The organism is Microbacterium sp. NPDC057658 (assembly GCF_042799975.1).
Taxonomy (GTDB): Bacteria; Actinomycetota; Actinomycetes; order Actinomycetales; family Microbacteriaceae; genus Microbacterium.
Genome location: NZ_JBHVHT010000002.1, coordinates 97,116 through 296,664 on the forward strand (window position 1 = coordinate 97,116; position 199,549 = coordinate 296,664).

The 199,549-nt window shown below is 70.6% G+C and carries 210 protein-coding genes, 3 tRNA genes, 1 other RNA gene and 3 pseudogenes (1 of these 217 running past the window's edge); 166 read left to right on the forward strand and 51 right to left on the reverse strand.

All coding sequences use genetic code 11. The annotated features are described in order from the left end of the window. A protein-coding gene (locus ACFU8V_RS13785) for a sensor histidine kinase (protein WP_378872129.1) crosses the window boundary here: on the forward strand, positions 1-277 show its 3' portion. 866 nt of this gene lie to the left of the window's left edge; the window shows 277 of its 1,143 coding nt (coding positions 867-1,143); its start codon lies beyond the left edge, outside the window; the stop codon is at positions 275-277. Positions 278-490: 213 nt separating this feature from the next. On the opposite strand, the gene ACFU8V_RS13790 is transcribed toward ACFU8V_RS13785, so the two are convergent. Then, the gene (locus ACFU8V_RS13790) at positions 491-1,234 is read right to left on the reverse strand and encodes a GntR family transcriptional regulator (protein ID WP_378872132.1); all 744 of its coding nucleotides are present in this window, start codon (positions 1,232-1,234) and stop codon (positions 491-493) included. 170 nt (positions 1,235-1,404) lie between these two features. On the opposite strand from ACFU8V_RS13790, the gene ACFU8V_RS13795 reads away from it, so the two are divergent. Genes ACFU8V_RS13795 through ACFU8V_RS13820 form a run of 6 tightly spaced genes read left to right on the forward strand, consistent with a single transcriptional unit; the run spans position 1,405 to position 7,912 of the window. Continuing rightward, positions 1,405-2,328 carry a phosphate/phosphite/phosphonate ABC transporter substrate-binding protein gene (locus ACFU8V_RS13795; protein ID WP_378872135.1) on the forward strand — a complete coding sequence of 308 codons (924 nt, stop codon included), beginning with the start codon at positions 1,405-1,407 and terminating at the stop codon, positions 2,326-2,328. Between the two features lie 28 nt (positions 2,329-2,356). Continuing rightward, positions 2,357-3,184, forward strand: a complete 828-nt coding sequence (gene phnC / locus ACFU8V_RS13800) for a phosphonate ABC transporter ATP-binding protein (protein WP_303708793.1) — start codon at positions 2,357-2,359, stop codon at positions 3,182-3,184. After that, complete coding sequence (locus ACFU8V_RS13805) at positions 3,181-4,977, forward strand: ABC transporter permease (RefSeq protein ID WP_303708794.1); 1,797 nt, start codon at positions 3,181-3,183, stop codon at positions 4,975-4,977. Before phnC ends, ACFU8V_RS13805 begins: the two co-directional genes overlap by 4 nt. Next, complete coding sequence (locus tag ACFU8V_RS13810; RefSeq protein WP_378872140.1) at positions 4,974-6,110, forward strand: TIGR03364 family FAD-dependent oxidoreductase; 1,137 nt, start codon at positions 4,974-4,976, stop codon at positions 6,108-6,110. Before ACFU8V_RS13805 ends, ACFU8V_RS13810 begins: the two co-directional genes overlap by 4 nt. Further along, complete coding sequence (locus tag ACFU8V_RS13815; protein ID WP_315106846.1) at positions 6,107-6,814, forward strand: HAD family hydrolase; 708 nt, start codon at positions 6,107-6,109, stop codon at positions 6,812-6,814. The genes ACFU8V_RS13810 and ACFU8V_RS13815 overlap by 4 nt, the downstream gene beginning before the upstream one ends. Before the next feature lie 9 nt (positions 6,815-6,823). Continuing rightward, a complete protein-coding gene (locus tag ACFU8V_RS13820; RefSeq protein WP_062765436.1) occupies positions 6,824-7,912 on the forward strand; it encodes an alcohol dehydrogenase catalytic domain-containing protein in 1,089 nt (362 codons plus the stop codon). Between the two features lie 4 nt (positions 7,913-7,916). Here the strand turns inward: ACFU8V_RS13820 and ACFU8V_RS13825 are convergent, their stop codons facing one another. Beyond that, positions 7,917-8,426 (reverse strand): CinA family protein, encoded by a 510-nt coding sequence (locus ACFU8V_RS13825; protein ID WP_062765433.1) that lies wholly within the window; start codon positions 8,424-8,426, stop codon positions 7,917-7,919. A gap of 266 nt (positions 8,427-8,692) precedes the next feature. Between ACFU8V_RS13825 and ACFU8V_RS13830 the strand changes: the two genes are divergently transcribed. Further along, positions 8,693-9,370: a DUF6766 family protein gene (locus ACFU8V_RS13830; RefSeq protein WP_062765430.1), complete on the forward strand. Its 678-nt coding sequence runs from the start codon at positions 8,693-8,695 to the stop codon at positions 9,368-9,370. On the opposite strand, the gene ACFU8V_RS13835 is transcribed toward ACFU8V_RS13830, so the two are convergent. After that, the gene (locus ACFU8V_RS13835) at positions 9,346-9,879 is read right to left on the reverse strand and encodes an FHA domain-containing protein (RefSeq protein WP_062765427.1); all 534 of its coding nucleotides are present in this window, start codon (positions 9,877-9,879) and stop codon (positions 9,346-9,348) included. The two genes, ACFU8V_RS13830 and ACFU8V_RS13835, sit on opposite strands and share 25 nt — an antisense overlap. 198 nt (positions 9,880-10,077) lie before the next feature. Between ACFU8V_RS13835 and ACFU8V_RS13840 the strand changes: the two genes are divergently transcribed. From ACFU8V_RS13840 to ACFU8V_RS13850, 3 genes are all read left to right on the forward strand, one after another. Continuing rightward, the gene (locus tag ACFU8V_RS13840) at positions 10,078-10,416 is read left to right on the forward strand and encodes a hypothetical protein (RefSeq protein WP_062765424.1); all 339 of its coding nucleotides are present in this window, start codon (positions 10,078-10,080) and stop codon (positions 10,414-10,416) included. A 112-nt stretch (positions 10,417-10,528) separates the two neighbouring features. Further along, positions 10,529-11,428, forward strand: a complete 900-nt coding sequence (locus ACFU8V_RS13845; RefSeq protein ID WP_062765420.1) for an SDR family oxidoreductase — start codon at positions 10,529-10,531, stop codon at positions 11,426-11,428. 59 nt (positions 11,429-11,487) lie between these two features. After that, positions 11,488-12,405, forward strand: coding sequence for a DMT family transporter (locus ACFU8V_RS13850; protein WP_062765416.1), 918 nt, complete (start codon positions 11,488-11,490; stop codon positions 12,403-12,405). 22 nt (positions 12,406-12,427) lie between these two features. On the opposite strand, the gene ACFU8V_RS13855 is transcribed toward ACFU8V_RS13850, so the two are convergent. Then, positions 12,428-13,192 (reverse strand): membrane protein insertase YidC, encoded by a 765-nt coding sequence (locus tag ACFU8V_RS13855; protein ID WP_062765412.1) that lies wholly within the window; start codon positions 13,190-13,192, stop codon positions 12,428-12,430. Positions 13,193-13,256: 64 nt separating this feature from the next. Beyond that, complete coding sequence (locus ACFU8V_RS13860; protein ID WP_062765409.1) at positions 13,257-13,529, reverse strand: DUF6412 domain-containing protein; 273 nt, start codon at positions 13,527-13,529, stop codon at positions 13,257-13,259. Positions 13,530-13,622: 93 nt separating this feature from the next. Here ACFU8V_RS13860 and ACFU8V_RS13865 point away from each other — a divergent pair, with 93 nt between their 5' ends. Genes ACFU8V_RS13865 through ACFU8V_RS13875 form a run of 3 tightly spaced genes read left to right on the forward strand, consistent with a single transcriptional unit; the run spans position 13,623 to position 15,335 of the window. Further along, complete coding sequence (locus ACFU8V_RS13865; protein WP_378872148.1) at positions 13,623-14,660, forward strand: NAD(P)H-dependent flavin oxidoreductase; 1,038 nt, start codon at positions 13,623-13,625, stop codon at positions 14,658-14,660. A gap of 31 nt (positions 14,661-14,691) precedes the next feature. Next, positions 14,692-14,949, forward strand: a complete 258-nt coding sequence (locus tag ACFU8V_RS13870) for a type II toxin-antitoxin system prevent-host-death family antitoxin (RefSeq protein ID WP_315106869.1) — start codon at positions 14,692-14,694, stop codon at positions 14,947-14,949. Next, positions 14,946-15,335, forward strand: a complete 390-nt coding sequence (locus ACFU8V_RS13875) for a type II toxin-antitoxin system VapC family toxin (RefSeq protein WP_315106871.1) — start codon at positions 14,946-14,948, stop codon at positions 15,333-15,335. The genes ACFU8V_RS13870 and ACFU8V_RS13875 overlap by 4 nt, the downstream gene beginning before the upstream one ends. Before the next feature lie 11 nt (positions 15,336-15,346). On the opposite strand, the gene purU is transcribed toward ACFU8V_RS13875, so the two are convergent. Further along, positions 15,347-16,198: a formyltetrahydrofolate deformylase gene (purU, locus tag ACFU8V_RS13880; RefSeq protein ID WP_062632982.1), complete on the reverse strand. Its 852-nt coding sequence runs from the start codon at positions 16,196-16,198 to the stop codon at positions 15,347-15,349. An 83-nt stretch (positions 16,199-16,281) separates the two neighbouring features. Here purU and ACFU8V_RS13885 point away from each other — a divergent pair, with 83 nt between their 5' ends. Both ACFU8V_RS13885 and ACFU8V_RS13890 read left to right on the forward strand, forming a co-directional pair. Next, a complete protein-coding gene (locus tag ACFU8V_RS13885) occupies positions 16,282-17,496 on the forward strand; it encodes a cation:proton antiporter (RefSeq protein ID WP_062632981.1) in 1,215 nt (404 codons plus the stop codon). Further along, the gene (locus tag ACFU8V_RS13890) at positions 17,493-17,963 is read left to right on the forward strand and encodes a hypothetical protein (RefSeq protein ID WP_062765395.1); all 471 of its coding nucleotides are present in this window, start codon (positions 17,493-17,495) and stop codon (positions 17,961-17,963) included. The genes ACFU8V_RS13885 and ACFU8V_RS13890 overlap by 4 nt, the downstream gene beginning before the upstream one ends. Positions 17,964-18,041: 78 nt before the next feature. On the opposite strand, the gene ACFU8V_RS13895 is transcribed toward ACFU8V_RS13890, so the two are convergent. The 5 genes from ACFU8V_RS13895 to ACFU8V_RS13915 are packed head-to-tail and all read right to left on the reverse strand — an operon-like array spanning position 18,042 to position 21,624. Next, complete coding sequence (locus ACFU8V_RS13895; RefSeq protein ID WP_062765390.1) at positions 18,042-18,227, reverse strand: hypothetical protein; 186 nt, start codon at positions 18,225-18,227, stop codon at positions 18,042-18,044. Positions 18,228-18,272: 45 nt separating this feature from the next. Then, a complete protein-coding gene (locus ACFU8V_RS13900) occupies positions 18,273-18,989 on the reverse strand; it encodes a GMP synthase (protein WP_315106878.1) in 717 nt (238 codons plus the stop codon). 40 nt (positions 18,990-19,029) lie between these two features. Beyond that, positions 19,030-19,779: a LysR substrate-binding domain-containing protein gene (locus tag ACFU8V_RS13905; protein WP_378872154.1), complete on the reverse strand. Its 750-nt coding sequence runs from the start codon at positions 19,777-19,779 to the stop codon at positions 19,030-19,032. Positions 19,780-19,789: 10 nt separating this feature from the next. Further along, positions 19,790-20,065, reverse strand: coding sequence for a hypothetical protein (locus tag ACFU8V_RS13910; protein ID WP_249521608.1), 276 nt, complete (start codon positions 20,063-20,065; stop codon positions 19,790-19,792). Beyond that, entirely contained in the window at positions 20,062-21,624 is a 1,563-nt protein-coding gene (locus ACFU8V_RS13915) for a PspC domain-containing protein (RefSeq protein WP_303708808.1), read from the reverse strand. The genes ACFU8V_RS13910 and ACFU8V_RS13915 overlap by 4 nt, the downstream gene beginning before the upstream one ends. A 114-nt stretch (positions 21,625-21,738) precedes the next feature. Here ACFU8V_RS13915 and ACFU8V_RS13920 point away from each other — a divergent pair, with 114 nt between their 5' ends. Together ACFU8V_RS13920 and ACFU8V_RS13925 are read left to right on the forward strand one after the other, a co-directional pair. Next, positions 21,739-22,965, forward strand: coding sequence for a PspC domain-containing protein (locus ACFU8V_RS13920; RefSeq protein WP_378872158.1), 1,227 nt, complete (start codon positions 21,739-21,741; stop codon positions 22,963-22,965). Then, the gene (locus tag ACFU8V_RS13925; RefSeq protein ID WP_378872161.1) at positions 22,958-23,617 is read left to right on the forward strand and encodes a LuxR C-terminal-related transcriptional regulator; all 660 of its coding nucleotides are present in this window, start codon (positions 22,958-22,960) and stop codon (positions 23,615-23,617) included. Before ACFU8V_RS13920 ends, ACFU8V_RS13925 begins: the two co-directional genes overlap by 8 nt. A gap of 6 nt (positions 23,618-23,623) precedes the next feature. Here ACFU8V_RS13925 and ACFU8V_RS13930 read toward each other — a convergent pair whose 3' ends face one another. The 5 genes from ACFU8V_RS13930 to ACFU8V_RS13950 form a co-directional block, all read right to left on the reverse strand. Then, positions 23,624-24,031 (reverse strand): DapH/DapD/GlmU-related protein, encoded by a 408-nt coding sequence (locus ACFU8V_RS13930; RefSeq protein ID WP_025102471.1) that lies wholly within the window; start codon positions 24,029-24,031, stop codon positions 23,624-23,626. 81 nt (positions 24,032-24,112) lie between these two features. Further along, on the reverse strand, positions 24,113-24,886 hold the full coding sequence (locus tag ACFU8V_RS13935) for a DNA-formamidopyrimidine glycosylase family protein (RefSeq protein ID WP_378872164.1): 774 nt from the start codon (positions 24,884-24,886) through the stop codon (positions 24,113-24,115). Continuing rightward, positions 24,886-25,680, reverse strand: coding sequence for an EI24 domain-containing protein (locus tag ACFU8V_RS13940; protein ID WP_378872167.1), 795 nt, complete (start codon positions 25,678-25,680; stop codon positions 24,886-24,888). The genes ACFU8V_RS13935 and ACFU8V_RS13940 overlap by 1 nt, the downstream gene beginning before the upstream one ends. Before the next feature lie 46 nt (positions 25,681-25,726). Further along, complete coding sequence (locus ACFU8V_RS13945) at positions 25,727-30,310, reverse strand: ATP-dependent helicase (protein WP_378872170.1); 4,584 nt, start codon at positions 30,308-30,310, stop codon at positions 25,727-25,729. 150 nt (positions 30,311-30,460) lie between these two features. Beyond that, a complete protein-coding gene (locus ACFU8V_RS13950) occupies positions 30,461-32,089 on the reverse strand; it encodes an ABC-F family ATP-binding cassette domain-containing protein (RefSeq protein ID WP_378872173.1) in 1,629 nt (542 codons plus the stop codon). Between the two features lie 283 nt (positions 32,090-32,372). Between ACFU8V_RS13950 and ACFU8V_RS13955 the strand changes: the two genes are divergently transcribed. Further along, on the forward strand, positions 32,373-32,642 hold the full coding sequence (locus tag ACFU8V_RS13955; protein ID WP_338566683.1) for a hypothetical protein: 270 nt from the start codon (positions 32,373-32,375) through the stop codon (positions 32,640-32,642). On the opposite strand, the gene ACFU8V_RS13960 is transcribed toward ACFU8V_RS13955, so the two are convergent. Beyond that, positions 32,615-33,295, reverse strand: coding sequence for an alpha/beta hydrolase (locus tag ACFU8V_RS13960; RefSeq protein ID WP_378872180.1), 681 nt, complete (start codon positions 33,293-33,295; stop codon positions 32,615-32,617). The genes ACFU8V_RS13955 and ACFU8V_RS13960 overlap by 28 nt on opposite strands. Before the next feature lie 65 nt (positions 33,296-33,360). Here ACFU8V_RS13960 and ACFU8V_RS13965 point away from each other — a divergent pair, with 65 nt between their 5' ends. Together ACFU8V_RS13965 and ACFU8V_RS13970 are read left to right on the forward strand one after the other, a co-directional pair. Further along, positions 33,361-33,966 carry a DUF4916 domain-containing protein gene (locus ACFU8V_RS13965; RefSeq protein WP_025102462.1) on the forward strand — a complete coding sequence of 202 codons (606 nt, stop codon included), beginning with the start codon at positions 33,361-33,363 and terminating at the stop codon, positions 33,964-33,966. 223 nt (positions 33,967-34,189) lie between these two features. Continuing rightward, positions 34,190-35,965, forward strand: a complete 1,776-nt coding sequence (locus ACFU8V_RS13970; protein WP_378872184.1) for a hypothetical protein — start codon at positions 34,190-34,192, stop codon at positions 35,963-35,965. Between the two features lie 95 nt (positions 35,966-36,060). Here ACFU8V_RS13970 and ACFU8V_RS13975 read toward each other — a convergent pair whose 3' ends face one another. Then, entirely contained in the window at positions 36,061-37,128 is a 1,068-nt protein-coding gene (locus ACFU8V_RS13975) for a low specificity L-threonine aldolase (protein ID WP_025102460.1), read from the reverse strand. Between the two features lie 60 nt (positions 37,129-37,188). On the opposite strand from ACFU8V_RS13975, the gene ACFU8V_RS13980 reads away from it, so the two are divergent. Continuing rightward, positions 37,189-38,622, forward strand: coding sequence for an MFS transporter (locus ACFU8V_RS13980; RefSeq protein WP_378872188.1), 1,434 nt, complete (start codon positions 37,189-37,191; stop codon positions 38,620-38,622). A 37-nt stretch (positions 38,623-38,659) separates the two neighbouring features. Here the strand turns inward: ACFU8V_RS13980 and ACFU8V_RS13985 are convergent, their stop codons facing one another. Both ACFU8V_RS13985 and ACFU8V_RS13990 read right to left on the reverse strand, forming a co-directional pair. After that, positions 38,660-39,319 carry an SDR family oxidoreductase gene (locus tag ACFU8V_RS13985; RefSeq protein WP_249521597.1) on the reverse strand — a complete coding sequence of 220 codons (660 nt, stop codon included), beginning with the start codon at positions 39,317-39,319 and terminating at the stop codon, positions 38,660-38,662. A 102-nt stretch (positions 39,320-39,421) separates the two neighbouring features. Then, positions 39,422-40,873 carry a DUF6421 family protein gene (locus ACFU8V_RS13990; RefSeq protein WP_378872192.1) on the reverse strand — a complete coding sequence of 484 codons (1,452 nt, stop codon included), beginning with the start codon at positions 40,871-40,873 and terminating at the stop codon, positions 39,422-39,424. A gap of 72 nt (positions 40,874-40,945) precedes the next feature. Here ACFU8V_RS13990 and ACFU8V_RS13995 point away from each other — a divergent pair, with 72 nt between their 5' ends. Beyond that, entirely contained in the window at positions 40,946-41,404 is a 459-nt protein-coding gene (locus ACFU8V_RS13995) for an Lrp/AsnC family transcriptional regulator (RefSeq protein WP_062765321.1), read from the forward strand. A gap of 7 nt (positions 41,405-41,411) precedes the next feature. On the opposite strand, the gene ACFU8V_RS14000 is transcribed toward ACFU8V_RS13995, so the two are convergent. Then, positions 41,412-42,437 (reverse strand): DUF5937 family protein, encoded by a 1,026-nt coding sequence (locus ACFU8V_RS14000; RefSeq protein WP_378872196.1) that lies wholly within the window; start codon positions 42,435-42,437, stop codon positions 41,412-41,414. A 45-nt stretch (positions 42,438-42,482) separates the two neighbouring features. Between ACFU8V_RS14000 and ACFU8V_RS14005 the strand changes: the two genes are divergently transcribed. Genes ACFU8V_RS14005 through ACFU8V_RS14015 form a run of 3 tightly spaced genes read left to right on the forward strand, consistent with a single transcriptional unit; the run spans position 42,483 to position 44,152 of the window. Then, positions 42,483-42,842 carry a cupin domain-containing protein gene (locus ACFU8V_RS14005; protein WP_378872199.1) on the forward strand — a complete coding sequence of 120 codons (360 nt, stop codon included), beginning with the start codon at positions 42,483-42,485 and terminating at the stop codon, positions 42,840-42,842. A 14-nt stretch (positions 42,843-42,856) separates the two neighbouring features. Continuing rightward, the gene (locus ACFU8V_RS14010; protein ID WP_378872201.1) at positions 42,857-43,147 is read left to right on the forward strand and encodes a DUF4287 domain-containing protein; all 291 of its coding nucleotides are present in this window, start codon (positions 42,857-42,859) and stop codon (positions 43,145-43,147) included. A gap of 36 nt (positions 43,148-43,183) precedes the next feature. Further along, entirely contained in the window at positions 43,184-44,152 is a 969-nt protein-coding gene (locus ACFU8V_RS14015; protein ID WP_366215376.1) for a 1,4-dihydroxy-2-naphthoate polyprenyltransferase, read from the forward strand. Positions 44,153-44,386: 234 nt separating this feature from the next. On the opposite strand, the gene ACFU8V_RS14020 is transcribed toward ACFU8V_RS14015, so the two are convergent. The 3 genes from ACFU8V_RS14020 to ACFU8V_RS14030 form a co-directional block, all read right to left on the reverse strand. Further along, positions 44,387-44,677, reverse strand: a complete 291-nt coding sequence (locus ACFU8V_RS14020) for a DUF4229 domain-containing protein (RefSeq protein WP_062765306.1) — start codon at positions 44,675-44,677, stop codon at positions 44,387-44,389. Between the two features lie 9 nt (positions 44,678-44,686). Continuing rightward, positions 44,687-45,613 carry a hypothetical protein gene (locus ACFU8V_RS14025; protein WP_378872206.1) on the reverse strand — a complete coding sequence of 309 codons (927 nt, stop codon included), beginning with the start codon at positions 45,611-45,613 and terminating at the stop codon, positions 44,687-44,689. A gap of 303 nt (positions 45,614-45,916) precedes the next feature. Continuing rightward, positions 45,917-46,744 (reverse strand): SDR family oxidoreductase, encoded by an 828-nt coding sequence (locus tag ACFU8V_RS14030; RefSeq protein WP_338567248.1) that lies wholly within the window; start codon positions 46,742-46,744, stop codon positions 45,917-45,919. A gap of 220 nt (positions 46,745-46,964) precedes the next feature. Between ACFU8V_RS14030 and ACFU8V_RS14035 the strand changes: the two genes are divergently transcribed. Next, positions 46,965-47,040: transfer RNA gene (locus ACFU8V_RS14035), tRNA-Met, on the forward strand. 41 nt (positions 47,041-47,081) lie between these two features. Next, positions 47,082-47,522, forward strand: a complete 441-nt coding sequence (gene arfB, locus ACFU8V_RS14040) for an alternative ribosome rescue aminoacyl-tRNA hydrolase ArfB (protein ID WP_062765299.1) — start codon at positions 47,082-47,084, stop codon at positions 47,520-47,522. Here arfB and ACFU8V_RS14045 read toward each other — a convergent pair. Then, positions 47,488-48,153, reverse strand: coding sequence for a TetR/AcrR family transcriptional regulator (locus tag ACFU8V_RS14045; protein WP_062765296.1), 666 nt, complete (start codon positions 48,151-48,153; stop codon positions 47,488-47,490). The two genes, arfB and ACFU8V_RS14045, sit on opposite strands and share 35 nt — an antisense overlap. Positions 48,154-48,223: 70 nt before the next feature. Between ACFU8V_RS14045 and ACFU8V_RS14050 the strand changes: the two genes are divergently transcribed. Then, on the forward strand, positions 48,224-49,498 hold the full coding sequence (locus ACFU8V_RS14050) for an MFS transporter (RefSeq protein ID WP_238695597.1): 1,275 nt from the start codon (positions 48,224-48,226) through the stop codon (positions 49,496-49,498). 37 nt (positions 49,499-49,535) lie between these two features. Here the strand turns inward: ACFU8V_RS14050 and ACFU8V_RS14055 are convergent, their stop codons facing one another. From ACFU8V_RS14055 to ACFU8V_RS14065, 3 genes are all read right to left on the reverse strand, one after another. Continuing rightward, positions 49,536-51,608: a bifunctional lysylphosphatidylglycerol flippase/synthetase MprF gene (locus ACFU8V_RS14055; protein WP_378872211.1), complete on the reverse strand. Its 2,073-nt coding sequence runs from the start codon at positions 51,606-51,608 to the stop codon at positions 49,536-49,538. 49 nt (positions 51,609-51,657) lie between these two features. After that, on the reverse strand, positions 51,658-52,311 hold the full coding sequence (locus ACFU8V_RS14060) for a thioredoxin domain-containing protein (RefSeq protein ID WP_217316518.1): 654 nt from the start codon (positions 52,309-52,311) through the stop codon (positions 51,658-51,660). A 64-nt stretch (positions 52,312-52,375) separates the two neighbouring features. Continuing rightward, on the reverse strand, positions 52,376-52,801 hold the full coding sequence (locus tag ACFU8V_RS14065) for a hypothetical protein (protein ID WP_062765283.1): 426 nt from the start codon (positions 52,799-52,801) through the stop codon (positions 52,376-52,378). Positions 52,802-52,875: 74 nt separating this feature from the next. On the opposite strand from ACFU8V_RS14065, the gene ACFU8V_RS14070 reads away from it, so the two are divergent. The 3 genes from ACFU8V_RS14070 to ACFU8V_RS14080 are packed head-to-tail and all read left to right on the forward strand — an operon-like array spanning position 52,876 to position 55,749. Beyond that, on the forward strand, positions 52,876-53,226 hold the full coding sequence (locus ACFU8V_RS14070) for a PLD nuclease N-terminal domain-containing protein (RefSeq protein WP_025102432.1): 351 nt from the start codon (positions 52,876-52,878) through the stop codon (positions 53,224-53,226). Between the two features lie 14 nt (positions 53,227-53,240). Next, positions 53,241-54,890 carry a 2-succinyl-5-enolpyruvyl-6-hydroxy-3-cyclohexene-1-carboxylic-acid synthase gene (menD, locus tag ACFU8V_RS14075; RefSeq protein WP_378872818.1) on the forward strand — a complete coding sequence of 550 codons (1,650 nt, stop codon included), beginning with the start codon at positions 53,241-53,243 and terminating at the stop codon, positions 54,888-54,890. 16 nt (positions 54,891-54,906) lie between these two features. Further along, entirely contained in the window at positions 54,907-55,749 is an 843-nt protein-coding gene (locus ACFU8V_RS14080; protein ID WP_085606404.1) for a polyphosphate kinase 2 family protein, read from the forward strand. Positions 55,750-55,760: 11 nt separating this feature from the next. Here the strand turns inward: ACFU8V_RS14080 and ACFU8V_RS14085 are convergent, their stop codons facing one another. Beyond that, on the reverse strand, positions 55,761-57,014 hold the full coding sequence (locus ACFU8V_RS14085; protein ID WP_085606402.1) for an isochorismate synthase MenF: 1,254 nt from the start codon (positions 57,012-57,014) through the stop codon (positions 55,761-55,763). A 35-nt stretch (positions 57,015-57,049) separates the two neighbouring features. On the opposite strand from ACFU8V_RS14085, the gene ACFU8V_RS14090 reads away from it, so the two are divergent. The 6 genes from ACFU8V_RS14090 to ACFU8V_RS14115 are packed head-to-tail and all read left to right on the forward strand — an operon-like array spanning position 57,050 to position 63,001. Then, entirely contained in the window at positions 57,050-57,613 is a 564-nt protein-coding gene (locus ACFU8V_RS14090) for a DUF402 domain-containing protein (RefSeq protein ID WP_085606400.1), read from the forward strand. Beyond that, on the forward strand, positions 57,610-58,329 hold the full coding sequence (locus tag ACFU8V_RS14095) for a class I SAM-dependent methyltransferase (protein WP_062765270.1): 720 nt from the start codon (positions 57,610-57,612) through the stop codon (positions 58,327-58,329). The genes ACFU8V_RS14090 and ACFU8V_RS14095 overlap by 4 nt, the downstream gene beginning before the upstream one ends. Before the next feature lie 43 nt (positions 58,330-58,372). After that, a complete protein-coding gene (locus tag ACFU8V_RS14100; RefSeq protein ID WP_060921235.1) occupies positions 58,373-59,434 on the forward strand; it encodes a polyprenyl synthetase family protein in 1,062 nt (353 codons plus the stop codon). Positions 59,435-59,490: 56 nt separating this feature from the next. After that, the gene (locus ACFU8V_RS14105) at positions 59,491-60,864 is read left to right on the forward strand and encodes an FAD-dependent oxidoreductase (protein ID WP_062632898.1); all 1,374 of its coding nucleotides are present in this window, start codon (positions 59,491-59,493) and stop codon (positions 60,862-60,864) included. A 60-nt stretch (positions 60,865-60,924) separates the two neighbouring features. Further along, a complete protein-coding gene (locus ACFU8V_RS14110) occupies positions 60,925-61,953 on the forward strand; it encodes a hypothetical protein (protein ID WP_366215371.1) in 1,029 nt (342 codons plus the stop codon). Positions 61,954-61,990: 37 nt separating this feature from the next. After that, complete coding sequence (locus ACFU8V_RS14115; RefSeq protein ID WP_338566666.1) at positions 61,991-63,001, forward strand: alpha/beta hydrolase; 1,011 nt, start codon at positions 61,991-61,993, stop codon at positions 62,999-63,001. On the opposite strand, the gene ACFU8V_RS14120 is transcribed toward ACFU8V_RS14115, so the two are convergent. The 3 genes from ACFU8V_RS14120 to ACFU8V_RS14130 all read right to left on the reverse strand — a co-directional run bounded on the left by ACFU8V_RS14120 (position 62,992) and on the right by ACFU8V_RS14130 (position 65,110). Continuing rightward, positions 62,992-63,624, reverse strand: coding sequence for a GntR family transcriptional regulator (locus tag ACFU8V_RS14120; protein WP_217316515.1), 633 nt, complete (start codon positions 63,622-63,624; stop codon positions 62,992-62,994). The two genes, ACFU8V_RS14115 and ACFU8V_RS14120, sit on opposite strands and share 10 nt — an antisense overlap. A 415-nt stretch (positions 63,625-64,039) precedes the next feature. Then, the gene (locus tag ACFU8V_RS14125) at positions 64,040-64,528 is read right to left on the reverse strand and encodes a YajQ family cyclic di-GMP-binding protein (RefSeq protein WP_062765250.1); all 489 of its coding nucleotides are present in this window, start codon (positions 64,526-64,528) and stop codon (positions 64,040-64,042) included. Between the two features lie 153 nt (positions 64,529-64,681). Beyond that, on the reverse strand, positions 64,682-65,110 hold the full coding sequence (locus ACFU8V_RS14130; protein WP_378872223.1) for a hypothetical protein: 429 nt from the start codon (positions 65,108-65,110) through the stop codon (positions 64,682-64,684). A gap of 223 nt (positions 65,111-65,333) precedes the next feature. Between ACFU8V_RS14130 and ACFU8V_RS14135 the strand changes: the two genes are divergently transcribed. The 22 genes from ACFU8V_RS14135 to ACFU8V_RS14240 all read left to right on the forward strand — a co-directional run bounded on the left by ACFU8V_RS14135 (position 65,334) and on the right by ACFU8V_RS14240 (position 87,270). Next, on the forward strand, positions 65,334-66,545 hold the full coding sequence (locus ACFU8V_RS14135) for a maltose ABC transporter substrate-binding protein (RefSeq protein ID WP_062765244.1): 1,212 nt from the start codon (positions 65,334-65,336) through the stop codon (positions 66,543-66,545). Between the two features lie 72 nt (positions 66,546-66,617). Then, the gene (malF, locus tag ACFU8V_RS14140; protein WP_062765241.1) at positions 66,618-68,222 is read left to right on the forward strand and encodes a maltose ABC transporter permease MalF; all 1,605 of its coding nucleotides are present in this window, start codon (positions 66,618-66,620) and stop codon (positions 68,220-68,222) included. 1 nt (position 68,223) lies between these two features. Continuing rightward, entirely contained in the window at positions 68,224-69,132 is a 909-nt protein-coding gene (locus tag ACFU8V_RS14145) for a sugar ABC transporter permease (protein WP_062765238.1), read from the forward strand. Between the two features lie 49 nt (positions 69,133-69,181). Beyond that, entirely contained in the window at positions 69,182-69,508 is a 327-nt protein-coding gene (locus ACFU8V_RS14150; RefSeq protein WP_062765234.1) for a PadR family transcriptional regulator, read from the forward strand. Positions 69,509-69,510: 2 nt separating this feature from the next. Continuing rightward, positions 69,511-70,161 carry an HAAS signaling domain-containing protein gene (locus tag ACFU8V_RS14155; protein WP_085606386.1) on the forward strand — a complete coding sequence of 217 codons (651 nt, stop codon included), beginning with the start codon at positions 69,511-69,513 and terminating at the stop codon, positions 70,159-70,161. A 64-nt stretch (positions 70,162-70,225) separates the two neighbouring features. Beyond that, a complete protein-coding gene (locus tag ACFU8V_RS14160; protein ID WP_164498161.1) occupies positions 70,226-70,378 on the forward strand; it encodes a hypothetical protein in 153 nt (50 codons plus the stop codon). A gap of 112 nt (positions 70,379-70,490) precedes the next feature. Continuing rightward, on the forward strand, positions 70,491-71,594 hold the full coding sequence (locus ACFU8V_RS14165; RefSeq protein WP_338566663.1) for an ABC transporter: 1,104 nt from the start codon (positions 70,491-70,493) through the stop codon (positions 71,592-71,594). Positions 71,595-71,665: 71 nt separating this feature from the next. Then, entirely contained in the window at positions 71,666-72,094 is a 429-nt protein-coding gene (locus ACFU8V_RS14170; RefSeq protein WP_238695598.1) for a hypothetical protein, read from the forward strand. A gap of 49 nt (positions 72,095-72,143) precedes the next feature. After that, complete coding sequence (locus ACFU8V_RS14175) at positions 72,144-72,791, forward strand: hypothetical protein (protein WP_062765222.1); 648 nt, start codon at positions 72,144-72,146, stop codon at positions 72,789-72,791. 227 nt (positions 72,792-73,018) lie between these two features. After that, positions 73,019-73,387, forward strand: coding sequence for a 30S ribosomal protein S12 (rpsL, locus tag ACFU8V_RS14180; protein WP_013584051.1), 369 nt, complete (start codon positions 73,019-73,021; stop codon positions 73,385-73,387). Between the two features lie 5 nt (positions 73,388-73,392). Continuing rightward, on the forward strand, positions 73,393-73,863 hold the full coding sequence (gene rpsG / locus ACFU8V_RS14185) for a 30S ribosomal protein S7 (RefSeq protein WP_017201608.1): 471 nt from the start codon (positions 73,393-73,395) through the stop codon (positions 73,861-73,863). A 96-nt stretch (positions 73,864-73,959) separates the two neighbouring features. Continuing rightward, the gene (fusA, locus tag ACFU8V_RS14190; RefSeq protein WP_062632877.1) at positions 73,960-76,074 is read left to right on the forward strand and encodes an elongation factor G; all 2,115 of its coding nucleotides are present in this window, start codon (positions 73,960-73,962) and stop codon (positions 76,072-76,074) included. 164 nt (positions 76,075-76,238) lie between these two features. Beyond that, a complete protein-coding gene (gene tuf, locus ACFU8V_RS14195) occupies positions 76,239-77,432 on the forward strand; it encodes an elongation factor Tu (protein WP_062632876.1) in 1,194 nt (397 codons plus the stop codon). Positions 77,433-77,652: 220 nt separating this feature from the next. Continuing rightward, positions 77,653-78,645 carry a YveK family protein gene (locus tag ACFU8V_RS14200; RefSeq protein ID WP_249521580.1) on the forward strand — a complete coding sequence of 331 codons (993 nt, stop codon included), beginning with the start codon at positions 77,653-77,655 and terminating at the stop codon, positions 78,643-78,645. Further along, complete coding sequence (locus tag ACFU8V_RS14205) at positions 78,642-80,450, forward strand: nucleoside-diphosphate sugar epimerase/dehydratase (protein WP_249521579.1); 1,809 nt, start codon at positions 78,642-78,644, stop codon at positions 80,448-80,450. Before ACFU8V_RS14200 ends, ACFU8V_RS14205 begins: the two co-directional genes overlap by 4 nt. Beyond that, positions 80,447-81,583 (forward strand): DegT/DnrJ/EryC1/StrS aminotransferase family protein, encoded by a 1,137-nt coding sequence (locus ACFU8V_RS14210; RefSeq protein ID WP_303708869.1) that lies wholly within the window; start codon positions 80,447-80,449, stop codon positions 81,581-81,583. The genes ACFU8V_RS14205 and ACFU8V_RS14210 overlap by 4 nt, the downstream gene beginning before the upstream one ends. After that, positions 81,580-82,206 (forward strand): sugar transferase, encoded by a 627-nt coding sequence (locus tag ACFU8V_RS14215; RefSeq protein ID WP_378872235.1) that lies wholly within the window; start codon positions 81,580-81,582, stop codon positions 82,204-82,206. The genes ACFU8V_RS14210 and ACFU8V_RS14215 overlap by 4 nt, the downstream gene beginning before the upstream one ends. Then, complete coding sequence (locus tag ACFU8V_RS14220) at positions 82,199-82,861, forward strand: NeuD/PglB/VioB family sugar acetyltransferase (RefSeq protein WP_378872238.1); 663 nt, start codon at positions 82,199-82,201, stop codon at positions 82,859-82,861. The genes ACFU8V_RS14215 and ACFU8V_RS14220 overlap by 8 nt, the downstream gene beginning before the upstream one ends. Then, positions 82,858-83,790, forward strand: a complete 933-nt coding sequence (locus tag ACFU8V_RS14225) for an NAD-dependent epimerase/dehydratase family protein (protein ID WP_249521575.1) — start codon at positions 82,858-82,860, stop codon at positions 83,788-83,790. The genes ACFU8V_RS14220 and ACFU8V_RS14225 overlap by 4 nt, the downstream gene beginning before the upstream one ends. After that, entirely contained in the window at positions 83,787-84,923 is a 1,137-nt protein-coding gene (locus tag ACFU8V_RS14230; RefSeq protein ID WP_378872241.1) for a glycosyltransferase family 4 protein, read from the forward strand. Before ACFU8V_RS14225 ends, ACFU8V_RS14230 begins: the two co-directional genes overlap by 4 nt. Beyond that, positions 84,920-86,251: a hypothetical protein gene (locus ACFU8V_RS14235; RefSeq protein WP_378872244.1), complete on the forward strand. Its 1,332-nt coding sequence runs from the start codon at positions 84,920-84,922 to the stop codon at positions 86,249-86,251. The genes ACFU8V_RS14230 and ACFU8V_RS14235 overlap by 4 nt, the downstream gene beginning before the upstream one ends. Continuing rightward, on the forward strand, positions 86,248-87,270 hold the full coding sequence (locus ACFU8V_RS14240) for a hypothetical protein (RefSeq protein ID WP_378872247.1): 1,023 nt from the start codon (positions 86,248-86,250) through the stop codon (positions 87,268-87,270). The genes ACFU8V_RS14235 and ACFU8V_RS14240 overlap by 4 nt, the downstream gene beginning before the upstream one ends. Here the strand turns inward: ACFU8V_RS14240 and ACFU8V_RS14245 are convergent. Continuing rightward, positions 87,249-88,403: a hypothetical protein gene (locus ACFU8V_RS14245; protein ID WP_378872250.1), complete on the reverse strand. Its 1,155-nt coding sequence runs from the start codon at positions 88,401-88,403 to the stop codon at positions 87,249-87,251. The two genes, ACFU8V_RS14240 and ACFU8V_RS14245, sit on opposite strands and share 22 nt — an antisense overlap. Further along, complete coding sequence (locus ACFU8V_RS14250; protein WP_303708876.1) at positions 88,400-89,653, reverse strand: nucleotide sugar dehydrogenase; 1,254 nt, start codon at positions 89,651-89,653, stop codon at positions 88,400-88,402. The genes ACFU8V_RS14245 and ACFU8V_RS14250 overlap by 4 nt, the downstream gene beginning before the upstream one ends. A 90-nt stretch (positions 89,654-89,743) precedes the next feature. Between ACFU8V_RS14250 and ACFU8V_RS14255 the strand changes: the two genes are divergently transcribed. From ACFU8V_RS14255 to rplQ, 32 genes are all read left to right on the forward strand, one after another. Further along, complete coding sequence (locus ACFU8V_RS14255; protein ID WP_378872253.1) at positions 89,744-91,555, forward strand: DUF4012 domain-containing protein; 1,812 nt, start codon at positions 89,744-89,746, stop codon at positions 91,553-91,555. An 86-nt stretch (positions 91,556-91,641) separates the two neighbouring features. Next, positions 91,642-91,854 (forward strand): hypothetical protein, encoded by a 213-nt coding sequence (locus tag ACFU8V_RS14260; protein ID WP_062765219.1) that lies wholly within the window; start codon positions 91,642-91,644, stop codon positions 91,852-91,854. An 871-nt stretch (positions 91,855-92,725) separates the two neighbouring features. Next, complete coding sequence (gene rpsJ / locus ACFU8V_RS14265) at positions 92,726-93,034, forward strand: 30S ribosomal protein S10 (protein WP_017201594.1); 309 nt, start codon at positions 92,726-92,728, stop codon at positions 93,032-93,034. An 8-nt stretch (positions 93,035-93,042) separates the two neighbouring features. Beyond that, positions 93,043-93,702 carry a 50S ribosomal protein L3 gene (rplC, locus tag ACFU8V_RS14270; protein WP_062632874.1) on the forward strand — a complete coding sequence of 220 codons (660 nt, stop codon included), beginning with the start codon at positions 93,043-93,045 and terminating at the stop codon, positions 93,700-93,702. A 2-nt stretch (positions 93,703-93,704) separates the two neighbouring features. Then, the gene (rplD, locus tag ACFU8V_RS14275; RefSeq protein WP_025102407.1) at positions 93,705-94,367 is read left to right on the forward strand and encodes a 50S ribosomal protein L4; all 663 of its coding nucleotides are present in this window, start codon (positions 93,705-93,707) and stop codon (positions 94,365-94,367) included. Continuing rightward, complete coding sequence (rplW, locus tag ACFU8V_RS14280; RefSeq protein ID WP_025102406.1) at positions 94,364-94,687, forward strand: 50S ribosomal protein L23; 324 nt, start codon at positions 94,364-94,366, stop codon at positions 94,685-94,687. The genes rplD and rplW overlap by 4 nt, the downstream gene beginning before the upstream one ends. Before the next feature lie 20 nt (positions 94,688-94,707). Next, positions 94,708-95,547, forward strand: a complete 840-nt coding sequence (gene rplB / locus ACFU8V_RS14285) for a 50S ribosomal protein L2 (protein ID WP_025102405.1) — start codon at positions 94,708-94,710, stop codon at positions 95,545-95,547. A 12-nt stretch (positions 95,548-95,559) separates the two neighbouring features. Beyond that, a complete protein-coding gene (gene rpsS / locus ACFU8V_RS14290) occupies positions 95,560-95,841 on the forward strand; it encodes a 30S ribosomal protein S19 (protein ID WP_017201589.1) in 282 nt (93 codons plus the stop codon). A 25-nt stretch (positions 95,842-95,866) separates the two neighbouring features. Then, the gene (gene rplV / locus ACFU8V_RS14295) at positions 95,867-96,265 is read left to right on the forward strand and encodes a 50S ribosomal protein L22 (protein ID WP_025102404.1); all 399 of its coding nucleotides are present in this window, start codon (positions 95,867-95,869) and stop codon (positions 96,263-96,265) included. Beyond that, the gene (rpsC, locus tag ACFU8V_RS14300; RefSeq protein WP_025102403.1) at positions 96,265-97,017 is read left to right on the forward strand and encodes a 30S ribosomal protein S3; all 753 of its coding nucleotides are present in this window, start codon (positions 96,265-96,267) and stop codon (positions 97,015-97,017) included. Before rplV ends, rpsC begins: the two co-directional genes overlap by 1 nt. Continuing rightward, complete coding sequence (gene rplP, locus ACFU8V_RS14305) at positions 97,017-97,436, forward strand: 50S ribosomal protein L16 (protein ID WP_025102402.1); 420 nt, start codon at positions 97,017-97,019, stop codon at positions 97,434-97,436. The genes rpsC and rplP overlap by 1 nt, the downstream gene beginning before the upstream one ends. Beyond that, a complete protein-coding gene (gene rpmC / locus ACFU8V_RS14310; protein ID WP_025102401.1) occupies positions 97,436-97,753 on the forward strand; it encodes a 50S ribosomal protein L29 in 318 nt (105 codons plus the stop codon). The genes rplP and rpmC overlap by 1 nt, the downstream gene beginning before the upstream one ends. Next, positions 97,753-98,070, forward strand: coding sequence for a 30S ribosomal protein S17 (gene rpsQ, locus ACFU8V_RS14315; protein WP_025102400.1), 318 nt, complete (start codon positions 97,753-97,755; stop codon positions 98,068-98,070). Before rpmC ends, rpsQ begins: the two co-directional genes overlap by 1 nt. Further along, positions 98,067-98,435, forward strand: a complete 369-nt coding sequence (gene rplN, locus ACFU8V_RS14320) for a 50S ribosomal protein L14 (protein ID WP_025102399.1) — start codon at positions 98,067-98,069, stop codon at positions 98,433-98,435. The genes rpsQ and rplN overlap by 4 nt, the downstream gene beginning before the upstream one ends. 2 nt (positions 98,436-98,437) lie before the next feature. Continuing rightward, positions 98,438-98,797 (forward strand): 50S ribosomal protein L24, encoded by a 360-nt coding sequence (gene rplX / locus ACFU8V_RS14325; RefSeq protein ID WP_025102398.1) that lies wholly within the window; start codon positions 98,438-98,440, stop codon positions 98,795-98,797. Continuing rightward, positions 98,797-99,387, forward strand: a complete 591-nt coding sequence (gene rplE / locus ACFU8V_RS14330) for a 50S ribosomal protein L5 (RefSeq protein ID WP_025102397.1) — start codon at positions 98,797-98,799, stop codon at positions 99,385-99,387. Before rplX ends, rplE begins: the two co-directional genes overlap by 1 nt. 132 nt (positions 99,388-99,519) lie before the next feature. Next, positions 99,520-99,918, forward strand: coding sequence for a 30S ribosomal protein S8 (gene rpsH / locus ACFU8V_RS14335; protein WP_025102396.1), 399 nt, complete (start codon positions 99,520-99,522; stop codon positions 99,916-99,918). Positions 99,919-99,924: 6 nt separating this feature from the next. Next, positions 99,925-100,461 (forward strand): 50S ribosomal protein L6, encoded by a 537-nt coding sequence (rplF, locus tag ACFU8V_RS14340; RefSeq protein WP_025102395.1) that lies wholly within the window; start codon positions 99,925-99,927, stop codon positions 100,459-100,461. Between the two features lie 2 nt (positions 100,462-100,463). Next, positions 100,464-100,823: a 50S ribosomal protein L18 gene (gene rplR / locus ACFU8V_RS14345; RefSeq protein ID WP_025102394.1), complete on the forward strand. Its 360-nt coding sequence runs from the start codon at positions 100,464-100,466 to the stop codon at positions 100,821-100,823. Between the two features lie 20 nt (positions 100,824-100,843). After that, entirely contained in the window at positions 100,844-101,518 is a 675-nt protein-coding gene (gene rpsE, locus ACFU8V_RS14350; RefSeq protein WP_200838869.1) for a 30S ribosomal protein S5, read from the forward strand. After that, a complete protein-coding gene (gene rpmD / locus ACFU8V_RS14355; RefSeq protein ID WP_067121122.1) occupies positions 101,518-101,703 on the forward strand; it encodes a 50S ribosomal protein L30 in 186 nt (61 codons plus the stop codon). The genes rpsE and rpmD overlap by 1 nt, the downstream gene beginning before the upstream one ends. Then, entirely contained in the window at positions 101,703-102,320 is a 618-nt protein-coding gene (gene rplO / locus ACFU8V_RS14360; protein WP_082758410.1) for a 50S ribosomal protein L15, read from the forward strand. The genes rpmD and rplO overlap by 1 nt, the downstream gene beginning before the upstream one ends. A 153-nt stretch (positions 102,321-102,473) precedes the next feature. After that, on the forward strand, positions 102,474-103,796 hold the full coding sequence (gene secY / locus ACFU8V_RS14365; protein ID WP_025102391.1) for a preprotein translocase subunit SecY: 1,323 nt from the start codon (positions 102,474-102,476) through the stop codon (positions 103,794-103,796). Continuing rightward, positions 103,793-104,398: an adenylate kinase gene (locus tag ACFU8V_RS14370; RefSeq protein ID WP_378872265.1), complete on the forward strand. Its 606-nt coding sequence runs from the start codon at positions 103,793-103,795 to the stop codon at positions 104,396-104,398. Before secY ends, ACFU8V_RS14370 begins: the two co-directional genes overlap by 4 nt. 1 nt (position 104,399) lies before the next feature. Further along, a complete protein-coding gene (gene map, locus ACFU8V_RS14375; protein ID WP_062765211.1) occupies positions 104,400-105,251 on the forward strand; it encodes a type I methionyl aminopeptidase in 852 nt (283 codons plus the stop codon). Continuing rightward, positions 105,251-105,922: a thioredoxin domain-containing protein gene (locus ACFU8V_RS14380; protein WP_062765208.1), complete on the forward strand. Its 672-nt coding sequence runs from the start codon at positions 105,251-105,253 to the stop codon at positions 105,920-105,922. The genes map and ACFU8V_RS14380 overlap by 1 nt, the downstream gene beginning before the upstream one ends. Positions 105,923-106,094: 172 nt before the next feature. Continuing rightward, a complete protein-coding gene (gene infA, locus ACFU8V_RS14385; RefSeq protein WP_018171468.1) occupies positions 106,095-106,316 on the forward strand; it encodes a translation initiation factor IF-1 in 222 nt (73 codons plus the stop codon). 64 nt (positions 106,317-106,380) lie between these two features. Continuing rightward, positions 106,381-106,497 (forward strand): 50S ribosomal protein L36, encoded by a 117-nt coding sequence (rpmJ, locus tag ACFU8V_RS14390; protein ID WP_005050492.1) that lies wholly within the window; start codon positions 106,381-106,383, stop codon positions 106,495-106,497. Between the two features lie 147 nt (positions 106,498-106,644). Then, on the forward strand, positions 106,645-107,019 hold the full coding sequence (gene rpsM, locus ACFU8V_RS14395) for a 30S ribosomal protein S13 (RefSeq protein WP_062632862.1): 375 nt from the start codon (positions 106,645-106,647) through the stop codon (positions 107,017-107,019). 30 nt (positions 107,020-107,049) lie between these two features. Beyond that, positions 107,050-107,448 (forward strand): 30S ribosomal protein S11, encoded by a 399-nt coding sequence (rpsK, locus tag ACFU8V_RS14400; protein WP_045249905.1) that lies wholly within the window; start codon positions 107,050-107,052, stop codon positions 107,446-107,448. Positions 107,449-107,578: 130 nt separating this feature from the next. Then, positions 107,579-108,568, forward strand: coding sequence for a DNA-directed RNA polymerase subunit alpha (locus ACFU8V_RS14405; RefSeq protein ID WP_025102386.1), 990 nt, complete (start codon positions 107,579-107,581; stop codon positions 108,566-108,568). Positions 108,569-108,602: 34 nt separating this feature from the next. Beyond that, a complete protein-coding gene (gene rplQ, locus ACFU8V_RS14410) occupies positions 108,603-109,175 on the forward strand; it encodes a 50S ribosomal protein L17 (RefSeq protein WP_062632861.1) in 573 nt (190 codons plus the stop codon). 53 nt (positions 109,176-109,228) lie between these two features. Here rplQ and ACFU8V_RS14415 read toward each other — a convergent pair whose 3' ends face one another. After that, on the reverse strand, positions 109,229-110,449 hold the full coding sequence (locus ACFU8V_RS14415) for a PAS domain-containing protein (RefSeq protein ID WP_366215368.1): 1,221 nt from the start codon (positions 110,447-110,449) through the stop codon (positions 109,229-109,231). Between the two features lie 160 nt (positions 110,450-110,609). Here ACFU8V_RS14415 and ACFU8V_RS14420 point away from each other — a divergent pair, with 160 nt between their 5' ends. The 18 genes from ACFU8V_RS14420 (at position 110,610) to ACFU8V_RS14505 (ending at position 127,727) form a co-directional block, all read left to right on the forward strand. After that, complete coding sequence (locus ACFU8V_RS14420; RefSeq protein ID WP_315107486.1) at positions 110,610-111,629, forward strand: tripartite tricarboxylate transporter substrate-binding protein; 1,020 nt, start codon at positions 110,610-110,612, stop codon at positions 111,627-111,629. A 1-nt stretch (position 111,630) separates the two neighbouring features. Then, positions 111,631-112,191, forward strand: coding sequence for a tripartite tricarboxylate transporter TctB family protein (locus ACFU8V_RS14425; protein ID WP_082758408.1), 561 nt, complete (start codon positions 111,631-111,633; stop codon positions 112,189-112,191). Next, positions 112,191-113,738, forward strand: coding sequence for a tripartite tricarboxylate transporter permease (locus ACFU8V_RS14430; RefSeq protein WP_315107484.1), 1,548 nt, complete (start codon positions 112,191-112,193; stop codon positions 113,736-113,738). Before ACFU8V_RS14425 ends, ACFU8V_RS14430 begins: the two co-directional genes overlap by 1 nt. 46 nt (positions 113,739-113,784) lie before the next feature. Further along, positions 113,785-114,582, forward strand: a complete 798-nt coding sequence (locus tag ACFU8V_RS14435) for a sulfite exporter TauE/SafE family protein (protein ID WP_025102380.1) — start codon at positions 113,785-113,787, stop codon at positions 114,580-114,582. A gap of 191 nt (positions 114,583-114,773) precedes the next feature. Next, positions 114,774-115,778, forward strand: a complete 1,005-nt coding sequence (locus ACFU8V_RS14440; RefSeq protein ID WP_062765192.1) for an SIS domain-containing protein — start codon at positions 114,774-114,776, stop codon at positions 115,776-115,778. A gap of 19 nt (positions 115,779-115,797) precedes the next feature. Next, positions 115,798-117,081: an extracellular solute-binding protein gene (locus ACFU8V_RS14445; protein WP_161973035.1), complete on the forward strand. Its 1,284-nt coding sequence runs from the start codon at positions 115,798-115,800 to the stop codon at positions 117,079-117,081. Between the two features lie 65 nt (positions 117,082-117,146). Beyond that, positions 117,147-118,028, forward strand: a complete 882-nt coding sequence (locus ACFU8V_RS14450; protein ID WP_085606364.1) for a carbohydrate ABC transporter permease — start codon at positions 117,147-117,149, stop codon at positions 118,026-118,028. Position 118,029: 1 nt separating this feature from the next. After that, positions 118,030-118,872: a carbohydrate ABC transporter permease gene (locus ACFU8V_RS14455; protein WP_126893303.1), complete on the forward strand. Its 843-nt coding sequence runs from the start codon at positions 118,030-118,032 to the stop codon at positions 118,870-118,872. Then, a complete protein-coding gene (locus ACFU8V_RS14460) occupies positions 118,869-119,783 on the forward strand; it encodes a PfkB family carbohydrate kinase (protein ID WP_082758402.1) in 915 nt (304 codons plus the stop codon). The genes ACFU8V_RS14455 and ACFU8V_RS14460 overlap by 4 nt, the downstream gene beginning before the upstream one ends. Positions 119,784-119,797: 14 nt before the next feature. Then, positions 119,798-120,535: a GntR family transcriptional regulator gene (locus ACFU8V_RS14465; RefSeq protein WP_025102374.1), complete on the forward strand. Its 738-nt coding sequence runs from the start codon at positions 119,798-119,800 to the stop codon at positions 120,533-120,535. A 93-nt stretch (positions 120,536-120,628) separates the two neighbouring features. After that, positions 120,629-121,084 carry a MaoC family dehydratase N-terminal domain-containing protein gene (locus ACFU8V_RS14470; RefSeq protein ID WP_062765177.1) on the forward strand — a complete coding sequence of 152 codons (456 nt, stop codon included), beginning with the start codon at positions 120,629-120,631 and terminating at the stop codon, positions 121,082-121,084. Further along, positions 121,081-121,485, forward strand: coding sequence for a MaoC/PaaZ C-terminal domain-containing protein (locus ACFU8V_RS14475; RefSeq protein ID WP_062765173.1), 405 nt, complete (start codon positions 121,081-121,083; stop codon positions 121,483-121,485). Before ACFU8V_RS14470 ends, ACFU8V_RS14475 begins: the two co-directional genes overlap by 4 nt. Then, entirely contained in the window at positions 121,482-122,612 is a 1,131-nt protein-coding gene (locus tag ACFU8V_RS14480; protein WP_062765170.1) for a UDP-N-acetylmuramate dehydrogenase, read from the forward strand. The genes ACFU8V_RS14475 and ACFU8V_RS14480 overlap by 4 nt, the downstream gene beginning before the upstream one ends. Continuing rightward, positions 122,609-123,319: a FadR/GntR family transcriptional regulator gene (locus ACFU8V_RS14485; protein WP_085606360.1), complete on the forward strand. Its 711-nt coding sequence runs from the start codon at positions 122,609-122,611 to the stop codon at positions 123,317-123,319. The genes ACFU8V_RS14480 and ACFU8V_RS14485 overlap by 4 nt, the downstream gene beginning before the upstream one ends. Before the next feature lie 136 nt (positions 123,320-123,455). Beyond that, entirely contained in the window at positions 123,456-124,883 is a 1,428-nt protein-coding gene (locus tag ACFU8V_RS14490) for a four-carbon acid sugar kinase family protein (RefSeq protein WP_062765164.1), read from the forward strand. Next, positions 124,880-125,770 (forward strand): NAD(P)-dependent oxidoreductase, encoded by an 891-nt coding sequence (locus tag ACFU8V_RS14495; RefSeq protein ID WP_378872283.1) that lies wholly within the window; start codon positions 124,880-124,882, stop codon positions 125,768-125,770. Before ACFU8V_RS14490 ends, ACFU8V_RS14495 begins: the two co-directional genes overlap by 4 nt. Before the next feature lie 39 nt (positions 125,771-125,809). Beyond that, the gene (locus ACFU8V_RS14500; protein ID WP_062765157.1) at positions 125,810-127,231 is read left to right on the forward strand and encodes a GntP family transporter; all 1,422 of its coding nucleotides are present in this window, start codon (positions 125,810-125,812) and stop codon (positions 127,229-127,231) included. A gap of 94 nt (positions 127,232-127,325) precedes the next feature. Then, positions 127,326-127,727: a VOC family protein gene (locus ACFU8V_RS14505; protein ID WP_062765154.1), complete on the forward strand. Its 402-nt coding sequence runs from the start codon at positions 127,326-127,328 to the stop codon at positions 127,725-127,727. A gap of 93 nt (positions 127,728-127,820) precedes the next feature. On the opposite strand, the gene ACFU8V_RS14510 is transcribed toward ACFU8V_RS14505, so the two are convergent. Together ACFU8V_RS14510 and ald are read right to left on the reverse strand one after the other, a co-directional pair. After that, positions 127,821-129,023 carry a pyridoxal phosphate-dependent aminotransferase gene (locus ACFU8V_RS14510; protein WP_062765151.1) on the reverse strand — a complete coding sequence of 401 codons (1,203 nt, stop codon included), beginning with the start codon at positions 129,021-129,023 and terminating at the stop codon, positions 127,821-127,823. A gap of 81 nt (positions 129,024-129,104) precedes the next feature. Beyond that, complete coding sequence (ald, locus tag ACFU8V_RS14515) at positions 129,105-130,199, reverse strand: alanine dehydrogenase (protein WP_378872288.1); 1,095 nt, start codon at positions 130,197-130,199, stop codon at positions 129,105-129,107. A 106-nt stretch (positions 130,200-130,305) separates the two neighbouring features. Between ald and ACFU8V_RS14520 the strand changes: the two genes are divergently transcribed. Continuing rightward, positions 130,306-130,824, forward strand: a complete 519-nt coding sequence (locus ACFU8V_RS14520) for an Lrp/AsnC family transcriptional regulator (protein ID WP_378872291.1) — start codon at positions 130,306-130,308, stop codon at positions 130,822-130,824. Positions 130,825-130,840: 16 nt separating this feature from the next. Here the strand turns inward: ACFU8V_RS14520 and ACFU8V_RS14525 are convergent, their stop codons facing one another. The 3 genes from ACFU8V_RS14525 to aceA all read right to left on the reverse strand — a co-directional run bounded on the left by ACFU8V_RS14525 (position 130,841) and on the right by aceA (position 134,430). Further along, a complete protein-coding gene (locus ACFU8V_RS14525; RefSeq protein ID WP_085606349.1) occupies positions 130,841-131,272 on the reverse strand; it encodes a hypothetical protein in 432 nt (143 codons plus the stop codon). An 89-nt stretch (positions 131,273-131,361) separates the two neighbouring features. Next, complete coding sequence (gene aceB, locus ACFU8V_RS14530; protein ID WP_378872294.1) at positions 131,362-132,996, reverse strand: malate synthase A; 1,635 nt, start codon at positions 132,994-132,996, stop codon at positions 131,362-131,364. Positions 132,997-133,104: 108 nt separating this feature from the next. After that, entirely contained in the window at positions 133,105-134,430 is a 1,326-nt protein-coding gene (gene aceA / locus ACFU8V_RS14535; protein WP_249521557.1) for an isocitrate lyase, read from the reverse strand. Between the two features lie 242 nt (positions 134,431-134,672). Between aceA and ACFU8V_RS14540 the strand changes: the two genes are divergently transcribed. The 7 genes from ACFU8V_RS14540 to ACFU8V_RS14570 all read left to right on the forward strand — a co-directional run bounded on the left by ACFU8V_RS14540 (position 134,673) and on the right by ACFU8V_RS14570 (position 142,565). Then, positions 134,673-136,118: a helix-turn-helix transcriptional regulator gene (locus ACFU8V_RS14540; RefSeq protein ID WP_085606343.1), complete on the forward strand. Its 1,446-nt coding sequence runs from the start codon at positions 134,673-134,675 to the stop codon at positions 136,116-136,118. A gap of 22 nt (positions 136,119-136,140) precedes the next feature. Continuing rightward, the gene (locus tag ACFU8V_RS14545; protein ID WP_366215366.1) at positions 136,141-137,265 is read left to right on the forward strand and encodes a DUF6226 family protein; all 1,125 of its coding nucleotides are present in this window, start codon (positions 136,141-136,143) and stop codon (positions 137,263-137,265) included. A gap of 190 nt (positions 137,266-137,455) precedes the next feature. Next, on the forward strand, positions 137,456-138,559 hold the full coding sequence (locus ACFU8V_RS14550; protein ID WP_378872299.1) for an ABC transporter substrate-binding protein: 1,104 nt from the start codon (positions 137,456-137,458) through the stop codon (positions 138,557-138,559). Next, complete coding sequence (locus tag ACFU8V_RS14555) at positions 138,559-139,356, forward strand: ABC transporter ATP-binding protein (RefSeq protein WP_029989074.1); 798 nt, start codon at positions 138,559-138,561, stop codon at positions 139,354-139,356. Before ACFU8V_RS14550 ends, ACFU8V_RS14555 begins: the two co-directional genes overlap by 1 nt. After that, positions 139,349-140,197, forward strand: a complete 849-nt coding sequence (locus tag ACFU8V_RS14560; protein ID WP_062765124.1) for an ABC transporter permease — start codon at positions 139,349-139,351, stop codon at positions 140,195-140,197. Before ACFU8V_RS14555 ends, ACFU8V_RS14560 begins: the two co-directional genes overlap by 8 nt. A 111-nt stretch (positions 140,198-140,308) precedes the next feature. Then, entirely contained in the window at positions 140,309-141,688 is a 1,380-nt protein-coding gene (locus ACFU8V_RS14565; protein ID WP_062765121.1) for an NtaA/DmoA family FMN-dependent monooxygenase, read from the forward strand. Then, positions 141,681-142,565 carry a ribokinase gene (locus ACFU8V_RS14570; RefSeq protein WP_378872304.1) on the forward strand — a complete coding sequence of 295 codons (885 nt, stop codon included), beginning with the start codon at positions 141,681-141,683 and terminating at the stop codon, positions 142,563-142,565. Before ACFU8V_RS14565 ends, ACFU8V_RS14570 begins: the two co-directional genes overlap by 8 nt. A gap of 31 nt (positions 142,566-142,596) precedes the next feature. On the opposite strand, the gene ACFU8V_RS14575 is transcribed toward ACFU8V_RS14570, so the two are convergent. Beyond that, positions 142,597-143,199: a PadR family transcriptional regulator gene (locus ACFU8V_RS14575; RefSeq protein ID WP_085606337.1), complete on the reverse strand. Its 603-nt coding sequence runs from the start codon at positions 143,197-143,199 to the stop codon at positions 142,597-142,599. A 103-nt stretch (positions 143,200-143,302) separates the two neighbouring features. On the opposite strand from ACFU8V_RS14575, the gene ACFU8V_RS14580 reads away from it, so the two are divergent. Both ACFU8V_RS14580 and ACFU8V_RS14585 read left to right on the forward strand, forming a co-directional pair. Beyond that, positions 143,303-143,812 (forward strand): flavin reductase family protein, encoded by a 510-nt coding sequence (locus ACFU8V_RS14580; RefSeq protein WP_060923367.1) that lies wholly within the window; start codon positions 143,303-143,305, stop codon positions 143,810-143,812. Further along, the gene (locus ACFU8V_RS14585; protein ID WP_126893308.1) at positions 143,809-144,198 is read left to right on the forward strand and encodes a riboflavin kinase; all 390 of its coding nucleotides are present in this window, start codon (positions 143,809-143,811) and stop codon (positions 144,196-144,198) included. Before ACFU8V_RS14580 ends, ACFU8V_RS14585 begins: the two co-directional genes overlap by 4 nt. 329 nt (positions 144,199-144,527) lie before the next feature. Here ACFU8V_RS14585 and ACFU8V_RS14590 read toward each other — a convergent pair whose 3' ends face one another. Continuing rightward, positions 144,528-146,036 carry a PucR family transcriptional regulator gene (locus ACFU8V_RS14590; protein WP_249521554.1) on the reverse strand — a complete coding sequence of 503 codons (1,509 nt, stop codon included), beginning with the start codon at positions 146,034-146,036 and terminating at the stop codon, positions 144,528-144,530. A 93-nt stretch (positions 146,037-146,129) separates the two neighbouring features. On the opposite strand from ACFU8V_RS14590, the gene gabT reads away from it, so the two are divergent. The 8 genes from gabT to poxB all read left to right on the forward strand — a co-directional run bounded on the left by gabT (position 146,130) and on the right by poxB (position 156,602). Further along, on the forward strand, positions 146,130-147,491 hold the full coding sequence (gene gabT / locus ACFU8V_RS14595; RefSeq protein ID WP_062633027.1) for a 4-aminobutyrate--2-oxoglutarate transaminase: 1,362 nt from the start codon (positions 146,130-146,132) through the stop codon (positions 147,489-147,491). A gap of 91 nt (positions 147,492-147,582) precedes the next feature. After that, positions 147,583-148,965 (forward strand): NAD(P)/FAD-dependent oxidoreductase, encoded by a 1,383-nt coding sequence (locus ACFU8V_RS14600; RefSeq protein ID WP_062765104.1) that lies wholly within the window; start codon positions 147,583-147,585, stop codon positions 148,963-148,965. Continuing rightward, on the forward strand, positions 148,965-149,849 hold the full coding sequence (locus ACFU8V_RS14605; protein WP_062765100.1) for a universal stress protein: 885 nt from the start codon (positions 148,965-148,967) through the stop codon (positions 149,847-149,849). Before ACFU8V_RS14600 ends, ACFU8V_RS14605 begins: the two co-directional genes overlap by 1 nt. Continuing rightward, positions 149,849-151,405: an APC family permease gene (locus ACFU8V_RS14610; RefSeq protein WP_062765097.1), complete on the forward strand. Its 1,557-nt coding sequence runs from the start codon at positions 149,849-149,851 to the stop codon at positions 151,403-151,405. The genes ACFU8V_RS14605 and ACFU8V_RS14610 overlap by 1 nt, the downstream gene beginning before the upstream one ends. Positions 151,406-151,419: 14 nt before the next feature. After that, on the forward strand, positions 151,420-152,886 hold the full coding sequence (locus tag ACFU8V_RS14615; protein WP_060923240.1) for an NAD-dependent succinate-semialdehyde dehydrogenase: 1,467 nt from the start codon (positions 151,420-151,422) through the stop codon (positions 152,884-152,886). A gap of 25 nt (positions 152,887-152,911) precedes the next feature. After that, on the forward strand, positions 152,912-154,276 hold the full coding sequence (locus tag ACFU8V_RS14620; RefSeq protein ID WP_062765093.1) for an NAD-dependent succinate-semialdehyde dehydrogenase: 1,365 nt from the start codon (positions 152,912-152,914) through the stop codon (positions 154,274-154,276). Positions 154,277-154,399: 123 nt separating this feature from the next. Beyond that, complete coding sequence (locus ACFU8V_RS14625) at positions 154,400-154,837, forward strand: pyridoxamine 5'-phosphate oxidase family protein (RefSeq protein ID WP_025102343.1); 438 nt, start codon at positions 154,400-154,402, stop codon at positions 154,835-154,837. Between the two features lie 40 nt (positions 154,838-154,877). Further along, a complete protein-coding gene (gene poxB, locus ACFU8V_RS14630; RefSeq protein ID WP_025102342.1) occupies positions 154,878-156,602 on the forward strand; it encodes a ubiquinone-dependent pyruvate dehydrogenase in 1,725 nt (574 codons plus the stop codon). 63 nt (positions 156,603-156,665) lie between these two features. On the opposite strand, the gene ACFU8V_RS14635 is transcribed toward poxB, so the two are convergent. Both ACFU8V_RS14635 and ACFU8V_RS14640 read right to left on the reverse strand, forming a co-directional pair. Beyond that, positions 156,666-159,458: a hypothetical protein gene (locus tag ACFU8V_RS14635; RefSeq protein ID WP_378872315.1), complete on the reverse strand. Its 2,793-nt coding sequence runs from the start codon at positions 159,456-159,458 to the stop codon at positions 156,666-156,668. 28 nt (positions 159,459-159,486) lie between these two features. Then, positions 159,487-161,307: an HSP90 family protein gene (locus tag ACFU8V_RS14640; RefSeq protein ID WP_378872318.1), complete on the reverse strand. Its 1,821-nt coding sequence runs from the start codon at positions 161,305-161,307 to the stop codon at positions 159,487-159,489. 192 nt (positions 161,308-161,499) lie between these two features. Here ACFU8V_RS14640 and ACFU8V_RS14645 point away from each other — a divergent pair. From ACFU8V_RS14645 to ACFU8V_RS14685, 9 genes are all read left to right on the forward strand, one after another. Next, positions 161,500-161,572 (forward strand) — tRNA-Trp (locus ACFU8V_RS14645). A 39-nt stretch (positions 161,573-161,611) separates the two neighbouring features. Further along, positions 161,612-161,884, forward strand: coding sequence for a preprotein translocase subunit SecE (secE, locus tag ACFU8V_RS14650; protein ID WP_025102339.1), 273 nt, complete (start codon positions 161,612-161,614; stop codon positions 161,882-161,884). A 42-nt stretch (positions 161,885-161,926) separates the two neighbouring features. Beyond that, positions 161,927-162,961: a transcription termination/antitermination protein NusG gene (gene nusG, locus ACFU8V_RS14655; protein ID WP_025102338.1), complete on the forward strand. Its 1,035-nt coding sequence runs from the start codon at positions 161,927-161,929 to the stop codon at positions 162,959-162,961. A gap of 285 nt (positions 162,962-163,246) precedes the next feature. Further along, entirely contained in the window at positions 163,247-163,678 is a 432-nt protein-coding gene (gene rplK, locus ACFU8V_RS14660) for a 50S ribosomal protein L11 (RefSeq protein WP_025102337.1), read from the forward strand. Positions 163,679-163,689: 11 nt separating this feature from the next. Beyond that, positions 163,690-164,379, forward strand: coding sequence for a 50S ribosomal protein L1 (gene rplA, locus ACFU8V_RS14665; protein ID WP_025102336.1), 690 nt, complete (start codon positions 163,690-163,692; stop codon positions 164,377-164,379). Positions 164,380-164,576: 197 nt separating this feature from the next. Beyond that, positions 164,577-165,392 (forward strand): amino acid ABC transporter substrate-binding protein, encoded by an 816-nt coding sequence (locus ACFU8V_RS14670; RefSeq protein ID WP_249521551.1) that lies wholly within the window; start codon positions 164,577-164,579, stop codon positions 165,390-165,392. A 3-nt stretch (positions 165,393-165,395) separates the two neighbouring features. Next, a complete protein-coding gene (locus ACFU8V_RS14675) occupies positions 165,396-166,061 on the forward strand; it encodes an amino acid ABC transporter permease (RefSeq protein ID WP_025102334.1) in 666 nt (221 codons plus the stop codon). Then, positions 166,048-166,851: an amino acid ABC transporter ATP-binding protein gene (locus tag ACFU8V_RS14680; protein ID WP_308195729.1), complete on the forward strand. Its 804-nt coding sequence runs from the start codon at positions 166,048-166,050 to the stop codon at positions 166,849-166,851. Before ACFU8V_RS14675 ends, ACFU8V_RS14680 begins: the two co-directional genes overlap by 14 nt. A gap of 40 nt (positions 166,852-166,891) precedes the next feature. Then, positions 166,892-167,248 carry an iron chaperone gene (locus ACFU8V_RS14685; protein ID WP_378872326.1) on the forward strand — a complete coding sequence of 119 codons (357 nt, stop codon included), beginning with the start codon at positions 166,892-166,894 and terminating at the stop codon, positions 167,246-167,248. Positions 167,249-167,252: 4 nt separating this feature from the next. On the opposite strand, the gene lysE is transcribed toward ACFU8V_RS14685, so the two are convergent. After that, a complete protein-coding gene (lysE, locus tag ACFU8V_RS14690) occupies positions 167,253-167,906 on the reverse strand; it encodes an L-lysine exporter (protein WP_062765060.1) in 654 nt (217 codons plus the stop codon). Positions 167,907-167,975: 69 nt separating this feature from the next. Between lysE and ACFU8V_RS14695 the strand changes: the two genes are divergently transcribed. Next, positions 167,976-168,863 (forward strand): LysR family transcriptional regulator ArgP, encoded by an 888-nt coding sequence (locus tag ACFU8V_RS14695; RefSeq protein WP_378872329.1) that lies wholly within the window; start codon positions 167,976-167,978, stop codon positions 168,861-168,863. Between the two features lie 30 nt (positions 168,864-168,893). Here the strand turns inward: ACFU8V_RS14695 and ACFU8V_RS14700 are convergent, their stop codons facing one another. Then, positions 168,894-169,574: a YqaJ viral recombinase family protein gene (locus tag ACFU8V_RS14700; RefSeq protein ID WP_025102329.1), complete on the reverse strand. Its 681-nt coding sequence runs from the start codon at positions 169,572-169,574 to the stop codon at positions 168,894-168,896. A gap of 240 nt (positions 169,575-169,814) precedes the next feature. Here ACFU8V_RS14700 and ACFU8V_RS14705 point away from each other — a divergent pair, with 240 nt between their 5' ends. From ACFU8V_RS14705 to rplL, 3 genes are all read left to right on the forward strand, one after another. Then, on the forward strand, positions 169,815-170,789 hold the full coding sequence (locus tag ACFU8V_RS14705; RefSeq protein ID WP_378872332.1) for a hypothetical protein: 975 nt from the start codon (positions 169,815-169,817) through the stop codon (positions 170,787-170,789). 325 nt (positions 170,790-171,114) lie between these two features. Beyond that, positions 171,115-171,603, forward strand: a complete 489-nt coding sequence (gene rplJ / locus ACFU8V_RS14710; protein ID WP_025104226.1) for a 50S ribosomal protein L10 — start codon at positions 171,115-171,117, stop codon at positions 171,601-171,603. A gap of 48 nt (positions 171,604-171,651) precedes the next feature. After that, positions 171,652-172,035 (forward strand): 50S ribosomal protein L7/L12, encoded by a 384-nt coding sequence (gene rplL, locus ACFU8V_RS14715; protein ID WP_025104227.1) that lies wholly within the window; start codon positions 171,652-171,654, stop codon positions 172,033-172,035. A gap of 66 nt (positions 172,036-172,101) precedes the next feature. On the opposite strand, the gene ACFU8V_RS14720 is transcribed toward rplL, so the two are convergent. Next, positions 172,102-173,106 (reverse strand): LacI family DNA-binding transcriptional regulator, encoded by a 1,005-nt coding sequence (locus ACFU8V_RS14720; RefSeq protein ID WP_062766962.1) that lies wholly within the window; start codon positions 173,104-173,106, stop codon positions 172,102-172,104. A gap of 283 nt (positions 173,107-173,389) precedes the next feature. Here ACFU8V_RS14720 and ACFU8V_RS14725 point away from each other — a divergent pair, with 283 nt between their 5' ends. The 7 genes from ACFU8V_RS14725 to ACFU8V_RS14755 all read left to right on the forward strand — a co-directional run bounded on the left by ACFU8V_RS14725 (position 173,390) and on the right by ACFU8V_RS14755 (position 181,146). Then, positions 173,390-174,712, forward strand: a complete 1,323-nt coding sequence (locus tag ACFU8V_RS14725) for an ABC transporter substrate-binding protein (RefSeq protein ID WP_249520874.1) — start codon at positions 173,390-173,392, stop codon at positions 174,710-174,712. Positions 174,713-174,823: 111 nt separating this feature from the next. Then, complete coding sequence (locus ACFU8V_RS14730; RefSeq protein WP_378872338.1) at positions 174,824-176,161, forward strand: carbohydrate ABC transporter permease; 1,338 nt, start codon at positions 174,824-174,826, stop codon at positions 176,159-176,161. Next, positions 176,161-177,129, forward strand: a complete 969-nt coding sequence (locus tag ACFU8V_RS14735) for a carbohydrate ABC transporter permease (RefSeq protein ID WP_025104231.1) — start codon at positions 176,161-176,163, stop codon at positions 177,127-177,129. The genes ACFU8V_RS14730 and ACFU8V_RS14735 overlap by 1 nt, the downstream gene beginning before the upstream one ends. 121 nt (positions 177,130-177,250) lie before the next feature. Then, positions 177,251-178,621: a cystathionine beta-synthase gene (locus tag ACFU8V_RS14740; protein WP_378872342.1), complete on the forward strand. Its 1,371-nt coding sequence runs from the start codon at positions 177,251-177,253 to the stop codon at positions 178,619-178,621. Positions 178,622-178,675: 54 nt separating this feature from the next. Continuing rightward, positions 178,676-179,836: a cystathionine gamma-synthase gene (locus tag ACFU8V_RS14745; protein ID WP_085606295.1), complete on the forward strand. Its 1,161-nt coding sequence runs from the start codon at positions 178,676-178,678 to the stop codon at positions 179,834-179,836. 47 nt (positions 179,837-179,883) lie between these two features. After that, positions 179,884-180,525: a phosphatase PAP2 family protein gene (locus tag ACFU8V_RS14750; protein WP_234024150.1), complete on the forward strand. Its 642-nt coding sequence runs from the start codon at positions 179,884-179,886 to the stop codon at positions 180,523-180,525. An 18-nt stretch (positions 180,526-180,543) separates the two neighbouring features. Next, the gene (locus ACFU8V_RS14755; RefSeq protein ID WP_126893318.1) at positions 180,544-181,146 is read left to right on the forward strand and encodes a GNAT family N-acetyltransferase; all 603 of its coding nucleotides are present in this window, start codon (positions 180,544-180,546) and stop codon (positions 181,144-181,146) included. A 52-nt stretch (positions 181,147-181,198) separates the two neighbouring features. Here the strand turns inward: ACFU8V_RS14755 and ACFU8V_RS14760 are convergent. After that, a tRNA-Ser gene (locus tag ACFU8V_RS14760) sits at positions 181,199-181,286 on the reverse strand. A 165-nt stretch (positions 181,287-181,451) separates the two neighbouring features. Here ACFU8V_RS14760 and mpaB point away from each other — a divergent pair. The 13 genes and pseudogenes from mpaB (at position 181,452) to ACFU8V_RS14825 (ending at position 191,054) form a co-directional block, all read left to right on the forward strand. Beyond that, on the forward strand, positions 181,452-182,519 hold the full coding sequence (gene mpaB, locus ACFU8V_RS14765; protein WP_238695599.1) for a daptide biosynthesis RiPP recognition protein: 1,068 nt from the start codon (positions 181,452-181,454) through the stop codon (positions 182,517-182,519). Between the two features lie 26 nt (positions 182,520-182,545). Beyond that, positions 182,546-183,463: pseudogene (gene mpaD, locus ACFU8V_RS14770) on the forward strand (daptide-type RiPP biosynthesis aminotransferase); the annotation flags it as partial. A 101-nt stretch (positions 183,464-183,564) separates the two neighbouring features. Beyond that, on the forward strand, positions 183,565-183,774 hold the full coding sequence (locus ACFU8V_RS14775) for a hypothetical protein (protein ID WP_378872832.1): 210 nt from the start codon (positions 183,565-183,567) through the stop codon (positions 183,772-183,774). 59 nt (positions 183,775-183,833) lie between these two features. Then, positions 183,834-184,874, forward strand: a pseudogene (gene mpaC, locus ACFU8V_RS14780) (daptide-type RiPP biosynthesis dehydogenase); the annotation flags it as partial. A 121-nt stretch (positions 184,875-184,995) separates the two neighbouring features. Continuing rightward, on the forward strand, positions 184,996-185,082 hold the full coding sequence (mpaA1, locus tag ACFU8V_RS14785) for an MpaA1 family daptide-type RiPP (protein ID WP_374209022.1): 87 nt from the start codon (positions 184,996-184,998) through the stop codon (positions 185,080-185,082). A gap of 43 nt (positions 185,083-185,125) precedes the next feature. Further along, the gene (gene mpaA2 / locus ACFU8V_RS14790; RefSeq protein ID WP_257721411.1) at positions 185,126-185,251 is read left to right on the forward strand and encodes an MpaA2 family daptide-type RiPP; all 126 of its coding nucleotides are present in this window, start codon (positions 185,126-185,128) and stop codon (positions 185,249-185,251) included. Positions 185,252-185,261: 10 nt separating this feature from the next. Further along, a complete protein-coding gene (mpaA3, locus tag ACFU8V_RS14795) occupies positions 185,262-185,381 on the forward strand; it encodes an MpaA3 family daptide-type RiPP (RefSeq protein WP_301178377.1) in 120 nt (39 codons plus the stop codon). Between the two features lie 68 nt (positions 185,382-185,449). Then, a complete protein-coding gene (gene mpaM, locus ACFU8V_RS14800) occupies positions 185,450-186,262 on the forward strand; it encodes a daptide-type RiPP biosynthesis methyltransferase (protein WP_378872349.1) in 813 nt (270 codons plus the stop codon). Beyond that, positions 186,259-187,944, forward strand: a complete 1,686-nt coding sequence (mpaP, locus tag ACFU8V_RS14805; protein ID WP_378872352.1) for a daptide biosynthesis intramembrane metalloprotease — start codon at positions 186,259-186,261, stop codon at positions 187,942-187,944. The genes mpaM and mpaP overlap by 4 nt, the downstream gene beginning before the upstream one ends. Next, entirely contained in the window at positions 187,941-188,663 is a 723-nt protein-coding gene (locus ACFU8V_RS14810; RefSeq protein WP_378872355.1) for an ATP-binding cassette domain-containing protein, read from the forward strand. The genes mpaP and ACFU8V_RS14810 overlap by 4 nt, the downstream gene beginning before the upstream one ends. Then, positions 188,660-189,388 carry an ABC transporter permease gene (locus ACFU8V_RS14815; RefSeq protein ID WP_126893322.1) on the forward strand — a complete coding sequence of 243 codons (729 nt, stop codon included), beginning with the start codon at positions 188,660-188,662 and terminating at the stop codon, positions 189,386-189,388. Before ACFU8V_RS14810 ends, ACFU8V_RS14815 begins: the two co-directional genes overlap by 4 nt. Beyond that, positions 189,385-190,116 (forward strand): hypothetical protein, encoded by a 732-nt coding sequence (locus ACFU8V_RS14820; protein WP_378872359.1) that lies wholly within the window; start codon positions 189,385-189,387, stop codon positions 190,114-190,116. The genes ACFU8V_RS14815 and ACFU8V_RS14820 overlap by 4 nt, the downstream gene beginning before the upstream one ends. Before the next feature lie 29 nt (positions 190,117-190,145). Beyond that, positions 190,146-191,054: a rhodanese-related sulfurtransferase gene (locus ACFU8V_RS14825; protein ID WP_085606284.1), complete on the forward strand. Its 909-nt coding sequence runs from the start codon at positions 190,146-190,148 to the stop codon at positions 191,052-191,054. A 19-nt stretch (positions 191,055-191,073) separates the two neighbouring features. On the opposite strand, the gene ACFU8V_RS14830 is transcribed toward ACFU8V_RS14825, so the two are convergent. The 3 genes from ACFU8V_RS14830 to ACFU8V_RS14840 are packed head-to-tail and all read right to left on the reverse strand — an operon-like array spanning position 191,074 to position 195,515. Beyond that, complete coding sequence (locus tag ACFU8V_RS14830; RefSeq protein ID WP_378872363.1) at positions 191,074-193,338, reverse strand: transglutaminaseTgpA domain-containing protein; 2,265 nt, start codon at positions 193,336-193,338, stop codon at positions 191,074-191,076. Then, positions 193,325-194,515: a DUF58 domain-containing protein gene (locus ACFU8V_RS14835; RefSeq protein ID WP_085606280.1), complete on the reverse strand. Its 1,191-nt coding sequence runs from the start codon at positions 194,513-194,515 to the stop codon at positions 193,325-193,327. Before ACFU8V_RS14835 ends, ACFU8V_RS14830 begins: the two co-directional genes overlap by 14 nt. A gap of 10 nt (positions 194,516-194,525) precedes the next feature. Then, positions 194,526-195,515 carry a MoxR family ATPase gene (locus tag ACFU8V_RS14840; RefSeq protein ID WP_085606278.1) on the reverse strand — a complete coding sequence of 330 codons (990 nt, stop codon included), beginning with the start codon at positions 195,513-195,515 and terminating at the stop codon, positions 194,526-194,528. 116 nt (positions 195,516-195,631) lie between these two features. Here ACFU8V_RS14840 and ffs point away from each other — a divergent pair. The 5 genes and pseudogenes from ffs to ACFU8V_RS14865 form a co-directional block, all read left to right on the forward strand. Further along, positions 195,632-195,728: signal recognition particle sRNA small type (ffs, locus tag ACFU8V_RS14845), an RNA gene on the forward strand. 48 nt (positions 195,729-195,776) lie between these two features. Beyond that, a complete protein-coding gene (locus tag ACFU8V_RS14850; RefSeq protein WP_060922551.1) occupies positions 195,777-196,385 on the forward strand; it encodes a rhomboid family intramembrane serine protease in 609 nt (202 codons plus the stop codon). Further along, the gene (locus ACFU8V_RS14855) at positions 196,382-197,080 is read left to right on the forward strand and encodes a hypothetical protein (protein WP_253247423.1); all 699 of its coding nucleotides are present in this window, start codon (positions 196,382-196,384) and stop codon (positions 197,078-197,080) included. Before ACFU8V_RS14850 ends, ACFU8V_RS14855 begins: the two co-directional genes overlap by 4 nt. Positions 197,081-197,142: 62 nt before the next feature. Next, a complete protein-coding gene (gene pta, locus ACFU8V_RS14860; protein WP_315109250.1) occupies positions 197,143-199,272 on the forward strand; it encodes a phosphate acetyltransferase in 2,130 nt (709 codons plus the stop codon). Beyond that, positions 199,269-199,549: pseudogene (locus ACFU8V_RS14865) on the forward strand (hypothetical protein); the annotation flags it as partial. The gene pta and the pseudogene ACFU8V_RS14865, both read left to right, overlap by 4 nt.

Below are 199,549 nucleotides of genomic sequence, written 5' to 3' on the forward strand. Positions count from 1 at the left end.
CGTGGAGATCGTGCTCGCGCGCATCGTGCGCGAGTCGGCGACGAACGTCCTGAAGTACGCGGGCCCCGGCACCGTCGAGATCCGTCTCGCCGTGGACGACGACAAGGCCCACCTGTCGCTGCGGAGCCCGCTGCCCACGACGCCGCGTCGCGAGCTCTCCTCCAGCCGGACCGGACTCGGACGGATGGCCGAGCGCGTGATGGGCGCCAGCGGCGAGTTCAGCGCCGGGGAGGTGGACGGGCATTGGCTCGTCTCCGCCGTGTTGCCGGTGGTGTGAGCCCCGCGTAGTCTGAGACGACGCCCGTGATCCGGGCCTGAGACCGTAGACGAAAGTCTACGAGTGTCTCGACATTCGGCACTTCAGCGGCCTCGCGGTGCCGACATATCCTGAAGGCTCCCCAGATAAAGCGTCCCCAGCGCTGCGATCGCGGGCGCGATCTTTCTGGCTTCTTAAACTCCCGCGCCCGCGGTCGCGAATCTGTTCCGGGGCTCAGCCGCCCACCGCTCTCATGTAGTGTCCGTCCGTCGAGATCCCGGATGCCGCCACCGTGAAGCGCACCACCTCGCTGAGGTAGCGGTCTTCCGATGCCTCGAAGATGCGCCCCTCGGCGTCCCGCGACGTCCGGGTGAGGCGGAGGATCGGGGTTCCGCGCGGCACACGCAGGAGCGCGGCGTCCTGGTCGTCGGCGGCGACCGCGTCGATCACGTGCTGCAGGGTGACGATGGGATGGCCGACCGAGGCGAGGTACTCGGTGATCGACACCTCATCGAGGTCCACCTCGAACAGCCGGCGCCCGACGTCCTCGGTGTACGCGAGGCGCTCCAGCATCGTCGGTCGACCGTCGAGAAGCCGCAGCCGGACCACGCTCACGATCGTGTCGTCGCGTCCCACGCCCAGGGCCGAGGCGAGGTCTCCCGCGCGACGCAGGCCGAGCTCCTGCGTCTGCGCGCCCGGCCTGACGCCGAGGTCCCGCGCCCACCGGGTGAAGGGAACCGAGACGTCCACCGCCTGATTCGCCTTCCGTGCCACCACGCGCGCGGGGCGGCCGCGGCCCGTCTCGATCAGCCCTTCGGCGCGGAGGGCCGCCAGGGCGTTGCGGATCGGACCGCGTGACGTGCGCCAGCGCTCCGCGAGCTCCGCTTCGGTCGGCACGTCGTCCCCGGGGCGGAGCGTCCCGTCGGCGATCCGCGCACGGAGGTCGTCGGCGATCTGGGTGTACACAGCTTCGGCCACATAGGCACATTACTTCGTTCGACGCCGTCGCACAGCGGGCGTTGCGTGGCCGTTCACCCAGGCGAATGCCGGGTGAACGCCGCCTGAACTCTTCCGAGATAGGTATACATCTCGGCCGCGGGGCTGGGAGAGTCGTCCCTGGATCACTCCTCCCACCCTGAAAGGTCCTCATGAAGCTCCGCGCTCTCCCTGCCCTCGCCGGCGCTGCGGTCCTCGCGCTCGGCCTCGCCGGCTGTTCCGGATCGGCCGACGCCACCGACGCCTCCGCCGACGCTCAGTCGGTCGGCGGATTCGCCGTCGACGAGAACACCCTCGTCTTCGGCGTCGTCCCCGACTCGGTGGACACCGAGACGAACTACCAGCCGCTCATGGACTACATCGCCGAGGTCACCGGCAAGACCGTCGAGTACCACGAGTCCACCGACTACGCCGCGCTCATCGAGGCCGCCGTCGCCGGCAAGGTCGACGTCGCCTCGTTCTCGGGGTTCACCTACGTCACCGCGACGAACAACGGCGCGAAGCTCACCCCGATCTCCTCCATCGTCACCGAGGAAGGCCAGGAGCCCGGCTACTACTCGCAGGCGATCGTGCCGGTGGACAGCGACATCTCCAGCCTCGAGGACTTCGCGGGCAAGAAGGTGTGCTTCGTGGACCCCTCGTCCACTTCCGGCTACCTCTTCCCGTCGTACAACCTCATCGAGGCGGGCGTCGACCCGAAGACCGACATCACCCCCGTGTTCGCGGGCAAGCACGATGTCAGCGTGCAGAAGGTCGGCGAGGGCGTCGAATGCGAGGCCGGCTTCGCCGAGGACTCCGAGGTCGAGAAGTCGGACACGGTGAAGGTCATCGCCGAGACGATGGTCCCGGGCGCTCCGCTCGTCTACTCGTCGTCGCTGCCGGACGACCTGGCGACGCAGCTCGTCGACGCCCTCGGCGAGGTCACCATCGACGACATCATCGCGGCGGGCATCGACAGCGCGGACTCGGACGCGTTCCGCAGCGTGTTCTACGCCACCAAGCCGGTGGACGACGCGTACTACGACCTCATCCGCGACATCTGCGCCGAGACCGAAGCCGAGCAGTGCCAGGGCTGACGCCCCGCGCCTGACGACAGGAGAAGCCATGACCGCGGCATCCGACACCCTCATCCGCCTCGCCGGCGTCACGAAGACCTTCGGCAGCACCACCGCCCTCAAGGACGTCACGCTCGAGGTGGCGCGGGGAGAGATCGTCGTGCTGCTCGGGCTCTCCGGTTCCGGCAAGTCCACGCTGCTGCGGCATCTCGACGGCCTGGAGCTGCCCAGCTCCGGGTCCATCGAGGTGCTCGGCGCGTCCGTTCCCTCGATGAAGGGGCGGGCGCTGCGACAGCTTCGCAGCAGCGTGGGCTTCATCTTCCAGCAGTTCGAGCTCGTGCCCTCGCTGACCGTGCTGGAGAACGTGCTGACCGGGTCGCTCTCGCGGATGCGCGGCCCGCGGCTCGGGCTGTGGAGCTACCCCCGCGCCGCGAAGCTCACCGCGCTGGAGCACCTCGACCGCGTCGGCCTCCTCGACCGCGCCTACCAGCGCAGCGACACCCTGTCCGGCGGCCAGCAGCAGCGCGTGGCCATCGCCAGGGCCCTCATGCAGAAGCCGGCGATCCTCCTGGCCGACGAACCCGTCGCCTCCCTCGACCCGGAGTCGAGCGAGCAGGTGATGACCCTCATCCGCGAGATCGCCGCCGACGAAGGCCTCACCGTCGTGTGCAGCCTGCACCAGGTCGACCTCGCGATCAGCTGGGCCGACCGGATCGTCGGGCTCCGGCACGGCGAGGTCGTCCTGGACACCCCGACGGACGGACTCACCAAGGGCGAGGTGATGGAGATCTACGGCCGCGTCGCGACGACCACGGCGGAGATCCGCGCCGTGCAGGTGGAACTCGTCGACGCCGTGACCACGGTGGCGGCGTCATGACGGCGGTGGAGGCCTCGACACGGGGCGCTTCGACAGGCTCAGCGACCAAGGGAAGCGGCTCAGCGACCCAGGGCGCTTCGACAGGCTCAGCGAACCAGCGAAGGGGGAGCGTCGCGGAGCGGGCGCCGAAGCGGCCGCTCTCGGCGGAGCGCATCGCGGCGGGGCTCACCCTCGTCGTCCTCGTCGTGCTCGGCATCGTCGCGGTGCGCGACGTGGGCATCTCGATCCCCGCGATGGTGCAGAGTTGGGGCAACGCCGAGAACTTCCTCGCCCGGGTCGGCGGACTCTCCTTCCCCGCGCCGGCCGACCTCGCCGGGCTCATCGCCCTGACCGTCGGCCTCGTGCTCGTCGGCACGCTGCTGGCGGCCGTGCTCTCCGTGCCGATCGCCTACCTCGCCGCTGCGAACACCACCCCGGGCGCCGGCTGGCGCGCGGCGGCCCGCTTCCTCGGCGTCCTCACCCGTGCCCTGCCGGACGTCGTGCTGGCCATGGCCTTCGTGCTGATGTTCTCGCTCGGCACGCTGCCCGGCATCCTCGCGATCGGCATCCACTCGATCGGCATGATCTCCAAGATGTTCGCGGACGCCATCGAGCAGATCGACGAGGGGCCGCGTCTCGCGATCCGCGCCGCCGGCGGCTCGAAGCTCCAGGAGTTCACGGCGGGCATCCTCCCGCAGGTGATGCCGAGCTGGGTGGCCACGGTGCTGCACCGCAACGACATCAACCTGCGCGGGAGCGTCGTGCTCGGCTACGTGGGCGTCGCCGGCCTCGGTCTCGAGATGTCCTACGCGTTCAAGGCGCTGAACTACGGCAAGGGTCTCGGGATCGCGCTCGTGATCTTCGTGCTGTGCATCGTGATGGAGATCATCTCGAGCACGGTGCGGGGCGTGATGCTCGGTGAGCAGAAGCAGACCCGTTCCTGGATGGACCGGATCGTGCACCCGCGCCTGCGTCGGCGGTCGCACGCGCCCGCCGAGGGCCGCCCGGCGTGGGCGGCGAGCCCGGAGACCGCGGTGCGTCGTCCGTGGACCGCGCAACGCGTGCGCCACACCGCGGCCGGTGCCGTCGCGCTCCTCGTCGTGATCGGCAGCGTCGTCGTGAGCCAGATCACCTGGTCGGACCTGTTCACCTTCTGGGCGAAGCTGCCCGACGTCGCCGCCCGGTTCTGGCCGCCGTCGTTCGGCAGCTACGACACGGTCGCGATGCTGGAAGCCATGCGGGAGACCGTCGCCATCGCACTCGCCGCCACCGTCCTCACGCTCCTGCCCTCGCTGCTGCTCGGTTCGTTCGCCGCGCGCAACGTCGCCCCGCACGCGGCAGGGCGCGGCACCGCCCGTCTGCTGCTCGTCGGCATCCGCGGCATCCCCGAGCTGATCCTCGCCATCGTCCTCGTCGTCATCACGGGTCTCGGCGCGCAGGCCGGCGTCATCGCGCTCGCGATCGGCGGCATCGGTCTGCTCGGCAAGCTCATCGCCGACTCCTTCGAGGAGGTCGACCGCGGCCCTGAGCGCGCGCTGCGGGCGGTGGGCGCCACACGGATGCAGACGTACACGTCGGCCACGCTGACCCAGGGCACCCGAGCCCTCATCGGGCACAGCTTCTACATGCTCGACACCAACATCCGCGCGGCCACGATCCTCGGCATCGTCGGCGGCGGCGGGGTCGGCTACTACCTGCTGAACGCCAGCCAGGGCTCGCGCTACGAGACCGTCACCGCGATCGTGCTGATGATCCTCGTCACCGTGCTCGCCGTCGAGGGGCTCGCGATGTGGATGAGGAAGGTGTTCCGATGACCGGGGCGAAGAACCCGGACCTCGTCGTGGTGGGGACCGGCATCGTCGGTCTCGGCGCCGCCTTCGCCGCCGTGCGCCGCGGGCTCCGGGTCGTCGTCGTCGAGCGCAGCGCCTCCCCGACCGGCGCCACGATCCGCAACTTCGGCCACCTCTGCATCGGCGCGCAGGGCGGAGAGGCACGGCGATACGCGGATGCCTCCCGAGAGCTCTGGCTGCAGCTCGCCCGGGACGCGGGGTTCTGGCTCCGCGAGTCGGGCACGCTCGTGGCCGCCCGCCACGAGGACGAGTTCGCCGTGCTCTCCGCGGCGGCGCGGGACGGCGGCATCCGGATGCTGGAGGCCGCCGAGCTCCTGGGCCGTGCGCCGCTGCGCCGGGACGGGCTCGTCGGCGGTGCCATCATCGAAGCCGACCTGCAGACGGACCCGCGCACGGCGGCGACCGCGATCGTGCGCCACCTGACGGCACAGGGCGTCGAGTTCCGCTTCCGCACCGCGGTGACGGCCCTCGGCGCGGGACGGGTGGAGACCACGCGCGGGGCGATCGACACCGGGGCGGTCGTCGTGGCCGTCAACCACGACATCGACCAGCTCCTGCCTGAGGTCGCGGAACGGCACGGCGTGGTGCGCTGTGCGCTGGACATGATGCGGGCGGCCGTCTCCTTCCCGCGACCGTTGACCGCGCCCCTGCTGACCGGCTGGTCCCTCATCCGGTACGGGCGGTTCGCCGACAGCCCCGAGGCCCGCACCCTCCGCGAGCGCCTGCACGCCGAGCGGCCCGACCTCGCCGCCCTCGATCTCAATCAGATGTACACGCAGCTGCCGGACGGCACGCTCATCCTCGGAGACTCCCACGCCACCGACGCCGCCCCGTCGCCGTTCCAGCCGGAGGCCGCGTTCACCGCGTTTCTCGACGAGGCCGAGGCCCTGTTCGACGGGGCGGCGCCGCGGGTCATCGAGCGCTGGCAGGGCATGTACGCGAAAGCCCCCGGCGAGTTCCTCGTCGACCGCGGAGACGACGGCGCCCTCGTGCTCGCCGCGACCACCGGCATCGGCATGACCTGCGGTCTCGGGCTCGCCGACCTGCACCTCACCGCCGCCCTCGGCGGCACCCCTGCTCTGGAAGGAACACCATGACCACTCCGATCGAACTCGTCGTCCTCGACATGGCCGGCACCACCGTCCTGGACGACGGCGTGGTGGAGCAGGCGTTCCAGCGCGCCGCCGAGCGCACCGGCGTCGCCGCGCGGCTGCCCTGGGAGGATGCCATCGACTACGTCCGGGAGACGATGGGGCAGTCCAAGTTCGATGTCTTCCTCCATCTCGCGGGCGGCGATGCGAGCGCGGCGCGGCAGGCCACCGCGGCGTTCGAGACCGCATACGCCGAGATCGTCGCCGAGAGCGGCGTCGCGGAGATCCCTGGAGCGGCGGACGCGATCCAGGGGCTGAAGGACGCGGGGCTGACCGTCGTCCTCACCACCGGATTCGCTCCGGTCACGCGACAGGCGCTCATCGACGGGCTCGGGTGGGGAGGACTCGTCGACCTCGCCCTGTCTCCGGTCGATGCCGGCCGCGGACGCCCCGCGCCCGACCTCGTCCTCACCGCCCTTCTGCGGACGGGCGCGTCAGCGGTGCAGGCTGTGGCCGTCGCCGGCGACACCGTGAGCGACGTCGAGTCCGGCCGTCGTGCGGGGGCGGGCTTCGTCGCGGGGGTCCTCACCGGGGCGCACGATCGCGCGGCGCTGAGCGGAGCGGGGGCTGATGCCGTGCTGTCCGACGTCACGGCGCTGCGGACAGCGCTGGCGCAGCGCGAGCTCCTTCCTGCCGTCGCCTCCGTCTGAGGTCGTGTCATGGGAACGGTGCTGATCCGCCCACCCGGCCACCGGAGGGACGTCGCGCTGCGCCCCGCAGCCACCGCGATGGTCTGGATCGGCGAAGGCCACCCGCACGAGACCATCGCCGTCCCCGGGGTCGCGCTCGGTGATCGGGACGTGCTCGTCGCCGTGGAGATGTCGACGATCTGCGGATCGGACGTGCACACCGTGCAGGGCCGCCGGTCCGCGCCCGCGCCCCTCGTCCTCGGGCACGAGAGCGTCGGTCGGGTCATCGCGCTGGGCGACGACGGTGCGGAGGCGGTGGACGGGACCCCGCTGCGGATCGGCGACCGCGTGGTGTGGTCTGTCACGGTGTCGTGCGGCACCTGCGATCGCTGCCGGCGCGGCCTCACGCAGAAGTGCCGGGACCTCGGCAAGTACGGCCATGACCGCGTCGGGGCGCACGGCGACCTGACCGGAGCCTTCGCCAGTCATGTGCAGCTGCGGGCCGGCACCGCGATCGCGCGCGTACCGGAGGCGCTGCCGGCCGCGGTGCTGGCTCCGGCCGGCTGCGCGACGGCGACGGCATGGGCGGCCGTGGCGCGAGCGGCGCGCGACATCGATCTCGACGGTGCCGCGGTGCGCATCCACGGTGCAGGACTGGTGGGGATCAGCGCCGCGGCGATCGCGGCCGAGCACGGGGCCGTGGTCGAGGTGCGCGATCCAGACGACGATCGCCGTGGCTTCGCCGCCCGCTTCGGAGCCACCGCGCTCGACCGTGACCCGGACGTGGTCATCGAAGCCTCCGGGCACGCCGTCGGGGAGGCGCTCGCCGGCGTCGCCGTCGGCGGCACGGTCGTCCTGGTCGGGAGCGTGTTCCCGGCGGCGCCCGTCCCGCTGGAGGCGGAGGATCTCGTCCGCCGTCTCGTCACGGTGACCGGCGTGCACAATTACAGCGCTGACGACCTCGCAGCAGCGGTGTCGTTCCTCGCGGGGCGCGGGCGCGCCTATCCGTTCGCCGAGGCCGTGGGCGCCGTGCGACCGCTGCTCGACATCGACGCCGCTCTCACGGAGGCTGCGGTGCCGGGCGCCCCGCTGCGGGTGGGTCTGGTGCCGGGCCGCTGAGCCCTCAGTCGGAACCGGTGCGCCGGGGCCCTGCGGGATGGAGTCCCTCGGCGTGGAAGGCGAGCAGGCGCACCGCGGCGTCGACGCTCGCCGACAGGATCTCGTCCGGGTCGCCGGTCAGGGCCAGCCTCCGGTGCCCGGCGTCGTCGTTGGTGGCCCAGCCGAGGTACACCGTGCCGGCGGGATGACCGCCCTCCGGACCGGGCCCGCCCACCCCGGTCGTCGAGACGCAGATGTCGGCGTCGAAGAGCTCCCGTGCGCCCCGGGCGAGCTGCTCGGCGCAGGCGGCGGACGTCGGGTCGGTCCCCGGGGTCAGCCCCAGCACCCTCTCCTTGACCTCCGTGAAGTACGCGACGATGCCGCCGGCGAACCACCCCGACGCCCCTTCGCCCGCACCGATCGTGTTCGCGAGGCGTCCGGAGGTGAGCGACTCCGCCACGCTCACGCGCAGACCTCGGCTGCGGGCGAGCTCGCCGAGGTGCTCGAGGTCGGGGGTCTCGTTCGGTGCGGTCATCGGGGCGCTCCTCTCGTCGGTTCCCCCTACGCTACGGACCCCGTGGCGCCCTGTCGCAGGGGATTGACAACGACGCCCGCGTCAAGCCCCTGGAGGGCCGTCGCCCGGCCCGCCATCGTCGAGGAACGTCACACCGACGAAGGAGGCGGACATGGCGGAGGATGCGCGGGACACCGCAGGGATGCGGGCGGTCTTCTGGATCTGGGCGGGGATCATCGGCGTCGGGCTCGCCGTGATGATCGGCCTGCCGCTGGGAGGGCGATGACATGCGCTCGCGGATCAAGGACCACGCCCTCAGCCTCTTCTTCCTCGCCCTCTTCGTGCTGGCTCTGGCCGGACAGGCCGTCGCCGGCTACCTCCGGAACAACGACGAGCTCCTCGACCACGGGCAGCCGACGATCGGCTTCGGAGACTTCCTCTGGTCGTCCGACTTCGCGGTCGACGTCGCCGAGAACTGGCAGTCGGAGTTCCTGCAGTTCTTCCTCTTCATCGCCGCAACGATCTGGTTCGTGCAGAAGGGCTCCCCGGAGTCGAAAAAGCCCGGCGACGAGGGGCCGGGCAGCGATGCCGATCAGCTCGTCGGCGCGCACGCCCGCCCGGACTCTCCGCGGTGGGCCCGGGCGGGCGGGTGGCGAGCGGCGGTGTTCGGCAACTCGCTGCTGCTCGTGATGGGGGCGGTTTTCGTGCTGTCCTGGCTCGCGCAGTCGCTCGCCGGGACAGTGGTCATGAACGAGGAGAACGCGATGCACGGCCTCGCCGCGATCACCTGGGGCGACTACGTGACCAGCTCCGACTTCTGGGACCGCACCCTGCAGAACTGGCAGTCCGAGTTCCTCGCGGTGGGGACGATGGTCGCGTTCGCGATCTACCTCCGCCAGCGGGGGTCAGCGGAGTCGAAGCCCGTCGGCACCCCGCACCATCAGTCGGCCTTGGAGTCCGACTGAGACCGCTCGTCGTTGACGTCGGCCTGGGACAGCCGCTCGTCGTCGGCGTCGTAGCCCGCACGCGCCTCCTGCAGCGGCTGGTCGGAGTACTCGCCGCCCTGGCGTCCACCGAACGGACGGCCGTGGTCGGCGAACTCCTCGCGGGCGAAGACCAGCTCCCACGGGCCCACCGTGAAGCGCGATCCGGTACGCAGCGTCTCCGTGCGGTCGCCCGGGTGGGTCGCGTCGGCATCGGGGTTGGAGTTCATCTCACCGTCGGCGTGCAGGGTCACCACGTACTCGTCACGGTCGTCGTGCACGACCGTCGCGTGCACCGGCTCGGTGTCGGCGAGGCGCAGCTCGTTCCCGGCGGCCGATCCGATGCGGACCTCCTCCATGTCGAGCGCGAACTCGGTGCGCTCGTCGTCGCGCCGCACGCGCAGTCGCGGGTTGCCCGCGCCGCGCTCGGCGTGGGTTGTGCCGGGCGTGTAGCCCTCGTCGGGACGGTCGTCGATGTGGCGGTCAGTCATGGCGGTGCCCTCCTCGGGTGTCGATGATTCGAGGCTAATCGCCGCGCGGATCGCGCGCAGGGCCTTGACTTCGACGCGCGCATCGCCCTCCGGGGCTGATTTGCCGTGCGCCCCGCCCGAGGGCTTACCCTCTACCCATAGGCCGATCCCGGCAGTGTCCGCCGGGCTGAGGACCACCCGACCGAGGAGCATCACCCGATGGGCAAGTTCATCTACGAAGGCAGCGTGAAGACCGAGATCGAGGACCGGGCACTCACGCACCTGCAGCTCGTCATCACGGCCAAGCTGCGTCGCGGCGAGCCGTTCCCGTTCAACTGGCGCGAGGACGCCAGCGTCGGCGGCGGCCGGACCACCGTCTGGATCCAGCCGGGCAGCTCTCTCGTCTTCAAGTACTTCGGCAGCCGCCAGCCCGCGGTCAACCGGGCCTGGGTCGAAGCGCTCGCCTTCACCGCGAATTCCCCCAGCGGGCTCTACCTCGTCCCCGAGCCCGCCGAGGGCGCCGAGCCCCCGCACGGCGACGTCTCCTCCGCCGGCTGACACCTGCTGTCGCGGAGACCGCCCCGGGCTGTCAACCCCCTGCCGTCCCTCCTCCGGACCCACGAGGCTCGATCACGACCTGATCGACAGCCCCATGACAGGAGGAGCGGACATGACCGACACCACCCGCGACGGCGGCCTCACCGACCCCCGACACGCCCACCACGAGGACGGCTTCCCGGCGCAGAGCCAGGACCAGCCGGGCCTCACCGAGAAGACGACCCCGGAGCCGGACCACGGCGAGCAGTCCTACGTCGGCCACGGCCGGCTCGAGGGACGGCGCGCTCTCATCACCGGTGGTGATTCCGGCATCGGACGGGCGGTCGCGATCGCCTTCGCCCGCGAGGGTGCCGACGTGGCCATCGCGCACATGCCCGAGGAGCAGGCGGACGCGGAGGAGACGCTCGCGCTCGTCCGCGAAGCCGGTCGCACCGGCGTCAGCATCCCGGGCGACGTCCGCGAGGAGGCCTTCGCGACCGATGCGGTGCACCGTGCGCGTCGCGAGCTCGGCGGACTCGACGTGCTCGTGCTCAACGCGGCCTATCAGCACGACATCGACGGCTTCGAGAACCTCGACACCGAGAAGATGCGCCGCGTGTTCGACACGAACCTCGCCGGCCTCGTCTTCTCGGCCCGGGCTGCGTTCCCCGACCTCGAGCCGGGATCCAGCATCATCGTGACCTCGTCGGTGCAGTCGGCGCAGCCGTCGCCGGGACTCATCGACTACGCCATGACGAAGGCGGCGCAGGTCGCGTTCGTCAAGGCGCTCGCGGAGGAGGCCGGGCCGCGCGGCGTGCGCGTCAACGCCGTCGCGCCGGGGCCGATCTGGACGCCGCTGATCCCCGCGACCGGATGGGGGCCGGAGCGCCTGGAGACGTTCGGACAGGACACCCCGCTCGGACGCGCGGGGCAGCCCGCAGAACTCGCCGGTGCCTACGTGTACCTCGCCTCGGCGGAGTCGTCGTACGTATCCGGCGCGGTGCTCGCGGTGACGGGTGGCAAGCCGCTCTGATCCGCGCGAGGACGGCGCAGGCGGCGGGGAGGCAGGGCCCCGCCGCCTAAGCTTGTCTGGTGCAGAGACCCGCGGCATCCGGCCCCCTCATGGGCGTCGCGCTCGTCATCGGATCCTGCCTCTCGCTGCCGTTCGGCGCCGCCGTGGCCGCGCAGCTCTTCCCCGTCCTCGGGCCGTGGGGCGTGACGTCGCTCCGCGTCGCGATCGCCGCGCTGCTGCTGGTCGTCATCGTGCGCCCGCGGCCCCGCGCCTGGACCCGGTCGCAGTGGCTCGCCGCCGTGCTGTTCGGGGTGTCCCTGGCCGCGATGAACGGGTTCTTCTACGCGGCGATCGACCGCATCCCCCTGGGGCCCGCCGTGGCCATCGAGTTCCTCGGGCCGCTCGTGCTCGCCGCCGTGCTGACCCGCCGTCTCGCCGACGCGGTCTGGGTGGGCGTGGCCCTGCTGGGCATGGCGCTGCTCGGCGTCGACGGCCTCGTCGGCGCCGAGCCCCTCGATCCGCTGGGCGTCGTCTTCATCCTCATCGCGGCCGGATTCTGGGTCATGTACATCCGGATGAGCGCGCGCGTCGGCGCCCTCATCCCCGGCAGCAGCGGTCTCGCGATGGGACTCGTCGTCGCGGCGGTGCTCCTCATCCCCGTGGGCGTGCCCGCGGCGGCGACGGTGGCGCTGGATCCGCAGCTCCTCCTGCTCGCGGCGGTCACCGCGGTGCTGTCGTCCGTGATCCCGTACAGCTTCGAGCTCGCGGCGCTCCGCCGGCTCCCACAGCGGGTGTTCGGCGTGCTGCTGAGCCTGGAGCCCGCGTTCGCGACCCTCGCCGGGTGGCTCATCCTCGGACAGGACGCCACGCCGCTGCGGCTGCTCGCGGTGGCGCTCGTGATCGCCGCGAGCGTCGGGACGACGCTGGGCGTGCGCCGCGACCGGAGGGGCGACGGCCCCGCGGGACCGTTCACCGCGCCGATCCCGCTTCCCGACTGACGCCCCTCCGCTCGGGCGGCTCTCATGCCCGGACGGCCACCGGCTGCGGCAGCGGGTAACGGCGGCGCAGCATCACCCGCTGCACGAGGGTCCACACCACCGTGACCGTGAGGTAGAGCGCGGCGGCGAGGGGGACGAAGGCCGCGAAGACCGCGGTGAGGTAGTGCAGCGCGGCCATCATCCGGAGCATGCCGGGGGAGCTGAGTGGAGAGTCGTCGCCCTCGACGGGGGCCGGTCGGAACACCCGCCGGGTGACCTCGGCGACGGCGATCATCACGGCCAGCAGCACGCCGAAGACCGCGAACGTCGCCGGGGTCGCGGTGCCGCCGAACAGGGCCGACACTAGGCTCGTGCCGAGCGGGGCGCCGAAGAGGTCGTGGGTGAGCAGCTCGTTCGGGTGTCCGGCGATCTCCGGTCGCAGGAACAGCGTGTAGAGCAGGCCGACGACCGGTGCCTGCGCCAGCACGGGCAGCATCCCGGCGAAGGGCGAGGTGTTCTCGGCGCGGTAGAGCGCCATCATCTCCTGCTGCAGGCGCTCCGGGTTCTTCCGGTGGCGCTGCTGCAGCGCGCGCAGCTTCGGGGCGAGGCGGGCCCTGGTCTGCTCGGCTCGGGCCTGGGAGATGCCGACGGGGATGAGGAGGGCGCGTACGAGGAGGGTCACCAGGACCACGGCGAGGGCGGCGGCGGAGGGGCCGGCGAGGGGTGCGAGAAGGGTGGAGAGGCCGTTCAGGGCACCGTAGGCGGCGTCCAGGAGCGCAGCGAGGGGAGGGAAGGCGAAGATGTCCACGGGAAGGTCCGTTCGATGAGGTCGGGAGGGGTCGGCGAAGGCCGCGCGGTCCCGGTCGGACGGACTACGCGGCGGTCGCGACTCCCGGCGCTCGCGGACGAGGGTGTCCGGCGGCATCCGGATCGCTCTGTGGCAGGAGGGTTCCGACATCGATCGCCCGCAGCGGGTGCGGGGCATCGGCGGAGGCCTGGTGGCGCACGCTCAGCACGAGCGCGAGCGTGAGGACCGTGACGGCGAGCAGCGCGATCGCGAGGCCGAGCGCGGCGGCATCCGGCACCGTCACGAGACCGATCGCGGCCGCGACGAAGCCGAGCATCTGCCCGAACCACTCGCTCATGCCGCGAGCTTACCCCGTTCAAATCGCCTGAATAGCTGTATCCGGGCCGCCGATGGAGCCATTCAGGCGATTCGAAGGGCGTACGGTCGGGGTATGGCGACAGAACTTCTGGGAGTCGAGCATCCGATCGTGCTGGGACCGTTCGGGGGGAGCTCGTCGGTGGCGCTGACGGCGGCGGTGAGCGCGGCCGGCGGGCTGGGGTCGTACGGGCTGTACGGGTACGACGGCGACCGGATCCGCGCTGTCGGAGCCGAACTGCACCGCGCCACCGACCGTCCGTTCGCCCTGAACATCTGGCTGCCCCTGGGGGATGAGGTCGCGCCGAACCCGCAGCACGCGGTCTTCGCCCAGGCGCTGGAGCCGTTCTACGAGGCCGTCGGGGTTCCGGTGCCGGCCCGGCCCGAGCGCTACGTCCCCGAGCTCGACGAACAGCTCGACGCGGTGTGGGAGGTCGCTCCGGCCGTGCTGAGCGTGGTGTTCGGGGTGCCGTCCGCCGCTCTCGTCACCGAGGCCCGCGACCGCGGCATCCGCGTCGTGGGCACCGCCACCACGGTCGCGGAAGCCGTCGCGCTCGCCGAGGCCGGAGTCGATGCGGTCGTCGCCTCGGGAGCCGAGGCGGCCGGGCACCGGGTGTCGTTCCTCCGCCCCGCGGCCGAGTCGCTCGTGGGCACCGTCGCGCTCGTGCCGCAGATCGTGGACGCCGTCGACGTGCCCGTCATCGCCGCGGGCGGGATCGCGGACCGCCGCGGGGTCGCTGCGGCCTTCGCCCTCGGTGCCTCCGGCGTGCAGGTGGGGACGGCGTTCCTCGCGACCGCCGAGTCCGCCGCGACGGCAGCGCACCGCGACGCCATCCGGACCACCGCCGCCGACCAGACCGTGCTGACCAGGGCGATGAGCGGACGCCTCGCCCGCGGAGCCCGCAACCGCGCGGTGCGGGCGATCGAGGCGAGCGGCACGATCGCCCCGTTCCCGATGCAGAACTGGCTCACCGGACGCTTCCGCACGGCGGCGGGGGAGCAGAATCTCGGCGAGCTGCAATCGCTGTGGATGGGGCAGGCCGCCCCGCTCGCGCGCGGGACCGCCGCTGCCGAGGTCTTCGCGGAGCTGGCAGCCGGAGTCCCCGGCCGGTGAGGAACGCCAGGTTCCTGGCTAGAATGGCGTCATGTCCACGCAGAGCGTCTTGGAAGCGCGCAACAACCTCTCGCGCCTGATCGCCGAGTCCCAGGCGGGTGAGGACGTGGTCATCACGAAGCGGGGCACTCCGGTCGCCCGTCTGGTGCCCATCGGGCCGGTCGACGTGGTGCGGAGCGGCCGCCTCCTCGTCGAGTGGATCGAACAGCATCCGCTTCCGCCCCGGCTCGCACGGACCGCCGAGGAGCTGGACGCGCAGGTCGCCGATAACCGGGACGCCTGGGAATGATCTATCTCGACTCGTGCATCCTCCTCTACGCCATCGAGGACCGCGGTCCGAGGGGCGATGCCGTGCGTCGGGCACTCCGCGACGTCGATGACGAGGTGGCGTCGAGTCCGCTGGCGCTCCACGAATGCCTCGTGCTCCCCGCCCGCGAGCGCAATCCGGAGCTCCGCGACCGGTACCTGGCTCTCTTCGAGCGGATGGAGATCGTCGCGCTCGATGCGGCCGCGTTCGTCCGATCGGCCGAGCTCCGGGCCGACTTCGGCCTGAAGACCCCGGACGCGCTGCACCTCGCCGCCGCCCAGCTGTCGGGGTGCACGGAGCTGTGGACGAACGACAAGCGCCTCGCCGCCGCGTCGCACGGGCTCGCCGTGGACATCCTCGACCGCTGAGCGGCGGAGCGCTACAGGATGACGGTCGAGCGGCCGTGCACGATCACCCGGTCCTCGGCGTGCCACTGCACGGCCCGGGCCAGCACCAGACGCTCGACGTCGGCGCCCCGGCTCTGCAGCTCTGCCGCGGACTCGGAGTGCGTGACCCGCGTGACGTCCTGCTCGATGATCGGCCCCTCGTCGAGGTCTGCCGTGGCGTAGTGCGCCGTGGCCCCGATCAGCTTCACGCCGCGCTCCTTCGCCCTGGCGTAGGGGTTCGCGCCGATGAACGCGGGCAGGAACGAGTGGTGGATGTTGATGACCGGGGCTTCGAGGCGCGTGATGAAGTCGTCGCTGAGGATCTGCATGTACCGGGCGAGCACGACGAGGTCGACGTTGCCGCGGAGCAGGTCGAGCTGACGCTCCTCCATCGCCTGCTTGTCCGTCGAGGGGATGTGCACGAACGGCACGCCGAAGGAGCGGACGGCCTCGGCGAGGTCGGGGTGGTTCGAGACGACCATGGTGATGTCGATGTCGAGCTGCCCGCGCTGCGTGCGCCACAGCAGCTCCATCAGGCAGTGGTCGTACTTCGACACGAAGATCGCCACGCGCTTGCGGCGGGCGACGTCGTGCAGCGACCACTCCATGCCGAAGCGCTCGGCGACCGTCGCGATGTCGGCCTCCAGCGCGGGGCGCGCGGCGGCCAGCCCGTCGAGGTGGATGACGGTGCGCTGGAAGAACCGCCCGCCCTCGGAGTCGGTCGAGTGCTGGTCGAGCGAGATGATGTTGGCCCCGTGCTGGGCGAGCACGCCGGCGACCGCGGCGACGATGCCGGGCTGGTCGTCGCAGGCGATCAGCAGGCGGGCGGTATCGGGCTGGGTCATGGCTGCTCCTCGGGGTGTGCATCGATTCTGCCGTGCCGCGCGGGTGGGGAGCGAATCGCCCACAGCGTCGCTACCCTGAGACCGTGGATGCGAGCGACGTCGGACTGGTGCTGATCCCGCTGCTGGCGGTGGCCGCACCGCTTCTGGCTCGCGGCGTCCGCCCGCTCGTCCGGGTGCCGATCGTCGTGTTCGAGCTCGTCCTCGGGATCCTCGTCGGCCCCGCCGTGCTCGGCTGGGTCGAACCGGGCCCCCTTCTGGAGAAGCTCAGCGACTTCGGCCTGGCGGTGCTGTTCTTCGTCGCCGGCTCGGAGATCGACTTCCGCCAGGTGGCCGGGAAGCCCCTCGCCCGGGCGTCGCTGGGCTGGCTGCTCAGCGTGCTGCTGGGCATCGGGCTCGGGTTCTTCTTCGCCCCGGGCGAGGGCATGGTCGTCATCGGGATCGCGTTGAGCTCGACCGCTCTCGGCACGCTGATGCCGATCCTGCGCGATGCGAAGGAGCTGGACACCCCGTTCGGCCGTGCCATCAGCACGATCGGCGCCGTGGGGGAGTTCCTGCCGCTGATCGCGATCTCGATCTTCCTCAGCACCCGGACGACGCCCCTGGCCACGGCGGTGCTGCTGACCTTCGTCGTGCTGGCGGGACTCGCCGTCCTCGTCGCGCACCGGGTGCCGCACGGGCGCCTGCACGGCATCGTGCGCGCGACCCTCCACACCTCCGACCAGTTCGGGGTGCGCTTCGTGATCCTCCTCATCGCGGCCCTCGTCGGCCTCAGCGTGATGCTCGACCTGGACATGCTCCTCGGCGCCTTCGTCGCGGGGGCCATCTGGCGCATCATCATGGCGCGGGCGCCCGAGAAGGATGCGGCGGAGGTCGAGAGCAAGATCGAGGGTCTGGCGTTCGGCTTCCTCGTCCCGGTGTTCTTCCTCTACACGGGGGTGACCTTCGACCTGCAGGCGCTGCTGACGTCTCCCTCGGCGATGTCCCTGGTGCCGGTGTTCCTGCTGGCGCTCCTGGTGATCCGCGGATCGGCCGCCCAGCTGTCCGCCCCGGCGGGCGCGAGCGGACGCGACCGTGCCGCGCTCGGCCTGCTCGCAGCCACCGGGCTGCCGATCATCGTCGCGGTCACAGCGATCGGCGTGGATCAGGACATGCTCGACTCCGGGACCGCGGCCGCGCTGGTCGGGGCGGGCATGCTGTCGGTGCTCCTGTACCCGCTGATCGGGATGACGCTGCGGGGCGATCGTGCGCAGGTCGCGGGCCCGCGCCTTGCCGACCAGACCACGCTGGGGGAGCTGTGACCACCGCCTCCGCCCTGCTGACCCAGGCCGTGCAGGATCTCGCCGGCGCCCCCAAGGAGGGGCTGGGCGAGGAGAAGGACTCGCGCTGGCGCGGGCGTCGGATCGTCCGTGTCGGCGAGGCCTGGCACCTCGGCGTCATCCTGCTCACCGACACGCATGCCCTGGCGACGGCGGAGGTGCTCCGCGCGGCGGACCCGGGGCGTCGGGGATACACCGCCGAGTCGGCGCGCGCACGGGCCGAGCGCCGGGCCCTCGCCCTGCGCGGCGGCTTCCACGAGGGGGATGTCGTGCACGTCGGCTGGAGCGTGATCGACGTCGACGCGGTGGACGCCGGAGGCTCCTCCGGTCCGCTCGCGCTCCTTGACGGCGTGCCGTCGGTGCGCTGGAGTCAGGCGGGCGGTTTCATGCCGCTGGATGCCTACCTGCGCGAGCGCATCCCGCTGCTCCGCGGCGACGCGCCGTCCTGATCTCAGCCGAACGTCTCGGCGTCGACCGTCGCCTCGTCTGTAAGAGCGAGCACATGCGCTCCGACCCACCGCAAGGTGTCAGATCTCTATGCGCGTGGCCCTGTCCGTCAGGCGCCATGGCACCGGAAAATCCGCAATCTTCATGCCATTCGAGGACATGTGACTGACCTCATCGGCATAGGTATCCGCGTCCTCGCGGTTGTCGAAGACGCCGTAGATGCCAGCGTCATCCTCGTCGTCGAACACGATCCATACAGACTTCATCCCTGCATTCTGCCGTCGACGCCACCTCTACGCGCCGGGTATCGCTCAGCCGAACAGCTCGGCGAAGCGGCGGAGCAGAGCGGCGCCCTCGGTGACCGAGGCCGCGAGGACCTCCTGCTGCACCGCGTCGAACTGCGCCGGATCGAAGTACCCCGTCGTGCGGTAGAACGTCATCCGATCGGCGAAGTCGCGCGGCGTCGGCTCGGGATGGAACTGCGCGGCGTACAGGTGCGTCCCCACCCGGTAGGCCTGCACGGGGCAGGCCGCGTTGGTAGCGAGCAGCACGGCCCCCGGCGGAGTCGTCGCGGCGCTCTCCTTGTGCGCGGTGAACACGGTGAGCGCGGGGCCGGACGGGCCGAACACGGGATCGACGGCGCCCTCCGGTGTCGTCTCGATGACCGTCGCGCTCGCCGGCTCCGGCATGGTCGTCACGACCTCGCCGCCGAGGAGCCGGGTGAGCACCCCGATGCTGAAGCAGGTGAAGAACGCGGCGATCCGCTGTTCCCGTGCCGCATGGGCGAGCGTCTCCAGGTCGGCCTCCACCCGCCGCTGCACCGGGGTCTTCTCGACGTCGGTGACGTTGAAGGGAGAGCCGCCGATGACGACGCCGCGGTAGCGGTCGAGGTGGGCCTCGGTCAGCGGCTCGTGCAGCAGATCGAGACGATCGACCACGTCGACTCCGAGCGCCCGCCGGAACGAGGCGTGCTCGGCATCCGCCGCCCCGGTCTCGGGTCGCACGCAGACGTAGAGAAGCGAGGCCATCAGGCGATTCTAACGAGGGGGAGGGTCCGGTCCTGACGGCTCAGCGGGACGAGTTCGCGGTGCGTCCTCGGACGATCCCGACGAACGTCTCGACGTCGGGCGTGGTCCGGTCGCGCGGCCAGGCGAGGGCGACCGTCGAGACCGGGCCGTCGGCGAGGACCCGGTAGTCGGCGTCCTTCCGGTGGTGCAGTCGGGCCAGCGACATCGGCACGAGGACGATGCCGACACCCGTCGCCGCCGTGGCGATCGCGTCGGCGGTCGACAGGGGGCCGCCGCGTGGGGGGATGGTGCCCGGCACCTCCATCGGCCCGAGCACGTCGTCGGACAGGGAGTGCAGCACCTCGCCGTCGAGGTCGGCGGTCGTCAGCTCGTCCGCCGCGAGCAGGTGCGAATCGGTCGAGGCCACGACGACCGGGACCTCGTCGTACAGCGGGATGACGTGCAGGGCGTCGTCGTCCAGCGGGAGGCGCACGAGGGCGGCGTCGAGATCGTCGAGCGCCTCTCGCTGCCCGGAGACCTCGATCGGGACGAGTTCGAGGGCCACGTGGGGCAGGCGCCGCTTCCACGTGTCGATCCACTTGCCCGGCGTCGCTCCGGGCACGGCGCCGAGGCGGAACGTCCGCGGCTCCTCGGGTGCGGCGGTCGGTGCGTCGAACACCACCTTCTCGGCGCGGGGTGCGCGGCGCGGAGCCGGCTTCCCCTGGCGTGAGCCGCTGCCCCCGGCACGGCCCCGGTGGGCGGGTGAGCCCTTGCCGGAGCCCTTCGCGGGTCGTCGTCCCTGGTGCGCCATGGGATCCAGGCTACTCGGCGTCCTCCGAGTCCTCGGCGGGGGAGTTCCGCTGGGTCCGCCGGACCAGTCCGGCGACACCGCCGACGAGGAACAAGGCCCCCGCCGTGAGGAGCACGATCGTGAGCAGGGTGGCGGGAGTCATCGTCCCGACGCCGTCGGCCAGCGCGGCGCGGCGCTCCGTATCGGTGAGGAACCACAGCGCCCCCGCGGCGATCGCGGCGAAGGTCGTCCCCCAGATGACGGCTGCCCAGCGCACCCGGGGTGCGGTGACGGTCTCGGTGCTCATTCCTGGCCCTCCTCGGGCTCCTGCAAGGTCACGACGATGACGCCGCTCGCCTGGTCGATGGTCACGGGCTGGATCGTCGAGGGACTGCCCTCCTCGGCGGAGATGTTCGCGGAGATGACGTTCTCGTCACCCCGCGGCGTGGCGGCGATGACGCCGGTGTCCATGACCATCGGATCGTCCGGATCGACGCGGAGCCAGCTCACCTCCACTCCGTCGCCGACGGTGCCGCGGAGCTGCAGCTGTACGCCGGCGTCGACGAAGATCTCGGTCCGCCCCGACCCCTTCTCGATCTCGATCGGGCGGGGGCCGCCGTCGTGCCGGTGGAGCTGCAGGTACAGGTCGCCGAACGGCTGTCGGACGTGCGCCTCCTGGTTGTTCGTGAGAGAGGCGTACCCGAGGGTGAGGCCGGGCATCGTGGACAGGAAGCCCGTGAGGAGACCCGCGGCCAGCGTCACCACGGTGAGGAAGGCCAGGGCGCCGCTGCGGCGACGGAGGGCTCCGGCCGTGATCATCGCCAGGGCCAGGACCAGCGCGCCGGACAACAGCCCCAGCGCGCCGCCGAAAGCTTCACCGACGGCGAGTCCCACGCCGGCGCCGACGACGATCGCGAGTCCGAGGGCGGTCATAACGAAGGCGAAGCCGGCGCGCGGATTCGACGCGCGGCGGATACGTCGGCGCTCCGCGGCTGCGGCGGCGAACACGGCCGCCTCGGCCTGACGCTCCCGGCGGAGCTGGTCGCGTGCGGCTCGCTCCGCATCCTGCTGCTGGCGGCGCCAGGCCTGATCCTGCTCCTTCCAGGCGGCGTGCTGGGCGCGCCAGGCCTCCAGCGCGGCGGGGTCCTGGGTGCCCGGAGGCAGGGGTGCGGGAGGTGCGGGAATGGCGAGGACGTCGTGCCCGACGGCGTCGGCGAGCGGTACCGAGACCGGACCATCCGTCGCCATGGAGGGAATGGCGTCCGCCCCCGTGGCGGGACCCGAACCCGCGTCGGGGGCGGACGCGGCCGGGGCCGCCGGATCTGCGGAAGCCCCCGCCGGATCCGGCGCGGAAGCGCCCGGAGTGCGGCGCGCGGCACGCACGATGAGGAAGAGCAAGGCGGCGGCGAGCACGAGCCCGACCACCCAGGTGACCGTCGACAGTGCCGACCAGCCGTCGTAGCCGAGGCCGAACAGGCGCCCGGCGAGCGGCGCCGTCGGGAAGAGGCCGATCACGGCGAGGGCGAGGATGCCGAGCTGCACGGGGTCGTACCGGCGCTGCAGCAGATCACGCAGATGCACGCGGCCGTCGACGTCCGGCAGCACGGCCCAGGCGAGGGCGTACAGGAACAGGGCCGGAAGACCGAAGAGGGCGGCGACGACGAGGACCCCGCGCACGATCAGCGGATCGATGCGGAGGCGGATCGCGATGCCCGCCGCGACACCGCCGAGCCAGCCGTCGGTGCGCACCACCCCGAGGCCGGCGACCCACAGCAGGAACCGGTCGGCGCCGCGCGGTCGGCGGGGGGCTTCCGGTGCCGGTGCCTCGTGGTCGGCGGGCGGTGGCGGAGCGGTCGGAATCGTCATGAGTCGATCCTCGCGGTCGGCGGCGCCGCGGGGCCATGGGGGGATCCCCTGAGCGCACCCTGATTCCGCGACAGGGAGGTCCCGGAGAGCGGAGGCGGATGATTGGATGACCGTATGCCCTCCGCCGTCTCCACGCTCCCCGGCCCCGCGCCGGCGACCGCGCGTCCGGCGCTGACCCGTGATCGCGATGCTCTCGTGACCGGAGTGAGCGCCGGGCTCGCACGCCACCTCGGTGTGCGCGTCGGGCTGGTGCGGGCGCTGTTCGTCGCCCTGACGCTCTGCGGCGGCGCGGGTGTGCTCCTGTACGCCTGGTGCTGGACCTTCATGCCGTGGACGGAGGGGACGACGGCGCCGACGCATCGCCTCCCGGTCGCCTGGCTCCTGCTGGTCCCCGCGGCCGTCGGTGCCCTCGTCGTCGTGGTGTGGCGCGGGGGCAGCGACTGGCTGAACGGCTCGATCCCTCCGGGAATGGCGGCCGTGGTCGTCGGCGGCACCACGCTGTGCGCGACCGCCTCCGGGCTGTGGGCCACGCTCATCGATCGCACCGACACGGCCCGCGGCCCTCGGCACACCACCACCGTCCGCATCCTCGCGGTGCTCATCCTCGGCCTCGTGGTCCTCCTGCTCCTCTCGTGGCCGATCGCGCGCTCGGGTGTCGTGCTCGTGCTGCTCCCGCTGGCCGGGCTGGTGGCGGTGGTGGCCTCGGCCCTCATCCCGCGCTGGCGGGAGCTGGCGGGGGAGCGCGTGCGCCGCATCCGGGAGGAGCAGCGCAGCGTCATGGCCGCCCACCTGCACGACTCGGTGCTGCAGACGCTCGCCCTCATCCAGAACCGGGCCGGGGCATCGAGCGAGGCGGCACGGCTGGCCCGCGCGCAGGAGCGGGAGCTGCGTGCCTGGCTGTACGACGGCGATGCTCCGGCGGACAGCGACCTGCCGACCGACCTGCGCGACTACGCCGGAGCGCTCGAGATCGACCATCCGGTCCGGATCGAGGTGGTCTCGGCCGGGCTGTCGGCGGAGCGGGCGAGCGGGGAACTGGCGGCCGCGGCCCGGGAGGCGATGCTGAACGCCGCCCGGCATGCGGGCGGCGAGATCTCCGTCTACATCGAGGGTCGTGTCGACGGCGTCGACGTGTTCGTCCGCGACCGCGGTCCCGGATTCCGGCTCGACGAGGTGCCGGGCGACCGTCTGGGCGTGCGGGAGTCGATCATCGGGCGGCTGCGTCGCGCGGGCGGCACGGGGTCGGTGCGCAGCGACGACGCCGGTACCGAGGTGCATCTGCGCCTGCCCACCGTCTCGTCCCCGGAGCGGGGACCGATCCGACAGGAGCCCCGTGGCTGACCGTCTCCGCGTCGTGATCGTCGACGACCACTCCATCTTCCGCTCCGGCCTGCGGGCCGATCTCGATGCGAGCGTCGAGGTCGTGGGCGAGGCGGCGGACGTGCCCTCCGCGATCGCCGTGATCGAGGAGACGACCCCGAACGTGGTGCTCCTCGATGTGCACCTCCCTGGCGGTGGGGGCGACGACGCGACGGGTGGGGAGGCCGTGATCCGAGGGACGCGACCGTCCACGACGCGGTTCCTCGCCCTGAGCGTCTCCGATGCGGCGGCCGACGTCGTGCGGGTGATCCGGGCCGGGGCGCGCGGCTACATCACCAAGGGGTCATCGGGCCGCGAGGTGAGCGAGGCCGTGCACGCCGTCGCCGAGGGGGACGCGGTGTTCTCGCCGCGGCTCGCGGGATTCGTGCTCGACGCGTTCGGCGCCGTGGCCGGCGAGACCGCCACCGCGACGGACGAGCTCGACCGCCTCTCGTCGCGCGAGCAGGAGGTGATGCGACTGATCGCCCGCGGCTACGCCTACAAGGAGGTCGCCGCCGCGCTGTTCATCTCCATCAAGACCGTGGAGACCCACGTCTCATCGGTGCTGCGCAAGCTGCAGCTCTCCTCCCGCCACGAGCTCACCGCGTGGGCCTCGGAGCGGCGACTGCTCTGAGAGCGGTCAGGCCGCCAGCCAGAGACCCTTCTGATCGGTGGCGACGGTGAGCCCCGCCGCGACCGTCTCGTCGTCGCCGATGCGGGCGCCTCGCACGATGCGGGCCCCGGCGCCGATGTCGGTGCGGACGCCGACGTGCGCGTGATCGCCGACCGCCGCGCCCTGGCCGACGTGCGCGTGGGCGTCGATGTACGCGCCCTCGCCGATCACGGCGTCCTCGTCCACCCACGCACCGCGGGCGACGATGGCCCCCGCTCCGACGCGTGCTCCCGGTTCGATGTAGGCTCCCGCCTCGATGTGCGCCTTCGGATGCACCTTGGCGCCATGCGCGACGAGACCGCGACCGTTGGCGTGCTTGCGGTACCGCAGCGTCGCTCCGTGGTCGTTCTCGATGTCGACGTAGTTCTTGCCCACGATTCCTCCCGTGCTCCGGAGTTCTCCGGATATATCAACAACCACGGGAGGGGGAGATTCATTCCCGCGGATGGATACGGCTCAACGCTGACATCGAGGGCACCAGAACGTGATCCGCTCGCGGGTCGGATCGGCCCCCAGCTCCCCGCGGCGGATGAGCGTTCCGCAGCGTCGGCAGGGGCGTCCGGCGCGTCCGTAGACCCACGTCGCCTGGCCCGGACGATCGATGCCGGTGAAGGTGCGGTTGCGGCGGTCGCGGTTCGCGCGGATGGTCCGCACGCCCAGGTCGAGGAGGGCGGCGACGTCGACCTCCGGGGCCGGGGTGGTCGGCAGGATTCCGCGGAGGAACAGGAGTTCTGCCGCGTACTCGTTGCCGAAGCCCGCGACGTTGCGCTGATCGAGCAGGGCGACGTGGATGGCCCGGGTGTCGGCGCCGAGTCGTCGCGCGGCCTCGATCGGGTCCCAGTCGGCGGCGAGGGGGTCGGGGCCGAGGTAGCCGACGAGGTCGTCTTCATCGCGGGTGGGGACGACCTCGACGTCGGCGATGTCCACGCCGACCGCCTCGCGCTCCGCCGTGCCCACGATCGCCCGCACCTTGAACGCCGGATGCCGCCACTTCTCACCGGGCCGGTACACGAACCAGGCGCCGTCCATGCGCAGATGCGAATGCAGCGTGCTCTCGCCGATCCGCAGCAGCAGGTGCTTCCCGCGAGGGACGGCGCCCTGCACGCGCTGTCCGGTCAGATCGAGGGTCGCGAAGCGCGGCACGCGGAGGTCGAAGCGCGTGACCTCGCCGCCCGCGAGGGCCTCGTCCAGGCGGCGGGCCGTGCGGAAGACGGTATCGCCCTCAGGCATCAGGCGATCCCGATCGTGCGGTCGTGCCGTCCCGGCGCCGGTGCGGGGGTGGCGACCGCGAGCGGGGTGCGGGCCTGCATGTCGCGCGCCAGCATCGTGCTTCCCGCGACCGCGGCCGGCATCACGGCGACGGCGCCGCCCGGGATGAGGAAGCAGAGCTGGGTGGCGACCCCGAAGCCGAGCACGCGGGCGCGACTGCCGGAGAACAGCGCGGCGCGGGCGGCGGGGCTGAGATCGCGCGCATCGAAGGCTCGACCGGTCAGCTCCCGCGCGAGCAGGCGGCCCGTGAGGACCACGCCGGACACCGCGCCGAGGACGCCGCCGACACCGGGCACGAGGCCGATGAGGAGCACGAGGAGGGCGATGAGGATGCCGAGTACGACCAGTCGGAGACCTTCACCGACGGCGGTCCAGAAACTGCCGCCGTCGGCGGGGGGCGGGTCGCCGAGGTCCTTCTCCACGGCGTGCCAGATCCGCTGGTAGAACGGGTCGCCGATCGTGAGGGTGAGGGCGCTGAACACCGAACTGGCCAGCGCGAGCGCGGCGGCGACCACCACGAGGCTGACCGCGGTCCGCAGGAACCCGCGCCAGGGCTCGACCCATCCGTCGGCGAAGGGGGTGAGCCAGGCCGACAGCGAGGGCATCGACAGGATCAGCGGCACGAGGACGGCGGCGAGGAGCACGAGCGCGATGATCGCGGGGACGAGCCCGAGCGCCATCAGGCCCGGACGGGTGCGCCACACGCCGAAGCCGCGGAACAGGGTGCGGACGCCGGCGGCGAACTCTCGGATCATGGCTCCAGGGTAGGGGTGGGTCGGTGGTGGTCGTGGTGAGTCCGGGTCAGACGGCCTTGCGGAGCGTGAAGCCGCGCGGGGTCTGCACGAAGCCCGCCTCCTGCAGAGCCCGCCCGAGGATCGTGCCGTAGACCCCCTCGCCGTTCACCTTCTCGACGGTGAGGGTGTCGAGGCGGCGGTCCCTGGCCGTCGTCGCGAGGTCGGCGGCGGCGGCCTGCAGGACCTCCTCGTCGTCCGTGAAGCACAGCACTGTCCGTCCGCCGCGCTCGAGCGACAGGACGAGGGCGCCGTCGACGAGCACCACGAGCCCACCGGCCTTGCGCCCCGGGCGATGCGACACGCCCTCGAGCTTCGGCCACCCGAGCGCCGCGCCGTACGGGTTCGCCGGGTCGGTGGCCGCCAGGGTGACGGCCTTCCGCGGCGGCGGATCGGCGACGCCGGCGTACGTGCGGAGGCGGTCGACCGTGGCGGAGGCGGCGAACTGCGCGGCGCCGAGCTTCTCGATCACGTAGCCGCGGCGGCAGTGCCCCGCCTCCTCGAACCCGGCCAGCACGCGGTACGCCTGGGCGAATCCGCCGGGGACGCCCTCCGACTGCACGGCTCCGCGGGTGACCACCCCGTAGCGGTCGAGGAGCAGTCCGGCGGTGACGGTCGCGCGCCGCGCCGGATCGGTCTCGACCTCGGGGAGCAGCGACCAGCGACCGCCGATGGAGGTCGGGCGCGGAGCCGTGCGCGTGAGCGACATGCCGCGATAGGTGCGCGCACGCGGGGCGCGGCGCTTGACCTTGTGGGCCTGGGAGCCCCCGGTCAGCAGCGAGCGGATCGGCGCGAACGTGTCGTTGGTGACGTGCCCGGACCACGTCAGCGACCACAGGGCCTCCAGCACCGACTGCTCGTTCTCGGCGCCGGTCATCTCCTTGAGCTGCGCGGCGAAGTAGGCGCCGCCCGCCGTGAGGGCCGCGAGGAGGCGCGCCTCCAGCGACTCCGCGGCGATCTCCGCGTCCGGATCGGGCAGGGTGAACGGGGCGAGATCGGCCGGGTGCAGCGAGACCCATCCGTCGCGCCCGGGGAGCGTGCCGTGTCCCGACCAGATCACCTCGCCTGCGGCCGTGAGCTCGTCGAGCATCGCCGGGGTGTAGTCACGCACCCGCGACGGCAGGACGAGCGACTCCCAGGCGCTGGCGGGGATCGGGACGCCGGCGAACTGCTCGATCACCGTGAGTACGCCGTCGATGCCCTCCAGGGGTCGACCGAGATGCTGCCAGTCCGGCAGGAACCGCGCATAGGCCTCCGGGGAGACCGGCTCGACGGACCCGCGGATGGCCGCGAGTGACCGCATGCGCAGCCGCCGCAGCACCTCGGTGTCGCACCACTCGATGTCGTCGCCGCTGCCGGCCGCGGTGGGGAGGAAGTACCCGCTCGTGAGGCGGCCGTTCGTCTCCAGGCGTTGCAGGGTGTGCCGGGCGACCGCGTTACCGAGACCGAAGCGCTCGGCGACGGACGCGGTGGTGAACGGGCCGTGGGTGCGGGCGTGACGGGCCACGAGGTCGCCGAGGGGATCCGCCAGGGGCTCGAGGAAGGCCACGGGGATGCCGGTCGGAAGGGCTGCTCCGAGCGCGTCGCGCAGACGCCCGGCGTCCTCGATCGCGGCGACCCTCGCCACCCCGGCGATCGTGACGGGGATGGCCCGCCGCGCGGTCACGAGGTCGTCGAGCAGTCCTGCCGCGGTTGCTCCGCCGGTGGAGTCCGGGTCGAGGCGCGCGGCGACCTCGGCGGCATCGAGCGGGCCGAGCAGCCGGAGCAGGTCGGCGACACCCTCCAGGCCGCGCGCCCGACGCTCCGGGTCGAGGCGCTGGGCCTCGCGCTCGAACTGCGCGATGACGTCAGGGTCGAGGAGCTCGCGCAGTTCGACCGTGCCCAGCAGCTCGCCCAGCAGCGCGGGATCGACGGACAGCGCGGCCGCTCGGCGCTCGGCCAGCGGCGAGTCGCCCTCGTACATGAATGCGCCGACGTAGCCGAAGAGGAGGTCGCGCGCGAACGGCGACGGCTGTCCCGGCTGGGTCTCGACGAGGCGGATGCGGCGGTCGGCGATGCTCGTCGCGAGCTTCCGCAGCGACGGCAGGTCGTAGACGTCCTGCAGCACCTCGCGCAGGGTCTCCAGGATCACGGGGAAGGTGGGATGCCGGCGGGCGACCTCGAGGAGCTGGGCCGAGCGCTGGCGCTGCTGCCACAGCGGCGTGCGGCGGTTGGGGTTCGTGCGGGGCATGAGCAGCGCCCGCGCGGCGCACTCGCGGAACCGCGAGGCGAACAGCGCCGAACCGCCGACCTCCTGCGTGACGAGCTGCTCGAGCTCGTCCGGATCGAACACGAAGAGCTCCGCACCGGGCGGCTCGGACTCTGCGTCGGGGATGCGGACGATGATGCCGTCGTCGCTCGCCACCGCGGAGCCCTCGACGCCGAGACGCTCCCGCACGCGCGCATTGATGGCGAGCGCCCAGGGAGCATGCACCTTCATGCCGTACGGGGAATGCAGGATGACCCGCCAGTCGCCGACCTCGTCGTGTCCGCGCTCCACGGTGAGCGTACGGTCCGTCGGGAGGGTGCCGGTGGCCTCCCGCTGCTCGGAGAGATGCGCGAGGAGGTTGGCGCGCGCCTGCTCGTCGAGTCCGGCCGCGATGAGCCGCTGCTCCGCCTTCTCCGGCTTCGCGGCGGACACCTCGCGGGAGAACGCCCCGAGGGCCTCGCCCAGCTCGAACGGGCGGCCGATGCCGTCGCCGTGCCAGAACGGCACCTTGCCGGGCTGGCCGTAGGCGGGGATGACGTTGACGCGGTCGTGGGTGATCTCGGCGATGCGCCAGCTCGTGGTGCCCAGGGTGAACACGTCGCCGACCCGGGACTCGTAGACCATCTCCTCGTCGAGCTCGCCCACCCGGGCACCCGTGGACTCGCCGGCGACGAAGACGCCGAACAGCCCCCGGTCGGGGATGGTGCCGCCGCTGGTGACCGCGATCCGCTGTGCCCCCGGGCGGCCCGTGAGCGTGCCGGCGTCGCGATCCCAGACGAGGCGCGGGCGCAGCTCGGCGAACTCGTCGGAGGGGAAGCGGCCGGCCAGCAGGTCGAGCGTGGCCTCGTACGCGGAGCGGGGGAGCGATTGGAACGGGGCGGAACGGCGGACGGTCTCGAACCACTCCTCGACGCTGATCGCTCCGAGAGCGCTGGCCGCGACGGTCTGCTGGGCGAGGATGTCGAGCGGGTTCCGCGGCACCTGGATGGCCTCGATCTTCCCCGCGAGCATCCGCTCCGTCACGATCGCGGTGTGCAGCACGTCCCCGCGGTGCTTGGGGAACAGGGCCGCGCGGCTGATCTCGCCGACCTGGTGCCCGGCCCGTCCCACGCGCTGGAGCCCGGAGGCCGCGGACGGCGGTGCCTCGACCTGGATCACGAGGTCGACGGCGCCCATGTCGATGCCGAGCTCCAGGCTGCTCGTGGCGACCACGCAGCGGAGCACCCCCGACTTCAGCTCCTCCTCGACCTGCGCGCGCTGCTCCTTCGACACCGAGCCGTGGTGAGCCTTGGCGAGCACGGGATCGGCGCCGGCGGTCGACCCCGCCTGTGCCATCATCGCGGCGGGCACGGTCGGCTCCGGAAGAGCGACCCCGATCCGCTCCGCATAGATCTCGTTCAACCGTCCGGTCAGCCGTTCGGCGAGGCGGCGGGAGTTCGCGAAGACGATGGTCGAGTTGTTCTGGAGGATGCGGTCGACGATCGCCTCCTCGACGTGCGGCCACACCGAGCCGGTGACCTCGGTGTACTCCGCATCGATCCCCGGGGCCTCCGGCGGCGCCCCGGGCGGGGGTGGCGGGTTGGTCATGTCGTCCATCGGCACGACGACGCCGAGCTCGAAGGTCTTCGATGCCGGGGGAGCGACGATCTCGACCGGGTCGGCGCCGCCGAGGAAGCGCGCGACCTCGTCGATCGGGCGGACGGTGGCCGAGAGGCCGATGCGCTGCGCCGCGGTCTCCGCGCCGTGGGAGCGGCGGAGGGCGTCGAGGCGCTCCAGGCTCACCGCGAGGTGCGCGCCGCGCTTGGTGGCGGCGACCGCGTGCACCTCGTCGATGATGACCGTGTGCACGTCGCGCAGGGTGTCGCCGGCCCGGCTCGTGAGCATGAGGTACAGCGACTCGGGCGTCGTGATGAGGATGTCGGGCGGATCGGACACGAGCTTGCGGCGATCGCTCGACGTGGTGTCACCGGAGCGGACGCCCACCGTGATGCCGGGGGCGGTGAGACCGAGTCGCCGCGCGGACTGCCCGATGCCGATGAGGGGCGAGCGCAGGTTGCGCTCCACGTCGACGCCGAGGGCCTTGAGCGGGGAGATGTACAGGATCCGCGTGCGGGACCCGTCCTTCTTCGGCTCCTCCGAGAGTTCGGCGCGCTCGCGGAACACGCTGTCGATCGCCCAGAGGAACGCCGACAGGGTCTTGCCGGAGCCCGTCGGAGCGACGACGAGGGCGTGCTTGCCGGCGGAGATCGCCTCCCACGCCCCCGCCTGTGCCGGCGTGGGTGCGGTGAAGGCACCCCGGAACCAGTCCTGTGTGGCCGGGGTGAAGCGGTCGAGCACGTCGCTCATGCCTCCATCATTCCCGACCCCACCGACATCCGGCCCGGACCTTGACACCCGGCTGCGCCACCCGCACGACCTCGTTCCGCCCGCACGACGGAACCACGGTTCCGGTCGTGCGGGCGGACCCGGGTCGTGCAGACGGAACGACGGATGACGTCACCCGACCTCCCGCAACCCGCCGTCGGCATCGATCTCCAGGGTGAGGTCGAGGTCGAGCCGGGCGAGGAAGGCGTCGTCGTGACTCACGACGAGCACCGCCCCGCGGTACGCCCGCAGCGCCTCGACGAGCTGGTCGACCGTGTCGAGGTCGAGGTTGTTCGTCGGCTCGTCGAGGACGACGAGGTGCGGAGCCGGATCCGTGAGGAGTAGCCGGGCCAAGGCGACCCGGAACCTCTCCCCGCCGGAGAGCGCCGACACCGGGCGGTCGGTCGTCCCGCCCCGGATGAGGAACCGGGCGAGCCGATTGCGGAGCTCCTTCTCCGGGACCTGGGGTGCCGCGGCGGCCACGTTCTCGAACACGGACAGGCCCTCGTCGAGACCGTCCACCCGCTGCGGCAGGTAGCCGATCCGGTCGGTGAGCGCCTCCGCCCGGAGCTCCGGCCGCTCCCGCGCCTCGTCTCCGGAGTCGGGCGCGGCGCCGGAGACCAACCGCTCCAGCAGCGTCGTCTTGCCGGCGCCGTTGCGGCCGATGAGGGCCACGCGCTCGGGACCCTGGATCACCCACGACCGCTCCGGTCCGCCGAGCTCGGCGATCCGCCGGCTCCGCGACACGTCGGGGTCCGGCAGCTCGATCTTCATCGAGGCGTCGGAGCGGACCCGTCGCCCCGCGGCATCGTGTGCCGCGCGGGCCGCGTCCTCCTTCGCGCCGACCTCGGTGCGCAGCCTCCCCGCGGACACCTCGGCGGCCATCTTCCGACCGTGCGCGACGATCTTCGGGACGCGCTTCTCGACCTCGGCCTTCTTGGCGGTCCGGGCCCGATGGGCGAGCTTGACCTCGGCCTCGATCCGCTGCCGCTTCTCCTTGCGGAGCACCTGGGCGGCGGCGACCTCGGCCTGCTTCGCCGCGTCCTGCTCCGCGTCGAGCCACGCGCGCCACTCGGAGTAGGGGCCGCCGAACACGGAGAGGTTCCTTCCGTACAGCTCGGCGGTGTCGTCCATGAGCTCGAGCAGAGCGAGGTCGTGGCTCACGACGATGAGCGTGCCCTTCCAGGACTGCACCATCGCGGCGAGGGCCGCCCTGGCGTCGCGGTCGAGGTTGTTCGTCGGCTCGTCGAGGAGGGTGATGGGAGCCCGGCGCAGCCGGATGCCGGCGATCGCGACGAGCACGGCCTCCCCTCCGGACAGCTCACCGACCGTGCGGTCGAGGAAGGCGGGGGCGAGCCCGGCCTCCGCGAGGGAGGCCTCCGCCCGCGCCTCGATGTCCCAGTCGTCGCCGACCGCGTCGAAGTGCGCGGGGTCGACGTCACCGGCGGTGATGGCCCGCACGGCATCGAGGGCGGCCGTCACCCCGAGGAGGTCGGACACCCGACGGTCCACGTCGAGGGTGAGCTGCTGGGGGAGGAAGGCGACCTCGCCCGAGGTGGTGAGCGTTCCGGAGGTGGGGGCGAGCTCCCCGGCGATCAGCCGGAGCAGCGTGGACTTGCCGGCGCCGTTGCGGCCGACCAGTCCCGTGCGCCCGGCGCCGAAGGCTCCGGACACGCCGTCGAGGGCGACCGTGCCGTCGGGCCAGGTGAGGGAGAGGCGGTCGAGGACGACGGCGGCGTGCGAGGAAGAGGGCTGTGACATGGGGTGTCTCCTGTCGAGTGCGAGGGTGCACTGACACCGAGCCCCTGCCGGACCGTGGAGTCACGGAAGCGGAGGAGGGCGTCTGCCGGGGAGTCGGCGATCGTCGGGTCAGCGCGCGAGAAGAGGGGCGCGGAGGCGACGATTCAGATCAAAGGACTTCCAGACACGGCGGACAGGACGCCACGACGATACCCGGGCGTGTCGCGCCGCGCAACTCCCGGGCGTGTCGCCGGTCCGCCGCGCGGGGGATGCGGGGCCGCGGGACGGCTCGTACCGTGGAGGCATGGCAGACGATCGGAACCCCAGTCCCGACGAGATGCGCGCACGGACGGGCCTCGGCATCGGTCTCGCGCTCGGCGTGGCCATCGGCGTCTCGATGGGGATGGCGCTGGGCAACTGGATCCTCGGCATCGGGATCGGTCTCGCGATCGGCGTCGCCCTGTCCGTGGCCTTCCGGGGTTCCGGGGGCGGCAGGGGAGACGGCGCGCAGGACGATGTCGACGACCCGGGCTCCGCCGACGGCGCTCAGGACGGCCGGGACCCCTCCGCCTGATCCGCGCCGATCCCCTCGACCCAGGTCGTGAGGAACCGGTGCACGTCGCCGAGCTCCTCCTCGGAGATGCTGTGGGTCAGTCCGCTGTAGACGCGACCGGACAGGGACGTGTGCGCGGGGAGCCATTGCGCCGTGTGGGCGATCAGCGGCGCGGGGATGACGTCGTCGTGCGAACCGCGGCCCCAGAACACCGGGGGGCTGACCTCCGCGAGGTGCGCATCGCCGGGGAGGGGGTCCGGAGCGGCGTATCCGCTCAGCGCGACGACCGCACCGAACCGCTCGGGGGCCAGCCGCAGAGCCTGCAGCGACACCGCGGCGCCCTGGGAGAACCCGAGCAGCGCCACCGACGGCGCGTCCGCCGCGGCGTCGTCGAGCCAGCGCAGGAACGCCTCCGCCGCGAGGGTGACGGCGGTGGAGCTGCGTCCGTCGAGCCCCTCGATCGGGTACCAGGAGCGACCCGGGGTCGGCCACGGCGGCGTCAGCGGTGCGGCGACCGAGGCCACGGCGACGCCGGCGGGGAGATACGGGACGAGGCCGAAGAGGTCGTGCTCGTCGGCGCCGTACCCGTGCAGCAGCACGAGCAGCGGGAGCCCGGCGCGGTCGGTGTGCGACCAGCGCGTCGCCGCATCGTCGATCGTCAGGTTCTCGGTCACACCGTCATCCTGCCAGGGCTCGCGCCGGTGCTGCCATCGACGAGGACGGCTGGTAGAAAGGAGGCATGGCGGTGCGCACACCCGATCCGGAGCCGGAGCCCGAAGACGAGGGCCTCGGTTCGTTCCGCGATGCGAACCCGCCGGTGCCGGATGCGAATCCCGGCTGGCTGAGCGACGTCGAGCTGGAAGAGGCGCGGCGCCACCTTCCGATGCTCTACGTCGAGGCGATCCCCGTGCGCACGGACGGCTCCGGTCAGGTCACCGAGATCGGCGTGCTGCTGCGGTCCACCCCGCTCGGCGAGATCACACGCACGATCGTGTCGGGCCGCGTGCGCTTCGGCGAGACGATCCGCGACGCGCTGTTCCGCCACGTCGAGAACGACCTCGGGCCCATGGCCTTCCCGCTCCTGCCGCCGCAGCCGCTGCCGTTCACGGTGGCCGAGTACTTCCCGATCCCGGGGGTGAGCGCGTATCACGACGACCGTCAGCACGCCGTCTCCCTCGCCTTCGTGGTGCCCGTGACCGGGACGTGCGAGCCGCGCCAGGACGCCCTCGAGGTGACGTGGTTCTCCCCGGAGGCCGCCGCCTCCGACGCCGTCGCCGCCGAGATGGAGGGCGGCCGCGGCACCCTCATCCGCCACGCGCTCGCCAGCCTCGGCCTCCTCCGCTGACCCCCCCCCTTTTTCCTCCGTCTTCTCCCCGAGACCCCGGGTTCGCGTCGAGACCCCGGCTACGCCGCGCGCTGAAGGCGGGGTCTCGGCGAGAACCGGGGGCCTCGGCGGAAGATGAAAGCTTGTCTTCGGAGCCGCGGAACCGGTATTCATGACGAAGGTGATCTGCTCAGAACGCCCTGATCCGCGCGGTCGATGACCGCGTCCGTCCCGAAGGATGCCCATGGCGTTCGCCGCTCCGCTCCGCCGTCTCCGTGCGCTGGCCGTCACGGTCGCCGCCGCCCTCCTCGCCTCCGGTCTGGTCTTCGTCGCGACACCCGCGACCGCAGCCACGACCGCGCTCGACCCGGCCTTCCCCGGCGTCGCGGAAGCGCTCCCCACCGCGGTCGCCGCGGCTGCGGACATCGCCGCGTCTCCCGGCCAGGCCGACCCCGAGAGCACCGCCACCGTCTCCGGTCGCGTCACGTTCCCGACCGGCGTCGACGTCTCGCGGGGCCGCACCTTCGTCGCGGCCTACGCTCCCGGCGCCGGAGTCCCCGTCGCGGCCGCTGCTGTCACCGACGGCTCGTACTCCCTGCGCGTGCCGCAGGGCGACGTCGTCCTCGGTGTGGTGTCCGAGGGGCGCGCCGTCTTCGATCAGGGCGGTCCGCAGAGCGGCGAGGTCCTGGCGGTCGGGGCCGAGGGCGTCGTCCGCGACGTGCAGCTCGAGCGCTCGGCCCTGATCTCCGGAAGCGTGACCGCGCCGAAGGGGACCGATATCACCGGGCAGCGCGTCGTCGTCGCCGTCTACCCGGTCTCGGGGGCGGGGACCGTGGTGGGTGCCGCCGTCCCCGTGACCGACGCCGGCACCTTCGCCGTCGGCGGACTGCCCGCGGGCGCATATCGCGTGGCCTTCGTCTCGGGAGCTGCGGGAGCGGTCTCGGAGTGGTGGGACGATGCTCCTCGTTTCGAGAAGGCGCGGACCATCACGCTCGCCGCCGGGGCCACGCAGTCCGGAGTCGTCGCCGCGCTCGAGCCGCTGCACCGCATGGAGACCTCCGTTCCCACGATCAACGGGACGGCGACGGTCGGACAGACGCTCCGTGCGGCGCCGGGGGTGTGGACGTCGGGCGCCGCGCTCGGATACCAGTGGTACGCGAACGGCGTCGCGATCTCGAAGGCCACCGCGTCGTCGCTCACCCTCACCACCGCGCACGCCGGAGCCCGCATCACCGTGCGCGTGACCGGGAAGAAGGCGGCCTTCGCGTCGGCGACCGTCGCGTCGGCGGCGACGTCGGCCGTGCTGCGGGTGCTGACCGCGCCGACCCCCGCGATCACCGGCACCGCCACGGTCGGACAGACGCTCAACGTCAAGACCGGGACGTGGACGGCGGGGACGCGGTTGACCTACCAGTGGTACGTCGACGGCGTGGCCGTCGCCCGAGCGACCGGGACCTCCTTCAAGATCCCGTCCTCCGCGGCGCTGAAGCCGGTGACGGTCGTCGTCTCCGGGACCAAGTCGGGGTACGCCGCAGCATCGAAGCGCTCGAAGCCGACGGCCGCCGTCAAGGGGATCCTCTCCGCGCCGACGCCCCGGATCACCGGCTCCGCGATCGTGGGCTCCCGTCTCACGGCGGTCGCGTCGACGTGGACCGGCGGCACGCGGCTGAGCTACCAGTGGTACCTGAACGGTCGCGCGATCGCGCGGGCGACCGGCTCCACGCTGGTCGTCACGGCGGCCATGGTGAAGTCCAGGATCACGGTCAAGGTCACCGGGACGAAGAGCGGCTACGTCACGGCCGCGCGCACCTCCGCGCAGACCGCTGCCGTGACGTATCCCGCTCGCACCACGCCGGTCTCCACGTGGAACTGCCCTGCCTGGGCTCCCATCAAAGGCAACGCGCAGTCGATGATCTACCACGTGCGGAGCGGGGCGTACTACGCGAAGACCAAGCCCGAGGTGTGCTTCTCCACGGAGAGCGCCGCCGTCAAGGCCGGTTACCGCAAGTCGAAGCGGTAGCCGTCCCTCCGCCGAGACCCCGGCTTCCCGCCCACACCCCGGTATAGACCCGCGGATACCCCGGGGTCTCGACGCGAACCCGGGGTCTCGGCGTGTCAGGGGCGGGTGAGGCGGGCGAGGGCGTCGACGAAGGCGTCGACGTCGGACTCCTCGGTGTCGAAGCCGCACATCCAGCGCACCTCGCGGCGGGCGGCGTCCCAGTCGTAGAAGCGGAACACGTCGCGGAGCTGATCGGCGACGCCCTCGGGCAGGGTCGCGAACACGCCGTTCGCCTGCGTCGGCTGCGTGAACTCCACCCCGACGATCGATCCGTCGGCGAGGCCGTCCTCGATCCGCGCGCGGAGCCGGGCCGCCATGGCATTGGCGTGCCGGGCGTTCCGCAGCCACAGGTCGCCGTCGAGCAGGGCGATGAGCTGCGCCGAGACGAAGCGCATCTTCGACGAGAGCTGCATGTTGAACTTGCGGGCGTAGTTGAGGCCCACGGCGGCATCCGGGTTCAGCACGACGATGGCCTCGCCGAGCATGGCGCCGTTCTTCGTGCCGCCGAAGGTCAGCACGTCCACCCCGGCGTCGGTCGTGAACGCCCGCAGGGGCAGATCGAGGGCGGCTGCCGCGTTCGACAGGCGCGCGCCGTCGACGTGCAGCTTCATGCCGCGCGCGTGGACGTGATCCGCGATCGTGCGGATCTCCTCCGCGGTGTACAGCGTGCCGAGCTCGGTGGACTGCGTGATCGAGACCACGAGCGGCTGTGCCCGGTGCTCGTCGCCCCAGCCCCAGGCCTCGCGGTCGATGAGCTCGGGGGTGAGCTTGCCGTCGTCGGTGGGGACGGTGAGGAGCTTGAAGCCGCCGATCTTCTCCGGCGCTCCGCCCTCGTCGACGTTGATGTGCGCGGTCGAGGCCGCGATCACGGCACCCCAGCGCGGCAGCATCGACTGCAGACCGGTGACGTTCGCCCCGGTGCCGTTGAACACGGGGTACGCAGCGGCGGTGTCACCGAAGTGCGCCTGGAACACCTCCTGCAGGCGGGCGGTGTAGGCATCCTCGCCGTAGGCCACCTGATGGCCCCCGTTCGCGGCCGCGAGGGCCGCCAGGACCTCGGGGTGGATGCCGGAGTAGTTGTCACTGGCGAAGCCCCGGATGGCGGGGTCGTGCGGGATGCTCACCGGACAAGCCTAATCGCCTTCCCCTACCGGATGTCCGAGGCCCGCTCTACCCTCGAACCCATGGAACGCAGCGCGGCGAAGACCGCTTTCGCGAACGTCCTCGTCAACACGTTGATCGCCAACGTCACGACGAGCTTCCTGTGGTTCGCCCTCACCTTCTGGGTCTACATCGAGACCCGGTCGGTGCTGGCCACGGGCATCATCGGCGGTGCCTACATGCTGTTCGTCGCGTTCTTCGCGATGGTGTTCGGCACCATCGTCGACCGTCATCGCAAGCACCGCGTCATGCTCCTGTCGAGCGTCATCTCGGCGGCGGCGTTCCTCGTCGCGGGCGTTCTCTACCTCTGGCAGCCCGAGGCCTCCCTGCTCGACCTCGGCGGGCCGTGGTTCTGGCTGTTCTCCGGCGTCATCCTGTTCGGCGGGGTGATCGAGCAGCTCCGCAACATCGCGCTGTCCACCACGGTGACGCTGCTGGTGCCGGAGGAGAAGCGCGCCAACGCCAACGGTCTCGTCGGCACGGTGCAGGGGCTCGCCTTCCTCGTCACGAGCGTCTTCTCCGGCCTCTCCATCGGCTTCCTCGGCATGGGGTGGACTCTGGGGATCGCGGTCGTGGCGATGGCCCTCACCTTCGCGCACCTGCTGTTCATCCGGATCCCGGAGTCCGAGCCCGAGGTCGACCCGGAGGCGAAGAGCGCCGTCGACTTCCGCGGCAGCGTCCAGGCGATCTGCCAAGCTCCCGGACTGTTCGCGCTCATCGTCTTCTCGACCTTCAACAACCTCATCGGCGGCGTCTACATGGCGCTCATGGATCCGTACGGGCTCACGCTTTTCGACGCGCAGATGTGGGGGTTCGCCCTGGCCTTCGCGTCGACCGGATTCCTGATCGGCGGGGGACTGGTGGCCAAGTTCGGCCTCGGCAGGAAGCCCGTGCGCACGATGCTGCTCATCGTGATCGCGATGGGACTCCTCGGGGCGATCTTCATGCTGCGCGAATGGTGGCCGCTGTACGTCCTCGGCATGTGGGTGTACATGGCGCTCGTGCCGCCCGTCGAGGCCGCGGAGCAGACCGTGATCCAGAAGGTCGTCCCGTTCGCGCGCCAAGGACGGGTGTTCGGCACCGCGGCGGCGATGGAGGCAGCGGCGGCCCCGATCACCGCGTTCCTCATCGCCCCGATCGCCGAGTTCCTCGTGATCCCGTACATGGACAGCGCGCAGGGGCAGCGGCAGTGGGGGTGGCTCCTCGGCGAAGGTGAGGCGCGCGGCATCGCGCTCATCTGCCTCTTCGCGGGTCTGATCATGGTGGTCGCCGCGACCCTGGCCTTCTTCACCCGGTCGTATCGCACGCTCACCGAGCTGTACGCGACCGCGCCCGATCCGGCTCCCGACGAGGCTCCCGAACAGGCTGCCGACGGTGCACACGAAGCGACCGGCGAACCGGACACGTTCCGCGACGCCCCGCCGATCGTCCCCGGCATACCGCCCGAGTCCCGGTGACGATCCGAGCCCTCGGTGGCGGTTCGAGGAGCGGGGCTCAGCCCAGGTCGAGCACCCGGTCGTTGAGGTCTGCGGCGTCGGTGTCCCAGAGCCCGACGAGACGCGCCGCGAGAGCCTCGGGATCGAGGGCCTTGGCGCGGAACACGACGGCAGCGGTCCGCAGCGGTTCGTCCCCCTCGCGTGCCGCCTTGGCGTACCCCTGAGCGACGGCGCGGGTCCACGCTTCGCTCGCCGCCTTGACCGCTGCATAGTTCGCTCCGCCGGCGAGGGGGCGTGCAACGGCGGTCGACGACACGATCGCGAATCGTCCGGCAGCGGAGGCGCGGAGGGATCCGTCGAAGGCGCGGCTCGTCGCCCGCACCGCCTCCAGCGCCGGCAGCAGCGCCGCGAAGTCGTCGTCGGTCTGTCCGGCGAGTCCGCCACCGCCCCGCCAGCCGCCCACGAGGGGCACGACCGCATCGACGGCGTCGAGCCGCGCGGCGAGCGCCGTCATCTCGGCGAGGGAGGTCGCATCGGCGAGCTCAGTCTCCGCCCCCGCCTCGGCCAGCGGACGCAGCCGCTCGTCCGTGCGGCCGGTGGCGAGCACCCGGGCCCCCGCGTCGCGCAGCGCCCTCGTCGCCGCGAGGCCCGCCGCGCTCGTCGCCCCCGCCAGCACGACCACCCGGTCCCGGGCTCCCTGGCTCTTCGGCGTCGTCATGCGGTGTCCTCTCGGTCGGAGATGCCTCTGCGGCCGGACCCGGGATCCGGGTCTCCGGCCGCAGAGGGGGTGCGCCCCAGCGTCACAACGGAGCGGTGCGGATCAGTCGTCCGTACCGCGGATGCCGACCGTCGACTCGATGACCGGCTTCATCTTCTTGTCGAGGGTCTCGAAGAACATCGACAGCGGGAACTCGTCGTCCAGGACCGCGTCGGTGTAGCCCTTCGGTGCTCCGGCGAGGATCTCGTCCGACAGACCGCGCGCCCACTGCGAGGCAGGGTGCGGGGTCAGCGTGCCGCGGACCAGCTCGTAGGCGGCGAGCCAGTGCGCGACCTTGGGGCGGTCGATCGAGTGCCAGTACAGGTCGTCGATCGCGTCACCCAGGGCCACGACGGCGTCCGGCACGTTCTCCCAGTCGAAGGCGAGCGCCGTGTCGGTCCAGTGCAGCACGCCGCGCTGGTGCAGCCAGGCGAACAGGAGCTGGCCGCCGACCGCGTCGTAGTTGCGCACGCGCGAACCGGTGATGGCGAAGCGGAAGATGCGGTCGAAGATCACGGCGTACTGCACGAGGTGCGCGTACTCGTGCATCTCCCGCTCGGTCTCCGTGAGCTCCTCGCCCGCGGCGACCCGGGCGTCCAGCGCCCGCTCGATCTTCACCGACTCGCGGAACGCCGTCATGTCGCAGCGCATCTCCTCCAGCGAGTAGAGGAAGAACGGCATCCGCTGCTTGATCATGAACGGGTCGAAGGGCAGGTCTCCGCGCATGTGGGTGCGGTCGTGGATGATGTCCCACATCACGAAGGTCTTCTCTGCGACCTCCTGATCGTCCAGCATCGCCGCCGCGCGCTCGGGGAGGTCGAGGTTGGTGATCTCCGAGGCCGCACGGACCACGCGGCGGTAACGGGCGGCCTCACGGTCCTGGAAGATCGCGCCCCAGGTGAAGGTCGGGATCTCGCGCATGGCGACGGTCTCCGGGAAGAGCACCGCGGAGTTCGTGTCGTAGCCGGGCGTGAAGTCCACGAGGCGCAGCGAGACGAAGAGCTTGTTGCCGTAGTCGCCGGCCTCGAGTGCGGCGATGAACTCCGGCCAGATGGTCTCGACGATGAGCGCCTCGACCAGGCGGTCGCTGGAGCCGTTCTGCGTGTACATCGGGAAGACCACGAGGTGGCGGATCCCGTCGATGCGGTGCTGCTGCGGCTGGAACGCCACGAGCGAGTCGAGGAAGTCGGGCACGCCGAAGCCCTCGGACGCCCAGCGCTCGAAGTCGGCGACGGAGGCGGCGAGGTAGTCCGCGTCGTGCGGGAAGGCGGGCGCGAGTGCCCGGATCGCGGCGGTGATCTGCCCGACGAGGGCGGTCGCCTGGTCCTGGGTCGGTGAGCTCGTCGAAGCGCCAGGGATCGAGCCGTCCTTGATCTGCAGCTCACGGATGGCGATCGCGGCCTGCTTGAGCTGTGCCCAGGCGGCGGAGTTCTCCGCGATCGACGCATCCTCGACGACCTCGGGTTCGCCGACGACGGCCTGAACAGCGGAACTGTTGGCGGAAACGAGGGACATCGGAACCTCCGATCGCAGTGAAAAACGGAAAGATTCCGGTGATAACGGAATCCTGACGATAATCTTACAGCCATGGATGATTCTGTCGACCGTGCGATCCTGGCGACCATCTCCCGCGACGGGCGGGCGACGCTGTCGCAGCTCTCCGACGCCGTCGGGCTGTCGGTGTCGGCGGTGCAGTCCCGGCTGCGGCGGCTCGAGACCCGCGGCGTCATCACCGGCTACCGCGCGATCCTCGATCCCGAGCAGGCGGGCACTCCGTTGTCCGCCTTCATCGAGATCACCCCGCTCGATCCGGCCCAGCCCGACAACGCCCCCGAGCTTTTGGAGCACCTCGACGCGATCGAGGCCTGCCACTCCATCGCCGGCGACGCGAGCTACATGCTCTTCGTCCGGGTGCCGACGCCGCGCGACCTGGAGCAGCTCGTCCGCGACGTCCGGCTCGCGGCGAACGTGAGCACCCGCACGACCGTGGTCCTGCAGACCTACTACGAGCACCGGCCCATCATCCCGGTCTCGACCACCGAGTAGGGCGGCGTCAGAGCAGCGCGCCGACGAGCGCCTCGCCCAAGGGGGTGCGCACGTGCTGCATGCGGGAACCGTCCCGCTCGCTCACCACGAGCCCGGCGTCCCGCAGCACGGTGAGATGGTGTGACGCGGTCGACAGCGCGAGCCCCGCATCGGCGGCCACCTCCGAGGTCGTGCGGGGCGTCCCCGCGGTGAGGAGGATGCCGGCGCGCGCCGGGCCGAGCAGGGCGCCCAGGGCGGCCACGGTCTCGGTGGTGTCCCGTGCCCACCCCACGGTCACGCCACGGGCGGGATAGAACAGCGTCGGCTGTGCCGGTGGCTCGGTGAGCACCAGGCAGCCCCAGGACGAGAGGACGGAGGGCACCAGCACGAGACCGCTGCCGCGGCAGTCCACGTCCTCGCTGTGGCGGCGGAGCGAGACCCGCACCGCGCCCGCGCCCCACGAGACCTGGGGATGGAGGGCTCCGGCCATCCCGGCGATGCCGGTCGTCGCGATCGCCCGGGCGCGAACGGCGATGTCGGCCCGGAGGAGGCGCTCCAGCTGAGGCCAGGCCGGTGCCAACGCGGCCTCCCAGACCTCCTCCCAGGCATCGGCGATCATCGCACGGGCGCGCGCCGGCCGGGCGGACAGGTCGCGCAGGGCCTGACGCTGTGCACCCGTCGAGCGCTGGATCCGCTTGCCGAGGTCGACACGCAGCGGGTCGAGTGCCGCCTTCCGCAGGGCGGTGAGTTCCGCCTCGGGGGTCAGGTCGCCGCGCGGCGTGCTGGTGAGGAAGTCCGGGAGGTAGCCGTCGTCGCCGATCACCGTCGCCAGGAGCGCGAAGGCGTCGCGAGGCAGCCCCTCCCGCGCGGTGCGGAGCCACCCCCACTGCAGGGGGTGCGCCGCCGGGCGGAGGAGCACGCGCACCGCATGCGCCAATTCGTGCCCGGGGGAGATGCCGAACCGCACCGCCTGGATGTCGCCGGCACTCAGGTGGAACTCGACCCGGTGATCCGGGTGGTCGACGCCCTCGACCGGCGCGGAGTTTCGATCCACGTCGAAACTCTAGGAGGTGCGACGCCTGCTGTCGACACTGGGGTCATGACCGAGATCCAGGTTCCTCCGCTCATCCCGAGCGGTGCGATCCGCATCGGAACAGGGCGCAGCCGCCGATTCGTCGGCGCCGACCACGGAGCCGCCGTCTCCTACTTCTTCGTCGAGAACCAGCCAGGAGAGGGGCCGGGGCTGCACTGGCACCCCTACTCTGAGACCTGGATCGTGCTCGAGGGCACGGTGCGGATCCGGATCGGCGACGACGTCCTCGTCGCGCGAGCCGGAGACACCGCCACCGCGCCCGCCTTCACGCCACACGGCTTCACCAACGCGGAGACCGGGCTCCTCCGGATCCTGTGCATCCACGCGTCCGACACGATCATCCAGACGTTCCTCGACGAGGACTGAGAGCGGAGACCACCATGTCCTTCCAGGCGTACCTCGACAAGGTCGAGACCCAGACCGGCCTCACGCCGCGGCAGTTCATCGCCCTCGCGCAGGAGCAGGGGTTCGACGAGAGCACGAAGTCCACCGTCGTCCTGAACTGGCTCAAGCAGGAGTACGGCCTCGGCCACGGCCACGCGCAGGCGATGGTCCACGTCATCCTCAAGGGGCCGAAGATCAGCGACAAGCACGTCGGCACGACCGGGACGCACGCCGACAAGACCGACGAGCTCTGGCTCGACGGCAAGGACAGCAACCCGCACCGCTGAGTTCGCCGCCTCGCCGCGACGACTAGGATTCCGTGGGTGGCAGCATCCTCCCAGCGCAAGAAGAAGTCCGGTCGGCGCACCCCGCCGCGCACCAGCGGCAACCCGGCCAAGCGGCCGGTCGTCGAGGCGGGTCCCGTGACGATCGGCGACTGGATCGGCGCGGCTCGTCTGCGCACGCTGCCTCTGGCGATCGCCCCCGTCGTCATCGGCACGGGAGCCGCGCGCAGCACCGGGCCGGAGTTCCACTGGGTGATCGCGCTCGCGTGCCTCGCCGTCGCGGTCCTGCTGCAGATCGGCGTGAACTTCACCAACGACTACAGCGACGGGATCCGCGGCACCGACGCCCACCGGGTCGGCCCGGCGCGGCTCACGGCCTCCGGGCGGGTGAAGCCGCGCACGGTGCTCGTCATCGGACTCGTGTTCTTCGCGCTCGCCGCGGTGGTCGGTATCGCGATCGTCGTGCGGACCGGGCAGTGGTGGATGCTCGCCGTGGGTGCGGCCTGCATCGTCGCCGCCTGGTTCTACACCGGGGGCAAGAGGCCCTACGGGTACTACGGCCTCGGCGAGGTCTTCGTCTTCGTGTTCTTCGGGCTCGTCGCCACTCTCGGCACCACCTGGGTGCAGGTCTTCATGCTCCCGCAGCAGGCCTGGCTGGGAGCGATCGCCGCCGGACTGTTCGCCTGCGCCGTGCTGCTGGCCAACAACCTCCGCGACATCGATCAGGACCGCGAGGTCGGCAAACGCACGTTGACGGTCCTCATCGGCCGCCGCGCCACGCAGGTCCTCTTCACGCTCTTCGTGCTCGTGCCGTTCGGCATCGCCGTGTTCCTCGCGTTGCTGTTCCCGATCGCCTGGATCGCGCTGCTCGCCCTTCTCGCCGGCCTCCCCGCGATCGTGATCGTCTGGACCTACCGGCAGCCGCGGGAGTTGGTCATCGCCCTCGCCCTGACGTCGCTCACCTCGCTGCTCTACGCGGGCGCCCTGTTCTGGGCCTTCGTCGGCTGACCTGCTCGCCGTCTCCCGCGCCTCGCCGGGCACAGCTTCGGAGCTCGCGACCGACATGCCGTCGTCTCGGGCCTGTCCTCGGCGCGTCGTGCGGTCGCTCCGAAGTCGTGCCCGGCGACCCGGGCACAGAGACCGAGATGCTGGTCGAACCTATGGTTTAGCCGAGAGTTTTGAGACCCGGTCCAACAATCGGACCTGCCTCGGATCTTCGAAGCTGTGTACGGCGGGCCTGCGTCAGGGGCGGTCGTCGGAGGCGCCGTCGACGAGCTCGTCTTCGGCCGCGGCGTCGGCCTGCCGGCCGGAGACCCTGCCCTGACGACGCTCATGCAGGCGGGCGGACGCGTCGGAGAGCGGGGTGCGGAGGAACAGCATCGAGATGCTCGCGCCGATGAGGGCCGCGAAGATCGCCGCCAGCCACCAGAACTCGCGGAAGATCGGGAAGAAGAACCACAGGATGGCCAGCGGGACGAGGAACGCCAGCAGGCGCAGCACGGTGTAGACGAGGAGGGGGGCGGGCTTCTTCACACGTCCAGTCTACGTTCGCCGCTCCGTGCTCCCGCTGTGACGCCGGAGTCCGAGGCTCGCGAACGGGATGCCCCGCACCACGCGCCGCCACGGGTGTTCCCCCAGGGTCCACAGCAGCTCGTCATCCGGGTCGAGGGCCAGATCCTCGCAGCCGACCGGCAGGGCCACCGGGTGTCGGGTGAGGGCCTGGCGAGGTCCCGACCACAGCATCCCGGGGCGCAGGTGGTCGGACTGCGACACGAAGTAGCGGTCGCCCCACCGCACGGCCCCCTGCATGTGCCGGATGCCGGGAGTGAACCGCTCGTGTTCGACGAAGCCGTCGTCGGTGCCGTCGGGGATCGTGAACTCGCCGATAGCCCCGGTCTCCTGACCCCGGTACTCGCCGATGAGCACGCGGGGGAGCGGCGTCCCGTCCGCGTCGAACACGCGACCGAGGAAGGAGCACCGCAGCGCCACCGGGTGGCGCCGCGTCCGCACCGCGACGACCGTCGTCCGCCGGTCCCGGCGGCTGGTGCCGCCGCGGATCCGCTGCGCCTCCGTGCCGTGCACGCGCCGGAGCGCCCCCAGGTCGAACTCCCAGATGCCCTGCCCTGTCGCCGCCGCGAACAGGCGGTCGCCGAACCAGGCGAGACCGCCCGCATGGATGGGCGCGGGCTGCAGGACGCCGTCGTCGTCGGCGACCGCCAGCACGATGTCGATGCGGCGGGCGCGCTCGCGGTCCACGAGCACGACCCGCGAGGCGAGGTGGCGCCCTGAAGCATCCTGGCGGAACCAGCTCACTGCGAGGGCGCGCCGTCCGCGGCGCTCGCCGACGTCGATGCCCTGGGGGTACCAGCGCTGCGTCCAGGAGCGGGCGGTGAGCCAGCGCAGCTCGATGCCGCCCCGCCGGCGGCGCCGACGCATCGGGCGCCACATCGTGTTCCACGGCCAGCGCATCCGTCCATCGTCGCCGATCCGGAGACCGCATGCGAATTTTCACGGATTGACCTAGGTCGATTCGCACGATCGAACAGACAGTTGTATCGTGTTACGTGTTGAGTGCTGATCTTCATGGAGTCGCGCTCGACGACTCCTCGCGGTCCGCTGGTGGGGGCCAGTACCGCCGCGAGGTGGCCGTCGCCTCACGGTGGCGGTTCACCGGATGCTCGCATCCGGCAGTGCAACGCACTGGGGGTGTGGCTCGTTCGGGTGCGGGCCACACCTCAGCGTCCGCCCTCCTCGACGCCGCCTGTGTCGTGCTCAGACCGTGCGCCAGTCGTGGCTCTCGATCGCCGCACCCGCCTGGGGCCCCATCTGGAGCATGCCGCCGTCGATCACGACCGAGGCGCCGGAGATGTACGCGGCCTCGGGCGACGCGAGGAAGGCGATCAGGGCGGCCACCTCGCGGGCATCGCCCGGGCGGCCGAGCGGAATGCCGGGACGGTCCTCGGCGTGCGGGTCGGTGTCGGTCTGCCCGGTCATCGGGGTCGCGATCTCACCGGGGGCCACGCTCACGGCGCTGATCCCGTACCGGCCGAGCTCGAGTGCGAGGTTCTTCATGAGTCCGCCGAGACCATGCTTGGCGGTGTCGTACGCGCTCGCCCCCACCATCGGCTGGTGCTCGTGCACGCTGGTGACGGCGATGAGACGTCCGCCGCGCCCCGCGGCGACCATCGACCGGGCCGCTCGCTGCAGGCAGACGAAGGCGCCGGTGAGGTCGGTGTCGAGCACACGGTTCCACTCGTCGAGCGTGACGTCGAGGAACGGGGTCTGGAGTCCGGCACCCGCGTTGTTGACGAACACGTCGACGCCGCCGAGCTCTGCGATCAGCCCGTCGATGACGTCGCCGCAGGCGGGGATGTCGGAGACGTCGAGCTGCGTCACCACCGCGCGGGCGCCGTGGCTGCGCACCTCGTCCGCGGTCTCCTGGGCGCCGGCCTCGTCGCGGTGCCAGGTGATGCCGACGTCGATACCCGCTGCGGCGAGGGCGACGGCGGTGGCACGACCGATCCCGGAGTCGGCACCGGTCACGATCGCGCGGCGGGCCTCGGCCTCCAGCCGCGCCTGCGGCTCTCCGGCCTCCGCCATCGGCGTCGGGGTCTTGTCGTTGTGCTGAGATTCGGACATGTCGGCCTCCTGCTCGGGCGTCATCGGTGCGAGCGACGGTACGGGGGCGGCGCGGCGCGGTCGAACCGGTTGACGACGCGCGGCAGCGACGCTAGCGGTTCTCGTCATCCGGCGACTCATGGTGTTATCCCAGGCAACGGTCCTGGCGGGGAGGATCACGGCCGGGTAACGTCATCCCCATCGCGGCGATCCGGGCGGTCCCGGGCCCCGGCTCATATCCGGAGGCGTTGCGGGTTCGACTCCCGCCGTCGCGTCCACTCGGTCCCATGCTCGGCCGCTCATCCCGGATGATGGAGGCATGCCTTCCGCCCCTCGCCCCGGACTCCGGGTCTCCGCGGGTCTGACGATCCCGGAGGCCGAGCTGTCCTGGCGGTTCTCCCGATCGTCGGGGCCTGGCGGTCAGGGCGTGAACACCACGGACTCCCGGGTCGAGCTGGTGTGGGATGCGGCGCATTCGGGGGCCGTGTCGCCGACGCAGCGCGAGCGGATCCTGGAGCGGCTCCGCGGACGGCTGGTCGACGGCGTGCTGACGATCGCCGCGTCCGAGCACCGCGCACAGTTGCGCAATCGGGAAGCAGCCAGGGAACGGCTCGCCGCGCTCGTCGCGGAGGCGATACGTCCGCCGGCGCCGGCCCGACGGGCGACGAAGCCGAGTCGGGGATCGAAGGAGCGGCGGCTGACGGCGAAGCACCGCCGCACCGACGTCAAGAGCCTGCGGCGGCGCCCCCGCGAGGACTGACGTCCGGACCCGTCTGTGCGCTCCGCGAGCCGGTGAGCTGCTCCTCGATCGGGGCCCAGCCGTGTTCGAGGAGCGCGGAGCCGGCGTCGAGCACCGCCTGCTGGTCGTCGCTCTCGGTGACGAGGATCTGCATCTGCAGGACGAACCGCGCGTACACCCGGACCTCGGGAGTGGGGGTCGGGATGCCGAGCTCGTCGGCGATGGCCGCGGCGAGCGCATCCTCATGGCGCAGCCACATCTTCGACGCGTAGTCGCGGAGCGCCGGCGTCTCGTTGAGGAAGCGCAGGAAGACGCGGGCCACGTCGTCGCCGTGCTCGTCGAGGTTGGCGCCGACCTCGGCGGCGTAGAAGTCGTGGATGGCCCGGTTGATCGTCACGCCGGTCGGCCGGTCGCGCACCGCCGAGACGAGGCGATCGCGCTGCTCGTCGTCCTCGTCGAAGACGAGAGCCTCCTTCTGCGGGAAGTGGGCGAACACGGTGGTGGGGGAAACGTCGGCGGCGTCGGCGACCTCGCGGATGCTCACGTTGTCGAACCCGCGCTCCAGGAACATCCGGGTGGCCACGTCGGAGATGTTCTTGCGGGTCGCGGCCTTCTTGCGCTCGCGGCGGCCCGGGGGCGGGGGCGTCGTCATGCGGCCACCTTATCGCGCGTCCGAACCAAAACTGTATTGACACCAAAACTGGTATCGATACACTTTCGGTATGACTTCACCTCATCTCCCCGTTCGCGGCGCCGGCCGCGCCTGGGTCATGCTCGTCGTCCTGACGATGCTCACGGTCATCGGCATGACCGTCGTCCTTCCTGTCCTGCCGTTCGTCGTGCTGCAGTACGTCGCGCACGAACACGACCTCGCTCTCTGGGTCGGCGTGCTGGAAGCGGTCAACGGCCTGTGCGCCTTCCTCGCCGCACCGCTCCTGGGGCGGCTCTCCGACCGGTTCGGACGACGACCCGTCATCATCGTCGCGGCGTTCGGCGCGGCCTTCTCGATGGCGCTGTTCGGCGTGGGCGGGGCGATCTGGGTGCTCGTGCTCGCCCGTGTCATCCAGGGGCTGACGGCCGGAGACCTCCCCGCGCTGTTCGCCTACCTGGCCGACATCACGCCGCCCGAGAAGCGCGCGCAGCGCTTCGGCCTCCTCGGCGCGCTGACCGGCATCGGCACCATGATCGGCCCCGCCATCGGCGGTCTGCTCGCCGCGATCGACCTGCGCCTGCCCGTGTTCCTCACCGCGGCGGTCGGGCTCACGATCGCGGTCCTCAGCATCTTCCTGCTGCCCGAGAGCCTGCGGCCGGAGAACCGCATTGCCCGGATCGCTCTCCGCGACGTCCAGCCGTTCGGGGTGTTCCGTACCGCGTTCGGTCGGCCCGAGCTCCGCGGGCTGATGATCGCGTTCGCACTGCTCGCGCTGCCGTTCGGATTCTTCGTGAACAACTTCAGCGTGCTGGCCCTCGACGCCATCCAGTGGGGGCCGACGCAGATCGGCCTGCTCACGGCAGGCGTGGGCATCATCGACATCCTCATCCAGGGCGTGCTGCTCGGCATCCTGCTGCCGCGGATGGGGGAGCGCGGCGTGATCGTCAGCGCCATCACCGCGCAGGCGGTCGGTCTCGCCGGCCTCGCGATCGTGGCCTCGCTGCTCGCCCAGCCGTGGCTCTTCATCGTCGGGGCGCTCCTGCTCGCCGCCGGTCAGGGCGCGGCGCAGGCTGCGATGGACGGGGCGATGTCCAACGCCGTCGGCGACGACGAGCAGGGCTGGCTCGGAGGGGCCACGCAGTCCCTCAACGCCGCGATGGGCACGATCGCCCCGTTGATCGCGGCCGCCCTCTATACCGCGGTCAGCCATGCCGCGCCGTACTGGCTGGGCGTCGGGATCATGGTCGTCGCCGCACTGGTCGTCGCGCGGGCGCACATCGCGAACACGGCGAAGCGTGAGCCGCAGGCGCAGGAGGCCGTCGAGGTGGCCGAGGCGCGGCTCTGAGCAGAAGGACCCGGCGCAGCGTCGATGGTCCGCGGGGTCAGCGCTCCCCGCGGACGAGCTCCACCCCCGCCCCGGCGAACTGCCGCAGCGTGGCATCGGGGAGGAAGGCCCGGGTGAGGGCTCCGCCGATACGGGTGAGGTCGCTCTCGTCGCGGAAGAGGAGGTAGAGGGTCTCGTAGCGGGGGTGGAACTTCTCCTTGAAACGGTGCAGCGAACGGAAGCCGTAGACGGGCTCGAGCGCGTCGGCGAGACGCTCGCTTAACGCGGCGATCACGCCCGCGTCCGGCGGGTAGTCGTGCGCGAGCGGAGCGCCGGAGAGCGACATGATCTCGGCGCCCTCCTCCGAGAACTGCTGGGCGGAGGCGCCGATCAGGTACTCCATCACCGGTCCGAAACCGCCCTCGCGGCGTCGCATGAGGTCGAGGGTCCAGCCGCGCACCACCCCGCCCTCCCCGTACACGGGCAGCCAGGAGAGGAAGCCGTCGACGTCGCCGTTCGGAGCGATCGCGAGCGCGAGGCGGACCTCGGGGTCCTCCGCCTCCTCCAGGGTCCCGAGCGTGAACCGCATCTCCGGAAGGTCCTTGTCGCCGACCCACGCCTCCGAGATCGCGCGGAGCTGCTGCCGCAGGCCCCAGGTCTCCGCGGCGAGGTGGGTGAGCCGGAAGGTCATCTGCTCCCGCCCCGCCCGGTTGAGGGAGGTGCGCACCGGTTGCCAGCGCTTGCCGGTGAAGGTGAGACCCGGGAGGTCGACGATCGTGTCGTCCGCCACCACCAGGCTGCGCCAGGTCTCCGGGACCGCCTCTCTCGTCGCCTCGTCCGCACTGAAGAAGCACGGCACGAGTCCGGCGTCCTCGGCCGTGCGGATGAAGTCGCGCACCGCCGCCGCACGGGACTCCGCCGGCCCGATCGGGTCGGCGAGGGCCAGGGCGACGCCGTTGCGGCGCTGATAGGCCACGATCCCGCCGTCCACGCGGGCGTAGCCGTTGCCCTCCCAGGTCGTCATCCAGGACAGGGTGCCCCCGCCGTGCGCCCGCAGTTCGCGCCGGAGTTCGTCTGCGGTCGGGGCGGGCTGCCGGCCCAGAGCCGTCGTGCGCCGTGCGCGGAACGCCCGCCGCACCGCGACGAGATACACGAGCACGAGAGCCCAGAGCACGCCCGTGGCGAGCGTGAGCTCGGTCTCCGCGTCGATCACCATCTCGAGCTGTGCTTCGCTCGTGAGGATGATGAGGACCAGCACGAGGGTGGCGGCCAGCACGTTGAGAGGTCCGAGGATGACGGCGACGACCCACGCCCAGCGGCGACCGCGCCGCAGGCCGTTCGCGATGACCAGGATCACCGCGACGTCGATCGCCGTGTCGATGAATCCGCCCGATGCCGGGTCCGTGGGGCCGAACGGGCCATCGGTCGGCACGAGGACCGTGATGATCTCGATGGCCACGAGCGTGAGCACGGCCATCACGGCGATCAGCCGCTGCTCCCGGACCGTCGTGCGCCGCACGCGCAGGCTCCGGTCGACGAAGAGGATGAGCAGCACCGCGAACAGATGCTCCAGGTCGGCCAGCTTTCCCCAGAACATCATCGCGACGAACACGAATCCGAGGAGCACCAGCCACGCGCGCACCCGCCACGGCGGACGGAAGAGCCCGACGGCGGCGGCGATGCACGCCATGGTGCCGCCGGACGCGCCGACGTCGAGGGCCTGCGCCTGGGTCTGCGCCCACGCCCACGGCAGCTGCGACACCAGCAGCAGGAACAGAGCCGTCGCGAAGATCGCGAAGAGCTGTCCGACCGTGAAGTAGGCGAGGGCGACCCGGGTGCCGCGGCGGTGCTCCAGGTAGCCCATACCCCAGAACCCGGCGATGGTGAAGAGGTACACCCAGGGCTGGTTGACGAAGAACGTCCCCGTGACCGGCGTCCACCACTTGTCCTCAGCCAGGCTCGGCAGCCCGTAGGCGACGGCGGGGAAGAGGGCCGAGTCCTCGAACGGCCGCCACAGCCCCTGCCAGACCACGCCTGTGAGCAGCACGAGACCGATCATCGTCAGCGTCGCCGGCGTGGTCCGCAGGGCCCCGAACAGGAGGCGGGCCGACGAGGGGCGCTCCGAGGTCATGCGCTCAGCGTAGAGGTGGGGCCGCCGCTGGGCGACCCCACCGACCGGATCACTCGGCGACGGCCGCGGCGATCGCCTCCTCCAGGTCGTTCCACTCGACGAGCTCGACCTTCTCGCCGTCGACGAAGAAGGTCGGGGTGCTGCTCACGCCCAGCCGCTCGCCGTCGCGCTTGTCCTGCTGCACACGGGCGAGGGTCGCCGGATCGGCGACCGCGGCGTCGTACGCGGCCAGGTCGAGCCCGAGCTCCTCGGCGAACGCGCGGAACACCTCCGGCGTCTCCGTCGACTGCTCGCCCCACTGCGCCTGGGTCTCGAACAGGCGGTGGAACATGTCCTCGTAGCGGCCCTGCTGCGCGGCGGCCTCGGCGGCCAGCGCGGCCTGGGTCGAGTTCACGTGCCCGGGCAGGGGGAAGTACCGGGTGACGTACCGGATGTCGCCGTCGTAGGTGGCGCGCAACTCCTCCACGATCGGGTAGAACGCGCCGCAGGCCTCGCACTCGAAGTCGAGGAACTCGACGACCGTGACGGCGTCGGGGCCGCCCTCGTCGAGCACGTGGGAGTCGGTGCGGACGGTCGGCAGCTTCTCGCCGGCCTCGGGATCGGGCTGCGCGGGCTGCTGGCTGAGGGCATAGACGATGCCGACGACGAGCAGCACGACGGCGACGGCGACGGCGATGAGGGTCGCCTTGACGGGGGTCTTCATGGGGTCTCCAAACACGGGTGATACGACGAGGGGTGCCGCGGAGGCGGCCGGAGCCGGCGTCGGATCAGGTGCGGGAGATGGAGAGCTGGATGAGCGAGACCGCGGGCAGGAACGGGCGGGGGCCGGCGCGGAGGGGAGCGGTCGCCAGCGGGAGGAGGCCGCGGAGACGGATCCCGCTGCGCGTGCGCAGATGACGGAAGAGGAGGACGAGGGCGACGCAGCAGAGGGCGGCCATCGCGCACGCCGCCGCGTCGGCGGCCGGATCCGCGGGAGCGGGCTCGGCGACCGGTCCTGCGGTCCCTGCGGTGTCGGAGGCCTGCGAGACGCCCGGGGCGAGGCACAGGGTCGCGTGCGCCTCCGCCGTCCCGTGCGAGGTCGACCATGCGCCGACGACGAGCAGGAGCGCGAGGCCGACGGCGATGACGATCCGGCTCCGCAGGACCCGCTCGGCGCGCGCTCGCGGCGTCGGGACGGGGGCGAGGGGCGGCATGTCCCGCGCAGTCTAGCAACGGACGCTTTGCCCGCCCCGGGCCCGTCCGACCCCGACATGCCTACACTGGAGGGGTGGCGAGACTACTGATCGTCGGCGGCTTCCTCGCCGCCGTGTTCTGGGTGTACAGCATCGTCGACTGTGCCGTGCAGCCGGCGACGCGGCACCGGGGCGTGCCCAAGGCCGCCTGGGTCGCCATCGTCGTCCTCATCCCCGTCATCGGCGGGATCCTCTGGTTCGTCATCGGCCGTCGCCGGGCGAACGACCAGGGCGTGCCGCGCACCGTCGCTCCCGACGACGACCCCGCTTTCCTCCGCAGCATCAGCAAGGCGGAGCAGGACGCCCGCATCCGTCGTCTCGAGGAGGAGCTCGCGCGGCTCGACGAGGAGACCGACGAGCCGCCCGCCGCGGATCCGCGCCCGTGACGTCGTCGCCGGCGATGGAGGCCGCGGCCTCCCTGTTCGCCGACCTCGTGTCCCACGGCGTCCGTGATGTCGTGCTCTCTCCCGGCTCGCGGTCACAGGCTCTCGCGCTGGCCGCGGCGGCCTTCGCCGACGAGGGCGCGCTGCGCGTGCACGTGCGGATCGACGAGCGGGTCGCCGGGTTCACCGCCCTGGGCATCGCACGGGAGACCCGGGTCCCCGTCGCGCTCGTGTGCACCAGCGGCACGGCTGTCGCGAACCTCCTCCCGGCCACGATGGAGGCCTTCCACTCCGGGGTGCCGCTGCTGCTGCTCACCGCCGATCGGCCTCCCGAGCTGCGGGGAGTCGGTGCGAATCAGGCGACCATCCAGGAGGGTTTGTTCCACCCCTGGGTCCGGGCGCAGATCGACGCGCCCGTTCCCGGAGACGGCGAGTGGGACGGCCTCGCCGCGCGCGTGGTCGCCCTCGCGCTCGGGGGGGCGGAACCCGAGTCCGGGCTTCCCGGCGTCGCCGGCCCGGTGCACCTGAACCTGCCGTCCCGGGAACCGCTGTCGGGCGCGATGCCGACACGGACGCTGACACCGGGGGAGGCGCCGCGCCTGCCGGAGCCGGAGGCGTTCGCGCTGGAGCGCGGGCCGCGAACAGTTGTCCTCGCGGGCGCCGATGCGGGTGCCGCGGCGGAGGAGATCGCCCATTCCGGCGGGTGGCCGCTCATCGCGGAGATCGTCAGCGGCGCACGCTTCGGACGCCAGGTGGTGCATGGGTATCGCCGGCTGCTGTCCCGCGACGACCTCGGCGGACGCATCGAACGGGTGGTCGTGCTCGGACACCCGACGCTCAGCCGCGAGGCCGCACGGCTGCTGTCCCGCGCGGACGTGGAGGTGATCGCGGTCCGCAGGGGCGGCGAGGAGCTGAATCTGAATCACCGCACGCGCGCCGTCGCGGCCGTCACGGTCGCCCAGGGGGAGACCGACCGGGAGTGGCTCGGCGCGTGGATGCGGGCCGCCGCCGACGAGGCCGTGGATCTCAGCGAGAACGCCCCGGACACCGAGGGGCTCTCCTCCACCGACTTCGCCGCCCGCCGCGACGCTGTGCGCGCGGAGCTCGACGCCGTGCGACGCCCGCTCGATCGCGAGCGCCTCGTGGATGCGGTGTGGCGGGCCACCTGGCCGCATGACCGTCTGGTGTTCGGGTCGTCCCGCCTGGTCCGCGTCGCCGACGAGGTGCTCGGCGGCAAGAAGGTCCCCGTGCACGCCAACCGCGGTCTCGCCGGGATCGACGGCACGATCGCCACCGCCACGGGCATCGCCGTCGCCAGCCAGGCCGCCGGGGCTCCGGGCGTGACCCGGGTGCTGCTCGGCGACCTCGCGTTCCTCCACGACGTCGGTGCGCTGATGTTTCCGAGCGACGAGACGGAGCCGCGACTCCAGGTCATCGTCGGCAACGACGGCGGCGGCACGATCTTCGACGGCCTGGAGGTGGCGGGCACCGCGCCGGCCGCGCACCTCGATCGCGTGTTCTACACCCCGCACGGGGTGCGCCTGGAGCACATCGCGCTCGCCTACGGCTGGGAGTATCAGCGGGTCACCACGCGGACCGCTCTCGACCAGGCGCTGACGACGCCGCGTGGCGGTCGCCAGATCATCGAGGTGCCGCTGCCGCGGTGACTGGCATCATGTGCGTATGAACGCGCACACCTGGACGCAGAACCTGCGGGTGCGGCCCGGCTTCCGCCTCGCCGACGTCGATCCCGACAGCAAGCCCGGCTACGACCACGGCAAGTCCCGCGGCACGGCCGACCTCGAAGCCGGTCTCGAACGCCTGAACGACCTGCAGGAGCGGCTGTTCGCCGAGAGTCGGGTGGGCACGGCGCAGGACGCGGTGCTGCTCGTCCTGCAGGCGATGGACTCCGCAGGCAAGGGCGGCATCGTCCGGCACGTGGTCGGGGGCGTCGATCCGCAGGGCGTCGCGCTCGCCGCGTTCAAGGCGCCGACGGCGGAGGAGCGGCAGCACGACTTCCTGTGGCGCGTCGAGAAGAGGCTGCCGGAGCCCGGGTTCATCGGGGTCTTCGACCGCTCGCACTATGAGGACGTGCTCATCGGACGGGTGCGGCAGCTCGCCGACGCCCCCGAGATCGAGCGGCGCTACGACGCGATCAACGCGTTCGAGGAGCGCGTCGCGGCGTCCGGCGTCCGCATCGTCAAGGTCATGCTGCACATCTCCCCGGAGGAGCAGAAGGCGCGGCTGATGGAGCGCCTGGAGCGCCCGGACAAGCACTGGAAGTACAACCCGGGCGACGTCGACGAGCGGATGCTGTGGCCGCAGTACATGGAGGCGTACCAGACCGTCTTCGATCGCACGTCGACCGAGGCTGCGCCCTGGTACGTCGTGCCGGCGAACGCGAAGTGGTACGCGCGGCTGGCCGTGCAGGAACTGCTGCTGGCCGCCCTCGAGGACATCGATCCGCAGTGGCCGGTCGCCGACTTCGACGTCGAGGCCGAGAAGAAGCGCCTCGCCGCGAGCTGACCGGGGGGGGCTCAGGCCAGCGCGTCGACGAGCGGGCGGAACTTCACCCGGGTCTCGAGGAGCTCGCTCTCGGGATCGGATCCGGCGACGATCCCGGCCCCGGCGTAGGCGGTGACCGCGATCGCGTCGTCCGTCGTCGTGAATTGCGCGCACCGCAGGGCGATGGCCCACTCGCCGTTGCCGTCCGCGTCGACCCAGCCGACCGGTCCGGCGTAGCGCTCGCGGTCGAACGGTTCGAGCTCCCGGATGGCGGCGATGGCCGTCGGTGTCGGGGTGCCGGCGACGGCCGCGGTCGGGTGGAGTGCGCGCACGAGGTCGAGGGCCGAGCGGCCGTTCTCCAGCTCGCCTTCCACATCGGTCGCGAGGTGGAAGAGGTTGGGCAGCTTGAGCAGGAAGGGCTGCTCGCTCGCCGCCAGGGCCCTGGTGTACGGGCGGAGGGACGCGAGCACGCTCTGCACGGCGTACTGGTGCTCGTCGAGGTCCTTGGTGCTGGAGGCGAGGTGCGCGGAGGCGGCGGTGTCCGCGTCGGCGTCGGCCCCGCGCCCGATCGTTCCGGCCAGCACACGAGCGGTCACCGTCCGGTCCTGCACCGTGACGAGGGTCTCCGGGCTCGCGCCGATCAGTCCGTCGACCGCGAAGACCCAGGTGTCCGGGTATCCGGTGGCCAGCGCGCGGACGAGTCGCCGCAGGTCGGAGCCCGCGGGGATGGTGCCCTGGAGGTCGCGGGCGAGGACCACCTTGCTGAGCTCGCCGTCCGCGATGCGCGCCAGCGCGCCCCGCACGGCGTCCTGGTAGCCCTGGGGGCTCTGCGCTCCGGGGCCCACGGTGCCCGCCCAGTGCGGTCCGTACTCCGCGGCCTCGACGGCACCCGGCGCACGCTCGTCGTCGGAGCGGTGGATGCGGGTCTCCCAGAAGCGGTCGCCGTGGCGGCCGAGGATCCGCGACGGGATGACGAGCACGCTGTCGGCGCGCGAGTCCTCGTCGAAGGTGAAGGCCCCGAACGCGACGAGTCCGGTTCCGGGGAGACGCAGCGGATCGGAGACCTCGGCCGCCGCCGCGAGCCCCTGCCAGAGCGCCGCGAGGGTCTCGGCGCGGGTGCGCCCCTCCTCGGCCGACGGGCGGAGCTCGGCGACCGGATCACCCACCGCAACGATCCCGTCGCCGCGGCGGAACCAGGCGAGCGGGCGGGCGGGGTCCGCGAAGGAGAGGAGGTCTTCGACCGGATCGATCTCTCGGGTCTCCACGACCAGGGGGGTGTGCTGCACGACTCCAGCCTATTCCGCGGACGTAGGGTGGGCGGATGAGCGATGCGCGTCCCGCAGCCGGTGCCGAGATGATCTTCCAGTGGCGCAAGTGGGACGGGTCGCCGCACTGGCGCCACGAGTGCGTGTACCTCGGTGCCGACCGGTGGGGCGACTGGATGGGGCAGCCCACCGGCTGGCACAGCGCCCGCCCGGGGGCGGAGTTCCACGCGGCCACGCCGAACGTCACCCTTGTCCCGCCGAGCGCCGACTTCGCGCTCACCGTCAATCGCCGGCACCCCCGGGGGATGCGTGTCTACATCGATCTCGGGTGGGACGTGCGGTGGTCGGACGACCCGCTGCTCGCGACGGGCATCGACATGGACCTCGACGTCGTCCGTGTGGAGGGCGAGCGCGGCACCTGGGTCGACGACCGCGACGAGTGGGCGGAGCACAGCGCCCGCTACGGCTACCCGGCCCCCGTCATGCGGCATCTGGAGGAGCTGGCGCTCGACCTCGAGACGAGGGTCAGGGAACGCACGGCGCCGTTCGACGACGCCACGGCCGATCCCTGGCTGGACCGACTCGAAGCGCTGGACCTCGCGCCTAGACTGGACGCGTGACCGCGAACGACAAGAACCGCGCCGATCTCGGCAAGGACCCCGCCCGCGTCAGCGGCATGTTCGACCAGGTCGCCGCCGGGTATGACCGCACGAACACCGCGATGACGTTCGGCAACGACGCGCTGTGGCGGGCCGCGACCACCCGCGCCGTCGCCCCGAAGCCGGGGGAGCGCATCCTCGATCTCGGAGCGGGCACGGCATCCTCCTCCGCCTCCCTCGCCCGCAGCGGCGCGCAGGTCGTCGCGGCGGACTTCTCGCCCGGCATGCTCGCCGAGGGGCAGCGTCGCCATGGAGCGATGCGCAACCTCTCCTTCGTGCAGGCGGATGCCACCGCCCTGCCGTTCGCGGACGAGGAGTTCGACGCGGTGACGATGTCGTACGCGCTGCGCAACGTGAACGACCCGAAGAAGGCGCTGCGCGAGCTCTACCGGGTGACCAAGCCGGGCGGCCGCCTCGTCATCAACGAGTTCTCCACGCCTCCGGGGAAGCTGTTCCGCGGGGCCTACCGGTTCTACAACGCGCAGGTGCTCCCGCGCGTGGCCCGGGTCGCCGGAACGAACGGCGACGCCTACGACTATCTGAACGAGTCGATCCGCGACTGGCCCGACCAGAAGCGGCTGTCCGAATGGATCAGGGAGGCCGGCTGGCAGGATGTCGCCTACCGCAACCTCACCTTCGGCATCGTGGCCCTGCACCGGGCGCGCAAGCCCGCGTGAGCACGGCGCGAACGGCGGCACCCGACGCAGGTAGGCTGGGAGCGTGACTTCGAGCCCCAGCGCCCCGGGTTCGCGACTCGCGAGCCGTCTCGGCTTCAGCGATCGCGTCTTCGTCGGTCCCGCCGCGCGTCGCATCGCCCGCACCATCGAAGACGGACTGGAGCTGGTCGAGACCGGGCTCGCGGACGACGTGCGTGTCGCCGACCCCCTCGCCGACGCCGCCAGCCGCTATCTGTACGAGGCCGGCGGCAAGCGCATCCGCCCCGTCCTCACGCTGCTCGCGGCCCAGCTCGGCGACGGCAACACCCGAGAGGTGATCGACGTCGCGAAGGCGCTGGAGATCACGCACCTCGGCTCGCTGTATCACGACGACGTCATGGACGGCGCGGACCGCCGCCGCGGTGTCCCCGCCGCGCAGACGGTGTGGGGCAACAACATCGCCATCCTCACCGGCGACATCCTCTTCTCGCGCGCCAGCCAGCTCATGTCGCGGCTCGGCGAGCGCGCCATCCGGCTCCAGGCCGACACGTTCGAGCGCCTCGTCCTCGGGCAGATGCACGAGACCCTCGGTCCGCAGCCGGACGACGACCCGATCGCGTTCTACATCCAGGTGCTCGCGGACAAGACCGGTTCGCTGATCGCGGCGGCCACCCAGGGCGGCGTGATCTTCTCGAACGCCCCGGCGGAGTACGAGGAGCCGCTGCGCGTCTACGGCGAGAAGATCGGCGTCGCCTTCCAGCTCCTCGACGACGTGATCGACCTGTCGGCCAAGCCCGAGGAGACGGGCAAGGTCCCGGGCACCGACCTGCGCGCGGGCGTCCCGACCATGCCATACCTCCTGCTCAAGGCGGAGGACGACGACGCCGCAGCCGACCTCGCCGCCCGCATCGACGACGGTGTGGCCCTCATCGCCGACGGCGCCGACCCGGCGATCCTCGACGGACCGCTGGACGAGCTCCGCGACCACGCCGTCACCCAGAAGACCCTCGAGCTCGCCCACGCGTGGACGCAGGAGGCGATCGACGCCCTCACCGCCCTTCCGCGCGGCACCGTGCGCGAAGCGCTCACCCGATTCGCCGAGACTCTCGCCGAGCGCTCCAGCTGACACCGTACGGGCCCCGGGCCCGGGTGTCCGCCGCGACGGCACACGAAAGGACCTCCATGACCAAGCTGAGACTGGCCATCGTCGGCGCCGGCCCCGCGGGCATCTACGCCGCGGACATCCTGTTGAAGGCCGAGCGCAAGTTCGACGTGTCCATCGACCTGTTCGAGCAGCTCCCCGCCCCCTACGGGCTCGTCCGGTACGGCGTCGCCCCCGACCACCCCCGCATCAAGGGCATCATCACCGCCCTGCGCGACGTGCTCGACCGTGGCGACATCCGCCTCTTCGGCAACGTTCGGTTCGGCGAGGACATCACGCTCGACGACCTCAAGAAGCACTACAACGCGGTCATCTTCGCCACCGGGGCGATCCGTGACACGTCGCTGGACATCCCCGGCATCGACGCGGTGGGCTCCTACGGCGCCGCCGACTACGTGAGCTGGTTCGACGGACACCCCGACGTGCCGCGCGAGTGGCCGCTGGACGCCGCATCGGTGGCGGTCCTCGGCAACGGCAACGTCGCCCTCGACGTCTCCCGCATGCTCGCGAAGCACGCGGAGGACCTCCTCGTCACCGAGGTCCCCGAGAACGTGTACGAGGGACTCAAGGCGAGCGCCGTCACGGACGTCCACGTGTTCGGCCGCCGCGGGCCGGCCCAGGTGAAGTTCACGCCGCTGGAGCTCCGCGAGCTGGGGGAGCTGCGCGACGTCGACATGGTCGTCTACGACGAGGACTTCGACTACGACGAGGCCTCGAAGGACGCGGTCGCGAGCAACAAGCAGGTCATGGTCATCGACCGCATCCTGCAGTCCTGGCGCAAGCGCGACTCCGTCAACAACGCCGGCGGCACCGCCTCGCGCCGTCTGCACCTGCACTTCTGGGCGCGCCCGGTCGAGGTGCGCACCGACGAGAACGGCCGTGTCGCGGCTCTCGTGTACGAGCGCACCCAGCCGGACGGTCAGGGTGGTGCGGTCGGCACCGGAGAGCTGCGTGAGGTACCCGTGCAGGCGCTGTATCGCGCGATCGGCTACTTCGGCTCGCCGCTGCCGGGCGTCCCCTTCGACAAGAAGCACGGCGTCATCCCGAACCACGAGGGCCAGGTGCTCGCGAAGGACTCCAACGACCGCGTCCCCGGCGTGTACGCGACCGGCTGGATCAAGCGCGGCCCGGTCGGCCTCATCGGCCACACGAAGTCCGACGCCATGGAGACCGTCCGTCACCTGATCAACGACCAGGGCTCGTGGTGGCACCCGGAAGACCCGTCCGAGGAGGCCATCCCGGCACTGCTCGCCGAGCGCGGCGTCGCCTGGACCGACCTGGACGGCTGGCACCGCCTCGACGAGCACGAGATCAGCCTCGGCGCGCCCCAGGAGCGGGCGCGCGTGAAGGTCGTCCCGCGCGAGGAGATGGTGCGCGTCTCCCGCGGCGAGTGAGTCGTCTCGGCGCCGGGGCGTGCTCCCGGCGCCGGGTCCCCGCGCCCCTAGGCTGAGGCCATGCGACCTCGTGCACTCCTGGCCCTCGGCGCCGTGGCCGTGCTCCTGCTGTCCGGTTGTGCGCCCGAACCCGAGGTGAAGCCGACCAGGACGCCGTCGGCCGCGGTCACGACCGCGCCGACACCGGGGGCCGAGGCGCCGACGCCCGCCTTCGACGTGGACTGCGCCGATGTCGACGCGGCCATGTCGAGTGCGCTCGGCGAGGCCGGCGGCGACGTCGCCGAGGTCCTCGGGGTCTGGTCCTCCCCGAGCTGGTACCCCGGACCGGCGCAGCACATGTTCCAGCGGGCCGGCGGGATCGCCTGTTCGGCGGGGACGGCGGAGCGCAACTGGGAGGTCACGATCCTCCCGGACGCGGACGAGGTCACGACGGGGGCGGAGTCCCGCGGCGGATACTTCGGTGAGGAGGCGCGCTGCGAAGGCGGCGGGTACTGCTTCTTCCAGATCGTCGACGGCGACGTGCTCCTCTCGGCCACGGTCGTCGACCCGGAGCGCGGACCGGACGACACCGCGTCGCTCGAGGAGGCGCTGCGCGGGCTCGCCGCGACCGCCGCCGCCTCGCTGCAGCCCGTGGAGGTCCCGGAGAGCGCCGTCGCCGGGGTCGACTGCACGCGCTTCCTCACCGCCACCGAGCTCGCGGAGCGGGTCGGCGCCGAGGTGCACGTCGTCGACGCGTTCGGCGGCTGGTCCATCCCGGCCGAGGTGTACCAGGAGCGCAACGGCTCGCGGATCTGCTACTACGCCTCGGCCGAGGACGAGTACGCGGCACAGGGCTACCTCACCCTCACCACGCTTCCCGGCGGTGCCTGGGCCTTCGACCGGCTGGAAGGCGAGGACACCGTCGACGTCGAGGGCGCGGACGCCGCCGTGACCGGCTTCGACGAGCTCGGCCGGTCGGTGCTCGACCTCCGGGTGGGGCAGGACTGGCTGCGTCTGACCACGTTCGAAGGGTCAGGGATCGACGACCTCGCCCCGATCGGCGCCGCCATCGCGGACGATTTCTCCGTGGCCCGCCCCGGCGGCGAATGACGGCCGTGGGCTAGCCTGGGCACGAGGGGGAGGACGCATGGCCGAGTGGATCCCGGATGTGCTCGGAGACGAGTTCGCCCAGCTCACCCTCGACCTCGGCAGTGACGAGCAGGGCCCGGTGGTGGCCACCCTCGTGCGCGCGCTGCCGGCTCCGGTCCCGTGGTGGGAGCGCGCTCGGCGCCGTCGCCCGCTGCTCGAGGGCGTGGACGTGCTCTACATCCACGGGTGGTCGGACTACTTCTTCCAGAAGCGGTTGGCCCGATTCTGGACCGCTCGTGGTGCCCGCTTCTTCGCTCTCGACCTGCGCAAGTACGGGCGCAGTCTGCGCGAGGGCCAGACCCCGGGCTACATCACCGACCTGTCCACCTACGACGAGGACATCGCCGCGGCCCTGGACGCGATGGGGCGCGGCGAGGGCGGCGAGGAGAGCGGGCGACGCCTGATCCTGCTCGGACACTCGACCGGAGGGCTGACGCTGAGCCTGTGGGCGGCCCGGCATCCCGGCGCGGCCGATGCCCTCATCCTGAACAGCCCCTGGCTCGAGTTCCAGTTCGCCCCCGTGCGCGCCGCGATCGCCCCGATGGTCGAGTTCCAAGCGCGGATCCGGCCGCTCGACGTCGCGCCGCAGGTCGACCTCGGCTACTACACGCGGGCGCAGCAGGAGGTGGCCGACCCGGACGACCCGATGGAGGTCAACACCGCGTGGCGTCCCGTGCAGACGATGGCCGTGTACGCCGGGTGGCTCAACGCGATCCTGACCGGGCACAAGGCCGTCGCCGCGGGTCTGGACATCGCGGCGCCGGTCTGCGTCCTTCTGTCGAAGCGGTTCGTGCCGCCGACCCGGTGGTCGGATGAGCTCACCTCCGCCGACTCCGTGCTCGTCGTCGACGACATCGCCCGCGCGGCCCTGCGGCTCGGCTCCTCCGTGACCGTCGAACGGATCGACGGCGCCCTGCACGACGTCTTCCTGTCCCGACATGAAGCCCGCGAGGACGCGTATCGTCGCCTGCACCGCTGGGTCGTCGGCTGGCGCGCCGCTCAGACGTAGTACATCGCGCGCGCAAGGCGCTCCGCCTCGTCGCCGTCGCCGGTGCGCACCGCTTCGGCGAAGTCGGCATACACCTGTCGCATCCGCTCGCGATCGCCGGGGCGCACCACCCAGGCGCGCAGGTTCCGGGTCACCGCGACGGCGACATCGTCGATGAGCATCCGGTGCTGACGGTTCCCGCTGTGGTCGGCGAGGTAGGCGAAGACCGCCCATCGCGCCCGTGCCGTGGACGCGCCGTCGGTGAGCGAGTCGTGCATTCGAGCGATGAGCTCCTGCACCCGCTCGCGCTGGACCGCGCTGAGTCGCGGCACCGCCATCCGGGCCGTGATGCCTCCCTGGTAGCCGGCGAACTCCAGCGACTCGGCCACCACCTGCGGCGTGACCATCGTCACCTCCGTGTACCGGCTCGGGTACATCGTCACCAGTCCCAGTCGCTCCAAGCGCTGCAGTGCTTCGCGCACCGGCGTCCGCGAGACGTGGAGCTCGTCCGCCACGTCGACGTCCCGGATCCGGTCGCCCTCGGCGAACTCTCCCTCCGTGATCAGCCGCCCGATGTGGTGGAACACCTCATCCGCCAGCAGCTGCTTGTTCTCTCCGATGCTCTTCGACTCGATCTGCGCCATGGCCCAGCCCCCAGTGGTTCTCGGTCTGCGACCGACGTCCGCTCCCGGGCGATGAGGGGAGCGACGGCCGCAGGATTGCCGTCATGCCTCCTCGGGGGGCCGATCCGCGTGGGGGGCGCGCAGCGGGCGGGGAGGCCTGTCATGAACCCGGGACCGGTCGGCGTGCGACGTCGGCAGACCCCAGGCCGACGCGAGCTCCTGGGGCCCGCGCCGCTCCCTCCCCTGAGCCGGCGTGGCATCCTCGAAGCGCATCCACCGCGGCGATCGGGTGTCGGGCGGGGATGGCGTCGGAGTCGTGACGAGTCACGACCGCTTCCAGTCTCGACGAAGAACACCGATATCTCGGTATGCGTTGACCGGGGAAAAGAAAGGGCCCGGGATGACTCCCGAGCCCTGGCCTCCGACGCGAGTGGCGTCAGCGGTAGTTGATGAACTGCAGATCGATGTCGAGGTCGCTGCCCTTGAGGAGAGCGATCACGGCCTGGAGGTCGTCGCGGCTCTTGGACTGTACGCGCAGCTCGTCGCCCTGGATCTGGCTCTTCACGCCCTTGGGGCCCTCGTCGCGGATGATCTTGCCGATCTTCTTCGCGTTCTCGGAGGAGATGCCGTCCTTCAGGCTCGACATGATGCGGAACTCCTTGCCGCTGGCGAAGGGCTCGCCCGAGTCGAGGCTCTTCAGGGAGATGCCGCGCTTGATGAGCTTGGACTGGAACACGTCGAGGACGGCGTTCGCGCGCTCCTCGGTGTTCGCGGTGATGAGGATCTGCTCGCCGCTCCAGGCGATCGAAGCACCGGTCCCCTTGAAGTCGTAGCGCTGCTCCACCTCTTTGCGCGCCTGGTTCAGGGCGTTCTCGGCCTCCTGGCGATCCACTTTCGAGACGATGTCAAAGGAACTGTCAGCCATGCCTCAACTGTATCCGCGGCTGTGCGGAAAGTCCCGTGGGCGCGGCACCCCGGGAGCGCGTCTCCGGATCACAGGACTGATCGGCGCGTACGGTGGCGACCCGATGGCGGTGACCTCTCCGAACGGCGACCAGGTCGGCTACGTCACAGTCGCCTACGAGTGCGAACTGCCGCCGCTCGCCGTGTAGACGTTCTCGGATATCCGAGTCATCCCCTCCGGAGCGGGCGCACCGTCGGGGACGACGGTGAACGTGCCCGTCATGCCTCCGACCGAGAAGAGCGCGCCGCCACCGCCGCACCCGAGCACCCAGCTCTCCTCGTCGGCGTACGCCAAAAGGCATGCGGAAGCGTCGTCGCGGGCGCGAGCGAGCCACAGGGATGTCCCTTCGTCTTCGCCGACGAACCGGGCTGTCGCCTGGTCCACGTCGTCCCACGCGTAGCCGGGAAGATCTGCCGGAACCTCGTCCCGCGCCCCGGCTTCCCGATCGAGCACGGCGTATGCGGCTCCCACGCTGGTGCATCCGCTGAGCGCGACCGTGGACAGGACGACGACGGCGGCAGCCGCCCGAACGTGGATCCCCATCCAGCGATGCTCTCGTAGATGAGCCGTACGGGGAACCCCCGCGGAGCCGCGAAAGGTTGGAACTCCGGCCGATATGGAAGCGTTTTCATGCCTCGCGCCGGGCGCCGGGCCGATCACGGGTTGATATCGACGCGGTTGCGGATTGTGATCGCCTTTCGAAACGATGCATACTGTAAGCGCTTGCAGTCTTGCAGGCGCTCAGCACTGAGAGAGGCACACACCAATGAAGGTGAACAAGAGGGGCATGGTCGCCGCGGGCGCCATCGCCATCGTTTCGGCTCTGACGCTCGCCGGCTGCTCGACCGGATCCGGCGGCGACGACTCTTCCTCCGGTGGGGACAGCGGCGGCACGCTGACCGTCTGGGTCGACGCCGAGCGGGTCGACGCGCTGCAGGGCGCGGCGGACGCGTACCAGGAGAAGACCGGTGTCACGGTCAAGCTGGTGGGGAAGTCCGTCGACGACATGAAGGACGACTTCATCCAGCAGGTCCCGACCGGCAAGGGCCCCGACGTGGTCATGGGCGCTCACGACTGGCTCGGCGAGCTCTCGACCAACGGTGTCGTCGCGCCGATCGAGCTCGGCGACAGCTCCGAGGACTACCTCCCCGTCGCGCTCCAGGCGGCGACCTATGAGGGCACCGTCTACATGCTCCCGTACGCGGTCGAGAACATCGCGGTCCTGCGCAACGCCGACCTCGTCCCCGAGCCCGCGACGAGCTTCGACGACATGGTCTCGAAGGGCACCTTCGTGGTGGAGCAGGGCGCCGAGGGCAACCCGTACCACCTGTACCCGTTCCAGACCGCGTTCGGCGCTCCGGTCTTCGGCACCGACGACAGCGGCAGCTACGACCCGACCGACCTGCAGCTCGGCAGCGAGGGCGGCTTCGCCTTCGCCGACTGGCTGGGCGCGCAGGGCGCGGCCGGCACGCTGAACACCGACATCGACGGTGAGATCGCCAAGCAGCAGTTCCTCGACGGCACCGCCGCCTTCTGGCTGACCGGCCCGTGGAACGTGGGCGCGGCCACCGAGGCGGGCATCAACGTCGAGATCGACCCGATCCCGAGCCCGACGGGGGAGACGGCCTCGCCGTTCGCCGGCGTCAAGGGCTTCTTCGTGAGCGCCGAGTCGAAGAACAAGGTCGCGGCCAACGACTTCCTCGTCAACTACCTCGGCACGGAGGACGTGCAGCTGGAGCTGTTCAAGGCCGGCAACGTCCTCCCGGCCCTCACGGCTGCCGCCGACACCGCGGCGTCCGACCCGATCATCGCCGGCTTCCAGTCCGTCGGCGCCGACGCGGTCCCCATGCCGGCGATCCCTGCCATGGGCGCGGTCTGGCAGTTCTGGGGCGTGGCCGAGGCCGCCATCATCAACGGCGAGGACCCGCAGGCGACGTGGCAGAAGCTCGTCGACGACGTGACCGCCGCGATCGAGTAACGGCCGACAAGATGACGACCCTGGCGGGGCGGGCCACCCAGCCCGCCCCGGCAGGACCATGACGAGGACGACATGACAGACACCGAAGAGCGCACCGCGCCCCCCACGCCTCGGCAGCGCCAGGCGGCGAAGATCGCCGAGGCGGCCTCCCGACCGATCGGGTGGATGCTGCTCAAGATCCTGTTGCTGGCGATCGTGGACGCGATCGCCGTCTACGCCGTGTTCGTGCTGCTCGTGCAGCGCGAGTGGCTGGTGCTCGGCCTCGTCGTCGCGGTGACGGTCGTCGTCAACTACATCTACTTCTCCCGCAAGCGCATCGCGGCGAAGTACCTCACGCCCGGCATCATCTTCCTGGTCCTGTTCCAGGTCTTCACGCTCCTCTACACGGGCTACATCGGCTTCACGAACTACGGCACCGGTCACAACGGGAGCAAGGAGCAGGCGATCTCGTCCCTGCTCGCCTCCGCGCAGGAGCGCGTCGAGGACTCCCCGACATATCCCGTCACGGTGGTCGAGCAGTTCGGCACCTACGGCCTCCTCGTCACGGATCCCGACGACGGGGATGCGCTCCTCGGCACGGCGGAGCAGCCTCTCGCCGAGGTCGACGCGGAGTTCGAGGGTGGCAAGGCGGTCGCCGTCGACGGGTGGACCACGCTTCCGCTCGCCACCGTCTTCACCCTGTCGGAGGAGCTGGAGCAGCTCTCCGTCCCGTTCAGCGACGATCCCAACGACGGCAGCCTCCGTGCACCCGACGGGCAGAACGGCTACCTGTACGTCTCGACGCTGACCTACGACGCCGCTGCCGACACGATCACGGACACCGCGACCGGCACGGTCTACAGCGATACCGGCGACGGTGCGTTCACCGCGGAGGACGGCGAGCAGCTGCTGCCCGGCTGGCAGACCACGGTCGGCTTCGACAACTTCGTCCGCGCGGTGACCGACGAGTCCATCCGCGGTCCGCTCATCTCGGTCACCGTCTGGACCTTTGTCTTCGCGCTGGTTTCCGTCGCGACGACCTTCTTCCTCGGCCTGCTGCTCGCGCTCGTCTTCAACAACACGCGCATGCGCTTCCGCAACGGCTACCGGATCATCCTCATCCTCCCGTACGCCTTCCCCGCGTTCCTCTCCGCGCTCGTCTGGGCCGGGATGATGAACGAGAGCTTCGGGTTCATCAACCAGGTGCTGTTCGGTGGCGCGGCCATCCCGTGGCTCACCGATCCGGTGCTGGCGAAGGTGTCCGTGCTGCTGGTGAACCTCTGGCTCGGCTTCCCGTACATGTTCCTCGTCTGCATGGGCGCGCTGCAGGGCATCCCGGACGACGTGAACGAGGCCGCCGTCATGGACGGCGCGAACGCGTGGCAGATCTTCCGCCGCATCAAGCTGCCGCTGCTGCTGGTGACCGTGGCGCCGCTGCTGATCTCGTCGTTCGCGTTCAACTTCAACAACTTCAACCTGATCTACATGCTGACCAAGGGCGGCCCGCGCTTCAGCGACGTGTCGATCCCCGTCGGCCACACGGACATCCTCATCTCGATGGTCTACAAGGTGGCCTTCACCGGTCAGACCCGCGACTACGGTCTCGCCTCCGCCTTCACGATCCTGATCTTCGTCGTGGTCGCGACGATCTCGATCATCAGCTTCCGCAAGACCAAGGCCCTCGAGGAGCTGAACTGACATGAGCACCGTCCCCAGCACCGCCACCGCCCCGCGCACCGCTCCGCCGCGTCGTTCATTCGGCGCCTGGTTCGCCGACACCGGATGGCGTCACCTCGTCGCCATCGTGGTGAGCGCCTTCGCCCTCTTCCCGCTCCTGTACGTCGTGTCGGCCTCGCTCAACCCGAAGGGCACGCTCACCGGGTCGAACCAGCTCTTCTCGGCGATCGGGATCGACAGCTACGTGCGCATCCTCAGCGATCCGCAGAACCCGTACGGGACGTGGTTCCTGAACACGCTGCTCATCGCGGTCGTGACGGGCGCGGTCACCGTCTTCATCGGCGCCTGTGCGGCATATGCCTTCTCCCGCATGCGCTTCGCGGGCCGTCGCGTGGGGCTCGTCACCATCGTCGTGGTGCAGATGTTCCCGCAGCTCCTCGCGGTGGTCGCGATCTTCCTGCTGATGTCGACGCTGGGGGACTGGTTCCCGGCGATCGGCCTCAACACGCACACCGGCCTGATCCTCGTCTATCTCGGCGGCGCGCTTGGCGTGAACACCTACCTGATGTACGGCTTCTTCAACACGATCCCGAAGGAGATCGACGAGGCCGCCCGCATCGACGGCGCCGGGCACGCGCGGATCTTCTTCACGATCATCCTCCGCCTGGTCGCCCCGATCCTCGCGGTCGTCGGTCTGCTCTCCTTCATCGGCACGGTGAACGAGTACGTGATCGCCAGCGTCATGCTCGTCGACGTGGATCAGCAGACCCTCGTCGTCGGTCTGACCAAGCTCGTGGCGAACCCTCGCTACGCCGACTGGTCGGCCTTCTCCGCCGGCGCGGTCATGGCGGCGATCCCGGTGATGGTCCTCTTCCTCTTCCTGCAGAAGTACATCGTCGGCGGTCTCACCGCGGGGGCGACCAAGGGCTGATCGACGCATCGGGCAGCGCTAGCGTGCGTCACATGCTACCTTGTGAGGCATGACAGCGGACGCCGGGGCGCAGATGCGCAAGGGAGTGGTGGAGTACTGCGTGCTCGGCCTGCTCTCGCGCGAGCCCATGTACGGCTGGCAGCTGTCGGAGGCACTCACCGGCGCCGGGCTGATCGCCAGCATCGGCACCCTCTACCCGCTGCTCGGGCGGTTGCGGGACAACGGCTGGGTGACGACGTTCGACCGGCCGTCCGAGAGCGGTCCGGCGCGCAAGTACTACCGGCTCACGGATGCCGGTATCGATCAGCTCGCGCGCTTCCGGGCGCAGTGGGCGCCGTTCGCCCGTGCCGTCACGGGCATGGTGGGGGAAGGATGACCATGACCGAGAAGACCGCAGCCGAGCTGCGTGACGACTACCTGGCCCGGCTGGACGAGGCGATGCGCGGCCTCCCGCACGGTGTCGCGTCGGACATCCGCGGCGGGATCGCGGAGGAGCTCGACGGGCTCGACGCGGAGGCGACCGCGGAACGGATCGACAGGCTGGGGGATCCCCGAGGGATCGCCCGTGAAGCGGGGGACGAGGTGCCGACGGTGCCGCCCGTCGTGTTCCCTGCGCCCGCGCCCGCTCCGTCGGCACCTCGCACGCCGACGACGGCGACGCGGGGCTTCGCGATCGCGGCCGCGCTCACCCTGAGCTTCGGCGGGATCGTGGTGCCGGTCGTCGGCTGGTTCGTGGGCGCGGTGCTCGTGAGCCTCAGTGCGATGTGGCGGACCTGGGAGAAGGCGCTCGCGATCCTCGTGCCCTTCGCGGCCACGGGGCTGTCCTTCCTGATCACCTCGACCATGACGGGGTTCTCGACGGGGTCGGCCTCCGGCAGCTCGACCGACGGCGACGCGGTGTCGGACGTGGTGAACCCGCTCGTCCCGTCCTTCGGGGAGTGGCACCTGCTCCTGCTGCTGGGGTTCCTGCTGGTCCCGGCCTCCGGGCTCTGGCTGCTGTGGCGGATGCGCGGCCGCGGCGTCCGCTGACCGAGGCCGCCGCGTCGCGGCGTTGCTCACGGCCCGGGCGGGGGCGCGGGCCTACGGTGGGACCATGGCACGGGTGGGTGGTCGGAACCTCGGGATGAGCTGGTTCGCCGGCATCGTGTGCGCCGGGATCGTCGGCGCTCTGGTCTGGCTCTCACTGCCGATGCTCCCGATCCTCGCGCAGTTCGCCGGCGACGCGCTCCGCAGCACTTTCCCCTGAGCCGCGGAACCCGCGCGGCGACGCGTATGGCGACACGACGGCACGCCTCCGGAAGCGCCGGGACGCGCGGCGGTAATCTCGCACTGCACATCCCCGATGAGAGGCGCATCCCATGAGTGATCCCGAGGCTCGTCAGCCCGAGAAGTCGAACGACGTCGACGACGTCGTCGGCAGCGCGAACGCCGGTCTCGACGCCGCAGCGGCAGCCCGCGGAGATGTTCCCGGCGGCGCGGACGACGTCGACCGCTCGCGTGCCGAAGGCGCGACGCCGGCGTCTGCGGAGACGCCGGCCGACCAGGCCGCAGCGCGGCAGGAGCCCGCGGTCGACCCCGATCTCGCCGCGTTCGAGGCCGCCGAGCGGGAGCACCCCGGCACCTTCGCCTCCTCCGCACCGGCACCGAGCCGCACGGAGGGCGACCGTCCCGGCGCCGACCGCTTCGATGACGAGCGACGCGACGCGACCCCCGAGACGTCGCTGTACGCGACGCCGGAGACCTCGCTGTACGACACCTCGGCCCCCCGCGCGCACGAGGAGTCGGCCATGGCAGGCGCCGCCTACGCCTCCCATGCCGACGACACCGACACCCGGATCGTGCCCTCCGAGCCGCTCACGAACGGTGCCGCTGCCGCCGCGCCGCAGCCTCAGCAGCCGCAGCCGATCTTCGTGCAGGCGCCGGAGCCGCCGCGCGAGCGCGGCAACCGCGGCACCGCCGGGGCCATCGGCCTGCTCGCCACCGTCGCCTTCGCGCTGCTCTACCTCGCGACCGTCCTCGGCCTCGGCGCTCTCGCCGGCGACGTGAACGGGGAGAACATCGGCGAGGCGCTCGTGGCCCCGCTGCTCACCTGGGGCTTCTGGACGCCGGTGGTCGTGTTCTTCCTCGGCTTCTGGCTCCTCGGAGCGATCATCAACCGTGGCCGCTGGGGCCTGTGGGTGGTGTTCGGCATCGTGGTCGGACTCATCGCCTACGCCGGACACATCCTGGGGCAGCTCTTCGAGGCGCCGTTCTGGAAGCTCACGGCGTCGCAGGGCCTCGAACTCGCGGGGGAGCAGCTGCTGGCACCGCTGGCGATCGCGGCCTTCGTGTTCGCCCGCGAGCTCACGATCTGGTTCGGCGCCTGGGTGGCCCGCAGCGGCGCCCGCAAGACCGAGCTGAACGAGGAGGCGCAGCGCGAGTACGAGCGCACCCTCGAGGCCGGTCCCACCCTGTCGAGGTAATCACGAACACCACCACGCCGAACCCCCGCGGGCCCGAGTCCGCGGGGGTTTCGGCTGTCCTCGCGGCAGTGATGGCCACCATCGCCTTCTTCGCCCTCGCCGTCTTCGGCCTGGGTGCGCTCAGCGTCGCCACCGACCGGGACATCATCGATGCACCGGGCCTCGGGCAGATCCCCGGGGTGTCCGGCATGGTCGCGGCGGTCGTGGTGTTCGCACTGGTCCTGTGGGCGACGGTGCGGCGGGGACACGCCTCCTTCGGCTCCGCTCCCGTGATCGCGCTGCTCACGGCCCTCGTGCACCTGGCCACCGTCTGGTTCGCCGTGCTCGTCGCGACGAGCGACGTGGTCGTGGCCACGGCCGTCGCCGGAGATCTCGTCCGCGGCGGCGCGAGTCTCGTGCTCCTCGCCGCGGCGGCGGTGGCCGCCTGGGGCGGGATCGCCCTGCGCCGCACGAAGTCGGCGCAGCCGCGATGGCCGTGGGAGCGCGACGAGGGGGAATGACACCCCGGAAATCCGCGCCGTGAGCGGCGACGCGCCGTACGCTGGTGGGGTGGAGCGCTCATTGGAGACGCAGGTCGACCAGGCCGTCGAGGCCTGGTTGCGCTGGGTGCCGCGCTGGGAGCCGGCGACGCACCGCGGCCGGACCGCGCCCTGCCGACGCTGTCTCGGCTCGCCCATCCTCGCCGCCGCGGGAATCGCCGGCACCACCCCGCACGGCGTCCAGCACGGCCTGTCGACGCGCATCAAGACGATCGTCGACCACGCGGTCGCCGAGTACACCGCGCGGAACCTCCCCACGCTGCAGCGGGAACTCGACCAGCAGGCCGCGCGCAACAGGGCCCGCAGCTATCGACCGACGGAAGACCTCGACCCCGAGTTCGAGGGCATGCCGCTGGACCCGGAGCCGGTGCCCGGTGCCCCCTTCCTCTTCACGATCGCCGGCCTCGCCGACGACTCCGCGGCCGAGCTGCCACCGCTGCCTCCGCTCTCCGACGAGGCCAAGACGGCACTGCGACAGGAGGTCGCCCTCGCGGACGAGTACGCGAACCTCGTCGGCCGGGAGATCTGCGGGATCCTGCTCCGGCACCGCATCACGATCCAGGCAGCGGTGTCCCGGCACGTCGAGCCGCAGATCGAGGCGCTCCTCGCCGAGCTGACGGAGTCGCTGGACTCCCCGTTCGACCCCGACATCCCCTGACTCCGCGCGGGCCGGGCGAGGGCGGCCGTCATTTGACCGTCAGGTTACGCGGCATTACACTTGATCAGGTGTGTGCACGTCCTGACGTGCGCGCTGGGCGTCGGCACCTCGCCGGTCCGCCCCCACGGCATACCCACCACACCAAAAGCTCGCCGGTTCCGGCGTGCCGGTGGGTCATGATGTGAAACCCATCACGCTGTCACCGTGCAGCACTATGAGGAGAGAACGTGCCAACCATTCAGCAGTTGGTTCGCAAGGGTCGCTCGCCCAAGGTCTCGAAGACCAAGGCGCCCGCGCTCAAGTCGAACCCGCAGCAGGCCGGGGTCTGCACCCGCGTCTACACCACCACCCCGAAGAAGCCGAACTCGGCGATGCGCAAGGTCGCTCGTGTGAAGCTCCGCAACGGGACCGAGGTCACCGCGTACATCCCCGGTGAGGGCCACAACCTGCAGGAGCACTCCCTGGTGCTCGTCCGCGGCGGTCGTGTGAAGGACCTCCCCGGTGTGCGTTACAAGATCGTCCGTGGCGCTCTGGACACCCAGGCCGTCAAGAACCGTAAGCAGGCTCGTTCCCGCTACGGCGCGAAGAAGGGTTGAGTTAGATGCCTCGTAAGGGTCCCGCCCCCAAGCGCCCCGTCGTCAACGACCCGGTCTACGGCGCTCCGATCGTCACCTCGCTGGTGAACAAGATCCTCGTCGACGGCAAGAAGTCGCTGGCCGAGTCGATCGTCTACGGCGCCCTCCGCGGCGTCGAGGCGAAGAACGGCCAGGACGCCGTCGCCACCCTGAAGAAGGCGCTCGACAACGTGCGCCCCACGCTCGAGGTCCGCAGCCGCCGCGTCGGTGGCTCGACCTACCAGGTTCCGGTCGAGGTCAAGCCGCACCGCGCGAACACCCTCGCGCTGCGCTGGCTCGTGAGCTACGCCAAGGGTCGTCGTGAGAAGACGATGACCGAGCGTCTCCAGAACGAGATCCTGGACGCGTCGAACGGCCTCGGTGCCGCGGTCAAGCGCCGCGAGGACACCCACAAGATGGCCGAGTCGAACCGCGCGTTCGCTCACTACCGCTGGTAACCCCTTCGACGGGCTCAGGGACCCTTCCGCGTTCCTGGGCCCGTCGCACCCCCTCTTCGCAGTACACCTGCTGCTCCAATAGATAAGGACACTCCTGTGGCACAAGACGTGCTCACGGACCTGAGCAAGGTCCGCAACATCGGCATCATGGCGCACATCGATGCCGGCAAGACCACGACGACCGAGCGCATCCTGTTCTACACGGGCGTCAACCACAAGCTCGGCGAAACGCACGACGGTGCCTCGACCACCGACTGGATGGAGCAGGAGAAGGAGCGCGGCATCACGATCACGTCTGCCGCCGTGACCTGCTTCTGGAACAAGAACCAGATCAACATCATCGACACCCCCGGTCACGTGGACTTCACGGTCGAGGTGGAGCGCTCGCTCCGCGTCCTCGACGGCGCGGTCGCCGTGTTCGACGGCAAGGAGGGCGTCGAGCCCCAGTCCGAGACCGTGTGGCGTCAGGCCGACAAGTACAACGTCCCCCGCATCTGCTTCGTCAACAAGATGGACAAGCTCGGCGCGGACTTCTACTTCACGGTCGACACGATCATCAACCGCCTCGGCGCCAAGCCGCTGGTGCTGCAGCTCCCGATCGGTGCCGAGAACGACTTCGTCGGCGTCATCGACCTCATCGAGATGCGCGCCCTGGTGTGGCCCGGCGACGCCAAGGGTGACGTGACCATGGGTGCCTCCTACGAGGTGCAGGAGATCCCGGCCGACCTCAAGGACAAGGCCGAGGACTACCGCCAGCAGCTGCTGGAGACGGTCGCCGAGACCGACGAGGAGCTTCTCGAGAAGTTCTTCGGCGGCGAGGAGCTCACCGTCGCGGAGATCAAGGGCGCCATCCGCAAGATGGTCATCGCCAGCGAGATCTACCCGGTCCTCTGCGGCTCCGCCTTCAAGAACCGTGGTGTGCAGCCGATGCTGGACGCCGTCGTCGACTACCTCCCCTCCCCGCTGGACGTGCCCGCCATCGAGGCGCACGACCCGAAGGACGAGGAGAAGATCATCGAGCGTCACCCCGACGCGAAGGACCCGTTCGCGGCCCTGGCCTTCAAGGTCGCCGTGCACCCGTTCTTCGGCCGTCTGACGTACGTGCGCGTCTACTCGGGCGAGCTCGAGTCGGGCGCCCAGGTCATCAACTCGACCAAGGGCAAGAAGGAGCGCATCGGGAAGATCTTCCAGATGCACGCCAACAAGGAGAACCCGGTCGACAAGCTGACCGCCGGCAACATCTACGCCGTCATCGGCCTGAAGGACACCACCACCGGTGACACCCTCGCCGACATCGCGCAGCCGGTCGTCCTCGAGTCGATGACGTTCCCGGAGCCGGTGATCGAGGTCGCCATCGAGCCGAAGACCAAGGCCGACCAGGAGAAGCTGGGTCTCGCGATCCAGAAGCTCGCTGAGGAGGACCCGACCTTCCGCACGGAGCTCAACCCCGAGACCGGTCAGACGACCATCAAGGGCATGGGCGAGCTGCACCTCGACATCCTCGTGGACCGCATGAAGCGCGAGTTCCGCGTCGAGGCGAACGTCGGCAAGCCGCAGGTCGCGTACCGCGAGACGATCCGCAAGGCCGTCGAGAAGCACGACTACACGCACAAGAAGCAGACCGGTGGATCGGGTCAGTTCGCCAAGATCCAGTTCAACATCGAGCCGCTCGAGCTCGACGGCGAGAAGACGTACGAGTTCGTGAACGCGGTCACCGGTGGCCGCATCCCGCGCGAGTACATCGGCTCGATCGACGCCGGTTTCCAGGACGCCATGAACGTCGGTGTCCTCGCGGGCTACCCGATGGTGGGCGTCAAGGCGACCATCGTCGACGGTGCGGCGCACGACGTCGACTCCTCGGAGATGGCGTTCAAGATCGCGGGCTCCATGGGCTTCAAGGAGGCCGCTCGCCGTGCCAACCCCGTGCTGCTCGAGCCGCTGATGGCCGTCGAGGTCCGTACTCCGGAGGAGTACATGGGCGACGTCATCGGCGACCTGAACTCGCGTCGTGGCCAGATCCAGTCGATGGAGGACGCCGCCGGCGTCAAGGTCGTGCGCGCCGCGGTGCCGCTGTCCGAGATGTTCGGCTACATCGGCGACCTGCGCTCGAAGACCTCGGGCCGTGCCGTCTACTCCATGGAGTTCGACAGCTACGCCGAGGTCCCGCGCGCGGTGGCCGACGAGATCGTCCAGAAGGCCAAGGGCGAGTAACACTTCTGGGAACCCTGGGTCGCTGAGCCTGTCGAAGCACCCGGGGTTCCCAGGTCACCTACAACTTCACATTCCCTCTCTACTAAACTGAGAACCTAACCCGTAGAGAACCGGTCGCAAACCAGTGCCCGGCACCTCTACAACGACGTCCTGAGGAGGACCCAGTGGCTAAGGCCAAGTTCGAGCGGACCAAGCCGCACGTCAACATCGGAACGATCGGTCACGTCGACCACGGCAAGACCACGCTCTCCGCAGCGATCTCGAAGGTGCTTGCTGACAAGTACCCGTCCGACACGAACGTGCAGCGTGACTTCGCTTCCATCGACTCGGCGCCGGAAGAGCGCCAGCGCGGTATCACGATCAACATCTCGCACATCGAGTACGAGACCCCGAAGCGCCACTACGCCCACGTTGACGCCCCCGGCCACGCCGACTACGTCAAGAACATGATCACGGGTGCGGCGCAGATGGACGGCGCGATCCTCGTCGTCGCGGCCACCGACGGCCCGATGGCGCAGACGCGCGAGCACGTGCTGCTCGCCAAGCAGGTCGGCGTCCCCTACCTGCTCGTCGCGCTGAACAAGTCCGACGCGGTCGACGACGAGGAGATCCTGGAGCTCGTCGAGCTCGAGGTCCGCGAGCTGCTCTCGAGCCAGGGCTTCGACGGCGACAACGCTCCCGTCGTCCGTGTCTCCGCTCTCAAGGCCCTCGAGGGCGACGAGAAGTGGGTCGACGCGATCCTCGAGCTCATGCAGGCTGTCGACGACAGCGTTCCGGACCCGGAGCGTGACCGTGACAAGCCGTTCCTCATGCCCGTCGAGGACGTCTTCACGATCACCGGTCGTGGCACCGTCGTCACGGGTCGCGCCGAGCGTGGCACCCTGGCCATCAACTCCGAGGTCGAGATCGTGGGTCTGCGCCCGACGCAGAAGACGACCGTCACCGGTATCGAGATGTTCCACAAGCAGCTCGACGAGGCCTGGGCCGGCGAGAACTGTGGTCTGCTCCTCCGCGGCACCAAGCGCGAGGACGTGGAGCGCGGCCAGGTCATCGTGAAGCCGGGTTCGGTCACGCCGCACACCGACTTCGAGGGCACGGCCTACATCCTGTCCAAGGACGAGGGTGGCCGCCACAACCCCTTCTACACGAACTACCGTCCGCAGTTCTACTTCCGCACCACGGACGTCACCGGCGTCATCACGCTGCCCGAGGGCACCGAGATGGTCATGCCCGGCGACACCACCGACATGACGGTCGAGCTGATCCAGCCGATCGCCATGGAGGAGGGCCTCGGCTTCGCCATCCGTGAGGGTGGTCGTACGGTCGGCGCCGGTACGGTGACGAAGATCATCAAGTAAGCATCTGCTTCCTCGCAAAGGGGTCGAGCCTTCGGGCTCGACCCCTTTGTCGTCGGTCGGCGCGGCATGAGCCCGCGCATCGATCCCCTAGGATGAGAACGCCGCGAGGCCGCGGCGCAACCGTCTCCGGCGGGACCGAGTTCCCGCCGGGTCATCCGATATATCAAAATGACGGTTCTACGGAGTCGTACCGTGCCCATGAGGCTCGAAGAGGAGAAGCATGTCCCCGGGGGAGTGGTTCGTCGCGTTCAGACGAGCGTGGCTGGGGATGCTCATCGCCTTCCTGCTGTGCGTCATCGGCTCGGGGGCTCTGCTACTCGTCACGCCGCCCGCGTACGAGGCCGAGGCGGAGATCGTCTTCAGCGCCGACCCGGGGGCGACGAACTTCGTCCCGCGCACCGTGGCGACGAACGCCGCGGTGCGGGCACGCTCCGCGAGCGTCATCGCGACCGTGGCCGAGAGGTTCGACGTGGACCGGACGGAGCTCGCCGACGGAGTGTCGGCGACCTGGATCGCGGACACCTCGATGACGGCCATCATGGTCACGCACACCGACCCTCGTCTGGCTGCGGATCTCGCCACCGCGATCGCGGAGACGGCAGCCGACCAGGCCGGGTCCGACGTCCGTGCCCGCGCCTATGGGGCGGCGATCCCCGAGTCCCCGGTGCGGCCTCAGGTCGCGACCACTCTGGCCGTCGGGGTCCTTCTCGGGATCGCGCTCGCTCTCGTCTACGTCGCACTGCGGTTCGCGCTCTCCCGACGGATCCGTTCCGTGGCCGACGCGGCCGACCTGACCGGGCTCCCCGCCTATGCGCTTCCGAGCGGTGAGCTCACGGAGGAGCAGACGCACGAGCTCCAGATGCTCACCAGCGTGTGGGCGGGGGAAGGACGAGCCATCGCCCTGCTGCCCGTGGACGCCACGATCGACGTCTCCGCGGTGGTCGAGCGCATCGAGGCCGGACCCGCCGGGCTGACCGTCGTGCGCCTGCCGCTGTCCCGGAAGGGCGTCCCCGACGCGGCTGCTCTTCAGCGCGACGGCGCGCTCGTCCTCCTCATGAAGATCGGCGAGACCAGCAGACGCGCGGCGGACACGCTGGGCCACCTCCGACGTGACGGCGTGGCGAACCTGCGCGGGGTGATCGTCCTCGGCAGCGGCACGCGACGGCGTGCGACGAGTGTCGTGAGCGAACCGGCGAACGAAGGACGCGCATGAGCACGGTGGACGAGACCGAGCGCCGCAAGGGCCATCTCTTCGCCCTCGATGGACTCGCGTGGACGGTGGCGGGCCTGCTCGTCGTGCTCCTCCGCTACGACTTCCTCGTGCCGGCCGTGGTGTGGCCGTTCACCGCGATCGTGGTCGCCGGCCTCATCGCCGGGCAGTTCGCCGCCGGCTTCATCCTGCACCTGTACCGCGGGCGCTATCTCTACGGGTCGATCGAAGAGGTGCGTGCTCTCGGCCTCAGCGCGCTCATCGTCGGGGTCCTCCTGGGCGGCGCCCTGCTGGTGTGGATGCGTCAGCCGGCCGAAGCACTCCGCAGCGCTCTCTCGGCCACTGCGATCGCCCTCATCCTCATGCTGGTCTTCCGCTATGTGCCCCTCGTCTTCAGCCGGAATGCCAAGGAGGCGCCGGCTGCATCCCGCAAGGTACTCGTGTTCGGGGCCGGGTGGGTGGGGCAGCAGCTCATCAGCCGGATGCTCAACGAGACGCAGGATCCGGTCTTCAGCCCGGTGGGGCTCATCGACGACGACGTGAAGAAACGGAACCTGCGGGTGAAGGGCGTCCCCGTGCTGGGCACCCTCTCGCAGCTGCAGGCCGCCGTCGAGGTCAGCGGAGCGACGGAACTCATCATCGCCGTCGGACGCGCCGACGCGCCGCTGCTGCGTCGCGTCACCGATGCCGGCACGGCCGCAGGGCTGAACGTGCTCGTGCTCCCCGAACTCGACAAGGTGCTGCAGGGGGCGAGCCGGATCCGCGACCTCCGCGACGTGAGCATCGAGGACCTCATCGGCCGTCAGCCCGTCGATACGGACGTCAAGTCCATCGCCGGATACGTGACCGGGAAGCGCGTGCTCGTGACGGGTGCCGGAGGATCGATCGGGGGCGAGCTGTGCCGCCAGCTCGCGCAGTTCGGCCCGGAGACCCTCATCATGCTCGACCGCGACGAGAGCGGACTCCAGGGCAGCCAGCTCAGCATCTCGGGCCACGGCCTGCTCGACACCGACGACGTTGTCCTGGCCGACATCCGCGACGTGGAGTCGCTGCGGGAGATCTTCCGGAGGCATCGCCCGCAGGTCGTCTTCCACGCGGCGGCCCTGAAGCACCTCCCCATGCTCGAGCAGTATCCCGACGAGGCCTGGAAGACGAACGTCCTGGGTACGCGGAACGTGCTCGAAGCGGCCCTCGACGTCGACGTCGACACCTTCGTCAACATCTCCACGGACAAGGCCGCGAACCCCTCGAGCGTGCTCGGACATTCGAAGCGCGTCGCCGAGAAGCTCACGGTGTGGGCCGCGAACACCTCCGGGCGCCGCTACCTCTCGGTGCGGTTCGGCAACGTCATCGGCAGCCGGGGCTCGATGCTCCCGATGTTCCGCACCCTCATCGAGGCCGGCGGCCCGGTGACGGTCACGCACCCCGAGGTCACGCGGTACTTCATGACCATCTCCGAGGCCTGCCAGCTGGTGGTCCAGGCCGGCGGCATCGGCCGTCCCGGCGAGGTGCTCATCCTCGACATGGGTGAGCCCGTGCGGATCCTCGACATCGCCCAGCGCATGATCGCGATGTCCGGCGAGTTCATCGAGATCGTCTACACCGGCCTGCGCCCGGGGGAGAAGCTCCACGAGGAGCTGATCGGAGCCGACGAGGTCGTTGAGCGGCCGTTCCACCCCCAGATCCAGCACACCTCGATCGGGAGCATCAGCCCGCAGGCACTCGACCGGGACGGCTGGATGCGGCGCCTGCGGCCTGCGGACGAGGAAGAGCCCGCGCTCGGGCGAGAAGGAGAGCTCCAGCGATGAGCGACCGCATCTACATGTCCTCCCCGGACGTCGGTGAGCGGGAGGAACAGGCGATCGTCGCGGCGCTGCGCTCCGGGTGGGTCGCGCCGCTGGGACCGGACGTCGACGCGTTCGAGCGTGAGCTGAGCACGCGGGTCGGCGCCCGGCACGCCGTGGCCCTGAGCTCCGGGACCGCGGGGCTCCACCTGGGTCTCCTCGCCCTCGGCATCGGCGCCGGGGACGTGGTCGTCACCTCGAGCTTCACCTTCGCGGCCACCGCGAACGCCATCGCCTACACCGGTGCGACGCCGCACTTCATCGACGCCGACCCGCAGACGGGGAACATGGACGTGGCGCTGTTGGCCTCCGTCCTCGAGGGGCTCGCCGGCCAGGGCACGCCGGCCGCGGCGATCGTCCCCGTCGACCTCCTCGGCAAGGTGGCCGACATGGAGAGCATCGAGGACCTCGGCCGCCAGTACGGCATTCCGGTGCTCGCCGATGCCGCCGAGTCGCTCGGCGCCCGTCGTCACGACCGCGCGGCGGGGAGCTTCGGGACGGCCTCGGTGGTCTCCTTCAACGGCAACAAGATCATGACCACCTCCGGCGGCGGCATGCTGCTGACCGACGACGAGGACCTGGCCGACCGCGTCCGCTACCTCGCGACGCAGGCCCGGCAGCCGGTGGCGCACTACGAGCACACCGAGATCGGGTACAACTACCGGCTGAGCAACCTGCTCGCGGCCCTCGGGCGCGCCCAGCTCTCCCGGCTCGACGACATGATCGAGCGTCGCCACCGTTGGCGGGACGAGTATCGCGCGCTCTTCGACGACGTGGAGGGCGTCACGATCTTCGGCGGCGAGGACGACGCGGACGACAACGCCTGGCTCACCGCGGTGCTCGTCGACGAAGCCGTCGCCGGGTGGAGCGCGTCGGAGCTCTCCGCGCACCTGGGGACGCACGACATCGAGTCACGGCCGCTGTGGAAGCCGATGCACCTGCAGCCGGTGTTCGCCGATGCACCCGCCGCGGTCACCGGGGTCGCGGAGCGGTTCTTCCGGACGGGCATCACCCTTCCCTCCGGCTCGGCGCTCTCGGATGAGCAGATGCAGCGCGTGCAGAGCCTGATCCGTGAGTTCCTGGCGGAGCGGGCATGAGCCGGCTCGTCTCCGACGCACTGAAGCGGGCGGGGGACGTCCTGGTCGCCGCCGTCGTGCTCGTCGTCACGCTGCCGCTCCAGATCGTCGTCGCGCTCCTGATCGTGGCGCGGCTGGGACGCCCGGTCGTCTTCCGCCAGCCGCGTCCCGGCCGGAACGGGGAGATCTTCACGCTCTACAAGTTCCGCACGATGCGCCCGATCGATCCGCGCCGCGGCGTCGCGAGCGACGAGGACCGGCTGACCCGCTTCGGGCGGCTGCTCCGCGGCACGAGCCTGGATGAGCTCCCGACGTTCTGGAACGTGCTCCGCGGCGACATGAGTCTGGTCGGTCCGCGACCGCTCCTCGTCTCCTACCTCGACCGCTACACCCCCGAGCAGGCGCGACGGCACGAGGTGCGGCCGGGAGTCACCGGACTCGCGCAGGTGAGCGGGCGGAACGCCGTCGACTGGGACGAACGATTCCAGCTCGACGTGCGCTACGTGGAGCAGCGGTCGCTGCGCCTCGATCTCTGGATCCTCTGGCGCACGGTGGTCGTCGTCGTGCGCCGCGACGGCGTCAGCGCGCAGGGCCATGCCACGATGCCCGAGTTCCGACCGGAGCGGAGGGACGTCGATGCGTGACCTCGTCATCCTCGGGGCCGGCGGGTTCGCTCGCGAGACGCTCGACGTCGTCGAGGCGATCAACGCCGTCTCCCCGACGTACACGGTGCAGGGCTTCGCCGACGACGCGCCCCGCGCCCTCGCCCTGGAGCGCCTGCACGAGCGCGGACATCGCCACCTGGGCGGCATCGACGAGGTGCTCGCCGCGTTCCCCGGCGCGGGCGTCGTCATCGCCGTCGGTGCGCCGGTGCACCGCGCCGCCCTCGCCGCGCGCGTGGACGACGATCGCGCCGTCACGCTGGTGCATCCCGGCGCCTCCATCGGGTCGCGCACCGCGATCGCCGCCGGCTCGGTGGTGTGTGCCGGAGCGCTGGTCTCGACGAACGTCCGCATCGGACGACACGGGCACCTGAACCCGGGCGCGATCGTCGGGCACGACAGCATCCTGGCGGATGTCGTCTCGGTGAACCCCGGCGCCGTCGTGTCCGGAGATGTGCGCATCGACGCGCAGGTGCTCGTCGGCGCCAACGCCGTCGTCCTCCAGGGGCTGCACATCGGCGAAGGCACGACGATCGGCGCCGCCGCCTGTGTCACGAAGGACGCCCCTCCCCGGGTGACACTGGTGGGTGTCCCCGCCCGCGTCCACGAAACGACAGGAAAGAGTCACAGCTCGTGAAGGTCCTCATCACCGGCGGAGCCGGCTTCATCGGTTCCAACCTCGTGCGCCGCTTCAACGCCGAGGCTCCGGAGGTCGACGTCCACGTCCTCGACGACTTCAGCACCGGGCGCGAGACGAATCTGGCCGGCACCAGGGCGACGGTGCACCGCGGCTCGGTCGCGGACGCCGAGGCGGTCGCCGCGGCGTCGGCGGGTGCCGACGCGATCGTCCACCTCGGAGCGCTCGGCAGCGTGCCGCGTTCCATCGACGACCCGATGGCCTCGCACGTCGCCAACCTCACCGGCACGCTGACCGTGCTCGAGGCCGCGCGCCGCGAGAACGCCTACGTGGTCATGGCGTCGTCGAGCTCCGTCTACGGTGCGAACCCGGCACTGCCGAAGTCGGAGTTCGACTGGACCCGCCCGATGAGCCCGTACGCCGCGACCAAGCTCGGGGGAGAGGCGTACGTGCTGGCCTACCAGTACTCGTACGGCCTGCCGACGCTGGCCTTCCGCTTCTTCAACGTCTACGGGCCGTATCAGCCGGCGGACCACGTGTACGCCGCCGTCATCCCCCGCTTCCTCGACGCCGCTCTCGCCGGTCGTCCGCTGACCGTGCACGGCGACGGGCTGCAGTCCCGCGACTTCACGAGCGTCGACAGCGTGACGCAGGCGCTGATGGTCGCCGTCCGCGACCGGGTGGTCTCCGAGCATCCCGTGAACCTCGCCTTCGGCACCCATACTTCGCTGCGCGAGCTGATCACCGTGATCGAGGGCGAGATCGGCACCTCGGTCGCCGTCGAGCACGTCGAACCGCGCCGCGGCGATGTGAGGGCGTCGCAGTCGGACGGGGTCCGGTTGCGCGAGCTGTTCCCGGACGTCCGGCCCGTGCCGCTGGAGGACGGGATCGCGAAGACGGTCGCGTGGTTCCGGAGCAAGGACTCGTGAGCGCAGCCGACCCGGCGCGCATACTGATCGGAGTCACCGCCGACGTGTCCGTCGGGCTGCTGTCCGGACTGCCCCAGACACTGGCCGCCGACGGCTGGGACGTGCACGTGGTCAGCTCGCCAGGGGAGCGGCTGGACGCCCTGGGTGAGGCGCCGGGCGTGACCGTGCATGCGTTGCCGATGGCGCGGGAGATCGATCTGCGGTGCGACGTCCGCGGACTCCGCGAGTGGATGCGGGTGATCCGCCGGATCCGGCCGGACGTCGTGTTCGTCGGTACTCCGAAGGCCGCCCTGCTCGGGATCACCGCCGCTCGGCTCCTCGGCGTGCGGACGCGTGTCTACCACCTGCGCGGCCTCCGGCTGGAGACCGCCACCGGAACGCTGCGGCGCATCCTCTCGGCGATGGAACGGCTGACCATCCGCCTCTCGACGAGGACGCTCGCGGTGAGCCCGAGTCTCCGGGAACGGGTGCTGGCGCTGGGCCTGGCTCCCGCGTCGCGGGTCGTCGTGCTCGGACGGGGGAGCTCGAACGGTGTGGACGTCGGACGCTTCTCGCCGGACACCCCGCCGGTGGACATCGACGGTCTCGACCCCCAGGTGCCGGTGATCGGATTCGTCGGACGGCTGAATCACGACAAGGGCCTCGAAGTGCTCGCCGACGCCTGCCGTCTCCTCGACGAGGAGGGGGTCACGCATCAGCTGCTGGTCGTCGGGGGCGTCGACGGCGCCGAGCTGACCGCGTTCGCGCGGCTCCGCCGAGCGCCGATCGTGCTCGGCGCGGTGGCGGACACGGCGGGGTACTACCCGCTGATGCGCGCGCTCTGCCTCCCCACCCTCAGGGAGGGCTTCCCCAACGTGGTGCTGGAGGCGAGCGCGACCGGGGTCGCGGTCGTGACGACCGATGCCACGGGCGCCGTCGACTCCGTGATCCCCGAGCGCACGGGCCTGGTGGTGCCCGCCGGTGATGCGGCGGAACTCGCCGTCGCGCTGCGCCGCGTGCTCGAGGACCCCGACCTCGCCGCCCGGCTGGGAGCGGCGGGCCGCGATTTCGTGGTCGAGGACTTCCGCCGCGAGAGCGTCCAGTCCGCGGTCGGCGCGTTCCTCCGCGGCGAGCACGACCGGGGGCGGCGATGACCGACATCCCGAACGGCCTCGCATCCCTCGTCGTGGTCGTCCTGCTCATCGGCCTCACGGTCCTGACCTGGTTCGTCGCCCGTCGTGCGTTCCTCCCCGTGGCGGTGCACAACGGGGTGTGGGCGGTCACGCTGACGCTCGTGGCGTCGGGGCTCATCGCATACCACCGGGCGTCCCTCGCAGCGTGGGGAGTGCTGGTCGTCGGGCTCGTCTTCTTCTCGGTCGGGGCCTGGGGCGGCGCGGCGCTCGGATCCCGCACCGCGCGGAAGGCGGACCTCGCCCCCCGGGATCACGCGCTCGTGAGCCGGCGGACCCTGCTCATCCTGTCCGGGGCGTACGTGCTCGGTTTCGGCACCTACCTCTGGACGATCCTCCAGCGGTTCGGCTGGGAGACTTTCCTCTTCCAACCGGGAGTGATCCGCGGCGCCGCTGAGCCCTACCTCGCGGCGGTGCCTCTGTGGGCGCGCGTGCTGATGTATGTCGGGCCGCTCCTTCTGGCGCTGCTGATCGTGCCCGGCTCGGTGCGAAACGGCCTCGCCTGGTGGTGGCGTGTTCCCGGCGCCGCGCTACTCGCGGTGTCTATGCTCGCGCTCCTGCAGCGCACGAACCTCTTCGCCGGCGTGCTGCTCGCGATCGGTGCGCTTCTGCTGCTCTTGTACGGTCGTGCTCGGGACGGCGGCGCATCGCGGGTCTGGTATCGGCGGCGATGGGTGCCGGTGGCGGTGATCGGAGGCATCGGTCTCGGCGCGCTCGTCGCGTTCCAGGTGCTCGCCAGTGCGCTCGGCAAGACGGGTGATGTCGGCGCCAACGTCTCGCCCCTCCTGAGCGCGTCCGGGCTCTCCAGCCCCTTCATCTACCTGACCGCCGGCGTCCCCGCCTTCCTGTCCCTCGTGGACTCGACCAACGGTGCGTGGCCCCCCACCGGAGGGTCGCGCGTCGTGTACGGCGACTACAACCCTCAGACGTTCGGAACGGCGTACTTCGAACCGGTCCTCAGCTTCCTCCCCGGCGTCCGCACCTGGAATCCGGTGGCGCCATTCGCCGACGTGGGCACTCTCACGAATGTGTACACCTGGATGGAGCCGTTCTACCGCGACGGCCGCGTCATCGGCGTCGCCGCGGGCGTCGCCGCGATCGGTGCGCTCGTCGCCTATCTCTTCGCCACGAGGCGGGCGTCGGCGACGCGCTGGTGGCTCGCAGCCCTCCTCGTCTCCACGCTCTTCCTCGCCACGTTCACGCAGAAGACCAACAACACGCTCTACCTCGTGACGGCGGCGATCATCGTCGTCCTCGGCATCGTGAACACCCGGAGGTCGAGACAGACATGAACGCGCTGCACACGTTCACGAGCTACGGCCGGGCGGCGGGGAGCGCGCGCGTCCGCGTCTTCGACTGGCTGGATCGGCTGGACGCACCCGCGGTCTCGCACTCGTACCTCGACGGTGCGAACAACTCCGCCCGGGCGCTGCTGCGGGATCCCCGGCGGCTCCTGGCCGTCGAGGGCGAGCTGCGTCGCGCCTCCGTCCGCGACGCCACCGTCCTCGTCTCGCGCCAGGCGAGCCCCGTGAGCAGGGGCGGCGTGGAGGCGCGCCTGCTCCGTCGCGCCCGGACCGGCGTGTACGACTTCGACGACGCACTCTTCCTCGACCGCCGCGGGCTCTTCCCGAAGGCCTCGATCTGGCGGGCGGCGGTGTCGGCGGCGGATCGCGTGATCGCGGGCAACGCCACCCTCGCCGAGGAGGCGAGCCGGCTGAACCGCGACGTGCTCGTCATCCCCAGCTGCGTCGACCCGGCCCAGTACACGCGGAAGACCGACTTCGCCGCGCAGGAGACCCCGCGTGCGGTCTGGATCGGCTCACCGGCCACCGAACGATACCTCGGCGACGTCGCGCCCGCGCTGCTCCGCGCGCACACGGAGACGGGCATGCGGCTCACCGTCATCAGCGCAGGACTCGCGTCGCTCGGCCCGCTGGATGCGATCGTGGACCGGGTCGCGTGGTCACCGCAGACCTTCGGGGCCGCGCTCGCCACGGCCGACATCGGGCTGATGCCGACTCCGGACACTCCGTGGGCGCGGGGCAAGTGCGGCTACAAGCTGCTGCAGTACGGCGCCGCGGCCCTCCCGATGATCGGCGACCCGGTCGGCGTCAACGCCGAGATCCTGCAGCGGGCGGACGGCCTCGCGCCGCGCACCGCGGGGGAGTGGACGGACGCTCTGGTGGGCTTTTTCGGAGAGAGCGCGCAGCGACACCGGGACCGCGGGGAGACGGGGCTCCGTGCCGTCGCCGAGCACTACAGCTTCTCGGCGTGGGAGCCCGTCTGGCGTCAGGCCGTCGTCGGCGCCTGACCGGAGCGTTGGGCCACGACGAGCCAGCACACCGAGGACAGGAGCGTGGAGACGGCGTAGGCCCAGATCGCTCCGCTCAACCCGGCCAGCAGCGCACCCACAAGAGGGCCGACGACGCCGAGCGCAGTCTGCACCAGGCGGGCGGTGAGAAGGCCCCGGCGGGAGGCGCGGAGGCGGGAGACGATGTAGAACGTGTGCCCGACCATGTTCGCCATCACGAAGAGCGCCGTCGGCAGGGCGAAGGGCACGAGATCGCGGAGGGTGCCCAACGGCCAGGGAGTCGCCCCGAGCAGCAGCAGTGCGGCAGCGGCGAGGGCCCCGAAGACGACGCCCCCGGCGAGGACGGCCCCGATGGTGGGAGCAGACATCCGCAGGCGCGCGATACGCGGACGGATCGGGTTCAGCAGCAGACGCACGGGCGCCGCCACGTTCGAGACCGCGCGGTACACGCCGAACGGGCCCACTCCGAGGATCGGGGCGAGCGCGTACGGTGTGCCGATGGCCGAGGCATCCATGATGAGGGAGTCGCGGAGCAGCGGCGCGATCGCCGTGCGGCGCTGACGGATCCAGCGCAGCAGCGCGCCCGGGCGGACCGGAGCCGGCCACGTCGAGAAGACGGCCGCCGCCAGGCTCGATGCCGCCCAGGTGCCGAGCACCCAGGAGAGCTCACCGGTGTGGAGGAGGAGGGTGATCGCGCTCAGGCCGAGCGCGATCACCGCTCCCACCGCGTCACCGACGAAGGAGCCTCGCGTGTCGCCGTGCTCGACCGCGTAGAAGCGCGCGGTGGAGCGGTAGGCGCTGCCGCCGATCGCCAGCGCGACGAGCCACCAGTACGGGGTCAGTGCGGAGTCGGTCACCGCGACCGCCAGCCCCGCGACCGCGGCGAAGAGCAGAGCGAATTCCGTGGAGGCGCCGCCGAAGTCGCGCCACGGCACGGGCGTCTCGACGCGCGAGCGGGTGGCGGCCTCGCAGATGACGGAGAGGGCCAGGGACAGCGCGAATGCCCCGGCGAGATAGACGATCGAGAAGAGTCCGAAGTCGGTCGGTGCGAGCGTGATGAGACCCAGCACCTGCACGGACAACGTCGCGACCGCGGCGGCCGATGACGTGAGGATCAGGCGCAGCGAGCTCACAAACGAACGACCCGGGGGCCCGTGAGCCGGCCCTTGGTGTCGAGCACCGGGTTCGGCGAGTCCTGGAGCAGGCTCAGGTCGAAGTCGGAGTGGTCGGTCACCAGGATCACCAGGTCGGCGGCGGCGATCTCCGCGGCGGAGTACTCGACGCGCTCCACGGCGGCCGGCCAGCGGTGCGTCTCGACATGGGCGTCCGCACCCCGGATGGACGCGCCGAAGGCGGTGAGCAGCTCGATGAGACGGAGCGACGGGGACTCGCGGATGTCCGCGGTGTCGCGCTTGTACGCGAGACCCACGAGCAGGATCGTGGAGCCGTTGAGCGATCGGCGATCCTCGTTGAGGAGCTCCATCGACCGCTGCGCCACATAGTCGGGCATGTGGTCGTTGACGTCGTTCGCCAGCTCGACGAAACGGAAGCTGCGTCCGAGCTTGCGGCGCACCTGCCAGGAGAGGTAGCTCGGGTCGACGGGCAGGCAGTGCCCGCCGACGCCCGGTCCGGGCGTGAACTTCATGTATCCGAACGGCTTCGTGGCCGCGGCGTCGATCGACTCCCAGATGTCGACGCCGAGGTCGTGCGCGAAGACGGCGAGCTCGTTCACCAGCGCGATGTTCACATGGCGGAAGGTGTTCTCCAGCAGCTTGGTGAGCTCCGCCTCCTTCGGCGTCGTCACCGGGACGGTCTCGTCGACGAGCTGGTCGTAGAAGTCCTTCACCCGGGCGAGGGAAGCCTCGTCGATGCCGGAGACCACCTTGGGCGTGTTGACGAAGCCCCACTTCGGGTTGCCGGGGTCGATGCGCTCCGGGCTGTAGCCGACGGCGAAGTCACGACCGGCGACGAGGCCGGATCCGGCCTCGAGGAGCGGGACGAGGATCTCCTCCGTGGTGCCGGGATACGTCGTGGATTCGAGCACGACGGTCGCACCGGGGGTGAGCCGCGTCGCCAGCGACTCTCCGGCGGACTCGATGTAGGAGATGTCCGGCAGGCCTTCCCGCAGCGGGGTGGGGACCGTGATCACCGCGACATCGAAGCCCTCTGCGTCGTCGTAGTCGGACGAGGCGAGGTACCTCCCGGTCTCGATTGCCTCGGTCAGCTGAGCGCTCGAGATGTCATCGACATACGACTCGCCGCTGCGCAGGGCGCTGATGCGCACCGCGTCGACATCCAGGCCGACGACCGTCATGCCCACCTCCACGGCGCGCATGGCAACCGGGAGTCCCACATAACCCTGACCGACGATGACAGCTTTCACGTACGCTCCTCCATGGTGTGGTCGAACCCCGCCATGGGCGTGCGATGCCGTGCGCATCGCTGCTCAGGTCCACGTCGGTAGTATATTGCGGTGACCCGAGACTCCCGACGTGCGCGTCGAGCCCACCGAGAGCAGACGAGCCGCCGCCGACGACGGACGCGGATCATCCTCTGGATCGTCGGGGTCGTGCTGGCTCTCCTGATCGCCGTCGGGGTCATCGCCGCCCTCCTCATTCCCCGGGCGCTCGACGCCAGGGACAAGCTCGAGGCTTCGGTGCCGCTCGCCCAGAGCATCCCGGGGATGATCGCCACCGGAGACACCGCCGGCGCGCAGGCCGCAGCCGAGGAGCTGACCGAGACCGCCACCTCCGCCCACGAGCAGACGAGCGGCTTCCTCTGGGAGTCGCTGGAGTGGGTGCCCGTCGTGGGGCCGAACCTCCATGGCGTCCGCATGGCGACCGGGGCCGTCGAGGAGCTGGCCACCCAGGCGCTCCAGCCCGCCTCCACCATCGACATCGCGGCGCTCCGACCGTCCGACGGGGGACTCGACCTCGACGCGATCCGCGGGATCGGCGACGTCGCCCACGCCGCGGACGACGCGGTCCGCAGCGCGTCGGCCATGCTCGCCGACGTCGACCGCGACGCGCTCCTCGGACCGGTCGCCTCCGGTGTCGATCGCATCGAGAAGATCCTCGGCCCCGCCGGCACCACGATCGCCGGCGCACTCCCGCTGATCGACGCGCTTCCGGAGATCCTCGGCGCCGGCGGACCCCGTGACGTCCTGGTCATCTTCCAGAACAACGGCGAGGTGATGTCCGGCGGCGGCACCATCGGCTCGCTCGCGCAGGTGCACATCGACAACGGTGCGATCTCGATCGTCGACCAGTCGTCGGCGTCGGGGCGCGACTTCCCGAACTTCCTTCCGCCGGTCGGAGGGGTGACGGATGAGGAGGCCGATCTCTACGGCAACCTGTTCGGGAGCTACGTGCAGGCGCTCACGCGCTCGCCCCGCTTCGACCGGACGTTCGAGATCGCGCGGGACATGTGGCGCGAGGCGAAGGGCGTGGAGGTCGACGCCGTCGTCGCCCTCGACACCGTCGCATTGAGCTACCTCCTCGTCGCGACCGGCCCCGTGGCGATCCCCGGCGGGCTCGAGATCTCCAATTCGAACGCGGTCGCCATGCTTCTCGGCGACCTCTACAAGACCTACGAGCCGGCGCAGGTCGACATGATCAATCAGGTCTTCGCGGGCCTCACGCTGCAGAAGCTCATGGGCGGGCAGGTCGACTTCGCCAAGCTGTCGTCCGTGTTCGGACTGGCAGCGGAGGAAGGACGGATCGCGATCTGGAGTTCTCGGGAGTCCGAGCAGGCCCTCATCGCCGGCACTCCGCTCGACCGCCGTGGTCCCACGGCGGCGGAAGGTGCAGAGGCGTTCGGCGTCTACTTCATCGACCGGACCCCGGGGAAGATGCAGCGGTACATGACGCAGCAGATCGACGTGAGCCAGCCGGTGTGCGCGGCCGACGGTCGTCGCCATGTGTTCGTCACGGTGACGCTCGGCAACACCGTCGACCCGGCCGCGGTCCCGTCCCTGCCGGAGTACGTCACGGGCATCGGCCTGGAGACGCCGAAGGGCTCCATGCAGGTCGAGACCCTCGCCTTCGCGCCCCCGGGGTACTCCCTGCTCGGGCAGCGGACCGACACGACCCTCACGCGGGACGAGGTGCACCGCGACCAGGAGTTCACCGTGGGCACCATGCGGCTCTACCTGGCCCCGCAGGAGACGCGGACACTGACCTACGAGTTCGTCGCCGACTCCGACCAGCCCACGAAGATCGAGGTGGACACGACCCCGGTCGTGACCCCGACCACGCTCACCCAGAACGCGGTCACCTGTCAGTGACCGCTGTGAGGGCGGTCGACTCTGGTGACGACGCGCCGCTTCGTGCAGACTAGGCGCACATCGCACATCGTCTCCGAAGGGGAATCATGGGTATCGAGGACGCCGTCAACAAGGGCAAGGACCTGTACGAGCAGAACAAGGACAAGCTCGCCGAAGCCGTCAAGAGCGAGCAGGCCGAAGACATCAGCGACAAGGTGCTCGACGGCGTCGCCGACTTCGCGAAGAAGATCGCACCGGGCGCGGCGGACAAGATCGACGAGATCCGCGACAGCGCGGACAAGAGCATCGGCAACGAGTAGAGCCGGACGTCTCCGCGGAAGAGCGGCGGCCCCCGAGACCCGGGGCCGCCGCTCTTCCGCGTCCGGGGGAATGCCGGTGCACAGCGCCCTCGGATGTGGCGCATTCGCGGATACATCGAGTAGGATCATGTCGACCGCCTGGGGATCTTGCGGTCGGGGACGCCGAAGGGGTTCGGCTCCCGAATCACGCGGTTCGTCCGCGTTGGAAATCTGGGGAAAACGATTTTGGGGATCATCGTGCGACGCGCGCACTCCGTGCGCCTGAGCGTCTCCCCGCCTGCGCGGCGGGTCTTCCGCCCTGCCCTCGGTCGAGGCGTCCGGCGTCCCTTCACGCTGGATTCCTCGCGTTCGGTGTGCCCCCTCGCACTGAACGCCCTCCCCAAGCGGGGCGAGGCATGGGGATGCCTCGCCCCGCGCTCCTCCGCGGGCTGAACGCTCGCGGAGGAGGGGGTCCCTGAGAGTCCGGTGAGCGCGACACGCCCGGGTTTGCAGAAGTGAAATCCGCCGTGGCAGAATAGACAGGTTCGATATTCCGTCGCCGCTGTGCGTGCGCCGGATCACTGCCAGGGCAGTGCATAGACGGCGCCTCCTCCGGGAGGCCGCAGGGTTCTAGGCCGCGGGCAGCAGAACACAATCCCGACACCTTCATCATCGAGGGCACTGCCGTGCGCGGCGGGGGTCGGGCATCCGTCACCTCCGGGTGTACGGCTGACAGCAGAACAGTGGTGCAGCCTCTTCGACAGGCTCCCGACCGCGAGGTCGAGGGCCCGAGAAGAACGAGTGCCGAGGCGCGAACAGCGCCGACGTGCGTCCAATGCCCCAGGGCCACCCGGTCCCGGACGGTAAGACGCTTAAAGAGAGAGAGCAGACAATGGCGGGACAGAAGATCCGCATTCGCCTGAAGTCGTATGACCACGAGGTCATCGACACGTCCGCACGCAAGATCGTCGACACCGTGACCCGTGCGGGCGCGACCGTCGTCGGACCCGTGCCCCTTCCGACCGAGAAGAACGTCGTGTGCGTCATCCGGTCGCCCCACAAGTACAAGGACAGCCGCGAGCACTTCGAGATGCGCACCCACAAGCGCCTGATCGACATCGTCGACCCGACGCCCAAGGCCGTCGACTCGCTGATGCGTCTCGACCTGCCGGCCGACGTCAACATCGAGATCAAGCTCTGAGGTTCGACATGGCTGACATCAACTCCAAGGTTTCCAAGGGCATGCTCGGCACCAAGCTCGGCATGACCCAGGTCTGGAACGAGAACGGCAAGCTCGTTCCCGTCACCGTCATCGAGCTCGCGCCGAACGTGGTCACCCAGATCCGTACCCCCGAGAAGGACGGCTACAACGCCGTGCAGATCGCGTACGGCCAGATCGACCCGCGCAAGGTGAACAAGCCCCTCTCGGCTCACTTCGAGGCTGCCGGCGTCACGCCGCGCCGCCACGTGACCGAGGTCCGCACGGCCGACGCCGCCGACTACACCCTGGGCCAGGAGCTCACGGTGGACGGCACGTTCGAGGCCGGCCAGCTCGTCGACGTCGTCGGCACGAGCAAGGGCAAGGGCACCGCCGGTGTCATGAAGCGCCACAACTTCAAGGGCGTCTCGGCATCGCACGGTGCGCACCGCAACCACCGCAAGCCCGGCTCCATCGGCGCATCGTCGACCCCGAGCCGCGTCTTCAAGGGCATGCGCATGGCCGGCCGTATGGGTGGCGAGCGCGTGACCGTCCTCAACCTCACGGTGCACGCCATCGACATCGAGAAGGGACTCATGCTCGTCAAGGGCGCCGTCCCCGGTGCTCGCGGCCGCATCGTCTACGTCCGCAACGCAGTGAAGGGTGCCTGATCATGGCTGACTCCACTCTCGCGCTCGACGTCCTCAAGGCAGACGGCAAGAAGGCAGGCTCCGTCGAGCTTCCCGCCGCGCTGTTCGACGTCAAGACGAACATCCCGCTCATCCACCAGGTCGTCGTCGCGCAGCTCGCGGCGGCTCGCCAGGGCACGCACTCGACCAAGCGTCGTGGCGAGGTCTCGGGTGCCGGCCGCAAGCCCTTCAAGCAGAAGGGCACGGGTAACGCCCGCCAGGGCTCGATCCGCGCGCCGCACATGACCGGCGGTGGCATCGTGCACGGCCCGAAGCCGCGCGACTACTCGCAGCGCACCCCCAAGAAGATGATCGCGGCCGCCCTGCTGGGCGCGCTCAGCGACCGCTTCCGCGGTGACCGTCTGCACGCGATCGACACGTTCGGCACCGACGGCGCGCCGTCGACCAAGGCCGCCGCGGGCTTCCTCGCCCAGGTCGCCACGTCGAAGAACGTCCTCGTGGTCATCGAGCGCGGCGACGAGCTCGCGCTCAAGAGCATCCGCAACCTCGGCCACGTCCACGTGCTGACGTTCGACCAGCTCAACGCCTACGACGTGCTCGTCTCCGACGACATCGTCTTCACCCAGGCCGCGCTCGAGGGCTTCATCGCCTCCAAGTCCGGCGCCAACCAGGAGGTCTCCGCATGAGCGAGCAGGCATCTGTTCTCCAGACGGCCCTGAACAAGGACCCGCGCGACATCATCCTGAAGCCGGTCGTGTCCGAGAAGAGCTACGGCCTGATCGACGAGGGCAAGTACACCTTCCTCGTCGACCCGCGCGCTTCGAAGACCGAGATCAAGCTCGCCATCGAGAAGATCTTCGGCGTCAAGGTCGCGTCCGTCAACACGATCAACCGCGTCGGCAAGGCCCGTCGCACCCGCTTCGGCACCGGTAAGCGCAAGGACACCAAGCGCGCCATCGTGAGCCTGAAGTCGGGCACCATCGACATCTTCACGGCAATCGGCTGATCCGGGGGATAAGGACAATCATGGCTATTCGCAAGTACAAGCCCACGACCCCGGGCCGTCGCGGCTCGTCGGTGGCTGACTTCGCCGAGATCACCCGATCGACGCCGGAGAAGTCGCTGCTGCGCCCGATCTCGAAGACCGGTGGTCGCAACAACCAGGGCCGCATCACGACCCGTCACATCGGTGGTGGCCACAAGCGCCAGTACCGCGTCATCGACTTCCGTCGCAATGACAAGGACGGCGTGAACGCCAAGGTCGCGCACATCGAGTACGACCCCAACCGCACCGCGCGCATCGCGCTGCTGCACTACTTCGACGGCGAGAAGCGCTACATCCTCGCGCCGGCGAAGTTGAAGCAGGGCGACATCGTCGAGTCGGGCCCCGCGGCGGACATCAAGCCGGGAAACAACCTCCCGCTGAAGAACATCCCCACGGGTACCGTCATCCACGCCATCGAGCTCCGCCCCGGCGGCGGCGCGAAGATGGCGCGCTCGGCCGGTGCGTCGGTCCGCCTCGTCGCCAAGGACGGCCCTTACGCCCAGCTGCGTCTGCCCTCCGGTGAGATCCGCAACGTCGATGCGCGCTGCCGCGCGACCATCGGCGAGGTCGGCAACGCCGAGCAGTCGAACATCAACTGGGGCAAGGCCGGCCGCATGCGCTGGAAGGGCGTCCGCCCGACCGTCCGCGGTGTCGCGATGAACCCGGTCGACCACCCGCACGGTGGTGGTGAGGGCAAGACGTCCGGTGGACGTCACCCCGTCTCCCCGTGGGGTCAGGCCGAGGGCCGCACCCGCCACGCCAACAAGGAAAGCGACAAGTACATCGTGCGTCGTCGCAACGCCGGCAAGAAGCGCAAGTAGGAGTAAGAGAAGATGCCTCGCAGTCTCAAGAAGGGCCCCTTCGTCGACGAGCACCTGCTTCGCAAGGTGGTCGTGCAGAACGAAGCCGGCACGAAGAACGTCATCAAGACCTGGTCCCGCCGGTCCATGATCATCCCGGCCATGCTGGGTCACACGATCGCGGTCCACGACGGTCGCAAGCACATCCCCGTGTTTGTCTCCGAGACCATGGTCGGTCACAAGCTGGGCGAGTTCGCGCCCACCCGCACCTTCCGCGGCCACGAGAAGGACGACAAGAAGGGCCGTCGCCGCTGACGCGGCGGCGATAGAGGAGAGAGAAATGGTGGAGTCCATCGCACGCGTGCGACACATCCGCGTGACCCCTCAGAAGGCTCGTCGTGTCGTCGCGCTCATCAAGGGCAAGCAGGCCCAGGAGGCTCTGGCGATCCTGAAGTTCGCTCAGCAGTCCGCCAGTGAGCCGATCTACAAGCTTGTCGCGTCGGCCATGGCCAACGCGCAGGTCAAGGCGGATCGTGACGGCGAGTACCTCGACGAGCAGGACCTGTACGTGAAGAACGCGTACGTGGACGAGGGCACGACGCTCAAGCGTTTCCAGCCCCGTGCACAGGGTCGCGCTTTCCAGATCAAGAAGCGCACGAGCCACATCACGGTCGTGCTCTCGACGCCGGAGGCGGCCCCTGCCGCGGCCGGTGACAGCAACAAGAAGGCGAGCAAGTAATGGGACAGAAGGTCAACCCGTACGGCTTCCGCCTCGGCATCACCACGGACCACGTGTCGCGCTGGTTCTCCGACTCGACGAAGCCGGGTCAGCGTTACGCCGACTACGTGGCCGAGGACATCAAGATCCGTCGCCTGCTGCAGACGCAGCTCGACCGTGCCGGCGTCTCGAACATCGAGATCGAGCGCACCCGTGACCGCGTCCGCGTCGACATCCACACCGCCCGCCCGGGCATCGTGATCGGTCGTCGTGGTGCAGAGGCCGAGCGCATCCGCGGCGACCTCGAGAAGCTCACGGGCAAGCAGATCCAGCTGAACATCCTCGAGGTCAAGAACCCCGAGGCCGACGCTCAGCTGGTCGCCCAGGGCATCGCCGAGCAGCTCTCGGCTCGCGTGGCGTTCCGTCGCGCGATGCGCAAGGGTCTGCAGGGCGCGCAGCGCGCCGGAGCCAAGGGCATCCGCATCCAGGTCTCGGGCCGTCTCGGCGGCGCCGAGATGAGCCGGTCGGAGTTCTACCGCGAGGGTCGTGTGCCGCTGCACACGCTGCGCGCGAACATCGACTATGGCTTCTACGAGGCCAAGACCACCTTCGGCCGCATCGGCGTGAAGGTGTGGATCTACAAGGGCGACCTCACCGCCAAGGAGCTCGCGCGCGAGCAGGCCAACGCGCCGAAGTCGCGCCGTGACGACCGTGGTGACCGCCGCCGTGCCCCGCGCAACGAGGCACCTGTTGCAGAAGGAGCGTCGGCATAATGCTCATCCCCCGTAAGGTCAAGTACCGCAAGCAGCACCACCCGGGGCGCTCGGGTCAGGCCACCGGCGGCACGAAGGTCTCCTTCGGCGAGTTCGGCATCCAGGCCCTCACCCCCGCGTACGTGACGAACCGTCAGATCGAGTCCGCTCGTATCGCGATGACCCGTCACATCAAGCGTGGCGGCAAGGTGTGGATCAACATCTACCCGGACCGTCCGCTCACGAAGAAGCCGGCCGAGACCCGCATGGGTTCCGGTAAGGGTTCCCCCGAGTGGTGGGTCGCCAACGTCAAGCCGGGCCGCGTCCTCTTCGAGGTCGCGGGTGTCGACGAGCAGCTCGCTCGCGAGGCACTGACCCGTGCAATCCACAAGCTGCCGCTCAAGGCACGCATCATCAAGCGCGAGGAGGGCGACGCGTAATGGCGATCGGCACCAAGGAGCTCGCTCCGGCAGAGCTCGACACGTTCGAAGACCAGCGCCTCGTTGAGGAGCTGCGCAAGGCCAAGGAGGAGCTGTTCAACCTCCGTTTCCAGTCGGCCACCGGCCAGCTGGAGAGCCACGGCCGCATCCGCGCCGTCAAGCGCGACATCGCGCGCCTCTACACGGTGATCCGCGAGCGCGAGCTGGGCATCCGTGCGACGCCCGCTCCGGTCGAGGCTCCCGCGAAGAAGGCGACCAAGTCGAAGGCGAAGAAGGCGGACGCCGCCGAGGACGCCCCGAAGGAAGAGGCTGAGTGATGGCCACCAAGAAGGAAGCCGCCGTCGAGGCTGAGCACGCCGCTCACGACGTGCGCGACGCCGACGCCCGCGGGTACCGCAAGGCCCGTCGTGGCTATGTCGTCAGCGACAAGATGGACAAGACGATCGTCGTCGAGGTCGAGGACCGCGTGAAGCACCCGCTTTACGGCAAGGTCATCCGCCGGACGTCGAAGGTCAAGGCGCACGATGAGGCGAACTCCGCCGGCATCGGCGACCTGGTCCTGATCAACGAGACCCGCCCGCTGAGCGCCACCAAGCGCTGGCGTCTGGTGGAGATTCTGGAGAAGGCCAAGTGATTCAGCAGGAGTCCCGTCTCAAGGTCGCCGACAACACCGGCGCCAAGGAGCTGCTCACGATCCGCGTCCTCGGTGGCTCGCGCCGCCGGTACGCCGGTCTGGGCGACACCATCGTCGCGACCGTCAAGGACGCGATCCCCGGTGGCAACGTCAAGAAGGGCGACGTCGTCAAGGCGGTCATCGTCCGCACCAAGAAGGAGACCCGTCGTCCCGACGGCTCCTACATCAAGTTCGACGAGAACGCCGCCGTCATCCTGAAGAACGACGGGGAGCCCCGCGGCACCCGTATCTTCGGGCCGGTCGGCCGTGAGCTTCGCGACAAGAAGTTCATGAAGATCGTCTCGCTGGCACCGGAGGTCATCTGATCATGGCGAAGATCAAGAAGGGCGACCTGGTTCAGGTCATCTCGGGCGCCAAGCCCGAGCGTGGTGGCGACCGCGGCAAGCAGGGCAAGGTCCTCGACGTCCTCGTCGAGCAGAACCGTGTCGTCGTCGAAGGCGTCAACTACGTCACTAAGCACACGCGCGTCGGTCAGACGCAGCGTGGCACGAAGACGGGTGGCCTCGAGACCGTCGAGGCGCCCATCCACATCTCGAACGTCGCACTCGTCGACCCCTCGACCAAGAAGCCGACCAAGGTCGGCCACCGGGTCGAGGAGCAGACCAAGGACGGCGTGAAGCGCACCGTCCGCGTGCGCTTCGCGAAGAAGAGCGGTAAGGACCTCTGATGGCAACGACCGACGCTGCGGTGGCTGGCAAGATCCAGCCCCGCCTGAAGGCGAAGTACAACGCCGAGATCAAGAAGGCTCTGCAGGACGAGTTCGGCTACGAGAACGTCATGCAGATCCCCGGCCTGGTCAAGGTCGTCGTGAACACCGGTGTCGGCGAGGCTGCTCGCGACAGCAAGGTGATCGATGGTGCGGTCGACGACCTCACCAAGATCACCGGCCAGAAGCCGATCGTCACCAAGGCCCGCAAGTCCATCGCGCAGTTCAAGCTGCGTGAGGGCCAGGCCATCGGCGCGCACGTCACCCTCCGTGGCGACCGTGCGTGGGAGTTCGTGGACCGCCTGGTCTCGCTCGCGCTGCCCCGCATCCGCGACTTCCGCGGTCTGTCGGCCAAGCAGTTCGACGGCAACGGCAACTACACCTTCGGTCTCCAGGAGCAGAGCGTGTTCCACGAGATCGATCAGGACAAGATCGACCGCGTCCGTGGTTTCGACATCACCGTCGTGACCTCGGCGAAGACGGACGACGAGGGTCGGGCGCTGCTCCGTCACCTCGGCTTCCCGTTCCGCGCGGACGACGCCCAGGCGTGACCCTTCGACGGGCTCAGTGGTCTCGTGTCACTGAGCCCGTCGATGTGCACGTACAATTGAAGATTGCGTGCTCATCGCAGGCCGTCTGTCGTGTAACGGCAGCCGGAACCTCATGAACGAAAGTAGACAACAATGACAATGACAGACCCGGTCGCAGACATGCTGACCCGTCTGCGCAACGCGAACTCGGCGCACCACGACACCGTGACGCTGCCGTCGAGCAAGCTCAAGACGCACATCGCAGAGATCCTCCAGCAGGAGGGCTACATCGCCGGTTGGGAGACCTCCGACGCGCGCGTGGGCAAGAACCTCACGCTGACGCTGAAGTACGGCCCGAACCGCGAGCGCTCGATCGCGGGCATCAAGCGCGTGTCGAAGCCCGGCCTCCGCGTGTACGCGAAGTCGACCGAGATCCCCACGGTCCTCGGCGGCCTCGGCGTGGCCATCCTGTCCACCTCCTCCGGTCTCCTCACGGACCGCCAGGCTGAGCAGAAGGGCGTGGGCGGAGAAGTTCTCGCCTACGTGTGGTAATCCGAAATGTCGCGTATTGGACGACTTCCCATCGACGTTCCCGCGGGCGTGACCGTTTCGGTCGACGGCCGTGAGGTCGCGGTGAAGGGCCCCAAGGGTGAGCTCACCCTCACGGTGGCCAGCCCCATCGAGGTGTCGGTCGAGGAGAACCAGGTTCTCGTCACCCGCCCCGACGACGAGCGCGAGTCCCGGTCGCTTCACGGCCTGACCCGCACGCTCATCAACAACAACATCATCGGCGTGACCCAGGGCTACACCAAGGGTCTCGAGGTCGTCGGCACCGGTTACCGCGTGCAGCAGAAGGGCAACTCGGTCGAGTTCGCCCTCGGCTTCTCGCACCCGGTCCTGGTCGACCCGCCCGCCGGCATCACGCTCACGGTCGAGGGCACGAACAAGCTCACCGTCAGCGGGATCGACAAGCAGGCCGTCGGTGAGGCGGCTGCGAACATCCGCAAGATCCGCAAGCCCGAGCCGTACAAGGGCAAGGGTGTGCGCTACGCCGGCGAGGTCGTGCGTCGCAAGGCCGGAAAGGCTGGTAAGTAACCATGGCTGTGAAGTCGAAGTCCGACGCCCGCGCGCGTCGTCACGCCCGTCTTCGCAAGAAGATCGTGGGCACCGAGGTGCGTCCGCGCCTCGTCGTCAACCGTTCGGCGCGTCACGTCTTCGTGCAGCTCGTCGACGACAGCAAGGGCCACACGGTCGCCTCGGCCTCGACGCTCGAGACCGACCTGCGTTCGCTGGATGGCGACAAGACCGCCAAGGCTCGCAAGGTCGGCGAGCTCCTCGCCGAGCGTGCGAAGGCCGCAGGCGTTTCCGAGGCAGTGTTCGACCGTGGCGGCAACCGCTACGCGGGTCGTGTCGCCGCCATCGCCGACGGCGCCCGTGAAGGGGGTCTGGCACTGTGAGTGACAACAAGGAGAACGAAGTGACCGAAGCGGCTGCTGCCACTTCCGAGACGGCCGCCGGCACCACGCAGGCTGAGCCCACTCGCGACCAGCGGGACGGCCGCCGCGGCGGACGTGACCGCAACCAGGGCGGCCGCGACCGCAACTCGCGCGACCGCGGCGACAACCAGTTCCTGGAGCGCGTCGTCACCATCAACCGCGTCTCGAAGGTCGTGAAGGGTGGTCGTCGCTTCAGCTTCACCGCTCTCGTGGTCGTCGGCGACGGCAACGGTCTGGTGGGCGTCGGCTACGGCAAGGCCCGTGAGGTCCCCCTGGCGATCTCGAAGGGTGTCGAAGAGGCCAAGCGCAACTTCTTCCGCGTCCCGCGCGTCGGCAGCACCATCCCGCACCCCGTGCAGGGTGAGTCGGCCGCCGGTGTGGTGCTCCTGCGCCCCGCCGCCGCCGGTACCGGTGTCATCGCCGGTGGTCCGGTCCGCGCCGTGCTCGAGTGCGCCGGCATCCACGACGTGCTGTCCAAGTCGCTCGGCTCGTCGAACACGATCAACATCGTGCACGCGACGGTCACCGCCCTGAAGGAGCTCGAGGAGCCCCGCGCCGTCGCCGCACGTCGTGGTCTCGAGTTCGACCAGGTCGCCCCGGCCCGGCTCGTCCGCGCCGAGGCCGAGGCCATCGCCGCACAGAAGGTAGGTGCCTGATGGCCGCGCGACTCAAGGTCACGCAGATCAAGTCCAAGGTGAGCGAGAAGCAGAACCAGCGCGACACGCTGCGCAGCCTCGGTCTCAAGCGGATCGGTGACAGCACCGTCCGCCCCGACGACGCGCAGACGCGCGGCTACGTCAAGACCGTCGCCCACCTCGTCAAGGTTGAGGAGATCGACTAATGGCTGAGAAGAACGAGGCCGTCGAGGCCGAGAAGGCCACGAAGAAGGCGGCGGCTCCCAAGGCCGACGCCGCCAAGAAGCCCGCCGCGAAGAAGGCACCGGCCAAGACCGCTGCCGCCGACGCGAAGGCCGACGGCTCCGCCAAGGCTGCGCCGAAGAAGGACGCCCCGGCGTCCCGCCCCGGCGTGCTGAAGGTCCACCACCTGCGTCCGGTCCCGGGTGCCAACACCGCGAAGACCCGTGTCGGTCGCGGTGAGGGCTCGAAGGGCAAGACGGCCGGTCGCGGCACGAAGGGCACCAAGGCCCGCAACACCGTGCGCGTCGGCTTCGAGGGTGGCCAGATGCCGCTGCACATGCGCACGCCGAAGCTGCGCGGCTTCAAGAACCCGTTCCGCGTCGAGTACCAGGTCGTGAACCTGGAGAAGCTCGCGGAGCTCTACCCCCAGGGTGGCGACGTCACCGTGAGCGACCTGGTCGCCAAGGGTGCGGTTCGCAAGAACGAGAAGGTCAAGGTTCTCGGCAACGGCGACATCGCCGTGAAGCTCACCGTCGCGGTCGACAAGGTCTCGGGTTCCGCCGAGCAGAAGATCGTGGCTGCGGGCGGATCCGTCAAGTAACCACTGCGGAAGAGGGGTCGGAGATTCTCCGGCCCCTCTTCTGGTTCGGTGGGGGAGAAGCCGACCGCCCGCATTCCCCGGACCTCGGAGTGGGTTACCCTGGTGTTTCAGCCGCCCCTCGGGGGTCCGGCCACCTTTTCAGGAGGAACGTTCTTGTTTAGCGCCATCGCGCGGATCTTCCGCACGCCCGACCTGCGTCGGAAGATCGGTTTCACTCTCGCGATCATCGCGATCTACCGTCTCGGCTCGAACGTCCCCGCGCCGTTCGTCAACTTCCCGAACGTGGAGCAGTGTCTCGCGGCCAATGCCGGCACCGAGGGTCTGCTCGGACTCGTCAACCTCTTCTCCGGCGGCGCTCTGCTGCAGCTGTCGATCTTCGCGCTCGGTGTCATGCCGTACATCACGGCGACGATCATCACGCAGCTCCTGCGCGTCGTCATCCCGCACTTCGAGGCGCTGCACAAGGAGGGCCAGGCCGGACAGGCCAAGCTCACCCAATACACGCGGTACCTCACGATCGCGCTCGCGCTCCTGCAGTCGACGACCCTCGTCACCGTCGCCCGCACCGGTCAGCTCTTCGGAACGACCGACATCGGCGCGTGCACCCAGCTCCTCACGAACGACGTCTGGTGGGCGCAGGTGCTCATCATCATGGCGATGACGGCCGGCACCGGTCTGATCATGTGGTTCGCCGAGCTCGTCACCGAGCGCGGCATCGGCAACGGCATGTCGCTGCTGATCTTCACCTCCATCGCCGCGACCTTCCCCGGTGCGATGTCGATCATCTGGCAGACCCGCGGCTTCGAGGTGTTCCTCCTCGTGCTCCTCGTCGGCATCATCGTGATGGGTCTCGTCGTCTTCGTCGAGCAGTCCCAGCGGCGCATCCCCGTGCAGTACGCGAAGCGCATGGTGGGACGCCGGACATACGGCGGCACCAACACGTACATCCCGATCAAGGTCAACATGGCGGGCGTGATCCCGGTCATCTTCGCCTCGTCGCTGCTGTACATCCCCGCGCTCATCGCCCAGTTCAACACCCCGCAGGACGGCTCGACTCCGCCCGCCTGGGTCAGCTGGATCAGCGCGAACTTCACCACCGGCAACAGCCCGATCTACATGGCGGCGTACTTCCTGCTGATCATCGGGTTCACCTACTTCTACGTCGCGATCACGTTCAACCCCGTCGAGGTCGCCGACAACATGAAGAAGTACGGCGGCTTCATCCCCGGGATCCGGGCCGGCCGTCCGACCGCGGAGTACCTGGACTACGTGCTCACCCGCATCACGCTCCCCGGTTCCCTCTACCTGGGCCTGATCGCCCTCATCCCGTTGATCGCCCTCGCCACGGTCGGCGCCAACCAGAACTTCCCGTTCGGTGGCGCGTCGATCCTCATCATCGTCGGCGTGGGTCTCGAGACGGTCAAGCAGATCGACGCCCAGCTGCAGCAGCGACACTACGAAGGACTTCTCCGATGACAGCATCCGCACGTCTTCTCATCGTCGGTCCGCAGGGTTCCGGCAAGGGCACGCAGGGTGTGCGCATCGCCGAGTCCTACGGCATCCCCGTCGTCTCGACCGGCGACATCTTCCGAGCGAACATCAAGGAGGGGACGGCGCTCGGCCAGCAGGTCACCGCGATCCTCGACAAGGGCGACCTCGTGCCGGACGAGCTGACGAGCGAGATCGTGCGCGACCGGCTGAGCCAGGACGACGCGCAGAACGGCTTCCTCCTCGACGGCTACCCCCGCAACACCGCGCAGGTGTCGCACCTGGACGCGTTCCTCGAGGGACGCGGCGAGGCGCTGGACGCGGTGATCCTCCTCGACGTCCCCCGTGAGGAGAGCATCGCCCGCCTCGCCCTCCGCGCCGCCGAGCAGGGCCGTTCCGACGACACCGACGAGGCCATCGCGCACCGACTCGACATCTACGAGAAGGAGACGGCGCCGATCACCGAGGTCTACAGCAGCCGCGGCATCGTCGACCGCATCGACGGCGTGGGCTCCCTCGAGGAGATCACGGAGCGCATCGCCGCCGCCCTGGCCGCTCGCGGACTGCGCTCCGCCGCCTCCGCCGCCTGAGATGTTCCGCCGCTCGATCTACAAGACCCCGGCTCAGCTCCGAGCCCTGGTCGAGCCCGGGCTCATCACCGCCGAGGCCCTCGACGCCGTCCGCGCCCTCATCAAGCCCGGAGTGACGACGATCGAGCTCGATGCCGCCGCCAACCGCGCGATCGTGCAGCGGGGAGCGGAGTCGAACTTCCAGCTCGTCAAGGGCTACCACCACACGATCTGCGTCTCGGTCAACGAGCAGGTCGTGCACGGCATCCCGGGGGAGCGGGTGCTCCAGCCGGGCGACATCGTCTCGGTGGACTGCGGCGCCCAGTTCGACGGCTGGAACGGTGACAGCGCGATCACGGTCGTCGTCCCCGATCCCGAGCGCCCGGAGCTCGTCGCCCGCCGCGAGGAGCTCTCCCGCGTGACCGAGGGGTCGATGTGGGCGGGCATCGCCGCGATGGCGACGGCATCCTCGATCGACGAGATCGGCGCCGCCATCCAGGACTACATCGAGGCGCAGGGGCCGTCGGCCGTGAGCGGCGAGCCCTACGGGATCCTCCGCGAGTACGTCGGCCACGGCATCGGGCGGAAGATGCACGAGGCGCCCAGCGTCTTCAACTACCGGACACCGGACCGCGGCGCGGACGTGAAGCCCGGGCTCGTGCTCGCCATCGAGCCCATGGTGACCGCCGGCGGCGAGGCGACCTTCGTGGAGGACGACGACTGGACCGTCACGACGGTCGACGGCACTGACGGCTCACATTGGGAACATAGCGTCGCCCTGCATGATGGGGGCATCTGGGTGCTCACCGCGCCCGATGGTGGAAGAGCCGGACTCGCCCCGTTCGGGGTCGAGCCTCGAGAGATCGGAAAGTAATGGCAGCGGCGAAGAGCAACACCAACTGGTTCGCGATCGGCGTCTCCATCGCCGTCGTCGTGGTCCTGGTGGCCCTCGGCGGACTCGTGGTGTTCCTCAACAACCAGGCGACCTCTCCCGGCGCCACCCCGACCGCGAGCGACAACTTCGACGCCGACGCCGGCTCCATCTCCATGGGCGACGGCGACACCACGGTGTCGGTCTTCCTCGACTTCCAGTGCCCGGTCTGCAAGTCCTTCGAGGATCAGTTCGGCGCCGCCCTCGAGGCCAAGGCGCAGAGCGGCGAGATCACCCTCGAGCAGCACCCCATCGCGATCCTGGACCGCTTCTCGCAGGGCACCGAGTTCTCCTCCCGTTCGGCCGGTGCCGCATTCTGCGTCGCCGAGTCCGACTCCGACCTCTACTTCGACTACGCGAAGGTCCTGTTCGAGAACCAGCCGGCGGAGAACAGCCCCGGCCTCACGAACGAGCAGCTCGCCGAGTTCGCCACCCAGGTCGGCGCGGGCGACGATGTGGTGTCCTGCATCACGGACGAGACGTACCGCAAGTTCGGTGCCGCGCAGGCGAAGGCCAACGACATCCAGGGCACGCCGACCGTCGAGATCGACGGCGAGCGGCTCGACCTCCAGAACCAGGAAGACATGAAGCGGTTCACCGACCTGCTCGGCTGACACTCCCTGACCCCTCGACGCCCCGTCCGGCCAAGTTGCCGGATGGGGCGTCGTCGGATAACATAGATCTTTGGTGCCTTGTGCCATGCGTTCGGCGTGTCCGATCCGGCCCGGTACCGCACATCACCCACCCACCGCAGATCGACCGGTCTGCAGAAGCGTCAGCGAGGCTATGGCTAAGAAAGACGGTGTCATCGAGATCGAGGGCGTCGTGTCGGAGGCTCTGCCCAACGCGATGTTCCGCGTTGAGCTCAGCAATGGACACAAGGTTCTGGCGACGATCTCCGGAAAGATGCGGCAGAACTACATCCGCATCATCCCCGAGGACCGCGTGGTCGTGGAGCTCAGCCCCTACGACCTGACCCGCGGCCGCATCGTCTACCGCTACCGCTGATCGGTCGAGAAGTAACACCCCAGGCTCCACGCCTGCCCGGTGAAGACAGCGAACAGGAAACATCATGAAGGTCAACCCCAGCGTCAAGCCGATCTGCGATCACTGCAAGGTGATCCGCCGCCACGGCCGCGTGATGGTGATCTGCAAGAGCAACCCGCGTCACAAGCAGCGCCAGGGCTGAGTGCCCCGCTGCGTGGGCGCCGCTCTCGCAATCTCATAACTCAATACGACACGGCAGGATCAGAACCCGCGGAAGCGGGGGACACCTCGGGGCGGAGGCCCGGGCACCGATCCTGCTCCACACCTCCACAACACCCAGGAGAACCGCATGGCACGTCTTGCCGGCGTTGACATCCCGCGCGACAAGCGCGTGGTGATCGCCCTTACCTACATCTACGGCGTCGGCCGTACCCGCTCGGTCGAGATCCTCAAGGCGACCGACATCGACGAGAGCATCCGCGTGAAGGACCTCAGCGACGACCAGCTCGTCGCCCTCCGCGACTACATCGAAGGCAACTACAAGGTGGAGGGTGACCTGCGCCGCGAGGTGGCCGCAGACATCCGCCGCAAGGTCGAGATCGGCTCCTACGAGGGCCTCCGCCACCGTCGTGGCCTCCCGGTCCGCGGTCAGCGCACCAAGACCAACGCCCGTACCCGCAAGGGCCCGAAGCGCACCGTCGCCGGCAAGAAGAAGGCCCGCTAAGCAGCGGCCAGGGACTAGGAGAACACTTTCATGGCTGCACCCAAGGCCGCCGCGCGCAAGCCGCGCCGCAAGGAGAAGAAGAACATCGCGCTGGGCCAGGCCCACATCAAGTCGACGTTCAACAACACCATCGTTTCGATCACCGACCCGTCCGGCGCTGTCATCAGCTGGGCCTCGTCGGGTGGCGTGGGCTTCAAGGGCTCCCGCAAGTCGACCCCGTACGCCGCAGGCATGGCCGCCGAGTCGGCCGCCCGCCAGGCGCAGGAGCACGGCGTGAAGAAGGTCGACGTCTTCGTGAAGGGTCCGGGCTCCGGCCGCGAGACCGCGATCCGCTCGCTGCAGGCCGCCGGCCTCGAGGTGGGTTCGATCCAGGACGTCACCCCGCAGGCGCACAACGGCTGCCGTCCGCCGAAGCGTCGCCGCGTCTGATGCGTGTGCCGAGCCGCTCGTCCTTCGGGTCGAGCGGCTCGGCGCCCCGCGTGGGGCATCGACTTCCACAACTCAAGACCTCACCCCACCACATGTCATATAGCGGGCATGTGATCGAAAGGAACACAGAGTGCTTATTGCACAGCGTCCCACACTGACCGAGGAAAAGATCGTCGAGAACCGGAGCCGGTTCATCATCGAGCCTCTGGAGCCCGGCTTCGGCTACACGATCGGCAACGCGCTGCGTCGCAGCCTGCTGTCGTCGATCCCCGGCGCCGCTGTCACCAGCGTCCGCATCGACGGTGTGCTGCACGAGTTCAGCACGATCCCCGGCGTGAAGGAGGATGTCACCGAGATCATCCTCAACATCAAGCAGCTGGTCGTCTCCAGCGAGCGCGACGAGCCCATCACCGCGTACCTTCGCAAGACCGGTGCCGGTGAAGTGACCGCCGCCGACATCTCGGCTCCGGCCGGTGTCGAGGTGCACAACCCCGAGCTCGTCATCGCGACGCTCAACGACACCGCCAAGTTCGAGCTCGAGCTCACCATCGAGCGCGGCCGTGGCTACGTCTCCGCGACGCAGAACCGCAACGAGTACGCCGAGGCCGGTCAGATCCCGATCGACTCGATCTACTCGCCCGTGCTGAAGGTCAGCTACCGCGTCGACGCCACCCGTGCCGGTGAGCGCACCGACTTCGACAAGCTCATCCTCGACGTCGAGACCAAGTCGGCGATCAGCCCCCGCGACGCCGTCGCCTCGGCTGCCAAGACGCTCACCGAGCTGTTCGGTCTCGCCCGCGAGCTGAACGTCGAGGCCGAGGGCATCGAGATCGGCCCGGCGCCGGTGGAGGCTGTGAACTCCAGCGAGCTGTCGATGCCGATCGAGGACCTCGACCTGTCGGTCCGCTCGTACAACTGCCTGAAGCGTGAGGGCATCAACACCGTTTCTGAGCTCGTCGCCCTGTCGGAGACGCAGCTCATGAACATCCGCAATTTCGGCCAGAAGTCGGTCGACGAGGTGCGCGACAAGCTCATCTCGCTCGGTCTGTCGCTCAAGGATTCGGTGCCCGGTTTCGACGGCGCCCACTTCTACGGCGGCAGCGAAGACGAGTCCTTCTGATACCCGACCCTTTCTGACCAGGAGTTAGACGATTATGCCCAAGCCCACCAAGGGTCCCCGCCTCGGAGGCGGCCCCGCCCACGAGCGCCTGCTGCTTGCCAACCTCGCTGCTGCGCTGTACACCCACAAGTCGATCAAGACGACCGAGACGAAGGCCAAGCGCCTGCGTCCGCTCGCCGAGCGCCTCATCACCTTCGCCAAGCGCGGAGACCTCCACGCCCGCCGTCGCGTGCTGTCGGTCATCGGTGACAAGGAAGTCGTGCACGTCCTGTTCAACGAGATCGCTCCGCTCGTCGCGGACCGCGAGGGTGGCTACACGCGCATCACCAAGGTCGGGAACCGCAAGGGCGACAACGCCCCCATGGCCGTGATCGAGCTCGTCCTCGAGCCCGTCACCCCGAAGGCGAAGTCGACCAAGAAGGCCGCTGCGGCCCCGAAGGACGAGAAGCCGGCTGCCGAGGAGGCTCCCGCCGAGGAGACCGTCGAGGCCCCCGCGGACGAGACCCCTGCCGAGGACACGGCTGCCGAGGCCGGCGCCGAGTCGCAGGCCGAGGGCGAGGCCGCTGAGGCCGCCGCCGAGGACGCTGTCGAGAAGAAGTCCGAGTAAGGACAGATCTCCCACGAAGCCCGCCGCCCCTCCGGGGTGGCGGGCTTCGTCGTTCAGCGGGGGTCGGTGATCCGGTAGCGTGCCCCGGGACGCCCCTTGGTGGAGTAATCCAGAGACCGCACCGCCTGGCCCGTGGCGGCGAGGTGCTCGAGATAGCGGCGCGCACTGACGCGGGAGATGGCGAGATCCTCTCCGATCTCGGTCGCGGAGGCATCCGGCCGGGCGGCGAGGGCGGCGGAGACCCGCTCCAGCGTCTCGGCGCTCAGCCCCTTCGGCAGCCCGTACCGCTCCCGGAAGGCGATGATCGCATCGGCGGCCTCGACCCGGCGCACGACGTCGTGCAGCTCGGTGTGGTCGCGCAGCAGCAGCGTCGCCCCCACATCGGCGGACCCGCTCCCCGAGGCCGTGCTCCGCGCGACCAGCACATGCGAGCCGACGATGACGGGGCGTCCCGCGGCCTCGCCGTCGCGGAGCACGGTGGCGAGCTCGTCGCCGAGGACGTCATCCGCGGGAGCGCCGTCGAGATCGGCGGCATCGCGACCGAGGAACCGCGCCGCCGCGTCGTTGACCAGGGTGATCCGCCCTGTGCCGTCCACCGTGACGACCCCTTCGCTCAACCCATGCAGGGTCGTCTCCTGGTTCTTGACCAGCGCCGCGATCTGGTGCGGCTCGAGCCGGTAGATGCGGCGCCGGATGAACGACGTCACCCACGCAGCGCCGAAGACCCCCAGAACCGCCGCGGCGAGCATGGCGGAGATGAGTCCGACGAGGTTGCTGGTGAACTCCTCGTTCAGCTCGGACTCCAGGATGCCGACGGAGGCGGTGCCGATGACCGTGCCGTCCTCGTCGCGGATGGGCACCTTCACGCGCCACGAGGCCCCGAGCGTCCCGGTCTGCGTGCCCACGAAGATGTCGCCGCCCAGCGGGATCGACGGGTCGGTGGACACCCGCTCGCCGATGCGGTCGGTGTTCGGATGCGAGTACCGGATGCCCTCGTCGTTGGCGACCACCACGTAGGCGAGATCGGAGGCCTCGCGGATGACCTCGGCGACCGGTTGGATGGCGGCGGCCGGGTCCTCGTCGTCGAACGCGTCGAGGACGACGGGGAGAGCGGCGACGGACTGGGCGACCGCCTGCATGCGGTCCTTGTAGGCCTCGCGGAGCGCGTTCTCCTGGAACGCCCCGGCGGCGATGCCGGTGGCGAGGGTCACCAGGAACACGATCAGCGCCTGCAGCGCGAGCAGCTGCACACGGAGCGTCATCTTCGAGGCCACGGGTCCATTCTCCCGGGTGGGTGGACGGGCCGCGAGCCGCCGGCGGAGGTGTTCACGACCAATAGTTACGGAACGCGACCAATGGTTTCCGAAGCTTGAGCGGGCGCATCCGCGCCTCGACAGTGGACGGATTGCACCCGAACGCTCAAGGAGGAGCGCCATGAATCACGCCCGCATCGGGACCCTCGCCGCGGCCGTCGCCGCGACCGCCCTGGTCCTCACCTCGTGCTCGACCGCGGACGGCGGAACCGCCGGCTCCGACGGCGGAGACGAGGCGGTCGCCATCACCGACGTGAACATCGTCGTCCCCGCCGACCCGGGCGGCGGCTGGGACCAGACCGGTCGTGCCCTCTCCCAGCTGCTCACCCAGGAGGACATCGTCGGCTCGGCGCCGGTCACCAACGTCGGCGGGGCCGGGGGAACGGTCGGCCTCGCGCAGCTCGCCAATGAGAAGGACCCGGCGACCCTCATGGTCATGGGCCTCGTGATGGTCGGTGCGGTGGAGACCAACGCCTCGGCCGTGCGCATCGAGGACATGACCCCGATCGCCCGCCTCACCGACGAGCCCCTCGTCGTGGTGGTCCCCGCGGACTCCGAGTACGACACCCTGGAGGACCTCGTCGAGGACGTCGTGGACAAGGGCCAGGAGGTCACGATCACCGGCGGCTCCGCCGGGGGAGCCGACCACATCCTCGCCGGACTGCTGCTCGAGGAGGCGGGGCTCGACGGCGCGGAGATCGCCGAGAAGCTGAACTACACGCCCAACTCGGGCGGCGGCGAGGCCACGTCGCTGATCCTGGGCGGCAAGGTGTCGGCAGGAATCTCCGGTGTCGGCGAGTTCCTGCAGCACATCGAGGCCGGCACCATGAAGGCTCTCGCCGTCTCGTCGGAGGAGCCGGTCACGCAGCTGCCGGACGTCGACACGATCACCGACTCCGGATACGACGTCGTGCTCACCAACTGGCGCGGCGTGATCGCGCCGGGCGGCATCAGCGACGCCGAGCGCTCGGAGCTCGAGCGCATCGTCACCGAGTTGGAGGCGTCCGAAGCCTGGAAGGACGAGCTGGAGACGCGGGGCTGGGCGGATGCCTTCCTCACGGGCGCCGAGTTCGCCGAGTTCCTCGACGGCAACATCACCGAGGTCACCACGACGCTGCAGAACATCGGGCTGGTCGGCTGACATGACGACCGGGTCTTCCGGACCCGGCGAGGAGGTGCGGACCGACGCCCGTCGGTCCGCACGCCTCGTCGCGTCCCTGCCGCGGGGGGAGCTCGTCTTCGCCCTGCTCATGGTGGCGCTCGGCGTGTTCGCGTTCGCCGGTGTGTTCACCATCCATGTGCCCGCGGGTGGCCAGGTCGGCCCGACGGTCTTCCCGCTGTTCGTCTCGGTGCTGCTGCTCGGCTCCTCTCTCGCCGTCGTGGTGAGCATCCTCCGCGGGCACCGCGGTGTGCCGGAGGAGGGGGAGGACGTCGATCAGAGCCTGCCGACCGACTGGCTCACCCTCGTGAAGATCGTGGCGCTCGTGGTCGCTCATCTGCTCCTCATCGAGCCGCTCGGCTGGGCCCCGGCAGCGGCGCTGCTGTTCGGCGGCGTCGCGTGGGCGCTCGGCGCGCGGCGGTGGTGGATGGCGCTCCTCATCGGCGCGGTCATCGCGCTGGTCGTGCAGGTCGTGTTCGGCGGTCTGCTCGGGCTCTCGCTCCCGTGGGGACCGGCGCTCGGCTGGCTGGGAAGGACGTTCTGATGGACAGCTGGAGTCTGCTCCTCGAGGGGTTCGCGACCGCGCTGCAGCCCCAGTACCTCGCGTTCGCCTTCTTCGGCGTGCTGATCGGCACGGCCGTGGGCGTCCTGCCCGGAATCGGGCCGGCGATGACCGTCGCCCTGCTCCTTCCGCTCACCTACACGCTCGAGCCGGCCGCGGCGCTCATCACGTTCGCGGGCATCTACTACGGCGGCATGTACGGCGGGTCGACCACGAGCATCCTGCTGAACACCCCGGGGGAGTCGTCGTCGATCGTGACGGCGATCGAGGGCAACAAGATGGCCAAGCTCGGGCGGGGTGCAGCGGCGCTGGCCACCGCGGCGCTCGGGTCGTTCGTCGCCGGAACCCTCGCCACTGTGGGCCTGACGCTGCTCGCCCCGGTGCTCGCGCAGTTCGCCGTGAACCTCGGGCCCGCCGACTACGTCGCGCTCATCGTCGTGGCCTTCGTCACGGTCGGCGCGCTCATGGGGTCCTCCGTGCCGCGCGGCCTGCTGTCGCTCGGCGTCGGCCTGTTCCTCGGCCTGGTCGGCACCGACTGGCTCTCGGGGCAGCAGCGGTACACGCTCGGCCTGCTGCCGCTGGCGGACGGCATCGACGTGGTGCTCGTGGCGGTCGGGCTCTTCGCCGTCGGCGAGACGCTGTACGTCGCGGCCCGGCTGCGGCACGGCGCGATCGACGTGATCCCCGTGTCGCGCGGGTGGCGCAGCTGGATGACGAAGGACGACTGGCGCCGCTCGTGGAAGCCCTGGCTCCGCGGCACCGCCATCGGCTTCCCCATCGGCACGATCCCGGCCGGTGGCGCCGACGTGGCGACCTTCCTGTCCTACGCCACCGAGCGCAAGCTCTCGCGGCGCAAGGACGAGTTCGGCCGCGGGGCCATCGAAGGCGTCGCGGGCCCGGAGTCGGCGAACAACGCCGCGGCCGCGGGCGTGCTCGTGCCGCTGCTGACGCTGGGCCTTCCGACGACGGCGACCGCCGCGATCATCCTCACGGCGTTCCAGACGTACGGTCTGCAGCCCGGACCGCAGCTGTTCACCGGACAGGCAGACCTCGTGTGGGCACTGGTGGCGAGCCTCTACATCGGCAACGTGATCCTGCTCGTGCTGAACCTGCCGCTGGTGGGCATGTGGGCGAAGCTCCTGCAGATCCCGCGGCCGTATCTGTACGCGGGCATCCTCCTGTTCGCCGCCTTCGGGGCGTACGCGCTGAACTTCGCGGTCGTCGACATCCTGATCCTGCTCATCATCGGCGTCCTCGGCTACTTCCTGCGGCGGTACGGCTTCCCCGTCGCGCCGCTGGTGGTGGGCATGATCCTCGGGCCGATGGGGGAGGAGCAGCTGCGGCGCGCGCTGCAGCTCAGCCAGGGCGACCTGACGACGCTCATCGCGCAGCCGTTCTCCGCGGTCGCCTACGTCATCCTCGCGCTGCTCATCGCCGGCGGTCTGTGGCTGCGGCGTCGGCAGCGCCGGTACGAGCAGGCGCTCACGGAGTCCATCGCGGTGCCCGTCAAAGCGGACTCGGAGGTCTGAGCCCGCACGATTCGAGGAGGGGAGAGGCCGGGAGTAGGCTGATCCGGTGAGCGATGCGACGGTCCTGAAGCGCGGACCCCGCGCCTACGCCACGTTCATCGGCATCGGCCTCCTCGCCGGCCTCCTCTCCGGTCTCTTCGGCGTCGGCGGCGGCACGGTGATCGTCCCGCTGCTGGTGCTCCTGCTCGCGTTCGACCAGCGGCTCGCGGCCGGGACCTCGCTGGCGGCGATCGTCCCGACGGCGACCGTCGGCGTCATCTCCTACGCCGCATCGGGCTCCGTCGCCTGGATCCCGGCGCTGATCCTCGCGGCCGGGGCCGTGGTCGGAGCGCAGATCGGCACCCGCCTGCTCCCGCGGATCTCGCAGACCGCCCTCCGCTGGGGCTTCGTCGGCTTCCTCGTCGTCGTGATCGTGAGCCTCTTCCTCGTGATCCCCTCGCGCGACGCCGTCTTCGAGCTCACCTGGCTCACCGGGATCGCCCTGGTGGTCGTGGGAATCGGAACGGGCATCCTGGCCGGGCTCATCGGCGTGGGCGGCGGTGTCATCGTCGTCCCGGTGCTCATGCTCGCGTTCGGCACCAGCGACCTCGTCGCGAAGGGCACCTCGCTGCTCATGATGATCCCGACCGCGCTCTCCGGCACGGTCGGCAACCTCCGCAACCGCAACGTCGATCTCCTCGCCGCGCTGCTCATCGGCGTCTCGGCGTGCACCACGACGGCCCTCGGCGCCTGGCTGGCGACCATCGTCGACCCGACCGTCGGCAACCTCCTCTTCGCCGCGTATCTCGTCGTGATCGCGGTGCAGATGGCCCTCAAGGCCGTCCGCGGGCGCCGGCGCGGCTGACGCCGCGGCCGCCGTTCCTGCGGCGCGAGCCGACCGCTGAAGCGCGCCGGACCCGTCCCTTTCCCTGACTCCCGCGAACGATTTTCGCCGCGCCCCTTTACAGGCGGTGCTGCGCTCGCTATCGTCAGTCATCACATGACGTCATATAACGAGTCATGATGTTTGATCGAAGGTCATCAGAAGGGACCATCTTGTCTGCCACCGCTCTGTTCGTCGACTCCGCCGCTATCGAGAACCAGCTCGCTGCGGCCCGCCAGGCGATCGCGACCCGAGACACCATCTCGCGCGTCGTGCTCACCGCCTGCGGCGGCTCCTTTGCCGTCATGCAGCCCATCGAGTACCTGTTCGGCACCAAGGCGGTGTCGCTCGAGGCGACCGCACTCAATGCTGCCGAGTTCACCAGCCGCGCCTCGTCGCGCGTCGACGCCGACACCCTCGTCGTGCTCTGCTCGCACTCCGGCACCACGCCGGAGACGGTCGCCGCGGCGAAGCACGCACGTGAGCGCGGTGCGCTCACGGTCGCCTTCACGTTCGACCCGACGTCGCCGCTCGCCGAGGCATCGGAGCACGTGGTGGCGTATCAGCACGGCGAGGGGAAGAGCGAGGCCCACGTCGGCCCCGCGCTGCTGCTGCGCTTGGCGGCCGGCATCCTGGACGACCGTGAACAGGCCGGCATCGCCGGTGCGGTCGACGAGGCCGTCGCCCAGCTGCCGACCCTCGTGCCGGCAGCGCGCGAAGCGCACTCCGCAGCCGCCGATGCCTGGGGATACCGCCACCGTCGCGAGCCCCTCATCTACACGATGGCGGCAGGCTCCAACTACGGCTCCGCGTACTCGTTCGCCATCTGCCTGCTGCAGGAGATGCAGTGGGTGCACTCCGCCGCCATCCACGCCGGCGAGTACTTCCACGGCCCCTTCGAGATCACCGAGGAGGATGTGCCGTTCATCGCGCTGCTCGGACTCGATGAGACTCGGTCCGTCGAGCAGCGCGCGGTGGACTTCGTCACGAAGCACTCGGATCGGGTGCTCGTCCTCGACGCCCAGGAGTTCGGCCTCGATGTCGTCGCTCCGGAGGTGCGCGGCATCGTCGCCCACCTCCTCTTCAACGTCGTGCTCCGCGCGTACGCGGATGCACTCGCCGACCACCGAGGACACCCCCTCAGCGTGCGCCGCTACATGTGGCGCATGGAGTACTAGGAACGAAAGGATCGCAACGATGCGAACATCAGCCCGGATCGGCGTGGCGGCTGCGGCCGCCGCCGCCCTCGTCCTGCCCCTGGCCTCGTGCGCCGGCGGCGAGAGCGAGGCCTCGGACGGCCAGGTGGAGATCAGCTTCTTCCACCGCTGGCCCAACGAGCCGAAGAACTCGTACTACACCGACATGGTGGCGGAGTTCGAGAAGGAGAACCCCGACATCAATGTCTCCGTCGAGAGCGTGCTCAACGACGCCTACAAGGACAAGGTGAAGGTCGTCGCGGGCTCCGCCAACGCTCCGGACGTCCTGTTCACCTGGAGTGGCTCGTTCGTGGACGAGCTCGTCTCCAACGACGCCCTGCTCGATCTCGGGCCGTGGCTCGAGGAGGACACGGAGTTCCGGGACAGCTTCTACCCGAGCCAGTTGGAAGCCTTCGAGGTCGACGGCACCTCCTACGGTCTGCCGGTGGGGATGCAGTCGAAGCTGTTCTTCTACAACAAAGACGTGTTCGAGGAGCTGGGCCTCGAGCCGCCGGCGACGTGGGACGAGTTCATCGACGTCCTGGAGACGATCCAGGACGCCGGCATGACCCCGATCGAGTACGGCGCGCAGGAGCAGTGGACGATCGCGCACTACGTCGGCACGCTGAATCAGCGTGTCGTCGATCCGGAGGTGTTCGCAGCGGATCAGGATCCGGCGACCGGCGCGTTCACGGACGAGGGGTATGTCCGGGCGCTGGAGCGCTTCCAGGAACTCGCCGAGTACATGAACGACGACCTCACGGCCGTCGGGCATGAGATCGCGCGTAACGCCTGGATCGCGGGGGAGGCGCCGATCATGTACATGCAGAGCGCCGAGGTGGGGTACTTCGGCGACGCGCAGTTCGAGTACGGCACGTTCAACTTCCCTGCGGTCGAGGGGGGCAAGGGCGATCCGGCGGAGCTGACCGGAGCTCCGGAGGGCTTCGCGATCTCGAAGACCACGAAGCACCCCGAGGAGGCGCAGCGGTTCCTCGAGTTCCTGCTCAGCAAGCAGAGCGGCATCGCCTATGCGGAGCGCGCGGGCGAGCTGAGCCCGGTCAAGGGTGCGGTCGAGGAGGCGGACGTGCCCGAGATCTCACGGGAGCTCGCCCAGGGGATCGTCGACGCCTCGGCGATGACGACCTGGCTCGACAACGCCTACGATCCGCAGATCGTGCAGGCGTACCTGTCCGAGACTCAGCTGATGCTCAGCGGCCAGCAGACCCCCGAGGGAGTCATGGCCGCCGTGCAGGAAGCCGCGAAGCGCGTGCGCGACGCCTCCTGATCCGCACCGGGGCCGCCGGCATCCTCGGCCGGCGGCCCCTCCCACCTTTCGGAAGAGACACCGTGATGAGAACACGCTCTCGAGCCTGGTCGAACCTGCTCTACGTGCTTCCCGCGATCATCCTGATCGGGGTGTTCGTGTACTACCCGCTGGTCGCCAATGCGGCCTTCGGCTTCTTCTCCTTCAGCGCCGGCAGCGGCGAGATGCGCTTCGTCGGCCTCGACAACTTCGCGCGGCTCTTCGGTGATCCGATCATCGCGACGGCCCTGGGCAACAACATCCTGTACGCGATCGTCTCGATCGTGTGCCAGGTGGGTGGTGCCCTCGTGATCGCCGCCTGGCTGACCCGGCTGCTCGGTCCGCGCATGGGCGCATTCCTGCGCAGCGTGTACTTCCTGCCCGCCGTGATCTCGATGACCGTGATCGCGCTGCTGTTCACGTTCGTGTACAACGCCCGCGGCGGACTCCTCAACGCTCTGCTGGAGGCGATCGGACTCGGCAGCCTGCAGACGGCGTGGCTCGCCGATGTCGACACGGCGATGGTAGCGGTCATCGGCGTCTCCCAGTGGCAGAGCATCGGCTACGTCTGCATGCTCTACGTCGTCGCACTGCAGCAGATCCCGGAGGAGTACTACGAAGCCGCGTCGCTGGACGGCGCCGGACGGGTTCGCCAGTTCTTCAGCATCACCGTCCCGCAGGCCAAGGAGATGATCTTCGTCGCGATGATCCTCACCGTCTCCGGCGCTTTCACGGTGTTCAACGAGCCTTACATCCTGACCAAGGGCGGTCCGGGAAACACCACCCAGGTCCTCGCGACCTATATGTACAACCAGGGTTTCTTCCAGAACGAGATGGGCTACGCCTCGGCCATCGCGAGCCTGATCTTCGTGATCACGCTCGTGCTGTCCGTCGTGCAGATGGTCTCGTTCCGAAGCGGGAGGCAATGACATGAGCAGTACCCGGCTTCGTCCGGCGGAGCGTATCCGCCGTGCTCCGGTCCAGGTGATCCTGGCCGTCTACGCCGTCGTGATCGCCTACCCCCTGCTCTGGATGGTGATCTCTTCGTTCAAGTCCTCATCCGAGATCTTCGCCGATCCGTGGGGGCTGCCGTCGGTCTGGCTCGTCCAGAACTATGCCGCCGCCTGGGATCGCGGGATCTCCGACTACTTCCTCAACTCCGTCATCGTCACGGTCATCTCCACCGCCGCGACCGTCGCATTCGCGGCACTGTGCGCCTACGGCATGGTGAGGCTGTCGAGCCGCGTGGCGAACGTCGTGTTGATCGTGGCGATGGGCGGGCTGGTGGTGGCACCGCAGGTGAGCCTCATCCCGCTCTACCGCCTTCTCGACACGATGGGACTGCTGAACACGTACTGGGCGATGATCCTCCCTTATGTGGCGTTCCGTCTGCCGATGGCGATCCTGCTCATCCGTTCGGTCTTCCTCGGCATCCCCCGCGAGCTCGAGGACGCCGCGACCATCGATGGCTGCCGCTCGTTCGGCGTCTTCCGGCACGTCTACCTGCCGCTGAGCGCGTCCGTGCTGACGACCGCCGCCGTCCTCACCGGTTACTTCGCCTGGAATGAGTTCCTCTTCGCGATCGTCTACATCGACGCTGATGCGCTCCGCACCATCCCCGCGGGACTCATGTCGTTCCGCGACTCCCTCTCCACGGAGTGGGGTGTGCTCCTGGCAGGATTGACCATCGCGGCCCTGCCCATCGTGGTGGTGTTCCTCGCGCTGCAGCGGTACTTCGTCGCCGGCGTCGCGGCGGGGAGTGTGAAGGGATGACGATGGATACGGATCAGCTCCGGGATGCGCTCGCCGCGGTCCCACCGCCCTCGCTGGTCGGCGTCGGGGACAACGTGCTCGACTGCTATCTGCATGAGGACCTGGCCTACCCCGGGGGCAACGCCCTGAACGTCGCCGCGTACAGCCGGCTCTTCTTCGGCGGCACAGCCGGATTCGTCGGGATCATGGGAGACGACCGTTTCGCGGACCACGTGCGGGGCGTCCTCGACGAGGTCGGAGTGGACGGCGCCCGCATCAGACGCGTGCGCGGCGCGAACGGCATGGCTTTCGTCGCGTTGGACGAGGACGGCGACCGGCGCTTCGTCGCCTCGAACCGCGGGGGAGTCCAGGCCGAGCTGCGGCTGCGTCTGAGCGAGGCCGATCACGAGTACCTCTCCGGCTTCGACCGCGTGCACACCTCGGTCTACTCGTCGTTGGAGCCGGAGCTTCCGGCCATCGCGGAACGGGGGAGCCGCGTGTCGTACGACTATTCCGACGACGCGTCGCCGGATGTGATCCGGGCGACAGCTCCGCACGTCGACGTGGGGTTCTTCTCCGGCGGCCACCGCAGTGATTCCGAGATCGACGCCCTCGGCCGCTTCGCCGTGGCCTGCGGTATGGGGTCGGCCGTGGTGACGCGGGGTGCCCGCGGCTCTGTCGGCTTCGACGCCACTTCCGTGCGGCGTACCGGTATCCGCGAGGTCGACGCCGTCGATGCGCTCGGCGCCGGGGACGCCTTCCTCACCGGGTTCCTCGCGGCGCGGGCGGGCGGGGCCGATCTCGCCGAAAGCCTCGATATCGCCGCTGTCAGCGGAGCGCTCGCCTGCACGTTGCGCGGGGCGTTCGGATACCCTGTGCATGCGGGGGACGACGCACGCGCGCAGATGCTGCGACGATACCCGGCGCCGTAGAGGAGGACTCCGACGTGACTCAGCTGTCGTCAGCCGTCGGTTCGACCCCGCTGCACGAACAGGTGCGAAGCCTGCTGATGCGGGAGATCGACGCCGGGACCTATGCCGAAGGCGAGCGGCTTCCGTCCGAACCCGAGCTGTGCGAGCGCTTCGGTGTCAGCCGGATCACCGTGCGGCGGGCGGTGGCCGACCTCGAGGGCCTCGGCATCGTGCGTCGACAGCAGGGCCGTGGGACCTTCGTCGCTCCGCGACGCGAGGTGATCGGCGCCATGACCCTCGGTGGCTTCGCGGACACCGTGGTGGCAGACGGGGTCAAGTCCCGACGGATCATGCGCGCTGAGACGACCCCCGCCGACGAGAAGCGCGCGCGCCGCCTCGGCGTCCCCGTCGGCGACCCGGTGTTCCGGCTGGTACGCGTCTTCGCTCTCGACGGCATCCCGCTCTCCATCGACGACAGCCGGTATTCTCTGACGCGCTTCCCGGATTTCGATCGGCACATCGACCACGACACCTCCACGTATCAGGTGCTCCGCGACGTGTACGGCGTCGAGTTCTCGGAGATGTACCGCGAGATCGACGTCGGCTTCACGACCGCGCAGACCGCGGAGTGGCTGGCCCGCCCGGAGCACGATCCGCTCATCGTCGTCCGGAAGCGCGCACTCGACCGGGCTGGTGAGGTCGTTCACACGTCACGGGTGAAGGTCGTTCCGAGTCGGATGACGCTGAACATGGTGGTTCGCTCCCAGGGATGAGGGCAGCCCGGGTCTCGCGATGCCGCATATCGTCCGGGTTTCCGCCGGCCCCGCCCGGACCGGACTGTCGGCGTGCCTCGGTAGGATCGACGGGTGGCAGTGAACCAAGAACTCGTCGGCCGGGAGTTCCCGCCGACCGCCCCCTACCTCGTCGGGCGGGAGAAGGTGCGCGAGTTCGCGCGCGCCGTCTTCGCCGACGCCCCCCAGCACACCGACGTCGAGGCGGCCCGTGCGGCGGGCTTCGCCGACGTCGTCGCGCCGCCGACCTTCGCGATGGTCCTGCAGGACCTCACGCTGCAGCAGCTGCTGGCCGAACCGGATTCCGGCATCGTCCTGGCGCGGTCCATCCACGCCGAGCAGCGGTTCCGCTACACCAGGCCGATCGTCGCGGGAGACGAGCTGACGGCGCAGCTGCGCGTCACCGGCATCCGCATGATGGGCGGCAACGCCATGATCACGAGCGAGGCCGAGATCACCGACGACGGGGGCGCGCATGTCGTCACCGCCACGAGCGTGCTGCTCGTGGGCGCCGAGGAGGAGGCCGCATGAGCGCGTTCACCGTGGGAGACGTGCTGGCCGAGCGCACCGTGCACCTGACGAGGGAGTCTCTCGTCCGCTACGCCGGCGCCTCCGGGGACTTCAACCCGATCCACTACCGTGACGACGTTGCCGCCGCGGTGGGCCTTCCCGGCGTGCTCGCGCACGGCATGCTGACCATGGGGATCGCCTCGTCCGTGGTCGTCGCCGCGCTCGACCCGCAGACCCGGATCCTCGACTACGGCGTGCGCTTCACGAAGCCCGTGGTGGTCGATCCCGAGACCGGCGCCGACGTGCACGTCGTCGCGACGGTCGGCGCGGTGGACGACGAGTCCGCGCGCATCGACCTCAAGGTCACGACGGGCGAGACCACCGTGCTCGTCAAGGCGCAGCTGCGCGTCGCCGTCCGATGAGCGACGTCGAGCCGATCCGGCTGGCCGAGCTCACCACGCTCCGCACCGGCGCCGCTCCCGCGCGCATGCGCGAGGCGACGACGACGGCGGAGCTCGTCGAGGTTCTCCGGGAGACCTGGGCGGAGGGCGACCCCTGGCTGGTGCTCGGCGGGGGCTCGAACCTCTTCGTCGGCGACGAGCCGTTCGAGGGCACCGTCATCCGCATCCGCACGAGCGGCATCGAAGAGCTCCCGTCGCCGCACGCCGGCCGCATCCGCCTGCGCGCGCAGGCCGGACACGGCTGGGACGACCTGGTGTCGTACGCGGTCGAGCGGGGCTACGCCGGGCTCGAAGCCATGAGCGGCATCCCCGGCACGGTCGGCGCCGCGCCTGTGCAGAACATCGGCGCCTACGGGCAGGAGATCCAGGAGACCCTGGTCGAGGTCGAGCTGATCGACGAGGACTCCGGCGAGATCTCCACTGTTCCGGCGACCGAGCTCGGGCTCGGATTCCGCACTTCGGTGCTCAAGCACCATCACGGGAGCGAGCCGCAGCGCCGGGCCGTGATCCTGTCCCTCACGGTCGATCTCCTCGTCGCCCGCGAACGCGTGGTCCGCGGGGAGCAGCTGCGACGCGCTCTCGGTCTGACCGACGACACCCCGGTGCCGCTGACATGGGTCCGAGAGCGCATCCTCGCCACGCGCGCATCGAAGGGCATGCTGCTCGACGCCGACGACCCGGACACGCACGGGGTCGGCTCCTTCTTCCAGAACGCGATCGTCACGGCCGCGCAGGCCCGGTCCCTCCCGCCGGAGTGCCCGCGCTGGCCGGTGGCCCCCGATCTCGACGCCGTGACCGTCATTCCCCTCGCCTCCTACGACGGACACGTGCCGCCGACGAAGACCGAGGCCCCGGACGTGAAGGTGAGCGCCGCCTGGCTGATCGAGCAGGCGGGTATCCGCAAGGGGTTCAAGCTGCCCCGCTCGCGGGCGTCCGTCTCGACCAAGCACGCGCTGGCCCTGACCAACCGGGGCGGTGCCACGGCGGCCGAGGTCGCCGAGCTCGCCCGTTTCATCCAGCACCGTGTGCACGCCGAGTTCGGTCTGGTGCTGCAGCCGGAACCCGTTCTGGTGGGCGTCGACCTGTGACGAAGCTCGAGCGGGTGTCGCGGACGCAGGCCGTCGTGGACGGACTGCTCGACGCCATCATCGCGGGTCGGCTCGAGGCCGGACAGCCGCTGCCGCCCGAGGGGGAGCTCGCGGAGCAGTTCGGGGTCTCCCGCCTCACGATGCGCGAGGGCGTCCGCCTCCTGCAGGCGCAGGGCGTGATCGTCGCGGTGCCCGGCACCCGACACCGCATCGCGCCGACCGACGAGTGGACGGGCCTCGACGCGGTCGTCCGGCACGCCCAGAGCGCAGGCGCCCGAGAGCGCTCCTCGCTGGAGATGCTCGAGATGCGCATGATGTTCGAGACCGGGGCGGCGGAGTTCGCGGCGGGTCGGCGCACCGAGGAGCACCTCGCCGAGATGGCCGCGCTCCTCGAGGAGATGCAGGCGGCGCACGAGCGGGCCGACGTGGACGCCTTCGTGGCCGCTGACCTCGCCTTCCACGACGTGATCATCCGCGCGGCGGAGAACCGCATCCTCGTAGCCTCGATGCGCCCGCTGACGACGATGCTGCAGGCGACCCGCAGCGAGACGAGCGCCATCCCGGACATCCGGGAGCACGCGCTGGAGGAGCATGCGGCGGTGCTGGACGCGATGCGGACCGGGTCCGGTGCGGCTGCCCGCCAGGCCATGCGCAGCCACATGCGCCAGACCCGCGACGACCTGCTGCACTACGTCCACGGGCGCTGAGCAGTACGCTCTCCGTCGGTTTGGAGGGACGGTGATCGTGAGGTACGCTCATCGTTATCTGATATCGGATAACGATGCAGATTCCCCTGGCCCGTGGCCCCCACCACGGGCCATCTTCCGGAACGAAGGAGTTCGTGTGCACATCGACGACCTGCTGGCCCCCCTGCCTGCACCCGTCGCCGTCACCGCGGCCGACGTCCGCACCGAGGTCGACCCCGCCGACGTGCTCCTCGTCCTCGACGACGACCCGACCGGCACGCAGTCGGTCGCGAACCTCCCGGTCCTCACCCGATGGGAGCGCGCCGACCTGGACGAGGCGCTCGCGACCGGCGCCGCCGCCGTCTATGTGCTCACGAACACCCGGTCCCTCGACGAGGAGGCCGCGGCCGCCCGCAATCGCGAGATCGTCGACGTGGCCCTCGCCGCCGCCGAGGCCCAGGGGCGGCGCGTGACGTTCGTCTCCCGGGGCGACTCGACGTTGCGCGGCCACTTCCCGCTCGAGACCGATGTCCTCTCCGCGGAGATCGGATCCCGCACCGGCCACGCCCCCGCGCTGACCCTGCTCGTCCCCGCATTCCCGGACGCCGGGCGCATCACGGTCGACTCTGTGCACTACTGGGTGACCGACGGCGAGGCCACCCCGGTCGGCGAGACGCCGTTCGCGGCGGACGCGACCTTCGGCTACGCCTCTTCCGACCTGCGCGAGTGGGTCGCCGAGAAGACCGGCGGACGCATCCCGGCGTCTGCGGTCGCGGGTCTCGACATCCGCACCATCCGCGCCGGGGTGGACGCCGTGGCCGGATTCCTCGAGGCGCTGGCCGACGGCACGGTCGTTGTGGTCGACGTGGTCGAGGAATCGGACATGCGCGTCGTCGCGCTCGCGCTGCACCGCCTGCGGGACCGCGACGTGCTCCTCCGAGTCGGTCCGCCCTACGTGCGCGCGCACATCGGACAGGAGATCGCCGAGCCGGTGCGGGCGGAGGACATCCCCTTCGCGCACGATCGCGGCGGTCTCGTGGTCGTCGGAAGCCACGTGCCGCTCACCACCGCCCAGCTCGAAGCCCTCACGGCGGCGCGGCCCCGCACCCGCACGGTCGAACTCGACGTGCGCGCCCTCGTCGGCCCCGACCGCGAGTCCCATCTCGAGACGCAGGCGCACGCCGTCGCCGAAGCGCTCGCCACGGGGACCGTGATCGTGCACACCACCCGCGAACTCATCACGGGCGCCGACGGCGACGAGAGCCTGGCGATCGCCCGCCGCATCTCCGGCGGCGTGGTGGAGCTCGTGCGTCGGGTGCTCGCCATCGCTCCGCCCCGCTTCGTCATCGCGAAGGGCGGCATCACGTCGAGCGATGTCGCGAGTGAGGCCCTCGAAATCCGCCGGGCCACCGTGCTCGGTCCGATGCTGCCCGGCCTCGTCTCGCTGTGGCAGCCGGAGACCGGCCCCGCGGTCGGCATCCCGTACGTCGTGTTCGCCGGCAACGTCGGCGACGCGGACTCCCTCGTCACGGTCGTCGCCACGCTCGCAGGCGACGATGGAAACAACCCGGAAGGACACTCATGACATCCACCGTCGCTGTCATCGGACTCGGCGCCATGGGGCTGCCGATGGCCACCCGCCTCGCCGAGCGCTTCGCGGTGCGCGGCTTCGACATCGCCGCCGAGCGCATCGCCCTCGCCGCAGAGGCGGGTGTCACGCCGGCGGCGTCCGCGGCCGACGCCGTCGACGGTGCCGACGCGGTACTCGTCGCCGTCCGCACCGGCGCGCAGCTCGAGGCGCTGCTCTTCGGTGAGGACGGGCTCGCCCCGCACCTCGCCGACGGCGCGGTCGTGATCCTCACCAGCACGGTGGGCACGGACGGCATCGATGCGATCGCCGCCCAGCTCGCCGCGCACGGTGCGCAGCTCGTCGACGCTCCGCTGTCCGGAGGGCCGGTCCGTGCCGGGGAGGGCGACCTCCTCATCGTCGTCGGCGCCACCCCGACCGCTCTGGAGACCGCGCGGCCCGTGCTCGACCAGCTCGCCTCGACGCTGTCCATCGTCGGCGACAAGCCCGGGGACGGCCAGGCGCTGAAGACCGTCAACCAGCTCCTCTGCGGCGTGCACATCGCCGCGGCCGCGGAGGCGCTCGCGCTCGCCGACGCCCTCGGACTGGACCGCGCCCGCACGCTGGACGCGCTGACGGCCGGTGCCGCGAACTCCTTCATGCTCGGCAACCGCGGTCCGCGCGCCCTGCAGGCCTACGACGAGGACGGCGCCGAGGTGCTCAGCCGCCTCGACATCTTCGTCAAGGACCTCGGCATCGTCGGCGACGCCGCCCGCCGGGCGCACCTGTCCACGCCGGTCGCCGCCGCGGCCGAGCAGCTGTTCCTCCTCGGCGAAGCGCAGGGCCTCGGCGCCCTGGACGACTCCGCCGTCATCCGCGTCGTCGCACCCGAACGACTGTCCTGAGCGCGACGTCGCGCCCTCACTGAAAGAAGAGATCCAGAGATGCTTCCTCTTCCGATCCTCATCCTGATCGGCCTGGCAGGCCTCGGCCTGCTGCTCCTGCTCATCATCCGGTTCAAGATGCAGGCGTTCTACGCCCTCATCCTCGTGTCGATCATCGTCGGCATCGCGGCAGGCCTGCCGCTGACCACGATCCCCGCCGACGGCGACACCCCCGAGCAGCTCGGCGTCATCCAGGCGATCATCGCCGGTGTCGGCGGCACCCTCGGCTCGGTGGCCGTGCTCGTCGCCCTCGGCTCGATGCTCGGCAAGATCATCGAGCTGTCCGGCGGCGCCGAGTCGCTCGCCGGACGCTTCACCAGCTGGCTGGGCCCGAAGCGCGTCGGCATCGCGCTCGTCATCGCCGCCGGCATCCTGGCGATCCCGGTGTTCTTCGACGCCGGCTTCATCATCCTCATCCCCATCGTGTTCGCCTTCTCGAAGGTGGCCGGTCTCAACCCGATCAAGTTCGGCCTGCCGGTCGCGGGCATCATGCTCGCCGTGCACGTCGCGGTGCCTCCGCACCCGGGCATCGTCGGCGGTTCGGCGATCCTCGGTGCCGACATCGGCTGGGTCACGATCTTCTCCCTCGCGATCTCCGTGCCGCTCGGCGTGCTGTCCTACCTGGTGGCGAAGTGGATCAACACCCGCGAGTTCGCGATGCTCGCGGCCACGAAGGAGATGTACGACAACTTCGGGACGGAGAAGTCGACGCTCACCGGCGGACTCGGCGAGGGCGAGAAGGCGCCGGGCGCAGGCACCGTCCTCGGCCTCATCCTCCTGCCGCTCGTGCTCATCATGCTCGGCACCGCGGTCGCGCCGCTGTTCGAGGCGGGCACGTTCTGGAACGGATTCCTCAGCATGGTCGGTCAGCCGATCTTCGCCCTCATGGTCGCGATCGCCGCCGCGATGTACCTGCTCGGCGTGCGCCGCGGCTGGTCGGCCTCCCATCTCGGCGAGGTCATGGAGTCGGCGCTGCCGGCCGCCGCCGTCATCATCCTCGTCACGGGTGCCGGTGGTGCCTTCGGCCGCATCCTCACGGAGACCGGGATCGGTGGAGCGGTCGCCGAGGTGCTCGCGTCCAGCGGCATGCCCCTGCTCCTCGCGGCCTTCCTCATCTCCCTCATCATGCGTGCCGCCCAGGGGTCCGCCACCGTCGCGATCGCCACCACCGCGGGGCTCCTGCTGCCGTCGGTCTCCGCGATGGGGCTCGATACCGTGCACACCGCGCTGCTCGCGGTCGCCATCGGCTACGGCGGCCTCGGTCTCAGCCACGTGAACGACTCCGGATTCTGGGTGGTCACGCGATACCTGGGCCTCTCGGTCAAGGACGGTCTGCGCACGTGGACGCCGCTCACGACGGTGCTGGGCGTGGCCGGCTTCGCGCTGACCTGGATCCTGTACGCGGTGATCCCGGTCTCCTGACCGCGCTCCTATGAACGGCCGTCGCCTCCGGGTGGCGGCCGTTCGTCGTCCCCGGCGGGTGGTGACCGGGGCCACGGCGGACTACGCTCGCGGGATGAGCGGACTAATCCCGTACCTGCTGTTCCCCGGCAACGCCGCCGAAGCGCTCGGCCACTACCGCGACGTCTTCGGCGGCGAGCTCCAGCTGATGGACTACGCGAGCGCGGGTCGTCACGACGGTCCGGGCGATGCCGTCGCGCACGGACAGCTCAGCGGGCTGGTCGAACTCGCCGGGGCCGACGCGGGAGCCGATGACGACGCGGTCCAGATGAGCGGGATGTTCCTCTCGCTCCTCGGCACCGCCGCCCCCGGAACGCTGACCCGCTGGTACGACGAGCTTTCCGCCGGCGGCCGCGTCATCGACCCGCTGCAACAGCGCCCGTGGGGAGATTTCGACGGCACGCTGGTGGACCGCTACGGCATCCGCTGGCTGATCGGCTTCCACCCCGAGGACTGACCGCCTCCCTCGCCGAAACCCCGCGTTCACGCCGAGACCCCCTCGAATCTGCGCAGGTACGAGGGGGTCTCGGCGGTAAAGCGGGGTCTCGGGTCAGGAGGAGAACAGACGCTGGAGGCGCTGCACGCCCTCGAGGAGCTGGTCGTCACCGAGCGCGTACGACATGCGGATGTAGCCCGACGGACCGAACGCCTCGCCGGGGACGACCGCGACCTCGGCCTGGTCGAGGATGAGGTCGGCGAGCTCCAGCGAGGTGGTCGGGGTCACGCCACCCCAGGTGCGACCGAGCAGGCCCTGCACGTCGGGGTAGACGTAGAACGCGCCGAGCGGGTTCGGGACCACGAGTCCGTCGATCTTCGACAGCTCCGACACGATGAGCTGGCGGCGGCGGTCGAAGGCCTCGCGCATCTTCTCGGCCTCGTCCTGCGGACCGTTGAGCGCCGCGATCGCCGCCTTCTGCGCGACGTTGTTCACGTTGCTCGTGAGGTGCGACTGCAGGTTGCCGGCGATCTTGATGGCGTCGGCCGGACCCACCATCCAGCCCACGCGCCAGCCGGTCATCGCGTAGGTCTTGGCGACCCCGTTGACGAGGATCGTCTGGTTCGCGGCCTCCGGCACGGCCTCCACGATCGAGGTCGCCTTGACGCCCTCGTAGGTGAGGTTCTGGTAGATCTCGTCGCTGATGATCCAGATGCCGTGCTCCACCGCCCACTCGCCCATGGCCTTCGTCTCCTCGGCCGTGTACACCGAGCCGGTGGGGTTCGACGGCGACACGAACACGAGGACCGTCGTGCGGTCGGTCCGGGCGGCCTCGAGCTGCTCGACGGTCACCTTGTACTCCTGGTCGGCGCCGGCGAAGACCTCGACGGGCGTGCCGTCCGCGAGACGGATCGCCTCCGGGTAGGTCGTCCAGTACGGGGCCGGCAGCAGCACCTCGTCGCCGGGGTTCACGACGGCCTGGAACGCCTGGTACACCGACTGCTTGCCGCCGTTGGTGACGATGATCTGGCCGGGGGAGACCTCGAGGCCGGAGTCGCGGAGCGTCTTGGCGGCGATCGCCTCGCGCAGCGCCGGCAGCCCGGGAGCGGGGGTGTACCGGTAGCTCGCGGGGTCGGCCAGTGCCTCGGCCGCCGCATCCACGATGAACTGCGGCGTGGCGAAGTCGGGCTCGCCCGCGGCATACGAGATGACGGGCTTGCCCTCGGCCTTGAGGGCCTTGGCCTTGGCGTCGACCTTGAGGGTCGCGGACTCGGCGATGGCGGACAGCTTGCGGGAGAGAGGAGCGCGTTCGGTCACGGTTACGAGCGTACTCGGGTCGATACGGCGGGGGAGGTGTGGGATGACGCCAAGATCCGAGGTTCTTTCGGGTTCGGCAGGTCAGTCGGTCGTGAGGCCGTGCGCCTGGGCGACGGCGTCCAGGGTGATGCGTCCCCCCTGCACGTTGAGCCCCTTCGCGAGGGCGGCGTCGTCGGAGGCCGCCCGCTCCCAGCCCTTGGCCGCGATCGCCGAGACGTAGGGGAGGGTGGCGTTCGTCAGCGCCCGGGTCGCGGTCGTCGGAACGGCGCCCGGCATGTTCGCAACGCAGTAGTAGATCGAGTCGTGCACCGCGAAGGTCGGGTCATCGTGCGTGGTCGGACGGGAGCCCTCGAAGCAGCCGCCCTGATCGATCGCGATGTCGACGAGCACGGACCCCGGCTTCATGGCCGCGACCATGTCGTCGGTCACGAGCTTGGGGGCCGCGGCGCCGGGGATCAGGACGGATCCGATGACGAGATCCGCCGTCGTCAGCTCCTCGGCGATGTCGTACCGGCTGGAGGCGCGCGTCTCCAGAGCACCGCCGTAGCGGTGTTCGAGCTCGCGCAGGCGGGGGAGCGCCACGTCGACGACGGTGACCTTGGAGCCGAGTCCGAGCGCGTTCGCGGCGGCGTGCTCGCCCGCGACGCCGCCGCCGATCACCACGGTCTTCGCCCGCGGGGTGCCGGCGATGCCACCCAGCAGCATGCCGCGGCCGCCCTGCGAGCGCAGCAGCGAGTGGGACCCCATGATGACGGAGAGGCGGCCGGCGATCTCGCTCATCGGCACGAGCAGCGGCAGGGTGCGATCCGGCAGCTGCACGGTCTCGTAGGCGACGGCGGTCGTGCCGGCCGCGACAAGCGCCTCGGTCAGCGGGCGGTCGGCCGCGAGGTGGAGGTAGGTGAAGAGCGTGAGGTCGGGACGGAGGAAGCCGTACTCCTCGGCCACCGGCTCCTTGACCTTGATGAGGAGGTCGGCCTCGCCCCACGCGTCGGCGGCGGTCGCGACGATCTCGGTACCGGCCGCGCGGTACGCGTCGTCATCGATGCTCGACCCGACGCCGGCTCCCGACTGCACGAGCACGCGGTGCCCTTCCCGCACGAGCCGATCGGCGCCGGCCGGGGTGAGGGCGACGCGGTTCTCGTTGTTCTTGACTTCGGTCGGGACGCCGATCTTCATCGATCCTCCAGGTGTCGGGGCGCAGGGTGCAGACAAGGATCGCAGAAACGTCGAGACATCGACAGATTTGATGAAGACTCTTCGGTGAAGGCTCGAATCCTGAATAATGCTTCGTATGAACACCGCCGCCGCGTCATCCGAGCCGAACAGCGTTCGGGCTCCCGCGCTCGACCCCACCGACGCGCGGATCGTGCAGCTCCTCACCGCCGACGGCAGGATGACGAACGCCGAGCTGGCCGGACGACTGGGAGTCGCCCCGTCGACGGCACACGCACGCCTGCGCGGGCTGATCGAGCGCGGGGTCATCACCGGGTTCCACGCGAGCGTCGACGAACGCGAGCTCGGCGCCGGACTCCAGGCGATCATCGGCGTCAGCCTGCGCCCGGCCGCCCGGCGGGAGAGCATCGTCGAGTTCGCGGATCGCGTGCGCGCGCTGCCGCAGGTGATCCAGGTGTTCTTCCTCGGCGGGGACGACGACTTCCTCCTGCACATCGCGGTCGCCGACTCATCGGAGATGCGCGAGTTCGTGCTCGAGCACCTGTCCGCGCAGAGCAGCGTGGCATCGACCCGCACGAGCATCGTGTTCGACTACCACCGCAACTCGGTCGCCGCATCGTTCCACTGAGTCGGCGCGCGGCGACTCAGGTCTCGAACGAGGAGGGGACGGCGCAGTAGTCGGCGAAGCGCCGGGTGGGATGGGCCGGATCGGTCACGTCGACGAGGGCGTTCGCCGCGGTGTGCGGGGGCTCGTCTCCGGCGAGCTGCCAGAGGACGTAGTTCCACATCCCGCGTGCGCTCGGCGACACGATCGCGCCCGGTCCGGACACGAGGAGCACGGCGTCGCTGTCGGTGGCGCGGAACGGCCCGACCACGTCGGTGCGGAGAGCGGCTTCCTCCCCGTCGGCGGTGTGTGCGCGCTCGACGGTCTGGCCGGCAGCGGTGAGAGCGGCGGCCAGGCCATCCGCGGCCGCGCGCGAACGCTCGGCGTCGGCCCCGGCGACCGCGACCAGCCGTCGCCCCCGCGGGTACAGGTGCAGGAACTCCTCGGCGATGCTGTCCCATACGGCGCTCATGGCTCCAGGCTACGCCCGGCAGGGAACGTGCGGGCCGGGTGGGACGCGAGGATGCCGCGGACCTCGCGGCCCGCGGCATCCCGGCATCGTCAGTCCTCGTCGATCAGGAACCGGCTGTAGGCGCCCAGGGTGAGGAAGGTCGGGAACTCCTCGCGGAGGGCGACCTCGCGGAAGATCTCGGCGGCGTCGTCGAAGCGGTCGCCTTCGCGTCGCTCGACCTCGTCCAGCACCTCGCCGATCAGCCCTTCGATGTACTCGACCGTGATGGGCGTGCCGTCCTGCGTGGTGCGGTCCTGGTGGATCCACTGCCACACCTGCGAGCGGCTGATCTCCGCGGTCGCGGCATCCTCCATGAGGTTGTCGATCGCCACGGCGCCGAGCCCGCGCAGCCAGGCCTCCAGGTAGCGGATGGCCACGGAGACGTTGTCCCGCACGCCCTGGGCGGTGATCGGCCGACCGATGTGCAGGTCGAGCAGGTCGCGCGCCTCCACGTGCACGTCGTCGCGCTGGCGGTCGATCTGGTTCGGGCGGTCTCCGAGCACGGCGTCGAACTCGGCCTGCGCCGTCGGGATGAGATCCGGATGGGCGACCCAGGTGCCGTCGAAGCCGTCTCCGGCCTCGCGCTTCTTGTCGGCCGACACCTTCTCGACCGCGCGTGCCGTCACCTCGGGGTCGCGACGGTTGGGGATGAACGCGCTCATGCCGCCGATGGCGAAGGCGCCGCGCTTGTGGCACGTCTTGACGAGCAGCTCGGTGTACGCCCGCATGAACGGCACCGTCATCGTGACCTCGCTGCGGTCGGGGAGCACGAAGCGAGCCCCGCGGCCGCGGTAGTTCTTGATGATGGAGAAGATGTAGTCCCAGCGCCCGGCGTTGAGGCCCGCGCAGTGGTCGCGCAGCTCGTACAGGATCTCGTCCATCTCGAACGCGGCGGGCAGGGTCTCGATGAGCACGGTCGCGCGGATGGTGCCGTGCGGGATGCCGATGTACTCCTCGCTGAAGGAGAACACGTCGTCCCACAGCTTCGCCTCTTCGCTGGACTCGAGCTTCGCGATGTAGAAGTACGGTCCGCGTCCGCCCTCGATCAGCGCCTGCGCGTTGTGCAGGAAGTAGAGGCCGAAGTCGACCAGCGATCCGGAAGCCGAGGTGCGGCGGCCGGCGCGGTCGATGAAGGAGAGGTGCTTCTCCGGCAGGTGCCACCCGCGCGGGCGCATCACGATGGTGGGGGTGCGCTCGGCGGTGACGCGGTACTCCTTGCCCTCGGGGGAGGTGAAGGCGAGCTCGCCGCGGATCGCGTCGCGCAGGGACAGCTGCCCCTCGATGACGTTCTTCCAGGTGGGGCTCGTGGCGTCCTCCTGGTCGGCGAGCCAGACGCGAGCCCCGGAGTTGAGGGCGTTGATCGTCATCTTCGGGTCGGTGGGTCCGGTGATCTCGACGCGGCGGTCTTCGAGCCCGGGGCCGGCGCCGGCGACCCGCCACGTGGAGTCCTGACGGATGTGCGCGGTGTCCTCGCGGAACTGGGGGTCGTGCCCGTTGCCGATCTCGAAGCGGCGACGCATCCGGTCGGCCAGCCGGTCATGGCGGCGGGAGGCGAATCGGTGGTGGAGCTCGGTGAGGAAGGCGAGCGCCTCCGGGGTGAGGATCTCGTCGTAGCGGTCGCGCATCGGCCCGGCGATCTCGATCGCGGGTCCCTGTCGGGTCGTCTGCATCGGTGCGGTGGTCATGATCGTGTCCTTTGCCTTGTGCCGAGCCCCCGGGTTATCGTCGAGACCCCGGGCTCCCGGCGTGTGCGGGGCGGGGTCTCGACGAGAACCGGGGGTCTCAGGGGAGAATCAGTGGAACTGGGCGGTCTCGGTGGAGCCGGCCAGGGCGAGGGTCGCGCTGTCGGGGTTGAGCGCGGTGGAGATGACGTCGAAGTAGCCGGTGCCCGCCTCGCGCTGGTGCTTGGTGGCGGTGTAGCCGTCGGCCTCGGCGGCGAACTCGGCTTCCTGCAGCTCGACGTAGGCGCTCATGGCGCGCTCGGCGTAACCGCGGGCGAGGTCGAACATGGAGTGGTTCAGGGCGTGGAACCCGGCCAGGGTGATGAACTGGAACTTGTAGCCCAGGTCTGCCAGCTCCTGCTGGAACGTCGCGATCTCGGCGTCCGACAGGTGGCGCTTCCAGTTGAAGCTCGGCGAGCAGTTGTAGGCCAGGAGCTTACCGGGGAACTGTGCGTGGATCGCCGCGGCGAACTCCCGGGCCAGCGCGATGTCCGGCTCCCCGGTCTCGACCCAGAGCAGGTCGGCGTAGGGGGCGAACGCGAGGCCGCGGCTGATGACCGACTCGATGCCCGGGCGGATCCGGTAGAAGCCCTCGGACGTGCGCTCGCCGGTGGTGAACTCCCGGTCGCGCTCGTCGACGTCGCTCGTGAGCAGATCGGCGGCGAGGGCGTCGGTGCGGGCGATGATGACGGTCGGCACGCCGGCGACGTCCGCCGCGAGTCGGGCCGCGTTCAGCGTGCGGATGTGCTGCTGCGTGGGCACGAGCACCTTCCCGCCGAGGTGCCCGCACTTCTTCTCGCTCGCCAGCTGGTCCTCCCAGTGGATGGCCGCGGCGCCGGCCTGGATGAGGGACTGCGCGAGCTCGTAGGCGTTGAGCGGACCGCCGAAACCCGCCTCGGCGTCGGCGACGATCGGCGCGAGCCAGTCCTGCGTGATCTCGCCCTCGGCGTGCTCGAGCTGGTCCTGCCGGAGCAGGGCGTTGTTGATGCGGCGCACGACCGCCGGGACCGAGTTCGCGGGGTAGAGCGACTGATCGGGGTAGGTCTGTCCGGCGAGGTTGCCGTCCGCGGCGACCTGCCAGCCGGAGAGGTAGATGGCCTTCAGCCCGGCGCGCACCTGCTGCACGGCCTGGCCTCCGGTGTAGGCGCCGAGAGCCCGGATGTAGTCCTCCGTGTGCAGGAGGTTCCAGAGGTTCTCCGCGCCGCGGTGGGCGAGGGTGGCGTCCTCGCGGACCGAGCCGCGGATGCGGATGACGTCCTCCGCGGAGTAGGTGCGCTCGACGCCGTCCCATCGCGGGTCGGTGTCCCAGATCTCCTGAAGCTCCGCGGCCGTCTGGACCTGGTCGCCGGCGCGCAGGCCGGCGGGGCGCGGGGTGGGGGTCGCTGCGGTGTTCGTCATGGTGTCTCCTCGGATGGGAATCGGCGTCGGTGCCGATGGCGTGCCTCCACTCTGTGTGAAGTTCCCCTGCTCTCCCTCGCTGAATCGAGGAGAAGTTTGCGCGAATTTCTGTTTTCGTGACAGACTCGGCCCTCACGCCCCGCTCACCCGGCCTGGCGGGATCAAGAAGGATCCCGGCGCGGCCTCGCGCGGAGCATTCCCGATCCCGCACCGGCGCGGACGGCGGGCTGAGAGGAGCCGACATGGACGACACCGCGGAAGACACCGACGCCCTCACCGTCGGCCGACGCATCCGCCAGCTGCGCACAGCTCGGGGCCTGACGCTCGAGGAGCTCGCCGCCGCAGTCGATCGGGCGCCGAGCCAGCTGTCGATGATCGAGACCGGTAAGCGCGAGCCGAAGCTTACGCAGTTGCAGGCCATCGCCCGCGCGCTCGGGGTGACCATCGACGCGCTGCTTTCCGGGGAGCCGCTCGACGAGCGCAGCGCGATCGAGATCGCCCTGGAGCGCGCGATGAAGGGGCAGACGTTCCAGGCGCTGGGCATCGCGCCGTTCCGCATCGCCAAGAGCGTGCCCACGGAGGCGCTGAAGGCGCTGCTCGCCCTGCAGGGTGAGATCGACCGGCTGAAGGACGAGCGCGCCGCGACGCCCGAGGAGGCCCGGCGTGCCAACGTGGAGCTCCGACACTTGATGCGCCGCCAGGACAACCACTTCGCCGACCTCGAGGCGAAGGCGGCCGACATCCTCGCGGCCGTCGGCCATCCCGGGGGACCGCTGACCCAGCGCACCGCGTCCGAGATCGCGGCGCACCTCGGCTTCACCCTCCACTACGCCGCCGACCTGCCGCAGACCACCCGCAGCGTCGCCGACCTCGCGAACGGCCGGCTGTACCTGTCGAGCAGCGTGCCGGCGAAGGGTGATGCTCGCACCGCCGTGCTGCAGGCGCTGTCGAGTCGGATCCTGGGGCACGCCGAGCCGCGCAGCTACGCCGAGTTCCTCCGGCAGCGCGTCGAGACGAACTACCTCACCGGCGCCCTGCTGATGCCTGAGGCCGACGTCGTCCCCGCCCTGAAGGACGCGAAGCAGCGGCGCGCGATCTCCATCGAAGACCTCCGGGATGCGTACTCGGTATCGTACGAGACGGCGGCGCACCGGTTCACGAACCTCGCCACGCGGCACCTCGACATCCCCGTCCACTTCCTCAAGGTGCACGAGTCGGGCACGATCACCAAGGCGTACGAGAACGACGACGTGAACTTCCCGACCGACCGCCTCGGCGCCATCGAGGGGCAGATGTGCTGTCGCCGGTGGACCTCCCGGGTGGTCTTCGACGAGGATGACCGCTTCAACCCGTACTACCAGTACACCGACACCGGCAACGGCACCTACTGGTGCACCGCCCGCGTCGAGGCGTCGAGCGAGGGCCTGCACTCGGTGAGCGTGGGGGTACGGTTCGACGACACGAGGTGGTTCGTGGGCAGGGACACCCCGCACCGCGGCGTCTCGAAGCACTCGGTCGAGGTGTGCTGCCGTCGGGCTCCCGCCGAGCTGGAGGAGCGGTGGCGCGAGAACTCCTGGCCCAACGTGAAGACCCCGCGCACGCTGCTGGCGACTCTGCCCACGGGAGCCTTCCCCGGCGTCGACACCACCGACGTGTACGAGTTCCTGGAGTCTCACGCGCCCCGGTGATCCCGCTCGGTACGCTCGGTCGATGAGCAGTGACGTCTTCCCCGGTCCCTTCGGCGCGATGCCCGAGGCGGGTGCCGCCGCGATCCTGTGGATGCCCCCGCAGGCGGATGCTCCGGGGCCGGTCCGCTTCGTCGACGGCTTCGAGCCCTTCGCCGAGTTCGCGTGGGGCCAGGGGGCCGACCCCGCAGTGCTCGCCGTCGACCTCGGGGCGACGTGGGACTTCGTCGCCGGTCATCCAGAGGCGCTGGAAAGCGAGAGGCTGGCCACGGCGGCGGCGCGGTTCGTGGGGAACGTCATCGCGGTCGTGCACCCGGCCGCGACATGGAGGATGACGGGCGAGCCGGAGATCGGGACCAACACCCTCTCGATCCCGGTCGCGGGGCTCGTGCAGGGGATGGTCCAGCAGCCCGAGCAGCGGGACGCGTTCCTGCAGATGCTCGCGTCGTGGGAGCAGGACGACCTCGATGACCAGGAGATGAGGGCGCTGTCCGCGGAGGACTCCGCTCCTGCGGTCGTCGTCCCGGCGCGCGCGTACGTCCGGCCTGCTCTCCCGCTGCTGGACTTCCATGACGAGAGCGGCGAGGTCATCCGCTACGGACACCGCTGGCCCGACGGCATCGCGCCGGAGGAGTCGTACTCCCGCGAGTCCCACCCGGAGCGCTTCGCACCGCTCTCCCTCGTGGTCGACGCGCTCGTCGAGCACCTCTCCCGCGAGTACGCGGTCGAGGTGCGGCGAGAGGCGGGGGAGGGCGCGACGGAGCGCATCGTGCTCGCACCGGCGCGCGGTGCGCAGATCACGATCACGCCGGCCGTTCCCTCCGTCTGCGTCGAGGCCGGCGCCCTGTTCCACGCGATCGTGCCGTCGTGCATCTGCGATGCGTGCGATGAGACCGCCGAGACCGCGGCGGACGAGCTGGAGCGGATCGTGCTGTCGATCGCCGCTGGCGGCTTCCGGGAGAAGTACCCCGTCGGTCACCGTGCGTGGCTGTACACGGAGGTCCGGTCACCGGACGGCGAGCGGCGGGAGAGCAGCTCAGGCCCCGCCCCGGAGGCGCCCGCGGAGGCGCGAGAGCGCGCGGCCGTCCTGCTGCGCGGGCTCGACGACGGCTGGTGGCCCGCCTGGCCCCTCCGCTCGACCCCCGCCTGACCCCGCGCCACCCCGGCCCACCTCCGCCCCGCCTGCACGACGGTGTTCCGCGTGCACGACCCGAGGGGCGGGTGAATCGTGCATCCGTCGCCGGATCGTGCAGGGGAAGTTAGTTTGATCTTGCTTAGTCAAGATTGACTATGTTACTTTCATCGAGCCATCAATGACGAACGGCCGAGAAGGGACCCTCATGGCTACTTCCTCTGCGGAAACCCGATTCCGCACCACTGCCACCCTGACGTGCGTTCTCGCCGCCACGCTGACGCTCGGAGCATGCTCCCCGCCGGCGCCCGGCGGCGATACCGCCCCCACGAGCGCGGGCGGCAGCGACGCCTGCCAGCGCAACCAGGATGCCGGCACCATCACCTACATCTCCGGCTACGGCTACTCCGCCAGCGCCGGGCAGCTCGACGTGTTCCTGGCGAAGGAGCTGGGCTACTTCGACGACCTCTGCCTCGACGTGGAGATCAACGCCTCCGGCGCGAACGGGCAGCAGCTCGTCGCCTCGGGGCAGGCGCAGTTCACCGCGCTCGGCTCCGCCTCCGACGTGATGCTCGCCGCGGCGAACAGCAAGAACCTCACCGCGGTCGCGACGTACGGCACGACCCCGCCGTTCTCGATCTTCGGCAATGAGAAGCTCACCGACCTCACCGACCTCGAAGGCGGCTCGCTGGGGTACTTCATCAACCTCACGCCCATCGCCTCGGCCATGCTCGACGAGGCCGGCGTCGACGTCTCGAAGGTCGAGATGGTGAAGATGACCAACTACGACCCGACCGTCGTCGTGCGCGAGCAGGTCGACGCGATCGTCGGCTACGCCTCCAACCAGCCGCAGACCCTCAAGGCGCAGGACCTCCCGTTCAGCGAGTTCCTGCCCGCCGACCTCGGCGTCGAGGGCACGTACAACGTCATGGAGGTGAACTCGCGCTTCCTCGACGAGCACCGCGAGGTCGCGGCCGACTTCATGCGCGCGAGCCTCAAGGCCCTGCAGTTCTGCCTCGACGAGGCGGACGAGTGCATCGACATGCTGGCGGCCCTCGCGGAGGAGAACGGTCAGGGCGCGGCGTTCCCGCGCGATCAGCTCGCCCGCACGTGGGAGGTCGAGTCGGCCTGGGTGCGCGAGAGCGCGGGCGGCAACCCCGGCGTGCAGACGGCAGACATGTGGCAGCCGGAGTACGAGATCGTGCAGGAGTACGGCGATGTCAAGGACCTCCCCGCCATCGCCGACATGATGGACCCGGATCTCGTGGCCGACCTGTACGACGGCGACACCCTCATCTGGGCGGAGAAGTGATGACCGCGGCACAGGGGGCGGGCGTCGAGGTCAGGAACGTCTCGAAGGCCTTCGGCGTCGACGGAGCCCAGGTGACCGTGCTCGACGACGTGAGCCTCACGATCGGCATGGGCGAGTTCGTGTCGGTGATCGGCCCCAGCGGATGCGGCAAGTCCACGCTGCTCAAGGTGGTCGCCGGACTCCTCGACGCCGACTCCGGCACCGTCACGATCGACGGCGAGAGCGTCACGGCGGCCTCCCGCGACAAGAAGATCGGTCTCGTCCCGCAGTCCCCGGCGCTGCTGCCGTGGAAGACGGTCCGCGAGAACGTCGAGCTCCCCGTGCGGATCAACCGCGGGGCCAACGGCGACCGCGCCCTCCGTGACCCGGCCGAGCTGCTGTCGACGTTCGGTCTCGGCCATGCGTTGAAGAAGTACCCCGGGCAGCTCTCCGGCGGCATGCAGCAGCGCGCCGCGATCGCCAGGGCCTTCGTGTTCGATCCGGCCATCATGCTGATGGACGAGCCGTTCTCGGCCCTCGACGAGATGAACCGCGACCTGCAGCGCATCGCCCTGCTGGACTTCTGGCAGTCGAACCGCAAGGCCGTGATGTTCGTGACGCACTCGGTGCCGGAGGCGATCATGCTGTCCGACCGCATCGTGGTCATGGCCGCCCACCCCGGACGCATCGCCGAGGTGATCGATGTGAACCTCCCGCGGCCGCGGACCGAGGAGGCGTACGCGACGGACGAGTTCCGCGACCTGGAGGCAGTCGTGCGCGGTGCGCTGCGCGCGCAGACGGAGAAGGCCCATGTCTGAGCTGACGATGAGAGACACCACCGCGACCCTCGCCACCGCCCGGCTGAAGGCGCAGCCCCGACGCGGCATCCCCGGGTGGCTCCGCTGGGGTTCCTGGGTCCCGACCCTGATCACGTTCGTGATCGCGGCCCTGCTCTGGCAGATCGTGGCGTGGACCAACCCGTACGTCCTCCCGACGCTGGAGGCCATCGGCGCCAGCCTCGTCGAGGACGCCGGCATGTACTGGTCCAACTTCCTCGTGACGCTGCTCGAGGTCGTCGTCGGAGCCTCCGCCGGCATCCTCGCGGGCTTCCTCCTGGCGGTCGTGATGGCCGAGTTCCAGATCATCGAGCGCGCCGTCATGCCGTTGGTCATCATCGTGATGGTGACGCCGATCGTCGCGATCGCTCCGGCGCTCGTCGTCGCCTTCGGGTTCGGCATGGTGCCGAAGTTCATCGTCACCGGCCTCGTGGTGTTCTTCCCGATGCTCGTGAACTCGCTCGCGGGCCTCCGCGACGTGGACCAGAAGGCGCTCGACGTGTTCACGACGCTGCACGCCTCGCGGTGGGAGATCTTCCGCGAGCTGCGGTTCCCCGGCAGCATGCCGTACGTGTTCGCCGGTCTGCGGATCGCTCTGCCCCTCGCCGTGGTCGGCGCGGCCGTGGCCGAGTTCGTCGCGGCAGGGCAGCAGGCCGGTCTCGGCTCCCTCGTCACCACCTCGGCTGCGCAGGCGAACCTGCCCGTGACCTGGGCGAGCATCGCCCTGCTCTGTCTGCTCGGGGTGCTCCTCATCGTGCTTCTCGCGGTCGTGCGCCGGCGCGTCCTGTGGTGGAGCGACGGCGAGGTCACCGCGAAGGGCTGAGCTCACCACCCCCCCCGGTCCCGGGGGCGCGACCCCTGCGCCCCCGGGTTCCCCCGGCGTGCCCGGAAACTCCGAACGACACCATCCCCCACTCCCAGGAAGGCATCCGCCATGACCGCTCAGCACCCCGTGAAGACCCTGCGGCTCGGACTCTTCGAGAACGCCCAGGCCAACGACTCCGGCACCGCGACCTGGCGCCACCCCGACAACCGGCGCTACCTGTTCGACAAGCTCGACTACTGGCGCGACACCGCGCGCCTGGTCGAGGACGCGGGCTTCGACTTCCTCTTCCTCGCCGATGCGTGGGGCTGGGCCGACGTCGCCGGCGAGCGCCCGGACATCTGCTCGGTCGAGGGCCTGGACCTGCCGCGGCTCGACCCGGCGATCATCCTCGCCGCGCTCATCCCGGAGACCACCCGCCTCGGCCTCGTCGCCACCGGGTCGACCCTGCTCGAGCCTCCCTACTCCTTCGCCCGGCGCCTGGCCACCCTCGACATCCTGTCCGGCGGCCGGATCGGCTGGAACGTCGTCACCACCGGCACCGCCGACACCGCGGTGCAGGGCTTCGGTGTGCCGATGGTCGGGCACGACGAGCGCTACCTGATGGCGGACGACTTCATGCAGGTCGTCTACAAGCTGTGGGAGGAGGCCTGGGAGGAGGGGGCGCTGGAGCGCGACAAGGCGGGCCGTTTCGCCGACCCGGCCAAGGTGCACCGCATCGCGCACGACGGGCCCTACTTCCGCTCGCACGGCTACGGCAACACGCAGCGCTCGCCGCAGGGCACGCCGGTGCTGTTCCAGGCCGGGGCCTCGCCCGCCGGCCGCGAGTTCGGCGGCAGGCACGGCGAGGCGATCTTCGTGGGGAGCGGCTCGGTCGAGCAGCTCCGTGCGCACTCCTCGGCGATCCGTGAGGAGGCGGTGAAGAACGGCCGTGGCGCGCACGAGGTGAAGATCATGTCGGCGTTCGCCGCGGTCGTCGGAAGCACCGAGGAGGAGGCGCGCCGCACGTACGCGGAGGTCGCCGACGCGCAGAACCCCCAGGTCACCGTGGCGTCCTACGCCTGGTTCACCGGGCTCGACCTGTCGTCGTACGACCCGAGCACCCCGATGTCCGAGCTCAGCACCGAGCTCTCGCAGACGCAGGTCGCCCGCTTCGCCGACAAGACGGTGGGCGACGTGCTGGGCGACTGGCACGCGCACGGGGTCGGCGCCCGGCCCATCGTGGGCACGCCGGAGCAGGTGGCGGACCGGATGATGGAGCTCGCCGACGGCGCCGATCTCGACGGCTTCCTCTTCGCCCCGGTGATCCCGCCGGCCTCGACCGCCGACTTCATCGAGCACGTGCTGCCGATCCTCAAAGAGCGCGGGGCGATCAGCGACCCCGCCGCCGAGCCGGAGTCGCTGCGGGAACGGCTGATGGGCACCCCGACGCCCGCGCTCGCCGAGTCCCACGTGGGTTCGTCGTTCCGGCGGACGATGGCCCGTGTCTGAGACCTTCGCCGGCGTCGCCGTCGTGGGGAGCGCGAACCTCGATCTCGTGGTCGAGGTCTCGCGCCCACCCCGCGTCGGAGAGACGCTGCTCGGTCGTGCCGGGGGACGCTTCCCCGGTGGCAAGGGCCTCAATCAGGCCGTCGCGGCGGCGCGCACGGGAGCCTCGACGCGGTTCTGCGGTGTCGTCGGCGCGGACGAGGCGGGGGCCGTGCTGGAGGCGGCGCTGACGGAGGCGGGTGTGGACGCCGTGCTCCGCCGCTCCGCGTCCGCGCCGACCGGGGCCGCGCATGTGCTGGCCTTCGACGACGGCGACAACAGCATCCTCGTGGCGGCGGGGGCGAACGGCGAGCTCACTCCGGAGGACGCCGTGGCCGGGATCGCCGGAGCGGCTGTGGTGCTCGCTCAACTCGAGGTGCCGTTCGCCGCGGTCGCCGCCGCCCTCGTGGCCGCCCGGGGTGCGGGGGCGCGCACGATCCTCAACGCCGCCCCCGCGCACGAGGCGGCGGTCGCGCTGCTGCCGGAGGTGGACGTGCTGGTCGTGAACGAGACCGAGTGCGCGGAGCTCGGCGGCGTCGAGCGGCTCCTCAGGGCGGGTGCCGGAGCTGTCGTGCTCACGGAGGGGGCCGCGGGGGTGACGCTGCATCGGCTGGGACGGCCCGGTGCGCACGTAGCGGCCTTCCGCATCGACGCCGTCGATACGACGGGGGCCGGGGACGCCTTCTGCGGTGCCCTCGCCGCCGGCCTCGCCCAGGGCCAGGACATCGAGCACGCTCTCGTGCGCGCCTGTGCCGCGGGGGCGATCGTCGCCCGGCACCGCGGGGCGACCACTCCGGCGCTGTCCGTGGCGGCCCTGGAGGCTCTGGTGGCCGGGCGCTGAGTCGCGTGCGCCCTGCGTGCGCCTTCCGGGGTCAGCGCGGGGGAGCGGGTTCCGCCTCCGTCGTCTCCGCCGTCTCGCCGGCGAACGTGTACGCCCCGGCGCGCAGCCGCTCCAGCAGTGCCAGGAGCCACTGCTTCTCGGCCGTGAGCCGGGCGGTGGAGAGGTCGAAGATCTCGCGGACGTACTCCGGGGTCGTCTCCGAGCGCAGCGTGTCCTGCACGTCGAAGCCGTTCTGCGTGATGATGGCATCGCTCTTGATGAGGCGGTGCTCGAGGCCGGCGATGACCTCCTGCCGGCTGAGGACGAACATGAACGAGGCCACGGTCATGATCGCCTGCGTGTCGAATGCCGCGACGTTCCACAGGTTCTCGCGCAGCATGCGCTGCAGCTCCACCTCGCCGGCCGGGGTGATGCGGTAGGTGGTGCGCGCCGGGCGCTTGCCCTCGGTCTCGGTGCCGCTCTCCGCCACGTAGCCGTCGACCTCGAGTGCGCGGAGGGCGTTGTAGATCGAACCGGGCTGGATGTGCGCCCATTCGTCGACGTGCCAGGTCATGAGCTCGCGGCGGAGGAAGTAGCCGTGAACGGGCTGGAACTGCTTGACAGCGCCGAGGACGACGAGGCGGGTGGTCGACATGCGCTTCATGCTAACGGCTCGGTGTCGCGAAACCTGTTGTTTGCATGGTCAAAAATGCATATGATTCAAACTAGTCAAAGTTGACTAACGAAAGGACTTCGTGATGACCACTGCCGTGACCGACGCCCTGCCGCGGGACCGCGCTCTCCGTCGCGCCTTCTCCGTCTATCCGACCGGTGTGGTCGCGCTCGCCGCGCACGTCGACGATCGAGCCGTCGGCATGGCGGTCAACTCCTTCACCTCGATCTCACTGGAACCCGCCCTCGTCGCGGTGAGTGCCGCCCGCACCTCGAAGACCTGGCCGGTGCTCCGAGCCGTCCCGGAGCTGGGGATGAGCGTCCTCGCGGCGCACCACGAGCCGCTCAGCCGCTCGCTGTCCGCGCGCGAAGGGGACCGGTTCGGCGGCCATGCCTGGCATCGCTCGGAGGGCGGGGCCGTGTTGATCGACGACGCCGCGCTCTGGCTCACCTGCCGCCTGCACAGCACGTTCGACGGCGGCGACCACGAGATCGCGCTCTACGAGATCCAGGACGTGACGCTCTTCGACGACGTCGAGCCGCTCGTGTTCCACCAGAGCCGCTACCGCGCGATCTCGCCCGCCGCAGACGTGTGACCGGACCGGCGCTCCCGGTGCTCTCCGGCCTCGTCGTCCCCGGCGACGGCCGCGGGCGACTGCTCGGCTTCCCGACCGCGAACCTCGCCCTGCCCGAGCGGCTGCTGCCCGACGACGGCATCTACGCGGCCTGGGCGCGGCTGCCCGATGACGACCGGCGGTGGGAGGCGACGGCGAGCGTCGGGGCCAACCCGACGTTCTGCGGCGACCGGGCGCGGCGACTCGAGGTGCACCTGCACGACGTCGACCGCGACCTCTACGGACAGCGGCTGTCGGTTGAGCTCGTCGCGCTGCTCCGGCCGACCCTCCGTTTCGATGGGGTCGAGGAGCTCGTCGCTCGCACCGCCGCGGATGTCGCCGCCTCCCGGCGGCTCCTCGCCCGCTGAGCCCCGTCGACTCCGGTTTCGTGGTTCGAGTTCCGCGTTCCGGCGGCACGATTCCGGTCCGGCTGCACGACTCATCGGGGCGATCCGTCGTGCATACGTGGTGAGGTCGTGCAGGTGTCGCGGGAGAGGTGGGCACGGATGGGGCCGGGTCGGTCGCGGCGGATTCTGCCGGCTGAGACGACCCCGGACCCGCTCCCAGGCCGACCGGTTCCGGCGGCACGATCCCGGTCCGGGTGCACGACTCATCGGGGCGATCCGTCGTGCATACGTGGCGAGGTCGTGCAAGCGTCGCGGGGGAGAGGGGAGAGGCCGGGACGGAAGGGGCCGGGTCAGTCGCGGGCGGTCTGCAGCAGTGCCCACACCTCGGCCCGGGCGGGGAAGGTCGTCAGGTCGACCCCGAGGAGGGCGCCGGCATGGGAGACCCGGGAGCGGAGGGTGTGCCTGTGGATGCCCAGGGCGGCTGCGGCCTGCTCGGCCCGCGCGTCGTGGTCGAGCCAGGTGCGCAGCGCGTGTTCGAGCGCGGTGCCGTGGGCGGCGTCGTGTTCCCGGAGCGGGGCGAGCCGCGACTCCGCGACGAGCCGGGCCTCATCTGTCGCCAGTGCCGTGAGCAGACTGGATCCGACCGTGTCGGCGTACCGGACGGCGCCGCTCGTGCCGGGCTGACGGAGCGCGACGAGCGCCTGCGCGTGCGCCCGGGAGAAGGCGTCGTACCCCTCCGGAGCGGAGACGCCGACGCGGGCGGTGAAGCGGGCGGCCACATCGTCGAGAAGCGGCTCGTCGGTCGCGGAGATGCAGATGACGACGCCGTCCTCGGAATCGGCGAGGAACGCGGGAGTGCCGTGGTCGAGGCGCCGGCGCTCCCACCAGTCGAGGAGCGGCTCCGCCGGGGCGTCTCCCGTCACGGCGACCACCACGGGGGCGGGCGGGAGGCTCCCGAGCACCCGGCGCGCGAGGCCGGGGTCGTCGCCCAGGAGCGAGCGCAGCAGCTGCGTGTGCAGGCGGCGACGGCCGCGGGTGAGCTGCTCGCTCTGCTCCCGCGCGAGTCCGGCCATCGCGATGACCGACGTGACGACGGCTCTGGCCTCCTGGTCGAGGGCGTCGGCCTCCACGGCGAGGACGCCGCGCAGGTGCCCGCCCCGCCCCACCGTGAAGAGCATGAAGGTGTGCGCCTCGAGGGTGAGGGACTGCCCCGCCTCGAGTCCGCGGTCGAGGATCTCCTGGACCCGCGTCCCGAGCTCTTCCCGGACAGTCGTCGAGAACGCATCGCGGGGGTGGGCGACGAGCAGGTCGCCCGCCGCGTCGAACATGCCGGCCCAGGCGCCGAGACGACGGCCGAGCTCGGTGACGATGGCGTCCAGCCCGCGCGGTCGGAGCGCGGCGAGGGCCAGGGCGCGCTGGGTGTCGAGCGCCCAGGTGCGCCGGGCGTAGGCCTGCGCCGCGATCGCCTCGGAGTGCGCGCGGGCCACCGCGATGAACGGCGTGCGGTATGGCACCTCGAACAGCGGAATGCCCTGGTCGGCGCACGCAGCGATCAACTCCCCCGGCGTTCCCGAGCGATGCACGTCGGTGCCGAACCCGAGCCCCAGCACTCCGCGCTCGGCGAGGCGCACGACGTAGGGCGGAATGGCGTCCGCGTCGTCGAACTGGGTACCCGTGGTCAGGAGCACCAGGTCTTCCGCGAGGAAGGGCGTCGGGTCCGCGAGATCCGAGCTGTGCACCCAGCGCAGCGGCCGGTCGAGTGCGCCGTCCGGCAGGTCGGTGGCGGCGGAGACGAGGCGCAGGTCCAGATCACGGCGCCGCAGCAGGGCGGACAGCGTGGGCGGATCGGTGGGGGCCATGCGATCTCCGGTTGTACGAGACGGCGAAATCAATTCTCCGATTGTACGACCCGGCGAATGCGTGCGTCTCCGCTGCCGCCGTACGCTCGCGACATGGCTCTCCTCGACACCGCAGCACCCGCAGTCCCCCTCGGCGGCCCCGACCTCCCGCAGGAGCGTCGCCTCGTCACGGAACTCCCCGGCCCGCGGTCGGCCGAGGTCCTCGCCCGCAAGGCGGACGCGGTCGCCGCCGGCGTCGGACACACCGTGCCCGTCGCCGCCGTCGCGGCCGGGGGAGGGGTGGTCGTCGACGCCGACGGCAACTCGCTCATCGACCTCGGCTCCGGCATCGCGGTGACCACGGTGGGCAACGCGCACCCCAAGGTCGCCGCGGCCGTCGCCGCGCAGGCCGCGCAGTTCACGCACACCTGCTTCATGATCTCGCCGTACGAGTCGTACGTCGGCGTCGCCGAGGCGCTCAACCGCGTCACCCCCGGAGACTTCGCCAAGAAGAGCGCCCTGTTCAACTCCGGCGCCGAGGCCGTCGAGAACGCGATCAAGATCGCCCGCAAGCACACCGGACGCCAGGCCGTCGTCGCGTTCGACCACGGCTACCACGGCCGGACGAACCTCACCATGGCGCTGACCGCGAAGTCGATGCCCTACAAGAGCGGCTTCGGCCCGTTCGCCCCCGAGGTCTACCGCGCGCCGATGTCCTACCCGTTCCGCGACGGACTCGAGGGCGGCGAGGCAGCGGCCCGCGTGATCCTCCAGCTCGAGAAGCAGATCGGCGCCGACAACCTCGCGGCCGTCATCATCGAGCCCATCCAGGGCGAGGGCGGCTTCATCGTCCCCGCCGACGGCTTCCTCCCCGCGATCGTCGACTGGTGCCGCGCGAACGGCGTCGTCTTCATCGCCGACGAGGTGCAGACCGGCTTCGCCCGCACCGGGCACATGTTCGCCAGCGAGATCTTCGGCATCGAGCCCGACCTCATCACCACCGCCAAGGGCATCGCGGGCGGGCTGCCCCTCGCGGCCGTGACCGGTCGCGCCGAGATCATGGACGCCTCGCACTCCGGCGGCCTCGGCGGCACCTACGGCGGCAACCCGATCGCCTGTGCCGCGGCGCTGGCTGCGATCGACGTGTTCGAGAACGACGGCGTCATCGAGCGGGCCCGCGAGATCGGCGAGATCCTCATCGGCCGCCTCACCGCTCTCCAGGCCGAGGACGCCCGCATCGGCGACGTCCGCGGTCACGGCGCGATGGTCGCGGCCGAGTTTGTGGACCCGGAGACCAAGGCTCCGGACGCCGCGCTCACGGCCGCCGTGGCCAAGGCGTGCATCGCTCAGGGCGTCATCGTTCTCACCTGTGGCACGTACGGCAACGTCATCCGCTTCCTCCCGCCGCTGTCCATCGGCGACGAGCTGCTGAACGAGGGCCTCGACGTCGTGGCCGAGGCGCTCGCCGGCGCCTGACACACTGTCCGGTCGCGTCCCCGGATCGGGGGATTTCGGGACGCGACCGGTACTTCTTCCCCCGCATCCCCCGACGACGAAGGAGTTGCAGATGGCTGAGATCACCCGCGACGTGCTGATCGTGGGCGCCGGAGCCGCAGGGCTCACGGCGGCCAACGACCTGCGGAAGGCCGGACTGTCGGTCGCCGTGCTGGAGGCCCGCGACCGCGTGGGTGGCCGGCTGTGGACCGACGTGATCGACGGCGCCATGCTGGAGATCGGCGGCCAGTGGGTCTCGCCCGACCAGGACGCCCTCAAGGACACGATCGAGGAGCTGGGGCTCGAGACCTACAGCCGGTACCGCGAGGGTGACAGCGTCTACGTCGGCCCGGACGGGAAGGCCCATCGCTTCACGGGCGAGATGTTCCCGGTGTCGGCGGAGACCGAGGCCGTGATCGCCCGTATCACCGGCATCCTCGACGCCCTCGTCGCCGAGATCGACCCGGACCGGCCGTGGGAGCACCCGAACGCGGCCGAGTGGGACTCCATCTCCTGGGACGCCTGGCTGCGCTCGCAGACCGACGACGACGAGGCCGTGCGCAACCTCGCCTTCGCGACCGGCTCGGCGATGCTGACCAAGCCGACTCACGCGTTCTCGCTGCTGCAGTCGCTGCTCATGGCGGCGTCCGCCGGCTCGTACTCGAACCTCGTCGACGCCGACTTCATCCTCGACAAGCGCGTCGTCGGCGGTCTGCAGCAGGTGCCGCTGCGCCTCGCCGAGCGCCTGGGCGACGACGTGCTGCTGAACCAGCCCGTCCGCAGCCTGGAGTGGTCGGATGACGGGGTCGTGGCGACCACCGACGACCTCACGGTCCGGGCGCGGTACGCGATCCTCGCGCACGCCCCCATCCTCTACAACCGCATCTCCTTCGTCCCGCCGCTGCCGCGTCGCCAGCACCAGCTGCACCAGCACCTGTCGATGGGCTTCGTCATCAAGGTGCACGCGGTCTACGACCGCCCGTTCTGGCGCGAGCAGGGCCTGAGCGGTACGGCGTTCAGCCCGTACGAGCTCTCGCACGAGGCGTACGACAACACCAACCACGGCGACGAGCGCGGCACCCTGGTCGGCTTCGTGTCCGACGCGAACGCCGACGGCGTGTTCGAGCTGTCGGCCGAGGAGCGCAAGGAGCGCATCCTCGAGTCGCTCTCGCACTACTACGGTCCCGAGGCCAAGAACCCCATCGTCTACTACGAGAGCGACTGGGGCAGCGAGGAGTGGACCCGCGGCGCGTACGCCGCGAGCTTCGACCTCGGCGGACTGCACCGCTACGGCGCCGACCTGCGCACGCCGGTCGGACCGATCCACTTCGCCTGCAGCGACATGGCCGGAGCGGGGTACCAGCACGTCGACGGGGCGATCCGCATGGGCCACCTCGTCGCGGCGAACATCGTCGACGCCCGTCGCGAGACCGGCGCTCCCGAGAGCATCGGCTGATGACCGGCTCGGTCGTCGTCGGCTACACGGCGACGGATGCGGGGGCCGACGCGGCGGCGCTGGGCGCGCGACTGGCGCGCAGCATCGGGGCGACCCTGCACCTCGTGATCGTGCTGCCGACCGAGGGCACCCGGAGCGCCGCCGTACCGCCGGAGCGCGCCTACGAGGACGTCATCCGGAAGCAGGCCCGGAGCTGGCTGCAGGACGCGGTCGTGCGCCTGCCGCAGGAGCTCGTGCGCAGCGGCCACGTGCGCTTTTCGGAGTCGTTCGCCGAGGGCCTCATCGCCGCCGGTGAGGAGTTCGACGCCAGCGTCATCGTGATCGGCACGGCCGGCGGGGGCCTCTTCGGTCGGCACCGCCTGGGCAGCGTGGCATCGGAGCTGCTGCACTCCTCGCCGATCCCGGTGGCTCTCGCGCCGTCCGGTCTCGCGCAGCAGGACGACCACGTGCTCCCGCGCGTCACCGTCGCCGTCGGCACCCGTCCCGGCGCGGAGGGCGTGCTCGACCAGGCCGTGGCCCTCGCCGGCGCCGCCGAGGTGAGCCTGCGCCTGGTGTCCCTCGTGCCGTTCGACGTGCCGCCGGGGCTCGACACGGGCGCCATCCGCCTCGCCGGCAGCGAGCACGCGCACAAGGTGCTGGCCGTGGCCGCCGAGCGGCTGCCGGACGGTCTCGGTGCCGTCGTCGAGGAGGCCCCCGGCGAGACGGTGGAGGACGCTGTCGCCGGGCTCTCCTGGCTCCCCGGTGAGGTCGTGCTCGTCGGCTCCAGCCGGCTGGCGCAGCCGCGCCGACTCTTCCTGGGCTCCACGGCGGCGAAGATGCTGCACGAGCTGCCCGTCCCCATGATCGTCGTCCCGCGTACCCGCGATGAAGCAGGAGACCGCTGATGAGCAGCACCAACCGGGCGACGGAGCCCGCATCCGGCGTCACGACCGGAATCTCGACGAAGGGCCTGAGCGCCGGCACCGTCGGCCTGATCGGCGCCGTCGTGATCGGCATCTCGTGCATCGCCCCCGCCTACACCTTCACGGCCGCCGTCGGCCCCACCGCATCCGAGGTCGGCGCGCAGATCCCGGCAATCATCCTCGTCGGCTTCATCCCGATGCTCCTCGTGGCCTTCGGCTACCGCGAGCTCAACAACCGCATGCCCGACTCCGGTACGTCCTTCACCTGGGCCGCCAGGGCGTTCGGACCGTGGGTGGGCTGGATGGCCGGCTGGGGCCTCGTGGTCGCCACGATCCTCGTGCTCTCCAACCTCGCCGGCGTCGCGGTCGACTTCTTGTTCCTGCTGCTGTCGCAGATCACGGGCAATCCGGAGATCGCTGATCTCGCCGGCGTGACCTGGATCAACATCGGCGTCTGCCTGCTCTTCATGCTCGGCGCGACGTGGGTGTCGTACCGCGACATGCAGACCACGCAGAAGCTGCAGTACTGGCTGGTCGGATTCCAGATCCTCGTGCTCGTGTTCTTCGCGGTCGCCGCGATCGTGCAGGCCGTGGGCGGCAATGGCTTCGACTACCAGCCGTTCGACCTCAACTGGTTCAACCCGTTCGCGATCTCGTCGTTCAGCGCCGTCGCCGCGGGTCTGTCGCTGTCGATCTTCATCTTCTGGGGCTGGGACGTCACCCTCACCATGAACGAGGAGACGAAGGACCCGGAGAAGACCCCGGGTCGCGCGGCGACCGTCACGGTGCTCACGATCGTCTCGCTGTACCTGCTCCTCGCCGTCGCGATGATCATGTTCGCGGGCGTCGGCACCGGAGAGCTCGGCCTCGGCAACGGCGACATCCAGGAGAACGTGTTCTTCCACCTCTCCGGACCGATCCTCGGTCCGCTCGCGTTCCTCGTCTCCCTCGCGGTGCTCACGAGCTCGGCGTCGTCGCTGCAGTCGACGTTCGTCGGTCCGGCCCGTACCCTGCTCGCGATGGGCCACTACGGTGCGCTCCCGAAGTCGTTCGCGAAGGTGAGCCCGCGGTTCTTCACCCCGGGCTACGCTACGATCGTGTCGGCCATCGTGGCCTCCGCGTTCTACGCCGTGATGCGCGTGGTCAGCGAGGACACGCTGTGGGACACGATCCTCACGCTCGGCATGATGATCTGCTTCTACTACGGGATCACCGCGTTCGCCTGCGTCTGGTACTTCCGCAAGCAGTGGTTCGACTCGGCGCGGAACGTCTTCTTCACCTTCCTGTTCCCGCTGGTGGGCGGCATCATCCTGGCGATCCTGTTCTTCACCACGCTGATCGACTCCATGGACCCTGCTTACGGCTCCGGGTCGGAGATCGGCGGCATCGGGATCGTCTTCATCCTCGGCATCCTCATCATCGTCGTCGGCATCGCCGTGATGATCTGGAACGCCATCCGCCGCCCCGCCTTCTTCCGCGGTGAGACGCTGGGTATGGACGCTCCGCCCAGCCGCCGCCGTCGTCCCACGTCCGTCTGAAAGAGAGAGAATCCATGAGCACTCAGAACGAGCAGGCGCTGCTCGACAGCATCCCCACCGGCCTCTTCATCGGCGGGGAGTGGATCGAGGGGGAGACCGGCGCGACCTTCGACGTCAAGGACCCCTCGACCAACCAGGTGATCCGCACGATCGCCGACGCCACCCCCGCGGACGGCATCCGGGCGCTCGACGCGGCCGTCGCCGCGCAGGACGAGTGGGCCGCGACGGCGCCGCGCGTGCGCGGCGAGATCCTGCGCCGGGCGTTCGACCTCGTGCAGGAGCGCAAGGAGGACCTCGCGCTGCTGATGACGCTCGAGATGGGCAAGCCCCTCGCCGAGGCCCGCGGCGAGGTCGCGTACGGCGGCGAGTTCCTCCGCTGGTTCAGCGAGGAGGCCGTGCGCATCAGCGGCCGCTACGGCCTCAACCCCGAGGGCACCGGTCACATGATCGTGTCGCAGCGCCCGGTCGGCCCGTCGTTCTTCGTGACGCCGTGGAACTTCCCGTTCGCGATGGCCACGCGCAAGATCGCGCCGGCCCTCGCCGCCGGCTGCACCGTCGTGATCAAGCCCCCGGCACTCACGCCGCTCACGACCATCTTCTTCACGACACTGCTCGAGGAGGCCGGTCTGCCGAAGGGCGTCGTCAACGTCGTGCAGACCTCGAAGTCGAGCGCCCTGTCCGCGCCGATCATCGCCGACCCGCGCCTGCGCAAGCTGTCCTTCACCGGGTCGACCGAGGTCGGCCGCAAGCTCATCGCGCAGGCGGCGGAGGGCGTGCTGCGGGTCTCGATGGAGCTCGGCGGCAACGCGCCGTTCGTCGTGTTCGACGACGCGGACCTCGACAAGGCCGTGGACGGCGCACTCGCCGCGAAGTTCCGCAACATCGGTCAGGCCTGCACGGCGGCGAACCGCTTCATCGTGCACAAGGACGTCGCGGGCGAGTTCGCCAAGCGCGTCACCGAGCGTGTCAACGGCATGAAGATCGGCCGCGGCACGGAGGAGGGCGTGGCGATCGGCCCGCTCATCGACGAGGACGCGGTGGCCAAGGCCGGCGAGCTCGTGGACGACGCCGTCGAGCGCGGCGCGACCCTGCTCGCGGGCGGCAAGGCGCTCGAGGGCACCGGCACGTTCTACGAGCCCACGGTCCTCACCGACGTCGTCCCCGGATCCGCGATCCTCCGCGAGGAGATCTTCGGCCCGGTGCTCGCGATCGCGACCTTCGAGACCGAGGACGAGGCCGTGCGCCTCGCCAACGACACCGAGTACGGCCTGGTCTCCTACGTCTTCACCGAGAACCTGCAGCGCGGTCAGCGGATGATCGACGCGCTGGAGACCGGCATGATGGGTCTGAACGTGGGTGTCGTCTCCAACGCGGCGGCTCCTTTCGGCGGCGTCAAGCAGTCCGGCGTCGGTCGCGAGGGCGGCTTCGAGGGCATCCACGAGTACCTGTCGACCAAGTACACGCTGATCCCGGTCTCCTGACCGGCACGGCAAGAGGAGGAGACACATGACCGACTACGCCGTCGTCAACCCCGCCACCGGCGAGACCCTGGCGTCGTACGACACGTTCACCGACGCCCAGATCGAGGAGGCCGTCGCGGCCGCCGACGAGGCGCACCGCGAGTGGTCACGCTCCACCACGGTCGCCGACCGTGCCGCGCTGCTGCGTCGCGCGGCCGAGCTCCACCGGGAGCGCCGCGAGGAGCTGGCCGACATCTTCGTGCGCGAGATGGGCAAGCCGCGGGAGGCCGCACTCGGCGAGGTCGACTTCGCCGCCGACATCGCGGAGTACTACGCGGACCAGGCCGAGGACATCATGGCCGACCAGCCCATCAAGATCCTCGGGGAGGGTTCGGCGATCATCCGCCGCTCCTCGCTGGGACCGCTCGTGGGCATCATGCCGTGGAACTTCCCGGCGTACCAGATCGTGCGCTTCGCCGCGCCGAACCTGATCGTCGGCAACACGATCCTCCTCAAGCCCGCGCCGCAGTGCCCGGAGTCGTCGAGCGCGATCGAGGCGATCTACCACGACGCGGGCTTCCCGAAGGGCGCGTACCAGAACGTGCTCGCCACGAACGACCAGATCGCGGCGATGATCGCGGACTGGCGGGTGCAGGGCGTGTCGCTGACCGGCTCCGAGCGCGCCGGCGCCGCGGTCGCCGAGGTCGCGGGGCGCAACCTCAAGAAGGTCGCGCTGGAGCTCGGCGGGTCCGACCCGTTCATCGTGCTCTCCACCGACGACCTCGACGCCACCGTGCAGGCGGGTGTGGACGCGCGCCTCGACAACAACGGCCAGGCCTGCAACGGCGCCAAGCGCTTCATCATCGTCGACGAGCTCTACGACGCGTTCGTGGAGAAGTTCACGGCGGCGATGGCGGCCGTCGAGGCGACCGATCCCACGCTCGACGACACGGTCCTCGGTCCGGTCTCGTCGGAGGCAGCGGCGGAGAACCTGCAGAAGCAGATCGACACCGCCGTGGCCCAGGGCGCGACCCTCCTCACGGGCGGCACGCGCGACGGGGCGTTCTTCGCACCGACCGTGCTCGCCGACGTGACCCCGGAGATGGACGTCTACCGCGAGGAGCTGTTCGGCCCCGCAGCGGTCGTGTACCGCGTCGCGGACGAGGACGCGGCGGTCGCGCTGGCCAACGACACCACGTTCGGTCTCGGCTCCTACGTCTTCACGACGGACGAGGCGCAGGCGGAGCGGGTGGCCGACCGGATCGAGGCCGGCATGGTCTACGTGAACCTCGTGCTCGCCGACAGCCCCGAGCTCCCGTTCGGCGGCATCAAGCGCAGCGGCACGGCCCGCGAGCTCGGCCACCTGGCCGCCGACGAGTTCGTCAACAAGAAGCTGATCCGCATCGGCTGACCGTCGACCCACCCCCCTTGCGGCCGAGCGGCCCCCTTGCGTGCGCACGCAAGGGGGCCGCTCGCACGAGAGGGGCCGGGTCGACGGGGTGCGCGTCGAAGACGGACGAGGCACAATGGCGGCATGAGTGCGCACACGGATCCGGTCCAGTCCCTCACCGCGGAGCAGAGCTGGGAACACCTGCGCAGCCAGGAGCTCGGGCGGCTCGTCACCAGGGTCGGCGAGACCATCGACATCTTCCCCGTGAACTACGCCGTCGACGGCGAAGGACTCCTGTTCCGCACGGCCCCCGGGAGCAAGCTGTTCGAGCTGACGGTCAACGCCGACGTGCTCTTCGAGGTCGACGACCACACCGACACTGCGGCGTGGAGCGTCATCGTGCGCGGGCGTGCCGAGGCACTGGAGACCGACGCCGACATCGAGCGGGCGGAGGCGGCGGGTCTGCGCCCGTGGATCCCGACCGACAAGCGGGTGTACGTGCGCATCGCCCCGGCATCGGTGTCCGGCCGCGCGTTCCAGCGCGATCCCGAGCCCGACCGGGACGGTCCGCAGGAGTACTGAGCCCGGCCCGGGGAGGCCTCGGCGGGCGTAGGGTCGGGGTATGGCCAACGTCGCTGAGAACATCGTCAAGACTCTGAACGCCAACGGAGTCGACCGGGTCTACGGCATCCCGGGCGACTCCCTGAACGGTCTCACGGACGCCCTCCGCAAGGACGGCCGGATCCGCTGGGTGCACGTGCGCCACGAGGAGTCCGCCGCCTTCGCCGCCGCGGCCGACGCCGGCACCACCGGAGACCTCGCCGTCGTGGCGGGCTCGTGCGGCCCCGGCAACCTGCACCTCATCAACGGCCTGTACGACGCGCAGCGCTCTCGCGTGCCGGTGCTCGCCATCGCCGCGCACATCCCGACCGTCGAGATCGGTACCGGGTACTTCCAGGAGACGCACCCGCAGGAGCTGTTCCGCGAGTGCAGCGTGTACGTCGAATACGTCGCTGACCCGTCGCAGATGCCGCGGCTGATGGAGATCGCGATGCGCGCGGCCATCGAGCAGCGCGGCGTCGCCGTCCTCGTGATCCCCGGCGACGTGGCGCTGTCCGAGATCGCGGACGACCGCGCCGTGGTGATCGAGCGCACCCGCCCGCTGATCCAGCCCAGCGGCCCGGAGCTGGAGAAGGCAGCGACCATGCTGAACGCGGCCAAGAAGGTCACCATCCTCGCCGGGGCCGGCGTCGAGGGGGCGCACGACGAGGTGATCGCGCTCGCCGACGCACTCGGTGCCCCCATCGTCCACGCGCTGCGCGGCAAGGAGTTCATCGAGTACGACAACCCGTTCGACGTCGGCATGACGGGACTGCTCGGCTTCGCGTCCGGCTACCGCGCCATGGAGGCGGCCGACACGCTCCTCGTCCTCGGCAGCGACTTCCCGTACGAGCAGTTCTACCCGGATCACGCGACCACCATCCAGGTCGACATCCGCGGGTCCCAGCTCGGCAAGCGCCACCCGCTCGACCTCGGTCTCGTCGGTGACGTGAAGGCCACCGCCGAAGCGCTGCTGCCTCGCCTCGCGCGGAAGGACGACCGCGGCCACCTCGACGACGCCGTCGCCCACTACCGGAAGACGCGGAAGAAGCTCGACGAGCTCGCGGTGCCGGCCAAGGGCACGCGCCCCATCCACCCGCAGTACCTCGCCCGACTGCTCGACGAGTACGCCGCCGACGATGCGATCTTCACCGCCGACGTGGGGTCGCCGACCGTCTGGGCCGCGCGCTACCTGTCCATGACCGAGGGGCGCCGGCTGATCGGATCGTTCACGCACGGCTCGATGGCGAACGCCCTGATGCACGGGATCGGCGCGCAGGTCGCGCATCCGGACCGTCAGGTCGTGGCGCTCGCCGGCGACGGCGGTCTCGCGATGATGCTCGGCGAGCTGCTCACGCTCACCCAGAATGGGCTCCCGGTCAAGACGATCGTGGTGAACAACTCGTCGCTGAACTTCGTGGAGCTGGAGATGAAGGCCGCCGGCTTCGTCACCTACGGCACCGGGCTGGACAACCCCAGCTTCGCCGCGATCGCCGAGGCCATGGGGATCTTCGCCCGTCGTGTGGAGCGCAGCGAAGATCTGCCGGAGGCGGTCCGCGAGGTCCTCGCGCACGACGGTCCCGCGCTGCTCGACGTCGTGACCGAGCGGCAGGAGCTGTCCATGCCGCCCGCGATCGAGGCCGCGCAGGTCAAGGGCTTCGCGCTCTACGCGATCCGCACGGTCATGTCGGGTCGCGGAGACGAACTGCTCGACCTCGCGCGGGCGAACTGGCGTCAGCTCTTCTGACACGGCCCTCCGCCGCATCCGCATCGGCGCGGGATCCCCTCCGGATCCCGCGCCGGTGTCGCGTCAGCTCTCGACGAGAGCCCTGACCTCTGCGGCCTCGGCGTGCCGCCCCAGCGCCTCCAGCACGTCGCCGAGCTCCAGCGTCGCGACCTGACGCAGCGGCGGGAAGCCCTCGGCATGCTCCAGGGCGCTCCGGTACACCGGCACGGCATCGGCCGGGCGGTCGTTCCCCGCGAGCACCCGGCCCGCGAACAGTTCCGAGCTTCCGGCGGCGCCCTGATCGCCCAGCGCGGCGAAGCCGTCGGCGGCGGTGAGAGCAGCGGCGACGGCCTCGTCGATCCGGCCCAGCTGGGCCAGCGCGCGGCCGCGGGAGTCGGTCACGTCGGCGAGCAGCCAGCCGGCTTCGTGCTCCTGGGCGAGTGCCGCGACCTCGTCGAAGAGGGGGAAGGCGCGCTCGTCACCCCGGCCTGCATAGGCCTGGCCGAGGCTGTGCAGCACCTCGGACAGCGCGCCGACGGCCTCGGGGGCACGCCGCACGATGTCTGCAGCGCCCTCCAGCAGCCGCACCGCGTCGTCGTGTTCCTCGAAGCGGGCGAGGATCTTCGCCTGCTCCGTCATGGCCATGGCCTGGTCGGCGTGGGCCTCCGCCTGTCCGAACAGCTCGGCCGCGTAGCCGTGCGCGCCGACCGCCTGACCGAACTCGCCGGACTCGGCGAGCGACCGGGCCAGGAGCGAGGCGGTCATAGCGCGCGAACCCGCAGGGGTCTCGGCGTTCTCCTCGCGCTGGAGCACGTCGCCGAAGAGCTCGGCTGCCTCCTCGGCGTCTCCCGCGCGGAGCATCGCCCTGGCCAGCCGGAAGTCGACGCCGGTGCGATCGCCGTCGTCCTGCAGCCGAGCGGCCAGACGGTAGCGGGCGACAGCCTTCTCGGGCTCCTCGGCGTCCTCCCAGAGCGCGCCCGCGAGCACATGGGCCTCGGCGAGAGCGCGGGTGGCGCCGAGTTCGGCGAGCAGTCGGCACACCTCGTCGGCGTCGACGGCCCCGTCCTGGTACGCACCCGTGCCGCCGCGCACGCGGGCCCGGGTCTGCAGCGCGTGGGCCCGGTGTCCGGCGGACAGGTCCTCCTGGGAGAGGAAGCGGTCGAGGAGCGTGCGACCGGCGTCCAGGTCGCCCTTGCTCAGCACGGCGCCGATCGCCACGAGGGTCGTGGTGTTGGACAGCCGGGTGTCGTCGGCCTCCGCGAACGAGCGGGCGGCGAGCTCCGCGAGGTCCAGCGCCGCGTCCGGCTCCTCCGCCCGAAGGTGCAGCGACGCGCGACTGATCGCCAGGTCGCCGCGCGACCAGGCGGGAAGACGGTCGGCTTGGGCCAGCTCCTCTTCGAGCGCCGCCATGGTCTCGTCGGTGTGCAGGCCGAAGGTCGCCAGTCCGAGCCGCTCCTCGAGGTCGGCCTGCGCGTCGTTCCCGGCGGCCCGCAGCGCGGCGATCCGCTCGGGGAGGAGGGCCTCGGCCTCGTCCACGCGATCGAGTGCGACGAGGATGCCGAGGTGCATCGACAGGAGCTGCGCGCGCTTGGCGGCGTCGTCGATCTCCAGGGCGTGCGGGAGGGCGGCGAGGGTCTCCTGCTCGGCGCCGAACTGCGCGAGCTGCATCGCCCGCTCGAACCAGCCGTCCGGGTCGGTCGGGGTCGTGGCCGGCGCGGGGGCGACGAACGCGTCGGAGCGGATCGGGACGTCGTAGCTCTCGTCGGCGAGAGCGCGCATCCGGGCGAGGCTGCGGGCGTGGCCGTCGGTGCCGTCCCGCTCGTCGAACTGTGCGCCGATGCGCTCGGCCGTCGACCAGGCGGTCGCGGCGAGCTCGGCGGCGCTCCACGGGCCGTCGTGCGTGCCCAGCAGCGGCACGAGCGCCGGGGCGTCGGCGCCGCGGACCGGGGTGTCGCCGTGTCCGGCAGCGGTGACGCGGTCGAGAGCGACCGCGAAGGCGGTGAGGGCGGCGAAGTGCGCGTCGACGTTGAGGCCATCGTGGGCCAGCCACGCGATGTGCTTCTCGATCAGGGCCAGCGCCCGCGCCTCGTTGCCGGTGATCGCCGCGAACACGATGTTGTTGGCCACGATGCGCAGGTTGTCCGGGTTGTCCTTCGCCAGGCGGTAGCTGCGCAGGTGCGCGGTCTTCGCGTCCTCCGTGCGGCCGGCGCGGAGGTACGGGAGGAGGACGCGGGAGAGCGCATGCTCCGGCTCCTCGCCGCAGGAGAAGCCGCCCTCGAGCATCTCCTCGACGAGGCGGATGGCGTCGGCGTCGCGGTCGGTCTCCGCGAAGAAGCCCGCGAACTGGCTGCGGCTGCAGGCGTCGCAGTGGCTGTGCTCGTCGCGCGGCGTGGCCTCGAGCTGCACGCGCAGGGCTTCGGCGGCGTCGAACCGGCCCGCGTCCCAGGCGTCCTCGAAACGGGCGGTCAGCACGCCGCTGAGGCCGAGACCTGCGGCGCGGTAGTGCGCCTCCATGTCGTCGAGCACCGCGGCGATCTGCTCCTGCGAGAAGGCAGGGGAGGAGCGCAGGGACGACGCCATCCACTTGAACTGCCACATGAGGTCGGCGCCGCCGTTGTCGAGGTCGGCGGGGAACCGCTGCGGGTCGGCGTCGTGGTGCGCGAGGCACCACGCGAAGGAGTTGAGCATGACGTCGGTGGCCCCGACCATGTTCGCCGACGCGGTCTGCCGCATCCGGGCCTCGTACTCCAGCCGTTCGTCGCCGATCTCGACGGCCAGCGCCACCGCCTCCGCCACGAGGGCCTGCTCCGCCGGGCCCCACGGGGTGCGGTCGATCTCCTCGATGAGCTGCTGGAAGCGCTTCTTCGGACGTGCCATGGAGGGCCCTTTCGGGTAGTCGGGGGTGTCAGCGCGCGTCGAAGGGGAGCGTGTCCCCCTCGATGCCGGCGGAGAGCGAGACGAGGTCGGAGAGGGCGCTGGTCATGAGTGCCCGGTCGGCGTCCGAGAGGGGGTGGTGTCCTGCGAGGAGCGCCTGGATGTAGAGGAGCTGGACCGTACGCGCGAACACGGCGTCGTCATCGACACGGACGAGGGCGCGGACGACGCGGTTGGACCAGTTCAGGCACAGCCGGGCCGTGAGGTCGTCGTCCCGTGCGGAGGAGAGCGTCTGATCGATCCGGTCGAGCACCCCGCCCCAGAGCGTGCTCGCGATGCCCCTGGTGCGCCCGCGGTCGATCGTGCGCAGGACCTCGGGATCCGCGACGTAGAGTCCGGTCAGCTCGGGGCGATCGATCGCCCTGACGACGACGCTGCAGTCGGAGGCGGCGAGCACGGCGCCGGCGCGGGACTCCAGCGCCATCGCGATGTCCCGGTCGTCGAGCGGCGGCGGGTCGAGGCGATCGAGCTCCCCGGTCACGTCGACCTTCTCCACCGTGGCCTGCGGGTACAGGTCGGGGAGCAGGCGGATCAGATCCGCGTCATAGAGGTAGCCGCCGTTGACCAGTACCTCGTCCGAGGGGGAGATGCCCGCCACCTGGCGGAACTCGTCGACGGTCTGGGCGTAGCGCACGTGAGGGTACCGTTCCACGAGCTCGCCGATCCGCAGCGTGCCGTGCGTGGTCTCCACGGTGAGCCAGCGCGTGATGAAGCGCGCGAGCTCCTCGTCATGACGCACCAGCGACTTGAGTCCGACCTCGTGCACGGCGACGAACTGGGCGAGGCGATGCGGTTCGCGCAGCCCGAGCTCGAGCACCCAGCGGCGGATCCCGGCGCCGAGATGCTCCCGGACGTGCTCCAGGGCCGTGTCCTCGACGAGGGACTCGCGGCTCGCGGTCGGCGCGAGGCCGGTGGAGTCGACGACGGCGCGAACGAAGAAGGCCCAGTCGGGCAGCACGTCGTCGACGCGCTCGGACAGCAGCATGCGCCCGAGGTACATGCGGGTCGCCTGCCGGGCGCCGGGCGGAGGAGCGAAGGGCAGGACGTACGCCAGGCCCTGCGTGCCGGTCGCCGGCTCGCTCAGCGGGATCACGTCCAGCGGAGCGGCCCCGAGCAGGTCGCGACCGTACTGCACGGCCGCCTCGACGTCGGCGGCGGGGTCGAGGAAGGGAGGCTCGCGCGTCACATCGATGTCCCCGCCGGTCGCGTCGATGGTCACCCGCACCGGCAGGAACTCCCCGAAGGTGGTCGCGAGCTCGTGCACGGCCGCCGGCCGCAGCAGCTCGTCGGCGTCGAAGCGCGGCACGAGGTGCACGCTGGTGCCGATCGGGAGGTCGTCATCGATCTCCGTGACGCGGAAGGTGCCGTCCGCGCTGCCCGTCCACTCCACCGCGGAGCCGCCTCTGGCGCTGCGGGAGCGGATGACGATGGTGTCGGCGACCATGAAGCAGCTCAGCAGCCCGATGCCGAACTGGCCGAGGAAGTCGCTCCGGGGGAGGTCGAAGATGTCCCGCTTGGAGCTGCGCCCGACGGTCGCGAGCAGATCGGCGACCTCGGCGGCGGTCAATCCCACGCCGTCGTCGCGGAGCACGAACTCGCCCGACTGCGCGGTCAGCGGTGTGATCCGGATGCGGCTGCCGCCGCCGTCGACGTCACGGCGCGCGGCGATCGCGTCCCTCGCGTTCTGGAGCAGTTCCCGCAGATAGACCCGGGGACTGGAGTAGATGTGCCGGCTGAGCAGATCGACGACTCCGCGCAGGTCCACCTGGAACTGCTGCACATCCCCACTCACATGCGTCCCTTCCTGCTTCGTCCGCCCGCCGAGCCTAGCAACAACGCCGGTTCCGCTTCCTGTTCGGCACCACCGGATCGATGCCGTATGCTTGGTGAGCAGTTGTTCTCTGCATTCTTTCGCCGTGCCTGGCGTCTACGACATCGGCCGGTGACAGGGTGGGGAGGGCATCCCCGAGACCTCCGGGTCTCTAGGGCGGTAGCTCAATTGGCAGAGCAGCGGTCTCCAAAACCGCAGGTTGCAGGTTCGATTCCTGTCCGCCCTGCGCGTCAGCGCACGCTGACACACGAAAGGTACATTCAGGATGGATCAGGACGAACCGCGCGGCGACGTCGTCGCGGCCGGCGCCACGCGCCAGAAGAAGGGCAACCCCTTCTCCCGGTTCTTCGGGGGCATCGCCCTGTTCATCCGCCAGGTCATCGCCGAACTGCGCAAGGTCGTCACCCCGACCCGCAAGGAGCTTTTCAAGTTCACGGGTGTGGTGCTCGTCTTCGTCCTGATCGTCATGGGCATCGTCTACGGTCTCGACTACGTCTTCGGGCTCCTGACGCACTACGTGTTCGGAATCCCTGGCTGATGACCCCCGCGGCGACCGCCGCAGCTATGGAGAAGAAGCAACGTGTCTGAACGATATTCCGACGACGCCGACTGGGCGACCGCCGCAGAGCAGTCCAGCGAGGAGGACGAGGCCCAGGAGGGCAACGTGCTCGCCGCGGAGGAGCTCTCGGTCACCTCTGCCGAGCACGTCGCGGTCCACGTCGAGGACGAGGACGGCGAGCAGGAGACGGAAGACATCGACATCGACATCGACGACCCGGAGGCGGACGCCATCGTGAACGACGCTCTGAACCTGGACGAGGCCGCGGAGTCCGAAGCCGCCGCCGAGGTCCTCAACGATTCCGTGGCCGAAGAGGTCGCGGAGCAGGAGGCCGAAGCGGCCGACGAGGTCACCCCGTACGAGGGGCCCGACGTGAACGGCGAGGACGACCGTCCCGCCGCCGAGTCCGACGAGGACGAGTCGGCGTCCGAGGAAGACCCGTACGAGGCCTTCCGCATGGACCTGCGCATGCTCCCGGGCAAGTGGTACGTCATCCACTCGTACGCCGGCTTCGAGCGCAAGGTCAAGGCGAACATCGAGCAGCGCAAGTCGACGCTCGAGGTCGAGGACGAGATCTACCAGGTCGAGGTCCCGATGGAGGACGTCGTTGAGATCAAGAACGGCCAGCGCAAGATGGTCACCCGCGTGCGCATCCCCGGCTACGTGCTGGTGCGCATGGAGCTGACGGAAGACACCTGGTCGGTCGTGCGGCACACCCCCGGCGTCACCGGCTTCGTGGGCAACGCCCACAACCCGACGCCGCTGCGCTTCGAAGAGGCCTTCAACATGCTGAAGTCCCTCGTCGAGGTCAAGGACGTGCCGACCGCCAAGAACATCGCGGCCAAGGGTGGCGTCGCCGTCGCCCGTCCGCTTCCCGCCGAGGTCGACTTCGAGGTCGGCGAGACCATCACGATCAAGGAGGGCTCGTTCGCGGGTCTTCCCGGTTCAATCAGCGAGATCAAGCCGGAGAGTGGCAAGCTCACGGTCCTCGTCTCGCTCTTCGAGCGCGAGACCCCGGTCGAGCTGTCGTTCGACCAGGTCACCAAGATGATCTGACCGTGGGTCACTGAGCCTGCCGAAGTGCACGAGAACGGCCGCCCTCTTCGGGGGCGGCCGTTTTCTTTCCCCCGACCCACCCCCTTTCGTGTCTCCCGGCCCGTTGCGGACGCACGCAGAGGGCCGGCTCGCACACAAGGGGCCGGCTCGCGAGTGGGGGAGTGATCGGGTAGACTTACGTGGTTTGTGTGCCGCTTCGGCGTGCACAGAGACGACCACGGGCCGGAGAGGCCGGAGCCGTGGGAGAAGCGGATGCTCGCATCCGCCTCGAGGAAAGGAAAGAGAATGGCACCGAAGAAGAAGGTGACCGGCCTGATCAAGCTTCAGATCAACGCCGGTGCCGCCAACCCGGCGCCGCCGATCGGCCCCGCGCTCGGTCAGCATGGCGTCAACATCATGGAGTTCTGCAAGGCGTACAACGCCGCGACCGAGTCGCAGCGCGGCAACGTCATCCCCGTCGAGATCACCGTCTACGAGGACCGCAGCTTCACCTTCGTCCTGAAGACCCCGCCCGCTGCGGAGCTCATCAAGAAGGCCGCCGGCGTGCAGAAGGCTTCGGCCACCCCGCACACCGTCAAGGTCGGCAAGATCACCAAGGACCAGGTCCGTCAGATCGCCGAGCAGAAGCAGGCCGACCTGAACGCGAACGACATCGAGGCCGCCTCGAAGATCATCGCCGGCACCGCCCGTTCCATGGGCATCACGGTCGAGGGCTGAGGAGAATAATCATGGCTACCAAGTCCAAGGCTTACAAGGCTGCCGCCGAGAAGATCGAGGCAGACCGTTTCTACACGCCGTCCGAGGCCGTCGCGCTCGCGAAGGAGACCGGTTCGGCGAAGTTCGACTCGACCGTCGAGGTCGCGCTGAAGCTCGCTGTCGACCCCCGCAAGGCGGACCAGATGGTGCGCGGCACCGTCATCCTGCCCCACGGCACCGGTAAGACCGCCCGCGTCATCGTGTTCGCCACCGGCCCCGCGGCCGAGGCGGCGATCGCGGCCGGCGCCGATGAGGTCGGCGGCGCCGAGCTCATCCAGAAGGTCGCCGACGGCTGGACCAACTTCGACTCCGCGGTCTCGACCCCGGAGCTCATGGGCCAGGTCGGCCGTCTCGGCAAGGTGCTCGGTCCCCGTGGCCTGATGCCGAACCCGAAGACCGGCACCGTGACTCCGAACCCGGCCAAGGCCGTCGAGGAGATCAAGGGCGGAAAGATCGAGTTCCGCGTCGACAAGCACGCCAACGTGCACTTCGTCATCGGCAAGGCCTCCTTCTCGGCCGAGCAGCTGAACGAGAACATCGACGCCGCGCTCGAGGAGATCGTCCGCCTCAAGCCGTCCAGCGCCAAGGGTCGTTACATCCAGAAGGGTGCGGTGTCGACCACGTTCGGCCCCGGCATCCCGCTGGACGTCAACGCCATCTGACGCGTCGACGGGTCTCGCACCTGTCGCACCGAACGCCCCCGGGTCCGCCCGGGGGCGTTCTGCGTTCCCGGGGCGGTTCGGCCCGCGACATCCGGCGTCATCCGATGCGCGGACGTCGGAGGCGCCGCGTACTGTAGGGGAGTTCCCGCGGTCGTCGCGTAAACTCGCACCCGCGCTTTCTCACCCCAGGAGGGTCCATGTCCCGTCGTCTCATCGCCGTCACCGCACTCGTCGTCGCCGCCGCCGCGCTGACCGCCTGCAGCGGGTCCAGCACGCCCGCGAGCACGGACGGCGAGGGCGCCGCGGGCTCCGACTTCGGCCTGGTGAAGGATGGCACGCTGACGGTCGCGACCGAGGGCACCTACCGCCCGTTCAGCTTCCACGACGACGGCGGTTCCGGTGACCTCACCGGCTACGACGTCGAGATCATCCAGGCCGTCGCCGACGAGCTCGGCCTGAAGGTCGAGTTCCAGGAGACGCAGTGGGACGCGATCTTCGCGGGTCTCGACGCGGGCCGCTTCGACGTGATCGCGAACCAGGTGTCGATCAACGAGGAGCGCGAGGCGAAGTACCTCTTCAGCACCCCGTACACGGTGTCGCCCGGCGTGATCGTGGTGAAGGAGGACGACGACTCCATCTCGTCCTTCGACGACCTCGAGGGCAAGACGACGGCGCAGTCCCTCACGAGCAACTGGTACGAGCTGGCCACCGAGTCCGGCGCCAAGGTCGAGGGCGTCGAGGGGTGGGCGCAGGCCGTGGAGCTCCTCCGCCAGGGCCGGGTGGACGCGACCGTCAACGACAAGCTGACGTTCCTCGACTACGAGACGACCAACAGCCCGACGGGCCTGAAGATCGCGGCGGAGACCGATGACGCCGGTGAGCAGGCCTTCGTGTTCACGAAGGACAAGAAGGCGCTCGTCGATGCGGTCGACGAAGCGCTCGACACGCTCCGTGCCGACGGCACCCTGGCCGAGATCAGCGAGAAGTACTTCGGCGAAGACGTCTCGCAGTAGGCGATGCAGAATCCCTGGGAGCTCTTCTTCTCCTCGCTCGGGCCGATCGCCTGGGCGGGGCTGACGGCGACGATCCCGCTCGCCCTGGTGTCGTTCGCGCTGGGGCTCGTGATCGCGATCGGCATGGCGCTGATGCGGATCTCGGTGCATCCGGTGGTGTCCGGCATCGCGCGGTTCTACATCTCGGTGATCCGCGGCACGCCGATGCTCGTGCAGCTCTTCGTGATCTTCTACGGCCTGCCGTCCGTCGGGGTGACCCTCGATCCGTGGCCGAGCGCCATCATCGCGCTCTCGCTCAACGTCGGCGGCTACGGCGCCGAGGTCGTGCGGGCGGCGATCCTCTCGGTGCCGAAGGGGCAGTGGGAGGCCGCGTACACGGTCGGCATGAACCGCACCCGCACGCTGACCCGCATCATCCTGCCGCAGGCCGCCCGGGTGTCGGTGCCGCCGCTGTCCAACACGTTCATCTCGCTCGTGAAGGACACCTCCCTCACCTCGCTGATCCTCGTGACGGAGCTGTTCAAGGTGGCGCAGCAGATCGCCTCCACCACGCTCGAGTTCATGGTGGTGTATCTGGCCGCGGCGCTGGTCTACTGGGTGATCTGCCTGGTGCTCTCCTTCGGGCAGAGCGCCCTGGAGAGGAGGCTCGACAGTCGTGTCGCGCACTGACCCCACGACCGGACCGCTGCTCACCGCACGGGGCCTGCACAAGAGCTTCGGCGCCACCGAGGTGCTCCGCGGCTTCGACCTCACCCTGCACCGCGGCGAGGTCGTGGTGCTCATCGGGCCGAGCGGCTCCGGGAAGACGACCGTCCTGCGGGCTCTGAACGGCCTGGAGACGCCGGACGCCGGCACCATCGCGATGGCCGGGGGCCCGGAGATCGACTTCGCACCGGAGGTCCGCCCGAAGCCCCGCGTCGCGAAGCAGCAGCGGCTCGCGCTCCGCGATCGGTCGGCGATGGTGTTCCAGCACCACAACCTCTTCCCGCATCTGACGGTGCTGGAGAACGTGATCGAGGGGCCGTGGCGGGTGCAGGGGCGTCCGAAGGCGGAGGTCGTCGCCGAAGCGCAGACCCTGCTCGCCCGGGTGGGCCTCGCCGACAAGGCCGACGCGAGGCCGCATCAGCTCTCCGGCGGGCAGCAGCAGCGCGTCGGCATCGTGCGCGCCCTGGCTCTGCAGCCGGACCTGCTGCTGTTCGACGAGCCGACGAGCGCGCTCGACCCTGAGCTCGTGGGAGAGGTGCTGCTCGTCATCAAGGAGCTCGCCGATGAGGGCTGGACGATGGCCGTCGTCACCCACGAGCTGAGCTTCGCGCGGGAGGCGGCCGATCATGTGCTCTTCCTGGACGGCGGCGTCGTCGTGGAGCAGGGGCCACCCGCCGAGCTGTTCAGCGCTCCGCAGCACGAGCGCACGCAGCGGTTCCTCACCCGCATCCTCCGGCCCCTCGACGGCGCGTGAGTCCTCGACCCCGCGGGCGATCGGTGGCAGGATGCGGTGCGTGGGCACCATCGACGACTACCTGACCGATCTCGACGCCGCAGACCGTGCGGTGATCGATGGCGTGTACGCGATCGCCACGGAGGAGGTGCCGGAGGCGGAACAGGGCAAGGGCTACGGGATGCCGGCGCTCGTGTACGACGGCAAGCCGCTGCTCTCGGTGATGCGTGCGAAGAAGCACATCGGCGTCTACCCGTTCAGCCCCGAGGCGGTCGCTGCCATAGCGGGTTTCCTCGACGGTCACCCCGGGGTCAGCCTCGACAAGGGGACGATCCGGTTCCAGCCGGAGCACCCCCTGCCGGTCGAGGCGGTCCGCGCGCTCATCCGGGCGCGGGTGTCGCAGATCGAGGCCGGGTGAACGCCTAGGCGCCGAGCACCGGGAGCACGAGGCTCACCGCGAGCGTGATCATCACGACCGCGATCACCGCGTCGAGGATGCGCCAGGAGCGCGGGGTGCGGAGCCACCGTCCGAGGTAGCGGGCGCCGAAGCCGAGGGCGGTGAACCAGAGGATGCTCGCCGCGACCGCCCCGGCCGCGAACAGCCACCGCTCGTCCCCGTGCGTCGCCGCGATCGACCCGAGCATCAGCACCGTGTCGAGGTACACATGCGGGTTCAGCCACGTCAACGCCAGCGTCGTGAGGATCACCGGGGCGAGGCGGGTGCGGGTGAGCGTGCCGGTGCCCCCGGACGCCTCGAAGACCGGGGCGTCGCCCCCGTCGACCACCAGCTCCTCGCCGCCCCGCCAGGCCCGCCGCGCCGCAAGCAGTCCGTATCCGAGGAGGAACAGCGCCCCTGCCCAGCGAGCCACGACGACGAGCCAGGGTGCGGCGGACAGCACGAACCCGAGCCCCGCGACACCGGCGATGATCAGCACGGCGTCGGAGAGGGCGCAGACGATCACGACGGCGAGGACGTGCTCGCGCCGGATGCCCTGACGCAGCACGAACACGTTCTGTGCGCCGATCGCGACGATGAGGGAGAGACCGAGGCCGAGACCGGCGAGGACCGTGAGCATGTGTCGAGCCTAGGAGGGCTGAGCATGAGGTGCAGCGAAGATTCCTTCCGCACCATTAGCATCACTGATGTGAGGATCGACCCGGAGCTCGCCGCCACGCTCGCCGCCGTCGCCGACGAGGGCACTCTCGATGCTGCCGCGTCGCGTCGGCTGCAGGTCACCCCGTCCGCGGTCAGTCAGCGTCTCAAGGCGCTGGAGCAGCAGCTCGGGCGGATCCTCCTCGTGCGTAGCAAGCCGGTCCGCCTCACCGAGGCGGGGGAGTCCGTCGTGCGGCTCGCGCGGCAGATCGCCCTCCTCGAAGAGGATGCTCTCGCGGGAGTCGGGATCGAGGGGAGCGCTGAGGGGCGGCGGATCAGCGTGCCGCTCGCCGTCAACGCGGATTCGATGGCGACCTGGTTCCTGGCACCGATGGCCCGGCTCTCCGCCGCGCACGACATCGATGTCGACCTGCACCGCGACGATCAGAACTTCACCGCCCGCCTGCTCGAATCGGGGACCGTCATGGCGGCGGTCACGAGCGAGGCCATGGCGGTCGCGGGGTGCACGGTCGCGCCCCTCGGCGTGCTCGAGTACCGCGCCATGGCCGAACCCGCCTACGCCCGCCGATGGTTCCCGGACGGCGTGACCCCCGATGCTCTGGCGCACGCGCCGTTCGTCGACTTCGACCGCCGGGACACCCTGCAGCACGAGTGGCTGGCCGCGCGGGGCGTGCCGGCGGCCGGCGTTTCCCGGCACTACGTCCCGGCGTCGCACGACTATGCGCTCGCCGTCGGCCTCGGCCTCGGCTGGGGGATGGTGCCGCGGCTGCAGGAGGTGCCGGGACTCGTGGCGCTCGGCGGTCCGATCCTGCGCGTGGCGCTGTACTGGCAGCAGTGGAACCTGCGCTCCGCGCTCCTCGACACGATCGCGTCCGAGGTCGCGGGGGAGGCGCGTCGGGTGCTCGCTCGCGAACCCTGACGCCGCCGGGACGGCATCGCCGCCGCGCGGTCAGTCGGCGAGGGCGAGGGCGCGGAAGGCGTCGCGCTCGCGGAGCTGCTCCCGACGGCTGTCCGCCGGGGATGCGGAGCGGGCCGGGACCGTGCGTCCGGTCGTGCGGCGGTACAGCTCGTCGATGAGGTCGGTGGCGAGCCCCACGAGCTTGGCGATCTCGCGGTCGTCGCGATCGATCCACACGCAGCGGGGCTCGTCGTGGACGGGGGAGAAGTCGACGTGCTCCTCCCAGACGAACAGGGTGCGCTCGGCGCCCAGCACGTGCTGCTGCCACCACACCTGGCGCAGGTAGGTGCGGGGGATCCCCCGGAAGGCCTTGTTGGTGGTCTTGATCTCCGCGAGGCTGACACGGCCGTCCGCGTCCACCGAGATGCCATCGGGCGTAGCCAGGTGGCGGTGCTCGACCTCGGCGCGGAACAGCGCGGAGGAGGGGAAGATGCCGTGCGTCGCGGCGACCCAGGCGGCGATCTCCGGCTCGCGGCGCCGGCCGTGGTCGGTGTAGGCGTTGCCGCCGAACCGCGGACCGCCGCCGAGCTTGGCGTCGGCAGCACGGGCGATCGAGCGCTCGCTGGTGAGTCCGGCGACGTCGGTGGCCGTGATTCCGCGAGAGCGTGCCCTCATCCATGCCACGCGGTCGCGCGAGTCCGCGACGATGCGAGCTTGGAGTTCCGGGGTCACCAGAAGACTCTAACTCTCCCCCACCCCCGTTCCCGTCGTACACGCCGCCCCCTCCCGCCGACCCACCCCCTTGCGTGCGTCCCGGCCCCCTACGCACGCGCGCAAGGGGGTGGCTCGAACGCAAGGGGGTGGGTCGGCGGGGGAGGACGGCTCCTGCACAAGGGGCGGGAGGGGAGAGAGGGGTGTGGAGAAACCGGGGAGGGCGGGGGAGCGGCGAGAGGAGAGGGAAGAGTCGGGGGGATGAGACAGGTGAGTGTGGAGGAGATCAGGGGGATGCTCCTCGGTCGTCGACGGCTGGAGGAGGAGGGCTGGGGGTCTCGGACGCTCCACGCCGCGGTGGAAGGGCGGCAGCTGCATCATGTGCGCCGTGGGTGGTACCTCGCGCTGCGGACCTGGAGCGAGCTCGCCCCGGAGTCCCGGCATCGTGCGGAGGTGGTGGCCGCCGATCTCGCGGCCTCGGGGACGCGGCCCGTGTTCTCGCATGCCTCCGCTGCGGTGCTGTGGGGACTGCCGCTATATCGGCTGCGGCCGACGAGGGTCCACGTGACGGCCTCGCCGGACCAGCGGCACAGCACGCCGGGCATCCTCCGGCACGAAGGCGCGGTTCCCGCCGGTGACATCGTGGAGCGCGACGGCATCCGCTGCACCTCTCTCGGCCGGACCGTGGTGGACCTCGCGCGGACCGTCGCTCCGGAGGCGGCCCTCGCGGCCGCCGATGCCGCGCTCGCCCTCGTCGGCGGTGACCCGTGGGAGTTCGACGACACCGCGGAGCAGGCTCTCCTGGCCGACCTGGCGGATCGGGTGCGCCGTCCGCGGCTCCGCGGCATCGTGCAGGCTCGCCGGATCGTGGGCTTGGCCGACGGTCGCGCCCAGCTGCCTCTGGAGAGCGTGACGCGGTATCGGCTCCATCAGCTCGGCTTCGGCAGACCGCGGCTGCAGGTGCCGGTGGACGGACCGCGCGGCGGTCGGTTCTGGATGGACATCGCCGCCGACCAGTCCCGCACCTTCGTGGAGTGCGACGGCCGCGACAAGTACCTGGATGACGCTCTCCGCGGGGGTCGCACCGCGGAGAGCGTCGTGCTCGACGAGAAGATCCGCGAGGACTGGGTGCGCGGAACCACCGGCTGGCGGGTGATCCGGGTGTCGAGCGAGCACGTCGCCTCCCTCGCCGCGGCCGACGCGCACTTCCGTGCCTTCCGCCTCTTCGCCCGGTGAACCCTTGGCCCACCCCCTTCCGTGCCCTCCGGCCCCGTGCGTGCAGGCGTAAGGGGCCGGGGTGCACGCAAAGGGGTGGGTCGACGGGAAGAGGATGGGGATTTGGGGGAGAGGTGAGGGTGGGGTACAGTGGTCATAACCGAAGACCGCTGGTCATCGTGTGCGCGCGAGTGCACAGGATCGAAGCTCTGCATCGCAGGGGCCCGCGCAGGTGTCACGAACTTCCGAGCTCCGTGCGCTTGCGCCGGAGCTCTTCTCTTTTGCAGGGGGTCGGAGGCCGGCGCCCCACCACCGTGCGGCGCCTCGTACACACCAAGGAGTGACCATGGCGCAGAAGGATGCATCGGTCAACGAGCTCACGAAGTCATTCGAGAACTCGAACGCCGTCCTGCTGACCGAGTACCGCGGTCTGACGGTTGCCCAGCTCAAGCAGCTGCGCAACAGCATCCGTCAGGACGCTGAGTACGCCGTGGTGAAGAACACGCTGACCAAGATCGCCGCCAACAAGGCAGGCATCTCCGCGCTGGATGACGACCTCAAGGGGCCGTCGGCTGTCGCGTTCGTGCACGGTGACTTCGTCGCCACCGCCAAGGCTCTGCGTGACTTCGCCAAGGCCAACCCGCTTCTCGTGATCAAGTCGGGCATCTTCGAGGGCAAGGCCCTCACCGCCGACGAGGTCAACACGTACGCCTCGCTCGAGAGCCGCGAGGTTCTGCTGGCGAAGGCCGCGGGCATGATGAAGGCGACGATGGGCAAGGCTGCGGCCACCATCGACGCGCTTCGCGAAAAGCTGGAGACCGCCGAGGCCGCGTAAGCGACCGGCGATCTCGTCTACAAACCCCATCTATCTAGGAGATACATCATGGCGAAGCTTTCCACCGAGGAGCTGCTCGAGCAGTTCGCCGGCCTGACCCTCATCGAGCTCAACGAGTTCGTGAAGGCGTTCGAGGAGAAGTTCGAGGTCACCGCTGCTGCTCCCGTCGCCGTCGCCGGTGCCGCTGGTGGCGCGGGCGAGGCCGCGGCCGAGGAGGAGAAGGACTCCTTCGACGTCATCCTCGAGGCTGCTGGCGACAAGAAGATCCAGGTCATCAAGGCTGTCCGCGAGCTCACCTCGCTCGGCCTCGGCGAGGCCAAGGCCGTCGTCGACGGTGCTCCGAAGGCCGTCCTCGAGGGCGCCAACAAGGAGACGGCCGAGAAGGCCAAGGCTGCTCTGGAAGAGGCCGGCGCGACCGTCACCCTCAAGTAATTCCAGCGCACCAGCGCTTCTGCGAAGGCCCCGGGTTCCGCCCGGGGCCTTCGTGCGTCTGCGGGGTCAGCGCGGCGCCGCGGTCGAGCTGCGGACGACGAGCGCCGAAGCGGCCTCGACGTGCTCGACCGGAGCGTCGGGCTCGCTGATCCGTCGCATGAGCAGGCGCACGGCCTCCCGGCCCTGGTCCCGCGGCGACTGCCCGATGGTCGTGAGGGCGAACATCTCCGCATGCTCGTGGTCGTCGATGCCGACGACGCTGAGTTCGGTCGGCACCGCGATGCCCAGGCGGCGGGCGGCGATCACGGCGCCGATGGCCGCCTCGTCGCACACGCCGACGATGGCGGTCGGTCGGTGGCGGCGGTCGCCGAGGAGTCCCGCCGCCGCGGCATAGCCGCCGGGCATCGTGGGGGCCGCCCCGGCGATGCGCGCCCGCGGAGTCAGCCCCGCCGCGTGCAGCGCCTCCCGGTAGCCGGCCAGGCGTCGGGCGTCGCCGTAACTGAGGTCGGTGTCGTCGGTGGCGCCGCCCACGAAGGCGATGTCGGTGTGGCCGAGCTCGATCAGGTGCTCGGTGGCGATCCGGGCGGCGGCCGCGTCGTCGATCGACACGGCGCTCGATCCGGCGCTGTAGGGCCCCACGCTGACGAGCGGGCGCCCGGTGCGGTGCAGGCGCTCCAGCTCGCGGGCGCTGGGCTGGATGCCGACGGCGATGATGCCGTCGAATCTCCGACCGGGCAGCACGCTCTCGAACAGCCGCTCCCTGGTCTCCGAGCGCTCAGGGACGCCGTACAGCGACAGGTCGTGGTCGCGCACGAGCAGCGCCTCCTGCACGCCCGCCAGCAGCTCCGAGAAGAACCACCGGTCGACCGGTGGCATCACCAGGCCGATGGTGCCGGTGCGCCCGGTCGCCAGGCTGGTGGCGGAGGAGTGCGCGACGTACGCGAGGTCGTGCGCCGCCTCCTCCACGCGCTGTCTCGTCTCCTCCGAGACGTAGCCGCGGCCGCTCAGGGCGCGGCTCGCGGTCGCCTTGGACACACCGGCGCGCGTCGCGACGTCGGCGATCGTGCTCATCGTGTCCTCCTCGACCCGGTTCCACGACGGCGAGCCATCGGGCGCTCGCCGGGAGCCATCGTAGCCGTTCCACACGCGAGGAGGAACCGGTTCCAGACCCGTGGAACTGGGAGCGCTCCCACCACGCGGAGGGCACCGACCTCAAACGGTTGTGATCTTGTAACCTTCCCCAGTTGTACGGCGCGAAGGAACCCGAGTAGGTTGGCCTGGAATCGGTTCCCCAATGGATGTGGCGATTGCTCTCCTTGGGCGGACTGAAGATCCACCGGAAGAGGAGAAGTACATGGCTTTGTCACAGCGATACCGCCTGCTCGCCCCCATCGCACTCGTCGGCGTCGCGTCTCTCGCGCTCGCCGGCTGCGCCGAGGGCGGGGGCGATGAGGGCGGAGAGACCAAGGACACCGTCCGGATCTCCGGCGGCATCACGGGCGTCGAGGCCGATGACCTGAACGCCTCCTTCGAGCAGTTCACGAAGGACACCGGGATCAAGGTCGAGTACACCGGCGACAAGGGCTTCGAGGGCAACATCGTCACCAAGGTGACCGGTGGCGACGCCCCCGACATCGCGATCGTCCCGCAGCCCGGTCTGCTCAAGACCCTCGTCGACACCGGCAAGGTCATGCCGGCGCCGGAGGCGGTCGAGTCCGCCGTCGACGAGAACTGGTCCGAGGACTGGAAGAAGTACGGCACGTTCGACGACACCTTCTACGCGGCGCCGATGCTCGCGAACCTCAAGGGCTACGTCTGGTACTCGCCGAAGCAGTTCGCCGAGTGGGGCGTCGAGGTCCCGGAGACCTGGGACGACATGATCGCCCTGACCGACACGATCGTCGAGAAGACCGGCGGTCCCGCCTGGTGCGCCGGCTTCGCCTCCGAGGCGGCGTCGGGCTGGCCGGGGACGGACTGGATCGAGGACCTCGTCCTGCGCCAGTCGGGCCCCGACGTGTACGACGACTGGGTGGCCGGCGACGTGAAGTTCACCGACCCCGAGATCAAGCAGGCCTTCGACGCCGTCGGTGAGATCCTGCTCAACCCGGAGTACGTCAACGCGGGCTACGGCGACGTCAAGAGCATCAACTCGACCGCTTTCGGTGACGTCGCCAACGCGGTGGCCAAGGGCGACTGCGCGCTGACCCACCAGGCGTCGTTCCTGTCGGCGAACTTCCTCGACACGGAGACCGCGGACGGCAACGTCCCCGAGGTCGCGCCGGACGGCGACGTCTACGCGTTCATCATGCCGGGCGAGACCGCCGGTGAGCTCCAGGTCGAGGGTGGCGGCGAGTTCGTCGCGGCCTTCTCCGACGACGAGGCCACCCAGCAGGTGCTCGAGTTCATGGCATCGCCGGAGTTCGCCGACGCCCGTGTCGAGCTCGGTGGCGTCATCTCCGCCAACAAGAACGCCGACCCGAGCCTCGCCTCGAGCGAGTTCCTCCAGGAGGCGATGACCATCATGCAGGACGACGCGACGACCTTCCGGTTCGACGCTTCCGACCTGATGCCGTCGACCGTCGGCTCGGGCTCGTTCTGGAAGGGGATGGTCGACTGGATCGACGGCAAGGACACCGACACGGTGCTCTCCGACATCCAGGCCGGCTACGAGAACTGATCGCCTCGACGCGATCTTCTCAGGCTGAGCGGGGCCGGGCTGCACAAGCCCGGCCCCGCTCCACCCATCCATACTGCGCGGGAACCCAGCACGATCCAGAAGGGGACGTTCATGTCGCACGCGACCATCGAGAAAACCGTCGAGGCTGACGCGCCGCCGACGACGCACGGCACCGACGAGAAGGGGAGGAAGACCACACGCACGATCCTCGCGATCGGCTTCGTGGTCGTCGTCGCGCTGGCTCTCCTCCTCGTCTTCACCGCCCCGACCGAGGAGTCCTCGCGGATCACGATCGGGTTCTCGCTCAACAGCTTCTTCCTGTGGCTGGGCGGTCTGAATCCGCTGGTGCAGATCCCCGCCGTGCTGCTCGTGTTCGGCGTGGTCGTGGCGATCATCCTCGTGCTGATCGAGTTCGCGCCCCGCCCTGGTCGCGGCTACTTCATCATGCGGCTGGTCGCGTGCCTCGTCATCCCGGTGCTCGCGCTGCTGCTGCTCCGTCCCTACGCGAACGCCGTCGTGTACGTCGTCGCGATCGCGCTCCTCGTCGGGGCGCTCCTCTTCTTCGCGGACTTCCGCGCGCGGCAGGGAGCGGGCTATCTCTTCCAGCTCGTGCTGTTCATGGCCCCGGCGGCCATCATGCTGCTGCTCGGCCTCATCTACCCGGCGATCTCGACGATCTTCAAGTCCTTCTTCGACAAGACCGGCGACGAGTTCGTCGGGCTCGAGAACTACATCTGGGTCTTCACCAACCCGGTCGGCACGTCGTCGGTGATCAACACCATCATCTGGGCGCTGCTCGCTCCGGTCATCTCCGTGGTCATCGGCCTCGCCTATGCCGTCTTCATCGACAGGGCCCGCGGCGAGAAGTTCCTCAAGGTGCTGGTCTTCATGCCGGTGGCGATCTCGTTCGTCGGCGCCGGCATCATCTGGAAGTTCATGTACGACGCCCGGCAGGGTGACCAGATCGGTCTCCTCAACGCGATCGTGACCGCTTTCGGCGGCGACCCCGTGCAGTGGCTGGCGATCAAGCCGATCCTCAACACGCTCATGCTGCTCATCGTGTTCATCTGGACCCAGACCGGCTTCGCCATGGTCATCCTCTCGGCCGCGATCAAGGCCGTGCCGGTGGAGCAGATGGAGGCGGCCGAGCTCGACGGCACGAACGCCTGGCAGCGCTTCCGCAACGTGACCGTGCCCGGCATCCGGTCGTCGCTGATCGTCGTGCTCACGACCATCACGATCGCCTCGCTCAAGGTGTACGACATCGTCGCCGTGATGACCGGCGGACGGGACGAGACCAGCGTCCTCGGCTTCGAGATGGTCAACCAGCAGCAGCGGTTCCAGAGCTACGGGCACTCGTCGGCGCTCGCCGTCGTGCTGTTCCTGTTCGTGTTGCCGCTGATCATCTACAACGCCCGATCGATGGCCAAGCAGAGGGAGATCCGCTGATGAGTGCAACGCAGGCCACCGTCGTGGACAACCGCACCAAGCGCCAGGTGGCGCGGGACACGCGCCGCAACGAGGCGACCGCCCACAAGAAGCTGACCTCGAAGGGGGCGACGATCGCGGCCGCGGTGATCGCGCTCTTCTGGACGATCCCGACCTTCGGTCTCTTCGTGACGTCGTTCCGCCCGGGCGCCGACACGCAGAACAGCGGCTGGTGGACGGTCTTCTCCAACCCGGAGTTCACGTTCGACAACTACGTGCAGGCGTGGAACTCGGGCGGCACCTCGACGACTCTCGCGACGGCGTTCATCAACTCGCTGGCGATCACGATCCCCGCGACCGTGTTCCCGATCGTGATGGCGTCGCTCGCCGCGTACGCGTTCGCATGGATCGACTTCAAGGGTCGGAACATGCTCTTCATCTTCGTGTTCGCGCTGCAGATCGTGCCGCTGCAGATGGCCCTCGTGCCGCTGCTGAGCCTGTTCTCGGACGGGCTGACGATCAACGACGTGCCGATCTTCCCCGGGTTCGGGCTGAACGAGGTGCAGTACAGCTTCGCCCGCGTCTGGATCGCGCACGCGATCTTCGCGCTGCCGCTGGCGACGTTCATGCTCCACAACTTCATCTCCGAGATCCCCGGCGAGATCATCGAGGCGGCCCGCGTGGACGGCGCCGGACACGGTCAGGTCTTCTTCCGGATCATCCTGCCGCTGGCGGCTCCGGCGATCGCGTCCTTCGCGATCTTCCAGTTCCTCTGGGTGTGGAACGACCTGCTGGTCGCGACGATCTTCGCCTCGCCCGGCGCCCTGCCGATCACGCAGGCGCTGAACTCGCTCTCCGGGACCTGGGGGAACAAGTGGTTCCTGCAGTCCGCGGGAACGTTCATCTCGATCATCGTCCCGCTGATCGTGTTCTTCGCCCTGCAGCGCTTCTTCGTGCGCGGCCTGCTGGCCGGCGCGACGAAGGGCTGACCCTTCGACGGGCTCAGGCCCTTCGACAGGCTCAGGGACCCAGGTTCTGGGTCGCTGAGCCTGTCGAAGCGGCGGTGAAACACAGCCCCGGAGGCGAGGGCCCGCGCCGTACCCTGAACAGATGAAGTACGCAGACTCAATCGTCGACCTCGTCGGCGACACGCCCCTGGTGAAGCTCCAGCACGTCACCGAGGGCATCGCGTGCACGGTGCTCGTGAAGCTCGAGTACCTGAACCCGGGCGGATCGGCGAAGGATCGGATCGCGGCCCGCATCATCGACGCCGCCGAGGCCGCGGGCGATCTGCAGCCGGGGGGCACGATCGTCGAGCCGACGAGCGGCAACACCGGCGTCGGGCTCGCCCTCGTGGCCCAGCAGCGCGGCTACCGGTGCGTCTTCGTGCTCCCGGACAAGGTGGGCGAGGACAAGATCGACGTGCTCCGCGCGTACGGTGCCGAGGTCGTCGTGACCCCGACCTCCGTCCCGGCGGACAGCCCCGAGTCGTACTACAGCGTGAGCGACCGGCTGGCACGGGAGCTCCCCGGGGCCTTCAAGCCCAACCAGTACGAGAACCCGAACGGGCCGCGCAGCCACTACGAGACGACGGGGCCGGAGATCTGGCGCGACACCGACGGGCGCGTCACGCACTTCGTCGCCGGGGTGGGGACGGGCGGCACGATCACCGGTACAGGACGCTACCTGCGCGAGGTGTCCGACGACGCGGTGCGCATCATCGGCGTCGACCCCGAGGGCAGCGTCTACAGCGGCGGCACCGGTCGGCCCTACCTCGTCGAGGGCGTGGGCGAGGACATCTGGCCCGGAGCGTACGACCCTGCCGTCCCGCACGAGATCGTCGCGGTCGGCGATGCGGAGTCGTTCGCGATGACGCGGCGCCTGGCCCGCGAGGAGGGCATCCTCGTCGGCGGCTCCAGCGGCATGGCCGTCGTCGGGGCGCTGCGGGTGGCGAAGGACCTGCCGGCGGATGCGGTCATGGTCGTGCTCCTCCCGGATGGCGGACGCGGCTACCTGGGCAAGATCTTCAACGACGGCTGGATGCGCTCCTACGGGTTCAGCGAGGTGGAGGAGGGGGAGACGGTCGCCGACGTGCTCGCCGCCCGGGCCTCCCGCCACGGCCTCCCCGACCTCGTGCACGCGCACCCCACCGACACGGTGCTCGAGGCGATCGGCATGATGACGGAGTACGAGGTCTCGCAGCTCGTCGTCCTCAGCGCGGAGCCGCCGGTGATGATGGGCGAGGTCGTGGGCACCGTCGACGAGAAGGGCCTTCTCGACCTGCTCTTCCGGGGCGACGCCGAACCGAGCGACGCCGTCGGCGCACACGTGGGGGAGCGGCTGCCGCTCATCGGCATCCACGCGTCGGTCGCGCAGGCGCGGGCCGCGCTCGCCGACGCCGACGCCCTCCTCGTCACCGAGGACGGCAAGCCGCACACCGTGCTGACGCGACAGGACCTGCTCGGCTACCTCTCCCGGTGACGCGGGACGTAACAGGCCGGCACCCGTCGGAGGGCCCGGACGTAGGCTGAGAGCATGTCCGACCACGACCACGCCTTCGCCACCCGAGCCATCCACGCCGGACAGGCGCCCGACCCGATCACCGGGGCGATCATCCCGCCGATCTACCAGTCGTCGACGCACGTGCAGGACGGCATCGGCGGCTTCCGGGAGGGCTACGAGTACAACCGTGCGGGCAACCCGACGCGCTCCTCGCTGGAGACGCAGCTCGCCGCTCTCGAGGGCGGAGTAGGGGCGCTGTCGTTCGCGTCCGGTCTCGCGGCCGAGGACGCGCTGCTGCGCGGCATCCTCAAGCCCGGCGACCACGTGCTCCTCGGAAACGACGTCTACGGCGGCACCTACCGCCTGCTCACGAAGGTCCTCGCGCCCTGGGGGATCGACACGACCACGGTCGAGCTCTCCGACGTCGACGTGATCCGCGCGGCGATCCGTCCCGAGACGCGCATCGTGTGGCTGGAGACGCCGAGCAACCCGCTGCTGAAGGTCGTCGACATCGCGCTCATCGTCGAGGTGGCGCACGCGGCCGGTGCCCTCGTCGTGGTCGACAACACGTTCGCCTCGCCGGCTCTGCAGCAGCCGCTCGCGCTCGGCGCCGATCTCGTCGTGCACTCGACGACGAAGTACCTGGGCGGGCACTCCGACGTGCTGGGCGGTGCCGTCGTCTTCGGTGACGACCGCTTCGTCGAGGCCGTGAAGTTCCAGCAGTTCGCGGTGGGTGCGGTCTCCGCACCTCTGGACGCCTGGCTGACGACCCGCGGCATCAAGACCCTCGCGGTGCGGGTGCGCCAGCACTCCGAGAACGCGCAGGCCATCGCCGAATGGGCCCAGGCGCGGCCGGAGTTCGCGCAGGTGTTCTATCCCGGCCTCGCGTCGCACCCCGGTCACGAGATCGCGGCGCGGCAGATGAGCGGCTTCGGCGGCATGCTGTCGCTCGGTCTCGCTGCGGGTGCGGACGCCGCCCGGGCCTTCGCCGAGAGCACCCGCGTGTTCCAGCTCGCCGAATCGCTCGGCGGCGTGGAGTCGCTCATCGGCTACCCGCCGGAGATGACCCACGCGTCGGTCCGCGGCACCGAGCTCGCCGTCCCGGAGAACGTCGTGCGTCTCTCGGTCGGCATCGAGGACGTGGCCGACCTCATCGCGGATCTCGAGGAGGGTCTCGCCCGCATCGCCCGCTGACCGGCACGGCGACCCGCGATCGCGGGGGCGTCCGTCACAATGGGACGATGAATCGACGGATGCTGCTGTGGTGGGGCGTCGCCTGCCTCCTCCTGGCCACTGCCCTCGGCGCACTCGTCGTCTTCGTGTATCCGCAGACGCCGGGGCTCGACCAGTGGTGGAACGACACGATCGCCGCGGTCCGCGCGGACTGGATGCTGAGCTTCGCCCTCGCGCTGAACTGGATCGGCGGTGGCTGGGTCGCCATCCTCGCCGTGCCGCTGGCGACCATCGCCGTCCTGCTGCTCCTGCGCCGATGGCGGGGGGCGCTGTTCGCCGCGTTGTGCTTCCTCGTCAGCGCCGGTGCCGTCCAGCTCCTGAAGAACGTGTTCGGCCGCGCCCGCCCGCACGACATGCTCGTCGTGAGCGACTACGGCTCGTTCCCGTCCGGTCACACCGCGAATGCGGCGACCATCGCCCTGGTGCTCTGGGTGCTCTTCCCGCGGGTCTGGGTGGCGATCGTGGGGGCGGCCTGGATCGTGCTCATGGCCCTGTCGCGCACCTTCCTGTCGGTGCACTGGGCCACGGACACGCTCGGCGGGGCGTTCGTCGGCGCCGGCGTCGTCCTCGTGCTCGCCGCCTGGCTGGTGCCGTGGGTGCGACGCGACGTCGAGGCGACCGCCCGCGCCGATAGGCTGAGCGGAACCTGACCCGTCCGAGGAGCCCCCGTGTCGCGCATCCGTCCCTACCGTCCGACCGATCGCCCGGCGATGTTCGAGATCTGCCTGCGGACGGCCGACGCCGGGGGAGACGCCACCGGGGTGCTGTCCGATGACGAGCTGTGGGGGAACCTCTTCGCGGTGCCGTACGTCGAGCGGCACCCGGACCTCGCCTGGGTCGTGGAGGCCGAGGACGGGCGCACCATCGGCTACATCGTCGCCACCGACGACACCGACGCCTTCTACGCCTGGTTCCGCGACGAGTGGTGGCCGGGCCTGCACGCGCGCTATCCGCGATCGGCGGACCCGCAGACGCGCGAAGAGAAGCTGATCGAGTACGGCTACACCAGGGAGCCGGGGGTCGAGCCGCATGCCGCCGAGTACCCGGCGCATCTGCACATCGACCTGCTGCCGGAGACCCAGGGGCAGGGACTCGGTCGCGGTCTCATCGAGACGCTCTTCGCAGAGCTGCGTCGGCGCGGTGTCCCGGCGCTGCACCTCGGCATGGACCCCGCGAACTCCGGCGCGGCCGCGTTCTACGAGCGGCTCGGCATGACCGTGCTCCCGTCCGCGCCCGGTGGTCTGACGTACGGGGTGCGCTTCGACGGCTGACGCCGCCCGAAACGAGAGAAGACCTCCGCGATGCGGAGGTCTTCTTCGTCTGTGGCGGTGACGGCGGGATTCGAACCCGCGGTTGCTTGCACAACACACGCTTTCCAAGCGTGCTCCTTCGGCCGCTCGGACACGTCACCAGGGAACAACCTGTCCATCCTATCCGATGTCCCGGGGGCCTCGTGACATACCGGCGATCCAGGCCTGCGGTCGCGAAAGCTGTTATATTGCACCTCGTCAGAGGCCTGTATATCTTCATATGAAGACGCAACGGCGTCAGACGGATCCGGTTCTCTGGGGGGATCATGGGGACGAGTGCGACGACGGCACGGCAGGGCGACGGGTCGATGGGCGAGGACCCGCTCCTCGGGCCGCAGGCCCTGCGGGCGTGGGTCACGGGCGGGCATGCGGCACGCGGTCGCGTGTTCCTGCGCGAGGCGGAGACCGGCGCTGACGCCCTCGCGGCTGCGGCCGACCCCGAGGACGTGATCCTCGAGCCCGCAGGATCGGTGCCTCGGCCGGGGGCGGCGCGGGTCGTCGGCTACGGAGGACGGCTCGCCGACCTCGGCGACGAGCTCTTCCTGGGGGAGCGCGGCGTCGAGCTCCAGGACTACATCGCGGCCTCCTTCGTCCAGATCGTCGGACCGACGGCGATGCGCTTCTTCGACGAGGCGAGCTGGCGTGCCTTCCTCGACGACGCCGATCTCGCGCGCGGCACCGGAGTCTTCGCCGCGGCCATGCTCGACCCGCGGGTGCTGCTCGCGGACCGCTCCGCTCTCGCGCGGCCGCAGGAGGTGGAGGCTCCGCGCGCCCTCCGCATCGACGCGGACGGCGGTGTGCATCTCGGAGTGCAGGGGGAGGCGATCGGCCACGTGGACGACCTCCCTGCCGCCCTCGGGAAGGCCCTGCCCCTGGCGTCGGCGCTGGGCGGCGTGCCCGGCTCGGCGAACCTCATCGTCGAGCTCGACCGCCGGCCGTGGCTCCGCCGGTACCTCGACGCGGCCGATCTCCGGAAGATGCTCCGCCTGCCGAACGGCGCCGCTCGGATCGCGGGCTTCGGGTGGGCGCTCCTGGATGACGATCTCGCGGACGCGGAACCCTTGACCGACGACCCGTTCCTGCTCGACACCGCCGAGGGGTTCCTGCTCGCCGATGTCCGGACGCTCCGCCGGCACCTCCTGTCCCCGCTGACCGCTGCGGTGGTCGACGCGATCCAGACCTCGAGCACACGCGGACGTGCGGCGGCGCGCGTGGCCCGCGCCTGCGGAGTGCCCGATGCCCACGCGCGGCATCTGTGCCTGGAGGCGCTCGCCGCGCTCGGAGTCCACCTCGGTGCGGGGATCGAGGACACCTCGGGGGGAGGAGCACGATGAGCGCGCCGCACGCGCTGTGGACGTCGATGCTCCCCGCCGACACCGCCTTCCCTCCGGATCGGGTGGCGGTCGGCGCCTCCGGGCATCGCCTCTTCTACGCCGACGGCTCCGACCGCCTCTGCGCGACCAGCGGCCTGTGGAATGTGCCCCTCGGCTTCGGCAACCCGGCGGTGACCGAGGCCGTGAGCAGGGCGACGCGCGACGCCTCCTACCTCTCGCTGTTCCGCGCCCCGCACCGGTACGCCGAGGACGCCGCCGATGCCCTCATCGCCCTCGCGGGTTCCGAGCGCTACCGGCGGGTGATCTTCTCCACCTCCGGCGGGGCGGCCAACGACGCCGCCATGAAGCTCGCCCGGCAGTACTGGGCGCAGCAGGGCGCGGGCTCGCGGTCGCTCGTCGTCGGCCTGCGCGGCAGCTATCACGGCACGATGTACGGCAGCCACGTGCTGAGCGGCGACGACCTGCTGCAGTCGGTCTACGGCGTCGACCGGCGCACGGTGCGGCACGTGTCGCACGCCGACGACGGGGCGGAGCTCGAAGCGCTGCTGGAGCGTGAAGGCTCCCGCGTCGCCTCCGTCGTGGTGGAGCCCGTCCTCGGCAGCGGAGCCCATGCCTTGTCCGCCGTCTTCGTCCGTCGTCTCCTGGAGCTGAGGGAGCGGCATGGGTTCCTGCTGGTGGCAGACGAGGTGGCGACCGGTTTCGGGCGCACGGGCGCGATGTTCGCCACCGACCGCTGGGCGGCCGCCCCGGACGTCCTCCTCGTGTCGAAGGCGCTGACGAACGGGGCGATGGGAGCGGCGGCGCTCCTCGTCGGCGACCGCGTCGCGACGGCGTTCGCCCGCGGCGGATGGACGTTCGTCCACGGGGAGACGCAGGCGGGCACGCCGGCCTGCGCGGCCGCGGTCCTCGCCGTGATCGACGAGCTCCGCCGCATCGACGTCGAGGCCACCACGCAGGCCCTGGCGTCGACGCTGCACCGCCTCGCGCGGACCTGGCAGAGGACGGGATCGTCACCGACGTCACCGGCAGCGGCTGCTTCGTCGGGGTGGGGCTCCGCGGCCCGGACGGGTCCCCGCTCTCCGGGACCGACGTCCTGGAGGTGGTGTCCGCCATCGCCGACAGCGGCGTCGTGGTGCACCCCGGTCCGAGCTCCTTCCAGCTCATCCCCGGCTACGGCTTCACCCCCGCGGAGGTGGCCGAGACCGACCGGGCCGTGCGAGGCGGCCTGGCACGGGTGCGGGAGGCGGCGGCATGACCGTGCCGTTCACCGCACGCGTCCCCACGCTGTGGCACGGGCCGCGCGCACGAGAGACGATGGCGGCTCTGACAGCGGGACGCGACACGCTGGTGATCGCCGACGCGGCCGTCGCGCGCCCGCTTCCCGCCGCAGCGTCCGCCCGGACGATGACGGTGGACGCCTCGGGGGTGGACGAGCTCGGCGTCGTCCTGATCGCCGACGAGCTCGTCCGACGACCGCCCGAGGTCATCGTGGCCGTCGGCGGCGGAAGCGTCCTCGATGCGAGCAAGATCGCGGCCCTCGCGCTCAGCCCCGGACGCCTCCTGGACTTCGCCCTGCGGCACGCGGAGACCTCGGCGCTCACGATCCTGCCCGACGCGACTCCGCCGGTCGACATCGTCGCGATGCCGACGACGCTCGGCACGTCGTCGGAGACGAACAGCGTCGCCATCCTCCGGAACCGCTGCGGAGCCCGGCTCCTCGTCGGTCGCTCGCTGCGTCCGCGCCACGCCGTCCTCGATCCCGACCAGCTCGCCACGCTCACCCCCGCTGCCGTGCGAGAGGGAGCGCTGGAGGCGTTCCTCCGGGTGGCCGGCGCCTCGACGAGTCCACGGACGGCGCGGGCCGACCGCGACGCGCGGCTCCTCGGCCGGGCGCTGCTCGAGGCGGCCTCGGCTGACGTGATGTCGACGACGGGACGGCTGCGCCTCGCGCGGCTCAGCGCCGCGACCCAGCGCACGGCCGCCCTCCGCGGGCCCGATCCGTACAGCGCCCGCCACTGGTACCTCGCGAACGAGGTCGCCTTCCATCTCGGCGTCCGCAAGATGACGGCCACGGCGGCGGTCATCGCCGCCGTCTGGCTGCGGATCGGTGCGGGCGATCCGCGCTGGGGCGACCGCGCCAGCCTCGACGCCTTCTGGGCCGGCGTCGCGGCGGGGACAGCACTGCCTCGTGACCCGGCCGCCGGCATCGCCGCCGTCGTCGACCAGGGAGGGCTCCCGTCACCGCCGCGCCCGAGCGCACGGGAGATCGATCGGATCGCCGCCGCCGTGGAGACGGCGTGGGGGGATCACCGCCCCATGCTGCGCGGAGTCCGCGCCGCGGACGTCCGCGCTGTGCTCCACGACTCCCGGTGGAGCCCGTCCCCGGTCGGCGATCGCCGGCCCGAGCAGCGGAGAGGAGGTGATGGGAATGAACGAAAGCACGGAGATGAGCATCCGGTTCCAGGAGCTCGACCCGATGGAGGCGCCCAGCTGGGACAGCTTCTACCAGGGCGTGATCGGCGCGCTGGTCCTCATCGGGATCGGTGCGGCAGCCGCCACGTGATGCCGTCCGGCAGCACCCGATCGGAGAAAGGAAGGAGGGACGCATGACCGCAGCACTGCCGGCGCTCGAGTTCACCGAACTCGAGGCCATGGACGCGCCGGGCGATGCCGATGACTACATCCGCGGCTTCGCCGTGGGCGTGATCATCGGAATTCTCGCTCTGACCTAGGAGGTGCACTGTGCAGTCCACGTCGCTGGAGTTCCTGGAACTCGAACAGATCGACACCCCGCTCGAGTGGTGGGAGCACGCGAGCTACATCATCGCGATCATCGGCGGAGCCGCCGCCATCGCGACCTGACAGCGGGTGCGGGCGGGATCGTCCGCCCGCACCCCCCGACCATCCAGCCGAGGAGAGGCGATGCACGGATGACGTCCCTGATCACCGAGACCGTGGCGGCACGGCTCGACCTCGTCGGCGCGACCGCCAGGGCACAAGACCTGTACGCCGGAGCCGGCACCGACTTCTACGACCGGCTCGTCGGCCCGGACCGGGCGGAGATCCGCGAAGTCCTGGCACTCGCGCGCGCGGTCCCCGGACCCGTCCTGGACCTCGCCGCGGGAAGCGGACGGCTGACGATCCCGCTCGCACGCTCGGGGCATCGCGTCACGGCGGCCGATCTCTCCGCGGACATGCTCGCGCGCCTCCGCGGCGCCGTGCCGCACGGGGCGACCGTCGAGTGCGTCGTGGCGGACATGCGCGACCTCGCGCTCGGCGAGCACTTCGGCCTCGTCGTCCTCGGGGCGACCTCCATCACGCTGCTCGATCGCGAAGACCGGGCGCGTCTCTACGCGGGCGTTCGACGTCATCTGGCCTCCGCCGGCGTCTTCGCCCTCACCATCGCGGACGGGGCGTCGGCGGACGCTCTCGCCCTCCCGACCGACCGCGAGATCACAGTCCCCGGCAGCGCGGGAGACGAGCCCTACCTCTTCGCGCAGCAGGTCGAGGACGACGGCGCCGTGCGGCTGGTCAACTGGGTCCGCCTCGCGGACATCGCCCCGCGCGCGGAGGTGCCGGTCCTCACGAGTCGCCTGCACGTGCTGAACCCCCGACTCCTGGCCGACGAACTCGTCGAGGCCGGTTTCGAGGTGCCCGAGACGTCCCCGGTGCGGACGCCCGTCGGCGTGGAGATCCTCCTCCTCACCACCACCCGCGCCGAGGATGGAAGGGGCGGGCGATGACGACGGCAGGGCCACGAGCCGTGCGGCGACGTCGCGGACGAGGACGGGACGCCCTCACCGCCGAGTCGTGTCCGACCCTGGCCGCCGGCGTCGCGTTCGAGCCGACGGCGGAGGGCTCCGGGTGGCTCGCCACTGTCCAGGGCGTGCCGTCGGCGCGGCTGTCCCGACCGGTCGTCGACCTGCTGACGGCGATGGACGGCCGCACCGCGGTCTCCGCGCTGCGCGCCCGTTTCGCGGCGGGGGAGACCGACGAGAGCGTGCTGCGACTGATGGAGCGCTTCCGCGACAACGGGCTCCTGGACGGGGGTGCGTCCCGGCTGCCCGGCCGGGTCACGTATCGACCGCCGTTCACCGTGCAGTTCGCGACCCTCCGCGCGTCCGCGCTCTTCGCGCGTCTCGACCGTGTGGTCGTGCCCGTCCCGCGTCGTGCGGTCCTCGCGATCGTCGCCGCGGTGGTCGGTGCCGGGATCGTCGGCGCGGCCCTGCACCTCGGCGAGCTGGGCGCCGTGCTCGCTCGTCCGGTGCCGCTCGCCGGCTTCGCCCTCGTCGTCGTGGCGCTCGGTCTCGCGACCCTGGTCCACGAGACCGCGCACGGGCTCACCCTCACCCGGCTGGGAGGCCGGCCGCGGCGCGCGGGGTTCATGCTCCTGTACCTCACGCCCGCCTTCTTCGTCGATGTCACGGACGGCTGGCGGCTCCCCGACCGCCGGCATCGTGTGGCGATCGCCTTGGCCGGCCCCGCCGTCCACGCCACGGTGGCGGCGGTGGCGATGCTCGCCGCTCTCGCCCTGCCGTCGTCGACGGCCCGCGAGACACTGCTGCTCCTCGCGATCTCCTGCACGGTCGTCGTGCTCGTGAACCTGATCCCCTTCGTGCGCTTCGACGGGTACCTCGCCCTGATGAGCGCCCTGGACGAGCCGAATCTCCGGAGGAGGTCGATCCGCGACGGCGCGGGTTTCCTCGCACGCCTCCTGTTCGGGGCGCCTCGGCAGCCGCGGGCGCTGGAGCGGTGGTGGAGCGTGCCGTTCGGTCTCTGCTGCCTGGCGGCCCCGGTCATCATGGTGCTGTTCGCGGTCGTCCGGACCGCGCAGCTGCTCGACGGAGGCGGCCCGGCGGCGAGCCTCTTCGTGCTCACTCTGGAGGCCGTCGTGGTCGTGGCGGGCGTCGTCCTCCTGGTGCGCGCTCTGGTCCGGATGTGGCGATCCGGTGCCTCGCGGTTCCGCCTCGTCGGCGTGACCGCCGCGCTCGCGGCCGGAATCGTGGCCGCCGGCATCCTCGTCCCGGTCCCGACGGCCGCGGTGCTGGGGTTCTCCGTCGACGACGATCGGGTGGTCCTGGTGCAGGGCGGACGGGATCCCGGCACCCGCATCCCGGACGGCGCCCCGGTGGTCCTGGCGACGCGGGGCATCCTCGCCAGCGAGTACCGCGGCGAGGGGACGATCAGGACCCGACCTGCGACGGAGACCGAGGTGCCGGTCGAGGCGCTCTTCCCGGTCAGGACGCCCGGGGGATCGGTCCCGGCGACGGCCGTGGCGGAGGTGGAGGTGTCGGGGGAGCGCAGCGCCCTCCCGGCAGCGGGACAGGCGCGCGTGCAGCTCGGCACGGCGCCGCTCTGGCAGGCGCTCTGGGCGGCGGTCGCGTCGCCGCTGGCAGCTCTCACGAGCGAGGAGGAGAGAGGATGACCATGAATCAGCACGCCATCGAGGTACGCGGCCTCACGAAGAGGTTCGGACGCCGCACCGCTGTCGAGGATCTGTCGTTCGCGGTGCCCCGCGGGGCGATCGTCGGGCTTCTCGGCCCGAACGGCGCGGGGAAGTCGACGACGCTGCGGGCGATCGTCGGTCTCGTGCGGCCGACCAGCGGCGAGGCCGTGATCGACGGGGCGCCGTTCGGGGCGCTGGGCAACCCGGCCGCGCACGTCGGCGTCCACATGGACGGGTTCGGCTTCGAGCCCGGCATCTCCGGGCGACGGCACCTGGAGATCTGCCGACTCGCAGCCGGTGCGTCGCGCGGCCGCGTCGACGAGGTGCTGGACGAGGTGGGCCTCGCCGCCGATGCGCGCCGCCGCGTGAAGACCTACTCGACGGGCATGGCGCAGCGGCTGGGCCTGGCTGCGGCGTTGATCGGTGCGCCGCGGACGCTCATCCTCGACGAGCCGGCGAACGGTCTCGACCCCGACGGCATCCGCTGGCTGCGCGGGTTCCTCCGCGGCTTCGCCGTACGCGGCGGCACGGTGCTCGTCTCCAGTCATCAGCTCTCCGAGCTCGAGCAGGTCGTGGACGAGGTGGTCGTGATCAAACGGCGCGCGCTCTTCGCCGGGAGGCTGGACGACCTCGTCACGGGCGGGGCCGACTCGCTCGAGAGCCGGTACTTCGATCTCGTCGAAGGAGCCCCCGCATGAGCGGCGTGATCCGGGGCGAACTGCTGCGCGCGGTGAGCGGGCTGTCGATCCTGGCCGTGTACCTCGTCGCGGTCCTCATGCCGGCCTTCGTGCTCTTCTCCGACGGTTCCCGTCTCGCAGTGGACGGCCTCGACGCGGGCGCGGCGACGGCCCGGCTGCTGGAGCCGCTCGCGTGGTCGGTCATCTCGGCGGCGTTCGTCGGCGCGTACCCCGTGACGCGGGAGTACTACTACGGCTCCATGGACCGGACGCTCACGGCGGTCGGGTTCCGCCGCGCCTTCCCGGGGAAGCTGGTCGCCGGCGTCGTCATCGCCCTCGCGCTGGCCGTGGTGGTCGTCCTGCTGTGGATGCTCGGCATCTCGGTCTTCCTCGCCCGGCACGGGCTCAGCCTCGTGTTCACGGCGGAGGCGGGGCGCATCGTCGCGGGGGCTCTGGGCGGCGTGGTCCTCGGCGCCCTCATCGGCGGAGCGATCGGCTGGATCACCCGGAACTACTACGCGACGGCGATCATCGTCCTCGTCTTCCCGATGGCGCTGGAGTTCGCGATGCTGCGGACGGCACCCGAGATCGCGCGGTTCTCGCCGGGAATGGCCATCGCGGCGCTGAGCGTGCCGGAGTACCAGGGCCGACTGCTCGCCTTCGCGCCCGCCCTCGCCATCGGGACGGCGTGGGCGGTCGGCCTCGTCGCGCTCGCCGCCGTCCGGGGACGCCGGAGCGTCGCGTGATCGGTCGAGCGTTGCGGGCACAGGCGCGGGGCGCGGCCGGGGACGTCGTCCTCCTCGGGGTCGCGCTGGCGGCCTTCCTGCTGTCCCTCTCCCTGGCGACGAGCATCCCGGCGGAGCTCGCCGAGGCCCCGTCGGCGGCCAGGAAGGAGCTCGTCGCCCCCTTCGACGCCGTGCTCGCGACCTACGCCGGCATCCTCGCGGCCGTCTACGGCTCCTTCCGCTACACGATCGACCGGCGGGACGGCGTCGTCGCGCAGCGGCTGATGCTGGAGTCGCGGTGGGCGATGCTCGTCGTCCGCGTGCCCGCCGCGGCGCTGGGCGGCGCGGTCGTGGCGGTCGCCGCGGCGGTCGGCGGGCACACGGCGCTTCTCGTCACCCTGGGCGGCGTCCCCGTGCACGCGCCGGCCGTCGCGTCGGCTGTCGCCCTCGGTGCGGCCGCGGCGCTGTGGGGTCTGGGGATCGGCATCGTCGTGCAGGCGCATCTCGCGGCGCTCTTCGTCGCCGCCCTCTCGATGGGGGTGGGCCTCCTCGCGGCGATGTTCTGGAGCGCCGGCGCCGTCTATCTGCCGCTTCCCGGCCTGCTCGACGCCTTCCGGTTCGACGTGGCCGCCCTGGGCATCCCCGCGGGAGAGGGGCTCGGGCCGGCGGCGGTGCCGATCGCGGCGGGCTGGATCCTGCTCGCGGTCGGGGCGGGAGCGGTGGTGTTCCTGCGGCGGGACGTGAGCTAGCGCGACGGGAGGCGACGTAGGATTCCTGGGTGGCCACCCCCAAGATCGTCCTCTTCTACGCGTTCACCCCGCTCGCCGATCCGGAGGCCATCCGCGTCTGGCAGCGTGACCTCGGCGAGGCGCTGGGGCTGCGCGGACGGCTGCTGATCTCGTCGCACGGCGTCAACGGCACTCTGGGCGGGGATCTCCCGGCTCTGAAGAAGTGGGCGCGTTCGTTCCGCTCCTACGCCCCTTTCCGGGACACCGACATCAAATGGAGCGAGGGCACCGGACTGGACGAGGCGGGCCGCAGCCTCGATTTCCCGAAGCTGAGCGTGAAGGTGCGCGACGAGATCGTGTCGTTCGGCGCCCCGGATGAGCTGCGGGTCGACGCGCACGGCGTCGTCGGCGGAGGGGCGCGGCTCACCCCCGACGAGCTGCACGCCCTGGTCGCCGAGCGCGGGGACGAGGTCGTGTTCTTCGACGGCCGGAACGCGCTGGAGGCGGAGATCGGACGCTTCCGCGGCGCCGTCGTGCCGGACACCGAGACCACCAGGGACTTCGTGCGTCTGCTCGACTCCGGCGTGTACGACGACCTGAAGGGCAAGCCCGTCGTCACCTACTGCACCGGGGGCATCCGCTGCGAGGTGCTGTCGAGCCTCATGGTGTCCCGCGGCTTCGGCGAGGTCTACCAGCTCGAGGGCGGGATCGTCCGCTATGGCGAGACCTATGGCGACGACGGCCTCTGGGACGGATCGCTCTACGTCTTCGACGGGCGCGGATCCGTCGACTTCTCGGACCACGCGCGGGTGATCGGCGTCTGCGCGGGATGCGGGGCGGCGACGAAGCGCACCGCGAACTGCCCCGACCCCTCCTGCCGGGCGCAGTTCGTCGTCTGTGCGGACTGCGACGCGGTCGCCTGCCCGACGCACGCGGAGCCGTCCGCCGCGCACCTCTGACCGCGGCGCCTGCCGACCGTCAGACCAGGAGTCGGGAGTCGGAACCCCGCGGCGCATAGAGCGACCGCGGCAACAGCAGCGCCTCGGCCCGAGTCCCCCCGGCGACGTGCGCGCGGAGGCTGACGAGCACGGCCCGCAGGGGGACGGCGAGGTCGTCGGCAGCGGCGGACGTGCGCGCATAGTTCGCGCGCTCCACCGCCGTGACCAACCGGCCCAACGCGGCCTCGTCCGCACCTGCCTCCCTGACGAGCCCGGCGGCACGTATCCGCGGGCTCTCCGCGTCCGAGACGGGGATCCGGAGGTCGATCAGGGTGTCGCGCAGCTCCGCCCACGCCGCGGCGGCGTCTCCGTGGGCGGCACGACGCATCCGGAGGCGCCGCTCGAGGAACCGGACGACGGCGGGGAGGAGGAGCACGATCACCACGCCGAGTGTCGTGAGGAGGACCGGCGTCGGGTCGAGCCGGCGCAGCTCCCCGGAGTCCGTCGAGCCGGCATCCGCATCCCTCCGGTCGACCTCCGGCCCGGAGGTCTCCTCGGTCTGTGGAGCCGTCGTGGGTGCGGGGGTCGCCGGGCCGCTGCTGCTCCCGCCCCCGGTGGTGCCGGCACGGAAGGCCGTGGGGACACCGAGCGAGGCGGTCGGCTCGAAAGGCACCCAGCCGATGCCGGGAAACAGCACCTCGGGCCAGGAGTGCAGCTGGTCGCTCGACACCGAGAAGATCGACTCGTCACCGCGCTTCTCGTCGGTCGGCGAACCGGGGAGGTATCCGACCACGATCCGCACCTGCATGCCCAGGCTCTCGGCCATGAGCGCGAAGGAGCCGGCGAAGTGCACGCAATATCCGGACCGCTCTTCGAGGAATCGCGCCACGGCGTCGGCGCCGGTGCCGTCGAAGCCCTCGTCGACCGGCGTCTCCAGCGAGTACTCGAACTGCGACCGGAACCAGTCCTGCAGCGCGACGAGCCGGTCGTAGTCGGTCTCCTCGTCCGCGGTCACCTCGGCCGCGAGCTCGGGGATGATAGCCGGGAGCTCCACCTCCTCGTCCTGGTCGGTCTCGCGGGGCGGGGCCGCTTCCGTCGCACGGATCTGCTCCAGCGTCGGCGTCACGCGGAGCGAGGTCACGGTGTAGTCGTTGCCGACCGCGTCGGCGCGGCGGGAGAACAACGTGCGGTTCTCGGGCGAGACGCGCCACGCCGCGCTGAGCCCCTGCACGTCCGTGGCCGGATACGGCACGGGCAGCCAGGAGCTCGACATCCGCAGCACCCGGATCGAGGTCGTCTGCTCGGCGGCGGTCACGTCCTCGCTCCACTCCGCGTCGCCGAACCCGTCCGCCTGGGACTGGAGGTCGCCGCGGTCCGGCTGCCAGACGCGGCCGTCGAACCGGGAGAGCGTCGTGAGGCGGAGGTAGGGAGCGGTATCCGCCTCGGTGGCCACCGTCAGCACCTCGACCGGACTCGGCTGTCGGAGGTCGTCGCCCAGGCGCAGGGAGGCGTCGACCGTGACGCCGACCCCGGTCCCGGCGATGCTGGATGCGACCGGGAGCAGCGGGGTCACGAGGAGCGTGGTCGCGATGGCGGCCGCCCCGACGGAGACCGCGACACCCGCCGAGGCGCGGCGCGGGGACTCGGGGTGCCGTCGCGCCGTGACCCGGAACAGGAGGAGGGCCACGACCGCCGCGATGGCGAACCAGGCCACGTTCGGCGGCCCCAGCGTCACGATCATGGGCACCGCGCCGACGGCACCCAGCAGGACGGTGGCGAGGACGGCGGCCCGGTGGGCGAGGAGGTGGTCGAGCAGGATCGCGACGAGGGCGAAGCCCGCACCCAGGGCGGCCGCGAGCCCGGGGGAGGCCTCCAGCGGAGCCGAGCCGAACACGATCTCCTGGACTGCTGCGGAGCCGAGGGCCTGGAACAGCGTGAGCGTGTCGGAGGTCGGCACCACCCCCGCGATGGCGGTATCTCCCGCGAGGAGCAGGGTGAGGAGACCGACGGCCACGAGGAGCTGCGCGAGCAGGGCGACCAGCCCGACGACGGTCGCAGGACGGTCGCGCAGCAGATGCCGTACGAGCATGCCGGCGCCGATCACCGCGACGACGACGAGGGTCACGACGAACGACCAGACCCCGGGGGCGATGACCGCGGTGAAGGGCCAGAGCGCGGTGAGCGCGGCGAGGGCGGCGAGGGCACCGAGGGGCAGGATCCCGGCCGGCTCCTCCCGATCGCGGTGCCAGCGCGGGCGGGTGCCGGTGGGCACGGCGGCGGGCCGCGGCCGCTCATCCCGGAACATCGACGGCTCCCGTCCGTGCCGAGAGCGCGTCGTCCCAGGCCTCGGCGACGTCGGTGCCCAGTCGCGCCACGGTCCAGCCGTGCTGTCGGGCGGCCTCCTCGGTGCCCGGCAGCGGGTCGGTGCTGAAGAGGAGCGGTGCGGCGGCGCCGGCGGGGCGGAGCAGCGCGGCGTCCTCCTCATCCAGTCGGCCGGTCACGTAGACGAGCGGTCCGGGCGGTGTCCCGCCGAGCAGGGCGACGAGGTCGCGACGCTCGCCGCGCGGCGTGACCATCGCCAGCGCGACCAGCAGGCCGTCCCGGTCGTCCTCGTGTCCGCGGAGGGCACCGAGGAGCGTGCCCGCGCTGTCCAGGACGTCGACGCTGTATCCCTCGGCGGCGAGATGGAGGGCGGCGGATGCGCACAGCGAGACCGCGGCCTCGAACGTCGGATCGATCTCCTCGGCATTCGCGGTCCACCCGCTGCCCGAGCGGTCGAGAACGACGACGGCGTCCGGGCTCGACTCCTCCTCCTCCTGCCGGACCATGAGCTCTCCGCGGTGCGCGGTCGCCCTCCAGTGGATGCGGCGCATCGAGTCGCCGGGCGCGTAGCCGCGGGGCGAGAGGTTGTCGCTGCCCTGGCCGAGCCGGGTGGAGGAGGTGTGCGCCGTGCCGCCCGCCGCGCCGATGCGGACGGCGAGCGGGGTCAGCGCGAAGACCTCCGGGACCACCGTGATCGTCCGCGTGTCGCCGAACGCCTGCTCCCGCTGCGCCAGACCGAACGGATCGACGGTGCGCAGCAGGAGCGGCCCCAGGGGCCAGACGCCGCGGCGCACGCCGGTGACGAGGTAGCTGAGCTGCGGGGTGTCGGCGGGGTATTCGCCTCCCGAGTCGCCGGTGACGGCGGAGGGGAGGACATCGTGCCACAGCCCGTGCGGCACCCGGAGGGCCCGGAGCGTGAAGCGGACCGTCACGCGCGAGGTCTCCGAGACCGTGAGGAGGTCGGTCGAGATCTGCCGGGTGACCGTTCCGGAGCGGCGGGGGAGGCGGACGGCGAGAGCCGCGAACAGCGTGAGCGCGGCCAGCAGGACCCCGAGGTACAGCAGGATCCGCGCACCGAGGATGTTGGCCGCGATCACGCATCCGAGCGCGGCGATGAGCGCACCGGTGCCGCGCGGCGTGAGCAGTCGACGTCGGCGCATGGCGGTGTCCTCAGGAACGGGTCGCGACGGGCACGCGCACGCGCTCCGCGATCTGGGTGAGCGCCGCCTCGACCGGCTGGGCGCCCGCCCGATGCGCGCCGCGGGCCGGGAGCAGCCGATGGGCGAACACGGGGATCAGCAGGTCCGTGATGTCATCCGGGATGACGTAGTCGCGGCCGTCCAGTGCGGCCCAGACCTTCGCCGCGCGGACGAGCTGCAGCGTGGCCCGCGGGCTGGCGCCGAGGTGCAGGCTCGGGTCGGTGCGGGTGGCCTGGGCGAGGGCGACCGCGTACTCCTCGAGTGCGGGCGCCACGTGCACGGCCCGGGCCCAGGCGATGAGCTGCGAGATCGCGGTGGCGTCCGCGACCGGGGTCACGGTCGCCAGCGGGTTCACGACGTCACGCTGCCGCAGCATGAGGGCCTCGGCTGCGGGGTCGGGGTAGCCCATCGAGATGCGCATCATGAACCGGTCGCGCTGCGCCTCGGGGAGCGCGTAGGTGCCCTCCATCTCCAGCGGGTTCTGCGTGGCGACGACGAGGAACGGGTCCGGCAGCCGATGCGTGGAGCCGTCGACCGTGACCTGCCCCTCCTCCATGGCCTCCAGGAGCGCGGACTGGGTCTTGGGGGAGGAACGGTTGATCTCGTCGGCGATGACGATGTGGGCGAAGACGGCGCCGCGCTTGAACTCGAACTCGCGATCGACGGGGTTGTAGACCGAGACCCCCGTGACGTCGCCGGGCAGGAGGTCAGGGGTGAACTGGATGCGCCGGACGGTGGCGTCGACGGTCGCGGCGAGGGCGCGGGCCAGCATCGTCTTCCCGACGCCGGGCACGTCCTCGATGAGCAGATGGCCTTCGGCGAGCAGGCAGACGAGGGCGCTGCGCACGGCCTCGGGCTTCCCGTCGATCACCTGGCTGATCGAGCCGAGGATGGCCGCGGTCTGGGCGGCGAATCCGTCGGCGTCGATCGCGACCGGGCTCAGGGGGGCGTTCTCTGGCATGCGTTCCCTCTCGTCCGGCGCAACGATGCGCGTGCATCGATCGTACGCTCCGCACGGCCCGCGGGACCATGCCGGGCTGCGGTCGTCGGGTCCCGTCGGCGTCGGGTAGAGTGGACGACGGCTCTCCGCGTGGCGGCATCCAGGCCAATTCCCCCAGGGCGGAAACGCAGCAAGGGTAACCGGGCTCTGCTGGGTGCGCGGAGGGTCTTTTCTTTTGCCCGCGTCCAGCCGGCCGCAGGGTGCTCCTGCGAGAATCGAGCGGTGACCGTTCCTCCGCCGGCCAGACCCGAGCATCCGCTGCGGCGATTCGCGTCGCCCGTGCTGCTGCTCGCGGCCATGTGGGCGGTGCAGTTCGCGGACGCCGTGCTGCCGGGCTCCTTCAGCGGCCTCGGCATCCGCTCGTGGGACCCTGCGGGACTCCTGGGGATCGTCTTCGCCCCGCTGCTGCACGCGAGCTGGGCGCATCTGATCGCGAACTCCGTGCCGTTCCTCGTGCTCGGCTGCCTGGTCGCGGTCGAGGGCACGCGCCGGTTCTGGGCCGTCACCGTGATCGTCGCGGTCGTCGGCGGGCTCGGGACCTGGCTCGTGAACGCCCCCGGCACGCTGACCGTGGGCGCCTCCGGGCTCGTCTTCGGGTACTTCGGCTACGTGGTGATGCGGGTGTTCGCTCCCGGCCGCGTGTCGCACCGCATCCTCTACGCGGTGATCGCCGTCGTCGTGGTCGGCCTGTACGGCGGCACCATGCTGGCCGGGGTGTTCGGCGTCGCGGACGGCGTGTCGTGGCAGGGCCATCTGTTCGGCGCCATCGGGGGTGGTGCGGCCGCGCTCGCCGGACGGCGTCCCGACCAGCGCCGCGCCGTCGGACGATGACGGCTCCGCGCACGAGGAGGACGACGGCGACGCGGACCACGTCGACCCGGCGGCCCGCCGCGTCGCGCGAGGCCGCCAACCGCCGACGCCGCGAGGCCCGCCGTCGGGCCGCCCGGCGCGCACAGCGGAAGCGGATCCTGCGGCGCGTCGCCGTGTCCGCCGCGGTGGTGGCCGCGGGGGCGGTGCTGCTCGTGCTCATCCCGCTGGGGCTGGCGAGGGATCCGGCGCCGGTCTGCCTCGACCGGCCGTCGACCTTCCCCCAGGCGGGCGTCGCCGGGTGGAGCGGCGAACAGCTCGAGAACGCCGCGACCATCATCCGCACCGCCGACGAGCTCGGGTTCGCGCGGGACGGCCAGATCCTCGGCGTCATGACCGCGATGGGGGAGAGCAGCCTGCGCAACATCGACTACGGGGACTGGGAGACGCGCGGCTGGACCAATCCGGATGGATCGCGCACGACGAGCATCGGCCTCTTCCAGCAGCAGGAGTGGTGGGGGAGCGCGGAGCAGCGGATGGATCCCGCCACCGCGGCCCGCCTGTTCTTCGAGCGCCTGGCGCGGGTCCCCGACTGGCGGTCGATGGCGCCCTCGCACGCCATCCACCGGGTGCAGGTGAACACGGACCGGGACTACTACACGCGGTACCAGGAGGATGCGACGGCCGTCGTCGACGTGCTGTCCGGCCCGTGCGAGTGACGCGCGCGTTTGTCACGGCAGCGGCGGGGTGCGGTGTCGGGGTGCCCGCCTAAGCTGGAGCCGTGTCGCGGAGCATCTACATCACCTCGGCCGAAGGCCACACCGGGAAGTCGACGATCGCCCTCGGGGTGCTCGATGCGCTGATGCGCGTGTCGCCGCGCGTGGGCGTGTTCCGCCCGATCGCCCGCGCGGTCGCCGAGCGCGACGAGATCCTCGAGCTGCTGCTCGCCCACGACGGCGTCCAGCTCGACTACGAGGACTGCATCGGCGTCACCTACGACGACGTGCGCGCCGACCCCGAGGGCGCGCTGTCGACCATCGTCGCGCGCTTCAAGGCCGTCGAGGCGCAGTGCGACGCCGTCGTCATCGTCGGCAGCGACTACACCGACGTCGCGAGCCCCGCCGAACTCGGCTTCAACGCCCGGATCGCGGCGAACCTCGGAGCCCCCGTCCTGCTCGTGCTGAGCGGACGCGACCAGCAGCGGCAGGCCGAGCAGCTCGGCACGACCACCGCGCGGGAGGCCGCCGCCGTCGGCCAGATCGCCGCCCTGGCGCTGCCGGAACTCGCCGAGGAGCGCGCGGAGCTGTTCGCGGTGGCCGTGAACAGGGCCGACCCCGACGGGCTCGACGCCATCGTCGACGCGGTGCGGGCCGTCGTCCCTGCCGGCACCCCGGTCTGGGCGCTGCCCGAGGATCGAGCGCTCGTCGCGCCGTCCATCCGCGGCATCGTGTCGGCCGTCGACGGCACGCTGCTCAAGGGCGACGAGGATCGTCTGACCGCGGTCGCGCTGTCGATCGTCGTGGCCGGCATGTCGATGGTGAACGTCCTGCCGCGCCTCACCGACGAGGCCGTGGTCGTGATCCCCGCAGACCGCACCGAGGTGCTGCTCGCCGCCCTCCTCGCCGACTCCTCCGGCACGTTCCCGCGGATCGCCGGGATCATCCTCAACGGACCGTTCCCGCTGCCGGACCCGATCCTCCAGCTGCTCGACGGCTTCGCCTCCTCGGTGCCGATCATCACCACCGACCTCGGCACCTACGACACGGCGGTGCGGGTGATGGGCACCCGGGGCCGCATCTCCGCCGACTCGCGCGGTCGCTACGACCGGGCGCTCGGACTCTTCCAGGCGCACGTCGACGTGGCCGAGCTCACCGAGCAGCTCGGGCTCGCGGAGGCGCACGTCGTCACGCCGCTCATGTTCCAGTACGGCCTGATGGAACGCGCGCGGTCCGACCGCCGCCACATCGTCCTCCCCGAGGGCGACGACGACCGCATCCTCCGGGCGGCGGCGGCGCTGCTGTCCCGCGAGGTGGCGGAGCTGACGATCCTCGGCGACGACGGCGCGATCCGCGCGCGGGCGGCGGAACTCGGCGTCGACATCGCCGGCGCGCACGTGGTGAGTCCCACCGACCCAGAGCTCGTGGAGCGCTTCGCCGCCGAGTACGCCCGGCTGCGCGCTCACAAGGGGATCACGCTCGCGCAGGCCGCCGACACCGTCACCGACGTCTCCTACTTCGGGACGATGATGGTGCACCTCGGGCTCGCCGACGGCATGGTCTCCGGCGCCGCGCACACCACGGCGCACACGATCCGTCCCTCCTTCGAGATCATCAAGACGAAGCCGGGGGTGAACGTCGTCTCCAGCGTGTTCCTCATGGCCCTCGCCGATCGTGTGCTCGTGTACGGCGACTGCGCGGTCATCCCCGATCCCACGGCCGAGCAGCTCGCCGACATCGCGATCTCGTCCGCCACCACCGCCCGGCAGTTCGGCATCGACCCCCGCGTGGCGATGCTGTCGTACTCCACCGGCGAGTCCGGGTCGGGGGCCGACGTCGACAAGGTCAGGGCGGCGACGGCGCTCGTGCGCGAGCGCGCCCCCGAGCTCCTCGTGGAGGGTCCCATCCAGTACGACGCCGCCGCCGATGCGGCGGTCGCCAAGGCGAAGCTGCCGGACTCGGCCGTGGCGGGGCGGGCGACGGTGTTCGTCTTCCCCGACCTCAACACCGGCAACAACACCTACAAGGCGGTGCAGCGCTCCGCCGGCGCCGTGGCCATCGGTCCGGTGCTGCAGGGGCTCAACAAACCGATCAACGACCTGTCCCGCGGCGCGCTCGTCGACGACATCGTGAACACGGTGGCCATCACGGCGATCCAGGCCCAGGGCGACGAGCGAGCGGGGGAGGAGGCATGAGCGCGATCCTCGTCATCAACAGCGGGTCGTCCTCGTTGAAGTACAGCCTCATCGACACGGCGCACGAGGACGAGCTCGCCAGCGGGCTCATCGAGCGCATCGGGCAGGACTCCAGCCCCGTCGCCCACACCGTGCGCCCGGAGCCGGGTGACGGACCGTCGGCGACGATGCTCGACGCCACCTACCGGGGGGGGGGTAGGGGGGTGTTGGGGGCGAGAGGAGCTATGTGCTGGGTGCGCGCTAGGGTCCCGATACCGGGCAACCCCCCCCCGGTCAC

Excerpts from the sequence above, each read along its gene's own strand:
- ACFU8V_RS14125 (WP_062765250.1), bottom strand. The coding sequence starts at position 64,528 with ATGGCTGACAGTTCCTTTGACATCGTCTCGAAAGTGGATCGCCAGGAG.
- ACFU8V_RS14005 (WP_378872199.1), top strand. The coding sequence starts at position 42,483 with ATGACCGAGATCCAGGTTCCTCCGCTCATCCCGAGCGGTGCGATCCGC.
- arfB (WP_062765299.1), top strand. The coding sequence starts at position 47,082 with ATGCCTTCCGCCCCTCGCCCCGGACTCCGGGTCTCCGCGGGTCTGACG.
- ACFU8V_RS13980 (WP_378872188.1), top strand. The coding sequence starts at position 37,189 with ATGGAACGCAGCGCGGCGAAGACCGCTTTCGCGAACGTCCTCGTCAAC.
- ACFU8V_RS14445 (WP_161973035.1), top strand. The coding sequence starts at position 115,798 with ATGCGAACATCAGCCCGGATCGGCGTGGCGGCTGCGGCCGCCGCCGCC.
- ACFU8V_RS14155 (WP_085606386.1), top strand. The coding sequence starts at position 69,511 with ATGACCGAGAAGACCGCAGCCGAGCTGCGTGACGACTACCTGGCCCGG.
- ACFU8V_RS13945 (WP_378872170.1), bottom strand. The coding sequence starts at position 30,310 with ATGAGCGACGTGCTCGACCGCTTCACCCCGGCCACACAGGACTGGTTC.
- ACFU8V_RS14855 (WP_253247423.1), top strand. The coding sequence starts at position 196,382 with ATGACGGCTCCGCGCACGAGGAGGACGACGGCGACGCGGACCACGTCG.
- rplK (WP_025102337.1), top strand. The coding sequence starts at position 163,247 with ATGGCACCGAAGAAGAAGGTGACCGGCCTGATCAAGCTTCAGATCAAC.
- ACFU8V_RS13865 (WP_378872148.1), top strand. The coding sequence starts at position 13,623 with ATGGCGACAGAACTTCTGGGAGTCGAGCATCCGATCGTGCTGGGACCG.
- ACFU8V_RS14235 (WP_378872244.1), top strand. The coding sequence starts at position 84,920 with ATGACCGACATCCCGAACGGCCTCGCATCCCTCGTCGTGGTCGTCCTG.
- rplX (WP_025102398.1), top strand. The coding sequence starts at position 98,438 with ATGGCGAAGATCAAGAAGGGCGACCTGGTTCAGGTCATCTCGGGCGCC.
- secE (WP_025102339.1), top strand. The coding sequence starts at position 161,612 with ATGGATCAGGACGAACCGCGCGGCGACGTCGTCGCGGCCGGCGCCACG.
- ACFU8V_RS14835 (WP_085606280.1), bottom strand. The coding sequence starts at position 194,515 with ATGCGCCGACGTCGACTGCTCACGCCGCGCGGCACCGGTGCGCTCATC.
- ACFU8V_RS14160 (WP_164498161.1), top strand. The coding sequence starts at position 70,226 with ATGGCACGGGTGGGTGGTCGGAACCTCGGGATGAGCTGGTTCGCCGGC.
- ACFU8V_RS14105 (WP_062632898.1), top strand. The coding sequence starts at position 59,491 with ATGACCAAGCTGAGACTGGCCATCGTCGGCGCCGGCCCCGCGGGCATC.
- aceB (WP_378872294.1), bottom strand. The coding sequence starts at position 132,996 with ATGACCACCGCACCGATGCAGACGACCCGACAGGGACCCGCGATCGAG.
- ACFU8V_RS13795 (WP_378872135.1), top strand. The coding sequence starts at position 1,405 with ATGAAGCTCCGCGCTCTCCCTGCCCTCGCCGGCGCTGCGGTCCTCGCG.
- ACFU8V_RS14605 (WP_062765100.1), top strand. The coding sequence starts at position 148,965 with ATGACCGGCTCGGTCGTCGTCGGCTACACGGCGACGGATGCGGGGGCC.
- ACFU8V_RS13820 (WP_062765436.1), top strand. The coding sequence starts at position 6,824 with ATGGGAACGGTGCTGATCCGCCCACCCGGCCACCGGAGGGACGTCGCG.
- ACFU8V_RS14110 (WP_366215371.1), top strand. The coding sequence starts at position 60,925 with ATGCGACCTCGTGCACTCCTGGCCCTCGGCGCCGTGGCCGTGCTCCTG.
- rplJ (WP_025104226.1), top strand. The coding sequence starts at position 171,115 with ATGGCGCAGAAGGATGCATCGGTCAACGAGCTCACGAAGTCATTCGAG.
- rpsS (WP_017201589.1), top strand. The coding sequence starts at position 95,560 with ATGCCTCGCAGTCTCAAGAAGGGCCCCTTCGTCGACGAGCACCTGCTT.
- mpaM (WP_378872349.1), top strand. The coding sequence starts at position 185,450 with ATGACGTCCCTGATCACCGAGACCGTGGCGGCACGGCTCGACCTCGTC.
- ACFU8V_RS14200 (WP_249521580.1), top strand. The coding sequence starts at position 77,653 with ATGTCCCCGGGGGAGTGGTTCGTCGCGTTCAGACGAGCGTGGCTGGGG.
- rpsQ (WP_025102400.1), top strand. The coding sequence starts at position 97,753 with ATGGCCACCAAGAAGGAAGCCGCCGTCGAGGCTGAGCACGCCGCTCAC.
- aceA (WP_249521557.1), bottom strand. The coding sequence starts at position 134,430 with ATGACGAACACCGCAGCGACCCCCACCCCGCGCCCCGCCGGCCTGCGC.
- ACFU8V_RS14525 (WP_085606349.1), bottom strand. The coding sequence starts at position 131,272 with ATGAGCGCCGTATGGGACAGCATCGCCGAGGAGTTCCTGCACCTGTAC.
- rpmD (WP_067121122.1), top strand. The coding sequence starts at position 101,518 with ATGGCCGCGCGACTCAAGGTCACGCAGATCAAGTCCAAGGTGAGCGAG.
- menD (WP_378872818.1), top strand. The coding sequence starts at position 53,241 with ATGGAGGCCGCGGCCTCCCTGTTCGCCGACCTCGTGTCCCACGGCGTC.
- rplW (WP_025102406.1), top strand. The coding sequence starts at position 94,364 with ATGAGCGAGCAGGCATCTGTTCTCCAGACGGCCCTGAACAAGGACCCG.
- ACFU8V_RS13815 (WP_315106846.1), top strand. The coding sequence starts at position 6,107 with ATGACCACTCCGATCGAACTCGTCGTCCTCGACATGGCCGGCACCACC.
- ACFU8V_RS14615 (WP_060923240.1), top strand. The coding sequence starts at position 151,420 with ATGAGCACTCAGAACGAGCAGGCGCTGCTCGACAGCATCCCCACCGGC.
- ACFU8V_RS14055 (WP_378872211.1), bottom strand. The coding sequence starts at position 51,608 with ATGACCTCGGAGCGCCCCTCGTCGGCCCGCCTCCTGTTCGGGGCCCTG.
- ACFU8V_RS14725 (WP_249520874.1), top strand. The coding sequence starts at position 173,390 with ATGGCTTTGTCACAGCGATACCGCCTGCTCGCCCCCATCGCACTCGTC.
- ACFU8V_RS14450 (WP_085606364.1), top strand. The coding sequence starts at position 117,147 with ATGAGAACACGCTCTCGAGCCTGGTCGAACCTGCTCTACGTGCTTCCC.
- rplE (WP_025102397.1), top strand. The coding sequence starts at position 98,797 with ATGGCAACGACCGACGCTGCGGTGGCTGGCAAGATCCAGCCCCGCCTG.
- ACFU8V_RS14720 (WP_062766962.1), bottom strand. The coding sequence starts at position 173,106 with ATGAGCACGATCGCCGACGTCGCGACGCGCGCCGGTGTGTCCAAGGCG.
- ACFU8V_RS14735 (WP_025104231.1), top strand. The coding sequence starts at position 176,161 with ATGAGTGCAACGCAGGCCACCGTCGTGGACAACCGCACCAAGCGCCAG.
- ACFU8V_RS14145 (WP_062765238.1), top strand. The coding sequence starts at position 68,224 with ATGAGCACCGTCCCCAGCACCGCCACCGCCCCGCGCACCGCTCCGCCG.
- ACFU8V_RS14425 (WP_082758408.1), top strand. The coding sequence starts at position 111,631 with ATGACGACCGGGTCTTCCGGACCCGGCGAGGAGGTGCGGACCGACGCC.
- ACFU8V_RS14150 (WP_062765234.1), top strand. The coding sequence starts at position 69,182 with ATGACAGCGGACGCCGGGGCGCAGATGCGCAAGGGAGTGGTGGAGTAC.
- rplD (WP_025102407.1), top strand. The coding sequence starts at position 93,705 with ATGGCTGACTCCACTCTCGCGCTCGACGTCCTCAAGGCAGACGGCAAG.
- purU (WP_062632982.1), bottom strand. The coding sequence starts at position 16,198 with ATGACCCAGCCCGATACCGCCCGCCTGCTGATCGCCTGCGACGACCAG.
- rpsH (WP_025102396.1), top strand. The coding sequence starts at position 99,520 with ATGACAATGACAGACCCGGTCGCAGACATGCTGACCCGTCTGCGCAAC.
- ACFU8V_RS14135 (WP_062765244.1), top strand. The coding sequence starts at position 65,334 with ATGAAGGTGAACAAGAGGGGCATGGTCGCCGCGGGCGCCATCGCCATC.
- rpsJ (WP_017201594.1), top strand. The coding sequence starts at position 92,726 with ATGGCGGGACAGAAGATCCGCATTCGCCTGAAGTCGTATGACCACGAG.
- ACFU8V_RS13895 (WP_062765390.1), bottom strand. The coding sequence starts at position 18,227 with ATGAAGTCTGTATGGATCGTGTTCGACGACGAGGATGACGCTGGCATC.
- ACFU8V_RS14830 (WP_378872363.1), bottom strand. The coding sequence starts at position 193,338 with ATGTTCCGGGATGAGCGGCCGCGGCCCGCCGCCGTGCCCACCGGCACC.
- ACFU8V_RS14555 (WP_029989074.1), top strand. The coding sequence starts at position 138,559 with ATGACCGCGGCACAGGGGGCGGGCGTCGAGGTCAGGAACGTCTCGAAG.
- ACFU8V_RS13905 (WP_378872154.1), bottom strand. The coding sequence starts at position 19,779 with ATGGCGCACCAGGGACGACGACCCGCGAAGGGCTCCGGCAAGGGCTCA.
- ACFU8V_RS14220 (WP_378872238.1), top strand. The coding sequence starts at position 82,199 with ATGCGTGACCTCGTCATCCTCGGGGCCGGCGGGTTCGCTCGCGAGACG.
- ACFU8V_RS14600 (WP_062765104.1), top strand. The coding sequence starts at position 147,583 with ATGGCTGAGATCACCCGCGACGTGCTGATCGTGGGCGCCGGAGCCGCA.
- ACFU8V_RS14120 (WP_217316515.1), bottom strand. The coding sequence starts at position 63,624 with ATGGCGCAGATCGAGTCGAAGAGCATCGGAGAGAACAAGCAGCTGCTG.
- ACFU8V_RS13915 (WP_303708808.1), bottom strand. The coding sequence starts at position 21,624 with ATGACGATTCCGACCGCTCCGCCACCGCCCGCCGACCACGAGGCACCG.
- rplF (WP_025102395.1), top strand. The coding sequence starts at position 99,925 with ATGTCGCGTATTGGACGACTTCCCATCGACGTTCCCGCGGGCGTGACC.
- ACFU8V_RS13950 (WP_378872173.1), bottom strand. The coding sequence starts at position 32,089 with ATGTCACAGCCCTCTTCCTCGCACGCCGCCGTCGTCCTCGACCGCCTC.
- ACFU8V_RS13955 (WP_338566683.1), top strand. The coding sequence starts at position 32,373 with ATGGCAGACGATCGGAACCCCAGTCCCGACGAGATGCGCGCACGGACG.
- ACFU8V_RS13985 (WP_249521597.1), bottom strand. The coding sequence starts at position 39,319 with ATGACGACGCCGAAGAGCCAGGGAGCCCGGGACCGGGTGGTCGTGCTG.
- ACFU8V_RS14460 (WP_082758402.1), top strand. The coding sequence starts at position 118,869 with ATGACGATGGATACGGATCAGCTCCGGGATGCGCTCGCCGCGGTCCCA.
- rplO (WP_082758410.1), top strand. The coding sequence starts at position 101,703 with ATGGCTGAGAAGAACGAGGCCGTCGAGGCCGAGAAGGCCACGAAGAAG.
- ACFU8V_RS14430 (WP_315107484.1), top strand. The coding sequence starts at position 112,191 with ATGGACAGCTGGAGTCTGCTCCTCGAGGGGTTCGCGACCGCGCTGCAG.
- rplV (WP_025102404.1), top strand. The coding sequence starts at position 95,867 with ATGGTGGAGTCCATCGCACGCGTGCGACACATCCGCGTGACCCCTCAG.
- phnC (WP_303708793.1), top strand. The coding sequence starts at position 2,357 with ATGACCGCGGCATCCGACACCCTCATCCGCCTCGCCGGCGTCACGAAG.
- ACFU8V_RS13845 (WP_062765420.1), top strand. The coding sequence starts at position 10,529 with ATGACCGACACCACCCGCGACGGCGGCCTCACCGACCCCCGACACGCC.
- ACFU8V_RS14495 (WP_378872283.1), top strand. The coding sequence starts at position 124,880 with ATGACATCCACCGTCGCTGTCATCGGACTCGGCGCCATGGGGCTGCCG.
- ACFU8V_RS13875 (WP_315106871.1), top strand. The coding sequence starts at position 14,946 with ATGATCTATCTCGACTCGTGCATCCTCCTCTACGCCATCGAGGACCGC.
- malF (WP_062765241.1), top strand. The coding sequence starts at position 66,618 with ATGACAGACACCGAAGAGCGCACCGCGCCCCCCACGCCTCGGCAGCGC.
- ACFU8V_RS14480 (WP_062765170.1), top strand. The coding sequence starts at position 121,482 with ATGAGCGACGTCGAGCCGATCCGGCTGGCCGAGCTCACCACGCTCCGC.
- ACFU8V_RS14170 (WP_238695598.1), top strand. The coding sequence starts at position 71,666 with ATGGCCACCATCGCCTTCTTCGCCCTCGCCGTCTTCGGCCTGGGTGCG.
- ACFU8V_RS14580 (WP_060923367.1), top strand. The coding sequence starts at position 143,303 with ATGACCACTGCCGTGACCGACGCCCTGCCGCGGGACCGCGCTCTCCGT.
- rplL (WP_025104227.1), top strand. The coding sequence starts at position 171,652 with ATGGCGAAGCTTTCCACCGAGGAGCTGCTCGAGCAGTTCGCCGGCCTG.
- ald (WP_378872288.1), bottom strand. The coding sequence starts at position 130,199 with ATGAAGATCGGCGTCCCGACCGAAGTCAAGAACAACGAGAACCGCGTC.
- ACFU8V_RS14025 (WP_378872206.1), bottom strand. The coding sequence starts at position 45,613 with ATGCGCTGGCCGTGGAACACGATGTGGCGCCCGATGCGTCGGCGCCGC.
- ACFU8V_RS14370 (WP_378872265.1), top strand. The coding sequence starts at position 103,793 with ATGACAGCATCCGCACGTCTTCTCATCGTCGGTCCGCAGGGTTCCGGC.
- ACFU8V_RS14810 (WP_378872355.1), top strand. The coding sequence starts at position 187,941 with ATGACCATGAATCAGCACGCCATCGAGGTACGCGGCCTCACGAAGAGG.
- ACFU8V_RS14240 (WP_378872247.1), top strand. The coding sequence starts at position 86,248 with ATGAACGCGCTGCACACGTTCACGAGCTACGGCCGGGCGGCGGGGAGC.
- ACFU8V_RS14565 (WP_062765121.1), top strand. The coding sequence starts at position 140,309 with ATGACCGCTCAGCACCCCGTGAAGACCCTGCGGCTCGGACTCTTCGAG.
- ACFU8V_RS14550 (WP_378872299.1), top strand. The coding sequence starts at position 137,456 with ATGGCTACTTCCTCTGCGGAAACCCGATTCCGCACCACTGCCACCCTG.
- mpaA2 (WP_257721411.1), top strand. The coding sequence starts at position 185,126 with ATGACCGCAGCACTGCCGGCGCTCGAGTTCACCGAACTCGAGGCCATG.
- mpaA1 (WP_374209022.1), top strand. The coding sequence starts at position 184,996 with ATGGAGGCGCCCAGCTGGGACAGCTTCTACCAGGGCGTGATCGGCGCG.
- gabT (WP_062633027.1), top strand. The coding sequence starts at position 146,130 with ATGGCTCTCCTCGACACCGCAGCACCCGCAGTCCCCCTCGGCGGCCCC.
- ACFU8V_RS14455 (WP_126893303.1), top strand. The coding sequence starts at position 118,030 with ATGAGCAGTACCCGGCTTCGTCCGGCGGAGCGTATCCGCCGTGCTCCG.
- ACFU8V_RS13970 (WP_378872184.1), top strand. The coding sequence starts at position 34,190 with ATGGCGTTCGCCGCTCCGCTCCGCCGTCTCCGTGCGCTGGCCGTCACG.
- ACFU8V_RS14815 (WP_126893322.1), top strand. The coding sequence starts at position 188,660 with ATGAGCGGCGTGATCCGGGGCGAACTGCTGCGCGCGGTGAGCGGGCTG.
- ACFU8V_RS14080 (WP_085606404.1), top strand. The coding sequence starts at position 54,907 with ATGAACGCGCACACCTGGACGCAGAACCTGCGGGTGCGGCCCGGCTTC.
- ACFU8V_RS14380 (WP_062765208.1), top strand. The coding sequence starts at position 105,251 with ATGGCAGCGGCGAAGAGCAACACCAACTGGTTCGCGATCGGCGTCTCC.
- ACFU8V_RS13840 (WP_062765424.1), top strand. The coding sequence starts at position 10,078 with ATGGGCAAGTTCATCTACGAAGGCAGCGTGAAGACCGAGATCGAGGAC.
- rpsG (WP_017201608.1), top strand. The coding sequence starts at position 73,393 with ATGCCTCGTAAGGGTCCCGCCCCCAAGCGCCCCGTCGTCAACGACCCG.
- ACFU8V_RS13995 (WP_062765321.1), top strand. The coding sequence starts at position 40,946 with ATGGATGATTCTGTCGACCGTGCGATCCTGGCGACCATCTCCCGCGAC.
- ACFU8V_RS13900 (WP_315106878.1), bottom strand. The coding sequence starts at position 18,989 with ATGGCCTCGCTTCTCTACGTCTGCGTGCGACCCGAGACCGGGGCGGCG.
- ACFU8V_RS13965 (WP_025102462.1), top strand. The coding sequence starts at position 33,361 with ATGGCGGTGCGCACACCCGATCCGGAGCCGGAGCCCGAAGACGAGGGC.
- rpmJ (WP_005050492.1), top strand. The coding sequence starts at position 106,381 with ATGAAGGTCAACCCCAGCGTCAAGCCGATCTGCGATCACTGCAAGGTG.
- ACFU8V_RS14260 (WP_062765219.1), top strand. The coding sequence starts at position 91,642 with ATGGGTATCGAGGACGCCGTCAACAAGGGCAAGGACCTGTACGAGCAG.
- mpaP (WP_378872352.1), top strand. The coding sequence starts at position 186,259 with ATGACGACGGCAGGGCCACGAGCCGTGCGGCGACGTCGCGGACGAGGA.
- ACFU8V_RS14500 (WP_062765157.1), top strand. The coding sequence starts at position 125,810 with ATGCTTCCTCTTCCGATCCTCATCCTGATCGGCCTGGCAGGCCTCGGC.
- ACFU8V_RS14130 (WP_378872223.1), bottom strand. The coding sequence starts at position 65,110 with ATGGGGATCCACGTTCGGGCGGCTGCCGCCGTCGTCGTCCTGTCCACG.
- ACFU8V_RS14205 (WP_249521579.1), top strand. The coding sequence starts at position 78,642 with ATGAGCACGGTGGACGAGACCGAGCGCCGCAAGGGCCATCTCTTCGCC.
- ACFU8V_RS13860 (WP_062765409.1), bottom strand. The coding sequence starts at position 13,529 with ATGAGCGAGTGGTTCGGGCAGATGCTCGGCTTCGTCGCGGCCGCGATC.
- rpsM (WP_062632862.1), top strand. The coding sequence starts at position 106,645 with ATGGCACGTCTTGCCGGCGTTGACATCCCGCGCGACAAGCGCGTGGTG.
- ACFU8V_RS14675 (WP_025102334.1), top strand. The coding sequence starts at position 165,396 with ATGCAGAATCCCTGGGAGCTCTTCTTCTCCTCGCTCGGGCCGATCGCC.
- ACFU8V_RS14705 (WP_378872332.1), top strand. The coding sequence starts at position 169,815 with ATGAGACAGGTGAGTGTGGAGGAGATCAGGGGGATGCTCCTCGGTCGT.
- ACFU8V_RS14740 (WP_378872342.1), top strand. The coding sequence starts at position 177,251 with ATGAAGTACGCAGACTCAATCGTCGACCTCGTCGGCGACACGCCCCTG.
- ACFU8V_RS13920 (WP_378872158.1), top strand. The coding sequence starts at position 21,739 with ATGCCCTCCGCCGTCTCCACGCTCCCCGGCCCCGCGCCGGCGACCGCG.
- ACFU8V_RS14745 (WP_085606295.1), top strand. The coding sequence starts at position 178,676 with ATGTCCGACCACGACCACGCCTTCGCCACCCGAGCCATCCACGCCGGA.
- poxB (WP_025102342.1), top strand. The coding sequence starts at position 154,878 with ATGGCCAACGTCGCTGAGAACATCGTCAAGACTCTGAACGCCAACGGA.
- ACFU8V_RS14620 (WP_062765093.1), top strand. The coding sequence starts at position 152,912 with ATGACCGACTACGCCGTCGTCAACCCCGCCACCGGCGAGACCCTGGCG.
- ACFU8V_RS14115 (WP_338566666.1), top strand. The coding sequence starts at position 61,991 with ATGGCCGAGTGGATCCCGGATGTGCTCGGAGACGAGTTCGCCCAGCTC.
- rplB (WP_025102405.1), top strand. The coding sequence starts at position 94,708 with ATGGCTATTCGCAAGTACAAGCCCACGACCCCGGGCCGTCGCGGCTCG.
- map (WP_062765211.1), top strand. The coding sequence starts at position 104,400 with ATGTTCCGCCGCTCGATCTACAAGACCCCGGCTCAGCTCCGAGCCCTG.
- rplP (WP_025102402.1), top strand. The coding sequence starts at position 97,017 with ATGCTCATCCCCCGTAAGGTCAAGTACCGCAAGCAGCACCACCCGGGG.
- ACFU8V_RS14010 (WP_378872201.1), top strand. The coding sequence starts at position 42,857 with ATGTCCTTCCAGGCGTACCTCGACAAGGTCGAGACCCAGACCGGCCTC.
- lysE (WP_062765060.1), bottom strand. The coding sequence starts at position 167,906 with ATGCTCACGGTCCTCGCCGGTCTCGGCCTCGGTCTCTCCCTCATCGTC.
- ACFU8V_RS14475 (WP_062765173.1), top strand. The coding sequence starts at position 121,081 with ATGAGCGCGTTCACCGTGGGAGACGTGCTGGCCGAGCGCACCGTGCAC.
- ACFU8V_RS13870 (WP_315106869.1), top strand. The coding sequence starts at position 14,692 with ATGTCCACGCAGAGCGTCTTGGAAGCGCGCAACAACCTCTCGCGCCTG.
- ACFU8V_RS14420 (WP_315107486.1), top strand. The coding sequence starts at position 110,610 with ATGAATCACGCCCGCATCGGGACCCTCGCCGCGGCCGTCGCCGCGACC.
- infA (WP_018171468.1), top strand. The coding sequence starts at position 106,095 with ATGGCTAAGAAAGACGGTGTCATCGAGATCGAGGGCGTCGTGTCGGAG.
- rpmC (WP_025102401.1), top strand. The coding sequence starts at position 97,436 with ATGGCGATCGGCACCAAGGAGCTCGCTCCGGCAGAGCTCGACACGTTC.
- ACFU8V_RS13830 (WP_062765430.1), top strand. The coding sequence starts at position 8,693 with ATGCGCTCGCGGATCAAGGACCACGCCCTCAGCCTCTTCTTCCTCGCC.
- rplR (WP_025102394.1), top strand. The coding sequence starts at position 100,464 with ATGGCTGTGAAGTCGAAGTCCGACGCCCGCGCGCGTCGTCACGCCCGT.
- rplC (WP_062632874.1), top strand. The coding sequence starts at position 93,043 with ATGGCTGACATCAACTCCAAGGTTTCCAAGGGCATGCTCGGCACCAAG.
- ACFU8V_RS14840 (WP_085606278.1), bottom strand. The coding sequence starts at position 195,515 with ATGCCAGAGAACGCCCCCCTGAGCCCGGTCGCGATCGACGCCGACGGA.
- ACFU8V_RS13910 (WP_249521608.1), bottom strand. The coding sequence starts at position 20,065 with ATGAGCACCGAGACCGTCACCGCACCCCGGGTGCGCTGGGCAGCCGTC.
- ACFU8V_RS13990 (WP_378872192.1), bottom strand. The coding sequence starts at position 40,873 with ATGTCCCTCGTTTCCGCCAACAGTTCCGCTGTTCAGGCCGTCGTCGGC.
- ACFU8V_RS13940 (WP_378872167.1), bottom strand. The coding sequence starts at position 25,680 with ATGATCCGAGAGTTCGCCGCCGGCGTCCGCACCCTGTTCCGCGGCTTC.
- ACFU8V_RS14060 (WP_217316518.1), bottom strand. The coding sequence starts at position 52,311 with ATGAAGACCCCCGTCAAGGCGACCCTCATCGCCGTCGCCGTCGCCGTC.
- ACFU8V_RS14030 (WP_338567248.1), bottom strand. The coding sequence starts at position 46,744 with ATGGCGGAGGCCGGAGAGCCGCAGGCGCGGCTGGAGGCCGAGGCCCGC.
- rpsC (WP_025102403.1), top strand. The coding sequence starts at position 96,265 with ATGGGACAGAAGGTCAACCCGTACGGCTTCCGCCTCGGCATCACCACG.
- ACFU8V_RS14050 (WP_238695597.1), top strand. The coding sequence starts at position 48,224 with ATGACTTCACCTCATCTCCCCGTTCGCGGCGCCGGCCGCGCCTGGGTC.
- ACFU8V_RS13805 (WP_303708794.1), top strand. The coding sequence starts at position 3,181 with ATGACGGCGGTGGAGGCCTCGACACGGGGCGCTTCGACAGGCTCAGCG.
- ACFU8V_RS14750 (WP_234024150.1), top strand. The coding sequence starts at position 179,884 with ATGAATCGACGGATGCTGCTGTGGTGGGGCGTCGCCTGCCTCCTCCTG.
- mpaB (WP_238695599.1), top strand. The coding sequence starts at position 181,452 with ATGGGGACGAGTGCGACGACGGCACGGCAGGGCGACGGGTCGATGGGC.
- ACFU8V_RS14610 (WP_062765097.1), top strand. The coding sequence starts at position 149,849 with ATGAGCAGCACCAACCGGGCGACGGAGCCCGCATCCGGCGTCACGACC.
- ACFU8V_RS14065 (WP_062765283.1), bottom strand. The coding sequence starts at position 52,801 with ATGCCGCCCCTCGCCCCCGTCCCGACGCCGCGAGCGCGCGCCGAGCGG.
- ACFU8V_RS14635 (WP_378872315.1), bottom strand. The coding sequence starts at position 159,458 with ATGGCACGTCCGAAGAAGCGCTTCCAGCAGCTCATCGAGGAGATCGAC.
- ACFU8V_RS14575 (WP_085606337.1), bottom strand. The coding sequence starts at position 143,199 with ATGTCGACCACCCGCCTCGTCGTCCTCGGCGCTGTCAAGCAGTTCCAG.
- ACFU8V_RS13935 (WP_378872164.1), bottom strand. The coding sequence starts at position 24,886 with ATGCCTGAGGGCGATACCGTCTTCCGCACGGCCCGCCGCCTGGACGAG.
- ACFU8V_RS14670 (WP_249521551.1), top strand. The coding sequence starts at position 164,577 with ATGTCCCGTCGTCTCATCGCCGTCACCGCACTCGTCGTCGCCGCCGCC.
- ACFU8V_RS14625 (WP_025102343.1), top strand. The coding sequence starts at position 154,400 with ATGAGTGCGCACACGGATCCGGTCCAGTCCCTCACCGCGGAGCAGAGC.
- ACFU8V_RS14560 (WP_062765124.1), top strand. The coding sequence starts at position 139,349 with ATGTCTGAGCTGACGATGAGAGACACCACCGCGACCCTCGCCACCGCC.
- ACFU8V_RS14045 (WP_062765296.1), bottom strand. The coding sequence starts at position 48,153 with ATGACGACGCCCCCGCCCCCGGGCCGCCGCGAGCGCAAGAAGGCCGCG.
- ACFU8V_RS14545 (WP_366215366.1), top strand. The coding sequence starts at position 136,141 with ATGAGCAGTGACGTCTTCCCCGGTCCCTTCGGCGCGATGCCCGAGGCG.
- rplQ (WP_062632861.1), top strand. The coding sequence starts at position 108,603 with ATGCCCAAGCCCACCAAGGGTCCCCGCCTCGGAGGCGGCCCCGCCCAC.
- ACFU8V_RS13810 (WP_378872140.1), top strand. The coding sequence starts at position 4,974 with ATGACCGGGGCGAAGAACCCGGACCTCGTCGTGGTGGGGACCGGCATC.
- ACFU8V_RS14505 (WP_062765154.1), top strand. The coding sequence starts at position 127,326 with ATGAGCGGACTAATCCCGTACCTGCTGTTCCCCGGCAACGCCGCCGAA.
- ACFU8V_RS14540 (WP_085606343.1), top strand. The coding sequence starts at position 134,673 with ATGGACGACACCGCGGAAGACACCGACGCCCTCACCGTCGGCCGACGC.
- ACFU8V_RS14590 (WP_249521554.1), bottom strand. The coding sequence starts at position 146,036 with ATGGCCCCCACCGATCCGCCCACGCTGTCCGCCCTGCTGCGGCGCCGT.
- ACFU8V_RS13835 (WP_062765427.1), bottom strand. The coding sequence starts at position 9,879 with ATGACTGACCGCCACATCGACGACCGTCCCGACGAGGGCTACACGCCC.
- ACFU8V_RS14090 (WP_085606400.1), top strand. The coding sequence starts at position 57,050 with ATGAGCGATGCGCGTCCCGCAGCCGGTGCCGAGATGATCTTCCAGTGG.
- ACFU8V_RS14210 (WP_303708869.1), top strand. The coding sequence starts at position 80,447 with ATGAGCGACCGCATCTACATGTCCTCCCCGGACGTCGGTGAGCGGGAG.
- rpsK (WP_045249905.1), top strand. The coding sequence starts at position 107,050 with ATGGCTGCACCCAAGGCCGCCGCGCGCAAGCCGCGCCGCAAGGAGAAG.
- ACFU8V_RS13825 (WP_062765433.1), bottom strand. The coding sequence starts at position 8,426 with ATGACCGCACCGAACGAGACCCCCGACCTCGAGCACCTCGGCGAGCTC.
- ACFU8V_RS14520 (WP_378872291.1), top strand. The coding sequence starts at position 130,306 with ATGCTTCGTATGAACACCGCCGCCGCGTCATCCGAGCCGAACAGCGTT.
- rplA (WP_025102336.1), top strand. The coding sequence starts at position 163,690 with ATGGCTACCAAGTCCAAGGCTTACAAGGCTGCCGCCGAGAAGATCGAG.
- ACFU8V_RS14730 (WP_378872338.1), top strand. The coding sequence starts at position 174,824 with ATGTCGCACGCGACCATCGAGAAAACCGTCGAGGCTGACGCGCCGCCG.
- ACFU8V_RS14165 (WP_338566663.1), top strand. The coding sequence starts at position 70,491 with ATGAGTGATCCCGAGGCTCGTCAGCCCGAGAAGTCGAACGACGTCGAC.
- ACFU8V_RS14215 (WP_378872235.1), top strand. The coding sequence starts at position 81,580 with ATGAGCCGGCTCGTCTCCGACGCACTGAAGCGGGCGGGGGACGTCCTG.